The sequence below is a fragment of the Pseudoalteromonas sp. ATL1 genome (assembly GCF_058933015.1).
In genome coordinates this window covers 808,153-1,038,838 of sequence record NZ_JBZYXL010000001.1, presented here as the reverse complement: position 1 = coordinate 1,038,838, position 230,686 = coordinate 808,153, and the positions used below count along the sequence as shown (strand labels likewise).

The window sequence follows — 230,686 nt, the reverse complement described above, 5'->3', positions numbered from 1 at the left end:
TAAGCGATGCGGCGTTATATTTTAAAGCCGCTTTGACAACCTCTCGAGGATACACATTGGCCGCATTAATCGTACCAGTGAATAACACCTCATCTTTGATCAAACGATTTTGGTTATCCACAAACAGTGCCATAAATACTTCGTGACCCAACCCACGCAACTGCATTGTTAAATAATCATTCACAGCTTGTGGGCAGTGAAAGATAGTTTCTCGCTGACATTGCTCTTTTAAATAACGCTTACTGAGCTCTAATACTGCTTGTAATTGCACATACTTGGCTTCACCTAACCCCTTAAATGTTGAAAATTCATTCAAGCTTGCATTGAACAAATTTTCGAGTGAATGGCTTTGTACGAGTAAGGACTGGGCAAGCTCAATGGCATTCATACCTTTAATGCCTGTGCGTAAAAAGATTGCGAGTAACTCTGCATCCGAGAGCGCCGATGGCCCTTGAGTCAGTAGTTTTTCACGAGGTCGCGCATGCGCGGGAAGTGTGTATATTTGCATCTCTGTTCCTTAGAGTAATCAGGGCGTGTAGCTCTTTGAAGCATGATTTTTGTTCAAATCAAAGGCTTCAACACGCCCTATCCATTTTGTTTAAGTGTAGTGAGCAAATTTGATTATTCAAAACCCGCGGTTACTCCCCTCTCAAAGCTTGCTGTGTTATCTTTATAACCTCGAACATAAAACTTGGGTTTCAAGGCATGAGCCAACAAAATAAAAACATTGTGCTAGGGATCAGTGGTGGTATCGCCGCTTACAAATGTGCCGAGCTAGTTAGACGCTTAAAAGAGCAAGGCTGCACAGTCAAGGTCGTGATGACTGACTCTGCGAAGCACTTTATCACCCCATTAACCATGCAAGCCGTCTCTGGCGAACCTGTATCAGATTCATTGCTAGACCCAAGTGCTGAAGCTGCCATGGGGCATATCGAGTTTGCCAAATGGGCCGACCTGATCTTAGTCGCACCGGCCAGTTGCAATATCATCGCTAAAATGGCCCATGGCATTGCCGACGATTTACTCACTACATTATTGCTCGCCACACCCGCTGAAGTAGCGATTGCGCCAGCCATGAACCAGCAGATGTATGCACATGCAGCCACACAAGCTAATTTAAAAACGCTGGCTGCTCGTGGTATAAAAATTTGGGGACCCGGTCAAGGAGAGCAAGCATGCGGCGATGTCGGTGCAGGCCGTATGTTAGAGCCTCATGAATTAGTCGAGTTATGTATCGCACCAGAACCCGCAACCGTGTTGGCCGATACCACAGTCACCATTACGGCAGGTCCAACCCGCGAAGCGCTCGATCCGGTCCGTTTTATCAGCAATCACAGCTCTGGCAAAATGGGCTACGCACTCGCCCAGGCCGCACTCATGCTTGGTGCAAAAGTGAATCTTATTTCAGGTCCGGTAAATATTACGCCTCCACAGGGCGCCAATGTCATTAATGTTGAAAGTGCAGTACAAATGCGTGACGCTGCACTCAAACTTGCACCAGAATCTAACATTTTTATCGGTTGTGCTGCGGTTGCGGACTATCGAGCCGCACAAGTCAGCGAGCAAAAAATTAAAAAACAAGGTGATGACATCACCGTCACTATGGTCAAAAACCCGGACATTATTGCCGAAGTAGCCGCGCTCACCAATCACCGCCCTTACACCGTCGGCTTTGCCGCTGAAACACAGAATGTAGAGCAATATGCACAGGGTAAACTGAAAAACAAAAATCTGGACATGATCTGCGCAAATGACGTATCGAGAGAAGGGCTTGGATTTAACGCCGACGACAATGCGCTCACTTTATTTTGGCGCGACGAAAGCGTTGAACTACCCGTAGCAAATAAGCAAGAACTCGCGCTCAACGTCATGTTGGAAATAACAAAACGCTTTGATTATTAGAGGGTTACTATGAGCCTTTCTAAAGTACTAGCACCAAGCTGAATAAAACATTAACATAAGGCCCCGAGCATATTAGGTGTGAGCTGCTTGGGGTTTGCACTGACCATAATAACGATAACGAAAGGAAAGTTCATGCCAGCGACTAAGCGCAGTAATCGCAAAGAGCAAATACTACAATCTCTCGCACAAATGCTTGAAACTAGCCCCGGTCAACGCATCACCACCGCAAAATTGGCCGCTGAAGTGGGTGTGTCTGAAGCGGCACTTTACCGTCACTTCCCCAGTAAAGCACGCATGTTCGAGGGCTTGATAGAATTTATTGAAGATACTTTACTATCGCGTATCAACCTCATTTTGGAAAATGAAAAAGAAACCCAAGGACGTATTTATAATATTTTGATGCTCCTTCTCGCCTTTGCTGAAAAGAACCCAGGGATCACCCGAATTTTAACTGGCGATGCGCTACAAGGTGAACAAGAACGTTTGCGAGAGCGCGTACAAAGTCTATTTGAAAAGCTTGAAACACAATTTAAGCAGGTTCTACGAGAGCGAAAGCTTCGTGAAGGTAAAGCCTTTGCGACGGAAGAAAGTGCATTGGCTAACTTATTTTTAGCGTATGTTGAAGGCAAAATGAATCAATTCGTTCGTAGCGATTTTAAAGCACTGCCCAGCAGCCAGTTCGAAAAGCAATGGGTCGAGTTACAAAAAATCTGGCTCGCATAAATCGCCTATCATGAAAAGGTGCTGACCTCTGTTCTCACCTTTTTATCCCTCTATCTTAGACATTTGCCGCAAGCAACTTTAGACAAACTTGCTTCCATGTTAAAACCCTTACATGGCTCATAACTAAAGTTAAAAAATGAAATCCACTTATTCTTTGCTTGCTGCTAGCATGCTCTTTACGGGTTCTGCCGTTGCAGACAAAGCTCCACTACAATTCACTGATGTCTTTGATTTTAAATACGCACAAGGCACCGTGCTATCTGATAATGGTCAATTCCTCGGCTTATCGGCTCACCCCTATCGTGGTGATACTATTGGTCAAGTATATAATTTACAAACCAATCAGCTACTTGCGCAAGTTCCTAGAGGTACCAAGCCATTTATTAATAAGTCAGCAAACTGGGTGGCATTTAAGCAACCCGCTTCATTATTAGAAAAAGAAACCGCTGATAAAAAGGCCAAAAAAAAGCTGCCAACCCATCTCATTCTCGTTAACACGCTCACAGGTGAACAACTCACATTTGAGAATATCAGTGACTATCAGCTTTCTGATGATGGCCAATGGTTAACTTATCGCGAAAAAAACGCTGAAAAAAAAGACAAACCAGAAAGTAAGGAAGACACCACCAAAGCACAATCGAGCATTAAACCAGATAAAGGAGATAAAGCTTATACCCTGGTCGTGGTTAACCTCGAAAATCAAGCAATTCAACGCATTCACAATGTCGCAAAATATGGCCTAAGCCCGACAGGTAATGGCATTTTGTTTAACACAGTGAGTGATGACGGCGCGCAAAACCACATTACTTATCTTGAGCTAGACACGGCTAAGCAGCATATTTTGTTTGATGAACCCGGCACAACGGTGAACCAAATTGCTTGGCATCCTAAAGGGCAAAGCGTGGCTTTTTATCAAGGTAACTACGTTAACGATGATAAGCGTCGCAGAAACTATCAATTGATGCTCTGGTACGTCAAAGAGAATAAGACCAAACATATTGGCCACCAAAATGGCTGGCAAAGTGGTAAAACCGCTTCTTTAAAATGGTCAAAAGAAGGTGAACAACTGTATTTTGAAAACCGCCCTGATTTAGAGCCAAAGCAAAAAGAACTTAAATACAAAGAGCAAAGTTCATTAACTGATGTTGATGTTATCCGAGCACAAAAGGGTCTACAAGTTTGGCACAACAACGACCCAGAAATAAAAACTCGTGAAGCAAAATCATGGGAAGATGTGAATAAACATCGCCATTATCAAGCCGTTTATCACATCAATGGCGAACAAGTAGTTCAATTGAGCGATGACTCGCTGCCCAATATGACGCTTAATACCGAAGCCAACTATCTACTGGCAAGTAATGACCAGCCTTACCTAAAGCAGATCATGTATAAAGGCTTTTATGAAGACTACTATGCGGTACAAGCAGCAACGGGACAAAAACAGCTTATTGTCAAAGAATCCCCATTTAAGCCAAGCTTATCACCAACGGGTAAACACGCGGTTTATTTTAAAAACCAGCAAGTATGGTTAAAAGATTTAGCACAGCAAAGCGAGTCGGCTATCAGTCAAGCTGTCAAAAACGCACTATTTGCCGATGATAAACACGACTATCCAGAGCCTCAACCTGGTTATGGCTTTGCTGGGTGGCAGCTAGATGGCAACGTTGTATATGTTTACTCTAAATACGATATTTGGGCCTTTAATGTTACAACGCAAAGGGCAACGCGCTTAACGCAAGGTAAGGAAACGCAAACCCAATACCGTGTAAAACAGCTTGATGACGATAAACTCGGCTTTACGCAAAATGACACTCTGCTACTTGAAGCGCACAACCTTGCCAATAAACAAACCCATGTGGCCACTTTGTCACTTCGCGATGGTACGCTTAAAACAGTGTTAAGCGGCGAAGCGCGTTTTGATCTGGTTAAGCAAGCAAAAGAGTCTGACAAACTCATCTTTACCAAACAAACCTATCATCAATTCCCTGATTTTTGGCAGACCAACAGCGACTTCCAAAAACCACAAAAAATTACCCATTTAAACCCGCAAACTCAACAATTTGCGTGGGGCCAAAAACCTGAACTTGTGCAATACAAAGGCTATGACGGTGAAGACTTGCAAGGCGTTTTAATCAAACCTGCCGGTTACAAAAAGGGCGATAAAGTGCCAGTAGTTATTTACTTCTATCGTTACATGAGTCAGCGCATGTATGACTTTCCAAAAATGGAGCTAAATCATAGACCCAACTTCCCGATGTTCACGTCAAACGGCTACGCGATATTCTTGCCTGATATTCGCTTTGAAATTGGTCACCCTGGTCTCTCGTCTACACAAACCATGATCAATGCAGCACAAAAACTCATTGATATGGGTGTGGCACATCCAGACAAAATTGGTTTACAAGGTCACTCATGGGCAGGATACCAAAGCGCCTTTATGGTCACACAAACCGATATGTTTAAAGCGGTGATATCTGGTGCGCCAGTTTCTAACATGACCTCTGCTTACAGCGGTATTCGTTTGAAATCAGGCTTAGCGCGTCAGTTCCAATACGAAACTGGGCAAAGCCGTATTGGCAAAACACTGGTAGAAGCACCTGAGTTGTACATTGAAAATTCACCGGTGTTCTATGCGAACAAGGTCAATACCCCTATCTTGATTATGTTTGGTGATAACGATGGTGCGGTGCCGTGGCAAGAAGGTATTCAATACTACCTTGCGCTTCGCCGCCACAACAAAGATGCCATCTTTTTGCAATACGAAGGCGAGCCACATCATCTGAAAAAATTCCCTAATCAAGTAGATTTTTCAATTCGTATGATGGAGTACTTTGACCACTACCTCAAAGGCAAACCAGCCGCGCAGTGGATAAAACAGGGTGAAGCTTATTCTGACGAGTGAGTGCGCCGTTAACTGTTTTAACAAGCAAAAAAAAGAGTGGCAAAAGCCACTCTTTTTTCGTCTTACATTTCGTTTTATTAGAAGTTAAACTTCAAGTTAACGAATAAACGACGACCAATCACATCATAAACACCTGGCTCAGTGTTCGCATTAAACGCGCTGTGGAAGTACGGCGGTTCTTTGTCTAGTAAGTTGTTAATACCGAAGCTTACTGCAGCAAATTCAAAGTTGTAGTTTGCTGATAGGTCATGATACAACACAGCATCTGCAATGTTGTCCGCAGTGATATTTGCAGGGCGGTTCTTATCCGTTGTTTCACCGATATAAGTTGTATCCCATGCTACACTCCAGTCATCACGGCTATAACGTAATGTGGTGTTCGTACGCCACTCTGGGAATACCGCAAAACCATCCGCAGTGCCCACAACATCACGCTGGAAGCCTAAGCTTGGCCAATTTTCTTCACGGCTCATGACGTAAGTACCAGAGAACAAGAAGTCAAACTTTCCTTCAAGCGCTTCCAAACCGTATTGAACTTCAAAGTCAACACCATCCGTTTCAACTTTACCTAGGTTACCAAACGCCGACTCTGCATCCGCCGGGAAGTCTCCATCATATGGCTTACCATCAGGGAACGCGTTACAAGCAGGGCTAGATAAGCCTACCGAGTTCATACATTGTGAGAACAAGTCATTATATGGAATGTCATCAATCCACTGATCAATGCTGATATTCCAATAATCCACACTCACAATTAAGCCTTCAAGCGCTTGTGATTGATACACCACACCAAAGGTGATTGACTCTGACTCTTCTGGTTTTAAATCAACCGTTGGCGCTTTCGTCGTATAAGCTGACTGCCATGCGAAACCTAGCTCAGCAGGAGATACACCTAACGCTGCACAATTGTCACGAACGGTTTGAGAAATATCATTACGCACTTGTGATTGGCCAGGCATTGCTGATGCAAATTCACACAGAGATTCCGCTACAGGGAAGTCTGTTGAGTCTTGCTGGTTTAATTCACTGATATTCGGCGCTCTAAAGCCTGTTGCGAAGCCACCGCGCACTTTAACACCGTCTAACACATTCCAGTCAAAACCAATTTTATAGTTGAAATCTGAGCCCGCACTAGTGTCATAGTCAGAGTAACGTGCCGACGTGCTGATAGATAGGTTATCTAATACTGGCAAGTACAATTCACCGTAAATCTCATCAACCGAGAAGCTACCTGATTGCGGGTCCGATGCACCACTGGTTGTTAAGCCTTCTGAAGCAAATTCGTCTGGGGTAAATGAGCCTTTTTCCTTACGCGTTTCATAACCCAGCGCCCAACCGATCGGACCGCCAGCTAAAATATCAGCGTTGATGTCGCCATATAGGTTAAATTGCCATAATTGCATTTGACCAAAGTATAGATTTTTTAAAGAACCCACACTTAAGAAATCCATTTGCTCTTGCGAAATTGTACCGTACGGTGCAAACGGGTTTAATACCCCTGCTGCCGCACAAGCTGCATCAGCATTACATAGCTCAGGCGTTACCGCGATTTCCCATTTATCTAAGCGGTGATAGTTTCGCGTGTTTTGGATATTCTCGTTTTGCGCAAATGTGTAAGACACATCCCAGAATAAGCTATCAGAGAACTCTCCTTTAAAGCCAGATACGATTCTGAAGGTATCGGTAGATTGTTGGAATAAACGACCACCCGATTCCACAAATCGACGGTTAACACGCACCGCTTGGTTTGATACACCGAAAGGATTGTTAGCATTAACGCCAAATGGGTTATACGGGTTAGAAGCTGGAACTAAGTCATTCCACTGCTCTTCACCAGTCAATTTACTGATGTAGCTGTTTGTTGTACCAAACGAGGCGTCCGGTGCTAAACGTTCTTGTGATGTACGTTTGGTATATAACGCTTCACCAAATGCTTGAACTGTGTCTGATACGTCTATTTTAGCATTTAAACCAAACTGCCATTTTTCATTAGGCTGCATTAAAGCATTTACTGGTGAGTAATCATATAAGTCTTTACTGCCATCAAAAGCCCTTACTTCACCCGTGCCTTCATCTACAATGTAGTTACCTGCCAGTCCATCAATACCACGGATGCGGCGACTGTTTGAAGAGCCTGATGGGCCTAAAATAAAGGCACTTTTATCTTCGTTCAATACCGGGAAAATACCTCTCGACGCAAAGTCACGGTCTAGCTGCTTGATTTCACCTTGCTTTGAATACTCTAGTGACGCAACAATATTACCTTTATCACCGGCAACACCAAATGTGAATGCAATACCTTTATTTTCAGCATCCCACTCTTTTGTGCCCGCGCCATATGAAAGTGACACTTCCATACCTTCAAAATCATCTTTAAGAATGATGTTAACTACCCCGGCAATCGCATCGGTACCATAGATGGTTGATGCGCCATCTTTGAGTACTTCAATACGCTTAACCAACGCCATAGGCACCGCGTTTAAGTCAACCGCACCATCACCATTTACGTCGCCAATTTGACGACGACCATTGATAAGTACCAGCGTTCTTTCAAAACCAAGACCACGTAAGTCAATTTTTTTCTGACCTTGGTCACTACCATTGTTGGTACTACCACCCATCTGGAAACCAGTGAATGAAGGAATGTTTTTCAAAAACTCATCAACACTTCCCACACCTGATGCGATAAGGTCACTTTCATCGAACGATGCGATAGGGCTTGCTGATTCAAATTCTTGACGAAGTATTCTTGATCCTGTTACTTCGATTTTTTCTACCTGTTGAGTATCTTCTGCAGAGAATGCTGCATTTGGAAGCAATACAGCTAACATTGAGCTATACAGCGCAGTTTTTTTGAATTGCATTGTTTTGTTCCTTTTTACAAATTTTATTTTTTTATCCGGCATTTAAGCCACATAAAAAACTATCACAGCCTTACAAAAAAACAACAAATTAATATTAAAAACAGTCCGTCGCTAGTCACAATTTATATACACAAAAAGGAAGATGCCTGAATATTAGTTATAAAAGGGAGAGTTACACTTTGTACCCAAAACAGATATACCAAACTGTTATTAAATGAAATTTAATATAACAAGGAAAAGAAATACATACCCAAAACATCCCAAAGCTAATACATTGTTAAAAAAAAGATATATTCCACAACACTTATAAAACTCAAATTAAACCGTAAAATTCACAAAATAGAGTTTAAACTCTAAATATTATATCCAACTTCTTTTATGGCTGGCATCGCCACTCACTAACGTTTAGAATAGCCGTTTGGTGTAATTTATTGGTGTCAACCACCAGTTAGTTGATGAGCAACAACCTATGACAGTGAATACTCGTGGCAATCTTTTTATTCTTTCTTCTGCATCAGGTGCAGGTAAATCCAGCTTGATAAAAGCACTGTTAGGAAAATATTCAGATATCAAAATGTCTGTGTCGCACACCACTCGTGCGCCGAGACCCGGTGAAAATGATGGAGAACACTATCACTTTGTAACCGTTGAGCAATTTGAAAAGCTCGTTGAACAAGGCGACTTTTTTGAGTGGGCTAAAGTATTTGATAATTACTATGGCACCTCAAAAGCAGCGGTTGAAGAGCAACTAAATAGTGGCATTGACGTATTTTTAGATATCGACTGGCAAGGCGCGCAACAAGTTCGCAAATTGGTTCCTGACGTAAAAACCGTGTTTATCTTACCGCCATCACTACAAGAGCTAGAAAATCGCCTCAATGGCCGTGGTCAAGATTCAAAAGAAGTGATCGCCTCTCGTATGGCGCAATCAAAATCGGAAAGCTCTCATTATAATGAGTTTGACTATGTACTCATCAATGACGATTTTGATATCACACTTGGCCAGCTCGAACATATTGTGATGGCCGCGCGTATGGAATTGGGTGTGCAGAAAATTCGCTATGCGTCATTAATTGAAGACCTTTTACGCTAAATTAGTGATAAATTTTAACCACCCACTTGGCGAATAGGCTCCTGTGCAGTAAACTAGCCTTTTGCAAATGAATTTAACTTTGGAGTGCTTCGATGGCTCGCGTAACTGTAGAAGATGCAGTAGATGCAATTGGTAACCGTTTTGATTTAATCTTGGTAGCAGCGCGTCGCGCTCGTCAAATCGCTGTAGGCGGCAAAGATCCTATGGTTGACGCTGAAAACGATAAGCCAACGGTTATCGCTTTGCGTGAAATTGAAAAAGGTCTTGTAAATACTTCTTCACTAGATGTAATCGATCGTGAAGAACAGCAAAACCAAGAAGCTGCAGAACTAGCAGCTGTTGCAGCTATCGTAGGCGGCAACAACTAAAACTGTCTAGGTTTAAACAACAATGCCAGCATTTATGCTGGCATTGTTGTTTTAATAGCCCAATAAAAGCTGTACCTAAAAATAAAGTCCCGACTAGCCGTTGGTTTCTCTGTCAATTCATCGTATATTCGTTACATATCGATAACTTCACCGAATTACTGGAGCGTGAATGTATCTTTTTGAAGGCCTTAAGAAGAAGATCTCTGAATATTTGTCACCCGAAGATGTAGAGTTGGTGCAAAAAGCCTATGTGGTGGCGCGTGAAGCCCATGAAGGGCAAACTCGTTCTAGTGGCGAGCCCTATATCACCCACCCCGTTGAGGTAACACAGATCTTAGCAGGCATGCGCCTTGACCATGAAACGCTCATGGCCGCATTGATGCATGATGTTATTGAAGACACCGATTTTAGTCAGCAAGACCTTGCCGAAATATTTGGTGAAACCGTTGCTGAATTGGTCGAAGGGGTGAGTAAGCTTGATAAACTCAGCTTTAAAGATAAAAAGCAATTCCAAGCCGAAAACTATCGCAAAATGATCATGGCCATGACACAAGATATTCGTGTTATTTTGATCAAGCTTGCAGACCGAACGCATAACATGCGAACCCTCGGCGCGCTGCGCCCAGACAAACGCCGTCGTATCGCCCGCGAAACACTAGAAATTTTTGCGCCTATTGCGAATCGTTTGGGTATTCACGATATTAAAAATGAGCTGGAAGACTTAGGTTTCCAAGCCCTCTACCCGATGCGCCATCGAGCGCTAAAATCGGAAGTTGCCAAAGCACGAGGCAACCGCAAAGAAGTCATCAGTAATATTCAAACTGAAATCGAATCACGACTCGAAGAATCGGGGATCAAAGCCTCAGTCAGTGGCCGCGAAAAACACTTGTACAGTATCTATAAAAAGATGTTGAATAAAGAATTGATGTTCAACGAAGTAATGGATATTTACGCCTTTCGGATCAATGTCGATAACCTAGACACTTGTTATCGCGTGCTCGGGGTTGCCCACAACCTCTATAAGCCAATTGAAACGCGTTTTAAAGATTATATTGCGGTACCAAAAACCAATGGCTACCAATCGTTGCATACCTCTTTGGTCGGCCCTCACGGTATTCCTGTTGAGATCCAAATTCGTACGCACGATATGGACCACATGGCAGATAAAGGGGTGGCAGCTCACTGGATGTATAAAAAAGCCGGTGACAGTGCTGGGCATACCGCACAACAGCGTGCGCGTCAGTGGATGCAAAGCTTACTTGAGCTGCAACAAAGCGCGGGTTCCTCATTTGAATTTGTGGAAAACGTTAAAACCGAGTTATTCCCTGAAGAAATCTACGTATTTACACCAGACGGCCGAATCGTCGAACTTCCCATGGGTGCAACCGCGGTCGACTTTGCATATGCAGTCCACACTGATGTTGGGAATACCTGTGTGGGGGCACGCGTTAACCGCAAGCCCTATCCGCTTAGCAAAGCTTTAGATACCGGCCAAACCGTTGAGGTTATTACCAGTTCCGGCGCACACCCCAATGCAACATGGTTAAACTTTATCGTGACAGGTAAAGCACGCTTAGGCGTTCGTAATTACCTGAAAAGCCAGCACCAAGAAGAGGCCATTCAGCTTGGCCGTCGCTTACTTGACTCTGCGCTGGGTGAAAAGAAACTGGATGATATTCCTCAAGAAAATATCGACCGTGTACTTGAAGAACACAAACTCGGCACGTTGCTAGAATTACTCGTCGAGATTGGTACGGGTAACATCATGAGCGTGCTGACCGCGAAACGCTTACTGCAAACCGATGATGGCATAGAAAACGTTGCCAAACGCGCAAAAGCAGCCATTATAGGTACAGAAGGCATGCTGGTTAACTACTCAAAATGTTGTCGTCCAGTACCAGGAGACGCCATTACCGCTTATGTCAGTCAAGGCAAAGGCCTGAATGTACACCGTCAAGAGTGTAAAAATATCAAAGGCTGGGAAAATGAGCGTTCCAAATACTTTGTTGTAAAATGGGAAGATAACCCAGAAAAAGAATACATTGCCGCATTGCGCGTTGAAATAATCAACCACCAAGGTGCATTGGCAAAACTCACGAACGTAGTGGCAAGCACTCAAGCAAATATTGTTGAAATCGCCACTGATGAAAAAGAAAGTAACTTATACGTGATAGATTTAGGCATCACAGTAAAAGACAGAATTCATGTCGCCAACATTATGCGCCGAATTCGTGTCATGCCAGATGTACAGCGCGTATATCGTAAGAAATAGGATTTAATAACATGAACAAAGCAATTATCTCTACTGATCAAGCGCCTGCAGCTATCGGTACTTACAATCAGGCCGTAAAAGTAGGCACTGCCGTTTATCTTTCTGGTCAAATTCCTTTAGTGCCAGAAACCATGGAAATGGTTTCTGATGACTTTGCAGAGCAAGCACAGCAAGTGTTTAAAAACCTAACGGCGGTATGTGAAGCTGCGGGTGGTAAGCTGCAAGACATGGTGAAAGTGAATATTTTCCTGACAGATTTAAGCAATTTTGCAACGGTGAACGAAATCATGAGCCAACATTTTAAAACACCTTACCCAGCTCGCGCGGCTATTGGTGTTAAAGAATTACCAAAAGGATCACAGATTGAAATTGACGGCATTATGGAATTACCTTCAACAAACTAATCCATAAGCATGAAAAAGCCACGCTCTAGTGGCTTTTTTTATGTCTATTCTTTGATCTTAAGCACTTGACTCTATACTGTTTATTGAGCACTCTGTAACTAACGCAGTTGATTTTTGTCTCGATTCAGCTTTTTTGGCCTTAAGAGTAAAGGGTGACTAACGTGTTCAAATTGGCACATAACGGAAACATCCTATTAGATGTTGCTCAGCTTAATCCACCAAATGCCGCTTTTATTATAGAAGCGCTAGAGCAGTCTCCTTTTGCCGATTGTGAAGTAGACCAGGATTCTATTGACGCTTTTTTTAAAAGCGACTTTCCAGAAAAACATCTGGTTGTAGCAAAGAAAGTAAACGCCCAAATTTCAGTCGAAATTTCTGACGACAAAATGCAAGCCACCGCCAAACTTATCACCGCAAAAGGTGGTGACATGATCAATGTGGAGCAAGCAAAAAAGGCAATTATCAAAGCCGGCGTGAGCCGAGGTTATAAACAGGCTTATCTTGAAAAGGTGCTACAAAAGCAATTGGAGCTACCACCAGGATCAGAAGCAAAAGGTATCATAGCACAAGGCCGCCCTCCTATTGACGGCCAAGGCGCAAAACTCGTCGCCCATGTCACGACGTTACGTGAACGACTGAAACAACCCAAGTTACGCGAAGATGGTTCGGTGGATATGCGCGATTTCGGCAAGCTTGCCAGTGTGGCGCCGGGTACCGTTTTAGCATCTAAACAACCCGCTACTCCCGGTAGAGAGGGGTTTACGGTAACGGGAGACAGCATTCCTGCAAAAGATGGCAGCACCTTTGAGTTAACCGCCGGTGAAGGTACTGAGATTTCTGCAAATAACCCACTAGAACTGATCGCCAGTATTGCTGGCTGCCCATCAGATATTCAAGATGGTATGCGCGTTGACGACGTATTTACCATAGGCGATGTCGACGTACGTAGCGGCCATGTTGATTTCAATGGCAGTGTTATTGTGACACACAATGTTTCTGCGGGCATGAAAGTCAAAGCCAAGGGAGACATTACTGTGATGGGCTCTGTCGAATCTGGGGAGCTTATTAGCGGTGGCCACATTGACGTAAAACAAGCGGCCATTGGCCACTTAGACCATCAAAATGACGACCAAGGCTTAACCTGTCGCCTAGTCGCTGGCGGTGATATTCATTTATCTCATGGCCAATATGCCTATATCGAAGGCAATAATATATTCATTAGCAAACAAAGTAATCACTGCGTTATCAAGGCAAAACAACTACTACAAGTGGGCGCAGACGATAACCCAAGAGGTAAGTTGCTTGGCGGTGAGGTATTAGATGCGCAAATGATCATTGCCGGTGAAATAGGCGCAGAGTCAGGTGCTAAAATGACCATTCGTCTTGCCCACCGAGGTGTTGAAATCACTCAAGAAACAGACGAGTGTTTAAAAGCCCTCACCAAAACCAGTGAACAACTGAGCACCTTACAACAAGCGATTGAAAAAGCAGATCAAGTCAAAGACGCAGAAAAGAAAAAACAGCTCATGGCAAAAATCGGCGCCACGCAAATGCACTATTGCCAAGAAGCCGATACCCTCGAACACAAAATGTCGGACTTAGAAAAAAACCTCAATGCGCTGCTCGACAACACCAAGCTAGTTGCAAACCAAGCCCTGAATCCGGGTGTTGAAATCCATATTTTTGACCGCGTGTATAAAACCACGCGTTCATACCCCCCTTGTAGCGCAAGCTTAGTTGAGAACAAAATCGAAATAGAGTTTAAAACCAGCTAATCATAGCGAGAGTACATGTAAATAATAAAAATGACCGAATAGCTGTACAGGCCAAAAAAAGCGACACCACCCAGGGAGTGATGCCGCTTTGCTACTCATTTTAAAACAACTTGATCTTTACTTAACGCAGCACATCGCTCACTTGTGCTTTTAACTCATCACTCCACACACCTACTTGAACTTGCGCGATATGTGCTTTTTGCAATAACAGCATCACCAAGCGAGACTGACCAATGCCGCCGCCGATGGTTTGTGGCATTTCACCTGCCAATAATTGTTGGTGCCAGTCGTGAGCCAAACGGTCTTCATCTTCGGTGATTTTGAGCTGTCTTTGCAGTGATTCTGGACAAACACGAATGCCCATAGATGAAATTTCAAAGGCATCTTCTAATACCGGGTTCCATACCAAAATATCGCCGTTTAAACCTTGGTATTTATCGCAGGTGGCGGTTGACCAATCGTCATAGTCCGGGGCGCGTACATCGTGGATTTTGCCATCACCCAATTCGCCACCAATGCCGATTAAGAACACCGCGCCATATTCTTGCGCAATGGCTTTTTCACGTTGCTTAGCGCTAAAATCAGGATACATTTGGCGTAGTTCTTCACTGTGCACAAAAGTGATTTTTTCTGGCAAGAATGCGGTTAAGCCAAACTCATCTGCCACCACCTGTTGCGTTGCTTTTATCGCTTCATACAACTTTTCAACGGTTTGTTTTAAAGAACTTAGGGAGCGCTCTGATTCGCTACAGATAATTTTTTCCCAATCCCATTGGTCAACATACACTGAATGCACAGGAGAGAGTTTCTCTTCATCAGGACGTAACGCTTTCATGTGTGTATACAAGCCTTCCCCCACTGAAAAACCATAATCACCGAGCGTTTTACGCTTCCATTTTGCCAAAGAGTGCACCACTTCAAACTGTGCGTCAGGTAGTGTTTTAACCTGTACTGACACCGCTTTTTCCGTGCCGCTCAAGTTATCTTGAATACCATCACCAACTTTGGCCAAAATCGGCGCTTGGACTTCAATCAAGCCTAATTGGCTTTCTAGTTGCTGTGAAAATACTTGTTTTACACGACTGATCTGCTGCTGTGTTTGACGATATGTGCTCTTCATAATTAGGACCTCATTCCCAGTAAATTTATAACTTGTTTGCCACTTTGCTTGTTGGCTTAAATCTATCGTCAACAAAAAATGCACTAATTACAATAACCATCAATAAAAACAGCTTTAAGCTCTATTTTTCCACAAAATTTACCTATATATTTTATTGAATCATTAAAATCAATTGGAAATAGTCATGGAAAATTATCAAATCGACAATCTGGATAAATCCATTTTGCACGCCTTGATGGACAATGCCCGTACGCCGTATGCCGAATTAGCAAAAAGATTTGCCGTCAGTGCGGGGACCATTCACGTGCGTGTTGAAAAAATGAAACAAGCCGGGATCATTCAAGGTACTAAGGTCACCATTAGCGCCAAAAAATTAGGCTACGATGTTTGTTGTTTTATCGGGGTTAACTTAAAACACGCACGCGATTACCCAAGCACCATCGCACAATTACAAGAATTTGAGGAAGTAGTGGAAGCGTATTACACCACGGGGAATTACAGCATATTTATCAAAGTGATGGCTCGTACAATTGACCACCTGCAGGACGTGTTGATCAACAAAATTCAAACCATTGAAGCCATTCAATCTACGGAGACGCTTATTTCATTGCAAAACCCCATCGCAAGGGAGGTACTTCCCTAACTTGGGCATCGTGCAATAAGTGGGTATAATCGCCGCAATTTTGATTAAATGAGCAGTAACCAGATGACAGATTCGCGTTTTCATCGTGTAAAACGAGTGTTAGACAGACGCCAAACCGACCTGACCGTATGTTTAGACGAAGTACACAAACACCATAACTTATCGGCCATTGTACGTACCGCCGATGCGGTGGGCTGTCATCATGTTCATGCCGTATGGCCGCAAGAGCAACGCCGCTTAACCAATAACACCTCGGGTGGCAGTAAAAACTGGGTGGAAACCCATATGCATGGTGATATCGATACCGCCGTTGCCACCATCCGCGAGAAAAATCCGGGCATTCAATTACTGGCCACCAATCTGAGTGATGACGCCGTAGACTATCGTGACATTGATTACACCAAACCAACCGCCATCATCGTTGGCCAAGAACGTTTAGGGATCTCGGATAAAGCGCTTGCACACGCCGATAAGCACATTGTTATTCCGATGGAAGGTATGGTGCAGTCGTTAAATGTATCGGTTGCCGCCGCTTTGATCTTGTATGAAGCGCAGCGCCAAAGACAAGCCGCAGGCTTGTACGATCGCAACGATATGCTAGACGCCAAGACCAAACATACATTATTGTTTGAAGGCTGCCACCCTATTATCGCCAACCGTTGTGTTGAAAAAGGGCTGCCCTACCCTGATTTAGATGAAAATGGCGAAATTGTGGCAGACGACACCTTTTGGAATACGTTAAAGTTTAAGAAAGCGACTTAATCAGTTAAACAAGGAAGCAGTATGTCAACGCCCAGCTTGTCTCATTACCCTATTACCGAACTCAAAGGCGTAGGGCCAAAAGTCGCTGAGCGTTTGGCCAAACTCGGTATTAGCACCGTACAAGACATGCTGTTTCACCTCCCTCTTCGTTATGAAGATAGGGCCCGCACCTATGCCATTGCCGAATTAATGCCGCACAGCCATGTGAGCATTGAAGCACAAATTGAACATAGTCAGATCACCTTTGGTAAACGACGTATGCTGATCTGCCATGTAAACGATGGCACCGGTAGACTAACCTTACGCTTTTTTAATTTCAACGCGGCGCAAAAAAATGCCATGGCCACAGGCAAGATCATTCGTTGTTTTGGTGAAGTACGCCGAGGTCAAGCGGGTCTTGAAATGGCACACCCAGAATACAGCATTCGTGACTGTCACAGTGAGCCACTCGATCCCGCATTAGCCACACTCACCGCCGTTTACCCCACCACCGAAGGGTTAAAGCAGCTGAGCATTCGCGCCATCGCCAACAAGGCTCTTGCACTACTTGAAAAATATCAGTTACAAGAATACCTGCCCGAGCGCTTTCGTCCGGCAGGTTTGAGTTTAAAAGACGCAGTATTACAACTGCATAAGCCACCGCAAGATGTGGATTTATCTCAGTTAGAATTAGGCCAGCATCCCGCTCAACAACGTTTGGCATTCGAAGAATTACTGGCGCAAAATTTAAGCCTGTTGCAGCTAAGGCAAAAAGGCCAGTCAGTCAAAGCCGTGCCTTTACCACCGAGCAATACCCTTGAGCCTGAGTTTTTGGCTAACTTGCCCTTTGCGCCGACCAACGCACAAAGCCGCGTTGTGGCTGAAATTAAACAAGACTTACAACAACCCTACCCAATGATGCGCTTGGTACAGGGAGATGTTGGTTCCGGTAAAACGCTGGTGGCGGCATTGGCCTCACTCACGGCTATCGCCAAAGGATATCAAGTGGCACTGATGGCGCCTACGGAAATTCTCTCCGAGCAACATGGCATCAACTTTAGCAACTGGTTTCAAGCGCTTGGTATTGAAGTCGCTTGGCTTGGCGGCAAAACCAAAGGCAAAGAACGTACGCGTATTTTAGAAGACATTGCCAGTGGTAAAGCACAAATGGTGGTCGGTACCCATGCTCTGTTTCAACAGCAAGTAGAGTTTTTCAACCTTGCCTTGATCATCATTGACGAGCAACATCGATTTGGCGTCCACCAGCGTTTAGCATTAAGAGAAAAGGGGCAATTTAATGGCTGCTATCCACATCAACTGGTGATGACCGCCACTCCTATTCCACGCACGCTCGCGATGACTGCTTATGCGGACTTAGAAACCTCGGTTATTGACGAGTTACCACCTGGCCGTACCCCCATTACCACAGTCGCAGTGCCGGATACCCGCCGCGAACAAGTTATAAGCAGAGTGAAAAGCGCCTGCTTGGAAGACAAACGGCAAGTATATTGGGTATGTACCCTGATTGATGAATCTGAAGTACTGCAATGCCAAGCGGCGGAAGATGCCGCTGCACAGCTCAAAGAGCAGTTACCAGAACTCACCATAGGCTTAGTGCATGGACGAATGAAGGCACAGGAAAAACAAGCCATCATGAGTGCATTTAAAAATGGCGATATTCATGTGTTGGTTGCGACAACGGTCATTGAAGTCGGTGTAGATGTACCCAATGCCAGCTTAATCATCATCGAAAACCCCGAGCGTTTAGGTCTGGCGCAACTCCACCAGCTGCGTGGTCGAGTAGGTCGAGGCGCCATCGCTTCCCATTGTTTGTTACTTTATCATGCACCGCTGTCCATAACTGCACAAAAACGCCTCGGTGTGCTGCGCGATAGCAACGACGGCTTTGTCATAGCAGAACGCGATTTGGAAATAAGAGGGCCCGGTGAAGTGCTTGGTACCAAACAAACGGGGCTTGCTGAGTTTAAAGTGGCGGATTTGAACCGAGATAAAGCGCTATTGAATCAAGTGCGACCTTTAGCCATTACGCTCATGCGTGAACACAGCGAAATCGTCGAACCGCTGGTCACGCGTTGGTTAGGCACGCGCAGCGAGCTGGCCATGGCATAAACAAAAAGAGTGGATAACAATCCACTCTTCACACTTCAGCGATTACGCTTTGTAACCATTTGGGTTGTTACTTTGCCAACGCCACGTATCCGTCATCATCGCATCAATACCACGCGTTGCTTGCCAACCCAGCTCTTGCTCAGCTTTTTCTGGCGCCGCATAACATGCGGCGATATCGCCGTCACGGCGTGGTAGCACTTTGTAAGGCACAGGTTTGCCAGAAGCTTTTTCAAAAGCTTTAACCATTTCGAGCACTGAGTAGCCGTTACCCGTACCTAAGTTAAAGATGTGTGTGCCATTATTCGTCGCTAGTTTGTCGAGTGCTTTTAAGTGACCCACCGCCAAATCAACCACATGGATGTAGTCACGCACACCAGTACCATCTACCGTATCGTAATCATCACCAAATACCCCCAACTGTTCTAATTTACCGACAGCAACCTGAGAAATATAAGGCAATAAGTTATTCGGGATACCATTAGGGTCTTCACCAATACGGCCCGATTCATGAGCACCTACCGGGTTAAAGTAGCGCAAAATGGCAAATGCAAAGCGTTCATCCGACTTAGCCACATCTTGAAGCACCATTTCTACCATCAACTTTGAGCTGCCGTATGGATTGGTCGTGCCACCCACTGGGAAGTCTTCTCTGATAGGTAAGCTGGCAGGGTCGCCATACACGGTTGCTGATGAGCTAAATACCAATTTAAACACATTGGCATCGCGCATGGCATCAAGCAGCGTTAATGTGCCTTGCACATTCACTTGATAATACTCGATAGGTTTACGGACAGACTCACCCACGGCTTTGAGTCCAGCAAAGTGGATCACTTGGCTAATGTCGTAGCGCGAAAAAATATCATCCAAAAATGCTTTATCAAGAATATCACCTTGATGGAAAGCTATTTCTTTACCTGTTATATCACTTACGCGCGCGAGCGACTCCTTTGAGGCATTGCTCAAGTTATCGATCACCACGAGATCATCGCCACGCTCTAAGAGCTCCAACACGGTGTGTGAGCCAATGTAGCCTGCACCACCTGTTACAAGTATTGTCATATCGCTTCCCTATTCATTTGTCTGCGCGCTATTTTAAGAAACTTTCGCCCTTTTTTGCAGTGCAATTTACGATTTATCACAGACAAAAGCGAGTTTACCGCCGTGATAACTCAAACGAGAAATACGGGTATCACAATATGGGCTTAAATTATGCCATTGCGACACAGCTTTAGGCGCATTAATATCGCGCATATAAATACGATTTCCTATCGCATACGCGACATGCTTGTCGTCTAACCACGTGTAGTCTTGTACCCCTTTAGGCATAACAAAGTGATCGGTTACTTGCTGTGTCTTATTCGAGAAACTCGCAAACCAATGCTCTTCCCCTTTGCTATGCGTAAACGAATACACCTTTCTCTGTGGGTTATAGGCTAGTGTGCGACCTATCTCTTTTGATACTTTTTTAGGGAGGTGACCATTGAGATCTGTGTATTGCAGTGTATGCGGCTCACCTAAAATAAACATGATCAGATCTTGTTGCGCCCCCCATGCGTGATAACCAACGGGCTCAATATGATCAAAAATACGTTTTGGTTGCTTTGCTTTGTCAAACGGGTAAAACCACAATTTTTGCTTACCGTCCGGCTCAACCACAATACTCGATAACCCTTGCTCGTAGGGATATAACGTTGGCGAAAACTCAGACACCGGTGTGTTGGTCAAGTTACTGCTTTTGCCACTATCAAACTCGTAAAAGAACAAGTCAGTTTGGCTTTGCTCTCCGTCGGACACTTCTTGTGTGAAGTAAACGCCTCGCTCATCCACCAAGGGTTGATTGTGGTAACTACTATCATCTGTTAGCGGGATCACCTTGATCGAATCGGCAGCCTCAGTGGCAAGAAAAATCTGACTTTTTGGCATAGCTGCCTGAACGGGTAAGGTTGAAGCTGACAATACAGCGAGTAAAGTTGGAATAAGTGCTTTCATCGTGATCCTTGTTTTTTCTTTCATCATACCCAGTTGTATATAAAACCACAAAGCTTGCTATTCAATTCCCTTCAGGTAACATCGGATTTACACATTTTGATAGTTTACTTGCATCATAGAGGCCTGAATATGTCCCAAAAGCACCCAATTATCGCGATTACTGGTAGTTCCGGGGCTGGCACAACAACCACGACGAATGCCATTAAGCATATCTTTCGTAGTCTCAGTGCCCACGCAGCCTTTATCGAAGGCGATAGCTTTCACCGTTATACTCGTCCAGAAATGGATAAGTTGAAGCGAGAAGCTCTGCAAGAAGGTAAACACATCAGCTATTTTGGCCAAGAGGCCAATGATTTCAAAGCATTAGAAGAATTATTTAGCCGCTATGGCGAACATGGCGATGGTAAAATCCGACGTTATCTGCACACTTTTGATGACGCAGTGCCTTACAATCAGCTACCCGGTACATTCACCCCCTATCAAGATCTTGAGCCCAATACCGACGTGCTATTTTATGAAGGCCTGCATGGCGGTGTGGTCACTGAAGAACACGATGTTGCCAAGCATGTCGATTTACTCATTGGCATGGTGCCCATTATCAACCTTGAATGGATCCAAAAGCTCATTCGCGACACCAATGAGCGCGGACACTCCAGAGAAGCCGTCATGAGTTCAATTGTGCGCAGTATGGACGATTACATTAATCACATTACGCCGCAGTTTTCTCGCACTCATATCAACTTCCAGCGCGTCCCTACCGTCGATACTTCTAACCCATTTAGCGCCAAAGATATTCCATCGTTAGATGAAAGCTTTGTGGTGATCCGCTTTAGGGGCATTGAAGATGTCGATTTTCCTTATTACCTACAAATGATTGATGGCAGCTTTATGTCGCGCATGAACACGCTTGTTGTACCCGGTGGAAAAATGGGCTTGGCAATGGAGTTAGTGCTGACACCGCTCATTAAAGATTTGCTCGTGAAAAAGCGTGCACTTGAAAATATGGCCCCTGTTGACTTGCCCATATAATCAATGGTTATTTAACTTGCTTGCCATACACTGGCAAATTAAACTGACTCCCTTATTTTTGCCGAAGTAGGGAGTTTTGCTATGGCAACCGCAGCGAATTTAAAAGTACTGGTTGGGTCACAAAACCCAGTTAAAATCAGTGCAGCAAAAAGCGTCATGGAACGCTACTTTCCTGAACATCACATTGATTGCCAAGGGCTCCACGCCCCAAGTGGCGTGCCAGATCAACCACTGGGTGAAGATGAGACCCGCATTGGCGCGCAAAACCGCGTTGAATATCTGCAAGCCCATCATCAAGCTGATTTTTATTGCGCAATGGAAGGTGGAGCCCACCAATTTAGCTATGGCCCAGCCACCTTTGCGTATGTGGTGATAGCCGATGCCAAGTACACCAGTGTTAATCGCAGTAGTAATTTACCGCTCCCGCAGCACCTGTATGATGCACTCATCGCGGGGGAAGAACTTGGCCCCGTCATGGACCGCGCTTTTAATACCAAGAACATTAAACAAAAAGGTGGCGCGATTGGCTTACTGACTAATCATGTTGCGACTCGTGAGAGCACCTACACACAAGCGCTCACTTTAGCAATGGCGCCTTTTTTACACCCGCATTTATTTACCAAACAAAAAGTTAGCGATGAAGTATAGCCACATATTATTTGATGCCGATGAAACCTTATTCAGCTTTAATGCCTATTTGGGATTGAAAACTCTATTAGCCCAGTATGGCGTTGAATTTACTGAGCAAGATCATCAAGAGTATCAACAAGTCAACGCGCCATTGTGGCTTGATTACCAAGCGGGTCGTATTGATGCTCAAACACTGCAAGTCACCCGTTTTGCCAAATGGGCTGAGCGCCTGCAAGTCCCTGCGAGCACTTTAAATGCAGGCTTTTTAGAATCGATGGCCAGCATTTGTGAACCGCTCCCCGGCACACGTGCGCTGTTGGCGCATTTAAAAGGTAAAGCAACCCTTGGCATTATCACCAATGGTTTTGCGGCACTGCAAGAAAAACGCCTCGCGCACACCGGCTTACAAGATTGCTTTGACTGTTTAGTGATCTCTGAATTAGTCGGTACCGCAAAGCCGGACCCATACATATTCGCCCATACTTTGTCCTTGTTGGGTAATCCAAATAAAAGCAAAGTATTGATGGTTGGCGACACGCCAAGCAGTGATATTTTAGGTGCCAATAATTTTGGCATTGATAGCTGTTGGTTACAACACCCCGGAAAAACGTGCCCTGACGATATTCACCCCACCTATACCGTGCAAAATCTGGCTGAGTTAGAGGCTATTCTAGGTACCAATCACTAAGATGCCTAAGCTCGAATAACAAACAAAAAAGCGCAGACTCGCTGCGCTTTTTACATCGAAACCGATTGACTAACTGGTTTATAACGCACTACGCTGACGCAGTACCTCAAACAGGCAGATGCCCGTTGCCACCGACACGTTCAAACTCGACACCGTACCAACCATCGGGATTTTCACCAGTACGTCACAATGCTCGCGTGTTAAGCGGCGCATGCCATCGCCTTCCGCACCCATTACAATCGCAATTGGACCTGTCAGGCTTGCATCGAATATACCCGTGTCAGTCTCACCCGCAGTACCCGCAACCCAAACACCCGCTTCTTTAATATCACGTAATGTACGAGCAAGGTTGGTCACCTGAATCAGCGGTACTGTTTCAGCAGCGCCACAGGCTACTTTACGCGCCGTGCCATTGAGTTTGGCCGACTTGTCTTTTGGCACAATCACCGCATGCACCCCCGCAGCATCAGCACTGCGTAAACACGCGCCCAAGTTATGTGGGTCTGTTACACCATCCAATACTAAGAAGAATGGGCTGGTTTCACGCGCTAAGATCTCGTCCAGATCACGTTCATTGTAAGTTCTGGCCGCTTTAACGTTGGCAATAATACCTTGGTGCTGTTCGCCATTGGCTTTGTTGTCCAGCGCCTTACGCTGCATAAACTGCACCGAAATACCAAATTTGCGAGCTTCATTGATCACCGGATTCAAGCGTTTATCTTCGCGGCCTTTTAGCGCATAAATCTCTAAAAAGCGCTCAGGCTCTTTCGCCAAAATGGCTTCGATACTATGAAATCCAAAAATTAATTCATTACTCACTGTTATTGCGCTCCAGAGCTACTTTTGTTGCGTTTTCGGGCATTTTTGCCAGGTCGTTTGGCTTTTACTGTCTTACCCTTTGTCTTTGCTGGACCTTTGCCAGCCCCCGCTTTTTTCAATTTACCTTTCGGGGTCGTGGTTTTGCCTTTCTTCTTAGGCTTGTGTTCTTCTCTTTTTTCCCCGCGCTCAGCCTCTTTTTTACCCGGTATTTTACCCGCTTGTAATTGTGCACGTACACTTTGTGGTGCAGGCCTTGATTCTGCTTTAAATGACTTATTACGACGCCTTGCGTATCTGTCTGGCAATTGTTCACCTGCCATTGCCAAATTAATACGGCGCTCATCCAAGCTCACAGAAGCGACCACGACTTTGAGTTTGTCGCCTAAACGATAAATTTGACGACTATGTTCACCAATCAAGCAGTGTTTAGCGCCATCAAAATGGAAATACTCTTGGCCAAGGCTAGAAATATGGATCATGCCGTCAATTTGCAAGTCATCTAAACGTACAAATAAACCAAAGTTCGTGACCGATGAGACCACACCACTGAACTCGTCACCCACATGATCTTGCATAAACTCACACTTGAGCCAATCGGCAACTTCTCGAGTGGCATCATCAGCACGACGTTCTGTTGTCGAACACTGCTCACCAAGTTGGTCAACTTCGTCAGTATCATACACATACGCACCCGATGTTTTTTGACCCTGGGTATTTAAAATGCCTTTGATAGCTCTATGTACCACCAAATCAGGGTAACGACGTATCGGCGACGTAAAGTGCGCGTAGGCATCAAGCGCAAGACCATAGTGACCAATGTTATCTGGCTGATAGACCGCTTGTTTCATCGAACGCAGTAACATAGTTTGAATAAGCTCTTGTTCTGGTCGCTCACCCAATGAATTGAGTGCCGCAGTTAGCTCAAGTGGTGACGGATCGTTTGGCAATAAGCTCTCAATCCCTAAGTCATTCAAAAACTGTCTAAAGTGGCTGAGCTTTTCTTGGTCCGGCTCATCATGCACACGATACAAGGCACTGGCTTCATGCTTTTCAAGTAGTTTTGCGGCAGACACGTTGGCTAAGATCATACACTCTTCAATGAGCTTATGCGCGTCGTTGCGCACCAGTGGCACAATCGATTCAATCTTGCGGTGAGCATTAAACACAAAGCGCGTTTCAACCGTTTCAAACTCAATCGCACCACGGGTTTGTCTTGCAGACTTCAGCGCCATATACATTTGCTGTAAATCGGTTAAATGCGGCACTAGCTCACTATACTGCTCGCGTAGCTGCTCATCCCCTTGCAAAATGGCGTGTACTTTGGTGTAAGTCAAACGCGCATGGGAGTTCATCACGGCTTCATAAAAACGATAACCCGACAAGCGTCCCGCGTCAGATACGGTCATTTCCGCCACCATACACAAGCGATCAACCTGCGGATTTAACGAACATAAGCCGTTTGACAGCACCTTAGGTAGCATAGGGATCACTTGCTCGGGGAAATACACCGAGTTACCGCGTTCAATCGCTTCTCTATCTAGCGGACTTCCCTTTGGCACGTAATGAGAAACATCGGCGATGGCAACCCATAAACGCCAGCCACCCGATTTTTTGCGCTCACAAAATACTGCGTCATCAAAATCGCGCGCGTCTTCCCCATCAATAGTCACTAGAGGTAAGTCACGTAAATCAACACGCCCTTGCTTATCGGCTTCTTCCACTTCTTCGCCATGGCTAGAGACTTGTGCAAGTACAGCTTCGGGCCAAATATGCGGAATATCATGATTACGCAGCGCAACTTCAATTTCCATGCCTGGGGCCATATGCTCACCCAGCACTTCGGTCACACGGCCGACTGCATTCATTTGTCGACTTGGGCTTTGCGTGATCTGCACTTGCACCATTTGATTATGACGCGCGCCGTTTTCACTGCCAGGCAGAATAATAATATCTTGGGTGATACGCGGGTCTTCTGGCACCACTACGGCCGTACCGTACTCGACAAAGTAGCGTCCAACCAATGGTGCACGCTCATTTTCTAACACCCGTACGATGCGGGCTTCAACTTTACCACCCGAGCCTCGACTGGCTGCCTTTGCCAGTACAACATCACCGTGCAACACACCGCTCATTTGGTGTTTAGCGATAAACCAATCTTTTGCTTCACCTTCAACCGCTAAAAAGCCAAAACCATCTCGATGACCAATTACCCGACCTTTCACCAAACCATCATCTGTTGGGATCACGTAACGTTTAAATTTATTAAAGTGCAGTTGTCCGTCACGCTCCATGGCGCGCAAACGACGCTTAAACGCCACTTGACGTTCATCGTCTAACACATTGAGGCTATTACAGAGTTGACTAAAAGTAGTCGCTTTGTCGGCAGATTTAATATGCTCTAAAATAAATTCGCGACTGGGTACTGGGTTTTCGTATTTGTCTTGTTCTCGACTGAGATAAGGATCCTGTTTTGACATTCACTAGCTTGTTAATTGAGTTATGTTGTTATTTTAACCCAAAACCCGATAATGAGACAGCTACCACAGGTGAAAGTTTTATTTAGCATTTTGGACAGCCGATTTTAGACCACCAAATAACCAAAGGTTCCAACGCACAAGTTTCGGTGGCCAATAACAACATGCTACACTGGCATTCTTAAAAACGATAATAAAGTAACCCATGCGAGCAGAACAAACCTCCCTTTTGTACCTTCACATTGCTGTATTGCTTTTTGGTGGTACCGCTCTATTTTCAAAACTGATTAATTTAAGCGCATTGGATATTACGGTATACCGTACTGCCGTCGCTTTTGTGGTACTCGCCGGGTTGCTCAAATTGACAGGTAAGCAACTGCGTTTACAACGAAGCAAAGATTACTTTATTGCGGTGATGCTTGGCGTGGTGGTTGGCTTGCATTGGGTAACCTATTTCGCTGGCATGCAAATGGCGGGTATTGCCACCGGGATCATTGCTTTTTTCACTTACCCCGTCATCACCGTTTTTCTAGAACCTCTATTCACCAAACACAAGATTAAAAGCAAAGATATTGTCAGCGCTGTGGTTGTTTTGTTTGGCATCTACCTGCTCATTCCTGAGGCGAATTTGGGCAATCAAGTGACTTTAGGCGTGGTTACCGGGATCTTTTCTGGGGCGCTATTTTCACTGCGTAACTTACTACAAAAACAGTACTTTTCCAGTTATAGCGGGCCACATACGATGTTTTATCAAACGCTCACTGCTTGCGTTATGCTGGCTTTGTTTGTTGAGGTGCCCCCAGCACAATTACCCGAGCAAGATATTTACTATATCTTGTTAGCAGGTGCTGTATTTACCGCCATTCCTCATGCATTATTTGCCAGCAGTTTAAAACATTTGTCGGCAACCACCGCGGGATTAATTTCTTGTTTGCAACCCTTGTATGGGACGCTGTTGGCCATTATGCTGTTGGCAGAAAAACCAAACTTTATGACCTTAGTTGGTGGCACACTGGTGATCAGTGCAGCTTGTTTTGAAACTTGGTCTATCACAAGGAAAAAGCCCAATGCTAGTATTCGCGCATCGAGGTGCCAGCGGTAATTACCCTGAAAATACTCTGAGTGCTATTCGTGCTGCTTTACAAGCAGATGTTGATGGAATTGAACTAGATGTACAAAGTTGTGCCGATGACTACGTCATTGTGCACGATACTTGGCTCGATAGAACAACCAATGGCTCCGGCAAGGTCAACCAAACCAGCTTACAAAAAATCCAATCTTTAGATGCTGGGAATGGAGAAATTGTTCCTAATTTACAGCAAGTATTTGATGAAATTGGTACACAAACCTTAATTAATCTAGAGCTAAAGCATACCTTTGGACTCGATCAGTTTGTCGCCACCATTGAGCAAAACGTGCAACAAGGTAAAATTCAGCGCGAACAACTGCTCGTATCCTCATTCGACCATCACCAACTCGTCTGGCTAAAGCAAAACATGCCATGGGTTAAGATCGGCGCCCTGACTGGGTCTATTCCTTTGCACTATGCTGAGTTTGCGCAACGTTTGCACGCCTACAGCATCCACATAGATAAAAACTTTATAAATCATCAATTTGTAAATGACGCCAAACAGCGCGGATTAAAGGTTTTTGTTTATACGGTCGATAAACAACAAGATATAGAAGATATGCAAGCATTGGGTGTGGATGGCATTTTTAGTAATTTTCCATGTTACGCAAGAATGATTTTATCCCGTTCTTAGCATATATTATTGATTAAAGAAGTATTTATGTTTTTACCTGTTGCTACTCGATATGCGGTCTAGTCAAGGATGCAGCGTCTTTCAAGAGGACAAACATGGATAACCAAAAACCAACAACGAGTCTTTACATGGGTTTATATAATCAAATAGAACAAAGCTTTTTTTATACGCTATCTCGAAAAATTTTCGGTAATTTAAGTTTCGTTTTTTCATTTCAAGTCGTCACGCTTATTTGGTTGTATTACGAATTAGATGCTAACAACGCCAGCATGGGGCTGTTTTGGTTAATGGCGCTAGGTGCAGTGGCAGGTTTTGTATTTACTTTATTTTATATGCGCTTTCTAATTGTTAGACCGGTTAGAGCGATGCGCGATAGTTTGCAGCAAGCAAACCGCCAAGACGGCAATCTCAATGCCACCTTGCCTAAGTTTACCTACGACGAATTCAGAGAACTGAGCGAACAGTACAATACCTTTACCCAGCATTTGCGCCAATTATTAGCAAACACCTATGAAGGTGCACAAACTGCCGCCACCAGCAACTACCAAGTCACGCACTCAATGCAACAAACAGCCGACTTTGGTGCGCAGCAAATCAACATGAGCGATTCCATCATAGCGGCCAGTGACCAAGTGACGCATAGTTTGCAAAGCATTGTGGCCAATACCGATCAGGTGTACCAAGCGAATACGGAAAGTTTGCATTTTGTTCGCGGCTCATCGCAATCATTAAGCACTCTGGTTGATGAGGTTAAGCAAATCACCGTGCTATTGGGTAACTTCTCAACAACCGTATCTGGGTTAAAAGAAAACAGCGAAAACATCCGCAGCATCCTTAAAATGGTGGAAGAGTTTTCCGATCAAACTAATTTGCTGGCGCTCAATGCTGCCATTGAAGCAGCCCGAGCGGGTGAAGCGGGTCGAGGCTTTGCGGTGGTGGCTGACGAAGTACGCAGCCTATCGGTCAAGGTCAATGATGCCACTCGACAGATCAGCGACTTTATCAATCAAATGAATAGCTTAGTGGGAGAAACCCATCGCGAGTCTGAGCAACTCATTAGCCACTCGGAATCCGCAGAGCAAGCGATCAGTAAAACATCGCAAGGTTTTTCGGATATTAGCCATGATTTTGAGCGCAATCAGGCTCAATTAGAACAAATCGCCAGTGCGGTGCACCAACTTGAATCAACACAAGCCCATACCCATGAAGCGGTTCAACAAATTGTTACGCTGGCACAACAGGCTAAAACGCAAATTGATGCCGCACTGCATGACTGCCAAAAAGCACAGCAACTGACCGAAACCACACAAAAAGAGCTACAGCGCTTCGTTTGAGCCAATGGACGCGAGTACTAAGCTCGCGTCACATCAAAAGCAATAACCTCGGATAGGCGTGTTTTATCGAGTGCCAGCATGATCAGCCTGTCCACTCCCAAAGCAACACCGGCGCACGATGGCAATCCATGCGCTAATGCATCTAAAAATCGCGTATCAACCGCAACAGGATTTAATCCCATTTCAGCGCGCAGGGCATTATCGTCAGCAAAACGCTGCGCTTGCTCTTTGGCATCTGTTAGCTCGTTAAAACCATTGGCCAGCTCCATGCCTTTAAAGTACAACTCAAATCGTCCTGCTACACGGGGATCGTCTTGGTTAAGTTGCGCCAAGGCCGCTTGTGACGCAGGAAAATGGTAAACGAAGCAAGGTGATGCAAGACCGATTTTAGGCTCTATTTGCATACAAAACAGCAGTTGCAATAAAGTGTCTTTGTTCGTTTCTTCACGCGCAATATCTTCATAGCCATAGTTACTCGCAACAACCTTAAGTTCTTCAAGATTGACTGTAAGCGGATCAACATTCAGTACGTCCAAAAAGACTTGTTGATATGAAATACGTGTACATGGAGGGCAAGCGAGCAATGTTTGCAGCAATTGCTCAATTTCATCCATCAAGGCAAATTCATCAAACCCAGGGCGATACCACTCCAGCATGGTAAATTCAGGATTGTGATGACGACCAGACTCTTCATTACGAAATGCCTTTGCAAGCTGATATATCGGCCCACTGCCTGCCGCAAGTAAGCGTTTCATGGCAAACTCGGGGGAGGTTTGTAGATAAAGGTCTAGCCCCTCTTGATTGCCCGGCCCCACAAAACGCGTTTTAAAACTCGCTAAATGCACGTCGGTGACACTGGCTGCACATAAACTCGGGGTTTCCACCTCAACCACCTCGCGCTGTGCAAAAAAGGCGCGGATCTTTGCCAAGATTTTTGCCCGTTGTTTTAATGTTTCGATATCGGCGCTCGGTGCCCAAAGTTGCTCTGACATGATAGTTCTCTTGAAAAATAAAGTACTGCTCAAACAAAAATCCCAGCAATAAGCTGGGATTTTCAATGATGCTGCCCAACCAGTGAGCACATACATGTGTATTATTTTACACGGCTCACGTATTCGCCTGAACGCGTATCAACACGGATCACTTCGCCAATTTGTACGAATAGTGGTACACGTACCACAGCACCAGTGCTTAATGTTGCAGGTTTACCGCCTGTACCCGCCGTATCACCCTTAAGGCCAGGATCTGTTTCTGTGATCTCAAGCTCTACAAAGTTAGGTGGTGTTACCGCAATTGGGTTGCCATTCCACAACGTAATGGTACATACGTCGTTTTCAACTAACCATTTTACGTTATCGCCTACCGCTTTTTCATCTGCCGCGATTTGTTCAAACGTCTCATTGTTCATGAAGTGCCAGAACTCACCGTCTGTGTATAAGTATGCTAAATCCGTATCGATTACATCAGCGCCTTCAACTGAGTCGCCTGACTTAAATGTTTTCTCTAACACTTTACCAGAGATCAATTTGCGGATCTTAACGCGGTTAAAAGCTTGGCCTTTACCCGGTTTAACCATTTCATTTTCTAAGATGGCACAAGGTTCGCCATCTAACATAATTTTTAAGCCGCCCTTGAACTCGTTGGTGCTATAATTCGCCATCGTATCCTCTAATCATCTTTTATCGAGTAATAAACCTGCTAATGATACAAACAAATGAAGTAAATTTGCATAGTAACTGGCAAAAAGAATTGGCAAATGTTGTAACTTGTCCAAAAACTTTACTCAATATGTTGGGTTTAGACGGCCATTTTGACACAAAAGACCTTGAAGCAAGACGTTTATTTCCCGTTCGCGTGCCTCAAGCCTTTATCAAAAAAATGCGTTATGGCGATCCCAACGACCCACTGTTGCGTCAAGTGATGCCAGTCCATCAAGAGTTTTTAGCCAAAGCAGGTTTTAACAAAGACCCATTACAAGAGCAACAAAGTGCGCAACCGGGTTTGTTACATAAGTACCGTTCTCGCATCCTGGTGATGCTCAAAACAGGCTGTGCGGTCAATTGCAGATATTGTTTTCGCCGTCACTTCCCGTATCAAGAAAATCAACTAAATAAGCGTGCTTTGCTCGATGTGGTTGATTACATCAAGCAACATCCGCAGATCAATGAAGTGATTTTGAGCGGTGGCGACCCACTAATGGCCAAAGATGATGCCATCGCCTGGCTGCTGGACCAACTTGAGCCACTGGTGCAGTTAAAACGTTTAAGAATTCATAGCCGCTTACCTGTGGTTATGCCATCCAGAATCACTGATGCACTGTGTGCTCGTTTAGCTGCAAGCCGTTTAAAAATCATTTTGGTCAATCACATCAACCACGCCAATGAAATTGATGACGTATTCAGCGAAGCTATGGGCATGTTAAAACAAGCTAACGTGACCTTGCTTAACCAAGCGGTATTATTGAAAGATATTAACGATACCGTTGAAGCCCAAGTTGCTTTGAGCGAAGCACTCTTTGACGCGGACATCTTGCCGTATTACTTGCATTTACTTGATAAGGTAGAAGGGGCGAGTCATTTTGATATTTCAACGGCACAAGCACAGTCGCTGATGGCCGACATGCTCACTGAGTTGCCAGGTTTTTTAGTACCCAAATTGGTGAGAGAAATCGGTGGCAAAACAAGTAAGACACCGATTGATTTACAGCTAGAGTAAACAATACATCAATACAACCGAGGTTATACGTAAACGTTGATATTGTTACCCAAACTTGCTGTGGTTGATTTTGCGGGACTTTGTGCTGCTGCACTACTCCCAGCGGCTTCAATCAAAGCAAGGGCAGCTTTCCCATCTGCTTGCTGTTGCTTTTTGGCTAAAGAAGCGCTGTAAACCTCGCCACTTGAGCCTGCACCAGACATCACAGGTAGGTTATTTCCGGAAATATTCATAAGCGTTACCTGACTTTTTAAATGAATCCAAGTAGACTATCGGCCGTTTTAGCAATAACTTTAGGAAAAATATGCACACCATCATTGAAAAATTGAATGAAAACCTAAAAGTTGTTTATCGTCAGTCACTTGATGCTGATAAAAAATTAGACGAACTACAGCAGCAAGGTCATGGCAAATTTAAGGCACTATTTACCGAAGAAGCAGGCTTTGATTTTGAAGCAAAGCGCTTCAAACCTTATGTGCTGGATGTGGCTGCAAACGTTAAAACACTTAGTGACAGTGAGCAGCTAGATGAGCTGTTACTAAAAACAACCGTTCAAAAACTACAGCATTTGTTGCAGTTACTCGCTACGTTTAAGTAATAATTCGAACAGCGCATGGGCTAATAAATACCAAAAAGCTCTATGCGCTAAATACCACATAAGCTTAATAAAACTCATCACCAAGTTTTATCCTTTCTTTTAATTCACAAGCCTTCTTGCACTTTCTTATTTCAAATTGTCACTGGTGCGCATTCAATTAACGTCATAGTGAAGCAGTTCTTTAAAGTGCGATCATTACGTCAAACCTGTTTATAAAAAGTGCACGAGCTATTAAATAAGAGGGTCACGTCCATAATTACAGTCTTTGAACCGTATTCTGGTACAAGATTTGCTAGCAAAAATTATGACTTTTAAGGAGAAAACAACGTGAACGTAAGCCGGAACTTGATGGATATTTATTTTGGATACAATATGAGTGTAGGCGATCTGAAAGGCACAAAAGAGAGCATTACAGATTTCGAGCAGATTGCTCAAAATGCATCGTCCCCCGAAGAAAGAGAACGCTATGCTCAGGCGGCCGCACAATTAAAAAACGAAGTATTACCCCAAGTTCATAAAGACATGGAGCAATTTGGAAAACGGCTGGGGTTAAATTCAAGCCAGATAGGCGAAACTGTACAATTGGAATCAGACTCTCTAGCAAAACTAGCTTTAAAACAAAATAACAAGGGCATTTTATCCTTCCTCACCCCTTATGAATCAGGAAGTTTTTATCACAACAAGGCGTAAGTAGCCTACCAAACAGCGCACAGTAACATGCGCTGTCAACGTTTACTGGCTGATGAAGGTTAACACCTCTTTTTCAAACCACTCTGTCAGCAAGCGCTTTTCATAGTTAAGTGGTTCATCTTTGCCTCGTTTTAGCTTATCCATGAACGACATATCTTTGAGCTGTTTATCTTTTTCATCAAGGATCAACTCGCCTTTAGCATCTTTCAGCGTGTAAGCTAAATCCAAACGTGGAAAATAAATCGGCTTTACAACTCGAATATCTTCCATGTTAAAGCGTACATCCCCAGCCAAGTCAATATCGTTAAAAGTCAGGTCGAGATGATAGCCTTGCGGTAAACGCTGGGCCAATTTAGCAACGTGCTTTTCCAGCTGTTCGGCAATACGTTTATGGTAAGAACCTCGGGTTTCTTTTCCTGGTCGTACATCACGGTATTCCTTAAAGTCTTTAAAATTAACTTTGGCTTCACCGGCTTGCACCACACCACCTACGAGCAAACTTGCTAGCAAAATTGTGAACTTGTTCATACTTACATTCTCCAAACAGCGAATTCCTGTGTAAGTTACTCTAACTAACTTACACAGGCCTGTCTTTTAGGTTTACGCTCTTTTACACTTATTATCAATAATGCATATTCTTCGCAGTATACCCACTCTCAAGTCACTTGTAGTCGAATAAATCGAAACCATTATAGCGCATCGACACTTTGTAATAAGTACTCATAGGCCGCTTCAAGCTGGTTATCACTGCCGTCCACGATGGATTGACGTGAAATTGGTACTTCCATGTCAGGTTGAATTCCTTCCCCGATCAATCGCGCACCATTGTTTTGGGTTACTCGCATCCCGGTATACCAGAAAACAACTTCAGGCCCCTCATCATGAACAAAAATAGGACTACTGACCACATTACCATTAATACCACGCGTTTTTTCACCCATAATTGGAATGCCTGCGTTTTGCACATAAGCCAAGGCATGTTCGTTTTGACTCACGCTGTCTCTCGACGACAGCGCAACCACTGGCACTGACAAATTAAACTCGCTCACTTGTGTATATTGCACGAGCGCTTCTACGTAGACGTCATGCTGGTTTGGGCTTCTTTGCCAGTTATAGTACATCGGCGCCGCACTAATAGCTTGCTCACTGAACCAACTTAACACCTCTCGCCATGCATGAAAACTGGCTGGGTAATACCTTAAGTCAATAATAATCCCTTTGGCTAAAGCCAGTTGAGTTTTAAGTGCTGCTATATCTTCAGGGATGACGTTGTATATCACTAAATGATGAATATCATTTTCCAGTACACTATGGGTATAGCCATATCGACGCACGAGCCTCTCACCTACCACTTCAATTTCCGCCATCGGTTGTGGCTCTAACATCACGGAGTATTCTGTCCCATCAGGGCGTTGAAAGCGTATCTCTGCCGGAACTTGCTCCGTACGGCTTTGCGTGAGTTTAAGACCCCACCTTTGCGCCAAGGATTGAGATGCAGCCAGCCATTTTGATTCTTCATCTGCAAGAACGCGAATAGAGGTGTTATCCATGACGATGATTTCATCTCCCAAAGCTACCTTGTCCAACACGCTTTCCGAGGCTTGCACGATTAGCGGCTTATTCTCCACATAATCGAGCCTTAAAGGAAATTGCCACACCAAATCGCCAAACGGATTAGCCTCATTTGGTAATTGCACATAGACATGATTGTCCTGTAATAGCTTCAATGAAGCCGAAATGCTATCCCAAGTTGCTCTTGCATCATCGGCCGTGCAACTGGCGATCATTTTACGTAATTCAGGCTGCCAATTAACCTCAACGTCATTAAAATAAGGCCAAAAATGTTGGATCTCGGCCCATATATGGCTGGCACTCGACATACAAATTTCGGTATCCAATATTGAGCTACTTAGCGCATATTGTTTGTAACCTTCATAAAGTTCGCCTTGCTCCGCATCACCCGCTTTGAGATATAAGGGAATATACAAAGATTGGCCGAACAAGGTGGTTGAGTAAAACCATTCATTAGCAAGGCGCTGGTCCTCCTGTAACGCTTTGTATTCACCCGAAACGAGTTCTCTCGTGTATACATCCTCTGCGATCGAGCTATTTGCAAGCCATGTTTTTACTTGCTCTGATGCATTTGGCTCAACGGGTATAGATCCATTCGTTACTAAGGGAGCGATCCCTTGTAGCAACTTCAGCGCAAGCTCTGCCCGCTCATCGTGAGGCACTTGGCTTAATTGAATAATTGACTCTGCCACAAACGCATCCCATTTCGAATCAGCAACACTGTGGCTGGGATAGAAAAACTTGATTTGATAAGCAACTTCAGAAAACAACGCAACATCCGTGATGAGCTGCTCTGAGTATGAGATTTGTGGGCGATTTTTTAGCTGAGTACTCGTTTCTGGCTGCACTTTTATGGTACTTGGTGCTTCATTATCCGAACCACAAGCGGCCAGTAATACGAGTTGTGTAAAGACGAACAGTTTTATAATTATTTTCATTTTATCATTCCTTTATTATTTGCTTTTATTCCAACTGCATTTAATAACGTAAATGATTTTTTAAATAACCTCAAACAAATAAAAAAGGGCTTTAAAGCCCCTTTTATAATTAAAATAAAATTTACTCTTTATAAGGAAGAGAAAATAACAACGCATACAACACGGGTATTATTCCCAGTGTTAAGATGGTTGAAAACAATAACCCACCCATTATGCTAAGCGCCATTGGTTCCCACATTTCACCGCCGCCAAGGTACAAAGGTAATAAACCCAACACTGTTGTAGCCGTAGTCAATAAAATAGGCCGCATACGGGCTTGGGCAGCCATAATAATGGCGGTTATTGGATCATCTGGCAGATTATCCAACTCGGTTTTAATGCGTTCTAATAAAACAATGGCATTGTTAATCACAATCCCAGCAAGAGAAATAACACCCAGTAAAGTCATAAAGCCAAAAAACGATTGCCCGATAAACAACCCTGCAACCACACCGATAAATCCCAGTGGAATGGTGACTAAAACCATCAATGATTTACGAATAGAATTAAATTGAGCAACCAGAAGTAACACAATGATCAGCACTGCAATCGGTAGCTTTTCAGCGATTGAGTCATTCGCTTTACCGGATGACTCGGCTTCCCCGCCCAATTCATAACTATACCCAAATGGCCAGCTCTGTTGTTGTTCATCTAGCCAAGGTGCTAATGCTGCAAATCCTTCACTGGCCGTGATCCCATCTATTTGGGCGCCAATGACCATTGACTTTACCCTGTCTCGACGAAACACTTGTGCACTTTCCCACACCACTTGTACATCGGCCACTTGTTGCAGGGGCACCGAGTTACCCGAAGCTTGCGCGTAAACCACCATCGCCTTGAGCTTGGCAATATCTTGTCTGTCTGAAGCCACAGTTCTCAAAATGACCGGGATGGTGTCTTCTTTTTCTCGATATTGCGTCAACTCCACGCCACTGAGCCCAGTTTGCAGTGACATGGCGATATCTTCACTCGACACACCCGCTCTGCGTGCTCTTGCTTGGTCGATGTTGATTTCAAGCTTTTTAATGGGTAGTCCCCAGTCATCACTTATCGCTTTTAATCCTGGCGTTTGCCGCATTTTATCTTTAACTTGCTGGGCAATCGCCATCAATTGCGCTTTATCTTCCCCAAGCAAGCGTATTTCAACCGGGTTACTGATGGGTGAGCCATTTTCAATTTTTCGTTGCTTGAGCAGAAGATCTGGGTGATGACCCAAGGCGTACTCTTCGATATCAGCCATGACCGAATCAATCAATTTATAGTCTGTAACTGAAACAATCATCAGCGCATAGTTAGAGCTGGTGGGTTCTGGTGTGTGTGTGAGCAAAAAACGCGGACCGCCATTGCCGATATAACTCACCCACTTGGTGATGCCTTGTGATCGTTCGTCATTCACCAGTAACGCTTTGTTTAGGTGTTGCTCAATATCTTCAACCATGGCTTGCGTGGTTTCTAAGCGAGTGCCCACTGGTAGCTCTAGTTCTACCTTAAAATAAGTACGATCAGAAGGGGGGAAAAATAATTTTGGAATAAATTGCAGCCCTTCAATCGCCAGTACCAACATCAGCACGCTCACCCCTACCGTTAACCAGCGAAAGCGTAATAACTTGGCCAGCACGGTGCGATATAGCACATACACCCAGCTGCTAAACTCTTCTTTTGCCGCACTATTCACTCGCACAAAGTACACACATAACATCGGGATCATGGTCATGGCGAGCAACCAAGAGCAAAGCAGTGTAATCGTCACAACTTTAAACAGCGACGCTGTGTATTCCCCTGTGGCAGACTCGGCTAAAAAAATAGGTAAAAAGGCCGCCCCTGTCGTCAGTGAAGACACTAACAATGGAATTTTTAGCTCTTGTGCCGAGTCAATTGCGGCTTCGACAGCCGCTTTGCCTTTTTCCATCTGCACCATGATGTTTTCCGACATCACAATACCGTTATCCACCAGCATACCGAGAGCGATGATAAGCGCAGCCAAAGAGATCTGATCGATGCTAATATCAAAAAATGACATCACCAGAATACCCAGCACCATACTCATTGGAATTAAACTGGCAACGATAAGCCCTGTACGCAGCCCTAAACTAAATAACATCACCACCGTCACGACCAAAATCGCTTGCACAAGGTTAGAGATAAAATCATTCACCTTCTGCTCAACTTCTTGCGGTAAAAATGACAACAACTTAAATTCAACGCCAATAGGGTATACGCTTTCCAAACGATTTATTGCTTGTTTGACTTGTTTACCTAACTCTAAATTGTTGCCGCCTTTACGCATTGAAATGGCGATAGTGAGACCTCGCTCATCTCCTACTCTGACCTTAGATTTAGGTGGTTCAATATGATCGCGATATACCTTAGCAATATCCGATAACAAAATTACTTGCTCACTACCGGGCACGTTGATAATGGTATTGGCAATTTCAGCAACGGATTCAAAGTTACCACTGGGTTCAACCACTAAGGTTTCATCACCCACATACAAAGAACCGCCAGGGTTCACGATATTACGAGCGGCTAATTGCTGACCTAATAAACTCGCAGAGAGTTCAAGCGCCGCCAATCGGCTGTTTTCAAATTCAATGAATACCCGCTGTTCTTGCAAGCCATGAATGTCTACTTTGGCCGCTTCAGGTAAGCGCAATAAGGTGTCTCTCACTTGTTCCGCCACATCTTCCATTTCTCTGTAGCTGTAACCTTCGGCAGTTAAACCGATAACAATGCCAAATACGTCGCCAAATTCGTCATTGACGATGGGGGCAAGCGTGCCATTGGGTAAATCTGATTCAATGCTTTGGATTTTTCGGCGCAAATTATCCCAAATAGGCCGCATTTCTTTGTAACTTTCTTTGATATTAACGCTCACAATCGATACCCCAGTTTTGGAAGTACTTTTCACAAAATCGAGTTCGGGGATCTGTTGCACCACTTTTTCAATTTGATCTGTCACCAACTCTTCAACACGCTGAGGGCTTGCGCCGGGAAAGTAAGTAACCACTTGCGCAGTGCGAATAATAAAACCGGGATCGTAGTCTTTCGGCATTTTGTTAAAGGCCAATATGCCAAACAACAGCATGGCCGCAAAGATCACCCATGCCGTGCGATCATTCTCAAGGGCTAAACGCGTAATATTCACAGTTCGCCTCCTGAGAATTTCACCATTTGACCATCAGTAACTTTACTCATACCTGCCGATACAACATGCTCGCCCACACTCACACCACTATTTATTTTGAATCCAAATTGGGTCATTTCACCAATTGTGACTGGTGTTTTCATCACTTGCCCTTTGCCATCTCCTAGCGATTTAACCGTCCACACATAGTTGCCGTTGTCATCTTTCAAAACGGTTTTAATGGGTAAATAAATCGCTTTTTGCCCTGACTCCGACAAACTCGAAAACACTTTGGCCGTCATGCCGGGTAAAATGTTATACCCTTGTGGCGGTGTCATGCTAAGCGTGACTTCATACGTTTTCGTGATTTCGTTCGCTTTAGTACTTACTTCAACAAATGTCAGTTCAAAGCGCTTATCTTCAATGGCTGAGAATTCCGCGTAAACCTGCTTCGGTGCCTCTTTTGACACGGTAATCATCACGCTCTCAGGCACATTCACTTTAATGTTGACCGTTTTAATATCTTGCAATGTGGCGATGGGTTGCTTGGCTTGTACCTCTTCAAATTGTTCAATTTGCGTTCGCGCAACGACACCACTAAACGATGCATGTAAGGTCGTGTATTCAAGGTTATTTTTAGCAGAAGCGAGTTTGTTTTTAGCGCTAGAAAATTGCAGTTTGAGCTGGTCAAAATCAGCTTTGGAGATGGTCCCTGTTTGCAAAAGCTTTTCCGCTCGCCCAAAATCGGCACTGGCTTTTTCAAATGACGCTCGCGCCTCGTCCAGAGCGAGTTTGTAATCCGTGTCATCTAATACCGCAATCACATCTCCCTTATTAACTTCCTGCCCTTGCTTTACTAATAGCTTTTTAACCTCACCCGGCACCTTGAAAGCCAACTCAGCCGTATTGGCCGCATCCACTACGCCCGGAAACTCTTGCACGGGCCCTTCATGGAACAAGCTCACAGTTAAAGTTCGAACCGGCCTCAATTGCTGTGCTTTGTCTTGAGATTGCTCGCTTGGACTACATGCGACAGTCAATAAGCAGCTGAAAATTAGAAAAAGAGAATTGCGAACCATAACCATGATGTGCTCCTGCAAAGGGGGCTTCATTGACAAAGCCTGTTTTGTTAATTGATAGACGTGTATCTGCGTTTAACCAAACGAAAAGCTAGGTGAAACTTAAGTGTGCTAAAAATATGGCACTGATAACTCTTTGATTCAAATAATTAACTATAAAACTTATGTGACGAATAGGAAGATAACTAGCCAGCAGGTGCTGGCTAGTGAATAGAAATGTGACTACACACCTTCAACCATCAAGCGTGTATCTGGTAAGTAAGATAAATGAAGCACCGCCAAGTCAGGGCGCTCCACTCTACTGATTGCATTCAAGGCTGATGCGATCGCCCCTTCTTGCCAACCCGGTAATGACGATAGCTGATCGCCAATTACAAAAAAGTTTGGCTGTGTTGGCGCACTTCCGGTAGCATTCACACGGCTTCCCTGAGCCAAGGTGTTAAAGTGCTGAACTGCATTGCCTGCATGTTGCTCAACCGCATGCCACTGCGCCCAACCACCTTTGATGTAAGGCATGTTTTGCCACGCAATTGCGACACCTTGCGCTAATCCTTCACCAAAAGCACGACCAAACTTCTTAGCACCTGCGCGTGCTTTATCTAGGCGCTCATCTACCGATAACTTGCCCCACTCATAGGCGACTTTGGAGAAGTTATAAGCGCCAGTAAGCACCCCTTTTTGATCATGATAAGCACATGATGGATACCAAATTTGCACTATTTCATCATCGGTCCAAGACATACCGCCAAAAATGGGGACCACCCCCACCTCAGAATCAGGTACAGTCAGTAATTGCTCCGAGCATTGCGCGGTATTACGCACTTTCACTTGACTGCCTTGCCATAGATAGCGATCCGCTTGCCAACCCACTTTGGTGGTGCAGGCTAAGAACTTGTCCTCGTGCTTCCCGCCATCATCAAAAAACTGCGCCCTGTATACCGCTTGCAATGACGCTTTAAACTTAGTATCCAGTCCTGAACTGCTGTTTGGATCTTGCAATGACTCATCCAAAATTTCTTTAAGGAATGGGATAGCCATATTGATAAAACAGTAATCGGCGTAGTGTACGTCAACCTCTGTCGTCCCCAACTTGCTTACCGAAATCGCAAATTGCCCACGAGCTTCATCCCAGCGTATATTTTTCACTGGACTATTCAAGTGCACTGTACCTCCAAGTGCTGCAACTTGGCGCGAAAATGCATGTTGCACTTGGTCCATGCCACCGACAGGTTGAAATAATGTTGCTTGCCAAAGGAAATCGACTGGCTGATAAAAGCGAGTTTTATCCCAAAATTGCGATTCCAACAGGCTATTGAAACTCAACGGTTCAGCGGTCACCCCCGCTTGAACGCCTGGCAATTCAGTATAACCCGCACGGGTTTTGCCATTTTCCATGCCGGCTTGTCCAGCACTGGTGACATATTTGCCGTCTTCACTCAGCTCACCAAAGCTGATCATCAGCTCTTTTAACTGCGCAGTGCGTGTTGCGACATCGCACTCTTGCACTTGGCATTCTGTGCTGCGCACCAGCTGCTCTGCGTTGTCAAACACTAACTGCGCCAGCCACCCTCGTGTATTATGATCTAAACGGCGATATACCAGTGGCATACCATTAAAGCTATCTTGCATTTGTACAAGGTTCGACTCGCTATTCATCACATAAACTTCTACGTCGACACCGAACTCTTTAAGGTAGGAAAGTAAGCGCTTATGGCTTGAGGGTATGCGGCCCAGACCTGCATTTAAGTATGGCTGACTGTCACCCAAAGGCTGTTGAAAACGCACCACTTGCGTTTGACCCGGCTTAGAGCTGAACAGTTGGCTATCTTGATCTTCCGTCAAGGTGTCACCCGTTCACAGGCTTAAACAACGCCCGCCAGTGCGGTTTTGCGCTTCAAGTAAGGTGACTTCCATACCCGTTTGTTGTTGCAGTAACTCATACGCTACAGTTAATCCAGATACACCCGCGCCAACAATGATGGCTTTTTTGCCCGTAAATTTACCGGCGGTTAGCTTCACAGGACCAGGGGTTACCTGAAGTTGTTGATTGGTAGCGTCGTCCAGCGCTGCATGCGCTTTGGCTTTTGGGTGTTGTTTTAAAAACTTCGCACGTGATTGATGATTGTCCATGGTTATCCTCCTAGAAACATGCACCAGAACGCTCCGATGCATAATCGCGCACTTTGCGATCGTTTCTAAACTTAGTCCAAAGGTTTAAAAATGCGAATTACGGGGTATTCCGTCATGGTGTCTGTTCTGGGAGGATTGTGAGGGTGTGTGGTATCGAACTTGATCGCTACAACCTCATCACACTACCTAAGTGTTTGTATTATTTTCCCTTGTTCTGAACAGGCATGCACATGAGCATAAGCGCCGTTAAATAAGGTCATATTTGGCGGTAAATGGCCTATATCGACATCATAAATAACTGGAATTGAAAGAGCGCGGATCACATCTAACAAAGCTTGCTCAGAGCGAATATCTTTAGTGCCATCATCAGTGACTGCATTACGCCCAACCAACAAGCCGTTTATCTGCTCAAACACGCCTCTAAAACGTAAGCTCAACAGAGCTCGTTTCAACGCGGTTGGCGAGAGCTCTGCATTTTCGATGCATAAAACAATGCCTTCGGGGGCAAAGCGCTGCTTTAATTTTGCCAAATCTAAATAGTCTGTTCCAATCAAGTACTGCAATGTATCTAAACACCCACCGATCAACCGCCCTTTGAGCGTGACAGCACTATCGTGAGGATACGTTTTCCACCTCGTTTGCTCTGTACTGCGCAATACGCTATCTGGATTGTTAGCAAACGACTCGCCCTGTAATTGGTACAATGTTGATGAGTGCTGCAAAAATCGATATCCCAGCTGCGCATTTTTTAAATGCACCAGTGTTTGCCTAGTTAACGCATCTTTTTCATTAGGGTGCAGCTGCATTAAATTTGCACTGTGCATACTTGACCAACCAAGCTTGCTCATTAACGCAAGCTGCACGGTGCTAATGTCAGAAAAACCGAATAGCCACTTGGGCTTGGCCGTCTTCAGGCGATCAAAATCTAGCAGGGGTAAAATTTCCATCGCAAATTCACCACCCCAAGGTGGCGCAATCGCAGCAATACTGTCGTCGCATAAAAATGCCATCAGCTCTGCTGAGCGTTGCTCAGGCGTAGCACTGACATGCTGATAGTTTTCTCGTAAACATTCGCCTTCAATTACATCAAAGCCTGAACTTCGCAAATGCGTTAAAACACGCTCTAAACGAGGATGAAATGCTTCATTCACCCCTGAAGAAAAAGCGGTTACCGCTATTTTGCTGCCAGGCTTTAACGTCGACGGATAGAGTATTTTTTCCATTAAAACCCACTTTCATAATTATCTATTTCCAATACTCAATAATTTTAGAGACTTTCTAACCTTTTAAACTCAAACACACTTACGTGATTTTCTGCCTTTCCCTCAAATATTTGCTGGCGTGCAACCGATACTGCATCATGACCCATGGTCATGGCAACAAAAGTGTAACGTGGTCCTGTATAGTTGTATTCACCCGCCTTTAAAAACTTATCGGTGTTGTTGTATAAATGTTGGCGTGAGTACATTCCCCATAAACCTCATGAACATACTGAAAATCATCCATAAACTGGGCAAGTTGCTTGGCCGTCATGCGTTACATTTCGGCCTCATTGGCATGCGATACCGTACAGAGTCAAGCCAATTCTGCCAAGCATAAGAACTTCCATAATAACTTCATAAGTACCTGCATTGTTGATTGTAATTAAAGGTACAGTCGCTTAATAGCAGAACCATAGCAACATACACTATGGCCCGATTTATTTGTCCATTTAAGTTTTCATAAAGTGCCTGATTACAGCGCTCTCACCTTCTAATTAGTAAAATATATACATCAAGCAATACTTGTGTGAGCTAAAAATATTACACAACTTTAAAAAGCATGATTTCAAATATAATTAAAATATAATTTGACCTCCCCACTTAACTCGCGTAGAGTTCTCTACAAGGTTTGAGAAAAGACCTATTTTGTTGCATCCCTCGTCGTCTTTATATGTACTACTCTAGTAAACATTTTTAATACTTCGCGTTATCCTCAGTAAATATTTATTTCCTCATGCTTAATCGCCAAAATTTTTTGGCAAATTTTATTAAATAATTTCTAGGATATCTATAATATGTCTACTATTACAACTGGTTCAGTAAAGTGGTTTAACGAAGCAAAAGGTTTTGGTTTCATTGAACAGCAGTCAGGTCCTGACGTTTTCGCTCATTTTAGCTCTATTGCTAGCGAAGGCTTTAAAACTTTAGCTGAAGGTCAGCGCGTTAAGTTCACTGTTACTCAAGGTCAAAAAGGACCTCAAGCAGAAAATATTGTTTGTATCTAATACGTTTTAATTAACGTATATAAACAATAGATTATTGCTTCACTCATCCTCTTACATGAGTGGAGCTATTCCCAAAAAAACTCACAATAAAAAAGCCATTAACTCCCTAAACTGCAAAAACACACCAACATAAATAATATTTATAAACACCCAAAAACACCACATAAATCATATTCACACTTTGACACCCCTCTAATTTTTATATCATAAAAACACTACTTATTAATTAACTTAAAATCTATAAGCTTAGCATTTATGCTCGACAGCTAAGGTTAAATCACTCCACAAAGCCATTCTGATAAAAACCAGTATATTTTATAAATGCTTTTTCCGCAGCAAAGCTCTAATCACCTTATCTAAATATTCAGCGTCCATCGCAGCCCGGCGTTGCTTTCGTCGCACGCAGGCTTTTAAAGTAGCCAATCTTTTCAATTAGTTCAGTTTTGCATGTCTGAACGTGCTGAAATTTTCAGCCCTATGGCCCCTATTTATTGGGCCGTTTTCCTCTTAGAATAAGGCATCAATAACCCAGTGTAATTGGACTAATCGAATTTTGTATTTTTTTGATTCTATAGTTGAATATGTTAAAGAGAATACTTAACGCGTCGATAACAAGTTGAGATTGAAACATACAAGGAAAAAAGTATGAAAATTGGAACACAAGGTGGTAGCTCGATACAACCCGCCACTTCTCTCGCTAACAAGGAACAAGCGTCAACACAAAGCCGTAAAGCAGAACTATCAAATAAACAAGGCATGCTTGCTAACGTCTATCATAAAAACTCAGTCAAAGATCCTACACCAACTTATGCTCGACCCGTATCTATATCATCTAACGATGAAGTTGTAACAAAAACGGTAGATGAAGCGCTGGATGATATTGCACTTGCAACTGTTCACCTGTACACACCGGGCGGAGAACTTTCTCAGTCAGTTGAGCGAATGACTAAGCAATACGAAGGTATTATGTCTGAGCTAAATGAACAGCACCCTCAACTAGCAAATAAAAACTGGGGCGTTTCGATAACTGAGTCTGGTGAATTACAAGCGACAGGCTCTTTAACTGAAGATGAGCGAACACTGGTAGAACAAACACTCAATAGCAACGATGAATTTGTTGCTGCTGCAAATGATTTTAAATCCAGCTATTTAAAGTATATTGATATGGAAGTACGTGGCTGGGCAAGGTATGACGTTAACGAAGAAAACTTTTCTCAGGTTTTTGATCTTAAAGATATGTTAGATAACTCAAAGGCTAATGACGAGTTTAAAAGTGCATGGGGTTATGAAAGTAACTGGATGAAGTTACACGATAATATTTCTGCACAATTGAGTAGTAAAGCAAGTCAATATTAAGTGAGTCAAGGCTTCTAAATTAGGCCTGCGTATCAACTAGTTTAGTTTCTTGGTTTTGTAAAAATGCTACCGCTTTTTCCTGATATTCTTTAATAAACGATTCTGAGGTGATTTTATTTGCTATTTGTTGAGTTTGTTTAGCATTCGCTAAGACACCATGAAATGAGCGGTAGTTCTCTTTTTCCATCTGCGCAGCGCCTTCTACATGCTCAACAAAGAAGTCGGTAATATTTATTTTCTCGTCAGCTGTAAAATCACGTAATGTGTAATCGATGATTTCTAATGAACCTTTAACATCCATCACTTCAGACCAAAATGTGCCACGTAAGCTCCCTGTATACCCACTCGAGCGTGCCATATCAGACTCCAACGTTCGAATTGCGTCAACAATACCTTTAAATTCATTGATAGACATATTCTCAAAATCAAAGCCCTCAGGATTAAGTAGAGTGCTGTATGGTGAACTGCTCGGTGCATCACCTGTAAATGCAGCAATAGACACAGACTCGTCAGATACTTGTTTCTCTTTGGTATCTTTAATCTGATTAGGTTCTGGCTCCTTTTTTACGGGCGCAGCAAGCGGTTGTGTAGGTGTTGATTTTGGCGCATTCGTTGTTGACGCCGAATGGATATTAAAATGAATAGTCATAAAAGCTCCTTTTTGTACTGCCTTAGTATCGGCAGTATTCCTATTTTACTTGAGCGTAGAGAGTTGAATTTTATTGCTGTTATACATCGGTTAGTTAGCCCACCTAAGCATGTTCCTGCTACTAGTCCATTTGTATGAAACAGCACAAAGCACATTTTTTACAACACATGGGACTGAAATCGATACCCCACTTTATACCCCTAGGGTGAAATAAAGACATTCAACTTTCCAAATTTGAGTGATGACCTTTAGCATTTCGGTAAAATCACTTTAAAAGTAACTAGCGGAAGATCTTCATCAAGGCAACATCGATATTAGCTAAGCAGCAGTCATTGTGTTTGACCCACACTTCTCAAGCTACCAATTCATTTTTTGGATATGGCCCTGCTTCGGTTGCTCTTTTAAACCTGCTTCGGTTGCTCTTTTAAATAAGAAAGAGCATTACTTATCGTGTTTTATTCTGATTATGAAAAAAGTGCTAAATAATTTATCTTTTCCCTTGAAGTAATTACCAGCAGAGTATATTGTTTAATCGCCTAATGGCTAGTGGGTGATATACGCCCATTTGCTTTTTTATTGGGGTGCACATTTTTATAGAAAATCGACGCTCTTAAATGAGCGACCACTTTATTGTGGTCTAGACCCAGCTCCTGCAACTCTCTAATGAGTCCTGCAGCCATGTAAAACCATGGGGGCGCACACGGCGACCGTTGTCTGGCGAAAAGTTAGAAGTCTGCTCAAATGGTTAATTAATTTATTTCTATATTTCTTCCTTGGTCTGGCAATTTTAACCAAAACAGGAGAAGAAAATGCTGTTAAAGCTATCTTGCACCATTAAAACCAATGAAACAGAGCTATCCTTTTTTGCAGAGTTTAGCTCGGATAAGCAAGTTGACCTGAGTTCACCCGATAAAAAGTCACTGGTTTCAGGGCTTTTTGAGGTGATTACATGGGTATCACATGCCTTTGCAATTTATGAAATGCTTTGCGGAGGTTTGCCTATGTAAAGACTTCTTTCCTTTTTTAAAAGGAAGTTTTTATGGATAAACCCTATTACCCCCATAAACCGATAGGTTCTGTTGCTATTCTGGCAAATACCTTAGGGATTACTGAGCTTAAACTTAGAGCAATAGCATCAGATTCAGATAACTCATACACTGAGTTTCTAATATCTGATGGAAAGAGAACTGTTTGCGAACCTAAGTTTGAACTCAAGAAACTACAAAAAAGAATAAACCGCAGAATTTTTGAGAAAGTACAGTACCCTGAATACCTCCAAGGTGGAATTAAAAGCACCTCAAAACGCGACTATGTCCAAAATGCTCTTATTCATTCCAAAGCCACAACTTTAATCAGTCTCGATATCAGGCGTTTTTTTGATAATGTAAAAGAATCGTATATATATGACGTTTATAAATACTTGTTCAAATTCCCCAATGAGGTAGCTGAGTTGTTGGCTCGTGTAACGACATACAAGGGAGCATTACCTCAGGGTGCTTGTACTTCTACATATCTAGCTAATCTTATCTTTTTTAACAGTGAATATAGAGTGGTTTCGATATTGAGGGGACGGGGAATATCATATTCACGTTTACTAGATGATGTAACGTTATCATCCGGCGAAAATCTCAAAAAAGAAGAGGTGACTAACTCAATCAAGGTGGTTATTGACCTTTTTAAGAAATATGATTTACGACAGAACAATAAAAAGTTAAAGGTTGAATACCGTGACACACCTAATGGAGATTTTTGTGTCACAGGTCTTTGGGTGGAACATAGTACGCCCAAGTTGAAGAAAAAGGAGAGAAAGTACATTAGGCAACTTGTTTATGAAACAGAAAAGCTATATCGAACTGAGCGAACCAGTGAGAAGTATCATGAACTGTGGGGCAAGGCTTCTGGAAAGGTTGCAAAATTGAATAGACTTGGTCACAAGCAAAGTGACGGCTTAAGACAAAGACTATCGAATATACTTCCTGAATTTGATAAATATACTACAAAAAAGATAGTAACTATTCATTACAAGCTTCTTAGTATCCCTAAAATAAAGCATAAACGGATAGATGTTGCGAAGCAATATAATAAACAGCTATATAAATTAGGCATTCTTTCTCGCACAAATAAAGCTTTAGCGAAGAAACTCAGAATGGCATTAAAACAACACTTTAATCAGGTCACAACAATAGAAAGGTATTGGCATGACTAACGAAATAGAGCTAGGTATTGTAACCACATATGACACATTTAAAGGCTTTGGGTTTATCAGAAGACGCAAGGGAAAGGATGTATTTTTTCACTACCAAGACTTAGCCGAAAAAACAAAGGAGCCTGCTCCTGGAGACAAACTAAGATTCAAGGTAGGGAAGAAACCAAAAGGACCATATGCATACGAAATTTCAATTATTGAAGTGGAGGAATAAACCTTCAACTCTCTATCTGTGGGTAATCTGATATTCTCTAAAAACAGCACATGGGCGTTAAATCGATACCCCACTTTATACCCCTAAAATGATGGCGCTTGAGCAAATTTCAGACACAGCCCCCTAACATCAATGTGTTAGGGTTTTCTAAAAAGCGATTTGGACCTATTTTTACTGCGTTCGGGCTAGTTTTGACGATGAATTTAGAGCAGAGCTTATCTTCGGTTAATGGTTGTTAACGAAGTATGCTCTCACCCTGCTGTGGAGGGCTTTGTTAACTCCTTGCTTAATATCATGAATACGACCTTAGGGTCTCCTGGCTATAGCTGTTTATGTAAGCGAAGTAAAACCTTGTCAGTCCTGTATCGGCCCTCTACGAGTAAAGGTTTCACGGACATTGTTGTCGATAGTACCGGCTTGAAAGTGTACGGTAACGGTGAATGGCACACACGCAAACACCATGTAAGTAAACGTCGGACATGGCGAAAGCTGCATTTAGCAGTTGATGCAGCAAACCATGATATTGTGAGTGCTGAGCTGTCAATGGTACGAGTATCGGATGGCGAAGCGCTCTGTGATTTACTGCGACTGTTACGTAGAAATATAGATAGAGTCACAGGGGATGGAGCTTATGATACTCGCAGTTGCTATAACGAAGTGGCTGCAAAGAAAGCGATTTTACGTGCACCTCCAAGAGAAAATGCACAGTATTGGGGCAAATGTCATCCGAGGGATCATACGGTGTTTATGACGCGTCAAATAGGCTTAAAGCAATGGAAAGTTGATTCTGGCTATCACCTTCGTTCACTCGCCGAGACGGCGATGTATCGCTTTAAGCAGCTAATGGGCGACAAGCTGAAGAGTCGAAGTTTTAACAATCAGCACACAGAAACCATGGTTAAAGTGAAGGCGATAAACACCATGAACAGGCTAGGTCTGCCTGCATATCAGCCTCAAGGGTGAAAACCCGAGTTTGAGGTTCATCTCCTGATTTGATCAACAAGGCCCCTTTTAATTGCTTTGCTCCACAATAATCAAAAGATTTATATACAACAAACAGCAATTTGTAAGCACTAGTAAATTCACAAACACAGCAAACTCCTGAACAAAAAATCAGCAAAGGCTACAAACTCTGCACCTAAATGGTTGATATCCTTATACCTTAAAAGTAAACCGAGTTAACTTTGCAATAAAAAGTGAATTGAAAACCTTTACATAGTATGTTTTTTGATCAAACTTGTATACTTTATACCTTTGACAGCGATGTCAAAGTAATATATTTCGATACAACATGAGAAACTAACATATGCAAAAAATACATCTTCACTCTATTTGTAGTGCGCTGTTGCTCAGCATAAGCACTCAAGTATCAGCAATAAAAACAATTGACTTGGCTCAATATCGCCAGCTATTGCCGACTCATAACGGCAATGTGGATTACCGTATTTTGCTTGCCGACAAAATAACCGTGAATTACCACTGTGAGATCATAGAAACTCCCGATGGAGGATATGATATTGATAGAGAAGGTTGTAACAAACCTGGTCAGTTTTACCACATTGATTGGTATGCTGAGTTTCCAAACGAGATAAACCTAAGCGTACGAGGTATTCCATCCTCAAATACTATTACCGAACACAAGCTGTGGGCACTCGCTTTTGCCCATGCCAGTGCGTCGAGCCGTGTACAAATGCAATACGGCTTAAAAAAGGGCACCAGTGGTACGTTTGATTTATCCCAACCGTTCGCGACAGGTGAACTATTCGGTGACTATTTCGAACGACAAATGAATCCAAACTACTTTGTATCAAAAGGCCTACAAGAAAGCTCTCTTGGTAAGGACCTGCCTAGTGGTGTTGAAGAAGATGATGGTGTACTACAAATCGAATACCCCGGCAGCGCTTGGTCAGAATTGCAGGGCGTTGTTGGAGGCGGGTTCCCTATTCCGTTTAAAAACCTTGATCCAAAAACGGTATTAAGCTCACATACGGGACCAGCTCGCAATATACTCGGTTCATCTTTGAGCAGCGGTTTTTACAACGGCTCTGCACTAGCAATAGTAAGTGGCTCATTACCTTGGAACCAAGGTTCTGATTCATCTCAAGATTCAATGCATCTCTTTTTACAGCAATCTAAAGATCCTGACGCACTATCTATGCTTATGTCTTTTATGTACAACCGAGGGCCTTATGCAGCAAAAGATCAAGTACTACGCTCACAGGAAGTTTTTGATCACTGCGTGGAAATCGAACAAGATTTAGAAGACGATTGGACTTGCTTCCACAAGCAAAATGACTTCGGTGCCCGCTATATTAGACAGATCCCTGATGTGACCAATACGCTTTCTCAAGCCGCGCGCCAAGGAAACCACTATGACACACAACTCAGTTGGAATGATATCAACAACTACTTAGAACTATTGCAAAATTATGGCTTTTACTCACAAAAGAACATAGATAACGCTAAGTCTGCTGCTAAGGCCGTTTTTGATAACATAAGTACCAATAGTTTAATCTCATATCAAAGCCAATTCGGTAAAGTCTTAGAACGCATTATTATTAGCCTACCAATTTACGAATTAGGCGAAGGCGGCCCGTACGATGAACAGGGTAAAAAACAGTTCTACCTTTACAATGAGACACAAAAAACTGTACTTGTTGTCGCCAACAATGAAACTGGCCAATCCGATGTGAATGAATTTGTCTTGTCAAAAAATAAAATTGCTGTTGATGTTAAAGGTCAATTCACTCAATTTAATACCAGTGATGGAACATTAAACTGTATAAATGAAGCAAATGATGCGCTTGCAACACTCAAAGCGAGTATTGATGAAAGCTATGTGTCATTAAGTGCTCAACTAAAGTTTAGTATGACTGACAGTCAACAATGTCTGTTTGAGCAAGGACCACATACCCCACCACCTCCAGTAAAAGATGGCTATTGGGACCCTAGTCAACTATATGACCAACCCGGTAACACCGTTATAGACGCACTCGACTGCCATGAATATCGCAATGAGTGGTACATTGTTGGGGGGCAGGCACCAAGTAAAGCCTTCGCCGAGGACGCTTGGGGAGTATGGAGACGAATTTCACAACGCCCGAACGCAACCTGTTTGAGCGATAAATCTTAATTTACGAATAAAAGAAGCGCTTGCGATATTATTGTAAGCGCTTTTCACCCGTCAGTGATTGTGACATGGAGCAATTAGATTGGGTCGTATTTAATGCCGTTCAGATCGAAAATACGGCTACATATTCTATCGAGGACGTGTCTACTTCCCCTAACATTAGGCACTAAAAGAAAGTAATACAAAGCTTTGCAGCGCACTTTTCTGTTCTAGAAACAACACATGGGCGTTAAGTTGATACCCCACTTTATACCCTAAAATGATGACGCTTTAGCAAATTACAGATACAAAAAAAACCCTAACATCAACATGCTAGGGTTTTTCTAAAGCGTTAAGTGCTTAGGAGGAGATGTTTATTTACATCATGCCGCCCATACCACCCATGCCGCCCATGCCGCCCATATCAGGTGCGCCTGCGTCGTCTTTAGGTAGTTCAGCAACCATTGCTTCCGTTGTGATCATAAGACCCGCTACTGATGCTGCAAACTGTAGTGCAGAGCGCGTTACTTTAGTTGGGTCAAGGATACCCATTTCGATCATGTCGTTGTATTCACCGTTTGCCGCGTTGTAACCGTAGTTACCTTCACCGTTTTTGATGTTGTTAACAACAACTGATGCTTCATCACCCGCGTTAGACACGATTTGACGAAGTGGTGCTTCCATCGCACGAAGTGCTACTTTAATACCGTGGTTTTGGTCTTCGTTGTCACCTTGTAGTTCAGCAAGCTTGCTAGCAACACGTACTAGTGCAACACCACCACCCGGTACAACGCCTTCTTCAACCGCTGCACGCGTCGCGTGCAGTGCATCTTCTACGCGGTCTTTTTTCTCTTTCATTTCTACTTCAGTGGCTGCGCCCACTTTAATTACTGCAACACCGCCAGCTAGTTTTGCCATGCGCTCTTGTAGTTTTTCTTTATCGTAGTCTGACGTTGCTTCTTCGATTTGTGCTTTGATCTGCATAACACGGCCGTCGATAGCCGCTTGCTCGCCAGCACCATCAATGATAGTTGTGTCGTCTTTAGTGATCACAACGCGCTTAGCCGTACCTAGGTCTTCAGCCGTTGCTTTTTCAAGCTCTAGACCAATCTCTTCAGAGATAACTGTACCACCCGTTAGGATTGCAATGTCTTGTAGCATGGCTTTGCGACGGTCGCCAAAACCAGGGGCTTTAACCGCAGCTACTTTCACGATACCACGCATGTTGTTAACTACTAATGTAGCTAGCGCTTCACCTTCAAGGTCTTCAGCGATGATAAGTAGTGGTTTGCTGGTTTTTGCGACCGCTTCTAACGTAGGCAGCAACTCACGGATATTAGAGATTTTCTTATCTACTAATAGAATGTGTGGGTTGTCTAATTCAACCGCACCTTTTTCAGCGTTGTTGATGAAATAAGGTGATAGGTAACCACGGTCGAACTGCATACCTTCAACAACGTCAAGTTCGTTTTCTAGTGATTGACCTTCTTCAACAGTGATAACACCTGACTCACGGCCTACTTTTTCCATTGCGTTTGCAATGATGTCGCCGATTTCGCTGTCAGAGTTAGCTGAAATAGTACCAACCTGTGCAATTGCTTTAGTGTCAGCACAAGGCACTGACAATGCTTTAAGCTCAGTTACCGCTGCAACCACTGCTTTGTCGATACCACGCTTAAGGTCCATTGGGTTCATACCCGCAGCAACCGCTTTTAAGCCTTCATTAACGATAGCTTGTGCAAGTACTGTTGCTGTAGTTGTACCGTCACCCGCTGCATCATTTGCTTTAGACGCTACTTCTTTAACCATTTGTGCGCCCATGTTTTCAAACTTGTCTTCAAGTTCGATTTCTTTCGCTACAGATACACCATCTTTGGTGATCACTGGTGCGCCAAATGATTTGTCTAAAACAACGTTACGGCCTTTAGGACCAAGCGTTACACGTACTGCATTTGCTAAAATGTTTACGCCCGCAAGCATTTTTGTACGAGCATCGTTTGCAAATAAAACTTCTTTTGCTGCCATGATTAAAATTCCTATTAAATTTGGTTAGTTTGAAAAGTGAAAAGTAGGATTAGCCTACAATGCCCAAAATGTTATCTTCGCGCATGATCAGGTACTCTTGACCTTCGATCTTTTCAGTTTTTTCAACGTAAGAGCCAAATAGCACTGTGTCGCCGGCTTTTACTTCAAGCGCTCTTACTTCACCGTTGTCTAGCACGCGGCCATTACCTACAGCGATAACTTCACCACGAGTTGACTTTTCTGCCGCAGAGCCAGTTAATACAATACCGCCAGCAGATTTTGTTTCTTCTTCAAGACGCTTGATGATTACGCGATCATGTAAAGGACGAATGTTCATTTGTTATGTTCTCCTAACAGTTTCTGAACGACTACAGAAAAATACTTATAAATTCAGTTGCCATCATTTATGGGGATGGCACTTTTAAAACCCAAGTAAAAAAGTGAAAATTTTTTAATCTTTTCGCTCAAATTCACCTTCAATGGTGCTTGAGGATGACGGTCGGCTATTTTCACGATGCACATCGCGCGATTCAAATTGTTCAAACGTATGATGCGAGCTTTTAAATGTACTGTGCTGCTGGTGCATATTTGACTGCATTTTTACCGTCACTTGGCTGATAAGCAGCTTGGCTAAACGAGCACGAATAGCGGGCGTTAGTAACATAAAACCTAAGGCGTCAGTCATGATCCCAGGTGTCATTAACATCACACCAGCAATCACCACACATAAACCCGAAAATAATTCACTGGCTGGCATTTGCCCCTGCGCCATTTGCCCTTGTACATTGGTGTAAGCACTTAAGCCTTGTTGTTTCACCAGTTTTGCACCTAGCACTGCGGTTAAGACTACCAACGCAATGGTTGCGAACCCACCAATTATATCGCTGACTTGAATAAGCAGTGCGATCTCAATAATGGGCACCACAATGAACAGTACAAATAAGATTCGAAACATAATTTCTCCTAATTTAATGAAACTTAAATATGGGTCATTCGGTCTCATTTCAAGCTTGGCCAAGCTCATCTCCTATTTACTTTAAGTTTCTCTTTAATCTATAGACACTTGGGCTAAAAGAAGGTTTGGGCTACTATGGCAAAAGATTATTCACGAATGAATGGGATGAAGCATGACTCCTCAATACAAGTTAGTTTTGAGCACTTGTGAAAGCAAAGACGAAGCACAAAAGCTAGCAAAGCATTTAGTTAAGCAGAAGCTTGCTGCATGTATCAATATTTTGCCTGGCGTTGAGTCAATTTACCTTTGGCAAGATGAAGTTGTGCAACAAACCGAATTTAAGTTACTGATAAAAACAAAGTCAGACAAAATTAATAAAGTGATCCAAGAGATCAAGGAGCTGCACAGCTATGATGTGCCTGAAATACAGGTCATTGACATCTCGGGTGGCAATTTGGCTTACTTTAACTGGATGGATGAGGTACTCAATTAATGCGCGCGCTGCTGTTTATTTTTTCATTATTCTGGTTGTTGCCAGTTCACGCTAATAACGACATTCTCGATAGCCTGATAGCCCCAAAACAGACCCAGTTTTTACCTGTTAACGAGGCGTTTAAGTTCGACTTTGATCAGCAGGGCAATATTTTATTTACAGGCTGGGATATTGCGCCGGGTTATTACTTATATAAGAAAAAGCTCGAAATCATCGCCAAAAATGCCGACATAAAAGTACCAGAATACGCCAAAGGCAAAATGATAGAGGATGAGTTTTTTGGCCAGACTGAAGTGTATTTCAATTCATTTTCAGTCGTCTCTAAGCTGAGTAACATTGGTAACGATGCCGTGGTAAAGATACGCTATCAAGGCTGTGCTGAAGCGGGCTTATGTTATCCACCTGAGGTTGTCACTATCCCCCTAAGCCCCTTAGCCATGGTCGATGATACACAGAGCGCGTCGATGAAAGCAAAGCCTGTATCATCAAATAAAATAGATGAACCCAGTTCCTCGCTTTCATTTACTGAGCAACTCGCTCAACAAAGTTTGCTAACCAACTTAGCAATCTTCTTTGTGGTGGGTATTGGGCTAGCATTTACCCCTTGTGTATTCCCTATGTTTCCTATCTTGTCGAGTTTGATAGCGGGCCAACAAGGACTATCTACAAAAAAAGCGTTTAGTTTATCTTTCGTTTACGTACAAGGGATGGCGGTTACCTATGCATTGCTGGGTTTAGTCGTTGCAGCATTAGGAGGGCAAGTTCAAGGTTATATCCAACACCCCGCTGTGCTTATCAGCTTTAGTTTACTGTTTGTACTACTCGCTATGTCGATGTTTGGTTGGTATGAGATCAAACTCCCCAGCGGCATGATGAATCGCCTAACCGCTATGAGCAATCAGCAAAAAGGCGGCAATTATGTGGGTGTATTCGCAATGGGAGTCCTGTCTGGCTTAATCGCATCACCCTGTACCACCGCGCCACTGTCTGCCGCATTACTCTACGTCGCACAAACCGGCGATTATTTCATCGGTGGTATTACTTTATATGCGTTAAGTTTGGGCATGGGCTTACCATTACTATTACTTGGCACTTCTGGTGGTAAGTTATTACCCAAGGCCGGCCCTTGGATGGAGCAAGTTAAAACCTTATTTGGTTTTATCATGTTGGTAGTGCCGCTTATTTTACTAGAGCGTATTGTCGATTTTGATACTATTTTATGGTTAAGCTGTGCGTTGATGCTGGCAACTGCCCTGTACATTCACCACTGGCAAAGCCAGCAAGCCGCCAGCAAATTTAGAACCCTTCTGTGGGCTATCGCAAGTGCATTATTAGTGAGTTCGCTGATGTTGAGTAAACATCTCATTTGGCCTAATAAAACAATCAATATCAGCCAACAAGTGCAAGGTGAGAAAAAGTTTCAACTTGTTAATGGCCTCGATGAATTAGAAGCCGCCATTGAGCAAGCGAACGACAATGGCCAAATGGCCATTGTCGACCTTTATGCTGATTGGTGTGTTGCATGTAAAGAGTTTGAAAAATACACATTTTTTGAGCCAACGGTACAAAAGCAATTCCAGCACTTCTCGCTTTTAAAGTTAGATTTGACGCAAAATGATGAGAAAAGCATAGAAATCATGAAAAAGTTCAATGTTTTTGGTCTTCCCACCATGTTGTTCTTTGATAAACAAGGTAACGAGCTCACTGAACTCCGAATTACTGGTTTTATGGGCCCTACAGCCTTCACCGAACACTTAGAGAAAGTGCAAAAAGCAGTACAATAACACAAATTTTAACCATACCGGCCCAATGTGGCCGGTACCTCCCTTCTGATTAGACCAGTATTTTGCTGCTATTTACCCCGAAATATCTATAATACACAGCTAAAGTGAGAAAAAGTTGCTATTTTAACTTTAACAGCTTAAGTTAAGAGTCATCTTTTACAAAACAGACTGTTTGTTTTCTTATTTAAGGGATTTCGCGGATTATGAGTGCAAAGTTAAAGATTTTAGTCTTAAATGGTCCAAACCTTAATATGCTTGGACGCCGTGAGCCAGAAACGTACGGTACACAAACTTTGCCTGATTTGATCAGCGCTCTACATGAACAAGCAGCACAATTAGATGTCACTCTCTCTCATCTGCAAAGCAATAGCGAAGCAGAACTTATTGAAGCAATTCATGATGCTTGGCAACAAATCGATGCCATTATCATCAACCCTGCAGCCTTTACACATACCAGTGTTGCGCTGAGGGATGCTTTGCTAAGTGTAGATATACCTTTTTACGAAGTGCATCTCAGTAATGTGTATGCACGCGAGCCGTTTCGCCATAAGTCCTATTTTTCAGACGTGGCGCAAGGCGTGATATGCGGATTAGGGGCAATGGGCTATCAAGCAGCACTTAACGCTGCGCTCAGTCGGTTGCACAACAGAAAATAAAACAAATTTAGACTAACAGGCGGGTCATTATGGATATTCGCAAGATTAAAAAACTTATCGAATTAGTAGAAGAATCAGGTATTGCTGAACTAGAGATCACCGAAGGTGAAGAATCAGTACGTATCAATCGTTATAGCAATGCACCAATCGTTGCTCAACCACAGCAGTTTGCAGCAGCTCCGGCTCCAGTTGCAGCAGCTCCGGCTCCAGCGGCCGCCGCTGAAGCGCCTGCGGCTCCTACTGCACCAGCAGGTCACCAAGTACTTTCTCCAATGGTAGGTACATTCTACTCCGCTGCTTCACCAGAAGCGCCAGCTTACGTAGAAGTGGGTAAGTCTGTGAAAGTTGGCGACACATTATGTATCGTTGAAGCTATGAAAATGATGAACCAGATCGAAGCGGATAAAGCAGGTGTTATCAAAGCTATCTTAGTTGAAAATGGTGAGCCAGTAGAGTTCGACCAACCGCTATTCATCATTGAATAATCACGCAATAGAAGGCAAATGCTATGTTAGACAAAGTAGTCATTGCGAACCGAGGTGAAATTGCACTTCGCGTATTGCGTGCCTGTAAGGAGCTTGGCATCAAGACAGTCGCAGTCCATTCGACTGCTGACCGTGATCTCAAGCACGTATTACTTGCAGACGAAACAATTTGTATCGGTAAACCAGCAGCTTCAGAAAGTTACTTGGATATTCCGCGTATTATCGCAGCAGCAGAAGTGACTGACGCCGTTGCAATTCACCCTGGATACGGTTTCTTATCTGAAAACGCAGACTTTGCTGATCAAGTAGAGCAAAGCGGTTTCATATTCATTGGCCCTAGAGGCGACACTATTCGCTTAATGGGTGACAAAGTTTCTGCTATCGAAGCAATGCGTAAAGCTGGCGTACCATGTGTACCGGGTTCAGACGGCCCACTCACAGATGATAAAGAGCGTAATGTTCAAATCGCCAAACGCATCGGCTACCCTGTGATCATTAAAGCTGCCGGTGGCGGTGGTGGTCGTGGTATGCGTGTAGTTCGCAGCGAAGCTGAACTGGTAGATTCAATCGCATTAACGCAACAAGAAGCAAAGCAGTTCTTTGGTAATGGCATGGTTTACATGGAAAAATTCCTAGAAAACCCACGTCACATTGAAGTACAAGTACTTGCTGACGGCCAAGGTAACGCCATTCATCTAGGTGAGCGTGACTGTTCAATGCAACGTCGCCATCAAAAAGTAGTTGAAGAAGCGCCAGCACCTGGTATCACAGCAGAAATGCGTAAGTTCATCGGTGATCGCTGTACGCGTGCATGTATCGAGATCGGATATCGCGGTGCAGGTACATTTGAGTTCTTATATGAAAATGGTGAATTCTACTTCATTGAGATGAACACCCGTATTCAGGTTGAACACCCTGTAACAGAAATGGTTACTGGTGTAGACCTAATCAAAGAACAGTTAAAAATTGCTGCCGGCCAGCCTCTGTCTATTACACAAGATGACGTTGTGATCCGTGGCCATGCAATTGAGTGTCGTATCAATGCCGAAGATCCTGATACCTTCATTCCATCACCGGGTAAAATCACGCGATTCCACCCTGCTGGCGGTTTAGGTATTCGTTGGGATAGTCACATTTATGCAGACTACTCTGTACCACCGCATTATGACTCAATGATCGGTAAATTGATCACCTACGGTGAAAACCGTGATGTGGCGATTGCCCGCGCTCGCAATGCGTTAAATGAGCTTGTTATTGACGGTATCAAAACAAACACTCCGCTACATAAAAAGATCCTTGCGGATGAGAATTTCAAAAATGGTGGTACAAACATCCACTATTTAGAGAAAAAACTAGGTTTGTAACCATTCTCTCAAGAAAGCCGACAGTTGTCGGCTTTCTTTATTCCCATAATAAAAACAACTAAAATTGTTATATCTAGGGATATGTAATTGACGCAAATTTAACCATTTGATTTACAGATAGTTAAATTTATAGAATTTGCTAGTGACAAGGCTTTTAAAAGTTTTTATACTGCTTCCCGCTTACTGACACAAAGTAAGTAAACACTTAACATTCACAACCGTGATGTTTAAAATGGCCCCTTAGCTCAGTTGGTTAGAGCACACGACTCATAATCGTTAGGTCCCCAGTTCAAGTCTGGGAGGGGCCACCATTTTAAGTCCCCCCTACCCTGTACAATCAATCTTCCTTGTATAATTCGTGTCATAAATACTTTTTGAACCAATTAACCAATTCTTTATTGGCTTCTTCTTTGTGTTTTGTCAGCCTGTAGTTGTCATTGGGATATAGCACCAGTTTATATGGGATATTATGTTTGGCTCGTACTTCAACAAAATGTTTAACCGACACACACTTATCGTTTAGGCCATCCGCTGACGCCATGAATCGTAGTCAGCAAACACAAATCCAAAGCAATAGGTTTGGTTTTTTACTTGCTCATGCTCAATTAAATTAGCGGCTTGAGTTAAGGGGGAGAGTGATATGAGAGATAAAAGTAGTACATACTTGTTCACAGTAATGCCTTCTAAATCATTCCTTGTATAGGACCAACTTTAAATCCTTGTATGCACCAATACAATCAATAAGTGGCCTTGTATACAACAAGGCCACTTTCACTTTTACGCAACACAAATACCGTAGCGCGGTAAAATGACATCAATGATAGTTAGGCGGTGTTGTTTCGCCGCATCATGAAAAAGCTTCCAATCGGATGATAAAAACGACTGAGTAAATACATACTCATCTTCGTCACCGAGATGAAGTTCAGTGCCCAGCGCTGCGTGTTTCCATGAACCTTTGCCTTTTGCAATATATGATAACTGATAATCGCCTACACCAAATTCATCTCTTGCGATGGCTTCTAACCAGAGTGCTAGGCGCTCCTCTTCGCAGTCCATACCAAAATCACTAAAACAAACACTGATTTTTTCTTTGAGACTATCACTCAACCCCTGCTGGGGCTTACCAAGATATAATTGATAAACCTTACACAATTCGTCCGCGGCTTCTAAGAAATCAATCGGGTTATTTCGCTCAACTTGTTCACCTAATCCATTGATATAACTCCAATGTTGATGTGGTAAATCAGGATTAGACAAAGCTTGTCCATGCCCCAAGCTAGGTAAATCATCTTGGAGGATGTTCTTAAAGTAGTTAGCTACTTTTTCAGTCCAATGTGCATCGATATGACCATTGTGATCTTTGATATCTCGGACATTGTTGATTTCGTGGTTTACGCCTGCAAATCCTTGATGACCCCAAGTATCAATGAACACGTGTGATGTGATACCCAGAAGGTGTAGTGCATAAGGCCTATGTTTTTCAGCAATGCACTCATTCACCATATCTTTGGCTACGAATGAGTTAGGCTTGCAAACTAGCTTATGAATAAAGCGCCCGGATGGGTTACTGCCCGCTGGCAAACCAGCATTACCAGGTAAAAAGTGAAATGGCACCCAAACTTGTCTATTTTTGAGGCTCTGCAAATTTCTGTAGTCCAGCATTTTGTGGGCGGTTGTAATGCGTTCATAGGCAGCGCCATTATCGAATCGAATCAACCCTTCATTGGTTGCGTCATCAACATACTGAGCAGCATGTGCAATGGTTTGAGCTTGCTCGTTCGTAAACCCAGCTGCTTTGGCAACAACCCAAGTCATACCAAAGTGGAGATCTATTTGCATGAATAGTCCTTATCTAAACTTATGCGAATGCTATCTATTAAAATCAATAGATGGTGTTGAATTGCAATATTATCTCTATGAACCGTTGAGTTTAAAAGGACATTACCAAGAGTTTGCAGCGCCTTTTAAACACTATAAGTACATTTCTCCATTCTAGACTAGACTTAGCAGAGCATAACTCTCTCTTTACAGCGTTTGGTTATGTCGGTGTCTGTTGTATATTTACTCAGAGCAATGAGCCTAGCACTATGAAAGTTTTATACTCAATTAACATCAAGCTTTGGCTTAGCGTACTCGCTGCGCTGGTGCTCGTGCTTTTTTCAGTCATTATCACTTTACATACTTATTATGCTCAGTTAGGGACATTACTTGACAGTAGCAGAGCCGCATTAAAGCGTGAGCTGCCCTCATTAACAGTCGAAATAGAGCAAGAAATAGAAGCCAACCGACTCGACAACGTTCAACTGGCCATTAATACTAAAATGAACAGTGGCAACTACCAAAACTTGTCTGTCATCGCACCAAACGGTCATATCATTGCGGGCGCTTTTCCTGAACAAATTTCACTTCACTATACACAAATAGATAGGCATATCACCGAAAGTACAATTCAACGCATTGTGGCATCAAAGCAAACTTTCATTGATTACGACGAGATAGTGCATAGTTACTATGCTTATGCACCATTGCAGAGCGAGCAAAATAATTTAGGTGTATTATTCACCAAATATAACGTTCACCCAGAAATACAAAACCTGATAGATGCCACATTAACCAGAAGCGCGATCGTTGCGCTGCTGATCATGTTGCTACTCACTTTTATTGCATTATTCGCATATGTTTTTCTTCATAAGCCAATACAGCAACTGATTTTTGTTGGGCAAAAGCTACAGAATCTTGAATTCGATCATAGGGTAAACATCAAAGGCAATGGAGAGTTGAAAATGCTTGCTGACAGTTTCAACAGCATGGCCGACAACCTCCAAGAAAAGGTCGCTGCGCAAAAAGCGGCGGAACAATATGCACTGGCTAAACACAATTTACTAGAAAGCATATTTGAAGCGTTACCCGACCTATTTTTTGTTGTGGATGCTCAAGACAACATCATCGAGTTCCACAGTGGTAATCATGCAGATTTATATGTTCGTGAAAATCAGCTCGTTGGTAATAATTTGCCAGGGCTATTGCCTAGAGACATCGCAAAGCGCTTTAAATATGCCATCGCTGAAGCGCGCAAAAATAAATCTCTCTCACATATAGAGTATCCATTGCCAATCAATGGTCAGACTAAATTTTTTGAAGCGAGACTCTCAATGATGCCCTTGTCTGAAAACATTGTCATTGTGGTCAGAGATATCACCCATAGAAAGCAACAAGAAGACATGATTTTTCACCATGCCTTTTTTGACGCACTGACCAACTTACCCAATCGATTCTTAGTCATGGAGCGCCTGACTCAGCATATAAAAGAAGCCACTCGCAACAATTCAAACATCGCGGTGATGTTTATTGATCTCGATGATTTTAAAAAGGTGAATGATTCTCTTGGGCATGATGCAGGTGACAAATTACTGATCGCGTGTGCCAAAAGATTACAAACACTGCTACGGTTAGAAGACACTGTTGGCCGTCTCGGTGGTGATGAATTTGTTGTGCTTTTGGGCAACATCCATAATTTAGAAGACGTCGAGCCCATTGCGGCCAACTTGGTACGAAAATTTCGTACACCGCTGAAAATAGATAATCGCGAATTTCGCATTTCTTTGAGCCTAGGTGTTGCGCTATACCCACTTGATGGCACCACGCCAGGTGAACTATTACGCAAAGCTGACTCGGCCATGTACCACTCTAAACAACAGGGTCGTAACACCCATTCATTCTTTACAGAACAGATGGGCCAAGACTTATCTCGACGACTTGAATTAGAAGAGCAACTTAGAAAAGCATTATGTCAAAATGAATTTGAAGTTTACTATCAACCCCAGTTTTGCTTAGAAACGAATGAGCTTATTGGCGCTGAAGCACTGCTCAGGTGGCATAATAGTGAATTGGGATTTGTGCCGCCAGACGAATTTATTCCCCTTGCCGAAAGCACTGGAGAGATCATTGAGATAGGTAAATTTGTGCTTCAAACTGCCACACAACAAGCGAGAAAGTGGCACACTTTATTAGACAAACCTTTCAAAATAGCGGTGAACCTATCGCCTAGGCAATTTAAGGATCACAATCTCATTAATGATATTGAAAAGTATCTAGAACAATCAAATATTCCGGCTTCATTACTGGAACTAGAAATTACAGAAGGTGTTTTGCTCTCGGGTGACGAAGATGTCAAGGATGCCCTAAATAATCTACATCAGCTCGGACTCGTGATATCGATGGATGATTTTGGTACGGGCTACTCCTCACTCAACTACTTACGACAATATCCTTTTGATATTTTAAAAATAGATCAGAGCTTTGTTAATGACCTCCTTACCAGTGGCGAAGCCAGCGAATTGGTTAATTCAATCATCACAATGTCGCACACGCTCGGCATCAAAGTGGTTGCAGAAGGCATAGAAACATTATCGCAGCTAAAGGTATTAGAAGGTTTCCGGTGCGACATTGGACAAGGCTATTTGCTTGGTAAGCCGATGCCATACCATGAATTTGAAAGCTGGGTAGGCATGGCCGACACGGGGTAAGTTAGGTATAAAAAAGCAGCCCAGATAATGCATTTTTATAATAACTTTCTTCGAATATAAGACTATTAAAAAGAATGTGTTAGTATTGCCTTGCAAGTGGAAGGGCAAGAACGATGAATGTAGAGCGATTGATTAACAAAGCAAAGTTAGTGTGTGAAAACCGAGGCGCACGATTTACGCCTATCCGAGAGAAAGTATTTCGCTTGATGGCCACGAAAAAAGGCGGTGTCGGTGCCTATGATTTACTTGAAGAGTTAAAAGTCACTGAGTCGGCAGCTAAACCTGCCACCATCTATAGAGCGTTAGATTTTTTATCCGAACTCGGTTTTATTCATAAAATTGAAAGCACTAACTCTTTCATGCTGTGCCACCACTTTGATCATATACACCCAGTTCAGCTACTGATCTGTGATAAGTGCGGCAATGTCGACGAGCTACATTCTGATGCTATTTCTCATGAATTAAATAACTTAGCTGCAGAGAAAGGCTTTACCGTGAGTGCACAAACGGTAGAAGCCCACGGTCAATGTGAAAAATGCAAAGAGTAAGTGCATCTCATGCGAAACCACACTACACTAAAATTCTGTCTCTAAAATAATATGGAGTTAAGGGAAGTCATATGAAAGTAGAGTTTATTAACCCCTTTTTGTCATCATTGATCAATGTATTGGCAACTATGGCGCAGACGGAATTAACGCCAGGAAAGCCTAAAATCAAAAAAGATGAAGTTGCTCAAGGGGATGTATCTGGCTTAATTGGTATGGTTGGGCCGCAAACAAAGGGCTCATTCTCTATCACTTTTGATGAAAGTCTTGCGCTGACTATCATGGAGCGAATGCTGGGTGAAAGACCTGATTCAATTAATGAAGAAGTAACTGATATGGTTGGTGAAATTACCAACATGGTTACGGGTGGTGCAAAAAATTTATTGGGTGAGAAAGGCTATGAGTTTGAAATGGCTACACCCATTGTCGTGTCTGGAAAAAACCACACCATTACACACAAATGCGATGGTGCAAAGATCATTATGCCATTTACGTCAGATGATGGTAACGCCAATATTGAAGTCAGCTTCGACAAGCTTTAAGGTTTTTTTCAATCGGAATAGCCATGAATTACATGGCTTCTCCCTGCATCGTAACAATGAGAGTTCGACTGCCAGCATGGTCACGATGTTCACACAAGTACAGTCCTTGCCATATCCCCCAATTCAATTGACCATTGGTAATTGGAATACTTTGGCTATTTCCGATCAACGTGGATTTAATATGTGCAGGCATATCATCCGGCCCTTCATAAGTATGAACATAGTAAGGCGCATTCTCAGGCGCTAACACGTTAAAATGACTTTCCATGTCCTGCCTGACTGAGGGATCGGCATTTTCGTTAATTGCTAATGAAGCTGACGTATGTTGAATGAAGATATGTAGCAAACCGACCCTAATCTCTCTGAGTTCCGGTAACTGCGTCAATAGCTCTTCCGTGATAAGGTGAAACCCTCTTTGCCGCTTTTTAAGTACAATCTTTTTCTGTAGCCACATATTTTCACTCAACTTGGATTAATGATTAACGCTTACTGCTCGCATTGAGATACTCATAACTCACCCGAGGCGTTACATTACACAATAACTCATAAGGTATGGTATCTGCATAGAGCGCAATTTCTTCCACAGGCAAATTTGGTCCCCACATTTCCACTTCATCACCCACTTGAACACCGGTATCATTGTCACCGATATCGACCGTGATCATATCCATGGACACACTGCCGACAATACCGAAACGTTGTCCTCGGATCATCACTGGTGTTCCCTGCTTTGCATGGCGGGGGTAACCATCACCATAACCCATAGCAACTACAGCAAGTTTGGTTGGTCTATCGCTTTGCCAACGCCCACCATACCCAACGGGTTCATTTGCCGGCAAATTCCGAATTGCGATTACGCGCGTTGTTAAACGCATTACAGCCTGTAAGCCATGTTCTTGACCTGTGGCATGTTGCATCGGTGAAACACCATAGAGCATTAAACCTGGGCGTATCCAGTCATTGTGGCTTTGTGGCCAACCGATAATGCCCGCAGAATTAGCTAAGCATAGAGATTCTGATTTGCCTTGAACCAAAGCCTTAAACTTATCAAGTTGATTCTGTGTTTTGTCATTCTGCGTATCATCGGCACAGGAAAAGTGCGTCATTAAATTCACATTATCTTTGACATTATGTGATGCTTTTAAGCGAGTATAAAAATGCTCAAATTGCTCCGGTTCAATGCCTAAACGATGCATTCCCGTATCAACCTTAAGCCAAGCAGCTATTGGTGCATCTAAGCTGGCACTTTCCAGCGCTTTCAATTGGTATTCGTTATGGATAACCGTTTGGAAATTATTCGCAAGCAAGATCGGAATGTCATCAGCGTTAAAAAAACCTTCCAATAACACGATAGGCTTGGTCAAGCCGCCCGCTCTAAGTGCCAGTGCTTCATCGATGCGCGCCACAGCAAATGCATCCACATTCTTCAGGTGCTGTGCAATAGTAACTAGACCATGACCATAGGCATTGGCCTTTAATACAGCCATGATCTGTGCGTTTGGAGCCAGCGTTTTTATGTGTTCCACATTATGTGTTAGTGCGCAAAGGTTAATTTCTGCCGCCGCCAACTTCATGTGCGACTCTCCTAGTATTCGTCGTCTACCGCAGGACCTGCGTAATTATCAAAACGAGAGTATTGCCCTTGGAATGTTAACCTAACCTTACCAATTGGGCCATTACGCTGCTTACCTATGATAATTTCTGCGACGCCTTTTTCTGGGCTATCTTCGTTGTATACCTCATCACGGTAAATAAACATGATTAAGTCGGCATCCTGCTCAATTGAGCCCGATTCACGTAAATCCGAGTTAACAGGGCGTTTATCGGCACGTTGCTCTAGCGTACGGTTGAGCTGTGACAGAGCGATAACTGGACACTGTAATTCTTTGGCAAGCGCTTTTAATGATCGCGAGATCTCCGCGATTTCTAACGTACGGTTGTCCGACAAACTGGGAACTCGCATCAACTGCAAATAATCCACCATGATCATACTGATCCCACCATGATCTCGGGCAATACGACGCGCTCTTGAGCGCACATCCGTTGGCGTCAAACCAGAGGCATCATCAATATACATTTTACCTTTGTCCATGAGCAGTCCCATGGTTGATGACAACCTTGCCCAATCATCATCGTCCAACTGACCAGTACGCACTTTGGTTTGGTTTATTCGCCCAAGTGATGCCAGCATCCTCATCATGATCTGCTCTGCGGGCATCTCCAGCGAGTATATTAAAACAGGCTTATCTTGTGTCATGGCCGCATGTTCTGCCAAGTTCATCGCAAACGTGGTTTTACCCATCGAAGGACGTGCAGCAACAATGATCAGATCTGATGGCTGCAGACCCGCTGTCATTTTATCTAGATCCGCATACCCAGAGCTAACACCCGTTACACCATCTTGTGGAGACTGATATAGTTCTTCAATTTTATCGACCGTTTTTTCTAAAATGCTATGAATGCTTTGCGGGCCTTCCGTGCTCTTAGTACGTTGCTCTGCAATTTTAAATACTTTACTTTCGGCTAAATCAAGGAGCTCATGACTATCTCTCCCTTCAGGGTTAAAACCAGCCTCAGCGATTTCATTGGCCACGCCAATCATTTCACGTATAACGGCACGCTCACGTACAATGTTTGCATATGCGTCAATATTCGCAGCACTTGGGGTATTTTTGGCGATCTCAGCTAAGTAAGCAAAACCGCCCACATTCGCCAATTGATTATTCTTTTCTAAGTTTTCAGAGATGGTGATCAAATCAATGGGATTACCCATTTCCACCAATTTCTCCATCGCTTCAAAAATAAGCTTATGCGTGCGAGTATAAAAATCGTGAGAAACAACCAGCTCTGCGACTCTGTCAAAAGCCTGATTGTCGAGCATCAAGCCGCCAAGTACGGATTGCTCGGCTTCTATCGAATGAGGAGGAACTTTTAGAGTATCAACTTGAAGATCTGATTTGGCCATAACACTGCATAATTTGAAAGTCAGAGGACTATTTTATCTGCTTAACCAATAAGTGCAACGCAATATGGGAATTGATGAGGTAAATGCGTTTGCATGCGGCTTTTAGATGAAAAGCCGCATGCAATCTTGATTAGTGTTTTTTAAGTTCAATATGGCCACTGACCGTGTCAATTTCGATATCAGCATTGCCATCTTTTAATACGAACTCTAATTCTCGTGATGGACCATACTTGGCTTTTTTCATCTTATCATCGCTTAGTTCATTGATAACATTACCACCAGCGTGCATATCAATATCGAACCTCGCTGAAATATTTTCAGGGAAATACAGCATGACATCACCGCTAACCGTATTCATATTGATATTGGCTTTATCGTTTAAGCTTTTAACATGTATTTCAATTTCACCATTGACGGTATTTAAGCGAAGATCTGAAAGCTGATTCATGCGCAAATCGACTTCACCATTGACGTTTTCTAAACGTATGTCTTGTGCGTTTGTGTCACTCTTGATGTCACCATTAACAGCATTAAATCTGATTTTACCATTTGAGTTTCTATCACTGATCCCACCATTCACGGTTTCATAGTGAATGGTGCCATTTAATCGCGCCCCTTCAATGTCACCATTTATCGTTTGTAAAGAGATCTTGCCCTCTAAATCAGATGCTTGAATATCACCTTTGACGGTCTTAATGCGGGTACCCGCAAGCAGTTTACTGGCGGTCACATCAACACTCACCCCTTCCAAATCCAATTCACTGGTTTTGGGCATGAAAATGGTCAGCTTTGAACCATCGCTAGAGTTTTTCCACCCTCGATATTGGTTGGGCATCTTCACAATAAATTCAGTCACTGAGCCTTCCGTTTTAAGCGTGTAACCTTTTGCTTTTTCATCCAGCGTACCCGTTACTTTGAAGCTGTCCTCATCCCAAGTTTTGATATCGATATAACCACGCTGGTTCTCTATTAAGATTTTTCCCTGCTTTGGCACAGAAATCTTCTCATCAATCTTTTCTGACGCAAACGTTACCAGTGGCAGTAACGCGAGTCCTACAAATAATGCTCTCATAATACTCTCCTAAATTTGTTGCCAACGAGGCTCATGCACCTTGTTAATTAAATCTAATTGTTGTTGATATACCTGAGCGAGCATTTTTAGTAACGCCGCATTATCAGGGTCATTCTTTAGCGCGGCTTTCACCGCTTGCTCTGCATCTTCAAGCTCTTGCAACTGCACTTGCCAATCGGCAATTAATGCTGGCTGCGCTTCATATTGAACGAGTAAACTTTGTTTTTGCTGCTCAAAAAAAGCACTCATGTTAGCCATGTTATTCACCTGTGGTTGCTTTATCACCACCTGCCAGGCGAGTAGGCCAGCCAATACGCAAGCTGCAATCCCCGTTACTTTTGGCCAGTAGGTTGGCTGTTGCACATTTTTATTTTGGGCAATCGCGCGTTCAATTCCCGGCCATAGCTCCCGACTCGGCGCAAGCTCTTTGGGCTGCTCTAATGATTCTTTCAAAAAGTGTTCAAAATCTGGCTTACTCATTTTCATACCACTCCTGCAAAAGCTGCCGCGCACGATGATATTGTGACTTACTCGACCCCACAGCCATATTTAACATTGTGCCAATTTCTTCATGCCGGTACCCTTCTACCGCATGTAAAACGAAAACTAAACGAGCTCTTTCCGGTAGCCTCACGATTAATTTATCTAGCCCATTAAGCCCTGCACACATGGCCGCAGACTGCTCATCCATGCCACTTTGCTCAAAACTCACCACTTTTTGTAACCAGTTTTTATGTTTACGCAGATAACTTATCGCGATGTTACTGGTCACACTATGTAGCCAAGTTGAAAACTGTGACTGGCCTTGAAATTGACCAATCTTATGCCATAGCTGTACAAACACTTCTTGGGTAACATCTTCGGCATACTCGTGAGATGCCAGCAATCGTAAGCACAGTCCGTACACTCTTTTTTCGTGTGTCACATACAATTGTTTAAATGCATCTTGGTCACCCGCTTGAATCCGACTGATCAATGCATCAATTGGCTGTGATTCTGTTTTTGGCAATGCCGGTTTGGCATCTACTAACATTGTTATGTTCCCTTTCTCTTGGTCGAGCTAGCTTGATATAAATGTCGCTTGCTTTCAAGTTACTAGGTTAGACGTAGTGAAAAGTTGAAAAGGTTTAAAGAGGTTTGAAAAATTATTGGCAATAAAAAAGGCCCTTCAATTTAAGGGCCTTTCATGTTATTCAGATGCTTTGAGCTTTTCCGGCAATCTGTAGTACCAACGCTCAAAGGTTAAAGTGGCTTTATTGGTAGTTGAGCCACCACCACCAGATGAAGTACCACCTGTAATGGTTTTAACTGCTTCATCAAAGTGAAAATCAGGATTGCCTTGTCCTGTAATGTATGAGCCTAAAATGCTACCATAAATGGCCCCACTTCCTTGTACATCAATCGTTGCCAGCGGTGCGTAAACCACAGAATACATCTCACTGCTACCACTGATTGAAATGGCTTCACCTGACTTGTTGGAATAGATGCTAAATGTTGCGTGTCCGTTACTGGTTAAACCATGACGTTCAACGAACACATTACCGCCACCGCCCAGCTCAAAGTTACCAGTGACGAATAAGGTTAAGGAACTGTCATCTTTAATGGTCATCGATGAACCGCCCTTAATGCTAAAGTTACCATCGACCAAGAAAATCACATCACCACCTTGAATCGTAACATTGCCATTACTCGACAGTGAAAAGCTCTTCATGCCAAAGACATATTCATCACCACTACTATTTTCGACTATATCCTCATAGCGCTGTGCATTTGCGTCGAAGGTATACACATTTTGTTGGGTCGCAAGAATTGCTCCCGATTCTCTCACATTACCGCTATTACCGTTGCGTCTTTCATGGTCAAGACGCGTTGGAGTAAAGGTATAATAGTCGTTAGCATCGATGGTGTAGTTTAAAAATGCACTGCTATCACCTATCACGCTGTCCATATTGCTGATAATACCAGCCGGATCACACTGCTCCGAATCCGGAGCGTATACTTCTAATGGCATCAAACCCGGATCAACGTTAAATTTACTCGCAGAATAATGAGCGCCATCTTGATAAAAGTCACTGCCATCAGGAAAAGTCCCCGTGCCACCGTACTGAATATCAAGAGCAACATTCTCCTTATTACTGATCAATGCCCCCCACTTCATCGTCGCATCGCCTGTAGCACGAACATAACCCGTGATTTCGCCCCCTTGGTGAATAAAGTCACTCAGCGTTTCAACGTTACCATCGACACGAATACCACCTCCAGGGGAGATCTCCACATTACCATTGGCTTTTACATCCCCGTAAATTGGCGACGAGCCAGTCAAGTACACACCACCGGCTGAATTTACATCACCTTTAATGATGGAGTGCCCTTGTAAGTAAACATGGGCATTACTACCACCCGTTGTAATTTGTGCATTACCGCCTTTTGTTTCTTCGTAGCTGCCAAGTGATGAGTCATAGCTGTCCATCAAACCACTACCCTTGAGCGTAACGCCCATACAACCGGAAATTAAACTGTCGTTAATTGGGGTTTTGGTTGCGGGTGTAAATTTGTAGTAGGCAATGATCTTATCATTCGAGTCGCCACTATAACGCTCGCCTGAACTCACAATAACGATGATATTTTCATCATCAGGATGCGCATAAGCACTTACATCGTACTTTAGGTCATCTCCTATCTCACCCCCGCCAGAAAATGGCTCTTGCAGTGCAACAAGCTCGTCTCGCGTAACATAAGGGTTATTAATTAGCTTACCTCTGAGTTGGTCCGCCATATCATAGATGCCTTTTTCCGAAAGGAATCGCGCATTCATGCTTTTTTGGAAATTACCAGACAAACGCTCTTGAACCAGCGTTTCTTTCATCGCGCCAAATACAATCACACCCGCCATCGTACTGAGTAACAGCACCTTGACGAGTGTAAAACCTCTTTGCTTGTACTTCATCTACTTCACCTCATCAATACTCTCGTGGCAGCAAGGCTAATCACGATACCGCCTGCAAATTGTGTTGGTACATTTTCTGGAGTCACGGTTACATCAACCAACAAACCGCTTGCACTGCTACTAAATGTCAATGCTTGTACTCCCCGCAACAAATTAGCAACCCCTAAACTAAGCGCAGTACCTCTATCTATAATGTCACAAGTTAGGTACCCATTACTTAAAGTATAGACCTCATTAAACGCAATGGTAGGTACAGAGCCTTGGCAAGAAGGCGTAAACGACTGTTGTTGCACAGTCATAGTTAAACCATCAGCAGAAATAGTTGGTGCACTAGGCGTTTGTTTGATACTACGAGACATGATCTGCTGCGTATAACGGATCACTTCTTGTGCATTGGCAAGCTCCTGTGCTGATGCTACGGTGCCCTTAATCGCAGAGTAAGACATTGCGATACCAATAATTAAAAAAGAGCCGACAGCTAGCGCGACCATTAACTCAACAAGTGAATAACCTCTACTCATGGCAACACCGCTGTTGGGGTACAAGTGTTTGGCAACGCAACAAACGTGGCGTTAATCTCAACTTTATCTAAATTCTTGCTTGCATCTGTATTAACCCGTGTATCGACCCAAGTCACTGAAATAGGCATGCTATTACTAGTCGTTGGATAAGCAGTTGGCACATTCACAGTAAACGAATCTCGTAAGTTCTCTGGTGCTAGCAGTGCATTTCGAAAATTAGCATCGTTGTAGTAGCTCGGGTTTGCATGCTGTATGGTACATAGCTGCGACCATATACGTTCCATTGCATTTTGACTCAATATCAAAGAGACGGTGTAATCAAAGCTATTGGTTGCAAATTGTAGTGATCTTAACTGCGTTGCAGCTAAGCCCAACAGCGCAATGCTCGCGATTAGCATAGACATTAATACTTCTACCAAAGAAAAACCTTTACCTTTTAACAACTGTTTTCCGCCTTATCTATCCAGCTTTGCCCACTTTGTAATACACAAAAACGATAATCTCCTGTCGTACTGTCATTATCAGTAATTAGAATATTTATTGCTTGATCTAGTTCCCCTGTTGAGCTGATCGTTCTATCAACATAGGTAATTTCAACTGAACTATGAGTTACAGAAAACTTATCTAAAGTTTTCAATGTACCAGTGCCATCGTTCGCTTGTAATAACCATTCACTGGCGCTTTTCACTAGTTGTACACTTTTAGCCTGCTTTACCGCCTCACTACGCGAGTATTTATAAAATGCACTCATCAAGTTGGCATTGTTTGTTAATCGGTCCTGCTTAATCTGTTGCACAAATGACGGCATAGCCATAACAGATAAAATACCCAGAATAGATAAGGTGATAAGCAGCTCCATAAGAGTGAAGCCCTTATTGATGCGACTACCAACACCCATCTATTGCAGCTCCTTGAGTGCCTATTTGGTCAAGCGTTACCGCTCCACAGGGATCACCACTTTGCGCACTCCCTGTTGGTGTGGCAGTTAATACATATAGTCGAAGCTGTGTTTGGCCTGTCAATGCACTTGGATCATAGCTAAACGTATAGTGTTCCAATGTTGGCAAGCCACTAAAGCCACTTTTATCAGGATATACCCCATTTCGCGAGTAATAGCGTTCAAGCACAACCGCTGTTTGTAATAGCTCTTGCTGTGCTTCTGAGCGCCTACCATCAACAACCGCTTCTAAATAAGTTGGATACGCAACCAATCCTAAAATAGATACAATTGCCGCGGCGATCAGTAATTCAATAAAAGAAAAACCCTGAAAATTCTTCATCAAACCCTCAATATTCCCCAAACCAAGGACAACGCTGTCAATTGGCAATACGAAAATTATAACAATAATTATAGCAGTACTTAATTACTATTAATTGTGTCTATAAGTTAACACTCATTATCAAAAATTGATATTTGCACGTGTCATTAGATGACAAAGCCAACATGCCTATTCCGCTATTACTAATAATTGGCACTTTATAACATGGACATTGTGCACGAAATAACAAGACAGGTACTGAAATTAGAATTGTTTTTATATATCAGATAAGAAAATAAAAAACCGTGCACTGGCGTGCACGGTTTTGCTTAATTCAAAAGATTAAGCTTCAGCAATAACGATTACTTTGATAGTAGCTGTTACGTCTGAGTGTACTGCGATAGCTACGTCAAATTCACCAGTCTCACGGATAGTACCTAGAGGTAGACGAACTTCTGATTTAGCAACTTCAACACCAACAGCTGAAATAGCGTCAGCGATGTCACGAGTACCGATAGAACCAAATAGCTTACCTTCGTCACCAGCTTTAGAAACTAATGTAACTTCTGCTAATGCTTCAAGTTTCTCAGCACGTGCTTGTGCAGCAACTAATTCTTCAGCGATTTTCGCTTCTAAATCAGCACGACGTGCTTCGAAAGTTTCGATGTTTGCTTTAGTCGCAGGAACTGCTTTACCTTTAGGGAATAAGAAGTTACGTGCGAAGCCAGATTTAACAACAACCTGGTCACCTAGGCTACCTAGGTTAGCGATCTTGTCTAGTAGAATAACTTGCATGTCTCTACACCTTTTAAAAACTGTTAGTCAGCTGCTTACTTGTGTAAGTCAGTGTATGGAAGAAGGGCTAAGTAGCGAGCACGCTTGATAGCAGTTGCTAGCTGGCGCTGGTATTTAGCGCTAGTACCTGTGATACGGCTAGGTACGATTTTGCCACTTTCTGTTACATAGTTTCTAAGAGTAGCTAGATCTTTGTAATCGATTTGTTGTACGCCTTCCGCTTTAAAACGGCAGAACTTACGACGTCTGAAATAACGTGCCATGAGTAATTTCCTCAATTAATTCTTTCAATATGTTGTGCGTGTAGTACGAGTTGACTCAAACCATTTCGGCTTTCGTGACGGTTTAAAAAACCTCGAACTTGTACTGCTTGCCCAACGTATAAATGCTGTGTTTGAGACTGGAACTGCTGCCCGCTGGCGACCACCTGAAGTCGAACATAACTATTACGGTTAAGGTCTGCTTCTACTTGCATTGATTTGTGCTCAAGCACAAAGATGCAATGGGGTATACCAGCTGGGCTTTGATTAAATTTGGGTGTTTTACAAATCACGCCCGAAAGCACATATTGATTTGTATACAGGTCAGCCTGTTGTTGCACCGCAAACCCTCAAATGTCCAGAGTCAATAACGATTAAGCAGTAGCTGCTTCTTTTTTCTCTTCTCTTACAAGAGGAGATGCTTCAGTTACAGCAGTTTTAGTACGCATAACTAGGTTACGTAGTACTGCATCGTTGTAGCGGAAAGAAGTTTCAAGCTCGTTGATTACTTCAGTTGGTGCTTCAACGTTCATAAGAACATAGTGTGCTTTGTGAAGCTTTTCGATTGGGTATGCCAATTGACGACGGCCCCAGTCTTCTAAACGGTGAATAGTACCGCCAGCTTCAGTGATAGAACCAGTATAACGCTCGATCATACCAGGTACTTGCTCACTTTGATCTGGGTGAACCATGAATACGATTTCGTAATGACGCATGGATATTCCTTACGGTTAATATAGCCTTATCCCGTTTCGGCCAGTCGGGTGAAGGCAAGGAACTAAATGTGATAGCCGAAAGAGCGCGTATTTTACGTAGAGTTGGATTATTAAGCAATTAAAATTTTTGTTCGAAAGAAATATTTTTGAAAATATGGGATAAGTAAGAAAGATTGGAGCGGCACACGAGGTTCGAACTCGTGACCTCGACCTTGGCAAGGTCGCGCTCTACCAGCTGAGCTAGTGCCGCTTCATAGAAGCTCATAATTTTTGACTGCTGGTGCGCGACAAATCGCGTCTAACAATCTTGCAGCTGAGCTAGTGCTGCATTCCTGAATTGCTCAAACTTGACCGTCAGACCAACGTTTTGTCTTTTTGAGCTGAGTATCTCATGATAAGAATGGAAGATTGGAGCGGCACACGAGGTTCGAACTCGTGACCTCGACCTTGGCAAGGTCGCGCTCTACCAGCTGAGCTAGTGCCGCTTCATAAATACTCATAGTTTTTGACCGCTGAAGCGCGACAAGTCGCGTCTAACAATCTTGCAGCTGAGCTTGTGCCGCATTCCATATTCACTCAAGTCAATAATATGTTTAACACATTAATAGCTGAGTTAGGTATCACTTGATACAAAGAAAATTTGGAGCGGCACACGAGGTTCGAACTCGTGACCTCAACCTTGGCAAGGTTGCGCTCTACCAGCTGAGCTAGTGCCGCATAAAATTTTCATTACTTTAGATTAAAAACCCCGCAAGGCTTCTCGTCTTAAGCGGGGCAGGATTCTACAACATAAAAAAAGCTTTGCAAGTATTTTTTTAAATATTGAAAAACTTTTCTTGGTAGATTTTTAATTCCATAATGGAGTCTTTGATGTCATCAAGCGCCAAGTGTGAACTTTTCTTTTTAACTTCATCGAGTAATTCAGGCTTCCAACGACGTGCTAGTTCCTTAACTGTGCTCACATCTAGATTTCGGTAATGAAAATATGCTTCCAGCTCAGGCATATATTTATTTAAAAAGCGGCGGTCTTGACCGATTGAATTACCACACATCGGAGATTTAGCGGGCGGTACCCAACCTTTAAGGAAATCGAGCGTTTGTTTAATGGCATCTTCTTCTGTTAACTTACTGGCTTTACAGCGTGCAGTTAAGCCAGAGCGGCCGTGTTGATTAGTGCACCACTCGTCCATGCCATCAAGCAGTTCATCACTTTGGTGGATAGCAATTACAGGGCCTTCCGCCAAAATATTAAGGTCGCAATCGGTGATCACGGTGGCAATTTCGAGGATTTTATCTGTTTTAGGTTCTAGACCCGTCATTTCAAGGTCAAGCCAGATCAAGTTAGATTCATTAAACGACATAGACTACCTTAGCGGTACTTTCCTTTAGATCCAATGCAATTAGATATATCATATTAGCTTCACCAGTTGACCTAAAGCTTTTTTTTAAAAAGCGGGGCATTTAATTGAGTTATAGACCAATTACATGCAGCTCACAAAACAAACAGTACAGGAATAGGCAAATTTAAACAAATTATCTTATTTCTGGCGGTAGACCAAAGTAACATGGCAAAACAGAAAAAACTTAGTAAAGGCCAATCCAGACGGATCAGCGCCAACCATCAAAAGCGTTTGCACAAAGCGAAACAGCAAGGTGCAAACCAACAAGAGACGACGTGGCAAACTGATAACCTAGGTCCGATTGAACCTGCCGTGGTGATCAGCCGCTTTGGCCAACACGCGGACATTGAAACAGCGCAGGGTGACATACTTCGCTGCAATATCAGGCGTACGATTAAAAGCCTTGTTTGTGGTGATGAAGTGTTCTTTCGCCGCGCAAAGGTGAGCGATGGTGACTTAGCAGGGGTAATAGAAACCACCGAAGAGCGTCGCTCGCAACTAACTCGCCCTGATTTTTATGATGGTGTTAAAGTTGTGGCAGCGAACATCGACCAAATTCTCATGGTGTCGGCGGTGCTGCCAGAGTTTACACCGCATATTATCGACCGTTACCTTGTTGCTTGTGAAGATATGGGCATCGAACCTATTCTCCTGCTCAATAAAGTGGATTTATTGGATGGTGAAAGCCGCGAGTATATCGAAGAGGTGTTAGATATTTATCGAGCACTTGGCTATCAGGTTTTGCTGGTTAGCAATAAAACCGGTGAAGGGATAGACGAGCTAAAACAAAAGCTCGCAGGAAAAAATAATATTTTTGTTGGCCAGTCGGGAGTGGGTAAATCAACTTTGGTCAATACCGTATTGCCCAATGCGGATATTCTCACTCAAGAAGTATCTGAAAACAGTGGCTTAGGACAACATACCACCACAGTATCACGCCTACATCACCTTCCTAGTGGCGGTAATTTGATTGACTCACCGGGAATTCGCGAGTTTGGTCTATGGCATCTGGAAGTTGAGCGCGTGACTTGGTGCTTCAAGGAATTTAGAGAATTTATCGGTGGCTGTCGTTTTCGTGACTGTAAGCATTTAAATGATCCAGGTTGCTTACTCGTTGAAGCCGTCAATGAAGGGAAAATCAGTGAATTGCGCTTTGACAGTTATCATCGTATTTTAGAGTCTATGGCCGATGGCCGTGCTGGTGCTCGTGCACCGCGTGTTTAAATCTGTGCTACTATCAGCAAAATTTTTGTAGGAAATAACAACGTGAACTTGGATAAATTAAAAATTGCTATGCAGTATGCACTGCCTAAGCACGCGTTATCACGCTTGGTCGGTAAACTTGCTGCGGCAGAGGCCGGTGCACTCACCACGAAATTGATTAAATTATTTATCAAGCAATACAAAATTGATATGAGCGAGGCGCTTCACGAAGACCCTGCACATTACAAAACCTTCAATGAATTCTTTACTCGTCCTTTAAAGCCGGGTATTCGCCCTCTCGCTGAAGATAAAAATATTATTGCCCACCCTGTAGATGGCGCTATTAGCCAGTTAGGCGATGTTGTTGATGGGCAAATCATTCAAGCCAAAGGGCATGATTACAGCCTACAAACCCTTTTAGGTGGGAAAGAAGATGACTTCTTACCTTTTAATGGCGGTAAGTTCGCGACCATTTATTTAGCACCAAAAGATTATCACCGTATTCATATGCCTATCGATGGCACGCTGAAGCGCATGATTTACGTGCCAGGCGACTTATTCTCTGTCAATCCGTTAACCGCGCAGAATGTACCTAACCTGTTTGCGCGTAACGAACGTGTGGTTGCCATCTTTGACACCGAGATTGGCCCGCTTGCTATGGTGTTAGTGGGTGCAACCATCGTTGCCAGCATCGAAACCATTTGGGCAGGCACGGTAACGCCACCAGCGGGCAAAGATGTATTCAGTTGGGATTACCCAGCAACTGGCAGTAATGCTGTGTCGTTGAAAAAAGGCGAGGAAATGGGCCGCTTCAAACTGGGCTCAACCGTTATTCTAGCGTGGGGTGCAAATCAAGCCGACTTCTTAGACAGTGAACTGCCGGAAACAGTCACACGCATGGGCACACCATTCGCAACCATCAAAAAATAGCCACTTACCTGCTAAGGCCAATCCACATTGGCCTTAGCAATTTCTAACACTACGCACTACAAACCATACATTGACTATCTTTGGCTATTTGCCAAGCGTTCTGCTTAAGCGTCATACCATCAACACTCGCAAAATAGCTCCCAATGTGATGACCTAAAATAGTATTTATCGCTAATAACGCTTGTTGAGCGCCGATCACGCCAAGCAGTGGGCTCAATACGCCAAAATTATCACAGTTAGTACTTTCTACTTCATCACTTTGAGGAAATACACAAGCATAACAAGGTCCATTCTCTCGAAAGTCAAAGCACATGACTTGACCTGTTGTGGCGATAGCCGCTCCTGAGATCAAGACTTTTTTATGTTCTAAGCAATAACGGTTAAGCAAATAACGCGTTTCGAAGTTATCGCTACAATCGAGTACAATATCCGCTTGCGCTAGCAGAGCATGAATATTATCGCCCGAGACTTTGCCATGAATGGGGTTGAGCATAATACTATTGTTCAAACTCGCCAGTACCTTGCTCGCTGCCTGACTTTTTGGCTGCCCTAAATGACTGACCTTATACAAAATCTGACGCTGTAAATTAGACAACTCGACCTCATCGTCATCGATAAAAGTGAGCGAACCGACTCCACTTGCCGCCAAATAGAACAGCGCAGGACTCCCCAAGCCGCCACACCCAACCACCGCAACATGAGCACTTTTCAGTGCAAGTTGCCCCTGCTCTCCCACCTCTTTCAACAGCAAGTGGCGGCTGTATCTCAGTCGCTCTTTATCGTCTAACGTCATGGTTTAATACGGCTCCAAACACGCTTTAAGTTGCGCTATTGCCCTAGTGTGGTTGTCAGACTCAGTGATCGCCCTCACCACGGCAATACTGCCCACGCCAGTTTTGACGACATCAGGTGCTACCGATAGATCAATGCCGCCGATCGCCACCGTTGGGTAATGTTCAGCCATCAAGGGCACAAAGTGAGATAGCTTTTCCAACCCTTGAATTTGCCCCGTCATGTCTTTGGTTGTCGTTGGGTAAATTGCCCCAAATGCGAGGTAACTGGGGCGATAATTATGTGCTCTGAGCATTTCATAAAAACCATGGGTGGACACACCCAACCGTAACCCTGCTTGTTGAATGGCTTGCAAATTGGCTTCGCTGAGATCTTCTTGCCCCAAGTGCACACCGTAAGCCCCATGCTTAATAGCCAATTGCCAGTGGTCGTTTATAAACACCCGAGCTTGATATTTCTGACCTAAGGTAACTGCGGTCTGGATATCGTTTTCGAGGCTATCGAGGTCAGCATTTTTCACCCGCAGTTGCACAGTAGGTACACCAGCCGATAAACACTTTTCAACCCAATCAATGCTATCAACAACCGCATACAACCCCAAATCACCATCCGTATCGGCAAAACCTGCCGCAAAATTAAATGGATCCGGTTGCTCAAACTCCAGTTCATCAGCAAGCCAACTGCCCGCTTCGATCACTTGAGGGTAATACTCTAGTTCCTCAGGAAAACCGGTATGCGCAACGGGGCCGATCCCTTCTCCATATCTCTGGGCTTGGGCTAAACCCTTATTGATATAGGCCTTGGCCAGAATAAAAGCATCTTTTAGTGGGTAACCTTTGGCCAAACAGGCTGCTATCGCTGAAGATAAACTGCATCCAGTACCATGGGTATGCGGTGTATTCACCGCTTCATTGCCCAGCCAATATTCTTGCTCTTCCGCTACACAATAATCAACGCAATACCCTTGCGGATAATCCCAGTGCCCACCCTTTATCACCACTGCGCGTACACCGAGCTGTTGTAACTTTTGTGCCGCTTCGCGTACCGCACTTGGACCAATAAGATAAACACCCGTAAGTAGCTGCGTTTCTTGTGTATTAGGCGTGATCACATCCACCAGCGGTAACAAATGGGTCTTTAGCGCATCAATCGTGTCTTCTTCGGTCAACTGATCACCACTACTGGCAATGGCGACGGGGTCGTATACCACCAAAGGCGGTTCGGCCCATTTCGTTTTGTAATGATTTAAATGCTCTGCAACAAGTTGTATTTGCTGCACATTAGCAAGCATGCCTATTTTAATAACCCGCGCAGGCAGGTCGGTTTCTAAAGCTTGCAGTTGAGATTCTATCACCTCGGTTGAGGTTGAGTTAAGGGCCTCAACCGCCATGCTATTTTGTGCCGTGAGCGCAGTGACAACGGTGCAGCCATGCACCCCAAAACTGTGCATGGCCTTGATGTCTGCTTGAATACCTGCGCCACCGCCAGAGTCCGAACCTGCAATACTCCAAACTACTTGTGCCATTTCAGACTCCTATTTACTGATTAATTTTGATGCCAAAACGGCATGCCCATGGTCGGGGTTGACGGCGCTGCCACGTTTTTTTCGGGCATGGCTTGCGCTACATAAGCCGCTCTGCCTGCTTGCACCGCCAAGTTGAATGCACTGGCCATCTTAACTGGGCACCCTGCTCCTGCAATAGCCGAATTGAGTAATACCGCATCATACCCCATTTCCAACGCTTGGCAGGCATGGGATGGTAACCCTAACCCGGCATCAACAATCAAGGTCATATCGGGTAAACGTTGCCTGATCATTGCAAGATTGTAAGGGTTTAATAGACCCTTTCCTGTGCCAATGGGGGCACCCCAAGGCATTAATACTTCACAGCCCAGTGCGGCCAAACGCTGGCATAGTACTAAATCATCCGTACAGTAGGGCAATACTTTGAAGCCATCTTGCAGCAAGATTTCTGTCGCCTCCATCAAGGCAATGGGATCAGGTTGTAAGTTGTACTCATCACCGATCAGTTCTAGCTTGATCCAATCAGTAGCAAACACTTCTCTGCACATGTGTGCCAAAGTCACCGCTTCTTTGACGCTGTGACAACCGGCAGTGTTTGGCAGCACGGTCAAACCAGTGTCTTTGATCAGTTGCCAAAAGTCTTCTCCAGCCGAGACTGAGTTTTGCCGACGCAATGACACGGTGACAATTTGCGACTGCGACGCAGTAATTGACTGTTGCATGATCTGTGGGGAGGGATACAAGGCTGATCCTATCAACAAACGGCTTTCGAACGTTTGCCCGTAAATGCTGAGTGGTTTATCTTCTCTCATCACTTATCCCCCCTGAATAGGCGATAACAACTCTATGCTATCCCCGTCACTGAGCAACGTTGATTGACATTGACTACGAGGTATAAACTGACCATTTAACGCCACCGCATAAGGCTCTTTAGCCTCTGTACTGTTAATAAATGCTTGTAGGCTTTGTTCGTTCGACTCCATCGCCTGACCATTAAATGTGATTATCACAATAACTCCTTACTCAGTGCTTGCTGTACGACGGCAGGGGCAAGCAAATAACCATGACGATATAAACCATTGATACTAATCACATTACCTTCAGTAGTAACGCGAGGTCGATTATCACTAAAAGCCGGTCTGAGCCCCGCACTTATCGCCATAACACGCGCTTCGGCAAAACCACTATGCACTGTATACGCCGCGGACAGTAGCTCAAGGGTGGAACGCACGGTGATAGGTCCATCATCCTGCGATTCAATTTCCGTCGCGCCAATAACAAATTCATGATTGGGCTTGGGGGCAATATAAATTGGGTAACGTGGATGCATTAACCGCACGGGCCTAGTAAGGGTCACCTCAGGTGCATAAATTCGGGCGACTTCACCTCGCACGCCGCGCAAACCATCAAGCTGTGATTTAGCACCAATACCGCGGCAATCAACGACCCAATCAAATTTTTCCCCATTGACCTGCGCAATACCTTGCTCATCGCGCTCCAGCATTGCTGGCTTGCCAAAATAAAACTGACAATCGGTATTTTGCAACTGCGCAAAGCTCGCCTTGTAAAAAGCCAAGTTATCTAGCTGCCCTTCACTGGGTAAATAAATACCTTGATGAAAACGCCCTGCCAACTCAGGCTCTAGTTCTGAGATATCATGACTGGTTACATGCAAAGCGTGATGCCCGGCTAACGGTTTTAAGCGTTGCTCAAAACTTCTTAAATCGCCCATATCTTGTTGGTGTGCAACGATGAGGGTGCCAGCTTGTTGATACATCACAGGCATTGACAACGAGGCCAATAGTTTTGGCCATAATGCCATGGCCTCAACGCCCATTTGTGCAAGGTCCGCCTCACAGATCACCGATTCAGCCATAGGGGCGAGCATGGCCGCTGCAAGTGCACCTGCGCCATTATTGTCCGGCGTTTCAGCCGCCTCAAAAATACTCAGCTGATACTGCTCTTGCAGCATTAAAGCTGCAACTCGACCAACCAAACCAAACCCTAATATCGCTACCTTTGGTTTTTTCATGTTTCACATCTGCCATCTGCAATTTTGTTTTCAAAGGTGATGCTGCTCTGTGCATGCATCACCGATTTCACGCGCGCATAAAGCGCCATACAGTGAAATTAAATTGCTTTGTGGTACAGCTCAGAACCTGTTTGTTTAAACTCTTCTGACTTGGCTTGCATTTGTGCTTCGATATCCACCATCTTGATTTCAATTGCATCACCAACGTTATTTGGGTCGATGCCTTTTGATTCCAGATCTTTGGCATAATCGCGTACTTCTTGAGTGATCTTCATCGAACAAAACTTCGGACCACACATAGAGCAAAAGTGAGCCACCTTGCCCGACTCTTGCGGTAGTGTTTCATCATGGTATTCACGTGCACGTTCTGGATCTAGGCCTAAGTTGAATTGGTCGTGCCAACGGAATTCAAAGCGTGCTTTTGATAAGGCGTTATCACGCACTTGTGCACCGGGGTGACCTTTCGCTAAATCTGCCGCGTGTGCCGCAATTTTGTAGGTGATCAAACCTTCTTTTACATCTTCTTTGTTAGGTAAGCCTAAGTGCTCTTTTGGCGTCACATAACACAACATAGCGCAGCCATACCAAGCGATTTGCGCAGCGCCAATACCTGAAGTGAAGTGATCATAGCCCGGTGCAATATCCGTTGTCAGTGGGCCAAGCGTATAAAATGGCGCTTCATGACAATGCTCCAGTTGCTCTTTCATATTTTGCTCAATCATGTGCATGGGCACGTGACCAGGGCCTTCAATGAACACTTGTACGTCATGCTTCCAAGCAAGCTTGGTTAACTCGCCCAGTGTGCGAAGTTCTGAAAATTGTGCTTCATCGTTGGCATCGGCGATAGAGCCTGGACGTAAACCATCCCCGAGCGAGAAACAAACGTCATATTGTTTCATGATCTCGCAGATATCTTCAAAATGCGTGTATAGGAAGTTTTCTTTATGGTGCGCTAAACACCATTTCGCCATGATAGAGCCACCACGAGACACAATACCGGTCACACGTTTAGCCGTCATCGGTACATAGCGTAACAATACACCGGCATGGATAGTGAAATAATCCACGCCCTGCTCAGCTTGCTCGATTAACGTATCGCGGAAAATCTCCCATGTAAGATCTTCAGCGACGCCATTGACTTTTTCTAGTGCTTGATAAATTGGCACGGTACCAATCGGTACTGGTGAATTACGCACTACCCACTCTCGGGTTTCGTGAATATAACGACCCGTTGATAAGTCCATCACCGTGTCCGCGCCCCAACGAGTCGACCAAACCAGTTTTTCTACTTCTTCTTCAATCGACGAGGTCACCGATGAATTACCAATGTTGGCGTTTACCTTAACTAAGAAGTTGCGACCAACAATCATCGGCTCTGATTCTGGGTGATTGATGTTATTTGGCAAAATAGCGCGACCACGTGCTATTTCATCACGCACAAACTCTGGAGTAATAAATTCTGGAATGGATGCGCCAAAAGATTGCCCTTTGTGCTGTTGCGCTAATAACTCTTCACGCAGTTTTGCACGACCCATATTCTCACGGATCGCCACATATTCCATTTCAGGTGTGACAATGCCCTGACGTGCATAGTGCATTTGCGTGACGTTTTTGCCCAACTTGGCACGACGGATTTTTGGTAAGTGCTCAAAGCGAATATGATCTAGTCCCTCATCGGCCATACGCTGTTGAGAAAACTTTGAGGTCACAGAATCAAGCCACTCGGTATCACCGCGCGCATCAATCCACTCTTTGCGTAGTTTAGGTAAACCTTCACGCACGTTCAGTTTAAAATCAGGATCGGTATAAGGGCCAGAGGTATCGTAAACACGTACAGGCTCATTCTTCTCGTAAACGGGGTTGTCTTCGGTGCCACCAACAAAACTATCAGACAGCGTGATTTCGCGCATACCGACGCGCACGCCTGCTTGATTACCCTCGACGTACACTTTATGTGAACTAGGAAAAGGTTGACCCGTAAGGTTGTAAATAAATTCAGATGCCGCCGCACGACTTTCACGACGAGAAGGTTTGCTACTATTGTTTGACATGACTTGCCTCATTGTTATTTAAGGTGTCTTGTCAGATCTCCAAAATGGAGCGAGATGAGGTTGCCCTCAGATGATCAGATTTTATGCGTGCATAAAATCTTGCAGCCAACAAACAGATGTTTGCACTACAGGCAGCTTGTTCCCTACGCAGGTTTTAACCTGATCAGGTTCACGGATCCCGCAATGAATGCGATCTCAGCCCTATGGGCACTCCGACAAGTAACGAATTGACAACGAGTGTACTGAAGAAGTGATCAGCCTGCAACTTGAAAACGCAATTCAGGCTGACCTTTAAAAATAAGTACGCCATCGACCATCATGACTGGTACGCCTTTTTCCAACATTTTTAGCAATGTTTGTTCCGTCGTATTGGTGTTGCTATCGCATAGTTTGCGTGTCATGCCTAACTGGCTGACCTGCAACCGACTTTGTGACAAAAGGCCTTGGCCAAAAAAGCGATTACATCCCGCATTGCCTGCTACCTGCATTGCTTCAATAAATTCGATGGATATCGGGCTATTCTTAATGGCTTTACCCGCCATATGCGTTAATTGCCATTGGGTGAATTTAAGGTGTGTTTCGTCTACTTTCCCTGTGGATGCACAACCAAATAACAGCGCACTCAACGCGCATGATTGTATAAATGCTTTCATGGTAAATCGATAACTTCTAAGTTAGTGTAATTATACACACTTAATCTATTTTTACGGAAAAAAGTGCCTTTTTAACGACAAAAAACGCAATTTTTAGCGCTTTGCTCACACAAAAAGCCTTTCAATTTCCTTACATAGGAACGGACGACCTCGCTCGTTGACCGACGTCCCTGTTACGATGGCATCTAACATCAACTTATCATCTGATTTTCGGATCACTCTTTGCACAAAAGCGAACTTAATTTTAGAGGCTCTTTGTACCTCTACTTCCACATAAAACTCGTCACTCGGTTTTAGCGAGTCTTTAAAGTTCATCTCACTGCGGATCACCACTAGATTAATTTTTTGCTCTGCCAGTGCTGCAAAATCAATCCGTTCAGATAATAGGAACTCATGACGCGCATGTTCAAGATAATTAAAGTAAACGCCATTATTGACGATCCCTTGCAAATCACACTCATAATCACGCACTTTAAAGTCCACACGAAATACCACACTGACTCCTTAAAATTTTACTTAGAAAAAATGTGGCGACGTTATAACACATTTATACGTAATTTAGGTTTTAACCCACTGCCCATTTGTTAAAATATCCGCAACTCAATGAACAGCAAAGAACTATGACCGCAAAATACTCTCTAATTAGCGCTACAATTATCGCACTTTTATCATCTGCTGCCGTCGCAGAAGAAACGCCGATGGAAACCATCGAAGTCACAGGTGATTTTAAGCGCGAAAGCCTACAGACGCTAAGTGCTAGCGCCACTATTATGGGTGATGACTTGATCACCACTCGAGGTGCAAACTATTTAGACCAAATATTAAATAGTGCAGCCAATGTTAACTTTACAGCGGGCGCATCTCGTGGTCGTTTTGTGCAAATTCGCGGTGTTGGCCTGCGCTCTCAGTTTGTTGATCCCATTCATCCAAGTGTTGGCATGTTGGTTGATAACATCGATTATTCTGGCCTTGGTGGCAGTGCGCTGTTATTTGATACAGAGCAGGTTGCCGTTTACCGAGGTCCACAAGGTACACGGTTTGGTGCCGATGCAATGGCAGGCATGGTCGATATACAAACTCGTTCAGCAACAGCGGAGCCTTCATTCAACCTGAAACTAGGCATTGGCAATTATGGCAGCCATGAAGCGGGCTTAGCGGGTGGCACGGGGGTCACTGACAGTAGTGCGATCCGTGCAAGTTACTATCAACAAAAATCGGATGGCTATACCGAAAACCAATACCTAGGTGATAAAACACAGAGCCAGGATGAGCAAGTTGCACGTATCAAATTTCACACCCGTTGGAATGATGCGCTAAGCACTCAAATAGTAGCGCACCACATAGATATCGATAACGGCTACGACGGTTTCTCACTCAATAACGACAGAAAAAGCAGCGCTGACGAACCGGGGCAAGATAACCAAAAAACCAACGCGATTGCGCTTAGTACGAACTACACCGGGGCCGATTTATTCGACTTAACTATTTTAGTTAGCCAACTCAACGGCAATACCCTATATAGCTATGATGAAGATTGGACTTGTAACGATTCGACCAAACCAAGCGTGTGTGCAGCGGGCCTTCATCCATATGGATATAGTTCAACCGATAGCTACCTACGGGAGCATGACAGAGGCACCTTAGAGCTTACGTTTTCGGACAAAGCACAAAATTGGGTAACAGGTATATCGGCCAAACGTAAACAAGTACAGCTCGCTCGAAAGCAAGAGTTCACCTCAAACTATGATGTAAGCCACATTGCTTTATTTGGTCAGAAGATCACGCCTCTGTCGGAAAAAACCGAGCTTATTACAGGATTGCGCGCAGAACATTACAACACCGACTATTTTGACTCCAATGCCATCACAGGTGACACCGATGACTGGATGTGGGGTGCCAAGGTGGCGCTTGAGTACCAAGTTGTGCCGAGAACTATGATTTACACCAGCCTTACCCGTGGCTATAAAATAGGAGGCATTAATGGTCAGGCCCTAGCTCAAGCCAAAGATGAAGGTATAAACATCACGGCAAATAATGAAAGTTTTGCGCCTGAATATATGTGGAATGCGGAGTTTGGCGTTAAAGGTAGTTCTGAAGATAACCGCCACACGGTTCGCATCAGCGCTTTTTACATGCACAGAGATGATATGCAACTGAAGCGTTCCTTTGAGATCCAAAAGAAATTTATTGAATACATTGATAACGCGACAGAAGGACGTAATTACGGATTAGAGATTGAAGGTAATTTACAATATACCGACAGTCTTAGTTTTAGTTACAGTCTCGGTTACCTTGACAGCAAAGTAGAGGGTGATTTTGCTGATATTAATCTTGATGGCAGAGAGCAAGCACAGGCACCAAAATATCAGTATGCTTTGTCACTCGCATATGCTCTAACCGATAACCTGATCGCACAAATGTCGGTAGAAGGTAAAGATGATTATTATCACTCGATCAATCACGAAGCAAAAGCCAACAGCAGCAATTTACTCAATGCCAGTGTGAGCTATCAAAGGAGTAATTGGTCACTTACCGCATGGGGACGTAACTTAGCCGATACAGATACACAAGTACGAGGCTTTAGCTTCCCGAATAATCCGCTCAATAACTACGAGACCGAGACCTATGTACAATATGGAGAGCCTCATTTAGTAGGCTTAACATTTAAATATGAAATTTAGGTTTTAATAGATATAAAAAAAGCGCTCAATGAGCGCTTTTTTTATATAATTATATATCAATCTACTTCAGGAAGATTACGTCCGTAGAACACTTCTTGGATCTCACGATCTAAGCGCGCACGGATCTCCGTCTCTTCTTCTTCACTCAAGTCATCCGTTGTGATACCAAACAGGTAAGTGTTTAAATCTGTTTCTTTGAGCATCATCTTAGTGTGGAACAAGTTTTCTTGATACACGTTTACATCCAACATCTGATACGCTTCTTTAGTATCTTCTGTCATGTAGTTTTGGATAGAGTGAATAGCGTGATCGATATAGTGTTTAACACCCGTCACATCACGAGTAAAACCACGAACACGGTAATCAATGGTTACCACATCTGATTCCAATGAATGGATCAAGAAGTTTAGCGCCTTAAGTGGTGAAATAACGCCACATGTAGAAACCTCAATATCCGCACGGAAGGTACAAATACCATCATTCGGGTGTGCTTCAGGATAAGTATGTACACAAATGTGACTCTTATCCAAATGCGCGACAACAGACTCAGGCAAAGGTCCCGGTGTTTCATTGCTATCAAATGTCTGTTGTTCAACAGGCTCTTCTGATACCAAAATAGTTACACTTGCCCCTTGCGGCTCGTAATCTTGACGCGCAATGTTTAATACGTTTGCACCAATAATATCAACGACGTCTTTAAGAATATCGGTTAAACGGTCAGCACTGTACTGTTCGTCAATATACTCTAAATATTCTTTACGTTGTTGCTCTGTTTTGGCGTAACAAATATCGTATATGCTAAAGCTTAAACTCTTAGTTAAGTTGTTAAAGCCATGGAGTTTAATTTTATCAAAGGGCTTGTTCACAATAGACCAACCTTCAAACTGTAAATCTGCTTAGCAGAACCAAAAGTTCGCGGATTTTATACGAAAATCACGCTATGAAAAAGCGTTATTTTTACTCGCTTTCAACAACCTCGTGGCTATGAGTAATTTCCACTGTTTTATCAAGCATTAACGCAACCGAACAATACTTCTCTGCGGATAACTGAACCGCTCTTGCTAAATGTTTTTCAGATACACTGCGACCAGTCACAACAAAGTGCAAATTAATCTTTTTAAATACTTTCGGCGCCGACTCTGCTCGCTCGCTCGTTAGTTTCACTTCAACATTGTCAAAATCTTGTTTCGCTTTTTTTAATATGCTTACAACATCAACAGATGAACAACATCCTGCTGACATTAAGACCATTTCCATAGGAGATGGCGCAGCACCTTCTGCACCCGCGTCAAATACAACATTGTGACCCGATTCAGAACGTCCTAAAAAGGTATCACCTTCAACCCACTTCACACTCGCTTGCATAATATCCCCAATATAAAAGCAATAACACCGCCAAAAAGGCGGTGCTTATTCTTATTTATTCTACTTACAGTAAATATTTTAAACGGCTGAGTCGAACATGTTTTTGACTAGCCCTGCAAATTCTTCGAGAAACTCTCTTTGCTCCACCGTTACACGCTGTTCAGTCACGCTAGAGAGCACTTCTTGGAGGTCGTAAACAATGCCATCAACTTCACGTACAATCAAGCTACGTTGCTCTGTGGTTAATTCTGTATGCTGTTCACAGATGCGTATGACATTCTCTGCAATCACATCCTCAATGAGCTCCATGACCTTAGGAGCGCCGGGTTTGATTTCACCGGGTTTCTCAAACAAGGCTAAATTTTGCGTCAGATACATGACTAATTCGTCATAACCTTGTTTATCTAAAACCATCTCTACATCACCTAAGATTTTACTGTCATCTGTTATAGATTTAAGCAGAAACTGACGCCTAATGCTACTTTTGTAGATCAGTGAAAATTAAAAAAAGCAGCCTAAGCTGCTTTTTTTAATAGCAAAGTATTAGCATTCTATCGAAACTCATTAATGCCAATAATATTATGCTATTCACTTAATCGATGTTTAAGCCTGGGCTTAAAGTCCCCGGTAGAGTGACTTTATCAAGCTCAACAGACGCCACTGGATAAGCACAGTAATCAGCAGCGTAGTATGCACTCGCTCTGTGGTTACCTGATGCGCCAATACCACCAAATGGCGCAGCACTTGATGCACCGGTGATTGGTCTATTCCAGTTAACGATACCGGCACGAATACGACGAAGGAAGTGATCGTAATCCGCTTCGCTATCACCTAGCAGTCCAGCCGACAGGCCAAAACTCGTGTCATTGGCTTTTTCAATCGCCGCATCAAAGTCGCTATAACGGAACACCTTGAGTAGCGGACCAAAATGTTCTTCATCTGGGAAGTCAGTCACATTGGTACATTCAATGATACCAGGTGTTACAAAACCCGTATTAGGTGTATGTGTCAGCTCAAGCAGTGACTCTGCACCAAGAGCTTGCAATTGCGCTTGTGCTTTAACCATGCCCGCCGCCGCCGCTTCTGAGATCATAGAACCCATAAATGGCTGTTCTGCGTCGTCAAAGTTGCCTATTTTGATAGCTTTAGTTGCACGAAGTAAGTGCTCAAGAATCGCATCACCTTGTGCGCCCGTAGGTAAAAATAGTTTACGTGCGCAAGTACAACGTTGGCCACTTGAGATAAATGCTGATTGAATGATGTCGTGCACAACCGCTTTCGTGTCTGATGCATCTTTAACAATCAGCGGGTTATTACCGCCCATTTCAAGCGCTAAAATTTTACCTGGTTGGCCAGCATACTGCTCATGTAATAAGTGACCAGTACGTGAAGAACCAGTGAAGAACAAGCCATCAATACCTTTGTGTGACGCTAACGCTTTACCTGTTTCAACTTCACCTTGCACTAGGTTAATAACACCAGCAGGTAAACCTGCTTGCTGCCAATACTTCAAAGTCAGCTCAGCAACATAAGGCGTTAGCTCTGAAGGCTTGAAGATAACCGTATTACCCGCCAGTAAAGCAGGTACAATGTGACCATTTGGTAAGTGACCAGGGAAGTTGTAAGGGCCAAACACAGCCACTACACCGTGTGCTTTATGACGAATAACCGCACGACCAACAGGCATTGGGTTTTCCACAGTACCTGTTCTTTCTTGATACGCTTTTTCAGAAATGGCGATTTTACCAACCATAGCACCCGCTTCTGTGCGTGTTTCCCATAGTGGCTTACCTGTTTCTTTCGCAATCGCAATCGCCAGCTCTTCGCTGTTTTCTTGTAAAACCTCCGCAAAACGCTTAACGATGTCTAAACGCGCAGAGAAATCTAAATCACTCCAAGTGTAGAATGCCTGACGCGCAGCTTTTACAGCGTCATCAACTTGCTCAGCCGTTGCTGAGTTTGCTTGCCAAATCACTTCATTATTTGCTGGATTCACAGAGCTAAATGCACTGCCTAGACCTGCTTTCCATTCACCATTAATTAGTTGGGCAGGATGTGTTGTCATAATAATTACCTACAAATTTAAAGAGTTGCGATGCTGACCGTATCACCGTCAACAATATTTAATGCCTTCGCTACTTCCGCTGGAATAAGCACTTCTTCACTCTCTGGAGCAATATGAAGTTCTGCTACAGTAGCGCGATATCCAGCTAGTTTATCATTGGCTACCATAACAGGGGAACCACCCTTATTTGGGCCAATGCGTACTTGCTTGTTTTGCACTGAGCGTACGGTGCGAATATTGTCTACTTTTGCTTCAACGGTAGGACCTGCGTCAAAGATGTCAACATAGCCATTAAAAGTAAACCCTTCGCTTTTTAGCAACTCAATTGCAGGGCGCGTATTGTTATGCACCTCACCAATGACAGCTTGCGCATCTTTACTTAGTAAATTCACATAGATTGGGTACTTAGGCATTAATTCTGCAATGAATACCTTTTGGCCAATGCCAGTCAAATAATCAGCTGTTGGGAAATCCATTGAGAAAAAGTGTTCTTCCAACCACTGCCAAAATGGGCTTTTACCATTTTCATCGGATACGCCTCGCATTTCTGCGATGACCGTATCGGCAAAGCGATGCTGATGTTGCTTGATAAACATGAAGCGAGACTTAGACAAGAGCTTGCCATTGAGGCCTTTGCGATAGCCATCTTTCAAAAACAGCGTACATAGCTCAGTTGCTCCGGTGTAGTCGTTACACAGCGTTAATATATCAACGGCTTTATAGACATTTAAAGTACGAGATGAATGAATGACCTTACTCAAATGGTAATGATAAAACGCATCATCTAAACCCACGGCAGCTTCAATCGCACTGGTACCGACGACTTCTCCGGTATCCGTGTCTTCAAGTACAAACAAATATCCCTCATCAAATGGAATATCAGTTTCTTTTTGAAAAGACTCTTCAGAGCGCGCAATTTTACTATGTAAAAGCTCTTCATTTACAGGCAATGAAGTAAAGCCATGACCTGACTCATGGGCTATGTTTAAAAGCGCTGGATAATCGCTTTTTTGGATTGGGCGAAGGATCATCATGAGCCCGCTTACTCCTCAAGTTATAACACTAAACGGTAGATTAGGGCTACGAAACAAACGCAGCCCACCAAGACTAGGCGTTACTTGCGACGACACTCGCAACCGCTTTTTCGAAACGCGCCATACCTTCACGAATATCCGCTTCAGGGATCACCAATGAAGGAGTGAAACGTACTACGTCAGCGCCTGCCACTAAAGACATAACACCCTCTTTAATGCCAGCAACTAAGAAATCTTTTGCACGGCCTTTGTATTGCTCAGCAACAACACCACCTAATAATAGGCCTTTGCCTCGTACTTCGCTAAATACTTGGTATTTATCGTTGATAGCCGTCAATAACTCGCGGAACAACGCTTCTTTCGCTTTGACGCCATCAAGTACTTCAGGCGTATTCACTGTATCAAACGCCGCTTCTGCGACAGCACATGCTAGCGGGTTACCGCCATAGGTAGAACCATGTGTACCTACTTTAAGGTGCTTAGCGATCTCATTTGTCGTGATCATGGCACCAATCGGAAAACCACCACCTAATGCTTTTGCGGTGGTTAAGATATCAGGTGTGACACCTAAACCTTGGTAAGCATACAGTTCACCTGTACGACCTACACCCGTTTGTACTTCGTCAAAAATAAGCAGCGCATTGTGTTTAGTACATAACTCGCGAACACCTTTGACAAAGTCAGCATCCGGAGAAACAATACCACCTTCCCCTTGAAGAGGTTCCATCATTACCGCACAGGTAGTGTCTGAAATTAATGCTTCGAATGCAGCTAAATCGTTGTAATCACAGTGAACGATATCACCCGGCTTAGGACCAAAGCCATCTGAATATGCAGCTTGGCCACCGACCGTAACGGTAAAGAAAGTGCGACCATGGAAGCCTTTATTGAAAGAGATAATCTGTGATTTTTGCTCACCGAAATTATCCAGAGCAAAACGACGTGCTAACTTTAGTGCCGCTTCGTTTGCTTCAGCGCCTGAGTTGGCAAAATACACTTTGTCAGCAAAAGTGGCATCAACCAACTTTTTAGCTAAACGTAATGCTGGTTCATTTGTCATTACATTAGACAGGTGCCAAATTTTCTCACCTTGCTCTTTTAATGCAGATACTAACGCAGGGTGACAATGACCTAAGCAGTTTACGGCAATACCACCGGCGAAATCGATATACTCTCGACCTTCTTGATCCCAAACGCGTGACCCTTCACCTTTTACAGGGATAACTGCTGATGGCGCATAGTTAGGCACCATAACATCATCGAATAATTCACGATTAATAGTCATTTTAACTCCTCATTTTGTTGAGTACTGCACCGCTAGTAGTGGTTATTTCACATTCAATTATTACGCATTTTGCAGTAAAAATTGCTATTTGGCGCAAATTTCATTCACCCATTATTTCAGAAAAAATGCTTAAAGTCTCATAGAAAACTTTCATAGAGCCCTTGATATTCAAGGGATTGAGATAATTTTTCAGCACCAGTGAATAACTATTTGCACAAATTTAGATGAGATAGCAAGCGCGTAAGCTTTTTAGACTCGTTTGCTAAAAAGCGTACTGAATGAATAGTCGTAAAAAAAATTGTATAAATATTATGAAATCGTCAATTGCATGCCATGGAATGTACAAGTTGAGAGCACTTTTTGTTCAGCTGGTGTCAACCCTAAGTATGTAAACCAGGTGTCCACTTCATCTTCCTCAATAAAGTGATTGTCCTTCAACATCAGGTACAATGCATAGCCGTGCGCCTTTTTCAGTATCGAAGTTAAAGGCAAAGGATCCGATAACTTTTTATCTGTGTTTGGTAAATAAATAGCCGCAAATTCTTCCATTGGTGCAGCAAAAGGTAAATAACGAAATGCCATTTTCTCTATCAATTGGTGTGTGACACTCGCCGAATGTTCAAGCAATAGGTTGCGTAAAAATAGCGGATCGGGTCCCAACTCAAGTAGCGCTGTATGCAAATCTTTATGGCCTTTATCCCGCGCTTTAATCACTCGGTCTTGCCATACACTTTCAAACGTACGCAAATATAACCGCGTTAACGCCGCTTTACCCACATCCAGCATCATACCCAGTGTATATGCGTGCTGCTCTTTGACACCATTTATCGTTGCTAATTCTTTTGCGGCAACAGCGGTAGACATGCTTAACTCGCGCAATTTGCGTTTCATTAATGGAAATGGGTCAGTTGAATGAGGTAACCAATGGCGCATTGCGTAAGTTGGTAATACCCACTGTAAATTTTCCAGACCCAAATAACGCAATGCTAAGGCTGGTGTATCGACCTTGACTGACATCCCAGTGGAACTTTTCTTGCGATACTGCGGCATGTTAACTAAAGAAACCAGCTCTCGCCCTAGCCACGATAGGTCATTAACTAAAGGCTCTAAACGACCAACTGATGCAGAGCGCACAGCCAACAAGTCAAAAATCGCAGGAACACCGTCTTCAATCCCCATCACTTCATAGTACAAACAATCAATATCATCTCGTTGTTTGCTTATAGATTCTTCAATGGCAGCATGAATATGGGCACTGGCTTTGGCTATGTATTTATGATGGCTTGTACTACTCTCTTTGCGCTTGGCCGCGGCTGCAATTTCCACTTCCAACATGGTACGCTGTGGTACTTTTGCACCTAAATCCATTTCGAGCGTATGTATGTAACCGAGTTGCTGCTGAGCGAAGCTATGGCTAATCAATAAGTCGTGTGCGCGTTCCGTCAATGCTTGCGCCATCCTTAAATGCTTGTTGTCTTCACTCATAGGATATTAGTCAGCCCGAAATTATTCATATAGTTACAAGATTAGAAGCGACGAATAAAGTTATCAAGTAGGCTCAAGCCATGTTCCGTCAAAATTGCTTCTGGATGAAATTGCACACCTTCAAGTGCTAAGTCATTATGGCACAGGCCCATTATCTCATCCACTTCGCCTGCTACATTTTGTGTCCACGCAGTCACTTGCAAGCCATTTGGTAACGTTGCTTTATCTACAACTAATGAGTGATATCGGCAGACCGTAAGAGGATCAGGTAAACCCGTAAATACTCCTTGATTGCTATGTCTAATCGAAGATGTTTTGCCATGCATGACAACATTGGCTCTGATAACCTTCGCACCTAACGCTTGGGCAATCGATTGGTGGCCTAAGCAAATACCCAAAATTGGGATCTTGCCTTTAAACTGCTCTATCGCAGCTAACGATATGCCTGCTTCATTAGGCGTGCACGGACCGGGAGACACTACAATGTATTTTGGATTCAAAGACCGAATGTCAGACAAACTCAACGCATCATTGCGCTTTACTAGCACTTCTTGATCTAAACGTTGGAAATACTGCACTAAGTTATAAGTAAATGAATCATAGTTATCGATCATTAATAACATAGAAATTTCCATAAAAAAGCCAGGCGAGCGCCTGGCCATTATCAAACTCTCATTTTATGGGCGCGGGATAAAACCCACTGCATCATAGACTGCTTTTAATGTTTTCTCGGCTCTCGCCCCCGCTTTTTCTGCACCACTTTTCATGATTTGATCAAGCAATGTTTGATCTTCACGGATCGCCTTAAAGCGTTCTTGAATCGGTTCAATCATAGCGACTACCGCATCAGCGGTGTCTTTTTTAAGGTGACCATACATTTTATCTTCGTATTCTGGCACTAAGTCTTCAATTGAACGTTTTGTTGCAACAGATAACAATGTCAATAAGTTAGATACACCAGGCTTTTCAGTACGATCAAAATAAATGCGCGCTTGTTCGTCTGAATCAGTCACCGCTTTTTTAAGCTTTTTCTCGATTTTCTTCGGTTCATCAAGCAGCATAATATACGCATTTGGATTATCGTCCGACTTAGACATTTTTTTCAGTGGATCTTGTAAGCTCATTACGCGCGCGCCCAATTCTGGGATACACGGTTCTGGTACCTTAAATACCTCACCATAAAGATTGTTAAAGCGCGTTGCGATATCACGCGTTAACTCAAGATGCTGCTTTTGATCTTCCCCAACTGGTACATGGTCAGCTTGGTACAATAAGATATCTGCCGCTTGCAACACAGGGTATGCAAACAAGCCTACATTCACGTTATTCGCATGCTTTGCTGATTTATCCTTGAACTGGGTCATACGGTTAAGTTCACCCATCTGCGCATAACAGTTTAATACCCAACCTAACTGAGCGTGCTCTGGCACTTGTGATTGTACGAATAAGGCTGCTTTTTCAGGGTTGATACCACATGCAGCATATAATGCGACACCATCTAAAACACGTTGGCGTAACATTTCTGGCTCTTGACGAACCGTGATCGCATGCAAGTCAACAAGCATAAAGAAACTTTCATGATCTTCTTGTAAGTTAAGCCACTGGTTAATGGCACCTACGTAATTGCCTATTGTCATACCACCGGTTGGCTGAATGCCACTTAACACTACTGGTTTAGTCATGATGTTCCTTTATAAAATTCTATTATCGCTGAGTTAAAATGGGGATTATATCCAAGAACCCGTCACATAGGTACTGTGGATTAAGATCTTGTAGGTTGACCCCTTGATTGTAACCATAGGTCATGGCAACGACATCCATACCGGCATTCTGCGCAGCTTCAATATCGCTTTTAGAGTCTCCAACCATGATCACATCGCTAGGTGTCAATGCTAACTGTGAACAGGCTTTAAGCAAAGGTTCTGGCGATGGTTTTTTCTGGCCATCATCTCCGCATATGATCACATCAAAGTGTGAGCTCAAATGTAGTTTATCAAGCAAGTTCAAAGTAAAAACACGGTCTTTATTGGTGATCAGCGCTTTTTTAAAACCAGATAAAGCCGCTAAGCCAGTTTCGACATGTGGATAAAGCGCCACATAGTCACCTACAAGCTCTGCATAATGACCTTTGAAGGTACAAATAGCAAGGTCAATTAATGTCTCTGGTAGTTCAGGGTTGAGCGTCATTGAGCCACTTAACCCGCGCTTAACCAGCATGTCGATACCATTACCAACCCAACCAGACACTTGGGCATAACTCACAATAGGAAATGCCACTTCGGTCAAAGTCAAATTAAGCGCGATATACATGTCTTGTGCGCTGTCGGCCAATGTGCCGTCTAAATCAAATAAAACGCCTTGATAACGCATTAACCAACCTGCTCTAACTGCTTACGCATTTCTGAGATCACAGCCTGATAGTCAGGTTGATTAAAAATCGCAGACCCCGCAACAAACATGTCAGCACCGGCTTGAGCAACTTGTGCGATGTTATCGGCTTTAATACCACCATCCACTTCTAAGCGAATATCCCTACCGCTCGCATCAATCAGTGCACGTACTTGGCGCAATTTATCTAATGTTTGAGGAATAAAACTCTGCCCACCAAAACCTGGGTTCACAGACATTAATAATATGACATCCAACTTATTCATCACGTAATCTAGGTAATGTAATGGCGTTGCGGGATTAAACACCAATCCTGCCTGACAGCCATGCTCTTTTATCAAGCCAATGGTGCGATCTATATGTTCACTCGCTTCTGGGTGGAAGGTGATGATAGTCGCCCCCGCTTCTGCAAATTGTGGGATCAAAGAGTCAACCGGTTTAACCATCAAATGTACATCTATTGGCGCTGTAATGCCGTAATCGCGCAAGGCCTTACATACCATCGGACCAAATGTTAAGTTAGGTACATAATGGTTATCCATTACATCAAAGTGCACAACATCTGCCCCCGCTTTAAGAACTTTTTCTACGTCCTCCCCCAAACGAGCTAAATCTGCGGATAAGATAGATGGTGCGATAAGATATTTTGAAGATACTGACACGGTAAAACCTCTTTAATTCCTCGGTATTCTGCTCGTTACTTTACCCTATTTTGTAGTATCCACCCAGAATAATAACCACTTAGCAGACCGCCCCTCGTATTTCCCCAAAATACAGCTTGAAAAGCTGCTATTTTTTAGTTTGTTTAATGAACAACTATTGTGTATTATTTGAGAATTGCAGGAAGTTGGAGAACTTACTTATGTTGGGTCAACTAAAAACACGGATGCTAGTGCTGGGCACCATAGTGGTGCTATCAGGTGGAGTCTCTTCGCAAGACAAAAGCGTTATCGCACTTGCGGGATATAACATGTGTACATGTCAAACAGCACAACAAAGCAACACTCAAGTTTGTAAACAACAGGCTCACGTCAACTGGTATTCTTGGTTAATGGGTGAAAGCAGTAGCGCACAGTTCCACTACCTCGACTTACTAGAGCTGCTATTAGGCTCAGATGATGACGAGCAAGTCAGCTTTACTCCTAGGTTTTAATTCCTAATGCGCTTTATTGCGGTGGTTCAGAGTGTACTTGCTGCACTCTTCGGCGTACAAAGTGAACAAAAATACCAAGATGATTTTAACAAACCGTCTGCGCTCCCTTATGTTGTTGTCGGGGTAGTCTTGGTGACTTTGTTTGTGATCCTACTCAGCGTTTTTGTTAATCAAATCGCTTCTTAAACTTTTCACCCGTATACAGCGCCATCAACTCGTTTACCTTGTTACGACCATTACCTTTAGGGCTTATTGTGCGCTTCACTTGGATCACATCCAATTTGGCTTGACTATATATTTTGCGCGTCCAGACCGTGTCATGATTTGAAATCAGTACGGGGGTTTGTCGTGAAAATGCCGCCGTCTCAGCCAAATTCGCCAAGTTGGCCTGATCATCTAAATCAAAACCACCTTTAGCATAAGAGGTGAATGACGCTGTTTTGCTCAACGGCACATAGGGAGGATCGCAATATACGACCGCATTTTGTGGTAAACGCTTAAAAACATCCGCATAACTTTGACAAGTAAACGTCGCGCGCTGCGCCTTACAGGCGAAAGCATAGAGCTCTTTTTCTGGAAAGTACGGGCGCTTGTACTTACCAAATGGCACGTTAAATATGCCTTTTAGGTTATATCTACATAAGCCGTTATAACCATGACGATTCATATATAGAAATAGGATCGCCCGCTCGTAAATATCGACACTTTCATTAAACTGCAAACGATAGGCGTAGTAGGCGTCGGGATGATTGTTAAGTTCAACAAATAGCTTTTTAGCATCGCTGACAAACTCGTCAGGCTGACGCTTCAATTCATTGTATAAATTAATCAAATCCGCATTAATATCATTTAAATGATAATGTTTAAAATCTGTATTCAAAAACACAGATCCCGCACCAACAAACGGCTCAACCAATGTATCAGCTTCTTGGCTTGCTAACTGTAAACGCCGAGCGATATCTTCAACCAAACTGTATTTTCCACCAGCCCATTTGAGGAAGGCCCGAGTCTTTTGTTGCATGCTGATTCTAGTTATGAAAAATGTGGAGCGATCTTACACTAAAAGTCGATAATTACCGAGTAGGTAAGCTTATTTCCTGTTTAATTTTGTCAACTTTCTTAAAAAACGGTTGACCATTCAACACTGCTTGCGGCAATTTTGATCGCGCAGCTTGCGCTGCTTCCAAAGTCGCGTAGGGTCCTTGAACAACTATCCACCAATCACTACCAAAACGCACCGCTCGATAAACTTTTACGTCTTTTAAATTGTATTCGTTAACAAACTCTCGGGCCACAGTAAGCTCCTTCACCGCAGAGAGTTGTACAGCCCACTCATCGTCTCCATAGGTCATCAGCAAAGGACCATCATCGACCTCTGAATTTGCTTCATTTGGAGTCTTTCCAGGGCTGTGTGTCTGTGATTGTGCTGCAACAGAACTTTGCTGTTTAGGCGTCTGAGTTTGTTCAACAGCAGGCGGCTGTTGTTCATTTTTTACTACTGTGATTGAGGGTTTGACTGACATCGGCTGCTCGTTTATTGATGAGTCAGCCTCACTGTTTACTATCTCTGATTGACTCGTCTCATCAGGTGCCGTTACGACCAGCTCATATGATTCATTCGGTTTATTCACAGCTAAAGCAGAGACTATTGCAGCAACATCCTGAGATGCTTGCTCTGGCTCAGTCGCTGTGTGTGATTTAGGCTTTTGTATTTTTTCAACCGCCTGTGATGGTCGCTCACTTATATCTTGCTCACTAGGAGTTTGCGGCTGCTCATCGATTGAGTTTTCAGTCACTACTAGCTCGCTTGGCAATACCGTGTTTGTTTGTTGTTCACTTTGCAATTGAGGCAGAAGCGATACGAGCTCTTTTTGATAAATAAAAGCCACCATCAACATCGCTAATAGCACTGTAAATAAAACAAGATGCCATGATGTTTTTTTCTCGTTGGGCTTCGAAGTCCTTAAATCGACTTGCTGCTCAGGCTGCCATTGCAATAAGAGTGCAGGATTGCCGGCACAAGAATGCAAGAACGTTTGAAAAATAGGATCTTCATCCATCGGGAGCTGTTTGAAGAACATCGCCATCAAACGCTTAGACTCAACTAACGATAAGGGTTCAATGTGAATATCTAAAGCGTCAGGTAAAATGTTTGGCGCTTGCGCTGTCAGCAAAATATATAACGTATCAGGGCTTTTTCTAGCTAACAACTGAAGTTCCGCTATCATTTCATCTGATAAGTGTCGTGCCCCATCTAAAACCCACAAACAAGGCCCACAGGCTTGCTCTCGATATAATTGGAAAAAGTTTTGACTTAATGACTGCGTCGCGTCGATTAAAGGACCTGTAAAACTGTTTTGCAGTAGCTGTGTCATTAAATCAACATCTTTGGTGGATGCAGATAAATGAATAAAAGCCTTATTGAACTCAGGATATTTGTCGGTAATAAACGACTCTGCGAGATAACTTTTGCCAAGCCCAGATGAGCCAACTAAACAAATTAAATTTTGCCCATACTCGAACTGCAAGGCAACACGATCAACTAACGCTGAACGACTCGGCAATATTCGCGACTGCATTAGCGCCCTATCAGTGATCTCACCGTGTCATCAGACACATCATCGACTAAAGCACATTCACCAAGAGATGTTGGAACAATGAAACGAATGCGGCCTTGTTTGTTCTTCTTGTCTTTGCGCATATGATGTAAAAACTGCTCTGAAGTCATATCTACTGGTACCTCGGTTGGCAAACTGTAGTTTGCTATCAATGCAGTAATTCTAGCAACTTCTGCGCCAGATAACGCATTTCTTAGCTGAGCAAGCTTAACAGCCAACACCATACCTGCAGCAACGGCTTCACCGTGAAGCCAGTTTCCATAACCCATTTGCGCTTCAATTGCATGACCAAATGTATGCCCTAAATTAAGCAATGCTCTTAATCCTGCTTCTGTTTCATCTTGGGCGACTATCAGCGCCTTAATTTCACAGCAGCGATGAATAACACGAGTTAAAATAGCTTGATCTAGTTGCTGTAAAGCCGCTTGATGTGTTTCGAGGTAGCTTAAAAATTCCGCATCGTAAATAAGACCATACTTGATCACTTCAGCCATGCCCGCAGCGAATTCTCTCTCAGGCAAAGTCGACAGACTATCCGTATCAATAAATACCGCTTTAGGCTGATAGAAGGCACCTATCATATTTTTGCCCAAAGGATGATTTACTGCGGTTTTACCGCCCACGGATGAGTCAACTTGTGATAACAGTGTTGTGGGAATTTGAATAAACGGTACGCCGCGTTGATAACAAGCAGCAACAAAACCGGTCAGATCACCAATCACGCCACCACCTAAAGCGATTAAACAAGTGTCTCTGCCACAGTTATTTTCTAACAAAAAGGCATTTACTTTTTCAAACGACTCAAGATTCTTAAATTGCTCGCCATCTTGTAGTAAAAAGTGCAATGGTTCCAGCGCTTTTAACGCGTCAATTAAACGCTCTAAGAATAGCGGTGCAATAGTGTGATTGGAAATAATGACAGGACGGCAATTACCAATATGCTTAGCAAGCCGTCCAGCATCTGCTAGAAGATTTTGACCTATATAGATGGGGTAGCTGCGTTCGTTTAAATCCACATTCAACTCAAGCATCCATCCCTCCTAGGTGATCAAAATAATTAAAAATCTAGCTTTTCTATGATTTGATTTGCGACAACTTTCGCGCTTTGTTCATCTGTGCGCACAACAAAGTCTGCAACTTCTTTATACAGAGGTTCACGCTCCTCTGCCAAACGCTCTAGCACGTCACGTGGCGCTTCTTCTGTTTGTAACAGAGGACGACGCTTATCACGTTGTGTACGAGCAACTTGCTTTTCAATTGGCGTTTCTAAATAAACAACGATACCACGCGCAGATAACTTATTGCGTACTTCTTTGCTTAATACTGAACCACCACCGGTAGCTAAAACTATACCTTGCATTTCTGTGAGATCTGAAATTACGCCTTCTTCGCGCAAACGGAACCCTTCCTCACCCTCGAGATCGAACACCCACGCAATATCTGCGCCAGTACGGCGTTCAATTTCTTGATCCGAGTCGAAAAATTCAAGGTGTAATTGATCAGCTAGGTGACGACCAATTGTGCTCTTACCAGCCCCCATAGGGCCAACTAGAAATATATTACGTTTTTCAGCCATATCTTTTTAGTACTAACGAACTCTAAAATTTGAAATAAAACCCCGCCTAACGACCTGGCCCCAAAATTAAGGAGGGGATTATCTCAATATTCTGTGAACGATTTCAAGTCAAATAGTATAAAAAGCAACTAAGGCACGCAAATTCGTTCAACTATTTACCAATTACTGACTATCCAGCATGATCTTAGGGGTCACGAATATCAGTAATTCTTTCTTTTCATTTATTTCACGGGTATTTCTAAACATCGCACCCAAGTATGGGATATCTCCCAACAGAGGGATTTTACTCACAGCACTGGTTATTTCTTGCTGATAAATCCCCCCGAGTACCACTGTTTGACCATTATCAACCAACACTTGCGTTTGAATTTGTTGCGTATTGATTGCAACTGCAGGACCATTCGGTGTTTGTACATTATCACCACGGGTATCTTGTGTGATAACTAAATCCAAAATAATCTTGTTATCCGGCGTAATTTGCGGTGTCACTTCCAAGCTCAATACCGCTTTTTTGAAACTGACTGACGTTGCACCACTAGAAGCCGCTTCAACATACGGAATTTCCGTACCTTGCTCTATTCTTGCTTTCTTTTGGTTTGCAGTGGTAATACTGGGTGTTGCAATAATCTCACCCTTGTTCTCTTGCTCTAATGCCGACAATTCCAGATCAATTAGGGTGCCATCAGCAAGTTTTGCGATATGCATACCAATTGTGCCCGCCGAAGTGCCTGATACAGGTAGATTGACATTGAGTCGGTTCGCTAAATCAGGGATCGCACCATTAGATAATTGTTCTGCACCCGCTAAATTACCAGAGATAGCATCCGAACCTTGTTGATCACTGAAACCCCAACGAACACCTAGGTCTTCTTGCACATTATCTTTCACTGTTACCATGCGTGACTCAATACGCACTTGCTTTACTGGCACATCCAACGTTTCAACCATACGGCGAATACTTTCGATACTACGTGCACTATCTTTAATGAGCAAAGTGTTGGTACGTTTATCTACCGACACACTACCTCGCTCGCTCACAATACTGTTAATGTCCGTTTTAAGTAAATCGGCAAATTCCTCTGCTTTAGCATAATTCAATTGGATATACTCGCTGTATAACGGCTCCAATTCTTCTACTTGTTTACGTGCTTGCAACTCTTTTGCTTCACGAGCAGCCAACTCTTCTGATGGTGCAACCATTAAGATTGAGCCATCCATACGTTTGTCGAGACCTTTTATCCTAAGTACCACGTCAAGCGCTTGATCCCAAGGAACACCATCCAAACGCAAGGTAATATTACCCGATACCGAATCGCTGGTCACAAGGTTAAAATTGTTTGTATCCGCAATGATCTGTAACACTGAACGTACCGGGATATCTTGGAAGTTCAGGGTAATTGGTTGACCTTGATAATTTTTACTGAGTCCAAAACTACGTTCTTCGTCATCTTTTTCAACTGTTAACGTAAAAATATTCCCTAGCTGCTGATAGGTATATTTAAATGCCGTATTTGGCTCAATAACAATACGACTTTTACCATTTTCACGAAAAGTTTCCACACTGCTGACCACTGTACCAAAATCAAGTACATCTAATTCATAAAGTAGATCATCTGGAATACTGATATGGTGAAAGTCTGCATAAATTTTTCCACCACGCTCTTGTACATCAATTGCCGCTTGCGCATTATCGAGAAAAGCCAACACCTTAGCTTCCCCCTTCTCTCCGCGACGAAAATCAATAGACTGAATTTGATTCATTTTCCCTTTGAGCGCTTCAGTCACATCACTGGGCTCACTACCAAGGGGGTTATTAGAGACTTCCAGATAAGCAATGTTGTTTTTCACATAGGTCTTGTACAGTTTCAACTGTTCCATGTTCACCGTAACGATCAACCCCTCATCGTTTAATTGGCTTTCAATGCTGGTGATCCCAGCCTTATTGACCACTAACGAACGCAGACTTTCTTCGAACTCAACGCCAGGGAAAAATAGCTCAAAACGTGCCGGTTCATTCAGCGCCTTCACTTCAGGAGAAATACTCAACTGCTCATCAAACACGAGTTCCAATTGAGTTTCCCCCTCTGGTACTGGGTTATAACGAACGTCATAGAGCATTGGCACAGCGCATGCCCAGTTTGAAGCCAAAGCCAAAATACCGCCTACTATAAATTTAACGCTGAATTTGCTCCTTAAGAGAGCCATATCTACACTACCTTTTTTGTTATTCACTCACCACGCTCCCATCTTCTTCACGGATCTCCACTCGGGACAAACGCTCTTTCCAGCAACCGCTGCCATCCGGGATGAGCTCTAAAAGTTCAACATATCCTGGCTGCACACTGATCACTTCACCGTGATACAAGCCCATATATTGACCTCGTTTAATTTTATACAAACCTTGATCTGATGCTTTAATTAGCGCCCAAGTGACATCCTTGGTTGCGATGGTCCCTTTCATCGATAATGTGTCTATTGGATATTTTTCCAAAGGGTCGCGATCTCTATCAGGATCTGGGTGCAAGCAATTTTGCACTTGGATCATTTTACTTTCGATAACCTCTGGCTCTGGTGCAACAAATGGACTGCGCAAATTTTGTGCTGTGTACTCAAAATGGCTGAACTCTCGCATGTGTGGTATTGGCTCAACTTGTGGTGTCGCACTCGCCTGAATTTGATCGATAAACTCTTTTTGTTCAGCCGTATTGTCATTGCAACCGCTCAGCGCAAAAAGTAAAACGAGCGAACTTATTAGGCGCCTGCTCATGGTGCATCACCTTGCTCGTAACGATAAGTTTTTGCAACCACGCTAAAAATAAGTTTACTACTACCGGAGTTTTCAATTCTAAAATCGTGCAAACTAACTATACGCGGTAGTTGCGCTACTTTACTGACAAATTCTCCAAACTCATGATAGGTACCGATCACCTCCAGCTTGATGGGTAGTTCGGTGTAAAACTCTTTTTTATTTTCCGATAGCCAACCAATTTTTAAAAAGGTTAACCCGCTGGATGTCCCAACATAAGTTAAATCATCCAACAGCCCTGGCGTTTCATTTGAGGTGGGCAATCGACGTAGCAATTGAGCAAACTGATCTTCCATGTCTTTCATTTGCTGACGATACAGATCTAAGTTATTGGCTCGTGCATACTTGATGCGATAGCTGTTTCGCAGCGATGCTTCTTGTTGCACTTCTTGTTCATATCGTTCTATGGAGGTGGAAACTAGCAAACTGTAGCCAACAGCAAAGGTCACGATCACCACCAGCGTACAACACATTACTTTGACAACAAATGGCCACTCGCCGATATTGTCTAGCTCAATTTCGTTCCAATCGATGTTTTGTAAAGATTTTAAATCAAAATCCACGCGCTATCTCATCAATACAAAAATTAGTTACCACGCTCAGCCACCTCTATCTCTCTAAATGGCTTCACATAAAAGTGCATTGTAAAATCACTCAACAATCTTGAATTTTGTTCTCCAGTCACAATGCCTTGAATCGATGGCTTTTCGAGTAGGTAAGAGCCCTCAACCGCTCTAAGCATCTGTGATAATCGATTGTTTGATTCACTGCGACCCACCACTTTAATTAAGTTTTCTTTTCTTTCTAAACTAGTGAGGTAAACACCTGCGGGCACCACACGAACGACTTCATCGATAATTTGTGTTCCCAAGTTTCGATTACTTTGTAATTCTTCAATTAAGTTGATACGACGTTGCAAGCTGTCTTTTTGCTGACTTAAATCGTTGATCTCTACAATTCTTGAATCGAGTTTAACCACTTCAGCGCGAAGGTAATCATTCTTAATGCGCTGGCCCTCGGTTAAGCTGTCGTAAAAAGATCCAATCAGGTACAAAAGTATCAACACAGCACCAATGTTAACTGCAATGATGGTAAGAAACTTCTTTTGCGATTCCTGCCGTTTTTGCTCACGCCAAGGGAGCAAATTTATATGTGGCATGATGAGAAGCTCCTTAATGCCAACCCTGTTGCAACCACAAATTGGGGCTTGTGACGCTCTAATACATTACGATCTACTTTTGGTGCAATTTCCATATCGGCAAAAGGATCAGCAACTATAGTATGAATACCCAACTCTTCTATCAACAGCCTATCAAGCCCTTCAACCAGCGCTGTTCCCCCTGTTAATACAATATAGTCCACTTGTTCCTTGCCGCTACTAGTCATAAACATTTGTACCGCGCGTCTTACTTGCTGTAGGAGCGTCGTTTGAAATGGTGCTAACACTTCAAAAATATAATTGGGTGGTAAATCTCCGGTAGTCTTGGCGATTTCAGCTTCGTCAAATGATTTGTTGTAATAGGCAACAATGCTGTTGGTATATTGTTCACCACCAAACACTTGGTCACGCGTATAAATCGTTTTCCCTGACAACACGACACTGACTAGGCTTACCACTGCTCCCACATCAATAACAGCAACTATTTTATCAAACGCATCCGCTGGTAATTGCCCGTATAAAACCGTTAAGGCTCGGCTCAATGCATAGTTTTCCACATCAACGACTTTGGCTTGTAAACCGCCTTCTTCCAATGCACCTACTCGCGCTTCCACACTTTCAGTACGCGCGGCCGATAGCAGCACATTCATTTTTGATGGGTCCGCTTCATTAACAGAAATTTTTTCAAAGTCGATACTCACTTCATCGAGTGAATAAGGGATCAAGCTATCCGCTTCTATAGCAATTTGAGATTCCAATTCAGCATCGGTTAATGCGACGTCCATAAAGATGACTTTGGTGATAACCGTTTGCCCAGATACTGCGACTGCCGCATACTGAGTGAGCCTTGGTAAGCGCTTTTTTATTTTTCCAATAACGCGACCTATTGCTTCAATATCTTGGATTGCACGCTCAGTAATTGCGCCTTTAGGAATAGGTTCAATAGCAACAGCTTCAACGCGATATCCGGCTGATGATTGTGACAACAAAACGGCCTTGGCACAGTGAGATCCAATATCTATACCAATCATCATCGGAGCTTGCTTCTGGAAAAAGTGACTGAGCATGCGTTTGGTCTTTATCCTTTGTTTTAACTTTTAATAAGTTATAATTATAACGCGAAAATTATTAATCGTTTTTTATTCAAGATATACTAGCAGTGTCTACCTATAATTGGGAGTCTAACTAGGGAACATTCCGTGACTTTATTGAGAAGAGCAATACAATTTTTTACCGTTATAAGCATTTTAGCGCTACTTACGTTAATCAGTCTTTATTATTATGTCAAATCGGATATACCCAGTGTGGAAGTTTTGCGCGATGTACAGTTGCAAACCCCCATGCAAGTGTTCACCCAAGATGGCAAGCTGATTAACCAGTTTGGTGAAAAGCGCCGTATTCCGGTTAAAATTGACGATATTCCAAAACCTTTGGTACTGGCTTTTCTTGCCACTGAAGACAACCGTTTTTATGAGCACTTTGGTGTTGACCCAATCGGGATAATTCGTTCTGCACTTGTTCTGATCAGTACTGGACAGAAAAAGCAAGGTGCGAGTACTATCACGATGCAGCTTGCTCGTAACTTCTTTTTGACGCGTGAAAAAGCCTATATTCGTAAGGTAAAAGAGATTTTTATCGCTTTGCATATAGAAAATCTGTTGAGTAAAGATGAAATCCTTGAGCTGTACCTCAATAAAATAGAGCTGGGCAATCGTGCTTTTGGTATCGGTGCTGCAGCGCAAGTCTACTATGGCAAATCACTGAATGAATTGACGCTGGCACAAATGGCGATGATCGCAGGCTTACCTAAAGCGCCTTCAGCGTTAAATCCCATTCGCAATCCTAAAAGAGCAAAATTACGCCGTAATGTCGTTTTAGGCCGCATGATGAAAGAACGCTATATCAGCAAAGCACAATATGATGAAGCCCGTTCGCAGCCCATCACAGCCAAGTTACACGGCGCTGAAATTGAACTCTATGCGCCCTATATCTCAGAAATGGTACGTAGCTATATGGTTGAAACCTACGGCGAAGATAAGGCCTATAACAGCGGTTTTAAAGTTTTCACCAGTGTAGAGTCTCACATTCAAGAAGCCGCACAGCAAGCGTTAGTCAATAACTTGCACAGCTATGATATGCGCCACGGTTATCGCGGCCCAGAAAAAATCTTGTGGAATCCGAGCGAACAGTTCCCAATGACTCGCGAACAAATTATGCAAGCGCTGGGCGAAACAAAAGAAATCGCGCCATTGAAAGCGGCTGTAGTCATGACGGTTGATGAGCAAAGTGCTTCGGTACTTTTAAAAAATGGCGAAGAAGTCACTCTGCAATGGTCAGGGTTAAACTGGGCTCGTGCATACATCACCGACACCCGCCAAGCTACTCCGCCAAAAACAGCAACAGAGATCCTAACACCTGGTATGCAGATCTGGGTGAGACAAGTTGAGCAACAATGGCAGCTCAGTCAGTACCCTCGCCCCTCAAGCGCGTTAGTATCACTCGATCCACAAGACGGACGAATCAAAGCCCTAGTTGGTGGTTACAGCTTTGCACAAAGCCAATACAATCGAGCAACACAAGCGAAACGCCAAGTGGGCTCAAATATAAAGCCCTTCATTTACTCTGCCGCATTTGAAAATGGTTACACTCTCGCCACCATTATTAATGATGCGCCAATTAATCAATGGGATAAAAGCGTCGGGGTTGCTTGGCGTCCGAAAAACAGCCCGGAAGTATATAATGGTCCGATCCGTATCCGACGTGCGCTTGCGCAATCTAAAAACGTCGTATCGGTTAGGCTGCTCAAAGGAGTGGGCTTAAATAAAACGGCCGACCATCTGCTGAAGTTTGGCTTCAATGATGAAGACATTAACCGCAGTGAATCTCTGGCTTTGGGCAGTGCTGCGATCACCCCTCTGGAGATGGCTCGTGGTATGAGCGCTTTTGCCAATGGCGGACACTTAATAGAGCCTTATTTTATTAGCGAGTTACAGGATGCTTTTGGCAACACTTTGGGCAAAGCTGAACCTCTCATCGCCTGTGATGAAGAGCAACTAGACAATGCCCCTCAGCATTGTGCACCTCATGTCGTGTCTGAGCAAAACGCATTTTTGGTCGCCAGCGCAATGCACAGTGCTATTTGGGGTGGTGGTAGCTGGCGTCATAAAACGGGCTGGACAGGCACTGGCTGGCGAGCTCAGGCATTAAAGCGTAAAGATTTATATGGCAAAACAGGTACTACCAACGATTCTGTTGATACATGGTTCAGTGGCTTTAACCGCAATGTGCTCACGACCATTTGGGTTGGCTTTGACGATGCAGGTAAACCGCTAGGTCGTGCCGCTTACAATACGAACCTTGGTAAAAATCAAATTGTAGGAGCTGAAGCCGGTGCAACTACAGCTCAGCCCGCTTGGGTTGAATATATGCGCGCCGCATTAGAAGAGCAGCCGCTTGCGCCAGTTGAGCCACCTCCAGGTCTTATTTCAGTACGTATTGATTTAAAAACGGGATTGCTCAGCACTAAAAATGATCATACGAGTCGGTTTGAGTATTTTGAGTCGGGCACCGCGCCAACCAAATACGCGCTCGATGAAGACAACAGCACCCCATTTGATGACCAACAACCTGTCACGCAAGAAGAGCTATTCTAGCACATACAATTAAGGCACCATTTGGTGCCTTAATTGTATGCGTATATTATTTTAGCCTTTGCACTAACCAGTACAGATCAGAGTGTATCCCAGCTGCCGTCACTTCTTTCCCGGCACCAGGACCTTGTAGCACTAATGGATTATGCTCGTACCAGACACTTTTAATCACAAAGATATTGTCGCCTGGCGTTAAATTAGCGATGGCCGATGTTTTATCAACCAAGGCAATGCCAACTTTAGCCGTCACCTGACCATTTTCGCTCAAGCTCAAAACGCCTGTATAACGTAGTACTTTATCCTGCTGCTTGGCACGTTCATATTGCTCGCGGTAAAAAGCATCGAGGACCTCACGACGCGCTAGAAACTCATCCCAGCTTCCCTGCGCTAACTCCACCGGCATAAGTGGTTCTAACTCAATATCTTTCAAATCTAAGTTAAGGCCAATATCGCGAGCTAGTATCAGCAATTTACGCTGCATATCTCGACCAGATAAGTCCTCTCTTGGATCGGGTTCAGTGTAGCCCATGTCTTGCGCCGCCAATACTAGCTCCGAAAATGGCTTACTGCCATCAAAGCTGCTGCACAGCCAAGATAAAGTGCCAGAGAACACCCCTTCAATTTGCGTTATCTTGTCGCCACTATGTTGCAAATCAGCCAACGCAAAGTTAATCGGTAGACCCGCCCCCACGCTGGTATTGTAGCGCCAGTAAAGGTTACGCTCATCAAGTTGCTCACGCAGTCCTTGATACCATTGGCTATCCGCTGTACCAGCATATTTGTTCGCACTGATCAAATGACAATCTTGCTTTACAAATTCAGGATACAGCTCGCTAAAAGGCTCACTGGCAGTGATATCCACGATCACTTTATGTTCGTAGTCCAATTCGCCAATGCGCTCTATCAATTCCTCTTTGCCATATTGGACTGCTTCGTTTTGCCATTGCTGCTGCCAATTGTCTAAGGCAATGCCACTGGCACAAAAAAGCATTTGATTAGAACGCACTAACGCAACAATTTTGACATCCAGCTGATCTTGCAAGCGAGACACTTGTTGACGACATTGCTCAACAAACACTTCACCTACATTGCCCAGTCCGGTAATGATCACGGCAAGTTCACGACCTTTGTTAATCAATTTGTCGTGCAATAAGGCCAAAGTGTCGCTATCAATCGCTTGGTCCGTTAAAAACAGAGCATATTCGGATGCGGTGTGATTAAAACGCACGACGACATCTTGTTCGTTAAGAAGCTGTTGCGCTTGCAGTTGTAAATGCGCAATATCGGCGCTCGGAGCGACAATCGCACAACCTTGCAAGGCACTTTCGGCAATATTAGCTCGACCTGTTAAGACCTGTAATACTGCATGCGTATGTGCTGCTGGTACTAATAGAAACGCATCACCACCCGTTTCAAAGTGATGAATACTATGTTGAATAAGCTGACTTAATTCTCCAACTTCACCTTGCGCAAGTCCATCAACGCGAATTAGATCAAGATCATTAAAAGTAGTAATAAAGCGCTTTGCTTTACTGTATCCCTCTTTGACGATTTCAGTCGGCGCAGCCTCTACGTCAAAACTGCTGCGTACTTGTAACTTAATTGCCGTATTTTTGAGTGGTGATAAGGTCTTAGCATGCAGCACCGGATTGCCCAATCGAGCCAATAAATTGGCTTGTGAGCGACATACTTTATTGTACTTAATTGCACTAGCGACTTTACGGGGATCGGTACTGAACACCCCTTGTGTATCGGTCCAAATCGACACGGCATCCGCATCAATATAGTTAGCCAATAAAGTGGCACTATAATCACTACCATTGCGCCCCAGTGTGACGGTTTTACCATCAACATCGGATGCGATAAATCCAGTGACCACATGAATCACCACATCATTCAAACATTCATTACAGGCTTGCTTATTTTGTTGATGCAAAAGTTGCCCATGATGTAATCGAAACAAATTACGCGCGTCCACATCTTTGGCTGCACTGCCCAGTTGCGATAAATAACTGGCTAAGATCCGCGCCGACCATAGTTCGCCATGTGCCAGTAAACTTGCTTCGTGCAGTGTACTTTGTTTACCCGCTTCGGTGATAACTTGCAGCTCTTCGAGTAAACGCGCGAGTAAGGCACGTTGCGCATCGCCTTTTAATAAAGCTCGGATCAACTCTGTTTGATGATTTTCAATTTGTAGCAATATATCACTAAAGCCTTGGCTATCTTTTTGTTGATAGCATTCCCACAATTTAACCAACGTATTCGTGGTTTTACCCGCGGCGGATACAACGACACAGTCACCCACTTTACATTGACTCAACACGATTTGCGCAACCGCTTGATAGCGTGCCGCAGAGCTTAGGCTAGAGCCGCCAAATTTATGTACTACTTTTGCCATTTGATTACCATAAAGCCGTGTGAGCCGGCGTTAACTTGAATGATTTACCTTCATCCGAGGCATTCACGGTGCCTGGTTGCGTTTTATTAAATGCTTGCTCGAGATCGTCAATTAGATCTTCGACTTGTTCAATCCCAACCGAAATGCGAATTAACGTATCACCCACCCCAGCTTCCAAACGCGCTTGAGGTTCCATACCAGCATGTGTCATCGTCGCCGGGTGACAAATTAAACTTTCCACACCACCGAGAGACTCGGCCAGTGAAAACTGTTTAAGGCTAGTTAAAAATGCCGCGGAGTCTTGCAACCCCCCCTTAATATCAAAACTCACCATACCACCAAAGCCGCTCTGTTGCTGTTTTGCCAGAGCATGTTGAGGGTGCGACTCAAGTCCAGGGTAGTATACTTGACTAACATAGGGCGATTGTTCTAAGTATTGAGCAATCTTTAGTGCATTCTCTTGATGCTGCTTTAATCGTACATTTAGTGTGCGTAACCCTCGCAGAGTTAAATAGCTGTCAAATGGCGCGCCCGTAATACCAATGTTGTTCGCCCACCAAGCGAGCTCTTCACCAAGTTCTGCCGTTTTTGCGATCACAGCACCACCCACCACATCAGAATGTCCATTAATATATTTTGTTGTCGAGTGAACGACGATATCTACACCCAGCTTAATTGGATTCTGCAACGCAGGTGATAAGAAGGTGTTATCTGCCGCCACCAAAGCACCCGCTTCTTTAGCTACTTTACTCACTGCAGCAATATCCGTCAGTCTTAAAATAGGGTTACTCGGTGTTTCAATCCATACTAGTTTAGGTTTGATCGCAAGGATCTGCTCATAGCTGCTAGGCTGAGTCAGATCTAACACTTTTACTTTTAATAAGCCTCTTTTTTCTAACGAAGTAAATAAGCGATAACTACCACCATAGCAGTCATGTGGAATAACGATAGTCTCATCATGATTAAGAAGTTGTGTCACTAAATGCACTGCCGACATACCCGTCGCAGTAATAATGCCTCGCTCACCGCCTTCTAACTGCGCCAATGTTTGCGCTAAGATATCACGATTTGGATTACCACTACGGCCATAGTCGTAATCTCGCTTTGTATCAAAGTCAGCAAACGAATACGTTGTTGATAAATACAAAGGGGGCACGACAGCACCATGATGTTTGTCAGCTTCAATGCCATGACGCACAGCGATGGTCGCTTTATTACTTTGACTCATATCATCACCTAGATAGTTGGATGTTTAGACGTCTAAAAGGTTAGATGATCAAAATGTAGAAGTCAAAACATTTATACTGCTAAATGGCTATTTAACTAGTATTTGACTATCTTTTTTAAACCGATAAAATTTCGCCACTTAACTAAATCGTATTGCTAATAAGACTACATTTTTGAATAATCTACCATGAATATTCTGTGTCAATTTTGAGCATAGACAAACACTTGGTCGATGCCTTACGAATTTAGTCTTATTGGCATTTAAAACTCTGAGGCAACAATAACATTATGGCTAAATGGAACGGTGAGTATATTCACCCTTATGCGGAGCACGGTAAAAAGTCTGAACAAGTAAAAAAGATTACTGTCTCTATCCCGTTAAATGTACTGAAAGTGTTAACTGATGAGCGCACCCGTCGCCAAGTAAACAACCTTCGTCATGCAACGAACAGTGAGTTATTGTGTGAAGCCTTTTTACATGCCTTTACAGGCCAACCACTACCCAGTGACGAAGACTTAAGAAAGGATAACCCAGAGAAGGTGCCTGAAGAGGTACGTAAAATTATGGAACAAATGGGGTTAGAAGTACCTGATATCAATGAAGAATAATAAAAAGCTCTGGTAATCATAACCAGAGCTTTTTTAATTTCATCCAAACTCTAGTGGAATCGGGTAACTTTAAAGCACCAAGCTTGGAACTAGCCCTTACCTTATGTAGAGGTAACGCTAAACCGTTCTTTATTCTCAGTGTCTGCTCACATCAAACGAATATCTCATTTCATGACCTGGGGGAATGGGTGCCCACATCCAAAAATTCCCCCCATTAGCAACATCACCAGAAACAAGATATCGACCAGAATAACGATGGCGGAAATAATATCCCCCCTGGCTATTTCTAAGGGGCTCAAACTGGTATCGAATCGCATGACCTGAAGGAATTGGTCCCCACAACCAGAATCGATCACCATTATTAACATCGCCTGATACTAAATATTTTCCTGAATAGCGGTGCTGCAAATAAACGTATCCATCGCCAGTATCAGTAATTGAAAAAGTGTAACGGTCTTCATGTCCATAGGGGGTAGGGCCCCACATCCAAACACCTCCACCATCATGCCTATCGCCAGACACTAAATACTTACCTGAGTACGCATGACGCAAATAATAATCCTTATAAACCAATGAAAAGGTACAATTTGTAAACTTATTGTTACCAATAAGGTGTGGTTAGACTAGATCACTATTTTCGCAATTACCTAAAACTAATAATGTGTGAATTTTTAGCACCGATGATAAGCGAGCACATGAATGTGCAATAACATTTTGAAATATATTGAGATATAAAGACTGAATAGCAAAAAGCCCCGACCAAGGCCGGGGCTTTTTAAAACAAAGTTTAATTTAGTTTAAAACTAAAATTAAGCTTGCTTAGGACGTGAAACTACTTCCACTAAAGTCCATGATTTCTTTTTAGAAATCGGCGCACATTCACGGATAGTAACTGTATCGCCTGCTTTAGCAGTGTTGCTTTCGTCGTGTGCGTGCAACTTAGTTGTACGCTTGATGAATTTACCGTAGATCGGGTGCTTCACCTGACGCTCGATTGCAACAACGATAGATTTGTCCATCTTGTCGCTTAGTACACGACCTTGAAGAGTACGGATCTTATCGCTCATTATGCACCTGCCTTCTGGTTGATAACCGTTTTAACACGCGCAATATTGCGACGTACTTTTTTCAGCTCGTGAGTTTGAGCTAGCTGACCAGTGCTTGACTGCATGCGCAGGTTGAACTGCTCACGTAGTAGCTCTAGAAGTTCAGCATTTAGCTCTTCTACGCTTTTGTCTTTAAGTTCGCTAGCTTTCATCACATTACCGTCCGAGTTACAAATGTTGTTTTGAAAGGTAATTTACGAGCAGCTAGGTCGAATGCTTCACGAGCAAGCTCTTCAGAAACACCTTCCATCTCGTAAAGTACTTTGCCTGGCTGGATTTCAGCAACCCAGTACTCAACAGAACCTTTACCTTTACCCATACGAACTTCAAGCGGCTTTTCAGTGATTGGCTTGTCTGGGAACACACGGATCCAGATTTTACCTTGACGCTTGATGTGACGTGTCATAGCACGACGAGCTGCTTCGATTTGACGAGCAGTCATACGACCACGAGCAGTTGCTTTCAAGCCGAAAGAACCGAAGCTTACTTTGTTACCGCTAGTAGCAACACCGCGGTTGCGGCCTTTGTGTACTTTACGGAATTTTGTACGTTTTGGCTGTAACATTAATCGCTACCTCTTACTTAGCACTTTTTTTGGCTTTCTTCGGAGCACGTTTAGCTGGCTTCTCTTGCTCTTGAACTAGTGGTAAACCACCAATTACTTCGCCTTTGAAGATCCAAACTTTAACACCGATGATACCGTAAGTGGTTAACGCTTCAGAAGTTGCATAGTCGATATCAGCACGTAGAGTGTGTAGAGGTACACGACCTTCACGGTACCACTCAGAACGTGCGATTTCAGCACCGCCTAGACGGCCGCTTACTTCAACTTTGATACCTTTAGCACCAATGCGCATTGCATTTTGTACCGAACGCTTCATAGCGCGACGGAACATAACACGACGCTCAAGCTGAGATGCGATGCCATCTGCAACTAATTGTGCATCTAGCTCTGGTTTACGTACTTCAGAAATGTTGATCTGAGCAGGTACACCCGCAATCTTAGTTACAGCTTGACGAAGCTTTTCTACGTCTTCGCCTTTTTTACCGATAACAACACCAGGACGAGCTGTGTGAATTGTTACACGGATTGATTTAGCTGGACGCTCGATAACGATTTTAGACACAGAAGCTGCTTTCAATTCCTTAGTAAGGTATTGACGCACTTTGTGATCGCCAAAAAGCTGTTCAGAGAAATCTTTTGTATTCGCGTACCAGGTAGAAACCCAAGGTTTAGAGATACCTAGGCGAATACCAGTAGGATGAACTTTTTGTCCCATTACTTATATCTCCTAGCTATCCGAAACCACAACAGTGATGTGGCTTGTACGCTTAAGGATGCGGTCAGCGCGTCCTTTAGCACGTGGCATGATACGTTTCATTGTAGGACCATCGTCCACAAAGATCGTAGCTACACGTAGCTCATCAATGTCAGCACCTTCGTTGTGCTCTGCGTTCGCAATAGCAGACTCAAGTACTTTTTTAACTAATACAGCCGCTTTTTTAGGGCTGTACGCCAGGATTTCTAGAGCGCGATCTACCGGTAGTCCGCGGATCTGATCAGCTACTAGACGTGCTTTTTGCGCCGAACCAGAGGCGAATTTGTGTTTAGCTAATGCTTCCATCATACCCTCCGATTAACGTTTCTTAGCTTTCTTATCCGCAGCGTGACCGCGGTAAGTACGTGTAGGTGCAAATTCACCTAGTTTGTGACCGATCATTTCGTCTGTAACGAATACAGGTACGTGCTGACGACCATTATGGACAGCGATGGTCAATCCGATCATGTTAGGGATGATCATTGAACGACGGCTCCAAGTCTTGATAGGCTTCTTGTCACCGCTTTCCAACGCCTTCTCTACCTTCTTCAGCAAGTGTAGGTCAATGAATGGACCCTTCTTGAGAGAACGTGGCATGGCAATTCCTCAACTATTACTTAGTACGACGACGTACGATTAATTTATCAGTACGCTTGTTCTTACGTGTTTTAGCACCTTTGGTAGGCTTGCCCCATGGAGACACAGGGTGACGACCACCAGAAGTACGACCTTCACCACCACCGTGTGGGTGATCAACCGGGTTCATGGCAACACCACGAACTGTCGGACGAATACCACGCCAGCGGTTAGCACCAGCTTTACCTAGTGAACGAAGCATATGCTCAGCATTGCCAACTTCACCTAAGGTAGCGCGACAGTCAGATTCAACTTTACGAACTTCGCCTGAACGAAGACGTAGAGTAACATATTGACCTTCACGTGCTAGGATTTGAACGTATGCACCAGCAGAACGTGCGATTTGAGCACCTTTACCTGGCTTTAATTCTACGTTGTGTACAGTCGAACCTACAGGCATGTTACGCATTGGCAATGTGTTACCAGCTTTGATTGGTGCATCAACACCAGACTGGATTTGATCGCCAGCTTTAAGGCCTTTAGGTGCAATAATGTAACGACGCTCACCGTCTGCATATAATACAAGAGCGATGTTTGCGCTACGGTTTGGATCGTACTCTAAACGCTCAACAGTAGCAGGAATGCCATCTTTAGTACGTTTAAAGTCAATTACACGGTAGTGTTGCTTATGACCACCACCGATGTGACGAACCGTGATACGACCGTTGTTGTTACGACCACCTGATTTAGAGTTTTTCTCTAGTAGCGGAGCGTAAGGCTTACCCTTGTGTAGATCAGGGTTAACCACTTTAACGACGTGACGACGACCCGCAGAAGTTGGTTTACACTTTTGAAGTGCCATAATTCTAACTCCCCTTATTACTCGGCGCCGCCGACAAAGTCTAGCTCGCTACCTTCTTTAAGAGTAACGTAGGCTTTTTTCCAGTCGCTACGACGACCGAAACGCATGCCAGTACGCTTTGTTTTACCCTTAACATTCAAAGTACGAACACCAGTTACTTCTACTTCAAAAAGCTTCTCAACAGCTGCTTTAACTTCAGCTTTAGTTGAATCTTTTGCTACTTTGAAAACAATCGTGTTGTTCTCTTCAGCAGAAATAGTGCTTTTTTCAGAGATGTGTGGAGCAAGAATTACTTTTAAAAGACGTTCTTCACGGATCATGCTAGCGCCTCCTCAAGTTGCTTAACAGCACCTGCAGTAATAAGTACCTTATCGAAAGCGATTAGGCTTACTGGGTCAATGCCAGCTACATCACGAGTGTCAACCTTATAAAGGTTACGTGCAGAAAGGAATAGATTCTCATCTACTTCTTCAGTCACGATAAGCACGTCTTTAAGCTCAAGCTCTTTAAGCTTAGCTACTAGCTCTTTAGTTTTAGGTGCTTCTAAACCGAAGTTTTCAACAACTACTAAACGCTCTTGACGAACAAGCTCAGACAAGATGCTCTTAATCGCACCGCGATACATCTTACGGTTAACTTTTTGGCTGTGATCTTGCGGCTTAGCTGCAAAGCTCACACCACCGCTGCGCCAGATTGGGCTGCGGATTGTACCAGCACGTGCACGGCCAGTACCTTTTTGGCTGAATGGTTTCTTACCACCACCACGCACTTCAGAACGTGTCTTTTGAGCACGAGTACCTTGACGAGCACCTGCTGCGTATGCAACAACTACTTGGTGTACTAATGCTTCGTTAAACTCACGTCCAAAAGTAGCTTCGGAAACTTCAAGCGCACCAGCGCCTTTAATTGCTAATTCCATCACTAAATCTCCAGGACTTATGCTTTAACAGCTGGTTTAACGATAACGTCACCGCCGATAGCGCCAGGTACTGCACCTTTAACTAAAAGCAGGTTACGCTCAGCGTCAACACGTACTAGTTCAAGGTTCTGAGTAGTTGTTTGCACATTACCCATTTGACCAGCCATTTTCTTACCTTTAAACACCTTACCAGGTGATTGGTTTTGACCGATTGAACCAGGAGCACGGTGAGACAAAGAGTTACCGTGTGTAGCGTCTTGCATGCTGAAGTTCCAGCGCTTAACACCACCTTGGAAACCTTTACCTTTTGAAGTACCAGTTACGTCTACTTTGCTTACGTCGTTGAATAGTTCAACAGTAAGTTCAGCACCTACTTCAAAATCGCCTTCACCACCATTTAGGCGGAATTCCCACAGGCCACGACCCGCTTCAACACCAGCTTTAGCGAAGTGACCCGCTGCTGCTTTGTTTACACGGCTTGCTTTTTTCTCGCCTGCAGTAACTTGAAGCGCTTCATAACCGTCTGTTGCGTCAGATTTGATCTGAGTAACACGGTTAGGCGTCGCTTCGATAACTGTCACAGGGATAGATACACCATCTTCAGTGAAGATACGTGTCATACCCACTTTACGACCGACTAGACCTAATGCCATTTTCCTAAAACCTCTCTAATCTTCCGATTAACCCAGGCTGATTTGAACATCAACACCAGCAGCAAGGTCTAGGCGCATTAGAGCGTCTACAGTCTTGTCTGTTGGTTCTACGATGTCGATCAGACGTTTGTGGGTGCGGATTTCATACTGATCACGCGCATCTTTGTTTACGTGCGGAGAGATCAATACAGTAAAACGTTCAAAGCGCGTTGGAAGTGGGATTGGACCACGTACCTGAGCACCAGTGCGTTTCGCAGTTTCCACGATTTCCGCCGTTGATTGGTCAATCAAACGGTGGTCAAAAGCTTTTAGGCGAATACGAATGCGTTGATTTGACATTCTTAAACCTCAATTAAAAGAGCATTTAAAAAGAGCATAAAAAAACCACCAGTACGAATCTAAAATAAACTCGCTGGTTGCTTCCTTATTTCTACCATTGAACTCCAAATCGGAGTTCCTGTTTCATTGGCTTGAAATCCAAGCCCTATATATACTGCTTTCAAACTGACTAGCAGCAAGAAAGTCCGCACATTATAATGATATTGGTGATAAATGCAACAACAAATGCTAAGTTATTTTAAGCGAGCTTTTTCACCGCTCAATTGCTTGCTACTTCATACTCGCTTACGAGCCAACGCTTATCAATGGTCAGTCCAGTTAAAGCTTGGTATCCTATTATAAATTTTTTAAGTGGTGGTGCCGACGGCATGTTATCTAAGACCTTGAATCTCTTTTCACAGTGGGCAAACTTTTTACTAGTTAAAACCAAGCTATTACCTGAAAATCCCATAGAACAGTTTGGCCTTAACCCTAACTTGCCTACCTTTTACGTGACACCACTACAGTCACGCTCCGATTTGGCAGCACTCGATGCGATTTGCAAAAAGCTAGGCTTGCCACGTCCTACTCAGTCACAATTGATTGCGGGTAAACAGATTGACCGATTTATCGCTTTGCAAAAACCAACACCGTTATTTGGCAAAGTTGCCAAACCGAGTAACGCACTCGAGATAGGTAAAGATATTTTCAGTTCACTGCGAGCTGAACCACACACTGAAGCGCAAATTGTCCCCGTCACCATTCTTTGGGGACGAGCGCCTGGCAAAGAGAAACCGGGCATTGGCACATTATTTTCGCATTCACTCACACCTAGCTGGCTGAGAAAGTCGTTTGTTTTACTTTTCTCAGGCCGAGACAACCTTGTTCGCTTCAGCCAGCCCATTGACCTAAAGCAACTTATGAGTGACAAGTCGGATGTCGATGAACTGCCGCAAAAACTTGTTCGTGTTGCTCGCGTACACTTCCGCCGCCAAAAGTTGGCCGCAACAGGACCCAAATTACCCTCTCGTGAGCAATTGTTTAATTCGCTTTTAGCTGCGCCCGCAATAAAGAAGGCCATTGCAGACGAAGCAAAGAGCAAAGGCTTAAGTTATGAAGAAGCCCGCGTGAATGCGCAAGAATTGTTGGATGAAATTGCGGCAAACTACTCCGATGCCATGGTGCGAGTCGCCGATCGTGTACTCACTTGGCTATGGAACAAACTGTATAACGGTATCGAAGTCAATTACGCAGACCGAGTTCATCAACTGGCTGACAAAGGCCATGAAATTATTTATGTGCCATGTCATCGCAGCCACATGGATTATCTATTACTCACCTATGTGATCTATCACCAAGGCTTGGTACCACCGCATATTGCTGCGGGCGTAAACCTTAACTTTTTCCCCGCTGGCGGTATTTTCCGCCGTTCAGGGGCCTTCTTTATTCGTCGCTCTTTTGCAGGCAACAAACTCTATTCTGCGGTGTTCAAAGAATACTTAAGCCAACTGTTTATCAAAGGTTACTCGGTGAAATTCTACACGGAGGGTGGCCGTAGTCGCACGGGTCGTTTACTGCCGCCAAAAACCGGTATGCTGGCGATGACCATACAATCGATGCTACGCGGCATTGATCGCCCGATCTCTATCGTGCCTGTTTACATTGGCTATGAGCATGTTATGGAGATCAATACTTATCTTAAAGAGTTGGCGGGTAATAATAAGAAGAATGAGTCTATTTTTGCGGTGTTTAAAGCCATCAAAAATCTCAAAAACTACGGTCGAGGATACTTGAACTTCGGCGAACCAATTAACGTCAATCAGTATCTTAATGAACACCAAAGCAATTGGCGTGACGCCATTCACCCTACAGACATTCAAAAACCACAATGGTTGAATACTCAGGTGGCTGAATTAGCGGATGACATAATGGTTAACATTAATAGTGCCGCCGCACTCAATGCCATTAACTTGCTAGCCACCATCTTACTCAGCAACAGCCAATTTGCGCTCAGTCGTCGTAAATTATTAGCACAACTAGATTTTTATCTGGCATTACAGCGTAGCGCAAAATATAACGCACAAGTCACTGTGCCGGATGACAATGCAGCACAATTACTAGACCACGCTTTAAAGTTGAACAAGTTAGACGTGCTTGAGGATGAGCTGGGCGAAATCATCGCAATCAAAGAAAAAGAGCGTACACTATTTAACTACTACCGTAACAACATCGTGCACCTGTTTGCCGTACCAAGCATCATTGCGCAACAACTCTTCAATCGCTTTAGTGTTACTTTAGACGAATGCCAGCAAATGTTTGATACCCTCTATCCTTTGTTTGCCAAAGAATGGTTTTTAACACCTCTGCGTGAGGATTATATAAAAGAGGTCTTGGCCTGTTTTGCAGAACAAGGGCTCATAGAGTTTGATGGGCAAAATGCAAAAACAATCAAAGACAATAACGCCTTAGCGCAACTTGAGATGCTAGGTAAAGTGTCGCATCTTACGCTGGAGCGTTATGCTATCACTGTCAGCTTAATCCAAAACAATGGTGGTATCTCACGCCAAAATTTAGAAACCGAGAGTGATGTAATTGCAAAACGTCTCGGCACCTTACATGGCATAAAAAGCCCCGAGTTTTTTGATAAAAAAGTGCTTGTCGCTTTTATTACAAGTTTAAAAGAACAAGGCTTCATTAAAGTATCAGAACAACAGTGCATTCGCTCAGAAGCTCAATTAGAAACGCTACAGCACTATTTAAATGAGCTGCTCCCTGCCAGCATTTGGCAGTCCATTCACGATACAATTTAATTTTGATAAAAACAAAACGGCCGCCAATTGACGGCCGTTATTTATTCGCCTCGCTGACGCATAACACCTTCTTGAATGGTTGAAGCAACTAGCTCACCTTGGCGATTGAAAAATTGCCCTCGAACTAAGCCTCGCCCATTTGATGCACTTGGGCTATCCACACTGTATAAAATCCATTCATCCATTCTAAATGGACGGTGGAACCACATTGCATGATCAATAGTGGCTACTTGCATGCTTGGGTGCAAAAATGACAGACCATGTGGCTGTAATGCGGTTGGTAAAAACTCAAAGTCTGACGCATAAGCCAATAAGTAGTTGTGAATACGTCTGTCATCCGGCAAAGGCCCATTGGCCTTAAACCAAACGTGACGTTGGGGCTCGGTCACTTCTGGCTGAAACGGGTTCTGAAATTCTACGGGACGTGTTTCCAATGGCATATCGCAGGTAAACTTATTACGCAGCTTTTCTGGGATCAAGGCTTTGTTTTCACGGTAAAATTCAATGGAAGATTTTAGCTCTTCAGGGCCCGGTACATTCGGCATAGGGCTTTGATGTGAGACACCAGGTTCATCACCTTGGAATGAAGCAGTCATATAAAAAATGGGCTTACCGTACTGTATAGCGCGTACTCGACGGGTACTAAAACTGCGCCCATCACGGATCACTTCAACATCGTACACTATGGGTTTTTTGGCATCCCCAGGACGTAAAAAGTAAGAGTGCAAGGAATTGACGTAACGCCCTTCAGGTAAAGTGTATTTAGCTGCAGATAACGCCTGCCCCATAACCTGTCCACCAAAAACTTGCGGGAAACCTAGGTCCTGACTTTGTCCTCGATATATCCCCTGTTCTATTTCTTCCAACTTCAATAATGATAATAGATCGGTTAGTACTTGACTCATCGAGACCTCTTCATTCATCAGTTAATATCAATAATCATAGTATAATAGGGCTATCAATGATTCACCATCACTAACGCATTGAGTATCAAGTTAATATCGTCGACAATAAGCTTATACTCCAATACAAACATGAGGCAAAACATGGCTTACTGGCTGTTTAAAACAGAACCCGATACTTTTTCAATAGATGATTTGAAAGCACTCGGTGAGCAAGGCACCTTTTGGGAAGGGGTTAGAAATTACCAAGCGCGTAACTTCTTATGTGAAGCGCAAGTGGGCGATCAGGTGTTTATTTACCACTCTAGCTGCAAAGTGCCAGCGATCGTTGGTATTGGCGAAGTAATCGCTGCAGCCCAGCCCGACCCGAATCAATTTGACGCAAAAAGCGATTATTTTGACGCCAAAGCCAGTTTAGATAAACCTAGATGGTTTGGTGTAACAGTGAAATATGTAAAGCATTTACGGCCTGTCAGCCTAGCCACAATAAAAGCAGATCCAGCCATTACTGAACTGGCATTGAAAAAAGCGAACCGCTTGTCGGTGATGCCTGTCATAAAGCAAGAATGGACGCACTTGGCTAATCATTAGTCATAATCTCGATACTTACTTTTCTTTCCAGGCTCAGAATACATGCCTTCTTTTGGCACTATGGAGTAATACAAAAGTAGAGCAATCCAAGAAAAAATCAGGGTGCCAATTAACCAGCCATTTTTTTCGTGGCCCCAAGTGCGCTTGCTACTCAAAATAATCCCAATGGGTAGCAAATACGCACCTAAAGCCAAAATTAAAACTATCAGTTCTGTCATGATAAAACTTGCCAAGCCACTTCGTCAGGAAGCACACGAACAGGCGCAATGTAATGCAAAATATCCCCTGCATTCACTGGATAATCCAAAGGAGGATTCAAATCCATATTCTGTGCACTTAAATCATGGGCCACACCCAGCAAAATTGCATCATGCTTTTCTTTAAAATAATGAAATAATGCGCCAAATTGGCAAGTTTTCGTGCCAGAGGGTAGCTGTAAGCTAAATTGTGTATCACCATGTAAGGTTGAAAGCAGCTCTTCTTGCACGCGACTCGAACCCGGATCTTGCATGGCACGCACCAATATTTCTGCCGATTTACTAGATGAGCATTCTACATTTTGGCAATGCGCGCGCAACAAGCTCACTTTGCTTTCATCGACAAAATGCGCACTAATATGGGCGTTTCGTTTAACCAAAGGGCTCAATTTCAGCGCAGTGGTAAAGGTTTGATTGTCATCTTGACCATCAATGATTATTTTGTCCGCATGATTTGTAGCAATGCGTGCAAGCTCATCATCGTCGGTGAAGCTGCTCAACCTTGCAAAGTCCACTTCTGAGTAGCTCAGTAATGGATGTTCAATGGCATCAACCACCGCTAAAACAATACGCCTATCCTGGCGTTTAGCATCAGCCAAAATGTAGTCGATCATTTTTTTAGTGCGTGTCGCATGCCAGCCAAAAATAATAATATGGTTTCGTAAATGGTAGAAATCTTTGTCGCCCGTCATTGCTCTTTTTATCCAAAATGTCATTTGTTGCCCTGCCTTACCTAGCAAAACGCCAAATAAAGCCAATCCAAAGGGGATTTGCAGTAGCGCAACCACCCAACGGCCAAGTTGTGAAGTTGCACTAAAATCACCATATCCAACTGTCGATGTGGTCACTATGTAGTAATAAATATAAGTGCTTGGCTCAATCAAAGCTTGCTCTTGCGCCATGTAGAGCCCAATCCACACCATTATCATGTGGAGTGACGTTACGCTCACCAGCAATTGCCAACTGGCTTTATCAACATGTGCTCTGAGCAGCACAAAAAAACGTTTAAAAATTATCGGCATAACCCTATGCTCAAAGTTGTATATTCGCTTCACCTTGCGTGATCTAAGCACACTTGTATCTGATAAGGAATACTGCGTTTACCCTACCGCGCCACAGCAAACAGCAAGCAAACCTTCTAAGCTGTTATCTGCTTAGCGCAAAGCTCGTATTTTATTTCAACTTCAGTATACTGGAATACGGACATGAGGAGATAGAGGTAGCAGTATGGCAGGCGTATTGGCTTCGGTAGATCAAAGAACACAACTAGTTGGTGAAAACCGATTAGAGCTTTTACTGTTTCACCTTCATAGCCGCCATTTTTTTGCGCTCAATGTATTTAAAGTCAAAGAAGTGGTTAAGCTACCACATCTTAACAACATGCCAAATGCCCATCCAAAAGTCTGTGGCGTAACTACTATTCGTGGTGAATCTATCCCTGTGATTGATTTACGCCGCGCAATTTGTATGCCTGAGTGCGAGCGTGACGCCGATTGCAATCTCGTGATCACGGAGTATAACCGTTCTGTACAAGCATTTTTGGTGGGTAAAGTTGACCAAATCGTCAATACAACATGGCAAGATATTATGCCAACCCCAAGCTCAGTGGGTAAAAATCACTATTTAACCGCACTCACCAAAATCCAGCGAGATGGCGTAGAGCACATCGTTGAGATCATTGATGTGGAAAAAGTGTTGGCAGAAATTGTCTCTTATGACATTGAGATATCAGAAGATGTGCTGGATAAAAGTATCATGGATGAGTTTAACGGCCGGAAAATTCTTCATGCCGATGATTCTCCCACCGCTCGCCGCCAAGTTGCAGATACGCTCGCCCAGTTAGGCATTGAAATTATTCCTGCAACCGATGGCCAAGAAGCACTGAATGTGCTCAAGCATTGGGCTGATGAGGGCATCGATGTGAACAAAGAGCTACTGGCCGTGATCACCGATGCAGAAATGCCCTCAATGGATGGTTACCGACTCACTTATGAAATTCGCAATGATAGTCGCTTAAAAGATTTGTATGTGATCTTAAACACTTCTTTAAGTGGCAGCTTCAACCATGCAATGGTAGAAAAAGTAGGTTGTAACGCGTTTTTGTCCAAGTTCCAACCAGATCTATTGGTAGAAGAAGTACAAAATCGTCTTAAACAAGTGTTAGAAAAAGAATGACTGTGTATTTATACAGTTTTTAGTTTTTCTTTTCTTCATTTAAATCAAGATGATAACTTTCTCATCAGGGCTTTTTAGCAAGCATAACTGGGCAACGCCCCCCTAACGCGGGTATACTTTGCGTTCATTTTACTGAAATAGGCGTGGTAATGGACGTTTCTGAATTAATCGATGGCTTAAACGACAAACAGCGTGAGGCGGTAGCAGCCCCATTGCAAAATATGTTGGTGCTAGCGGGCGCAGGGTCGGGTAAAACCCGCGTATTAGTACATCGCATCGCTTGGTTAATGCAGGTAGAACATGCCTCTCCTTACAGTATCTTTGCGGTAACCTTTACCAATAAAGCCGCTAAAGAAATGCGAACACGTGTTGAAGAGACTCTTCGCTCTCCTGTTGGTGGCATGTGGATCGGTACTTTCCACGGCTTATCTCACCGTATTTTGCGTGCCCATCATCGTGAAGCGAATTTACCAGAAGCATTTCAAATTCTCGACAGTGATGATCAGGTTCGCATGATCCGCCGTTTACTCAAAGCGATGAATATCGACGAAAAGAAATGGCCGCCGAAACATATTGCTTGGTATATCAGCGCCCGTAAAGACGAAGGCCAGCGACCTAAAGATATTCAAGCGTATGATGTCAATGAACAACTCTTGCTACGAGTTTACACTGCCTACCAAGATGCCTGTGACCGCGCTGGATTGGTTGACTTTGCTGAAATACTGTTGCGCTGCTTTGAGTTACTGCAACAGCAACCGACATTATTACGCCACTACCAACAGCGTTTTAGACACATGTTGGTGGACGAATTTCAAGATACCAACAGTATTCAGTATCAATGGCTGAAGCTGTTGGCGGGTCAAGAAAATACCATGATGATCGTGGGTGATGATGACCAAAGTATCTATGGCTGGCGTGGCGCAAAAGTCGAAAATATCAAACGCTTCTTGGACGACTTTTCAGCCGAGACGATTCGCCTAGAACAAAATTACCGCTCCACCGCGACCATTCTCAAAGCGTCAAACGCGTTGATCCAAAACAACGCCGAACGCATGGGTAAAAGCTTGTGGACCGATGGTAACCAAGGTGAACCCATTTCTATCTACGCGGCTTTTAACGAGTTAGATGAAGCCCGATTTGTGGTGAGTAAAATTCGCACTTGGCTCAATGGCGGCAATGCATTGCAAGATTGCGCTATTTTGTACCGTAACAACGCGCAATCTCGTGTGCTCGAGGAAGCTATGTTACAAGAAGGTCTCAAATATCGCATTTATGGCGGTATGCGCTTCTTCGAGCGCCAAGAGATCAAAGATGCTTTGGCTTATTTACGCTTGATCAGCAACCGCCAAGATGACGCGGCATTTGAACGCGTGATCAACACACCTGCTCGTGGCATTGGCGATAAAACTTTGAGTCACATTCGCGACTGTGCTCGTAATGAATCGATGCCTTTATGGCACGCAGCAAAAGCCGTTATCGAGCAAAAACATTTAGCCGGCAGAGCGGCAACCGCAGTATCGCGCTTTATTGAGTTAGTTGAACAGTTAGATGACAAAATCACCGAACTAGAGTTATCCGAGCAAGCCAAAACCACCATAGAGCAATCTGGACTGATGGCCATGTATCAAGCGGAAAAAGGCGAAAAAGGCCGTGCTCGGGTTGAAAACTTAGAAGAATTGATCAGTGCTTGCGGCCAATATGAGCCACCCATTGATGAAGATTTCAGTTCACCATTGCAGGGCTTCTTAGCCTACACGTCATTAGAATCGGGTGAAGGTCAAGCTGATGAACACGAAGACGCCGTCCAAATGATGACTTTGCACTCGGCAAAAGGTTTGGAGTTCCCACTCGTCTTTATGGTGGGTGTCGAAGAAGGCATGTTCCCATCACAACAAAGCCACGAAGAATCTGGTCGTCTCGAAGAGGAACGTCGTCTGTGCTATGTGGGCATGACCCGCGCCATGGATAAACTCTATATTAGCCATGCTGAAAGTCGCCGATTATACGGCCAAGAAAAACATCATAGCCCCTCTCGTTTCTTACGTGAATTACCAGAAGAGTGTGTAGAAGAAATACGTATCAAGACCCAAGTATCACGTCCTGTGAACAGTGGCCGCTTTGGCGCTGCGGTGACTCATGCGGCATTTGATGACAGTGGCTACACCCTCGGCCAAAGAGTACTGCACGCTAAATTCGGTGCGGGCACCGTGCTCAACTATGAAGGCAGTGGTGCACAATCACGCATTCAAGTTAGTTTTGACGATGTTGGCAGCAAATGGTTAGTCACAGCCTATGCCCGTTTACAAAGCCTCTAAATTAAAACCCCTATTTTCAAAACTGGCGCGTGAGCAACACCGCCAGTTATTCTTATTATGTGGGGAACACCATTGGGCCATCGAGCAACTCTCAAGACTCTTTAACCTTGATAGCAATGCGCTGATATTGTCTAAACATCCAGATGCCAACCAGGCTATTTGGCCTGAGCATTTGCACCAGATCCTAGGGCAAGAATTTGATATTGCCGCCTACGATGGTTATGCAGGCATTGAGCCTAACAAACTGGCCGCATTAAGTGGTACCATCAAAGCCGGTGGTGTTCTGGTGCTTATCTTACCCGAACTTGAAGACTTAGATACTTGGTTAGATCCCAGTATTCAGAACTGCTGTTCTTTTGGTTTTGAAGTAACACAAAGCCCTTTTCTCAAACGCTGGCAGACACTACTTACACAGAGCCGTTTATCTACCTTGTCGCAGCGACATGGCTTGTATCTGCAACTAGACACAACACCACCTTTACCACGTGGGCATTTCGATGAGCAAACACACGTCGTATCACAATTATCGACACACTTGCAGCAAAAAAAAGCCGCACCAGCTTTGCTCACTGCCGACCGTGGACGGGGTAAATCATCGGCCTTAGGTTTGCTTGCTGCCACGATGAAAGACCGCTCGTTCGTGATCTGTGCAATACAATATCAAGCGGTCAAAAACACTTTCAAGCATTTGGCGGAGGCTATGGGGATACCTTATCAAGGCCATGAGAAACAGTTAGCGAATATACGCTACTTACCGCCAGATGAACTGCTCAAAGAACACTTAGAAAATGAGGTTATCTTGGTTGATGAGGCGGCAGCAATGCCTGTTCCTATATTAATCAAAATCACCCAACGAGGACTGCCTTGCATCTTTTCCAGCACCATGATTGGTTATGAAGGCAATGGACGAGGTTACACGTTACGGTTTAAACGCTTTCTAGAAGAGCATTACCCTAAATTCATTTCATTACAGCTAAGCCAACCAATTCGCTACCAAGCTAATGATCCACTAGAAAAGCTGGTCAACTCCTTATTTGCGCTTGATTGTCGCTACCAAGAAATCAGTAATATCAGCGCGCCGTCTTTTGCCGAGCTGAAGACGAGTACACTCGCACAGGACGAACACTTGCTACAGCAAGTTTTCGCACTCCTTGTGCTTGCGCACTATCAAACCACGGTAAGCGATTTACGCCAGTTGCTCGATAGTCCATCCCAACGCCTGTTTGCTGTCAGCGACCAAGACACCTTGTTAGGCTTATGTTTGATTAATATCGAAGGCCAACTTCCGTACGAGTTACATGACGATATCGCCGCAGGAACACGCCGACCACAAGGACACTTGTTGCCACAGCAACTCTTTGCCATCCAAGGACAAACTGACTTTTTAAATAGTCGATTTGCCCGCGTCGTACGAATTGTTATCGCCCCATCTTTACATGAGCAAACACTGGGTAGCCAACTACTCACTTTCTCAGAGCAGCAACTACACCATGAAGTCGACTTCATCGGCAGCAGCTTTGGCGCGAATGCGAAACTCGTCAATTTCTGGCAGAAAAACCATTTTCATGTCGTTAAGTTAGGCTTCAAGCAAGACAAAGCCAGTGGCGAATATGCTGCGATGGTGCTCAAAAGTACCCGTAAGCAAAGTGCACCGGTGCTACATCGCCTACAACATCATTTCCAAAAAAACTTTTATTATCAGCTACTCAGCCACTACCAGCTTTTACCTAGTTCTTTGGTATTAAAGCTACTGAGCACTTTCCCTAGTCAAGAAATTTCATCGCACTGGATTAATCATTTGAATTATATGGTTAAAAAGTTATCTCACCTTGAACAAGATAGCAGTACTCTGTGGCATATTTTGACATTTAATCCGAAATTATTATTAAGTTTATCAGATGTTTCACAACACTTAGCGATTGGACTATTATTACAAAATAATAGTAAAGCATGGTGTTTGAATGGACTCACATTGGAGTCAAAAAAACAACGAGTGCATGCTTTTAAGACGTTAGTACTGGAGTTACATGCCGCTACCCAATCCCTTCCATAAGTTTTTATGTTTTGCACTCGCGTTGCTATTGAGTGGCTCGGGTTTGTGCGCGACGAACAATATCAAACTCGGCATGTCTATCGCGCTGAGTGGCCCAGCTCAAGGGATTGGCAAACAACTGCGTGATGGCGCGCAGCTTTATTTTGACACGCTAAATAAGCAAGGTGGGATAGCTGGACAACAAATTGAGTTACTAGTTTTAGACGATGGTTATGAGCCTAACCGCACGGTTATCAATACCAAACAGCTGGTTGACGTACACCAAGTAGACGCACTTTTTAGCTACATGGGCACGCCAACAACATCAGCCATCAAACCTTTACTTGAGTACAGTCAAATACCATTGCTAATGCCTTTCACCGGTGCTGACTTTTTGCATGGTGCCCCCACTTTTCAAGTATTTAACCTCAGAGCAAGCTATAAAGATGAAGCGATGGAACAGGTGCGTTTTTTAGTGAATGAAAAACAACATCAGCATATTGCACTATTAATCCAAGCCGATGAGTTTGGTATCACGTTAGAAAAAAGCATCACCCAAAGTTTACTGCAATCAAAGCTAAAACCCACCACCATCGCGCGATTTAGACGCAATACCACAGATGTCGATAAAGCATTGGAGCAAATACAAGCCACTAATGCGAGCGCAGTGATCATGGTTGGCACCTACGAACCTTTGGCTAAATTTATCCAACTGGCCGAGCAGGCCAAATCCCCCCTAGATTTTACAACCGTTTCTTTTGTTTCCAGCCAAGCCCTATTTCAACGAATTACAGCTGGTAAAAATGTGATGGTGACTGAAGTGATGCCAGATCCAAATATTTGCAACACGGCATTGTGTAATGAATTTCGAACACAAGTAAAACAAAATCCCAAGCTCGTCATTGATCATGTGTTATTCGAAGGCTATCTGAATGCCTTAGTGTTTAGCCGCGCAGCAATGCTCTGTAAAACAGGCTACAGCAATCAATGTATCATGCGCTCACTACCCGCAGTACTCATGCAAGACAGCGAACTAAAAGCGCTCTTTGAATTATCACAACAGCAAAAGAAATTGCCCGTATACCGTTCATATTCCTCATAATGATCTATCCTTAAACAATCGAAATACGCTTGTTGAGGGAAAACATGGATCTCATTAACTTTCGGGTTGGACATAAAACAATTTCATTGAAAATATTGGATATTTTGCTCACTGAACGCTATGAAGGTAACTTAACCTCTTTACCAAACGATAACCCCAGCTTCTTAGGCGTAAAAGATTATATGGGCACACCCACGCCTATTTTCGATTTGGGGATCATTTTAAACAAGCAATCGTCCTACGAAATCAATAATGCATTAGTCGAGTTACTCAAAGCCAGAGAAGATGATCACAAGCATTGGCTTCAGGCACTTGAAAAAAGTGTATTAAAAGGCCATGACTTCGATAAAGCCAGAGATCCCAGACAGTGTGCCTTCGGGCAATGGTTTTACAGTTTTAAAACAGAAAATGAAGATCTTAAAGCCATTCTCAGTCGCTTTGAGGAACCTCATAACAAGTTGCATGCCTTAGCCGATCAGCTGCTGTCGCTATGCGATCAAGATAAGCAGCAACAAGCGATTTCTTTGTTAGAAAAAGAGCGCGCAACCACTTACGCAAAACTTATTCGCCTATTTGAATCTGCGCGTGAACAAATTAGCCTCGATCACAAACCCATTATTGTGTTTACCACTCAGGATGGTCAGAAGCCACACATTGGTTTATTGGTCGATCAAGTTGAGGATAATATCCACTGTGACGAAAGTGAGATTAAATCACTCAGCGAAATTACCAATATCGGCTTTGAAGTTGATCCTCAAACCAAAAAAATGATGCAAGGGCTCATTAAGCAGGGTGATACCCACAGTGTACTCATTGACCCGAGTGCGATTTTTAGACCTGAGCACTTACAAGGTTACGAACCTGAAGAAACCGAAAGCTACGGTTTGTTTTGATTTTTCTTTGCGAGCAAACAAAAACGCCGCTATGACAGCGGCGTTTTTTATATGCAAATTAGAGCTTAGTCTTTTGCTTGACGGCTAGCGCGTTTACGCTCGCTTTCAGTTAGTAACTTCTTACGAATACGGATATTCTCAGGTGTTACTTCTACTAGTTCGTCATCATCGATAAACTCAAGCGCTTGCTCAAGCGACATCTTAATTGGTGGTACAAGTGTTTGCGCTTCATCAGTACCAGAAGCACGTACGTTTGTTAACTGCTTACCTTTCAATGCGTTAACAGTTAGGTCGTTGTCACGGCTATGAATACCGATGATCATACCTTCGTACACTTCAACACCGTGACCGATGAATAACTTACCACGCTCTTGTAAGTTAAATAGTGCGTTCGTTAGTGCCTTACCAGTTGCGTTCGCGATCAATACACCATTCTTACGTTTACCGATGTTACCGCCTTTATGTGGACCGTAGTGATCGAACGTGTGGTACATCAAACCAGAACCTGAAGTTAACGTCATGAAGTCTGTTTGGAAACCGATTAAACCACGGCTTGGCATAATAAAGTCTAAACGCACACGACCTTTACCATCTGGTGCCATGTCTGTCATTTCAGCTTTACGAAGACCCAATTGCTCCATGATAGAACCTTGGTGTTCTTCTTGTACGTCAACCGTTACGGTCTCAAACGGTTCTTCTAGTTGGCCGTCTACGTGACGTAGAATTACCTCTGGACGTGATACCGCAAGCTCATAGCCTTCACGACGCATGTTTTCAATCAAGATACCTAAATGTAATTCACCACGACCTGATACACGGAAGCTATCAGGGTTATCCGTTTCTTCAACGCGCAATGCTACGTTATGCACTAGTTCGTTTTGTAAACGCTCAAGAATGTTACGTGAAGTAACAAATTTACCTTCTTGACCTGCAAACGGAGAAGTATTTACTGAGAAAGTCATGGTTACTGTAGGCTCATCTACAGACAATGCAGGTAATGCTTCAATTGTGTTCACATCACAGATTGTGTCTGAAATTTTCAGCTCACCTAAACCTGTAATTGCGATGATATCACCCGCTTGCGCTTCTTGTGCTTCATGGCGATCAAGGCCTAAATAAGTCAGTACCTGACCTACTTTACCATTACGCTTGCTGCCATCAGCACCCACAACAGTAACCTGTTGGTTAACTTTTACAGTACCACGCTTGATACGACCAACACCGATAACACCGATGTAAGAGTTATAATCAAGCTGAGAAATTTGCATTTGGAATGCACCTTCTGGATCCGCATCTGGCTGAGCTACTTGCTCAACAATCGCTTCAAACATAGGTTGCATGTTGTCAGAAGGCTCGTCTAAATCTAATGTCGCCCAACCGTTGATAGCAGATGCGTAGATAACTTGGAAATCTAGCTGGTCATCTGTTGCGCCTAGGTTGTCGAAAAGGTCAAATACTTGGTCCATAACCCAATCAGGGCGTGCACCTGGTTTATCAATTTTGTTGATAACAACGATAGGCTTAAGGCCTAACGCGAATGCCTTTTGCGTTACGAAACGCGTTTGTGGCATCGGACCTTCTTGTGCATCAACCAATAGTAATACAGAGTCAACCATTGAAAGAACACGTTCTACTTCACCACCGAAGTCGGCGTGTCCCGGAGTGTCTACGATGTTAATGTGGTAGTCGTTCCACTCAATCGCGGTGTTTTTAGCTAGGATGGTGATACCGCGCTCTTTTTCGATATCGTTTGAATCCATTACACGCTCTTCATTACCGCCGCGCGTCTCTAGTGTACCTGATTGCTCAAGCAACTTATCAACTAGGGTTGTTTTACCGTGGTCTACGTGGGCGATAATCGCGATATTACGTAATTTTTCAATGCTCATGTTTATAACTCAGATAATTACTCGAAAGAGTGGGTTAATCCTATACACCTAATTGTGCAAAACAGCCTATAAATTGACCGCTAGGATTTATAAAGTGGCGTATTATCCCCTAATAACGCGATAGATGAAAGTTTATGCAGCATTATTTTTTAGCTTCATTAAACAATTTCGCTCTTTTTCGCCGTCATTTTACCCACTGAAAACCTGTTCAGTCAGCTTACGGGACTCTTTATAGTGCAATGTTAAATAACAAGAATAATTCAGAAATATGTAAAGGCAATGACAACCTAATTATGAGCAACATGGGTCAGTGAGGAAAACAAAGAAAGTTGCTCACTTTTCACTCAGTGCTTTCGAAAATGAACTACAATTTTCGCACCAACAACGTGCAATCGTGGATCATTTTGGTGCATAGCAGTAAGTTGCAAATGCCACTAACTAGATAAAACTCATATTTATCATTAAGTTAAAATTTTGGCACGTATTACGCTTACAAGAATCGCAATCGCATTAAGTTAATGCAGCAAGCATAAAAAACCCAACGAGTCGGAGGACACATGTCACAATCGGTTTTAGATTTTATCAAAGAAAACGACGTTAAATTTGTAGATTTACGTTTTACAGATACTAAAGGTAAAGAGCAGCACGTATCTATTCCTCATCATCAAGCCGATGAAGACTTCTTCGAAGACGGTAAAATGTTTGATGGCTCTTCAATCGCTGGTTGGAAAGGCATTAACGAGTCTGACATGGTATTAATGCCAGACGCAGCGTCAGCTAAGCTTGACCCATTTGCAGAAGAAACCACGCTTATCGTTCGTTGTGACGTTGTAGAACCAAATACACACCAAGGCTACGAGCGTGACCCTCGTTCTGTTGCAAAACGCGCTGAAGAGTACATGCGTTCAACGGGTATTGCTGATACCGTTCTGTTTGGTCCAGAGCCTGAGTTCTTCCTATTTGACGATGTTAAGTACAAAACTGACATGTCAGGCTCTATGTACAAAATTGACGCACAAGAAGCATCTTGGAACTCAGATCGTGATTACGAAGGCGGCAACACAGGCCACCGTCCTGGTGTAAAAGGGGGTTACTTCCCAGTAGCACCTGTAGACTCATCACAAGACTGGCGCTCAGCAACTTGCTTAGTACTTGAAGAGCTAGGTCAGGTAGTTGAAGCACATCACCATGAAGTAGCAACGGCTGGCCAAAACGAAATTGCAACTCGCTTTAATACGATGGTATTGAAAGCGGACGAAATTCAAGAAATGAAATACGTTATCCACAACATGGCACACCTTTACGGTAAAACGGCAACATTCATGCCTAAGCCAATCGTTGGTGATAACGGTTCTGGTATGCACTGTCACCAGTCACTTGCTAAAGATGGCAAAAATATCTTTGCTGGCGACAAGTACGGCGGTCTTTCTGAAGAAGCGCTTTACTACATCGGTGGTATCATCAAGCACGCTAAAGCAATCAATGCATTCGCTAACGCATCGACTAACTCATACAAGCGTCTAGTACCTGGCTTCGAAGCACCTGTTATGCTTGCATACTCTGCACGTAACCGTTCAGCTTCAATCCGTATTCCTGTTGTACCTTCAGAGAAAGCACGTCGTATCGAAGTACGTTTCCCTGATCCAACAGCAAACCCATACCTTGCATTCTCAGCAATGCTAATGGCAGGCCTTGACGGTATCAAAAACAAGATCCACCCTGGCGATGCAATGGACAAAGACTTATACGATCTACCTGCTGAAGAAGCAGCTGAGATCCCAACGGTTGCGTCATCACTAGACGAAGCATTGGCATGTCTTGACGCTGACCGTGAGTTCTTAACTCAAGGTGGCGTATTCACTGATGACTTAATCGATGCTTACATCAAACTTAAGTCAAAAGAAGTGGAAAAACTGAACATGACAACTCACCCTGTTGAGTTTGAAATGTACTATAGCGTTTAATCGCGCAACTTAAATCATATGTGTTCTCAAGCCCGCTTTAGCGGGCTTTTTTAGTGGTAAATCGTGCCGCTTCGTACTAAATTAGTATTTACTGAACAATAAGAAATAGGAAGATTTGCTGATGGTGCAGCGATTAATGATAGGTTGTTTGCTGCTAACTTGTTGCGCTCTACTGGCCGAGCCTCAAGTATACCGCTGGAAAGATGAACAAGGTAATTGGGTTTACTCAGATATGCCGCGTAAAGGCTCTGAAAAGGTAGACTTAAACCAACCGGTTACCATGCCTGCGGTAGACACTACGGTGCTTAAGCCAAAACAACAGACCAAACAAATCAGCTATGAACTAAAAATCGCCTCACCAGGTCATCAACAAACCATTCGAGAAAACACCGGCTCAGTCTATGTCACTGGACATGTCAGCCCTGTATTTTCTCGCGGCCTAAAGGTACAACTCTTCCTCGATGGCAAAGCAGCCAGCGAAAAGCAAACCAGTGCACAATTTGCCCTACGTAATGTTGAACGTGGAGAGCATAAACTGATCATACATCTATTTAACGAACACGGCACAAGAATTGCCAGTAGTGAACCCAGTACTTTTTATTTGCACCGCACCAGTCAAGTAAACCCGTAGCATGCAAAATACACGCATGATATTATGCACCATATTGGTGCAAAGATTCCCTAAGGTGATCCAAGATGGAACAAAATACGCAACCTATGTTAGGTACTCTGTGGCATAACCTCTCTACCTGCGTACTGGCATTAGATGCGCAATGCATCATTCATTATGCCAATAATAGCTGTAGCGAGTTGTTCGGCCTAGGGTTGAAACGCCTCGTTGGACAGCCTCTCAATGATATTTTCAGTCATCATCAAATCGACTTTGAACGTCTGCATCAATACGTACTGAATGACGGAGTAGACTGCCAGCAGCATAGAGTTGACGTGGTTTTTATCGATAATCGGGCCGCAACCTTAAGCCTGCACGCACGACGAATTAACCACCAACACAAACCTTATATTTTGCTTGAATGCAGACGAATTGATGATGAAGTACGCTTTGATCAAGCGTCCAATCAAATGCACCAATATCAAGCAGCCAGAACCTTGATCCGAGGGCTAGCACATGAAATTAAAAATCCACTAGGCGGTATACGCGGAGCGGCGCAATTATTGCAGTACGAGAGTTGTCAGCAAGAACGCGATCAATGCGCGCAGTTGATCATTGAACAAGCAGACCGATTAACAGAGCTGGTGGATAGGTTATTAGGCCCAAACCAATTACCCAAAAAGGCCCCGTGCAATATCCATCAAACGCTCGAATCGGTCATCAAGCTCAGTACGCTAGGTAACAGCAGTGACATCGTACTTTTGAAAGACTACGACCCTAGCATACCGGATATTGTCATTGATCAAGCAAAGATACAGCAAGTGGTGTTGAACATAGTGAGAAATGCCCAACAAGCACTGGGCAATGGCGGTTCTATCACCCTTAAAACGCGCATTAAACATCGAATGCGCAGTGGTGAGCGGCTCATGAAAAAGGCGCTACTGATCCAAATTGCGGATAATGGCCCAGGCATTGCCGAAGAACTCAAAGACACTTTGTTTTACCCGATGATCACCAACAAAGAAGGCGGCTCAGGTTTGGGCCTTTCCATCGCGCAAACCATTGTAGAGCAACACGGTGGTTTGATTGATTGCGACAGCTGGCCCGGACATACAGAATTTAATATTTACTTGCCGTTTGACAACAGCGGCACGGGGAGCAAGTAATGAAGACAGTTTGGCTCGTTGATGATGATGCCTCTATTCGCTTTGTATTAGACAAGGCGCTTTCTAGAGCAGGCTTTAGCACCGAAAGCTTTGCTAATGGTCAAGATGTATTAACTGCGCTTTCTTATAGCCAGCCTGCGGTACTTATTTCTGACGTACGCATGCCAGGGATCGATGGTATGGCACTGCTTGAAGAAATTGCCGAGCTGTTTCCAAACCTACCCGTGATCATCATGACTGCACACTCCGATCTCGATTCGGCAGTGAATGCTTTTCAAAAAGGGGCATTTGAATATTTGGCCAAACCGTTTGACTTGAATGAAGCAACGGCGCTGGTTGAGCGCGCTTATCAAGCCAGCCAACAAGCCCGAAAAACCAAACGCCAAGTTCAAGAGCAAAAACACCCAGATATTATTGGTGAAGCCCCCGCCATGCAGGAAGTATTTCGTGCCATAGGAAAGCTTTCAGCTTCAAGCATGAGTGTGTTGATCAATGGCGAGTCTGGTACCGGCAAAGAGTTGGTTGCAGGTGCACTGCATAACCACAGCCCACGAAAAGACAAAGAATTTATCGCCCTCAATATGGCCGCCATTCCTAAAGACTTGGTTGAGTCAGAATTGTTTGGCCATGAAAAAGGCGCTTTTACTGGTGCTGATAGCACTCGTCGAGGGCGATTTGAACAAGCCAATGGCGGTACCCTGTTTTTAGATGAAATCGGCGATATGCCGCTTGACGTACAAACCCGCCTATTACGCGTACTCGCTGATGGCGAATTCTACCGAGTCGGTGGCCATCAAAGCGTGAAAGTTGATGTGCGTATTATCGCAGCTACGCACCAAGATCTCGAGCAACTGGTCAAAAAGGGGCAATTTCGTGAAGATTTGTTTCACCGCTTAAATGTGGTGCGCTTGAAACTCCCCGCATTGCGCGAACGAACTGAAGATATACCTAAACTGGCACAGCACTTTTTAGCCCGCAGTGCAAAAGAACTGCAAACCGATAGCAAAATTTTGGGTGATGACGCCATTCAAATGATGCGCTTCTATCATTGGCCGGGTAATGTGCGCCAGCTAGAGAATAGCTGCCGTTGGTTGACGGTGATGGCACCCGGTGATTTGATCAGCGCTCATGACTTACCTGAGGAGCTTACCACACGCAGCTCTAACGAGGAGTCTCAAGGAGATTGGCTGGATGCTTTCCAACAATGGCTTAATCAAGAGCTCAAACAAGGTAAAGAAAACATATGGCCTGCCGTGCAAGCGCAGCTTGAAGTGCGTTTGATCAAAACCGCACTCAATGCTTGTCATGGGCATAAGCAAGATGCCGCACTCAAAATTGGCTGGGGCCGTAATACCCTCACAAGAAAGTTAAAAGAGAGAAATATTCAAGATTAACAGCTCAGGGCCGCAAAATAATGTGGCCCACTATCACTTGTTCCCCAAATGAAATAAATTTGATTGAAAATCACCCAAACATTTCGTAACTTCAAAAAGCCGAATACATCGGTACAACTAAAATATATGGAGATATGATGAACATTAAGTTAAATAAAAAATCACTAAAAGCACTCAGCAACGATAAAGCACTAGCACAGGAACTTACGCCTCAAGCTGCAGGTGGAACATACTCAACATCGCCTCTAGTTAAAGGTTGCATAAGCTATGACGGCATGGGCTGCCCCACTTCACCTTATGATGCCAACTGTAGATAAACCGTTTAAGTCGCTTGCAGTTTAAGCGGCTATAAAAAACATTTGATACTTCTTTCAAAAGTCGACACTATTTAAGCAAATAATCCAACTATGCTGCGCCATGAAACTCCTTGAAAACGTGCCCTTGATAAAGCAATTAGAGATCATTAATCGCCTTGATTTTTTTGCCGATTTTAGCATTCCAGAAAGACAAGTCTTACTTGAGTCTTTTAGTCATTTATATGTGATTGGTTCAGGTCGTCATGCCTTTAAACGTTTTGAACTAGATAATCGACTTTTTATCGTACTCAGTGGTGAGTTAGTGATTTTTAAAAGTAACGAATTACAGGAGCTAGGCCGTATTCAGCCGGGTGAATTTATTGGTGAAGGTGCTTTCATTTGCCACCGCGAGCATTCCACCAGTGCCAAAGCCATAAAAGATAGCATCTTGTTAGCCATTACCCCAGACGCCATGACGCGTTTACCGAATGTGATCCGTGAAAAGGTCAAAGATAAAATCATCGAAGGAATGAGCTTACGTATCAATAAACTCAGTAGTTTTATTGAAGATAACATGTAATTTATTGAATATAAAAATCTTTCATTTTACTCTCATCTAAATTTACATGATTATATTTTGTGCAATTTGCACAAAATATAACAAGTTAAGGAGAGATAGAATGAAATTAAAACTGAATAAAAAAAATATGAAAGGTTTGTCAAAAGACAGCGCTGTACTTCCTAGCGATTTAACTCCAAAAGTAGGTGGTGCATGGGACCCAAACTGGACACAACCAGCTTGGCGCTGCATGAGCTACCTGGGATGTGTTAGTAATCGAGATTATTGCTAAAACTCGGCATAAAATGAGAGTAATAGTCAAAAGAAAAGGCTGTTAAATACAGCCTTTTCTATAAAAATCGAGCAATTAAACTGCTAGTAGCTGCTCAAAAGCGTTAAATAGTTTATCCAGTTCCTCAACGGTGTTGTAATGCATACAACCGATACGTACTACACCGCCCTTATCCATTACTCCTAGCTGTTCACACAAACCTTGTGCATAGAAATTACCATCCCATACACACATGTGCTTTTTACCCAAGAACTCAGATACTTCACGCGGTGCAAAGCCCTCAAAAGTTAAGGCAAATGTGGGTGTACGCTCAGCCAAGCGCGCTTTATCAGCAATACCAAATAATGAGATCTGCGGGAACTGCTCTAGACGCGTTAAGAAATACTCACTTAGCGACATTTCATGTTGCTTGGTTTTGACAAATGCCATGGCTAAACGTTCACGACGCGATGTACCTTCGCTCATGTCACTGAGTGAAGCAATATAATCAATTGCAGCGATAACTCCCGCTAACCCTTCAAAGCTTTGTGTGCCCGTTTCCCAACGACCAGGGATAACATCTTTAGCAGGCTCGACTTTATAAGGCGTGAAGCCTTCAAGATGCTCACGTTTACCAAAGACAATGCCAACGTGAGGGCCAAAGAACTTATAGGCTGAACATGCCAAGAAATCGCAATCAAGCGCTTGCACGTCTACCAGCTCGTGAGGGGCATAATGTACCGCATCTACATAAACCAATGCACCAACTTGGTGCGCAAGCTCTACTATCTGTTTGATGTCATTGATAGAGCCTGTCGTATTGGACGCATAAGTCACGGCCACTAATTTAGTGTTTTGATTTAGAAGACTTTGATAGTGCGCTAAATCAAGTGTGCAATCATCTTCATTAATTCGCACAGCATGTACGCAGGCCCCTTTATCTTCTGCTGCTTGTCGCCAAGAAGACACATTTGAATAGTGATCCGCATTGGTCACTATCACCTCATCACCCGCTTGCCAATCGCGAGAAATGGCACGGCTAAAGCTAAAAGTTAAACTTGTCATATTCGCGCCAAATACAATTTGCTCTTTGCTCGGCGCATTCAACAGATCAGCGACAGCTTGACGAGCATCATCCATCAAGTTGACCGTTTTTTCACTAGAGAAAAACGCACCGCCTAAGTTTGAATTGTAATAACCCAAATACGCAGACATTGCACTCAATACTGATTGTGGTACTTGTGACCCACCCGGTCCATCAAGAAAAATTGGAGATTGACCATTCACTTGCTGCATCAATGCCGGAAATTGGCGTCTTAATTGTGTCAGTTCCATACGTTGCTCTTACGCTGTAAATACAAAACAGTCTAGGTAACCTACTTTATCGGCATCTAGTTTGTTCATCGGTGTGGCGTTATGCCAAACCTGACGGTCGTTGATCAAAGCAAATAAGCCATCTTTGATCTCCATTTTAAAGCACGGCTCCGACTCTTTGTTTTCATAAACAAGAAGCTCGCCGCCGGCAATATTTTCGTGCGAGACACCACATACACATACATGGTCGAAACCATCTTGGTGAATACCTTCTGGTGCTGGCGGCGTATCAGATTCAATGGCTAACATACGGAACTGATGCACTTCAATATCACGGTCATCGCTAATGCCCGTCATTTCTTTGAATTCGCTCAGTAAATGCTTAAAGCCATCACTGTTAAGTAGGTCCACTTCAAGGTTTTCGTAGACACGCTCAACGTTACCTTGGAAGGTATTTATTGAGTCATCCTGAACAAATGCTTTGGTTGGCTGCACTGAAACTGTGTTATCAGCAAATTTTAAAACCGAATAACGACGCTTACGAAATGCACCATCTGCGTATGGGTTGTCGGGAAGTTGATTAAATGAGGGCTTAACTGCTTCGATATGCGCTTGTTGGATAAAACGCAGTTGAAGCAGATTCTGGTTGTTTACTGCTGTCATTTCTCTGCCGCCTATTAATGTAAAATTAGCGACAATTCTAATTAAATAAAAAATAAAAGCTGTTTAATTTACCTATTATTTAGCCTTTTTTTTGAATTAAAAATCCAGAAAAAATGAGTTAAAAGGAACTTTAAGCCAAAAATGGCAGTGTGAATTTTAGCCATATCTCAGGTACAAAAAAGCCGGTCAATGCACCGGCTTTTTTAGCAAATTAAGTGATTACACCGCTTGTTGGATGATCACACCATCAGCCTTTTTAGTGTACTGAGGCATTTTGTGGAAGTTCAAGTAACGGTATGTATCTGCAGCCGTTGCATTGATCTTCGCAGCGTACTCTTGGTATTCAGCAGGTGTAGGTAGTTTACCTAAAATTGCAGCTACTGCCGCAAGCTCTGCAGATGCTAGGAATACGTTTGCACCTGTACCTAAACGGTTCGGGAAGTTACGTGTAGAAGTAGACACTACGGTTGCTTTGTCAGCAACACGTGCTTGGTTACCCATACACAGTGAACATCCTGGAGTTTCGATACGTGCACCAACACGACCGAAAATACCGTAGTAACCTTCGTCAGTTAGCTGATCTTTATCCATCTTAGTCGGTGGTGCAACCCACAGCTGAGTTGGGATACGACCTGTGTAACCATCAAGTAGTTTACCCGCGGCACGGAAGTGACCAATGTTAGTCATACAAGAACCGATGAATACTTCGTCGATTTTCTCGCCTGTAACGTCTGAAAGCAGACGTGCATCATCTGGGTCGTTTGGCGCACAAAGGATTGGCTCTTTGATTTCAGCAAGGTCAATTTCTAGTACGTGCTTGTACTCAGCATCTTTGTCCGCTTCCATCAATTCTGGGTTAGCTAACCATTCTTGCATTGCTGTGATACGACGTTCAATGGTACGTACATCACCGTAACCTTCAGAGATCATCCACTTAAGCATAACAATGTTTGACTCAAGGTACTCAGCGATAGACTCTTTAGAAAGCTTAACCGTACAACCTGCAGCTGAACGCTCTGCTGACGCATCAGAAAGTTCGAATGCTTGCTCAACAGTAAGGTGCTCAACACCTTCGATTTCCAGTACACGACCAGAGAATTCGTTGATCTTACCTTTTTTCTCAACCGTCAATAGGCCTTCTTTGATACCGTAGTAAGGGATAGCGTGTACAAGATCACGTAATGTGATACCTGGCTGCATTTCACCTTTAAAACGAACCAAAATTGATTCAGGCATATCCAATGGCATTACGCCCGTTGCTGCAGCAAACGCCACTGCACCAGAACCCGCTGGGAATGAAATACCTAATGGGAAACGTGTATGGGAGTCACCACCAGTACCTACGGTATCAGGTAATAACATACGGTTTAACCAAGAGTGGATAACACCGTCACCAGGGCGAAGTGATACACCGCCACGGTTCATGATGAAATCAGGTAACGTGTGGTGCGTGTTCACGTCGATAGGCTTAGGATAAGCTGACGTGTGACAGAATGACTGCATGGTTAAATCTGCAGAGAAACCTAGACACGCTAAGTCTTTTAGCTCGTCACGTGTCATAGGACCTGTGGTGTCTTGCGAACCCACGGTTGTCATCTTAGGCTCACAGTATTGACCTGGGCGAACACCCGGCATGTTACAGGCTTTACCAACCATCTTCTGTGCAAGCGTGAAGCCTTTACCAGAATCAGTCACTAGCGCTGGTTTGCGGAAAATTTCTTCAGCTTCCAAACCTAATGATTTACGCGCTTTGTCTGTTAAACCACGACCAATGATAAGTGGAATACGGCCACCTGCACGTACTTCATCTAAGATAACGTCTGATTTAAATTCAAACGTTGAGATCACTTCATCTGTACCATGGCGCTTAACCACACCTTCATACGGATAAATGTCAATTTGGTCGCCCATGTTGAACTCATCAACATTTAGCTCGATTGGCAATGCGCCAGAATCTTCCATTGTGTTGAAGAAAATAGGTGCGATTTTACCACCTAGACATACACCACCAACGCGCTTGTTTGGTACGAATGGAATGTCATCACCCATGAACCAAAGCACAGAGTTCGTTGCTGACTTACGAGATGAACCCGTACCCACAACATCACCCACGTAAGCCAGAGGTAAGCCTTTCTTTTTCAGCTCTTCTAGCTGTGAAATTGGGCCAATTTCACCGTCTTTTTCAGGGTTGATACCATCACGCGCGTTTTTAAGCATGGCTAATGCGTGAAGTGGAATATCAGGACGAGACCAAGCATCTGGTGCTGGAGATAGGTCATCGGTGTTTGTCTCACCCGTTACTTTGAATACAGTAACCGAGATTTTCTCAGCAACGGCTGGCTTGTTTAAGAACCACTGCGCATTTGCCCATGATTCGATTACTTGCTGTGCGTATTTGTTACCCGCTTTGGCTTTTTCTTCTACATCGTAGAACGCATCAAACATCAGTAATGTATTTGAAAGACCCTTCACAACGATTGGCGCAAGCGCTTCGTCGTCAAGTAGTTCAATCATAGGTGCGATGTTATAACCACCTAACATAGTACCTAGCAATTCAGCCGCGTACTCTTTGCTTACTAGTGGCGATGTCGCTTCACCCTTAGCAACTGCCGCTAAGAAACCTGCTTTGATGTAAGCAGCATCATCCACACCCGGAGGTACGCGGTTAACTAAAAGGTCTAAGATAAATTCTTCTTCACCTGCTACAGGTGATTTTACTAATTCGATAAGATCTGCAGTTTGTTGTGCGTCTAACGGCTTAGGTACGATCCCTTGCTGTGCGCGCTCTTCTACATGTTTACGATAATCTTGAAGCACAATTTTGCCCTCTTGGTGACGTGAATCGGCCTGCCTATGTAATTGCCCACACAGCAGTTACCGATAAATTCCGGTGACTCATTATAAGGTCTTTGAGTATAGATGAAAATCTTGCACCTGAAACTGACCTTAAATAGTCACTATAAATACTATGAATAGTCTCATCATGACAAGTACATTTCCGTGAATGTTAGTTAATTAAGACGCATTCTCAATATGAAAATGATGCCTCAGAAAAGGGGGGATCTCTGTGCTGATTTTAGATGCTTAAAGAGAATTCGATTTTTTACGCTCACATGTTCAAACGGTAAAGAGCCTTGAGTAATTCGTCATACACTCTCTGCAAAACACCACCTTTAATTATCCCTAATATCAATACAATTAGTTACATTTTTTAGCTGTATACACGTATATAATGCAATAAAATAATTGCTAATAACAAAACTATTAAAACACTCTAATATGGACAATGTACGTAATATGAAGCTCAAAAAGAAAAAACTAAAGTTACTCTCCGAGTCACTTACAAAAAGAGTGAACGGGGGGGCTATTATGTCTGGAATAGAAGAAACAGCCCCCAATTTCGTTGGCACTATTCCGACCAGAAGTACAACAAGAATAACGACTGAGTCACAAATGTAGTGACTAAATCAAAACACTGGTAGTGAGAGTATCTAGGCGGTTTATCGATAACCGCCTCGTCTCGAAATTAAGGTCGGGCACTCGCTATCAATAAGTCTGCGACTTGCTGTTTTACTGCACGCCTGTCATCTTCAGGCACACCAAAGCGCTGCGCTAACTGAACAATTTCTTCATCACTCAAATTAAATGATAAACGCTGTCTGGTTTTTTTTGACTTCACTTCTAAACCCAAAATTTTTCGGATCATATCTGATGGCGTTAGCTCTTGATCAATCGCTTGTTTTTTTATGGATTTTTGAACTTCACTACTGAGATCAAACGCCATCTGCGTTGCTCGTACAGCTTGCTGTTGCCGCGCCCACTTGGCTTTTGTATCAGTCACTTAATCACTCCCAGGAAATAGCTCAACGATATCTGAAACAGGTCGCGTGAGCGTTAACGATACATCAGTTTCACCACCATCCCATATTTCAATACTTAAGCTGTGATCTCCGCTATCAGAACTCAAGCAAATCATTTCACAAGGCTCAGATCCCGCCTGTTCATACTGAGGCAAAGGCTGTTCCCGATAGTCTCGGTTATGAAAGTAAGCGATAAAAGGCGCTTCACTCTGCACATAGTGTTTTGCTAAAAAGTGACTAAAGCGTTCAGGGGCATTCGCCACGCTAATATCAGTAAGCGCTTCTTCATCAAAAATGCGAGCGAACTCATCCAACGTAAAGATTTCGTCGACATCATCTCGTTGAATCTTGATTGAAAAATTGGCCCATTGCTCTCCATCTTCTTGCTCAATTTGCAAAAAGACCACTTGCCCAGAATTACTCTCCAATACCATTTCATAATCAGCACTATGTTGATACTGGTATGTGTTGACCGCTGTCACGCGTAAGGTCTGCCCTTTCAGCCATTGTGGATAAGCAAACGAATCAATAATGCTGATCATATCACCCACTTTTAGCTGTGATGGCTCCGATAATTGCCGTGCAGGCGCTTCTTTTTTAGATTTGAAAAAGTTGAACATATCTCACCTCAAAGCAAAAAGGGATAATCAAGTTATCCCTTTTTGATACGGTTAAAAGGTTTAGTTACCTTGTTTGGCCTTGATCCTCGCCAGAATATCCGCGCTTTTAGGATCTGTGCCGCCTATACCTGCTTGTGCCATCCGCTCTTTCAAACCATCACCATTGGTTTCTGCTTCTAGCGCTTTTGCCGCACCGAGTTGATCCTGACGATCTTGTTGACGCTGTTTAATACGCTCCAGCGACTCACGCGCTGAGGTCATAGAAGAGCTATTGGTATTCAGCGTGCTGTTTACCGCCATAGTCGCCTGCTGCACACTTTCAGTCGTTTTTACCATCGTTAGCTGACGTTGATTTTCTTTAATCGACTTTTCAGCTTCTTTCACTTGCTGCTTTAACACCACAACATGCTGGCTAAAGCCATTTAATACTTGCTCATGTTCTGCTTTTTCAGTTTCAAAATCTTTGATCTTATCAACGATTTCTAGCGCTAAGGCTTCATTGCCTTGATCCAAGGCCTGAGCTGCAAACCCTTCATGCTCTGCAATTGAGGCGTCCAGTGCGCTTAGCTTGCGCTTGGTTTGCATTTCTTTCGCCATCACCTCTGTCAGGCTCTGCTTGGCTTTTTGTAGTGCATTTTTTGCATCTGCAATTTCTTGTTCAAAAATACGAATTGCGTTTGCATCAACCAATGCCTCGCCGGCTTCGCGCGCACCACCACGGACTGCTGTGAATAATTTCTTTAAAATACTCATAATCTTAACTCCTAAAATACCTATTTAATCGTTTAAATAAGGTGTGATGGCCTCTAATGCATCAATAGCATTATCAGCAAGCGTCACTAGCTCATGGGTAATATCGTCAAATGATGAATTCACTGACAAGGCACCAAAAATAGCGTACTTGTCATCTACTTTCGCAAAAGCGCTTAAAGGGATCGGTACGTTTAAACGCAATAAGTTTTCGTTAAGCTCGTTTTTCAATTCGGCTTTCACTTCGTCCTCAGCAAACAGATAACTGATACACAACAATTGCTCTTGCGTTTGTGTGACGAAAATAGGCAATTCATCGTTCCCATCAACAATCACTTGCAAAACATCTTGCTCACCTGCATTGGTGATCATGAATGACTCAAAGCCAACGCCTTCTGTTTCAAAAGCGGCTAGTTTTATCGAAAGTTCATTTAATTCCATTTTTCTGCCTTATTAAGTTGACATATTATGTCTGAGTTAAGATTTACATGGCCGACATAATATGTCAACCATTAAAACTAGTTTTTGTACAACTCATTTTCTTGCTGCCATGCCTGACGATAATAATCATATAACACGCCAGAACCTAGCTGATTGATTTTAATGCTATCTTCAAATTCAAAAAAGCGATTAGGAAACACAAACGCGGCAAGCAAATATTGCTGATTAGCCCACCGAGAAGGCACTGGAAGTGCATTAACTCGACGGATCCGCTCACTTGCTGAGCTACCTGTAGTCGTCGCAATCGTCCAACCCCACTGCCCAAATGACGGCACATTTTGCTGATACTGCTCAACATAGCCAAATCCCGAGGCTTTCACTGTTTTAGCGATACTCATAAACGCATTTTTTGCATGGTAAGGTGATGTGGATTGGATCACCATCGCCCCATCAGCAGACAATAACTGCCGTAGGTGGTTGTAAAAGTAATCACTGTACAGTTTATTTAAATCAGGGTGATTTGGATCGGGTAAATCCACAATGATGGTATCAAAACGCAAACCTTGAGCGAGCAACTGCTCTACTTGGATAAACGCATCAGCCACCAAAACATTGACTCTTGGATCGCGCATTGCCTGCTGATTAAGCTGAGTCAGTCGCTCTTTGATATGCTCTGGAACGTCGAACCTATCGTCATCATGACCAAATAAATCGAGCAATTGCGCATCGAGATCAACCAAAGTCACCTGCTTAACGGGCCACTTCAGTACATCTCTCAATGCCAACCCATCTCCACCACCGATGATCAACACATTATCATGACGATTTGACGCCAACATGGCAGGGTAAACCAACATCGTGTGGTAGATCTGTTCATCAATACTCGAAAACTGTAGTCGACCATTAAGGTAAAGATCCGTTATTGGTTCGGGTCGGTTACGACTTAAGCGTTCTGTTAAAACCACATGTTGATACTTGGTCGACTGCGCATAAATGACCTTATCTTTGTAAAGCACATTACTGAGTTCTTTCATCCAACCGCTACCAAATTGCAATATCAACGCAAATAAGGCCAACAATAAAAAATGGCAAACAACCAACACTTTGGCGTAGCGGACATGACTTTTATATCGCCACAAAAACACCAAACCAGCCACTATGTTAAATAGTGCTGTCCAAGCCGCCGCCTGCATAATAGGCATCGATAGCATGATACTGACCCAAATCGCCGCGCCGACCCCAGCTCCGATGTAGTCAGCACCATATATGGTGCCTGCATTGTTTTCTAAAAATCGACCATAGACCTGCTGGCGAATTCGCGCGATAAGTGGGATCTCCATCCCAATCAATATGCCGAGCAACAAGCCAAACACATAAGGTAAAAACCGTGCCCACTGTTGAAGTTGCTCGAATACGTAACCGTTTAACACCACATCTGGTGGTAAATTAAAAATGCTGGAAAATAAATGCGGTAATGAATAACTCACAGCAATGACACTGGCAATGGCTAAAATACAACCCATGCCAACGAGTGCGATGATGCTTTCTAGCCAAGCAAATGCGGTAAATGCATCTTTAAACCAACGGGCTAAAAATGCGCCTACCCCCATTGCCACAATCATAGTGCCAATCATGGCATAAATGGCGCTTTCAACTGATCCAAGTACTCGACCAGCATAGTGGGAGAGCAAGTACTCATATATCAGGCCGCATCCTGCAAGTACGGCCATCACAGTGATCAGCAAAACATCATGCCCAAGCAAGCTGGTGCGGCTTGGACTACTCATCGATTGAGACACGATTTATGCCCCTAACAACGTCGCCATCGTGATACCAATTGCAAAGGAAATCGCAGCAGAAATAGCTGCAACGCCGATGTTCTTTTGGCGGTTCACTTCATCTGAGATATCACAACCAGATAAAATGATTTTGATGGTCAGCAAATGCAATAGTGCGAACACCACGATGCTTAATACCGCACATAATCCCCAATAACTTAAACTTGCTAATAAGTTTTCCGGTGCATAGGGCGCTAACCCAGACGCAGCGGTCAGTGCTAAAGCACTCCCTACTAAGAAGCCTGCATAGCGAATGCCTACAGCGACATTGCCATCAACAATCGCTTGTTGCAAGCAGTCCCCTGCACGGTTAGTGCGTTTGAACAGTTGTACACGATATTGACTCACCAGTAATAACACCAGGTTGGCTATAACAAAAGCGGCTATCACAATAGGTAAACCATGCCACCCTTGTGTAGCCACCCAAAATAATGAAGAGCGGATCACGATTGCAACGCTAACTACATGACCAAAATCTATTAAAGCCGCTGTCGCATTACCGCGTACAATTTCATCGTGTAGGCTTACTTTTCGAAGTGCCACTTTATCTTGGAAAAAGTGCCCCAGTTTGATTAGTACTATGGCCAGTACACCATAACCCGCCATTTGTAGCGCTTCTTGCAGTAAAGATGCGGCAAAATCCCCACTACTAATACCTGTGAGCACAATGGCTAATGCAGCTAAACCTCCGGCAAAGCTGATACCAAAAGCAAAGTTATCTCGTTCAGTAATTTCATCATTGGCATGTAAATTTGACACCCAACCTTTGATGCATTTCAGACTAACAAACAACGCAATAATAATTGCAAAATCAATGGCCAAAGCTTGTAAAGACCACATCGTTATTCCGTTAAATTCGTACATTGTTATAGACTCCAACTGTTGTTCTTTACACTACTTACCACGACTGACTCCGCGTGATGTTCGACTACTGCTATTGCGCACTGAACCTGCGCTACGTTTGCTATATGAGCTGGTTGAGGCATAGCTACTGCGTGTACTGGTGGGTGTATAGCTACTACGGCTTAATCCCGATGCGCCACTGCGTTTTTTTGCATACGGACTGGTAAATTGTTTACCTTGTCGCTGGTATGACTGTCGAGTGCGTGTTTCAATATCGGATTGCGTTTTGATTTGTTTGGGACTCGAATAGCGATAACGACCATAGTCGCTGTAGTAGCTATATTTGCGCCGATTACTCCAACTACCATATTCAACTGCACCAATGACATCACCTAACATTCGGTACATACCATACCACTGCCAAAAGCTTATACCATTGCTATTAGTTTGCCATTGACCGTAGTTCGGATTACCAACCAATTGGTTACCCACACCTTCACCTTCTGCTTGTTGGCTGATAGCACCCACCCTTGCTAAGGTGCCATTTGACATATCTGCGAGCATATTGATTGGATCTGTGAGCGCATCGCCAAATAAGCTTGGTTTCATCGCGTCGCGCAATACCTCAAGACGTTGCAATGTTTCTTCACTAGCTGGTGATTTTGGTAAGTTTTTAATATCACTGAGTCGGGTTGCCAACCCCTGAAATAAAGGTCCTTGGCTCGTCGCATCTTGTGCAACAATGGCACTTATTTTAGACACATCAGGGCGTTGTTGCTGCAGTACTTTATCGTACTCCTTCAACAAGACCGCATTTCTAATTTGGCCACTTTCGAGCGCTTTACCAAGTTGATTGAGTTCACTGTCTGCACTTTGGATAGCTTGTTCGATTGATTGCTGCAGCTGCTCTTCTTTCGATGAGCAAGCAGTCAATAAACAAAATAGACTAAACAAACAAATCAGTTCCCATGTTCTTAATTTCGACATACATGTCACCGTTTGATTAACCAATCATATTATTAAAATTTCCCAGCCTAGTGTCACATAGCACCTGACTTCTGCCAAGAGTGAAATTGCAACAAAATAAAACAGCCTAGTAGGCTTGAGACGATAAACTGATCACCCCCAAGCAATGCAATGTGAATAGACCAGAAACAAATAAAGCGGCCAAGGCCGCTTTATTTTAAAATGGAGCAATTAGGTCAGTGCGTTTATTGGAATACCACGTTTTGACTACCAGGTAGTGCTTGGAATTCTTGCGCTAATTTTTCACAATCTTGCAAAATGGCTTGCTCTAACCGTTCTTCAGCACGCCATCGTTCAGTATCCATTTTGAAGACTTCTTTTTTCGAGTATTTCTTACGCGCATCGTGCGTTGGCATGTCTTTTACCACTTCATACATTTGATGTACGCCAGGGTAAACATCGCGCAATTCTACTTCCTTCGCAAAGCTGTACTGTGAAATAAGCACCCATACTCGTAAACACCCTTCAGAGTATTCACACTGCTTTTCTTTCATCGCTCTGGCGATTAAATTAATGCTATCGGCGAGCTTCGCATTACGTTGCTGACGCGCCTCGAGCAACTTTTTCTGCTGCTCGGCCTGATGTTTTGCAATGAGTTCTTTTTGCGCTTTTAATTGCCAAAGCAGTCTACCTGCATAAAATGATAATCCTGCAATGATCAAAGCACCGACAACAATTGCTACCATTAACCACATAGACGCTATTTCTCCTCGTCCTCATCATCAGTCAACCATTCGTCTGCCAAGTCATTACTCATAAAAGCAGCGAGCGGATCATCTTCAATGATGTCCTGTTCCTCGAATTCATCATCTTCAAGGCCAAGTAACTCACATAATTCCTGATGTCGAGCAACACTGCGGTTAAAGTACTTTGCATCTTTACCTGTGAGTAACTCACCACGCTCATGACGTTCAAGTAACGCCATTAAGCGCTCATCATTCTCTAGCTGCTCTAGCTCTTGCTCTAGTGATAACTGTGGCTTCACCTTTTTCAGCTCAACCTGTGGCTGTAAATGGCGCTGTAAAACTGGCTGAGTCGGCGCTTGCATGGGAGCATCTGCAACCAGTGGAATTGGTTTTTTACTACCTACTCGGCTATCTTTCGCTGCTTTTGCATTACTCTGCTGCTGAGTGTCTTTCGCTTCTTGTGCATTACGTGAGCCAGGCTTCGCCCCTTTATGTTTTTTAGGACGCTGCTCTTTCATGGCGCGTAATTCTTGCAATTTGTCTTTACTCAGTCTGGGTGTGCCATTGCTGGCAACCTTTCTACTCTTTTTCTTTCTGGTCATAATACTACTTCGCTCGGTGCCGCTGGCACCTCTGATTTAGTTAAGATAATGACATCGTTACCGAGAAATTCGATATCGTTGCCAAAAATTCGTGCTACATAATTAAATGTATCGCGACTAAAAAATGAAATATGCGTCAAATCATTTTTATAATGCCACGTTGCAAAACGTGCTTTGTCGATAACCAGTTTTGTCATCAGCACCAAAGGCGCGCCTGATTTTAACAACGCAAATAGTTGCGATAATACCTGTTTGGGCTGTGCTATGTGCTCTATCACTTCCGTACACGTAATAAAGTCATACTGACCTTTTAGCACTTGTGGATCATTTGCATAGTATAGGTCATACAAAGCCATTGTATGTCCTTGCTCCCGCAGCATCTGTGCCAACAAGGGACCGGGACCACATCCAAAGTCTAGCCCAACACTTGGCTGCGCTAAGCGCTGTAGCAAAGGTTCGCTAACACGTGATAAAAAACGTCGGTAACCTTCATCTGTTAAATCGTTCTCGTGACTATCGTAAATTAACTTTTCTTGCTCTGGCGTCAGTCGCTCATCTTCTGCAACAAACACCAACTTACATTGTTGGCATTGCCAATAATGTCGAAATTTATCTTGGTGATAATGCGAAAGCTCAGTGCCAGCGCATAAACCACATGAGGAGTTCAAGTGCACAGCATCACTTATAGGGTATTAATCAAGCAGGTATTGTAGCAGGTCTATCAGGTCGCATAAATAAAAAGACGGTAGAGATTGCTCCCTACCGTCTACTAATCTGAGCGTCTCAAAAACTGGACACTTCTCCCTTCGACTTTTAAAGTCTTTATTATTTTTATTATGCTGTCATCCGTATTGTTTTTATTGTTACTTCCGTGAGTCTTTCCGTATTGTTTTTATTTTTAAACTTCCATGAGGCTTTTATTATTCTCGGTCAACCCTGACACTTTATTGTTATTTCCATAATGATGAGTACCAAACTTAGTACTAAAACTGCCACCTACGCTTCCATCGCGAGTTATCCATGTTGTTTTGTTATCTTGGCGACACGGAATAATCTACGCCTTAATGAAATAGTTACAACTGGTTAATAGTAAATTTCCTCAACTTGCTTTATTGCAAAATACACAAACCAATACATAACAATAAGTTACAAGTTGAGAAAAATGCAAAATGAGAAAAGTCTCACAAACATCTATGGCAAATATCTCACAAAAAAACTGGGGGATTTCGTAATACTTACCCACGATCAAAAAAGGCAGCTTACGCCGCCTTTTTAATCATTTTGGTTATTGTCTGAACGAAAGCAACAACCTAAAACTTGGCTCTAGTGCAAGCCACCTAGGTACTTAGATAGCACTTCGATATCTTTATCTGTCAGCTTTTTCGCAATATCACGCATCATGCCGTTGAGATCATTAGCACGCTTACCATCGCGGAATTTTTCTAACTGAGATTTGATGTACTCAGGATGTTGGAAAGAGATTTTTGGAAACTTAGACAAAGATGTACCGTTACCACGAGGTCCGTGACACGCCGCACATGCAGGAATACCACGCTCTGCATCACCTGACTTATAAAGCTTTTTACCAACCGCAACGACATCTTCTGGTGTCGTGCCCGCTTTCATATTCAATGAAGAGAAGTAGGCTGCTAAGTCTTTCATGTCTTGATCTGATAATGGCATTGCCATACCGCTCATTACAGGATCCATACGGCCTTCACTACCACCAGAGGTCATGCCCAATTTAAACTCTTGTAGTTGTTTATAGATATAATCCGCATGTTGGCCAGCAATTTTAGGATACATATTAACAGGTGCGTTGCCATCTGGGCCGTGACACGCTGCACATGTTGCAGATTTCGCTTTACCCGCTTCTGCGTCGCCATCAAATGCTGTTGCGTTGCTTGCTGACAACGTACCAAGCAACATCGTTAAAGTTAATGCTATTTTCTTCATGGTAAATTCTCTGTTTCGACCCTGTAATGTTTAGTCCCAAGCCGCTTTTAAAAGAAGTAAATTAAGCGAAACTCGAGTAGACAATCTTTATCTCTACGTTGCAATTTTTACATTCTACACGATATTAAATTCTCTGGCACGTTTTCTGCCCACATTAAGCTTATAAATTATAGGGTTTTGACTTAGATTAAACTTACCTCACCTAAAAAGCGTGCTTAAAACAGGCTACAAAAATAATGTTTCCTTTTGCAACTTAGCTAAGTGTTATAAACTACGCTTGTTTTAGCTATTCGTATAATTTGTTAGGAAAGCCTGTGCTCAAGTCTCGTATTAAATATCACACCGCTAGTTTTATCACCAGCGCCCCAGATATCACTAAACTTCCTGCCGATGAAGGCATCGAAGTGGCATTTGCTGGTCGTTCAAACGCTGGTAAATCTAGTGCGCTAAACACGCTCACCGATCAGAAGCTAGCACGTACGAGTAAAACACCTGGTCGTACACAGCTGATCAATACGTTTGAATTAGATGCTGATAAGCGTTTAATCGACTTGCCTGGTTATGGCTTTGCCAAAGTGCCCATTGAAATGAAAAAGAAATGGCAGCGTTCATTGGGTGAGTACTTACAAAAGCGTAAAAGTTTAAAAGGTTTAGTGGTATTGATGGATATTCGTCATCCACTTAAAGACCTTGATATGGATTTGATCAACTGGGCCGTTGACAGTGAGATCCCTATTCTCGCATTGCTAACCAAAGCCGATAAGCTTAAACAAGGCAAACGCAAAGCGGAAGTGCTACAAGTGCGACGCGCTTTAGCTGAGTTAGACGCTGACATCACGGTGCACGCATTTTCATCTTTAAAAGGGATTGGACTCAACGAATTAGCTTGGAAGTTGGACGACTGGTACTTAGGACCTTTTGTTAAAGCTGAACAAAACGAAGATGAGCCGGACTCTCCAACAGATTAATCCATCAAATAGAACTTCATACCTGCTGAGCAAATATAGACGCCTTTTGCGTCTTGCTCGGCGATATCTGCCCACTGATAATACACATTTCTCGCCACTCGCGCGTTAAGCCCGTTGGTGAGTTCTACATAAGGTAACTTTTGGCCGTGATACTCGTGCAATGTGATCGGGAATTGATCACAAATCGGCCACTGTCGCTCAAGATTATCAACCGCAACCACCACGATAACTCCGTCGCATTCCACATTGTGCCAATGCGTGATCATAAATGGCGCATCTGCAACTTCGATTGCACATCGCTCTACTGGTGTGGTGAGCCAATATTGACCATTTTCTTTGCTCAAAACACTGGCAAAAAGGCGCAATAAACCAAGTCGCTTGATTTCACCCCCCTGATGAAACCAACGTCCGTGAGAGTCGACTTTGATATCGAGCAAGCCACACGTTTGCCCCGTCCATTTCTCTGTCGGGGCGTGGGGTGTTACAAGCTGATTAACGAGATCAGTGAGCTTGCTCATCAAAAACCAAATTGAACGTCACAGGCACTGTGGTCGCAATGCTATCTAAACCTGCAATTTTTCTCAGCGCTTCAATACCTTCAGCAAGTTTGAAATCCGCGGCTTTAAGCAAAATCGTTCTTTGTGGTGTTACTTGTAATGTCTTGCCTTGTTTGTTGACAACTAAATCAACATTCATCATTTGCTTTTCACCGTGTAACGACAACTCAACGGGCACATTAGTCAGCGTCTGCACGCCTGGTTTAAGGCCTTTCAACTGTGCTGCAAGTTCTGCTCGGACTGTTGCTTTTGGAAAGTTAGCTACATCAAATAGCATTTTTTGCATACGCTCATTGCGGATCGGGATCATGGTTTCAATACTGGCTAAATCAATCGTCAGCATGAGCATCCCTTTTTTCGACAATGTTCCATCTAACTGCTTGAAATAATGGTTTTCAGCAATGCTATTTTTCTTAATAGAAGTAATACTTAAATCACTTTGAGTATGACTGAGTTGCCAATCTGCAAACGCATAAGGTGAAAGTAACGTAGCGCATAGTAACAATGGCTTAAGCATGACATAGTCCTTTTATAATAAGAAGAGCCAATATACTAGCATGCATTTGATTGAGATAGGCAATAGAGAAGAAAAACACGGCTCACCAAAAATGTGAGCCGTTATAGCAATCTGGGGAGAAGCTATCAATACGCTGTATCCTCTTGCGAGAGATACATCATCAACAGGATGTCCTACAGGATGAGGACGCGCGCACTGTATCAAAACAGAAAACATAAATAAACGTCATAAGGCAAAAATTGGGCCAATTTGATATTTTATAAACATTCCATTGTTCCTGTTTACGCTTTCTTTACGAGCCGAGCAATAAAAAAGGGCGCTGCGCGCCCTTTTATTAAAATATTAATTTGTCCGACTTAATGTGCTTGTTCCCAATTTTCTCCGTGATCGGCTTCCACGAGTAATGACACATCGAGTTTGGCTGCCTCACTCATCAATTGGCAGATAGTCTCGCTAAATTGCGTTACTTTTTCGCTAGACACTTCGAAGACCAATTCATCGTGTACTTGCATCAGTAACTTCACGTCATCACGAGATTGCGTATTTAGCCAATCGCTTACTTTAAGCATCGCCTTTTTAATGATATCAGCAGCGGTGCCCTGCATTGGCGCATTGATTGCGGCACGTTCAGCCGCTTTTCTGCGGGCGCCATTTCTTGCTTTGATGTCAGGCAAGTGAAGTCGGCGACCAAACAGGGTTTCCACATACCCCTTCTCAGCCGCTTCCTCTCGTGTACGCTCCATATACTCAAGCACTCCTGGGAAACGTTCAAAGTACTTATCCATGTAGTGCTGTGCTTCGTTTCTAGGAATATCCAACTGCCTTGATAACCCAAACGCGCTCATACCATAGATCAAACCAAAATTAACCGCTTTAGCTTTGCGTCGCATATCTGACGTGACGTCTTCAAGTGGCACTGAGAACACTTCCGATGCGGTGGCACTGTGTACATCTTTACCTTGTGCAAATGCATTGAGCAGTCCTTCATCTTGTGACAAATGCGCCATAATACGAAGCTCAATTTGACTGTAGTCTGCCGCTAATATTTGTTTACCTTGGTCGGCAATAAACGCCTGGCGAATTCTACGTCCTGCTTCATTACGAATTGGAATATTCTGCAAGTTTGGATCACTTGAGCTTAAACGACCTGTCGCCGTCACTGCTTGGTGATAAGATGTATGCACACGTCCCGTCTCAGGGTTCACCAACTTCGGTAGTTTATCCGTGTAAGTTGACTTTAGTTTGGCCAATCCACGGTGCTCAATGATGAGCTTTGGCAGTGGATAGTCATGTGCCAACTCTTGCAGCACTTCTTCGGCTGTAGAAGGGGCACCTTTTGGCGTTTTTTTAATAACAGGTAAACCCTGTTTTTCAAATAAGATAGCCTGTAGCTGCTTAGGTGAGCTTAAGTTAAACTCCTCGCCAGCAAGCTCAAACGCTTCTTTTTCAATTTCGTCTAAACGCTTTGCTAATTCAACACTCTGTTGGGCCAACATATCAGCATCAATTTTAACACCCGTACGCTCGATATCTGAGAGCACCGATAACAGAGGTAATTCAATCTCATTAAATACCGGTAGCAGTGCTTTGTGCTGCTCTAGCAACGGCCATAAATGCTGATGTAAGCGTAGTGTAATATCCGCGTCTTCTGCCGCATATGGCGCAGCCTTTTCTAGCTCGATTTGGTTAAATGTCAGCTGGCTTTTACCTTTGCCGGCAATATCTTCAAAGCTGATATTCTTGTGCCCTAAATACTTCAGTGCCAAAGAATCCATATCATGGCGCGTGCCAACACTGTTAAACACATACGACTCCAACATGGTGTCAAAGGCAATGCCATTTAATTCAAGCCCAGCTCGAGCCAGCACACTTTTATCGTACTTTAGATTTTGCCCGACTTTTTTCACCGCCGGATCGGCGAGTAATGGCCCGAGCTTTTCAAACACAAACGCTTTTGACAACTGCTCTGGCGCGCCTAAATAATCGTGCGCAATTGGTAGATACGCCGCTTCCCCTGGCGCAACCGCAAAGCTCATGCCCACCAGATCAGCCTGCATATAATCCAAGCTCGTCGTTTCCGTATCAAACGCAATCAAATCTGCTGTTTGTAGTTTATCTAGCCACGTATTTAATTGGGATTCGGTCAGTATTGTTTCATAGTGCGCATCAATTTGATTAACGGCAGGCGCACTGCTTTGTGCTTCCACTTCTGCGATATCCGCTTTGCCATTGCTTGGGGCACCATCCAACAGTTCACTAAGCCAGCGCTTAAATTCACATTCAGCATAAAGCTCAATCAGCTTATCTTTATCGACGTCACCAATAGCAAACCGTTCTAAATCTTGTTCAACATCCACGTCGAGTTTGATCGTAGCCAACTCGTAAGATAAAACTAATTGCTCTTTATGATCTTCGAGCTTTTTAGCCATCGTTTTTGAGCCTCTAAAACCCAAACCCGCAATATCGTCAAGACGCTCATACAAGGCTTCTATCGAACCGATCCCTTGCAGCATCGCCAGTGCTGTTTTTTCACCTACACCTGGCACGCCCGGGATATTATCGACTTTGTCACCCATCAGCGCTAAATAATCAATAATGAGTTCTGGACCAATGCCAAACTTGTCCACAACGCCTTGGGGATCAAGTACGGTATTGGTCATCGTGTTGATCAAGGTAACATGCTCATTAACCAACTGAGCCATGTCTTTATCACCCGTGCTGATCAATACATGACGCTTCTGCTCAGACGCAATTCGAGCAAACGTACCAATCACATCATCGGCTTCCACACCCGTAATACTCACCAGCGGCAAACCCATCGCTTCAATAATGTCGTGGATCGGCTTGATCTGCGTTCGCAGATCATCTGGCATGGGCGGACGATGTGCTTTGTATTCGCTGTACATTTCATTTCTAAAAGTAGGCCCTTTGGCGTCAAACACCACCACCATATGACTTGGTTGGTATTGTTTTAACAAGCTTTTAAGCATGTTAATCACACCATATATAGCACCTGTCGCTTCACCTTTAGAGTTCGTCAAATGAGGTGGCGCATGATATGCGCGGAAAAGGTATGAAGAACCGTCAACCAAAATCAATGGATTTTCTGGGATCAAAGACATAAATAAGGGGATCCTAAATGAGCTTTAAAAAAACAGCATAAGCATGCCATAAGGACACTGATAAAACGAGGGATAAAAATAACTAACAGCCAACTTGATATCAGTAATAAACTGTGGATAACTTTGTAGATAAACAGGACTCATCGCAGCAGAAATTATAAAAAAATCTACCGGAACAATTTAAACTCATGAAAACTAAAGGGAAAAATAATTCTTTTATTCTTCTTATTTCAGCAAAAAATGTGGAAAAACATTCTGCGTGCTCACAAAGCCTAGTTCACTCTGTATAAAAATCAAGCTCCTTTTTGTGAGCGGACGGGTATACTAACACAATTGATCAAAGATCAAATAAGATCCTTTATAATATTTTTTCAAACGCCTAATGCCGTTATGGCATAAAGCAAGAAACTTCAATAATAGAGAGGACCTCGTATGAAAAAAGTGGCGATCATTTTAAGTGGTTGTGGTGTCTTTGATGGTGCAGAAATACATGAATCTGTTTTAACTATGCTGCACCTTGAACAGCTTAGTGCTTCCTACCAATGTTTTGCGCCAGACATAGAGCAACATCATGTTATTAATCACCTTAATGGTGAGGAGCAAGCACAAAGCCGCAATGTGCTTGAAGAAGCAGCGCGCATCGCACGTGGCGATATAAAAGATTTATCACAGCTTAACGCAAGCGAATTTGATGCGCTTGTACTCCCTGGTGGATTTGGCGTAGCGAAAAACCTTAGCGACTTCGCATTTAAAGGAGCACAGTCACAGATCCTCGAAACGCTAAAAACATGTTGCCAAGCATTTGCTTCGCAAAGCAAACCTATTGCCTATTTGTGCATTGCACCAGCTTTGATCGGACACATTCACCCATCAGGCACTTTGGCAACCATTGGCAACGACATGGACACAGCAAACGCATTGGAACAATTAGGTGCCAAACATGTCGCGTGCAGTGCAGATAATATCGTCGTCGACAGTGACCATAAGGTGGTCAGCACACCAGCATACATGTTAGCGCAATCTATCAGTGAAGCTTCTGTTGGTATCCATAAAGCAATACAAGCGCTGTTGGAATTGACATAAGCAAAATAGCAGCTGGTAAATTTGCGATAGCGCAATAAATTGGCATTTTTACCTGAATATGCACAAGTTTAGTTTTATAAATTAATTGGTGGCGTTATAATCGCTAGAAATTCCGTCATCTTATCGTGATTGATCACGTCCAAATGAAGTGAGCAAGACAAATGAAAAAACTTTCGGCAGCACTTTTATTGCTATCAACAGCCGCTATGGCACAGCCTTATGACAACGCTTTAACAGAAGAAGCTATCAAAAACCGTATCGCTCCTGTAGGCGAAGTGTATTTAGCGGGTGCAGCCGATGCAGCTCCTGCGGCTCCTACTGGACCACGTTCAGGTGAGCAAGTGTATCAAGGTTCTTGTTTTGCTTGTCACGGTACCGGTGCGTTAGGTGCGCCAAAATCAGCTGATGATTGGGCACCGCGCCTTGCAAAAGGCAAAGATGTATTACTTGAGCATGCGCTTAACGGTTTTAACGCTATGCCACCACGCGGAACTTGTGGTGATTGTTCTGATGATGAAATTGCAGCGGCAATTGATTTTATGTCATCAAAATAATCCAGCCCAGCATGAGGAGATCGCGGATCTCCTCTTCACTCGCAATCAAGAAATCCTCATATTACACCTCCTACATAGCACTTGACCCCTACGAATAAAAGTGGAAATATAAGAGTAATATTTAAGCGAATAATAATAACTTTGGGTTAAATCATTGGAAGATCCCTCTACTCTGCTTCGTAAACTTGAGCGCAACAATAAGCGCCTTAAGTTTCTGCTAAAAAAATACAAGCAGAACAGCCACTTGCAACATGCTCTCATTCTTTTATCAGAGCAGGCGAGTACGGTTGCAGAGTTAACCTTGCTCTATCCTGCGATCCACAACATCTTAACTCAATACTTACCAAGTCGTAGTTTCTACGTTGTTTTGCAAAACCAGTTCACCCAAGCGCTTGAGCTTTCATACTTCGTTGATGAGAAAGATGGAATTTCTGTCCCATTGAACGAAAATAGTCACTTTTCTGAAGGCGTAACAGGTTACGTTTTCCGCTCTGGCAAGTGTGTTTATTTGACTAAAGACACCATGCAAGAGCAAACCCAGCAAGGTTTATATAAAGCGCTTGGTAGTCAAGCGGAACACTGGGTAGGCGTACCAATTTACCGAGATAAAACCATTATTGGCGTGATGGTTTCGCAAAGTTACAAGGTTGAACAAAGTTATAGCGAGCAGCAAATAGAGCTACTTGAGGTCATGTCACTGTACTTATCAACCGCGATTGAACGTGTGAAAAAACGTGAGTTGTTAGAGTCAGAAGTGAAAATTCGCACCCGTGCTTTAATGCAAAGTAATGAAGCACTTAACAAAGAAATAGAGCATCGCAAACGCGCGCTCGAACGGCAACAGATCTTATTTAAAATCTCAGAACTTGCCACACAATTCAATGATATTGACGACGTGTATAAACAAGTTCACGACATTATACGTTCAATTACATTCGCGGATAATCTATATATTGCACTGTACGATAAGCACAAGGGGTGGTTGAATTTCCCTTACAGTGTTGACGAAGTCTGTGAATATCACCCAAGACCTTTTGCTAAGGGGTATAGTGAGCTTGTTATTCGCACTGAACGTAGTCAACTGATCGATACTGAGCGCGCCAAAAAGCTGATCACCGATGGCACGGTTGAACGCGCAAAAGACTACTATCAAATAAAATTAGCAACGAGCTGGATGGGCGCACCGCTAAAAACAGCCAATGGCGTGATAGGATTGATTGCGTGCCAAGCTTATGATCATAAATATGAATTTGATTATGATGATGTCGAGTTAATTTCATTTGTATCAAATCAGATAGCTTCAGTATTACAAACACACTTGGCAAATCAAGCGCTCAAGATCAGCCACCAAGAGTTAGAGCACCGTGTTGCAGAAAAAACAAAAGCATTACAGCAAACTAACTTACACCTGCAAATGCAAATTGAAGAACGTAAAAAAATAGAGCAACAGCTATATCATGATGCGCACCATGATCCGCTTACCAGTTTACCTAATCGCAGTTTATTCTTAACTCAATTAGAAAAAACGCTGCACAAATTTCAGCGTCACCCAGAGCACCACTTTGCTGTGCTATTTATTGATTTGGATAAGTTCAAATCAATAAACGACGAATTAGGTCATCAAGCAGGTGACCAATTTTTGATTTGGGTGAGCAAGTCATTTTCAGAATGTATCAGAGAGCACGACCTTTTAGCCCGCCTTGCCGGTGATGAATTTGTGATCTTACTGGATCATTTGAGCGATAGACAACAGGCCGAAGATGTCGCCAAGCGTATAATTCGAGTTATGCAACAGCCTTTCTGTATGAAGGGGATATGCGTACAAAGTGGAGCAAGTATTGGCATCACTTATAGCAATAAAGATTATCAAAACACCGATGAGATCATCCGCGATGCGGATGCGGCCATGTATTACGCCAAAAATGCGGGTCGGGGCCGATATGAGTTCTATCACCCACTATTAACAGCCAGTTCCGGCAGTGCAAAACATCTTGAGCATCACCATCTGAGTGCGTTACCCACGCATTTTCGCAGTACAGAAGTCATTTCAATGACCGAGTGTAGCTGTGCGATTAGCCTGCTTGATGCGTTTGGCGAACACCCGGTGCTCGGCAGTACAAACTTTGATGTGCTAAAGAAATTTGCTGCGGAAAAAGCAGAACAGTTGGAAATAGAACTGCAACTGTTAGAGCAGGCCGTTGAAATAGGCAATGTGCAGCATCAAGATCTCCTCTTTGCTTGCTCTATCACAATTTTAGACAGCCAAGCGTTTGGCACCTTGTGTAAAATTTTAAAAACGGCGCAACACAAGTTATGTTTGCTGTTTGATGAAACACAATTACGCCATGCATCGAGCCAACAATTAGATAATCTCAAATCGCTACTCACAATTGGACAAGCGATTGGCTTAAATGACTTCGCTAAAGATCGCTGTGACTTGGCTTTACTGACCCAATTTGATTTCGAGTACCTATTACTCAGTTCCACCTTCAGCAAACGCGTTTTGCAGCAAAAGTCCTATGATCTGCAGCTACAAGGCATACTCGCCGTCACAAAATTAAAGCATACCCGCGTCATTGCCAAAGGGCCTGCGATTTTAAACTTCCAAGGACTACTGGAAAGTCATGGTGTTGAGTTGTTTTTTGGTAAACAACAAAGCATCGGCAAAGAACCCAATCTCTCAAGCTCTTCGCCAAATAAGCAAACGCAAGAAACGCTATCGTTTTAACATGGCTCTGAGGTTAGCCACTCGCGCTTGGCCTTTCTCCATTCTCTCCGCTTGCGAAGCCACAGTTTTCTTTTGTCCTTCAAAACTTAAATCGTCCTGAGGTAACTCATGAACAAAACGGCTCAACTCCGGTGTGGCAACTTCACCAAACTGGCGACGGTTTTTTGCATACGTGAGTGTGAGCGTTTGCTGTGCTCGTGTGATCCCTACATAAGCCAAACGACGCTCTTCTTCTACATTATCTTCATCAATGCTGGTTTGATGAGGTAAGAAGCCTTCTTCCATACCCACCATAAATACGTGTGGATATTCCAAACCTTTTGATGCATGCAGAGTCAGCAGTTGCACCGCATCGCTATCATCTTCTTCTTCATTACGCTCTAGCATGTCACGCAAGGTGAGTTTGCTGACCACTTCAGGTAGCGTCATTGCCGGGTTATCCGCATCACCTGTCAACATATCGGTGATCCAACGATAAAGTTCAGACACGTTCTTCATACGCATTTCCGCCGCTTTGGCGCTGGGCGATGTTTCGTATAAATAAGCTTCGTAATTAGTTTCCCTGACCATATCTTTGACCGCTTCAAGGGTATCACCGCGTGTTGCACGATCAGATAACTCAACCACCCAGCGCGCAAAGCCCATCAAGGCATTTAAACCACGACCCGCTAACCGCTCGGCTAATTGAGGGTCAAAACAGGCTTCAAACAAGCTAATGTGTTTTTCATTGGCTAAACTGCCTAACTTCTCTAACGTAACGGGTCCGATCTCACGTCGGGGGGTGTTCACAATACGCAAGAAAGCATTGTCGTCATCTTGATTTACTAACAACCGTAAGTAGGCCATGATGTCTTTGATCTCACTGCGTGAGAAAAATGACATACCACCACTGATCTTGTAAGGAATGCGGTTACTCATCAGCGACTTTTCAAACACTCTGGCTTGGTGATTACCTCGGTACAAAATCGCATAATCTCGATAACTGGTGCGCTTCATAAACTTATGCGAAATGATTTCCGCAACAACTCGCTCCGCTTCATGTTCTTCATCACGCGTTGCGATCACACGAATAGGGTCGCCATTTTCCAATTCACTGAATAGCTGCTTATCAAACTCATGGGGGTTATTCGCGATCAAGATATTGGCCGCTTTGAGAATGCGGCGGCAACTACGATAATTTTGTTCTAGTTTAATTAAGCGCAGTCCGGGAAAATCTTTTGAAAGCAGCACCAAGTTTTGCGGTTTAGCACCACGCCAAGAATAAATGGACTGATCATCATCCCCTACCACTGTAAATCGGGCTCGCTCACCTACTAACAATTTAACCAGCTGATACTGGCTGGTGTTGGTATCTTGATATTCATCCACCAACAGATAGCGAAAACGTGCTTGCCAACGTTCTCTGACGTCCGCGCTTTGTAACAACAACAGCGTCGGTACCATGATCAAGTCATCAAAATCAAAAGCGTTATAGGCTCTAAGCTGTGTTTGATAACGGGCATACAACTGCGCAAACAAGGCCTTTTGCGGCTCTCTGGCTTGCGCGATAGCCTGCTGCGGTAAGATCAGTTCATTTTTCCAGTTACCGATTTGCATCTTCAACAAATTGAGTAAATCTTTGTCTTTTTCCAACTCTTTTTCGGTTAACTCGCTGAGTAGCTGGTTGGTATCCTGATCGTCAAGTAAGGAGAAATTCGATTTATACCCCAGCGTCTTTAACTCTTTTTTGATGATTTCCAATCCCAAAGTATGAAAAGTAGAAACCCATAAGCCTTTTGACTCTTGTTTACCGAGCGTTTGAGAGACACGCTCACGCATTTCTTTAGCAGCCTTATTAGTAAACGTGACGGCAGCAATATTTTTGGCTTGATATTCACACTTTTGTACGAGGTAAGCAATTTTATTGGTGATCACACGGGTTTTACCCGAGCCTGCGCCAGCCAGCACCAGACATGGACCACTGATGTATTTTACCGCTTCATCTTGTTTTGGATTGAGTTTCATTACTAAGGATACTTTGAGCTACCGAAGAGCGCATTTTAACTTAAAGCGCTCGATGCGCCTAGGCGCTCAGCAAAGCATTTGCTAATATGAACACACACTTTTAAATAAGGACTTGTCATGATTAACCCTGCAAAGATAGAAGAAATTGCTAAGCAAATTTCTAATAATATGCCACAAGGTGTAAAGAATTTAGCGGACACATTTGAATCTAAAACCAAACAAGTGATCCAAAACAAACTAGCAGAAATGGATTTTGTTAGCCGAGAAGAGTTTGATATTCAAAGCAAAGTCTTGATCCGCACACGAGAAAAGTTAGCCGAGTTAGAAGAAAAAGTGGCTACACTTGAAGCGAAGTTAGCGCAACAAGACGACAACGCTGAGTAAATCGTTATAAATAACGTTTTGCCACTTGCTCCACCGCTTGAGCATAAGCCGCATTAACGTGCTCAAGCGCTGTGGTTTGTGCTTGCACTTCATGCAGCAAACCATCTGCTAGGCCATAAACCCAACCATGGATCGTCAGTTCTTGCCCTCTTTGCCATGCATCTTGTACCACATTGGTAAGACAAACATTTCTCACCTGATCAATCACATTGAGTTCACACAGAGCGGCACAACGCCTTTCAAGGGCTACAGAGGCAAGTAATGCTTGATGTTTTTCTTTAACATCGGCCACATGACGCAACCAGTTATCAATTAAACCGAAACGGGCTTCGTCCAACACCGCTTGTACACCACCACAACCGTAGTGCCCTACTACCATAATGTGCTCTACTTTCAGTACTTCGACTGCGTACTGCATAACGGATAAGCAATTATGATCGGTATGAACCACCACGTTAGCCACATTGCGATGAACAAACAGTTCACCCGGCATGAGATCGACAATTTCGTTCGCTGGCACACGTGAGTCAGAACAGCCAATCCACAAGTAGTCTGGGTTTTGTTGGCCCGCCAATTTTTTGAAAAACTCAGGATCACGCTGCTGAGTGCGTTTTGCCCATTGCTGGTTATTATTAAGTAAATGATCAAGCGAGCACATGTGCTTTCCTCTAGTTTGCCGTAGCGAGGATTAGAATATTCCTGGGCGTTAGCTGTTTATGACAAAATTCTTGAATATCGACATCATACCCAGATGCTTGCAAATATAAAGCCCTATCGAGGACCAACCAGATCTCAATCGCGCGTCTAAATGCATGTCTTACCAGCTCAATTCTATCTGTAACCTGCTTTCTTTGTCGTCCTAACCGTAAGTAATGTGCATAGTCACACTCAGCAGGTAACGCCACGCCTTTTTGCTCAGCCGCCCATTGGCAAAAATCGGCAAATTCACCAGAAAAAATGGCTTTATTCACTGACGGTACGCTCACATACTCGGCCTCACCCGTTACATCACGTCTGAGCGCATCAAACCCCAAGCGCCAAGTCACTTCTGTTTTTCTTACTCGACCAACACGCTCGGGCGCTGTGACGGTTTCCTGCAACGCTAATTTCATATCGCTGTGCGTTAAGCGCAACGCACTGTGTTTAGCAGGTTCACTCATGGCCTGGTAGGTCGGCTCTGTAAACAAATGATAGCAACAAGGCGATAGGCTTATCTTTTTCACCCCGGCAGAAACCGCTTGTTTCATAAAAACTTGATGGAGTCGACCACAGGCGTGTAAAGCAACCGCATGTTGTTGCTCAAAAAAATGTGGCTGTGTGTTGTCTTTAAGCACATCTGCACAACTAAACGTCATCGCTAAATTTTGCTTATTGGCACTTTGTTGCCCTTGCTCACAAAGTGAGGCTTGTAGCTCGATGCTATGCACATGTGGCGCGCCACTAAACGCTAAAATGCGCCCTAGGTGACCTTTTCCTGCACACCACTCCAAAACCGGATAGCGGGCATCTTCAATATGACTCACAAAGTCTTGTAATTGCTCTAATTTGCGCCCTTTAATGCCGTTACTCAACCAAAATGGCAGTTGTGTTCTGGGATGCGCGTGAAGCGCTAAATGAAGAAGCGTATCGAGTTCTTTTAACTGAGGAATAAACTGACTGAGTGATAATTGCAGTTGCTGCTGATCAGCATCGAGCTGAGTGACCTGTTCATCACTTAGCGACATTAACCAAGTATTAAGCGCTTCATTCCACGGCAAAGTGTCAAACTCAAAGGCAACTAACTGCCAATACGCTTGAGATTGCGTAAGTAATTCGTCTAACTTTTTAAACCGCGATAAGAGATGCATAATAGGCACAGCACTACATATAAAAGCGTTATTCTACCTGTTTTTTACTCGACTGTGTTGCACTGGTGATGCGGTATTGCTGCTTTTTAGAAAAAATAAGGTGCAAGTATAAAGGAATGCACAACAAAGTAAGTATTGAAGCAATGATCAACATCCAAGACCAAGGGTAAGAGTTCGGCTTACTTGTAGGATGGTAAATAAACTTACTTATTACAGCATGTGCCTTATCAATATCATATTCATATAGTTGCGCTATCCATTGCCAGCGGATCTCTGACATGCTGCCAATGGGGATCCCCGCCTGTAAGATAAAATCTCTGAGCGTGTCCGCTTCATACGCTAACTGCGCTTTCGTCTTTTGCGGATTGTACTGACGCAAAATCACTTCAATACTTTCATCCATATGCAGCATGGCATATCGCCACCCTTTCAGGCTCGCTTGGCGAAATTTTTCGACCATTTTCGGCTTTTGTGCAATCACATTTTCACTGGTAAACAAAATATCACCATACACATTCAAACCATACTGCTTTGGGCAGATCTGACGGGTCATAATCCCTTGTTGGCGCATTTGAAAAGGTTCATTGGTGATATACACCTGCAACGCATCAAATATCCCTTTTTCAAAATCTTCCAATGGGCGAAGTCCTGCATACAAAGGTAGCTTAAATACATCAATACCAGCTTGCCTCAACATCATGAGTAACTCGGCATTTTCTGAGCGCCCCAAGTAGCTGATCCGCTTATCTGAAAAATCTGTGGGGGAATAAATATCCGAGTTGGCCTTAACCATCCAGCAGTAAGGTGAAGATTGGAGTATTGCGGCCAGCGCTACCAGTGGTTTACCGTCCATTCGTGATTTAAGAATGCCCGAATGTGTCACACCAAATTGCACCTGTCCTGCGAGCACTTTAAATTGCGTATCAGGGTTATTTAGGTCAGCTTCTACAATGCTGACGTCTAAGCCAGCTTGTTCATAGAAGCCTTTTTCTTTTGCCATGTAATAGCCGGCAAATTGGAACTGATGTTGCCACTTTAATTGTAAGACCACGTGCTCATTAGCGTGACTCAAATTGCCAAAACACCATGCCAATAGCCACGCTAAACACATTATGGTTTTCATTATCTTCCCTGCATTATCTTGCTAGATGCGAATAACCATAACTATAGAAAAGTAGAGGGTATTTGCAAACTAGCCTGCTTGGCGCTGCAACGCTGTAGGCATTTGTAAGTATTGCGAGAAACAGGGATTATTAGTTTCTTCTATATACTGATAACCCAGTTGTGCCAAGTGACTATCAAACTTAGCATAGTCGCCACTGGCAATTTCAAAAGCCGCGAGTACATTCCCTTCTGCAGCGCCATGGTTACGATAATGAAATAGCGTAATATTCCATTCACTGCCTAGAGTATCTAAAAAGCGTGCTAATGCGCCCGGGTACTCGGGAAACTCAAAACGTAACAAACGCTCTTGCAAAGCAATCGGTGGCTTGCCACCTACCATATAGCGCAAATGTAACTTCGCCAGTTCATTGTCTGAGAAGTCCTCAAATGCATACCCATTTTTATAGAGTTGGCTTTTAAGCTCATCAAGCTCAATTTGCCCACCACGCAAACCTACACCAACAAAGATTTGTGCTTCACCCTCTCCTGCATAACGATAGTTAAACTCGGTGATTGCTCTACCGCCTAATGATTGGCAAAAACGCTTAAAACTGCCTTTTTCTTCAGGAATGGTCACCCCAAACAGCGCTTCGTTTTTGGCGCCGAGTGCGGTACGCTCAGCAATGTAACGCAAACGATCAAAGTTCAGGTTTGCGCCCGACAAAACTGCAGCAAGATTCAATCCTGCTCGCTTATTTTGTTGGCTCCATTTTTTAAGGCCCGCTAAAGATAAAGCACCTGAAGGTTCTGCAATCGCCCGTGTTTCAATAAAGATATCTTGAACTGCGGCACAGATTTCGTCAGCGCTGACCGTAACAACTTCATCGCAAAACTTTTGTGCTAAACGAAATGTTTCACTGCCAATGATCTTGACTGCCACACCATCAGCAAAGCCGCCTACTTGCTCTAACTCAACAGGCTCACCCGCTTCTAAAGCGGCCTTTAAACAAGCGCTTTCTTCTGCTTCAACGCCCACTATTTGGATATCTGGACGTAGAGATTTGATATAAACAGCCATCCCGGCTAACAAGCCACCACCACCAACAGGCACAAACACAGCATCCAGCTCATGTAATTGCTGCATCAGCTCACGTGCAACCGTTCCTTGACCAACAATCACATCTTTATCATCAAAAGGCGGCACGAACACTGCGCCATGCTGCTCCGTTAACTCAAACGCATGGGCTTTTGCTGCATCAAAATTATGACCATGTAGTACCACTTCGCCGCCCAAATTACGCACCGAGTTAACCTTGATCTCTGGAGTCGTCACTGGCATCACGATAATCGCTCTGTGCCCTAAATGTGCAGCACTTAAAGCAACACCTTGAGCATGATTACCTGCCGACGCCGTGATCACTAAACTGTTCTGAGGTAGCTGCCGTAATTTGTTATACGCACCACGCAGTTTAAATGAATACACTGGCTGCTGATCTTCACGTTTAAGCCACACATTTTGACCTAGACGTTCCGACAAGCCTTTCATTTCACTGACTTCAGTCACCTTAGCCAGCGGCGACATATCCGCTTGGATTATCGCCCGAAAATAGTCTAATTCTTGCGATACCATGGCTAGCTCAGCTCCTCTAATTTAGCCAAGTCACGAACAGCGCCTTTATCAGCACTGGTCGCGAGTAATGCGTATGCTTTTAGCGCAGGGCTCACAACACGTTGGCGGTCGAGCGGCTTATAAGCCTCTTTGCCACGGGCATCTTGTTTCGCGCGGCGTTCAGCCATTTGGCTGTCGTCCAGTAGCAAGTGAATACCACGATTTGGAATATCGATTTGAATTAAATCGCCATCTTCCACCAGCGCTAATGCACCACCGCTGGCCGCTTCTGGTGAAGCATGACCAATCGATAGCCCTGATGTACCGCCAGAAAAGCGACCATCTGTTAATAACGCACAGTCTTTATCCAGTCCCATCGATTTAAGGTAGCTGGTTGGATAAAGCATTTCTTGCATACCCGGTCCACCTTTTGGACCTTCGTAGCGGATCACTACTACATCGCCTTTGCTAACTTTGCCATTTAAAATGCCATCTACCGCGTCGTCTTGTGATTCAAATACCACAGCTGGGCCCGTGAAGTTGAGCATTTCATCAACCACACCGGCGCTTTTCACAATACAGCCATCTGGGGTTAAATTGCCGGAAAGGACGGCAAGGCCACCGTCTTGTCTAAAGGCGTGCTCAATACTGCGAATACAGCCGTTTTCACGATCTAAATCCAACTCATCCCAGCGATACTCTTGGCTCATTGCTTTGGTGGTACGAATGCCAGCAGGTCCTGCTCGATAGAAGGTTTGCGCTTTGCTGTTACTACTATCCGTTGCATCCCAGCGTGTGATTACTTCACCCAATGTGCCACCAGCAACGTGGCCCACACTTAAATCGAGTCTTTCGCCTTTCGCTAATTCATTCAAAAGGCCCATGATGCCACCGGCACGGTGCACATCTTCAATATGATATTGCTGCGTGGCTGGCGCCACTTTACACAAAAACGGTGTATTACGTGACAGTCTATCGATGTCACTCATATCAAAATCAACACCGCCCTCTTGCGCTGCCGCTAGCAAGTGTAAAACCGTATTTGAAGAGCCACCCATTGCAATATCCAACGTCATTGCATTAGTGAAAGCAGCTTGGTTGGCAATATTTCTTGGTAATACCGCTTCATTGTCCTTACGGTAATATTCATCACACAATGCCAAAATACGTTTACCTGCGGCTTCGTATAGTTGCTGTCTGTCTTTGTGCGTGGCTAAGGTAGTGCCATTGCCCGGTAAGGCTAAACCGAGCGCTTCTAATAAACAGTTCATTGAATTCGCGGTGAACATACCTGAACAAGAGCCACAAGTCGGACACGCTGAGCGCTCAACCTGTTCGGAATCTTCATCGCTCACACTAGGATCGGCACCTTTGACCATCGCATCGACTAAATCGAGTTTAATATCGATATCGGCCAAACGGGTTTTACCCGCTTCCATGGGTCCGCCAGACACAAAAATAACCGGAATATTTAAACGCAGTGCGGCCAATAACATCCCAGGGGTGATCTTATCGCAGTTAGAAATACACACCATCGCATCGGCACAGTGAGCATTGACCATGTACTCCACAGAATCAGCTATCAAATCTCGAGAAGGCAAGGAATAGAGCATACCGCCATGGCCCATGGCAATACCGTCGTCAATCGCAATGGTATTAAACTCACGCGGCACACCGCCTGCATCACGAATGGTCTGCGCCATTAAATCACTGAGCTGATTCAAATGCACATGACCCGGCACAAACTGGGTATACGAATTCACCACGGCGATAATTGGTTTTTCAAAGTCACTGTCTGTCATGCCCGTTGCACGCCACAGTGCGCGAGCACCTGCACGTTGTCTGCCTTCAGTGGTTGTTTTGCTTCTTAATTTAGCCATGGTGTTTACCCCTTGTTGATGCGATGCCGGTTGTGGCAGCGGCTTTCCTCATTCCCAAAAAATGGGCCACCGGATGATGGCCCAAACAATTTTTACTCGTTGATATAGTCTAACCAGCCATTGCTGTCTTCGCTTTGGCCTTTAACTAACTCGAAATACGCTTGCTGTAGCTCAGCCGTGATAGGTCCTCGCTTACCTTCACCGATTTGGATCTGGTCAACGCTACGCACCGGTGTAACTTCTGCCGCGGTGCCTGTCATAAAGAACTCATCTGCAAGATACAATGCTTCACGAGCAATCGCTTCTTCACGCACTTCATAACCACGCTCGCGCGCAAGCTTCATGATGGTGTCACGTGTTAAACCAGGTAAAATACAAGCAGTCGTAGGTGGCGTGAATAACACCCCATTTTTGATCACAAATAGGTTTTCGCCTGCACCTTCACTCAAGTAGCCATTGACATCAAGGGCGATACCTTCAACATAACCGTGGCGCTTCGCTTCTGCGGTGATCAGCTGTGATGATAAGTAGTTACCACCCGCTTTCGCGCCTGTAGGCATGGTATTGGGTGCAAGACGCGTCCATGATGAAATACACGCGTCAACACCTGCTTCTAAACTACCATCGCCCAAGTAAGTGCCCCATTCCATCGCTGCAACACTCACATCGGCTTTATGAGACTTAGGGTGTACACCTAAGCCCACATTCCCTAAAAATGCGAAAGGACGTAAGTATGCATTGGTAAAGCCATTGGCTTTTACCGCGTCTTTACATGCTTGCATCAGTTCATCTTCAGTGAATGGGATCTCTATGCGGTAGATTTTCGCTGAGTCATAAAGACGCTTGATGTGATCTTTAAGACGGAAAATAGCCGGACCTTTTGGCGTATCGTATGCGCGGATCCCTTCAAACACAGAGCTACCATAATGTATTGCGTGGCTCAAAATATGGGTTGTTGCTTGCTCATAAGGGATCATCTCGCCGTTATGCCAAATTAATTCCGATGTTTTTGTCATTATGTAATACCTTGATTATTCTTTTCTAAAATAAAATATTTATATTGCCTGTTGCTGTAGTGTGTGCAAATTCACTTGCTGCACCTCTACAAGCTTACTCAGTTGTGACGTTAATAGATAGATGGGTTTATCACTGTCGACCGTCATTTTGACTTGGAACAGCTCATCTTTTCCCTCTAATTCTAAGTGTGTAAGACGAAATCCACGGTGACGAGCCACTCGTAAAAAGCGCTCTACTGCGATGGCTTGGTTTTTTACTGCAACAGTTAATTGGTGTTTCATTAAACTTTCTCCGTCATCATTTCATCATTTGCAGCACCTGGCGGAACCAGAGGCCATACATTTTCTTTATCATCAATACACGCGTGTAGTATGTAAGGCCCTTCACTTGAAACAAGTGCATCGATAGCATCATCCACTTCATTCGCATGCGTGATGGTTTGTCCCGGGATCCCAAAAACGGCTGCTAACGCCACAAAATCTGGGTTGTCGGATAAATTGGTTTCACTGTAGCGGCCCTCAAAAAACAATTGCTGCCACTGACGAACCATGCCCAGACGCTGGTTATCGAGGATCACTATTTTTACGGGTAAGTTATTACGACGAATGGTCGCTAACTCTTGGATATTCATCATAATTGAGCCATCACCAGAGACAGTGATCACCATATCGTCCGGACGCGCAATCTGTGCCCCAATCGCAGCAGGCAAGCCAAAGCCCATGGTGCCTGCACCGCCACTGCTTAGGTGGTTAGACGGATGGGTAAACTTCATGTGTTGCGCCACCCACATTTGGTGCTGACCAACATCGCAGCACACCACCCCCGTATTTGGCATTTTTTGACTTAATTGGTTTAGCAAACGCGGCGCAAATACACGCTCTCCTGGGTAATCATATCGCCACGCATGCTGCTGTTTTAAGTCAGAGATGGTCGCTAGCCACTCACTATCAGTCACAAAACAAGCGAGCTGAGGAATAGACTCTTTTAAATCTGCGATAAGGGACGCTTGAGCGGGTTTGCGTTTACCGACTTCCGCTGGGTCAATGTCTAAGTGGATCACGTCCGCTTTCGAGGCAAACTTCGCTAAATTGCCCGTTACTCGATCATCAAAACGTGCACCGATACACACCAACAAGTCGCACTCTTGCACCGCGATATTGGCAGCTTGACCACCATGCATACCTAGCATGCCTAAGTCATATTGGTACTCGGGTAACACACTGCCAAGTGCTTTGAGTGTCGACACGGCTGGCATTTGAGTTTTTTCTAAAAACTGCATCAGTTGAGCTTGTGCATCGGCGTTTTGCACTCCACCGCCTACATACGCAACAGGTTTTTTCGCTTGCGCCAATAAGGCTTCTGCTTTTTGCACCTCTGTAGGTGACGCTTTAGGTTGCTCTTCTTCAAGCGCCAGCCATGGATGAAATGGTACTTGCGCAAGTTGGATGTCTTTAGGAATATCAACAAGAACAGGGCCTGGGCGACCTGACTGCGCTAAATGCATCGCTTCTTGCAGCACCTCCGCCAAGTCTTCAGCGCGCTCAACCATGTAACTGTGTTTGGTGCATGACAGCGACATGCCCAATACGTCTACTTCTTGAAACGCATCGGAGCCGATAGCCGCGGTGGGTACCTGTCCTGTAATAGCAAGCAATGGCACTGAATCCATCATCGCATCGGCAAGGGCCGTGATCAGGTTGGTTGCACCTGGTCCGGATGTGGCAAAACAAACGCCGAGTTTGCCCGTGCTGCGTGCATACCCGACTGCCGCAAAGCCCGCCCCTTGCTCGTGCCGAGTTAAGTAATGCTTCACTGGCGCTCCATACAAGGCATCGTAAATTGGCATGATCGCGCCACCGGGATAGCCGAATACCTCTTTAACGCCATGTTTGGCTAATAAATCTATTAGTAATTGTGCGCCTGTCATTGTCATCCTCATTGCCACTAGCTTGCTGTAATTAATTAAATTTGATCCTAAAACGAAAAAGCCCCCCGAACTTTTCAGTGCGGGGGGCTTTCTTTGCTAATACTTTTCTTTTAGCACTAACCAGCCCCCGCGGTAATAATAATCACCACGTTGATAATCACGACTAGGATAAGTGCTGTTGTTAGCATGTTTTGTATCACCAAAATAAATTTTTTGTTGCTGGTTAGCGACGACAATGCGCTAACCTGTTCCTTTTTCTATTAGTAACCCGTGGACACTTTTAAGTCAACCATAAAATCTATGCTAAATAAAAGTTTAATAAACCACAAAAGGAATAAAAAAACCCACAAAACAACCATATCAAAATAGAAAATTCAAATCAAAAACTATATGTATAAAAGTTAATGAGTTGAGTCGTATTTACAACAGAGCTAATTTCGTAAAAATGTCTATGAAATTTTTGAGCGTTGCCAAAAACCATGCCTACAATGCGCTAACACAAATAAACTAGGTACACATATGCGCACATTACTCGCTAGATTCAGTGTTTTTTCACTCCTGTGCTTTGCTCTTTTTGCTTGCCAATTAAGCCAAGCGTCACCCGCACTTTTTAAAGTAGAAAAAGATGGACGAACGTCTTATCTGTTCGGCACCGTACATGTTGGCACACCCGACATGCAAGGATTACCAAATCAGGTTTTGAAAGCGATTGAAAGCAGCGATAAGGTCCTTGTAGAAGTGAACATCGCCGCCTTATCTCCTGCAGAGATCCAACAACAATCAGCCCAATATATGTTACTACCAGCAGAGCAAACATTGGCTGGCGCCTTAACTGCAGACAACTACAAAAAGCTCACCAGTTACTTTCAGAAAAAAGGTGTAGACATAAAACTGTTTGCGCGTCATAGCCCGTGGGCTGTGATGATCACCATGCTACAAATTGAATATCAACAGCTCGGGTTTAGTGAACACCAAGGCATAGACAAACAAATACTGGAATATGCTACGCAGCAAAACAAACCAATTCTAGAGCTTGAAACTCTGGCCCAGCAGTTAAGCATATTCAAATCCCTAGAGGCACATAGCAACGCGATGCTTGAGGAAACATTCAAGCATATGAATGACTTAGACACATACTTTGTTGATTTGGTGCAGGCATGGAAACACGGTGACATGAACAAGCTTGCTCAGTACTACAAAATGAGCTTTGACGATTCAAAATACGGACAATTTAGCGAGCAAATCATGTTGATAGCGCGTAATAAGGCGTGGATGAAACAGCTCCCCTCGCTGTTGTCGAAACAATCACTGTTCATTGCTGTAGGCGCATTACACTTGCCTGAAAAACACGGCCTGATCAAACAACTACAACAGGCAGGATTCTCAGTATCTCGAGTAACAAACTCGTACAATCAGACGCCACAATAATTTCAACTCGTATGGGTTTTATCTCTGTGCACAGTCACCCCTAACTTAAGCAGCGCTTGCTTAATAGCAGGCGCAGTGAGGGGTTTTATGATGTAGCCGTCACCACCTAATGCCATTGCTTTGTCTAAGTCTTGCTCTTCGTTATTTGCGGTGACAATGATCACCGTTGTTTGCAACATTAACTGCGTGCGAATTTTTTCTATTGCCTCATAACCATCCATGTACGGCATATTTAAATCCATAAAAATCACATCAAAATTATGCTGTTGCAATATGTCTAACGCGGCTTGGCCGTGTTCAGCATGCTCAACCGTAAACCCGATATCATGCAGTAATTTTTTGATAACAATGGCATTGACCGCATTATCTTCAACCAATAATGCCATTTTGCCTGCCACAGTTATGCTGGCTTCAGGCTTTGCGTTTGCTGCAAACTCAATGGGAATGCTAATGACGACCTGAGCACCACCAGTAGAGTCATTACTCACCTCCATTTGCCCAGACAATGCATTTATAACCAACTGACAACGCGTAAGACCGAGTTGCATCCCTTGGAAGTGGTTATCCTCTTCACTGCCTGAACTGAGCGTTTGCAATATCTCATCTGAAAATCCTTGTCCTTGATCTTTGACAGATACCACCAAGATTGCTTGTTGCGATTCATTATGGATCTGAGCACTCACTTGGATTTCTCCTTGCTCACTAAACTTGATTGCATTATCAACAAGCTGAGACAAAACCCATGCAAAGTGTTGATGATCACATAACACAGCCTGTTCACACCCTTGTGCAATGTGCACGGTCAAGCTTAAGCCCTTTCTATCTGCGACAAGCTGATAGGGGGTGATCACCGTATCAATCGTTGCTGGCAAGTAGGCGACTGTTTGTTCTATTTTGATGTTATCGTTCGACCATTTACTAAAATCATGCATCTCATTGATCAACACATGAAGCTGTTTGGCTGACGCCGCTACTTGCCTAAGCTGTTGCGCTTGTTTCTCTTGTTGATATAGTTCGAGATAACCCAAAATCGCCTGTAAAGGCGTTCTCAATTCATGACTCGCTCGCGCTAAAAAGCGTGATTTAACATTCAGTGCTAGCTGAGTTTGTTGCTTTTGCTCTTTGAGTTCATCAATTCCTTGACGCACCATCGCTTCCATCGGTTTAAAAATAAATTTAACCTCAAAAATCAACAGCAAAATAGCCACGATCCAAATCGATAACTCAACATAACGTAATACAGCGATTCGCTCATTCGCCTGTTGTTCAAACAATTTGACGGCACCATCCAGATCTGGCAAAAGCTGCTGAGATTGCGTATATAACACACCCAATTGTGCCGTGTTATCAAGTTGCCATGCTCGAATATGACGAACAAATTGTCTACTGCGTTCATCCAAACTAATAGGGGAAGAAAAATACAAATCAGAGAGAGGTTTCGATGCGTGAGTAGTAATGTTTGATACTAGAAATTGATGGTTTTTCTCAAATCTATCTATCACTTTATTTAGCTGCTTGCCGGCATCTTCTCGCGTTTGATTATCGGTATCTGTATGAGCTAAGAATTGTGCGTGCAACAACGCTTTTTGCGACAGCATCCGTTGCATGCCCGCAATGTTAATAACCTCGGCATCATCTTGTTTATTAAACAATAAATACTGCATAAACCCAGTTGCCAAGGTCACTAGTAACGCTAACGCTGTTACCGCCAAAATATAACGAAAGCGGATCCCTCTGATCAGTTTAGACATAGCATCTCAAGAAATTTTTTTGCTCCCACCAGTGTAGTTCAAAATACGACAATTGCACTTGACACCTAGACGGCTAAAGTGTTTCAATGCGCGCTCACCCTATTTTTGAAACTAAGCCCTAAAGGCTTAGTTGAGGGCTGGAAGAGGTGCGTTATTCAGGTAATTGTGTTGAGGAGAGCAAACTCCAATGACACACAATGAGGGGAATTAACGCCGAGAAGTTGGCTGCATTTGCGTTGCGTTAACTTCGGGCGACTGGGCTGAATCCCAGCGACTGTCACCAATTGTTTTGTGCTAAACACAAAACAACTCAGTTTGGTGGAGAGCTTCTGGTCTTAGAATAATAAGGCCTGTTGCCTTATCATTTTTAAGTCCATTGCTCTTCGAATTTTAACTGTTCGAAGTTTGGACACCCGCCTAAACTCCGAACAAGATATAAGTTCGGTAGAGATGAATTCACAATTCGATTTATCCAATTATCCGTTATGGACGGCTTTGGTTACGCCTTTCGATGTACATAACCAAGTTGACTACAATACGCTTAAAGCACTCGTTGCTGAGCAGCAAAGCGCCAACAATGGCCTATTAATTTTAGGTAGCACTGGTGAAGGATTGGCCCTAGGTCAAGCCGAACAGCGCGCCATTGTTGAGTTCGTTTGTGACCTTGCGCCATCAGTGCCTATCATGGTCGCCGTCGGTGGTTTTAACCTCGCTGAGCAACTCGAGTGGTTGGCATTTTGTGACAGCTTACCTGTTGATGCCTACTTACTTGGCTCTCCGCTGTATGCCAAACCCGGTGTGGTCGGACAAACGCAGTGGTTTGATGCATTGCTTGGCGCAACAGACCGCCCTTGCATGATTTACAACGTGCCCGGACGCAGTGCTGTTGCGATCAGCCCTCAAGTACTCGACAACCTAAAACATCACAGCAACCTTTGGGCGGTCAAAGAGGCCAGTGGCGATATTGCCACCTTTGAAGCATTTCGCAGAGCCGCACCGAATGTGGCCATTTTCAGCGGCGACGACGCACTAATGCCCTACTTTGCCCAAGCAGGTGCCGCTGGGTTAGTGTCGGTGGCTGCCAATGCTTGGCCTGAGCAAACCGCTGAATTTGTGCGCCGCTCTTTGGCAGGTACATTCCCCAACTTATTTACTACCTGGACGGACGCAGTGAACACCTTGTTTGCCGTCGCCAATCCTATTCCCGTCAAAGTACTCATGCATGAACAAGGTAAGTTGGCCACGCCAAACCTGCGCCCACCTTTGACGCACCTTGAGCTGCCTTGCAGCCAAGCACTTAACAACGCAAACGAATCAATTTTATCTTGGAATTAAGGCAATCATTATGAGCTGGTTAGAACTACTAAATAATTTAGAAAACGGCACTGTTCGTGCTGCAACGCAAGACGAAAACGGCAATTGGCATGCCAACGTAGAAGTAAAGCAAGGTATTTTAGAAGCCTTCAAAAATGGCACCAATACCGAGTTTCCGGGCGGCTTTGTTGATAAGCACAACTTAGCACCACAAGGCTTTGCCGCTGATGCCGGTGTACGTATGGTACCGGGTGGCTCTAGTGTTCGCCGTGGCGCGCATGTTGCTTCTGGCACCATCATCATGCCACCAGCTTACGTCAACATTGGCGCATTTATCGATGAAGGCACCATGGTAGATAGCCATGCGTTAGTCGGTTCGTGCGCACAGGTAGGCAAAAATGTACATTTAAGTGCGGCTGTTCAACTCGGTGGTGTATTAGAGCCCATTGGTGCAAGCCCTGTTGTGATTGAAGACGATGCGTTTATTGGCGCTGGCTGTGTGATTGTTGAAGGGGTAGTCGTTAAAAAAGGCGCTGTATTGGCACCGGGCGTACGCTTGTCTGCCACCATTCCGGTTTATGACTGTGTAAACGAACGTGTATTAGACAAAGGTGAACCCATTCCGCAAAACGCCATTGTGATCCCGGGTTCTCGTCCATCATCTAGCGCATGGGGTCGCGAGCAAGGCTTGAGCATGTCGTGTGCGCTGATCGTTAAATACCGCGATGAAAAAAGCGATGCGTCATTAGAGTTGGAAGAGGTATTACGCTAATGCCCTTTTTGAGCACCGCACATCGTCAGGTGATTGAAACCATCACCCAAACCGAGCAAACACCGTTTTTTGTTTACGACTTAGACGCGCTACTAGCGCACCTTAAGCCACTCACCGAGCAATCGGTGGTCAAGTTATGGTACGCAGTAAAAGCCAATCCACTGTCGAAAATTATACAAACGCTGGATAAAGCTGGGTTTGATTTTGACGTAGCAAGTTCTGGAGAGCTCAACCAAGTGTTGGCTCAAGGTGTTTGCCCCTCGCGCGTGCTCAACACGGGGCCTGCCAAATCAAAAAGGCAGATCCAGCACTTTTTGTCACAAGGTGTTCGCACCTTTGTGGCAGAAAGTCACAATCAAGTGGCTTGGCTTAATCAAGCCGCCACAGAACACAATGTACAACTGCGCGTATTACTGCGCGTGCAGCTACGCTGGCCCGAGGGAGAGAAAAACCCACTGGGCGGCGATAGCTTAACGCCGTTTGGGCTCGGCACTGAACAATGGCAAGCTTTGGATATTACCTCGTTCGAAGCGCTTGATTTTGCCGGCCTGCATATTTTCCAGTGGGGCAATATGCTCAGCACAGAGAAGCTGGCTTCATTGTGGTCGCAAATGGTGCCACCACTTAAACAACTGGCACACGACCTTGGTTTTGCGTTACGCATTTTAGATTTAGGCGGCGGCTTAGGCATTCCATACAGCAACGCCGACAACTCACTTTCATGGTCACATTTAGTCGATGCGCTGGCGACCATTAAAGCGTCATCGGGCGTTGAAGAATTATGGATGGAGCTGGGCCGCTATGCGGTAGGCGAATGCGGTCACTATGTGAATCCTGTCATAGAACAAAAACAAAACTACGGCGAACATCAACTGATTGTGGCTGGCGGTATTAACCACGTTCTGCGCCCCGCTGTGACCAGTCAGGCTTTTCCATGCACCTTATTACGCGAGTCAAACGCCAGTGCGAGAAGCTATCTGATCCATGGGCCTTTGTGTACCGCGCTCGATCACTTAGGCCGTCACACTTTGCCAAGTGACATCAATGAACATGACTGGCTGGTGTTCAGTCAATGTGGCGCTTACGGCTTTACCGAAAGCATGCCGTACTTTTTATGCCATGAGCTGCCAGCGGAATATGTGCTTGAACAAGGCCAAGTGCAGTGTGTAAGGCACGCGCAAACTGCCGATACGTATTTGAGGTAATAAAGCGATGAACCCAATTAGCCAAGAAAATATTCAAGTGGGTGAAATTGCCAATGGCTTACCACTAACCATTCCGGTTTACCGAATGACGGGCAATGGCAGCGGCCCAAAGGTGTATATTCAAGCCAATATGCATGGCGCTGAAGTACAAGGCAATGCCGTTATTTACCAATTGCTTGAGCAACTAAAACAGCAAACCTTAGCCAGTGACATTACCCTAGTGCCGTATGCCAACCCCATCGGCTGCAATCAAAAATCAGGGGAATTCACCCTAGGCCGCTTCGACCCAATCACGGGCACCAACTGGAATCGCATGTACCATAACCACACCAAGTTGGTTGATGAATTTGTTGCCACACACTTGGATAGCTCACTGGATGAGATCAAACAGGCATTCAAAACCCTGTTGGTAGAGCAAACCCAAGCAATTTTAGATGGCCCTGCATACAGCATCAACACAGGCAAGCGTATTGCTCTTAACTTACAGCGCTTGGCCCATGAAGCGGATATTGTGCTAGACCTGCACACCGGGCCTATTTCTGCCAAGCATCTGTATTGTCCAGAGTATGCCAAACCAAGCGCCCGCTATTTTGATATCGAACATGTGCTGTTGATCCCCAATGAGTTTGGCGGCGCATTAGATGAAGCCAGCTTTTGCCCTTGGTGGTCACTCAGTGAAGCATTTAAACAACATGGTCGTGAAGTGCCCGTATTAGTCGAAGCCTTTACTGTAGAGCTTGGCTCTCAAGAAAAAATCGACTTGGCGGAAGCAAACAATGATGCCAGCAGCATTCTAAGTTACCTGACCTACAAAGAGGCTTTGCTGCACTCACCTTTCCAACCCAAAGACATGGCGCGCTATGGCTGCATGCTTGATGACTATGTTGCATTTTATGCCCCCATGGGGGGGATGGTGGAGTACAAGGCTGAACTAGGTGGGCATATTAAAGCGGGTGATACCATCGCCCATATTTTACGCATGGAACGTTATTTGTCCGAGCAGCCTCTACAGGCTATTCAGTTTGACAAAGACGCCATTGCCATCTTGCACTTTGCCTCGGCGTCGGTGAATCAAGGCACAGAACTCTATAAGTTTTTTACCAACTACTTTGAACTCTAGTTGGCTCCCAGTTATTGCGTGAGAGTAAGCGGGCTTTGGCAAGCTTACTAAGGTATGGCGGCATCCGCCGCCAGCCTTTTTCGCATCCTGTTTTGTTAACCTCATTTCTTCACGAATTGTGCGTGCAACTGAGCTAAAGCACGCGCCGCGTGCCGCACAGGATACTGCGACATCGCAATCACTGAGATAATATTCGACACCCACACGCCTGTAGAGTGCACAAAATTCAAGTGATGATAGTCAAAATACCCTCGGGCGATGAGCTGCATGAACAGCAGCGCCATATACAGCATGGTCATATACATCACGATGCGTGTTGTTTTTGAAAATAGGCAACCACGCAGTCGATGCAGACAAAATAACGCCACTAAAAAGACAAACTGTGCCACCATCAAGCCGGTGTAAAACAGCTGGATTCTGCTCACTTGTTCAAAGCTAGCACTGAGTAAATAATCTTCTACTTCAATGCCAAACACATAAAACCCAGTAAATGTGATTAAGGTCATAAAACACGAATGCATTTCATGCTGCGCCATCGAGCCCAATGTCCCAAAACGCGAATAAAACAATGACCATTTATAACGAGGAAACTGAGCGACCAAAAACCAAACTACCAGCAGGCCTAAGTAAACCATTAAAAAGTCACTGATTTGTAATAAAAGTTCATTCATTTATAGGCCTTTTGGATGAATTACATCAACGCGCGCTCACGACGCTCAGCAAAGTATTTTAGGGTTTGACGTATGGGGTAGCTGGATAGCGCTGAGACCATCATCAGATTACACATCCAACCACCTATGGTGTAGACCATATTCAGTTGATGATAGTCAAGATACCCTCTTGCTATTAACTGCATCAACAATAGAGCCATAAAAACAACTGTTGTATAAAAGTACATTCTTGACGCTCTTGAAAACAAGCAGCACCGCATTCGGTGCAGAATGAATAAAGCAACTAACCATAGAAACTGAAAAATTATTAAGCCAGTGTAAAAAACTTGAATGCGGGTAATATGCTTAAATTCAACGACAAGTAGATACCTTTCAATTTCACTAGAAACCAAGTGAGATGCAGTAAACAAGATGGTAGCCATAAAATTTGAGTGCATTTCATGTAGCTCTAGCGTATTAATCGAACGACCTGAGGCAAAAAACAAATACCACTTATTGTTGTGGAAAAAGAGCAATTACAAACCAAAGCACGAGTATCAATTCATATCCTTTTAAAATCCATCCCAACTGATATAAAAAATCATTCATTCTTATATGCCTTTTAAGTGACTCACCTCGACGCGCGCACGGCGCTCAGCAATGTACTTGAGGGTTTGGCGGATGGGGTAGATGGATAGCGCTGCAATCGCGATAGTATTAGCGGTAACACCACCCACTCTATAAATATTTATCAGCTTGTGATAATCAAAATATCCACTGCTAATCAATAGCATAAACATAAAGGACATATTGACTAACGCCATATAGAGACATATCCGCGCTGTTTTTGAGATAAGGCAACCACGTAGCCGATGTACAGTATATAGTGCTAACATATACACAAACATATGCAGCATCACACCCACATAAAAAACCTTTATGTGCATCGAATACTCTATTTTGTAGGCAATAAGGTACGCCTCCACTTCTCCACCTAGTATATGAAAAACAACAACTAATGATGTCATAAAACAAGAATGCATCTCATGGTGTTGCATTGATTTAAGCTGTCTGTGGTGAGCATAAAATAGCGACCATTTGTGTTTAGGGAATTGAGTGACCAAAAACCACAATACGATGACGAGTTCAAAGTAGTTGTGTATCCACCCCAAATGATGCATCAGTTCATTAATGGCACTCATCGTTTTTTATACCTATTAAGCGACAACTTATTCACAAGCTCGCTCACGACGCTCAGCAAAGTATTTTAGGGTTTGACGAATGGGGTAGATGGATAGCGCTAAAACAGCAAGCGTGTTAACAGTGAAACCACCCACTTTATAAAAAATTTTAAGCTCGTGATAATCAAAATAGCCTCTAGCGATTAACTGCATAAAGAGAAGGCCCATAAAAATAAGGAGCATATACATCACTATACGTGTAGCTTTTGAGAACAAACATCCTTTTAAGCGATGAACAATATAAAGTGTCAGTATATAGATAAAATCATATATCATGAGACCAACGTAAAAAATTTTTATATGCATAACGTGCTCTATGTCATATGCAAGTAAAAACAACTCGACTTCCCTACTCAGCATATGGAAAAAGCAACCAATGACAATGGTAATAAAACAAGAATGCATTTCATGTTGTTGCATTGAGTTTAGCTGCTGATGGTGGGCGGTAAATAGCGACCATTGATGCTTAGGAAACTGGGTAATAAGGAACCAAGCAATGATAGCTAACTCAAAGTAATGATGTATCCAAGCTAAACGATGCATAAATTCATTAATTGCACTCATTGGTATGAGCACCTATACCAAGGTAAATTACTCATATGACCGTTCTTTACGCTCAGCAAAGTACTTCAAGGTTTGGCGAGCTGGATAGATAGAGACGCCTATTACGGCAATTAAAACACATGTCCATATACTCATAGAATAAAGTACCCTGAGTTCGTGATAATCAAAATAAACTCTTGATATGTATCGAAGCATAAAAATGGACATCATCAAAAGCGTTATATACATAAGTAAGCGAGCAGACCTTGAAAAGTAGCATTGAGAAAGCCGATGAAGTACAAATAAAGTAACAATTGCAACGAAATTGTAAGCGATCAACCCTATATAAAATATCTTAATCTGGTTAATTTTAGCAAAGCTCAAATTGAGTAAGTACTGTTCTGCCTCTAAAGCAGAAACTCGAAACAAAATAAAGCAAAGAACTGTAATAAAGCAAGAGTAAGCTTCATGTGACTGCATTGAGTTTAAATGTTTTTTTGGATAAATAAGAAAACCCCAGCCATAACTTTTGGGTAAAAAGATAATAAACCACAATAGAATAATGGCCAAAAAACCATTAATCATCATTGAAAATTGATAAGCAAATTCATTCAACTTAACATATTCCCTTAAGATATTTTTCTATTCATCCAAACAAAAAATGACCAAACTAATAAGGTCATTTTATTCGACATTATATGTTCTGTTTTTTAAGAAGCCATTGCTCGCTTTTCTTTGAAATAAGCTTTGATAGAACGAACTGGATATGTGGCTAAGGCGGCGATGGCAATTAAGTTACAAATCCATCCTCCAACTCTATACACCGGGGTTAAGTCATGATAATCGTAATAGCCTCTGGCTGTAAGCTCCATGAACAAGAAAAACATATACCCTATTGAAGTATAAGCACAAATGCGCGCTGTAGGAGAAAAAGAACATCCCCTAACCAAGTGCAAGCAGAACAGGGTCAAAATGAAGGCGAACTTGACAATAATTATGCTCGTATAAAATAGCTGAATTTTTTCTATTTTATCCATTTCAAGAATTAATAAATATTGCTCAGTTTCGGAGCCTATTAGGTGAAAAACTAAAAAGCAAAAAGCAGCTAAAAAGCATGAATGAAGTTCATGGTGTTGGACTGATGCTAAATCTTTTCGTCCCCCAAAGAAAAGTTTCCACCTCATCTGAGAAAACTTTTTTAACCAGAATAATACTATTAAGAGCTCTATACTTCTAAACACCCATCCCAAGTTATATAAAATTTCATTCATGCTCAGTCCTTTTTACCCTTTACAGATATTCAAAGTTGGCCAATACAGATACCCTTGCCTCATTTGCTGAGGAGACACTGTATCACCACTCCCACCACCCACTTGCTGCACGTGTTCTTTTGATAATGTTTTTAGTTTCTTTGCTTTTAAATTTAGTTTGATTGAGGTTTTCATAGTCCAGTCCTGAATATGTGCATACATCCCTCATCGAAGCGCGTCAATGTTAACCTTTAGTATACAAATTAACAACAACACTAATGGGTTATTTTCGCACAACCGATTGGTTTGTATGAATTAATTTATAATTTCAACCCTGTGGCTAGATAAAACAGCGCACAGTCAAGGTTATGTTACTGTCTTGAAATGCGTTCAACAAATAAAATCTTTAAGACTATGGTTGCAGTCATAGGGGTATTTTTGCTACCTAGGTATGACAGCGCTGACAGTTTACTGTTACTTTACCTACATTCACTAATGATTTGGGGGTAAACAAGCTATCACCCACTCGGTTCACCGCGCTTTCATTTAAAACATGTATAATGGGTATACAAATCGCTATAAAACAAACCATTATGACACGTTACTCTGCCCTTTATTATTTTTTACTGGCCGCAATCAGCCTACCTACTTTAGCCAATGAACCCACCGAGGTGGATGAAATTGATTTGATAAAGCAATGCATATTAAATGAAGTGCTATCGGGTGATAAAAATCAAACCGTAGAGCAACTGAGACAACACTGTACCAAGCTACATGAAGACAAGCTCAGCTCGCTAGACAAGCGTATGGCGCGAGAGCGCTTTACCCAGCAAAACCGCAATGTGATCACCCCGCATCACCGCAACTATATTTTGCCCGTCTCTTACATTACCAACCCGAACAATCGCCCTTTTAGCGGCTTGCGCGCCATTGACGAGTCGCAAGGTGAGCCGTTAGACAACTTTGAGGTGAAATATCAGCTGTCATTAAAAGTGCCTGTTTATACTGGTTTTTCCGACCCTGATCAGGCCATTTATATGGGTTTTACGCTGCAATCGTTTTGGCAGTTTTATAACAAAGATATTTCTTCGCCGTTTCGTGAAACCAACTATGAACCAGAGCTTTTTTGGATCAACTTTTTAGATGACGACAACGTGTTATGGGGCGATGAAATGGCCTTCGCGCTCGGTTTTAGCCATCAATCGAATGGCCGCAGCCAGCCTAACTCGCGCTCTTGGAACCGCATTTACGCCAACTTTATTTGGGAAAATCGCGGCTTTGTATTCAGCTTTAAGCCTTGGTATCGCCTCCCTGAAGATAAAAAAGAAGACTTACTCGCCGCCAAAGGTGATGACAACCCAGATATCTATAAATATATGGGTTATTTTGAGTTCAGTGGTGTATATCGCCACGAAGAACATGAGTTTGGTTTTATGACTCGCAACAACCTCAACAGCGATAACAAAGGCGCGATTCAACTTGATTGGTCATTCCCCATTTGGGGCAGATTGCGCGGTTACGCCCAGTACTTTAACGGTTATGGCGAAAGCATGATTGACTACAATGCGCATATTCAGCGCTTTGGGGTGGGTATTTTGTTAACCGATATTCTGTAGTCACACCAAGCGGTGAAGCGCCAGTGCCTTCACCGCTTTGCTTTATGTGTCTAGCCTTTTACTTCTAGCCCTTGCATCCAAAAATCATTCAGTTGGCTGAGCGAGGCATTCGATACAGCAACGGGGTGATTTTGTTCGCTATGAAAAATATGCTCAGCCAGTTGCCTGCCTATACGCTGCGTAGCCGTTGTTTTGTTGATTCTTAACTGATAAAACGCCTGCAATTGCTGTTCAAGTGTACCCGGCATACTTAACAACCGCGCTAAATGCCACGCATCTTCCAATGCCTGACACGCCCCTTGACCCGAGGTGGGTAAAGGCCCATGGGCTGCATCGCCTATCATTACTAAATTACCTTGGTGCCAATAGGGTAATGGCTCTACATCGTGAACAAAAATAGGCTTAAGCGATTGCGGATGGTAATTACGCAACACATGCCGTACAGGCTCAGCCCAATGTGCAAAACGCTGCTGCATTTCATCAAACCAACTGGACTCATCACGCGTTTTATCCATTGCGGTTTGCCATCCTGCGGCAAAATAACACACGCCAGATTGCACTGGCACAATACCAAAGCGCATGTGTTTGGCTCGGTGATCAGCAATGGTATGAGTCATGTCATTACCCATGTAATCACTGATCCCAATAATATTAATAAAGCGCTGATAACGCATCGCCTGCACATTTGGGTGTAACAGCGCTCTGGCGGATGACGCCATTCTGCCATCCGCCCCCACGACTAAATCGTACTCATGCCGCAACGATTTAATCGCTTGTGTAGATATCGCGTGGTTAAATTGCGGCTGAATACCTAATTGCCCAAGCCTTTGCGCCAATATGTGCGCCAGCTCACGGCGTAAAATACTCACACAAGGATAGCCACTGATATGCGCCAATTGAGATAAATCCAGCGTCCCTAGCACCTGACCTTGACTGTCGCACTGCTTGAGCTGCAAAGGTTGCCCACCCAAACGGGTCACGCCATTAGCAAGATCCATTTTATCCAGTACCCACATGGCATTGGGCCATAGCGTCACCCCAGCGCCCAGCACTGAAACTTGCCTGTGCCGTTCAAATAACGTCACTGCCATGCCACGCTGTTTGGCGAAAATGGCCAATGCCATCCCGGCAATACCCGCGCCAACAATCGCAATACGAGCTCCCTTTTTCATAACCACTCCTACAACAAATTAATAGGTGGCCATTGTGACAAAGCCAATTTATGAGATAAATTAGGGGATATTGCGTTATTAATCCCATATTTTGGCTAAATAGATGATTGAGAAAGTGGAACTGCCTTGGCTGCTGAGCTTTTTAGCGGTGTATGACAAACTGAGTTTTAAGCAGGCCGCCAACCATTTACAGCTACCCAGCTCGAATGTGAGCCGCCATGTTGCCCTACTAGAACAACAGTTAGCAGTCAGGTTGTTCGAACGGACCACACGCAAGATGGTTGCCACCGAGGCTGGCACACGCTTGCATGAAACACTCGCTCCATTGCTACAAACACTCAACGACAACCTCAATTTGGTCTCACACCAAGGGCAAACGCTATCTGGACTTTTAAAAGTCATCATACCCGACTTACCATTTTTGGCGCAATGTGTTGCAGATTTTTGCGCTCAGCACCCGTTGTTAGAGCTGCGTTGTGATACACAACTTGTGCCTGCACAAGGGTTAATGGATGGGTTTGATCTGGTACTCAGTTTTGCGCGCGGTGCTTTGCCCGACTCTAACTGGGTTGCTAAAGAACTCGTCCGATGGCCAAGTGTGGTGGTGGCATCTCCTGCGCTTTTAGCTAAGCACTCTGCGCCTCAGGATCTGACAACGCTTAGCCAAAGCCCATGCATTACCACGCTCACTGCGCTACAAGGTATGCCTTGGAAATTTAAACAAAATAATACGGTGAATGTACGTTCAAGCTTTAAAGTGAACAGTGGTCATATGGCAAAGGCCGCCGCACTGCGCGGTTTAGGGTTTGCCATTTTACCCTTACATGCCTGTCAAACTGAGCTAAAAAATGGCCAATTACGGCGTATCTACTTAGAACAAGAACCAGAAGATTTAGTACTTTACGCCTACTACTCGGGTAGACACTACCCACAATTTAAAGTGCAAGCCTTCATTACTCACCTCTGTGAGCAGTTTGCAAAAAATGCTCTATAAACAAAAGGCCATCAATCACTTGATGGCCTTTTTAAATTGAATACTTGTGAGTGTTATTGCATCTTGTGATGTGCCATGTAGTTTTCTGGCAACTCAATTTGTGCCACACCCGACTCAATTGCCGCGTTGGCAACTGCTTTTGCGATACGAGGTAGCAAGCGTGGGTCCATTGGTTTTGGAATAATATACTCAGGGCCAAACTCTAGGCTCTCTACATCTGCCGCTTTGAGTACTTCCGCAGGCACTGGCTCTTTCGCAATGCTACGAATCGCTTCTACCGCTGCAATTTTCATTTCATCATTAATCGCCGTTGCACGCACGTCTAATGCACCACGGAAAATAAACGGAAAGCACAGCACGTTATTTACTTGGTTAGGGTAGTCTGAACGACCCGTTGCCATGATCAAATCTTGGCGTGCACCATGTGCAAGTTCAGGATTAATTTCAGGATCTGGGTTTGAACAAGCAAACACCACTGGCTTATCCGCCATCAATTTAAGTTCTTCAGGTTTGAGTAGATCTGGGCCTGATACCCCAACAAACACATCCGCATCGGCAATCACATCCTGCAATGTACGCTTGTCGGTATTGTTCGCGAATAGCTTTTTATATTCATTCAAGTCATCGCGGCGTGTGTGAATAACCCCTTTTCGGTCAAGCATATAAATATGCTCGCGTTGCGCACCACATTTGATCAGCAGCTCCATACAAGCAACCGCCGCGGCACCGGCACCTAAACACACAATAATCGCATCGTGAATGTCTTTACCTTGGATCTCCAACGCATTCAGCATACCTGCGGCAGTGACAATGGCGGTACCATGTTGGTCATCATGAAAGACTGGAATGTCGCAACGTTCAATCAAGGCTTTTTCAATTTCAAAACATTCTGGCGCCTTGATGTCTTCAAGGTTGATACCGCCAAACGTATCCGCAATATTTGCAACCGTATTAATAAAGTCTTCAGTGGTGCGATGCTTTACTTCGATATCAATAGAATCAAGGCCCGCAAAACGCTTGAATAGTAACGCTTTACCTTCCATCACTGGCTTCGAAGCCAACGGGCCTAAGTTACCTAAACCTAAAATAGCCGTACCGTTACTGATCACCGCAACCATGTTGCCTTTACCAGTATACTGGTAGGCGGCAGCTGGATCGGCAGCAATTTCTCTAACTGGCTCAGCAACACCTGGGCTATAAGCCAGCGCTAAATCTTTTACGGTTTCCGCAGGTTTGGTCAACTCAACGCTGATTTTACCTGGAACGGGATGAGCATGGTAATGTAGTGCTTGTTCACGAAAGTCTGACATGACGCGATTTTTTCCTGCAAGAAGTTAAAAGTGAGAGTGAGATAAAATTAGCAATTAGTTAAACCATACCTTTTTTATAAATATATTCAAGCAATTTGAGGTCTATCCACTTAAACACATTTTAACTGCAGATCACTGCCATTTTACCGACATTTAACTTAATTTAATTCAATTTTGCTTACAGTAAACAGACAAAAACAGATAACTTATTACCGAAATATGGTGAAAATCTATCTAAAATAGAACAACCTCATCAACAAAGACCAAAACTGCAAGAATAATGAATTTTAAAAGCATTTAACTGCAATAAAGGCGAATTTAAGTAACAATTCCTGCATTACACAAACTATACTCACGGTATCTTTATGCACATAATTGCGCTTTATAAGCAAAAGAAACCTTTACCTCTGTGCAAAATGTAGCCGAGTAATTTCTCAAAACAAATGCATAACGGTGAATAATGGAGATAAAGAAGAATAATTAGAGTTAAAACTCCAATTTCGATAACTTGGCTTTTTTAGTTTTAAATTCGACATGCGGCATTGCAATAGCAGCAACATGCAATACAGAGGAAAGAATGAGAAAGCCTAATTTCAGGCACAAAAAAAGCACCCTAAGGTGCTTTTTTCAAACAAACGTCTATTACTTCTTGCTGCTAAGCGCGCCGAAACGTTTGTTAAAGCGATCAACACGACCACCTGTATCAAGAATTTTTTGCTTACCAGTATAGAACGGGTGACACTCAGAACATACGTCTAAGTGAATGTCTTTACATAGTGTTGAACGAGTTTGGAACTTGTTACCACATGAACAAGTAGCGTTGATCGTTTCGTAATTAGGGTGAATACCTTCTTTCATAGCAACCTCTGGTTAGGCCGTATCGCTCTCCAAACCCGAAGTCTGGCACCATACGTAGTTTATACAAATTAGTGGACGCGTATTTTAAGTAACTCGTCGGCGTTCCACAAGTAATAAATGATCAAAAATAGCATTTTTTGTACAATTCAGGGTGACAAAGACGGCTCAACTGGGCTTTTCCTTCTACCTTTAGTACATTAGCGCCATGATTGCTTGCCAAGACCCATTGATGATGTTTGCTGAAGTCGCAATAAAAGTACCTCTATTTCGTACCTTTGATTATCTGATCCCTCCTGAGTACAACTTGCAAGAGGGATGCAGAGTGAAGGTACCGTTTGGCAATCGCAAGTTGGTTGCCGTGGTGCTCGCTATCAAATCACACTCTGATGTCCCTAGTGAAAAACTAAAAGCAATCGCGGAACAACTAGACGATACGCCGATTTTATCCACTGAACACATCAAGTTTTTGCGTTTTACCGCGCAATATTATGCCCACCCGCTGGGAGAGACGATTTTCACCGCCCTCCCTGGCGCGTTGCGTGATGGCGAGCATCCTGATAAAACCACGGTCGCGACCTTTTCGCTTACTGAGAAAGGAAAACAATTACCCACCCTTCGCGCGAAGAAGCAAATGGCCTTGCTAAAACAACTAAATGAATCCGGTGAGTCGAGCTTAACGGAATTAAAAGCGCTGGGCTTTAGCAAACAACAACTTACTGCTCTTCTAGACAAACAGCTCATTAAAGAGCAAATAAAGCATGACGAAAATTGGCAAACACAATCACTCTGCATCGCACAAAAACCACGCTTAAACGAAGAACAAGCCGAAGCTTGCAGTGTGATAAACCAACAACAAGGCTATCGCTGCTTTTTATTGGAAGGCATAACGGGAAGCGGTAAAACCGAAGTTTATTTGCAAAGCCTTGAACGTATTCTGCAAGCTGGCAAACAAGCGCTGATACTGGTGCCTGAAATTGGTTTAACCCCACAAACAGTTAACCGCTTTCGTCGCCGTTTTGCGCACACGCCTATTGATTTGTGGCACTCAAACTTAACCGATAATGAGCGCTTACATACTTGGCGAAGAGCTGAACAAGGGAGCTGTGCTTTGGTGATAGGCACGCGTTCCAGTATCTTTTTACCGTTTAAAAACCTCGGCATGATCATTGTTGACGAAGAACACGATGGCTCTTTTAAACAACAGGAAGGGCTTCGTTATCACGCCCGAGATTTAGCGGTTTATCGCAGTGCAACCGCCTCAATTCCGCTTATTTTAGGCACGGCAACACCCGCTTTAGAAACACTGAACAAAGCCATCACCTCAAAATACCAATTGCTCACCTTGTCACAACGTGCGCAAACCACCACCAATAATCAGTTTTTATTAATCGACATGAAAGGCCAGCCAGAGCAATCCGGTTTTGCCATGAGTACGTTGCAGCATATTGAAGCAACATTAAAACGTGGCAAACAAGTGATGGTATTTTTGAATCGTCGCGGCTTTGCACCGACACTGTTGTGCCACGAATGCGGTTGGTTAAGCCAATGCCATCGCTGTAGCGCCAGCGCAACCTATCATAAAGCAATGAACCGCTTAGTGTGCCACCATTGTGGCGAACAAACTTTTGTCCCGCCACAATGTCCTGATTGCGGCAGCACGCAAATCATGCCGACAGGGCTGGGTACCGAGCAGCTCGAAAACTTTTTTGCAGAGCGATTCCCCGATACCCCGCTAAGTCGCATTGACCGAGACACCACACGTCGCAAAGGCGCACTCGAAGATGCCCTTGCCGACATCAATCAAGGCGGCGCTCGTATTTTGGTAGGTACACAGATGCTCGCCAAAGGCCACCATTTTGCCGACGTGAGTTTAGTGGTGATCTTGGATGTCGACAGTGGCCTATATTCCAGCGATTTTCGCGCAACAGAACATATGGCACAGCTCATAACCCAAGTCGCTGGACGCGCTGGCCGCAGCGGTGAAGCGGGAAAAGTACTATTACAAACCCACTTTCCCGATCATCCATTGCTGCAAGATCTGGTTAATAATGGCTATCAAGACTTTGCCCGCTATGCGCTCACAGAGCGTGAAGAAGTGCAATTACCGCCCTTTAGCCATCTTGCTTTGGTCAGAGCGCAAGCGACTAATGCCAAATTGGTATTCGACTTTTTGTCCGATCTGGTTCCAGCAACCCCCTTCAGTGGTATACAATTGCTCGGGCCGATCCCCGCGCCGATGGAGCGAATGGCGGGTAAGTATCGATATCAATTACATATTCAAGCTGCAGAGCGCACGGTATTACACACATATATCGCACAATTAGTGACTTATATGAGCGAACATAAACTCGCTAATCGCGTGCGCTGGAGCATAGACATAGATCCGATGGATACCTACTAAGTACATTTATGGCACAACACGATTATATAAATAGAAAGCCAAAAAATAGCAAAGGCGCTAAACAAGCTGCCCCCAAAAAGCCCTTTCCAACCATTCTTGCGCTGGCCGCGTTAGTATTAGTGGGTGGTTTTGCCTATGGCCTTTGGTACATCAAAAACTATGCTGAACCGGCAAAATTAGAAACCGCTGCTAAGCCCGTCCAAAAAGAGCCAGCAAAGCTTCAAAAGCCTGAAATAAAGCCGTTTCTTGAAGAAATAAAAGATCATGAAGTTAAGGTTGAAGTAAAAGAAATCGAAAGCAAAGGGCCTTATCAGATGCAATGCGCCTCGACCAGAACCCGAGAGCAAGCAGAAGAGATCAAAGCCAAAATTGCCTTTGCTGGTTTAATTGCACAAATACGCCGCACTGAGGGCAGCAATGGTGTGTGGTATCGCGTGCGCCTTGGCCCGTACGAAAAAAAGCGTGAGGCCGAGCGCGATAAAAACAAACTCAAACGCATCAAAATCACAGGCTGTGGCATTTGGGGTTGGACACCTTGATTTTCGCCTAAACGCCCATATCTTGTATAAATCAGACAGTATAAAGGCGCCAAGAGCGCCTTCGTTTTAAGGAATACTATGACTACCATCGTTAGCGTCCGTCGCGACAACAAAGTTGTCATTGGTGGAGATGGCCAAGTGTCGCTTGGTAACACAGTAATGAAGGGCAATGCCCGTAAAGTTCGCCGTTTATACAACGGAAAAGTACTTGCTGGCTTTGCTGGCGGTACTGCCGACGCGTTCACTCTTTTTGAGCGCTTTGAAAGCAAACTTGAAATGCACCAAGGCCATTTAACCAAAGCCGCTGTTGAAATGGCCAAAGATTGGCGTAGCGACAGAGCACTACGTAAACTTGAAGCGCTATTAGCCGTGGCCGATGAAACAGCCTCGTTAATTATTACAGGTAACGGCGACGTAGTGCAGCCAGAGCATGACCTTATTGCAATTGGTAGTGGCGGTAACTTCGCACAGTCAGCAGCCATTGCTCTGCTTGAAAACACCGACTTAAGCGCACGCGAAATTGTGGAAAAAAGCCTGAAAATTGCAGGCGATATCTGCGTATTTACCAACAATTTCCAAACTATTGAAGAATTGTAAGAGGAATTGCCATGACAGCAATGACCCCAAGAGAAATCGTCCACGAATTAGATCAACACATTATTGGACAAGATAAGGCCAAGAAAGCCGTTGCCATTGCACTACGTAACCGCTGGCGTCGTATGCAACTAGAAGAAGATTTACGCGCTGAAGTAACGCCTAAAAACATTTTAATGATTGGTCCAACAGGCGTGGGTAAAACCGAAATTGCCCGTCGCTTGGCTAAACTTGCCAATGCGCCGTTCATCAAAGTTGAAGCCACTAAGTTCACTGAAGTGGGCTATGTGGGTAAAGAAGTTGAGTCGATCATCAAAGACTTGGTCGATATCTCTTTTAAAATGACCCGTGAACAGCAAGCTAAGAAGCATCAACACCGTGCTGAAGAAGCTGCTGAAGAACGCATTCTGGATGCGCTGTTACCGCCAGCGAAAGACGCTTGGGGTGAATCTCAGCCTAGCGAGAACAGTTCAACACGCCAAGTTTTCCGTAAAAAGCTACGTGAAGGCCAATTGGATGACAAAGAAATTGACATTGATGTAGCAGAAGCGGCACCGAATGTTGAGATCATGGCGCCTCCTGGTATGGAAGAGATGACCAACCAATTGCAAGGCATGTTCCAAAGCATGACTGGCGAGAAAAAGAAAAAGCGCAAACTGAAAATCAAAGATGCGTTTAAACTATTGGTTGAAGAAGAAGCTGCTCGCATGGTCAACCCAGAAGAGCTTAAAGAACAAGCCATCTTCTCGGTTGAACAAAACGGTATCGTCTTCATCGATGAAATTGACAAGATCTGTAAGCGCGGTGAAGCGCAAGGTCCTGATGTGAGCCGTGAAGGCGTACAACGTGACCTACTGCCATTGATTGAAGGGTCTACCGTTAATACTAAGCATGGTATGGTGAAAACAGACCACATCTTGTTTATCGCTTCTGGTGCATTCCAGATGGCAAAGCCATCGGATCTTATTCCTGAACTACAGGGCCGCTTACCTATCCGTGTTGAGTTAGAAGCACTCACAGCTCGTGATTTCAAACGCATTCTTACCGAGCCACACGCATCGCTTACCGAGCAGCAGCAAGCACTAATGCAAACGGAACAAGTTGAGATCAGCTTCACCGACGATGCACTGACACGCATCGCAGAAGCCGCTTGGCAAGTGAACGAAAAAACTGAAAATATCGGTGCTCGTCGTCTTCACACCATCATGGAAAAACTGATGGAAGAGCTGTCATACGATGCGTCTGAAAAAACCGGTGAATCATTTGTGATTGACGCAACCTATGTTGAGCAACACTTAGATGCGCTCGTACAAGACGAAGATTTATCTCGCTTCATCCTGTAATTTATATTCTAAACGGGGCTTGTGCCCCGTTTTACTGAGCTTATTATGTACATTGTCACTAAACTGCATTATCACCAACAAAGTCGTTTGCTCGACGTTTATTTCGACGATAACACGCACTACACATTAAGCTGTGAATTTTTACGCACCCATTCTCCTTCTGCCGAAGTACAAGGTCATGGCGAAGGCATGAAGTTAGTACTGAACAAGCAAAACGTAGCAATCAAAGACATTGAACCCGTGGGCCACTACGCCGTGCGATTGTGCTTTGATGATGGCCACAATACAGGTTTGTACAGCTGGCAATATTTGCGCACATTATGTGCTGAACAAGACACACTTTGGGGTGAATACCAAATGCGTGTTAAAGCACATCAAGAAAACGAGCATAGCGTGCCAATCAAGTTTGTGCCTTAACCGAGCATACAAAATAACTAGGGCGTGATCTCGTCCATTTTAGATTCAATAATTGAAAAGAAGGCCTCTTGTGGATCGCAAATGACCGCATAACGGCCCACTTCAGGAATATCTTGGGGCGGCACACACACCTTTGCACCGAGACCCGCTGCTTTTTTCGCAATGGCATCGCAATCTAGCACCGCAAAATACATCATCCAATGCGAAGGAGTTGTTGGATTCCAAGCCTCTGTCATCTCAACCATACCCGCTAAAGCATGCCCATCATTGCTGAAAATAACATATTCCAGCCCCTCAACCGTTTGATGGATGGAGTGCCAGCCAAATAACTGAGCATAAAAGGCTTCATTCTGCTTGCTGTTACGGCACGCTAACTCGTGCCAATAAGGCGTATTGGCTTCAAACGCCCTTCGACTGCCGAAGTGTTGTTTTGCTTGCCATAAAGTCAGCTCAGCGCCGCTCGGGTCACTAATGATGGCCATACGACCCGCCTCTCCAATATCATACGGGCCACGAACCAGTTTCCCGCCTAGCTTTTCTGCATGAGCAACTGAGCCATCGACGTTCATCACAGCCACATAGGCTTGCCATACGCTTTGCACTCTCGCCGTCTTTTTTGCATCACTCATTTCATACATGCCGCAGATGATGTCATCTTGTTTTTTGAAATTGGTGTAAAAATCACCATTTGCACCACGTTCATCATCAAACTCCCAACCGAATAGCGCGCAGTAAAAAGGTTTCGCAATGCGCCAATCGGCAGCACACAACTCTGCCCAACAAAACTCATGGATATGCGCATAAGTGAGTCTACTCATATTAATTTACCTTTTTAGAATGCCTTTATGGTTGATAGTTGAGATTGCCAGAATATGCAATCTAAGAGAACAAACTGATGGGCATTTTTAATCACCGCTGTGAAGAAAACTCTGAGGGGTAATATTCAAGTGTGGTTATAAAGAAGAAATAAAAAGGGCTACCAAGTAGCCCGACACAACGATTAATTAAAGCTTTACTGGTTGTCCATACTTAGGTGACCTTGGCCCATGTAGCAAGCCATTATACACCTCTGATGACAATAACCTTTGAGTAGCCAAAGTTGACACTTCAAATCCAGCATCTGTCGCAGTCTCAATGATTTGAGTGAGTGCAGCCGATACTAAAGCCCCTACCAAGCCACCACCAGAATTAGAACGTTGCTCGCTGCTCGCGGCTCGCGCACTGCCTTCCCACAGCAAGGTACCAGTCTTCAAGTCGACCAACTTAGCATCTACTTGCACTACAGTATCACTAGAGATAACAACGTAAGATGTACCGTATTCTTTAATATCTATGTATAAACCTGCATCAGCGCCGAAAATTTCGTGCAACTTCTGCGTAGGTACCGCATGAATATCCTGAGCAACTGTTAAACCATTACTTTTAAATGTTTCATCGACTAAAGAAACAGGAAATACGTAATATCCTGATTCAGACAACGGCTTAGCCACATTTGATAAAACGCTATAAGGTGCAATCACTTCCGATGAATTATTGATAGGTGGAACCACTAGTACAGAACGTGGGTCACTATTCTTATATTCAGTGTAATCATATGGCTCAGACTTCGATGCACAACCACTGAGTGTTATCGCGACAATAAACGCAAATAGAGCCTTTATATTATTCACCTTGCGCTCCTTTTGCATTTTTGATCAAAAAATCAATGTACTTTGCTGATTCAGGAAATAAGGCCTTCTCTTGTTCAAGGTAGCCAAATCCAGACTCCAAATTGCCTTGTTTTAGGTGTAGGTACCCGAGATGTGCAAGTATTCCCGGAGCAATTGGCATGCTGTTGTTCTCAGCCATCTGAACAGTCTCTTCAAGCTGATTAATTTGCTCGCCTACATCCGTTTCATCTGCTTTAAAATGTTGATATAGGTTCTGGCTGTAGGAACCATGATAATAAAGTGGCTTAACTGTTTTACAACCCGCCAGAGTCGCAGCTGCAATTACTGCTAATATTGTAACTGTATTTTTCATCTTCATTCTCAATTATGGCTGCCAGTGACCAGAGTTAATACCATTGACCAAATTGTTAACTGCTTCTCTGATTGCTAAATCTAACACTTTACCATTGAGTGTTGAGTCATAGCCTGACGTACCACCAAAACCTATTACTTCACGGCTTGATAAGCTGTATTCACCAGCACCTTGTACTGAATACACGACTTCTGACGTAGTGACATCAACAATATTCAAATTGACTTTTGCATACGCAATTTGCGATTTTCCTTTGCCTAAAATGCCAAACAGCTGCTTGTCACCTTGTTCTTTGCGACCGAATTCACTTACATCGCCAGTGACAACAAAGTTAGCACCCGTAATTTTTTGTTGGGCACCAGAAAAACCTGCCTCTTGTGCTATTTCAGACATATTTGCTCTGTCTAATACAGTAAAGCGGTTAGTTTGCTGAAGGTGAGTCATCAGGATTGTTTTCGCCTGAGAACCTAGCTTATCCACTCCTGAGCTGAATATGCCGTTTTGAAAGTTAGAACGGTTTTGTAACTTTCCAACAGATAGTTTGCTTTTGGGTCCTGAGTAAGCCACTTGGTATGACTGTACTTTAGGCGCTTCTATGGTTCTAGATGATTCAGTCGCTGCACACCCTGATAATAATAGCGCTGTAGCTGCCGAGCTAAGTATTACAAGCTTGTTTTTAAGCATTACTTCTTCCTTTTTATTAATTCCACGGTTTATGTACTAAAAACCGGACCGCATGATAATGCATAATTAACAACAATTAAATTTTTTTATTGATTAATTTGCAAACAACTGAATTATCTTGACGTTTTCTGAAGTAAACTCTCACCTTTTAACACACTGTGTCGTAGTTGCAACGCAGCACACCTAAAGTACAACCCTTTTGGAAAAAACCTTTATTTCTATAAACAACACATGGCTAGTTTGGCTGCCACTGACCACTATCGACACTGGCAACTAAATTATTAACGGCCTCTCTGATAGCAAGATCTAATATTTTGCCATTCAATGTAGAGTCATAACTTGCCGTACTACCAAAACCAACCACTTCCCGTGTAGACAAACTATATTCCCCAGCACCTTGCACAGAGTAAACAACTTCAGATGTCGAGACGTCGACAATATTTAAATTTACTTTTGCATAGGCGATTTGCGATTTACCTTTGCCTAAAATACCAAAGAGCTGTCTGTCACCTTCTTGCTTACGACCAAACTCGGAAACAGCTCCCGTTACCACATATTTGGCACCTATAATGTTTTGCTCAGCGCCAGAAAAACCAGCCTCTTGGCTAAGTTCACTGAGATTTGTGCGCTCTAAAACAGAAAAGTGATTGCTCTGCTGCAAATGTGTCAACAAAATCGTCTTTGCCTGTGAGCCGAGCCTATCTTCACCCGTATTGAAAATACCGTTTTGAAAATTTGATTGGTTTTGGAATTTACCCAAAGATAGCTTGCGCTTTTCCCCCATATAAGCAGAGTTAAACGAATTCACCTTTGCAGCCTCAATTGTTCTTGAAGACTCAGTCGCCGAACAGCCACTCAGTAATATCGCTGCTGTAGCAGCGAGTAAAAGATATTTATTCTGGTTCATGATTTCATCCTTTTGCAAACTCACTCTATGTTGGGTGAGTGATAAACGGTCAAAGTTAATAGAAATCAGTATACCTAGCATTAATAAATTCTCTGTTAGCATCTGTAATTATATGTGCGCTTTTGAGTACAGAAATTTACGGGCATGCACAGTGACTAGGTTTCCTTTACGCAAGGTGAATGTCGTGCAAAAGTTTAATGACAAAGCGCGTAGCGCTTACATTCCTTTTGCGCAAGGTGATTAAGGTGTAAAGGGTTAACGACTGCGAACGAAGTGAGAACGTTTCCTTTACGCAAGGTGAAATGAGCTAGTTTAACTACTGCCGAGGAAAATAACCTCTAAGAGAAACTCACACCGTCGGATGGCGCTTCGCTTATGCCGACCTACAAGAGCCAAATCTCAGGCATTAAAAAAGGCCGCATCCTTTATCAGGAAGCGACCTTTTTTACTGTGTTACTAGCAATCTAGAAATTATTCTACGATTGTGGCTACAAGCACCTACTTACCCTGTAGAGAGCGCCACCTTCACCGTACACTAGATACAAAAAACCCGAGACCTAAGCTCGGGTTTTTCTAATGCTTTGTGGCATATACGTGCAAAAGTTTAATGACAAAGCGCGTAGCGCTTACATTCCTTTTGCGCAAGGTGATTAAGGTGTAAAGGGTTAACGACTGCGAACGAAGTGAGAACGTTTCCTTTACGCAAGGTGAAATGAGCTAGTTTAACTACTGCCGAGGAAAATGACCTCTAAGAGAAACTCACACCGTCGGATGGCGCTTCGCTTATGCCGACCTACAAGAGCCAAATTTCAGACATTAAAAAAGGCCGCATCCTTTATCAGGAAACGACCTTTTTTACAGTATTACTGCAATCTAGAAATTATTCTACGATTGTAGCTACAACACCAGCACCAACTGTACGGCCACCTTCACGGATAGCGAAACGTAGACCTTCGTCCATCGCGATTGGTACGATTAGGTCAACAGTCATCTTGATGTTGTCACCAGGCATTACCATTTCTACGCCTTCTGGTAACTCAACGTTACCTGTTACGTCAGTTGTACGGAAGTAGAACTGTGGACGGTAGCCTTTGAAGAATGGCGTGTGACGACCACCTTCATCTTTAGAAAGTACGTATACTTCTGAAGTGAACTTCGTGTGTGGAGTGATTGAACCAGGCTTCGCTAGTACTTGACCACGCTCAACTTCGTCACGCTTAGTACCACGTAGAAGTGCACCGATGTTCTCACCCGCACGACCTTCGTCTAGAAGCTTACGGAACATCTCAACACCTGTACAAGTTGTCTTCGTAGTGTCTTTGATACCTACGATTTCAACTTCGTCGTTCACGTTGATGATACCAGCTTCAACACGGCCAGTTACAACAGTACCACGACCCTGGATTGAGAATACGTCTTCGATAGGCATGATGAATGGCTTATCGATGTCACGCTCTGGCTCTGGAATGTAAGTATCTAGTGCTTCTGCAAGCTCAACAATCTTGTCTTCCCACTCTTTCTCGCCTTCTAACGCTTTAAGCGCTGAACCTTGGATTAGAGGTAGGTCATCACCTGGGAAGTCATACTCAGAAAGTAGTTCACGTACTTCCATCTCTACTAGCTCTAGAAGCTCTTCGTCGTCAACCATGTCACATTTGTTCATGAATACGATGATGTAAGGTACACCAACCTGACGTGAAAGTAGGATGTGCTCACGTGTTTGAGGCATAGGACCGTCAGTAGCCGCAACTACTAGGATCGCGCCATCCATCTGTGCAGCACCAGTGATCATGTTTTTAACATAGTCAGCGTGTCCTGGACAGTCTACGTGTGCGTAGTGACGAGTTGGCGTGTCATACTCAACGTGTGAAGTTGAGATTGTGATACCACGCTCACGCTCTTCTGGAGCGTTATCGATTGATGCGAAATCTTTTGCTTCACCACCGTATACTTTTGCAAGTACGTTAGTGATTGCTGCTGTTAGAGTTGTTTTACCGTGGTCAACGTGGCCGATTGTACCTACGTTTACGTGCGGTTTTACGCGTTCAAACTTTTCTTTTGCCATCTTAAAAAATTCCTATAAAGAAATTAAAGTCCAGCCCTTTGAGACCGGACCGAACTAAAATTACTTAACAGCGCGAGCTGCAATAATTGTATCGGATACACTCTTTGCCGCTTCAGCGTACTTGGAAAATTCCATAGAGTACGAGGCGCGACCTTGTGTAGCAGAACGAAGATCGGTTGCATAACCAAACATTTCAGAAAGCGGTACTTGTGCATTAATTTGCTTCAAGCCACCAAATGCTTCTTCCATGCCTTCAATTATGCCACGACGACGATTTAAATCACCTACTACATCACCCATATTACCTTCAGGGGTGATAACTTCAACTTTCATCACTGGTTCTAAAATAATTGGATCTGCCTGTAGCGCACCATTTTTAAAACCAATTGAACCTGCGATTTTAAACGCCATTTCGTTTGAGTCTACGTCATGGAACGAGCCATCAAACAATGTCGCTTTAACACCCAATAGCGGATAACCGGCAAGGACACCTTGTCGCATCTGCTCTTGAATACCTTTATCAACCGCTGGAATATACTCTTTAGGGACTACACCACCCACGATGTCGTTCACGAACTCGTAAGTTGGTGCATCATCTTCAGAGATGTCCATCGGTTCAAGCTTGAGCCAAACGTGACCATATTGACCTCGACCACCAGATTGACGTACGAATTTACCTTCAGCTTCTACCGAGTTACGAATTGTCTCACGATAAGCCACTTGCGGTTTACCAACGTTACATTCAACGCTGAATTCACGTTTCATACGATCAACAATGATATCAAGGTGAAGTTCACCCATACCAGAGATAATCGTTTGACCTGATTCTTCATCCGTTTCAACACGGAATGACGGGTCTTCAGCCGCTAATTTACTTAACGCGATACCCATTTTGTCTTGGTCAGCTACGGTTCTTGGCTCAACTGCAACTGAAATCACCGGCTCTGGAAATTCCATACGCTCTAAAGTGATAACAGCTTCTTGTGAACATAATGTGTCACCGGTAGTGACATCTTTCAGACCAATTGCCGCCGCGATGTCACCAGCGCGTACTTCTTTGATCTCTTCACGAGAGTTTGCATGCATTTGAACGATACGGCCCAAACGCTCTTTTTTGCTTTTAACCGGGTTATAAACCGAGTCACCCTGCTTGACAGTACCAGAGTAAACACGGAAGAAAGTTAAAGTACCTACAAACGGGTCTGTGGCAATTTTAAATGCCAACGCCGAAAACGGCGCATTGTCATCTGCAGGACGAGTACCTTCAGAGTCGTCTTCAAGAATACCCTGGATCTCTTTAACTTCAGTAGGTGACGGCATGTATTCAATCACAGCGTCAAGCACAGCTTGAACGCCTTTGTTTTTGAATGCACTACCACAGGTCATTGGCACAATTTCATTGGCCAATGTCTGTTGACGAAGCGCAGATTTAATTTCTGCTTCGCTTAATTCGCCGTCTTCTAAATATTTATCCATTAGCTCTTCAGACGCTTCAGCTGCGCTTTCAACTAAGTGAGCACGCCATTCTTCAGCTAAGTCTTGAAGATCTGCTGGGATCTCTTCATAAGTGAACGTCATCCCCTGGTCTTCATTATTCCAGTTGATAGCTTTCATTTTGATGAGATCAATAACACCTTTAAATTCGTCTTCAGCACCAATTGGTAACTGAATAGGCACAGGTGTGGCGCCAAGGCGAGATTTCACCTGTTCCACGACAGCTAGGAAATCAGCGCCAGTACGATCCATTTTGTTTACGAATACCATGCGAGGTACTTCGTATTTGTTCGCCTGACGCCAAACCGTTTCTGTCTGTGGCTGTACACCTGATGAAGCACATAACACAACAACCGCACCATCAAGTACACGCAATGAGCGTTCTACTTCAATAGTGAAGTCTACGTGTCCTGGAGTATCAATGATATTGATACGATGGTCGTCAAATTGTGCGTCCATTCCTTTCCAGAAACACGTCGTTGCAGCAGACGTGATAGTGATACCACGTTCTTGCTCTTGCTCCATCCAGTCCATAGTTGCAGCACCATCGTGAACTTCACCAATCTTATGAGAAAGACCAGTGTAGAACAGAACACGTTCTGTCGTGGTGGTTTTACCTGCATCTACGTGAGCACAAATACCGATGTTACGATAGCGCTCAATAGGAGTTGTACGTGCCATATTATCCTCTTAAAGGGTGTTAGCAGATTACCAACGGTAGTGAGCGAATGCTTTGTTCGCTTCAGCCATACGGTGAACGTCTTCACGTTTCTTAACCGCAGTGCCTTTGTTTTCAGCAGCGTCGATCATCTCTTGAGCAAGACGAAGGCCCATTGATTTCTCGCCACGCTTACGTGCAGCTTCAACTAACCAACGCATACCTAATGCGTTACGACGAACTGGACGTACTTCAACTGGTACTTGGTATGTAGAACCACCAACACGGCGAGATTTAACCTCTACCTGTGGACGTACATTTTCAAGCGCAGATTCAAAGATTTCTAGGTGCGACTTGCCTGATTTCTCAGCAGCCACGTCTAACGCACCGTATACGATTTTTTCAGCAGTAGATTTCTTGCCGTCTAACATTACTACGTTAACGAATTTAGCAAGAAGTTCTGATCCGAACTTAGGATCTGGAAGAATTTTACGTTGACCTATTACGCGTCTTCTAGGCATTTTATATCTCCGGTATCTTCAGGTTCGCCTTATTGGCGACTCCCAAAACAAATTATTTAAAAATTAAAACTTAAGTGCTTGGCCTTACTAACGGAGAACCATTAGCCCTTAGGGCGTTTTGCACCGTACTTAGAACGAGCCTGTCTACGGTCGTTTACGCCGGCACAGTCAAGTGCACCACGAACAGTGTGGAAACGCACACCTGGTAAGTCTTTAACACGACCACCACGGATTAGGATTACACTGTGCTCTTGTAAGTTGTGACCTTCACCACCGATGTATGAAGTTACTTCGAAACCGTTAGTTAAACGTACACGCGCTACTTTACGTAATGCTGAGTTTGGTTTCTTAGGTGTAGTTGTATATACGCGAGTACATACACCACGCTTTTGCGGACAAGCTTTAAGCGCAGCTGAGTTACTTTTTGTAACCTTGCTACGACGTGGCTTACGCACTAGCTGGTTAATAGTTGCCATTAAATAGCTCCTGATTAGTTAAAAATTACTACTGAAAAAATATAAAAATCGTCCCCATTTCTTCATCACTTTCGTGGAACGAATAAATGGGTGGCCGAATTTTAATGAGCAAAGATTAACCTGTCAATAAAAACCGCTCTTAGAGTAGGAAATTTGCGGTATTTAATCGCTATTTCACTCTACAAATGAAAAATCACGTCAGTTTCATGATGTGAGTTCAGAAGGAATGTTTTTTGAGTGAGCCGCTCTGCTCAATGACCAAAATAGTAACACTTATTGCACTTGAGTGCTATTCAAACGCTTAATGCAAAGGGCGAGATAAATTATTAAAAATAAAAAAAGCAGCTCATTGAGCTGCTTTTTCATTTTTACATCCACCAGTAATAACGAATTACTCGTTACCACCTAGTAAATCAGCGTTAAGTGCATCAGTAAGTGCTTGAGTTGCTTCTTCCGCACTGACCGTTTGCTCTTCAACTGGCATTTCTGCTTGTTTACGACGGTTAATACGATCTTGGTGATACGCAAAACCTGTACCCGCAGGAATTAGACGACCAACGATTACGTTCTCTTTCAGACCACGTAACTCGTCGCTCTTACCATTTACCGCAGCTTCTGTAAGAACACGTGTTGTTTCCTGGAACGATGCCGCTGAGATGAATGACTCAGTAGCAAGTGACGCTTTAGTAATACCCATTAGCTGAATTTCAAACTTCGCTGGGATCTTACCTTGCTTCTCAAGTTCACGGTTCGCGATATTAACGCGTGCCACTTCAACTTGCTCGCCCGCTAGGAACTCAGTGTCACCACCGTCTAGGATGATACACTTACGTAGCATCTGACGAATGATAGTCTCAATGTGCTTATCGTTAATCTTTACACCCTGTAAACGGTATACTTCTTGTACTTCGTTTACGATGTAGTTAGATACGTCAGTCACACCACGTAGACGTAAGATGTCATGTGGAGACTCAGGACCATCGGCGATAACTTCACCTTTAGATACCTGCTCACCTTCGAACACGTTAAGCTGACGCCATTTCGGGATCATCTCTTCGTATGCATCACCCTGTTCTGGTGTGATAACAAGACGTTTCTTACCTTTGGTCTCTTTACCGAAGCTGATAGTACCTGTGATCTCAGCAAGGATTGCTGGATCTTTTGGCTTACGAGCTTCGAATAAGTCCGCAACGCGCGGTAGACCACCGGTGATGTCGCGTGTTTTCGAACCTTCTTGAGGAATACGCGCAAGTACCGCACCAGGTAGTGCCTTAGCACCATCAGTGATTTCAATCGTTGTAAACGATGGAAGACGGATTTCTTGCAAACCACGCTCGTCGTTTTCAACGATTAGCTTAGGCTCTTTTGCATTTACCTTAGCAAGGTCTTTAACAACCACACGAGTCAAACCAGTTAATTCATCAGTTTGCGCTTCGGTGTTGCTATCATCGATGTCTGAGAATGAAACCTTAGACTCATGTTCGATAATGATTGGGTGACTATGCGGATCCCATGTTGCAACAATGTCGTTACCCTTAACGTCTGCACCGTCTTGAACTGTCAATACCGCACCGTAAGGTACTTTATAGCGTTCTTTCTCTCGACCGTGCTCATCAATGATAGTGATTTCTGTTGAACGTGACGTAATAACAATCTTGCCGTCTGTATTTAATACATACTTAGCGTTGTGTAACTTCAGGTTACCATTGTTCTTAACTTGTACGCTGTTCTCTGCTGATGCTCTTGATGCCGCACCACCGATGTGGAACGTACGCATCGTAAGCTGTGTACCCGGCTCACCGATTGATTGAGCAGCGATAACACCAACAGATTCACCCGCGTTGATCAAGTGACCACGTGCAAGGTCACGACCGTAACACTTAGCACATACACCAAAGTCGTTGTCACAAGTGATAACTGAACGTACGCGTACTTCATCTACTGAGTGCTCTTCTAAAAGGTCACACAGTTTTTCGTCAAGCATGATGTTACGCTCTACAAGTACTTCGTTAGTACCAGGTATAACCACGTCCTCAGCAACAACACGACCTAATACACGCTCGCGAAGCGGCTCAACAACATCACCACCTTCGATTAGCGGCTTCATTGTTAGACCGTCTAATGTGCCACAATCGTCATCATTGATAACCAAATCCTGCGCCACGTCTACTAGACGACGAGTTAGGTAACCCGAGTTCGCTGTCTTAAGTGCCGTATCGGCAAGACCCTTACGCGCACCGTGGGTTGAGATGAAGTACTGTAGTACGTTTAGACCTTCACGGAAGTTCGCCGTGATAGGTGTTTCGATGATTGAACCATCTGGACGTGCCATTAGACCACGCATACCAGCTAGCTGACGGATCTGAGCGGCACTACCACGAGCACCTGAGTCGGCCATCATAAACACTGAGTTAAATGACGGTTGCTCTTCTTCTTCACCTTGCGCGTTGATAACCGTGTCTTTTGACAAGTTCGCCATCATCTCACGTGATAAGTTTTCGTTAACACGTGACCAGATATCGATAACTTTGTTGTATTTCTCACCCGCAGTTACAAGACCTGACTGGAACTGTTGGTTGATTTCATTTACTTCTGCTTCTGCATTTTCAATGATCTCAGCCTTAACTGGTGGGATAACCATGTCGTTAATACCGATAGAAACACCTGACTTCATCGCGTAGTGGAAACCGGTGTACATTACTTGGTCAGCGAACACTACAGTGTCTTTAAGACCTAGACGACGGTAACACTCGTTTAAAAGTGCTGAAATTTGCTTTTTACCTAGTGCTTTGTTGATAAGCTCAAATGGTAAACCTTCAGGCAATACAAGTGACAAAATAGCACGACCAACCGTTGTATCAACGATTTCAGTTACACTGCTTAATTCACCTGTTTCTTCATCTTTGCGTGATTCAGTAATACGTACTTTTACGCGCGCATGAAGTTCAGCCATACCGGTACGGTACGCTTTTTCTGCTTCTTTTTGATCTTTAAATACAATGCCTTCGCCTTTCGCATTGATGCGATCACGTGTCATGTAGTAAAGACCCAATACAACGTCCTGTGAAGGTACGATGATAGGCTCACCGTTCGCAGGAGACAGAATGTTGTTGGTAGACATCATCAATGCACGCGCTTCAAGCTGTGCTTCGATTGTCAACGGTACGTGTACCGCCATTTGGTCACCATCGAAGTCAGCGTTATACGCCGCACACACTAGTGGGTGCAGGTGGATCGCTTTACCTTCGATAAGTACCGGTTCAAACGCTTGGATACCAAGACGGTGAAGTGTTGGTGCACGGTTCAGAAGAACTGGGTGCTCACGAATTACTTCATCTAATACGTCCCAAACCTCTGGTACTTCACGCTCAACCATCTTCTTCGCAGCTTTGATGGTTGTGGCCATACCACGGCGCTCTAGCTTACCGTAGATAAATGGCTTGAATAGCTCAAGTGCCATCTTCTTAGGAAGACCACACTGATGTAGCTTAAGCGTAGGACCTACTGTGATTACAGAACGGCCTGAGTAGTCAACACGCTTACCTAGAAGGTTTTGACGGAAACGACCTTGCTTACCTTTGATCATGTCTGCAAGCGACTTAAGTGGACGCTTGTTAGAACCTGTGATCGCACGGCCACGACGACCGTTATCAAGTAGCGCATCAACCGCTTCTTGTAACATACGTTTTTCGTTACGTACGATAATATCTGGTGCAGCTAAGTCTAGAAGACGCTTCAAACGATTGTTACGGTTAATAACACGACGATATAAGTCATTCAGATCAGACGTCGCAAAACGACCACCGTCTAGTGGTACTAGCGGACGTAAATCTGGTGGTAGAACCGGAAGCACGCTCATGATCATCCACTCAGGGTTATTACCTGATTGGTGGAAAGATTCCATTAGCTTCAGACGCTTAGTGATCTTCTTACGCTTAGTCTCAGAGTTAATCGTTGGTAACTCTTCACGCATTTCTGCAATCAATTGACCAAGGTCTAATTCACGTAGCAAATCAAGTACAGCTTCTGCACCCATCTTCGCTTCGAATTCATCACCGTGCTCTTCTAATGCGTCTAGGTACTCTTCTTCGCCTAACAGTTGACCACGCTCAAGCGTTGTCATGCCAGGTTCAGTTACTACGAATGATTCGAAGTAAAGTACACGTTCAATATCACGCAACGTCATATCAAGCATCAAGCCGATACGCGATGGTAATGATTTTAAGAACCAAATGTGAGCAACTGGGCTCGCAAGTTCAATGTGACCCATACGGTCACGACGCACTTTAGTTAACGTAACTTCAACGCCACATTTTTCACAGATCACACCACGGTGTTTTAAGCGCTTATATTTACCACATAAACACTCATAATCTTTCACTGGGCCGAAAATACGGGCACAGAATAAGCCGTCACGCTCAGGCTTGAAAGTACGGTAGTTGATTGTCTCAGGTTTCTTTACCTCACCGTAAGACCATGAACGCACCATGTCTGGTGAAGCAAGACCAATGCGAATCGCATCAAATTCTTCGGTCTTATTTTGTTGCTTCAGAAACTTAAGTAAGTCTTTCACCTTAGCTCTCCTGTCGGAGGTTAATCTTGAGGGCAAGCGTTGCTCACCCCTTCATTCTTTCAGTCCGGCTACCCACTGGGAGGGTAACTGCCGCAACTTATGCAGCTGCGGCGGTCGGATTAATTTTCTTCCAACTCGATGTTGATACCCAGTGAGCGGATCTCTTTGAGCAATACGTTGAATGACTCAGGCATACCCGGTTCCATCTTGTGGTTACCGTCAACGATGTTCTTATACATCTTGGTACGACCGTTTACGTCATCCGACTTAACTGTCAACATTTCCTGTAGTGTATAGGCAGCACCGTATGCTTCTAATGCCCATACCTCCATCTCACCGAAACGCTGTCCACCGAACTGCGCTTTACCACCCAGCGGCTGCTGAGTAACTAAGCTGTAAGAACCTGTTGAACGTGCGTGCATCTTGTCATCAACCAAGTGGTTAAGTTTCAACATGTACATGTAACCAACAGTTACTTGACGTTCAAATGCATCACCAGTACGGCCATCGTAAAGGGTTACCTGACCGCTTGATGGATAACCACCTAGCTCAAGTAGCTCTTTAATTTCGCTTTCTTTAGCACCATCAAATGCAGGTGTTGCAATTGGTAAACCGCCTTTAAGGTTTTCTGCTAAGCGACGAACTTCGTCATCTGAGAAGCTATCGATGTCTACTTTCTGACGGCAGTCACCCACTTCATACGCCTTCTTAATGAAGTCACGTAATTCAGCTAGTTCACGCTGTTCTTTGATCATTTCTTCGATGCGCTCACCGATACCGCGTGCAGCAAGACCCATATGAGTTTCTAGGATCTGACCGATGTTCATACGCGATGGTACACCTAGTGGGTTCAATACGATGTCTACGGTACGACCTTTGTCATCGTAAGGCATGTCTTCAACAGGCACGATAGTAGAGATTACACCCTTGTTACCGTGACGACCCGCCATCTTATCACCAGGTTGAATACGACGTTTAACCGCTAGGTAAACTTTAACAATCTTCAATACGCCCGGCTGCAAATCATCGCCTTGCGTGATCTTGCGACGTTTGTTTTCGAACTTCTTGTCGTATTCAGCTTTTAATTCATCGTACTGTGCAGCAAGTTGCTCAAGCTCTGATTGCTGTTCTTCGTCTGCAAGACTTTGCGTAAGCAATTTGTCAGCAGATAGGCCAGCAATACGGCTTTCTTCAAAGCCAGCTTTAGCAAGTAAAGTACGTGCACGTGACAACACACCTTCTTCAAGGATCTTGAATTCTTCGTTGAAGTCTTTTTTCGCTTCACGAAGCTGCATGTCTTCAACTTCTAGGGCACGTTTATCTTTCTCTACACCGTCACGCGTGAATACTTGCACGTCGATAACAGTACCAGATACTGAGTTTGGTACACGTAGTGAGCTGTCTTTAACGTCAGATGCTTTTTCACCGAAGATAGCACGTAGTAGCTTTTCTTCAGGTGTCAGCTGCGTTTCACCTTTAGGTGTTACTTTACCTACAAGGATATCGCCGCCTTTCACTTCAGCACCGATGTATACAACGCCTGATTCATCAAGCTTACCAAGCGCAGATTCACCGACGTTTGGAATATCAGCTGTGATCTCTTCAGGACCTAACTTAGTGTCACGTGCGATACACTGTAGCTCTTGAATGTGGATAGTCGTTAGACGATCTTCTTCAACAACGCGCTCAGATAGCAAGATCGAGTCTTCGAAGTTGTAACCATTCCAAGGCATGAACGCGACGCGTAAGTTTTGACCAAGTGCAAGATCACCTAAGTCTGTAGATGGACCATCTGCAAGTACGTCACCACGTACAACCGGCTCACCAACCATACAAGTTGGTTTTTGGTTAATACAGGTGTTTTGGTTTGAACGTGTGTACTTAGTTAAGTTGTAAATGTCGATGCCCGCTTCACCTGGAATACGCTCTTCTTCATTTACGTTAACTACGATACGGCTTGCATCAGCATACTTAACCACACCGCCACGCTTAGCAACGATAGTTACGCCAGAGTCTTTTGCAAGTGTCAACTCAATACCAGTACCTACTAACGGCTTGTCTGCTTTTAACGTCGGAACTGCTTGACGTTGCATGTTTGATCCCATTAATGCACGGTTAGCATCGTCGTGCTCTAGGAATGGGATAAGTGCCGCTGCCACAGAGATAACCTGCTGTGGAGATACGTCCATATATTGAATGTCAGAACGACCCATAAATGTCGATTCACCTTTGTGACGACATGGGATCTGCTCATCAATAAATTCGTTGTTGTCGTCTAAGTTTGTGTTTGCCTGTGCAATTACAAACTGACCTTCTTCGATAGCCGATAGGTAATCAACTTCGTCAGTTACAACACCGTCAACCACTTTACGATATGGTGTTTCTAAGAAACCATAATCATTGGTACGTGCATACGTTGACAATGAGTTGATCAGACCGATGTTTGGACCTTCAGGCGTTTCGATTGGACATACGCGACCATAGTGCGTTACGTGTACGTCACGTACTTCGAAGCCTGCACGCTCACGAGTAAGACCACCCGGACCTAACGCAGAAATACGACGCTTGTGCGTTACTTCTGATAACGGGTTGTTTTGGTCCATGAACTGAGAAAGCTGTGAAGAACCGAAGAACTCTTTAACCGCAGCAGAAATTGGCTTAGCGTTGATTAAATCTTGTGGCATCACGGCATCAAGATCACCTAAGCTCAAACGCTCACGTACTGCACGTTCAACACGTACAAGACCTACGCGGAACTGGTTCTCAGCCATCTCACCTACTGAACGAATACGACGGTTGCCTAAGTGGTCGATATCGTCCACTTCACCTTTACCGTTACGGATGTCGATCAATACGCGCATTACAGACACGATGTCTTCTTTACTTAATGTACCTGGACCTGTATCAGTGTCATAGCCAACACGGCTATTGAACTTCATACGACCAACAGTTGATAAGTCATAACGCTCATCAGAGAAGAATAGGTTGTCGAACAACGCTTCTGCAGCTTCTTTTGTTGGCGGCTCACCAGGGCGCATCATGCGGTAGATTTCTACCAATGCTTCAAGGCGGTTGCTGGTCGAGTCGATACGCAATGTATCTGACATATATGCACCACTGTCTACATCGTTGATGTAAAGTGTTGCAATTTTAGTGTGACCTGCTTTTACAAGTTCAGCCATTAGCTCAAGTGATAACTCATCGTTCGCGTTAGCGATAACTTCGCCTGTTGACTCATCGATGTAATCTTGTGCTACTACACGACCAATAATGTACTCGTGCGGAACTTCTAATTGATTAACTTCTTTCTTTTCTAGTGTTTTGATGTGACGCGCTGTAATACGGCGGCCAGACTCAATCACTACTTCGCCATCGTTATCTTTAATTTCAAACGCAGCTGTTTCACCACGTAAACGTGATGGTACAAGCTCCATCAATACTTTGCCGTTGGTTACTTCGAAAGTCGTTGTTTCGAAGAACAAGCCTAAGATCTCTTGTGAAGAGAACTCTAGCGCGCGCAAAATAATTGATGCAGGTAATTTACGACGGCGGTCGATACGAACGTAAAGGTTATCTTTTACGTCGAATTCAAAATCTAACCATGAACCACGGTAAGGAATAACGCGTGCGTTATAAAGCACTTTACCAGAAGAGTGCGACTTACCACGGTCGTTATCAAAGAATACACCAGGTGAACGGTGTAGCTGAGAAACGATAACACGCTCTGTGCCGTTGATAACAAAAGTACCGGTGTCAGTCATGAGCGGGATCTCGCCCATGTAAACTTCTTGCTCTTTAATGTCTTTAACTGTGCCTGGTGCGTCTTTATCCATTAGCACAAGACGTAATTTAACGCGAAGTGGAGCAGAATAAGTCACACCGCGAATTTGACATTCTTTTACATCGAATACTGGCTCACCAATACGATAACTCACGTATTGTAGCTCAGAATTGCCCGAGTAGCTTTTGATAGGAAACACAGAACGGAAAGCAGCTTCCAAACCGTGGTCGCCATCAGCGTCCGGATTCAAGAATTTTTTGAACGATTCTAACTGCGTCGACAGTAAGAAAGGTATGTCCAAAACTTGTGGACGTTTACCAAAATCCTTACGGATACGTTTCTTTTCAGAATAAGAGTAAGCCATGGGGTTCCTCAGCTTGCTGATCTTTGACCCAACCTGTTCTTATGAGAACAGACTTAACTGGCATTCAAGCCATGATAACAACATCTAATTGTTGTACTAAATGTCATTGATATTATCAAAGACGCTTAAGTCATTGAAAATAGCAGTGAAATTTAGAATTTTATTGCGCAATAGAAAGACTTCTCGCTATAGCGCAAAAGGGCCGGTGATTAAATAATCACCAGCCCTTGCCTGATTGCTCAGGCAGCGAACCTAGCGTTAGCTAGATTACTTGATCTCAACTTCAGCACCAGCTTCTTCAAGATCTTTCTTAAGTGCTTCAGCTTCTTCCTTAGATACACCTTCTTTGATAGGTGCAGGAGCAGACTCAACTAGAGCCTTAGCTTCTTTAAGGCCTAGACCTGTAGCGCCACGTACTGCTTTGATAGCAGCAACTTTGTTAGCGCCAGCAGCAGCTAGGATTACGTCGAACTCAGTCTTCTCTTCAGCAGCTTCAGCAGGACCCGCAGCAACAACAGCAGCAGCTGCAGTTACACCGAATTTCTCTTCCATTGCTTCTACTAGTTCAACAACTTCCATTACTGACATTTCAGCAATAGCGTCAAGGATTTGGTCTTTAGTTACAGACATTTCAAATTTCCTAATGATTTACGAACCCATGTGGTTCAAAAAATTTATTAAAGAAAGGAGCGGGGCTTAAATTAAGCAGCTTGCTCAGCTTTCTGTACACGTACCGCTTCAATTGTTTTACACAATTTGCCAGCAGACGCTTCTTTCATAGCGCTCATTAAGCGTGCAACAGCTTCGTCGTAAGTAGGTAGCTTAGCAAGCATATCTACGTCAACGATTTTGCCTTCGAATGCAGCAGTTTTAAGCTCGAATGCTTCGTTCTTTTTCGCGAAATCTGCAAAGATACGCGCAGCAGCACCAGGGTGCTCTGAAGAGAAAGCGATAAGGCTTGGACCAACTAGTGATTCATTAAGGCATTCGTAATCAGTGCCTTCAACAGCACGTTTAGCTAGGGTGTTACGAACAACTTTCATCCATACACCAGCTTCACGAGCTTCTTTACGAAGAGCAGTGATTGCACCTACTGTTACACCACGAGAATCAGCAACAACTGCTGAAAGAGCACCTTTGGCAGCTTCGTTGACTTCAGCAACAATTGCTTTTTTGTCTTGAAGATTTAAAGCCATGGGTGTTACTCCTGGTTTATAGAAAAACAAAGATTTGTTTTTCAGTTCTACTCTACCCTGCTAAAAATTTTAGCAGAGATGCTTTTTACGGCGAGAGCCAGAAGATTAGGAAAAATCTAGCTGGGATTCACACCGTCTACGTAGGACGATTAAGGCCGAAGCCACCTACGGTCTTGGACGGAAGCGCAATTTATCGCGTTACTTAAAAAGTGTTGCGAAATTATACGCTTCAACCCGAATTCTTTCTTTGTTGAATTTTTTCGTATGAAATAATCAACAAAATGGCGCAAGATTATAGTTCAAAAATTACGCCATGTAAATGCTATTCTCTAAAATTATACTTGCGTATTTAGAGTAGCTTGGTCAACAGCAACACCTGCGCCCATAGTTGTTGAGATGCTTACTTTCTTCAAGTAAGTACCTTTTGCTTGAGAAGGCTTAGCTTTCTTAAGCGCAACAAGTAGAGACTCAAGGTTTTGTTGTAGCTGTTCAGCAGTGAAGTCCACTTTACCGATAGTAGTGTGGATGATGCCGTTTTTATCGTTGCGGTAACGAACCTGACCAGCTTTAGCATTTTTAACTGCTTCTGCAACGTTAGGTGTTACAGTACCAGTTTTAGGGTTAGGCATAAGACCACGTGGACCTAGGATTTGACCTAGTTGACCAACAACGCGCATTGCATCTGGAGAAGCAACAACAACGTCAAAGTTCATTTCGCCTTTCTTAACTTGCTCAGCAAGGTCTTCCATACCAACTAAATCAGCACCAGCTTCTTTAGCAGCATCAGCGTTAGCACCTTGAGTGAACACAGCTACGCGAACGTCACGACCAGTGCCGTGTGGTAGTACAGTTGCACCACGTACGTTTTGGTCTGATTTACGTGCATCGATACCAAGGTTAACGGCAACGTCAACACTTTCAACGAACTTCGCTGTTGCTAATTCTTTAAGCAATGCAACTGCTTCATTGATTTCGTAATCTTTAGTAACATCCACTTTTTCGCGGATAGTACGCATACGTTTAGTAAGTTTAGCCATTTCTATTAACCCTCTACGTTCAAGCCCATTGCACGTGCAGAACCTGCAATCGTGCGAACTGCAGCTTCCATGTCAGCCGCTGTTAAATCTGGACGTTTAGTCTCAACGATCTCTTCAAGTTGAGCACGTGTAACAGTACCCACTTTCTCAGTGTTAGGACGGCCAGAACCAGACTTGATGCCTGCAGCTTTCTTAAGAAGGTAAGAAGCAGGTGGAGTCTTCATTTCGAACGTGAAAGAACGATCGTTGTATACAGAAATAACTACAGGAACAGGTGCGCCTTTTTCGATAGACTCTGTACGTGCGTTGAACGCTTTACAGAATTCCATGATGTTTACACCGTGTTGACCTAGTGCAGGACCTACTGGAGGGCTAGGGTTAGCCATACCAGCAGCAACTTGTAGCTTGATTAGAGCTTCAACTTTTTTAGCCATGATAATACCTCATTAGGTGGGTCTTAGCCTTGTGCGCGCGAGGACGCGTACTCAAACGGCTTCCCAATTAATAAAAAAACTTTTTGATTTGGTAAAGATTTAATCTTCAGCCTACAAAAAGGCCGCTGATTATAAGTTAACCAGCGGCCTTTTTCAATAGCTCTTACGAGAAAGAATTACTTATCTTTCTCTACTTGACCAAATTCTAAGTCTACTGGAGTCGAACGACCAAAGATCAGAACCGACACTTTTAAGCGGCTCTTTTCGTAATCCACTTCTTCAACCACACCACTGAAGTCTGCAAATGGACCGTCAGTCACACGCACCACTTCACCCACTTCGAACAAGGTTGCTGGCTTAGGCGCTTCAGCATTTTCTTGTAAACGGTTAAGAATACGGTCAGCTTCTTTTTTGCTGATAGGTGCTGGGCGGTCTGAGGTACCACCAATAAAGCCCATCACACGTGGCGTACTGTTTACTAAGTGCCAGCTCGCATCGTTCATGTCCATTTCAACCAGTACATAGCCTGGGAAAAATTTACGCTCAGATTTGCGCTTTTGACCGGCTCTCATTTCAACTACTTCTTCAGTAGGAACAAGCACTTCACCGAAGCTATCTTCAAGGCCTTCAATTTTGATATGCTCAATGATAGTTTGAGCAACGCGCTTTTCAAAACCTGAAAACGCTTGAATTACGTACCAACGTAATTTCTTTTCTTTGTTCTCATCCGACATGGGATCAGATCTCCAATCCAGTTAAAAAGCCAACAACTCTAAATAAAATGCCGTCCAGACCCCACAGGATCAACGCCATTACTACTGTCGCTGCCATTACGATAAATGTAGTGTGAGTTGTTTCTTGACGCGTTGGCCAAACAACTTTACGTACTTCGATGCGAGACTCTTTTGCAAAGGCAATAAAAGTACGCCCCTTCTCAGTAGTTACTGCAACACCTAAAGCAGCAGCCACTGCTGCAACCACACCCACGGCACGTACCAGAACAGACATATCTGCATAAAGATAGTTGCCAACTACCGCACCCATAAGTAGCGTGATTGCAATTAGCCATTTTAACATGTCCATCGAGCTAGACGGGTTTTCAACATTAGTGCTCATAATTTATTTTACCTTAAATACAGACACAACAACCCTGCATATAACAGGGTTAATCCATTAAATCCAAATTTATAAATAAGCGCTTAGGATTTAAAACACACATTTTTAGATTTGGACTCACGTTATGAATTGGCAGGGGCGGCAGGACTCGAACCCGCAACCATCGGTTTTGGAGACCGCTGTTCTACCAATTGGAACTACGCCCCTGCAAAGTGGATGCCCATTATACTGACGAACAATTTGAAAACAAGAGTAAAAGATGTGCAAACATAAAAATCCTGCTGCAAAACTCACATCCTTTTTAATAAATGGGGTATTTCTTGGGCAATTCAAGTATCTAGGCGGATAAGATCGGGATTGTAAAAGTCTGTTAATAGCCAAATTTGCTCGAAGGCATGATTGCTTGGATAATCAACATGGCCGACAATCGCCGTGAAGTCAGAGTGATGCCATAACGTACTGGCATTGCGTATTAACAGCCAAGTTCGATTCGAGTGATAACGCTTGAACGCTTTTTGATTGAGTAATCTTCCTAACGCAAATTTTAAACGCTGTTCGCTAGGGGCTTGCGCCATAGCGGCGAGCTCTCTTTGCGTTTCCAGTGATAAAGGCCTACCGAGCACTGCCATCGCCTCTTTTTCACTCGCATATAAGTGCGCGACTTCGATATCAAGGCGCTCATCACCTTGATAACAGCTCACATCCGGTTTGCTCGGTTCATTATGCCAGATATGCCGCATTGGAATACCATATTGCTGCTCGTAGCAACGCAAAAATAACTTAGCGGCACCGTGTTCAAGTTGTAATTTCTCTAAATCACTTTCTCTGGGCATTGATTGTTTCATAGACATCCGCTAGTAGACTCGATGCACCAAAGCGAAAATGTGCTACATTGAGCCAACTGCTCCCCATAATTTGTTCGGTTAAGCGCAAATATTCCGCGGCTTGAGCAACCGTTTTAACACCGCCAGCGGCTTTGAATCCCACGCTTTTTCCAGACTCTTTTATACACTCGAGCATCACTTCGGTTGCCTCGAGTGTTGCATTAATATCGACTTTACCGGTACTGGTTTTTAGAAAATCAGCGCCAGCCAGCAACGCCACTTCACTGGCTTGTCGAATTAACGACTCAGTTTGTAGTACGCCACTTTCAATGATCACCTTTAACTGTGCCTTACCTTTGCATAGTGCTTTACTCGAATGCACATATTGCCATGGCGTGTCAGGGTCGCCAGCGATTAATTGTTGATAAGGTAATACTAAATCAATTTCATCCGCCCCCTCTGCAAGCGCTTGCTCTGTTTGAGCCAGTACGGTTGCTAGAGGTTGTTTGCCATCCGCAAAGTTGGTCACCGTCGCGACTTTGACTTGTTCAAGACCACGCACTCGCAATAATCTCTTTGCCAACGCAACAAACTGGGGATAAACACACACCGCCGCTGGCAAACCCAGCTCGGGGTCAATACTGTTAATCAAGTTTTCAATTGCGTGGTTATCATCATTGTCGTTCAATGATGTCAGGTCCATCAGGCTCAATGCTAATTTAGCATCTTCATACAATGCCATTACTATGATTCCATCTTTATCAATTTCTTGGCTTAGTTAAAATCATCTCGCCGCATTGCCACAGGACATATGTCCGCACCGCAATGCAACTGACGCACTATGAACTCGCATATATCATAACCAAACACTATAACGAGTGTGACACACAACTCAACATCTCGCAAAGTACTGTAAATAAAGCCTTAAGCCATTTCGCAAGTTGATATATAACTTTTGGTTATATAAACGAGGTTTTAATTATTTTTTCCTCGACAAGGCTCACTATATTCTGCTCTCCTGTTCGCTATGGCTATCAGCAGCTAGTGCGTTGTTTAAGTATTTTTGGAGCATGTTGTGCAGTACTTACCTATTTTCACCAAACTTGATAATAAGCCGGTTCTCATCGTCGGTGGCGGTGATGTAGCGCTTAGAAAATGCCGCGCTTTTATTAAAGCACGCGCTGATGTGACGGTTGTTGCACCTCACTTCTGCCATGAATTTCATGAGCACGCACAAAATAACGAAGTCATTTTAGTAGAAGGTTACTTCAACGAGTCACATTTAAATGGACAAATGTTGGTGATCGCTGCCACCGATAATGACAATGTGAATAACACGGTCTTTGAGTTAGCCAACGCTCGCAATATCTTTGTCAATGTGGTGGACGACCAGCCGAAATGCACCTTTATTTTTCCATCTATTGTGGATAGAGATCCGATCACCATTGCTATCTCTAGTGCGGGTACTGCCCCCGTATTAGCAAGACGTTTACGCGAAAAACTTGAGGCACTTATTCCACAGCATATCGGTCCGCTCGCCAAATTGGTGGGTAGCTTTAGAGAACACGTTAAAGCGCGCTTTAAGCATTTTGCAGATCGCAGACAATTTTGGGAAAGCGTGTTTGACTCAAGTGTAGTGAGCAAGGTGCAAGCGGGTGACACGCAAGGCGCAACCGAGCAATTGCATGAGATGTTAGATGCCAAACCAGAACCTGAGGGCGAGGTCTATATCGTAGGTGCGGGTCCTGGCGACCCAGAGTTGCTCACATTAAAGGCTTTACAGCTCATGCAACAAGCGGATGTCGTGGTTTACGACTACCTCGTTTCAGATGAAATCATGGAGTTAGTGCGTCGCGATGCTGATCTTATCTGTGTAGGTAAGCGTTTAGGCAATCACAGCGTAAAACAAGAAGATACCAATAAAATGCTGGTTGAGTTAGCTAAGCAAGGTAAAAAAGTATGCCGTATTAAAGGTGGGGACCCGTTTATTTACGGCCGTGGTGGCGAAGAAGTACAAGTGCTTGCAGCCAACCAAGTTCGCTATCAAATCGTGCCAGGTATAACAGCGGCTGCGGGCTGTAGTGCTTACGCGGGTATACCGTTAACACACCGCGATCATGCGCAAGCCATTCAATTTGTAACTGGGCACTGTAAAAAAGACGGTCAAGAGCTTGATTGGCCTTCTTTGGCTAAGCCAAATCAAACTGTGGCCATTTATATGGGCGTGATAAAATCACCGCATATTCAAGCACAATTGCTGAAGTATGGCCGCGCAGGTACCACACCTGTGGCGATCATCGAAAATGGCACCCGTAAAGAACAGCGGGTTGTTAGAACGCAGCTTGATCAATTGGCCGCACAAATAGAAGCGCAGCAAGTTGTATCTCCAGCGTTACTCATTATTGGTGAAGTTGCCGCACTCCATGAACAACTTGCTTGGTTTGGACAAACCACACAAGTGAGCAGCTTCGCTCAGCCACTCACTGATGTGGCATAAACCGATTGTATGTAATTTTAATATTTGATGTAGGACGACTATCATGGCTTTAACACACCTTCAGCAGCTTGAAGCTGAGAGTATAAAGATTATTCGCGAAGTCGCCGCCGAGTTCGAAAATCCAGTAATGCTTTACTCTATTGGTAAAGACTCTTCGGTACTTCTGCACTTAGCACGTAAAGCGTTTTACCCAGCGAAGATCCCGTTTCCACTATTGCATGTGGACACCGACTGGAAATTCCGTGAAATGATTGAGTTCCGTGACCGCTTAGCTAAAGAGTATGGGTTTGAGTTACTCGTTCATAAAAACCCAGAGGGCATCGCTATGGGGATCGGGCCATTCACACATGGCTCTGCGAAGCATACTGATGTAATGAAAACCCAAGGTTTAAAGCAGGCACTTGATAAGTATGGCTTTGATGCTGCATTTGGTGGTGCACGTCGTGACGAAGAGAAATCTCGTGCCAAAGAGCGTGTTTATTCATTCCGTGACAAATACCACCGTTGGGACCCCAAAAACCAACGTCCTGAGCTGTGGAATACCTATAACAGCCAAGTGAACCCAGGCGAAAGCATTCGCGTATTCCCGCTTTCAAACTGGACTGAGCTGGATATTTGGCAGTATATCTATCAAGAAAACATTGAGATGGTGCCGTTATACCTCGCTAAAGAGCGTCCTGTGGTAGAGCGCAATGGCACGTTGATCATGGTTGATGACGAACGCATGCCATTAGAAGAAGGTGAAGTGCCGCAAATGAAATCAGTGCGTTTCCGTACGCTTGGTTGCTACCCACTAACAGGTGCGGTTGAATCCACAGCGAGCACGCTAACTGAAATTATCGAAGAAATGCTGCTATCAACGTCATCTGAGCGTGAAGGACGAGTGATTGACCACGACTCAGCTGGGTCGATGGAGAAGAAAAAACGTGAGGGGTACTTCTAATGTCTACAGCCAACGAAGTTAGAGAATTAGGTATTGATGCCTATCTTGCTCGCCAGCAAGATAAAAGTTTATTGCGCATGATGACCTGCGGCAGTGTAGATGACGGTAAATCAACACTGATTGGTCGTTTACTTCACGACAGTCATCAGATTTACGAAGATCAGTTAGCTGCATTACACAAAGATAATGAGAAAGTCGGTAATGCGGGCGAAGAACTGGATCTTGCGTTACTCGTTGATGGTTTACAAGCCGAGCGCGAACAAGGGATCACCATTGACGTTGCTTATCGTTATTTTTCAACGGCAAAACGTAAATTCATCATCGCTGACACGCCGGGGCACGAACAATACACGCGCAACATGGTCACCGGTGCATCAACCAGTGATTTGGCCATTATTTTGGTTGACGCACGCTATGGCGTGCAAATTCAGACTAAGCGCCATAGCTTTATTTGTGACTCTTTAGGTATCAAGCAATTTGTTGTTGCGATTAACAAAATGGATATTTGCGACTTTGATGAAGCGGTATTTAATCGTATCAAGGAACAGTACCTAGAATTTGCCAAGCAACTGAATGTCACCGACATCAAGTTTGTGCCTATGTCAGCACTAAAGGGTGATAACGTGGTAACACGCTCTGAGCACACCCCTTACTACACGGATAAACCATTGCTTGAGCTACTTGAGGACTCACCGGCTGCAGCAGCAAACACTGAGTTTGAAGCGCGTTTCCCTGTGCAATATGTGGTGCGTCCAAACCTTGATTTTCGCGGCTTTCAAGGCACGCTTACTTCAGGGTCATTGGAAGTGGGTCAAGCGGTTAAAGTGCTACCATCGGGTAAGCAATCTAGCATCAAAGAGCTAGTCACGTTTGATGGCAATCTTGAGCAAGCTGAAACAGGGCAGGCATTCACTATCACTCTGAATGACGAAGTGGATGTTAGTCGTGGGGACGTGATTGTGCCAGCCGATTCTAGCGCGCAAGTCACCAACTTGATCCAAGCTAAGCTGGTATGGATGCACGAAGCACCATTAGTTGTTGGTAAGAGCTATAACTTTAAATTAGGTAGCAAAAATACCTCTGCTATTGTTAAGCACATTGACCACACGATTGACGTTAATACGCTTGAACATGGCCAAGCAGATGCTCTACAGCTGAATGAAATTGCGATTGTCACGCTTGAACTCACTGAAAGTATCTTAGCTGACGTTTACCGTAACAACCGTGAAACCGGTGCGTTTATCTTAATTGATCGTCTAAGCAACTTAACCGTGGGCGCAGGCATGGTCGAAGCATTAATGTCGGCACAAGAAACAACACAAACTCAATTTAGCGAGTTTGAAGTTGAACTGAATGCACTGGTTCGTAAGCACTTCCCTCACTGGCAAGCGCTTGACATCAGTAAGCTAAAGTAACAATGTTTTGCCTGTTATTAGGAGCGTTTTTGCATGTATGAGCAGTTAATTTTAACAGGCATTATGTTAGCTCTTGTTGGGTGCCTTTTCGGCACCCGCTTTAAGCCCGCTTGGCTGTTTGTTGGTGCGATAAGTGCCAGCTACCTTGCTGGACTTATTGAACTTGAAGGCATGCTGGTAAACTATGCTAACCCGTCACTGATCACCTTAGTGTTGTTGGTGCTGGTGTCGATTGCCATCGAAAAAACCACCTTGGTACAGACCTTAGCGCAATCGTTAGCGAAAGGCAGCTTATCCAAGTCAGTGATGAAATTAGGGCTATCCACCGCGTTTTTATCATCGTTTACTAACAATACCGCTGTTGTGGCGTCGTTGATTTCTGCTATCAAGGAAAGTCCGACCCATTCACCATCAAAATTGCTATTACCACTTTCTTATACTGCCATTTTGGGTGGCACTTTGACGCTTATCGGCACTTCGACAAATTTGATTGTCAATGGCTTTGCCGTTGAGGCAGGCATGCAACCACTGGGCTTTTTTGACTTCACCCTAGTCGGCTTAGGCGCACTGTTGGTGGGCCTGCTCACTATCATGGCGTTTCTTAAATATTTACCCGATAACGGCAAAAACGACCAAGAAGTGGTGCCCTTTTATCTTGAAGGTAAAGTGCAACCCGGTTCAAAGTTGATTGGCCGCACGGTAGAAGAAAATGGTTTACGCGATTTAAAAGATTTGTTCCTAGCTGAGATCATTCACGGCGAGCGACGCATTTGCGCGGTGACACCACAACAGGTTATTCAACAAGGTGATGTTCTGCTATTTGTGGGTGATATTAAATCCGTGCCCCTCTTGTCACGTTTCGACGGTCTTAAAATTGTCCACGATAAACATGAAAAAGATGTGGAGCACCTCGTTGAAGTCGTCATGAGCCAATCATCTAAGTACATAGGTAAAACGGTAAAAGAAGTGCGCTTTCGCGAGCAGTTTCATGCGGCGGTTATCGCCATTCGTCGTGGCCATGACCGATTGCAAGGCGGCCTTGGACAAGTAAGACTGCAAGCAGGTGATTCATTGATTTTGGCACCTGGCAGTCAATTTTATGAACTGCCCGATCTCAAACGCGAATTTGTGTATATTTCAGGGCTTGATTTGCAAGCGCACCTCAAACCAATGCAGTCTAATCTTGTGTTAGCAGCTTTTAGTGGTGTGTTGGCGCTGAGCATATTTGATCTATTCCCTCTCGTAAAAGGCCTCATGGTTTTACTGCTAGGGCTATTTTTGACTGGCACCATAAAACTTAACGAGTTAAAAAGACGCTTCCCGCTTGAGCTCCTGGCGATTGTTGGTAGCGCGATTGGATTAGCCAAACTGATGATCGAAACGGGTCTGGCCGGGCAAATATCCAACGCACTGTTTTATGTGCTAGGTGATTTCGGGCCATATGGCGCGTTTATCGCTATTTTTGTGATGACGGTGATATTCACCGAACTCATTACCAATAATGCGGCAGCTGCACTTTCGTTTCCTGTAGCCTATGCATTGGCTATTGGTTTCAATGTCAATCCATTACCATTTGTCATGGCGGTTGCGTTTGGCGCGTCAGCGAGCTTCATTTCACCCTTTGGTTATCAAACTAATTTAATGGTGTATAGCGCGGGCAATTACCGTATTAAAGATTACGTGACCATGGGATTACCCTTGTCAATAATCTATTCAATTACTGTTTTAACCTTAATCCCTTTGGTTTTTCCATTTTAGTAGGCACCCAGTATGGACGAAAATATCGTATGGCATAACTATGCCGTTGACAAAAACCAGCGCAGCGAACAAAAACGTCATAAGCCCTGTGTGCTTTGGTTCACTGGCTACTCAGGATCGGGAAAAAGCACCGTGGCTGGTGCACTAGAAAGCGCGTTACATCAACAAGGTGTACACACCT

At 43.8% G+C, this 230,686-nt stretch carries 218 protein-coding genes, 5 tRNA genes, 1 pseudogene and 2 riboswitches (2 of these 226 running past the window's edge); of the genes and pseudogenes, 79 read left to right on the top strand and 145 right to left on the bottom strand.

Features of this window, described 5'->3' with window-relative positions; translation table 11 throughout:
- Window positions 1–508 carry the 5' portion of a RadC family protein gene (radC, locus tag AC5FX4_RS04575; protein ID WP_493605301.1) on the bottom strand. Its footprint begins 167 nt before the window's first position, so only the first 508 of its 675 coding nucleotides appear in the window; the start codon lies at window positions 506–508; the stop codon falls past the left edge of the window.
- A 197-nt stretch (window positions 509–705) separates the two neighbouring features.
- Here radC and coaBC point away from each other — a divergent pair, with 197 nt between their 5' ends.
- The 3 genes from coaBC to AC5FX4_RS04560 all read left to right on the top strand — a co-directional run bounded on the left by coaBC (window position 706) and on the right by AC5FX4_RS04560 (window position 5,527).
- The gene (gene coaBC, locus AC5FX4_RS04570; protein ID WP_493605300.1) at window positions 706–1,902 is read left to right on the top strand and encodes a bifunctional phosphopantothenoylcysteine decarboxylase/phosphopantothenate--cysteine ligase CoaBC; all 1,197 of its coding nucleotides are present in this window, start codon (window positions 706–708) and stop codon (window positions 1,900–1,902) included.
- A 132-nt stretch (window positions 1,903–2,034) separates the two neighbouring features.
- The gene (gene slmA, locus AC5FX4_RS04565) at window positions 2,035–2,625 is read left to right on the top strand and encodes a nucleoid occlusion factor SlmA (RefSeq protein WP_476292997.1); all 591 of its coding nucleotides are present in this window, start codon (window positions 2,035–2,037) and stop codon (window positions 2,623–2,625) included.
- Between the two features lie 136 nt (window positions 2,626–2,761).
- Window positions 2,762–5,527, top strand: a complete 2,766-nt coding sequence (locus AC5FX4_RS04560; RefSeq protein WP_493605299.1) for a S9 family peptidase — start codon at window positions 2,762–2,764, stop codon at window positions 5,525–5,527.
- A gap of 77 nt (window positions 5,528–5,604) precedes the next feature.
- Here AC5FX4_RS04560 and AC5FX4_RS04555 read toward each other — a convergent pair whose 3' ends face one another.
- On the bottom strand, window positions 5,605–8,391 hold the full coding sequence (locus AC5FX4_RS04555; protein WP_493605298.1) for a TonB-dependent receptor plug domain-containing protein: 2,787 nt from the start codon (window positions 8,389–8,391) through the stop codon (window positions 5,605–5,607).
- 469 nt (window positions 8,392–8,860) lie between these two features.
- Here AC5FX4_RS04555 and gmk point away from each other — a divergent pair, with 469 nt between their 5' ends.
- The 5 genes from gmk to AC5FX4_RS04530 all read left to right on the top strand — a co-directional run bounded on the left by gmk (window position 8,861) and on the right by AC5FX4_RS04530 (window position 14,303).
- Window positions 8,861–9,484, top strand: coding sequence for a guanylate kinase (gene gmk / locus AC5FX4_RS04550; protein WP_493605297.1), 624 nt, complete (start codon window positions 8,861–8,863; stop codon window positions 9,482–9,484).
- A 92-nt stretch (window positions 9,485–9,576) separates the two neighbouring features.
- Window positions 9,577–9,852 carry a DNA-directed RNA polymerase subunit omega gene (rpoZ, locus tag AC5FX4_RS04545; protein WP_476292993.1) on the top strand — a complete coding sequence of 92 codons (276 nt, stop codon included), beginning with the start codon at window positions 9,577–9,579 and terminating at the stop codon, window positions 9,850–9,852.
- Between the two features lie 169 nt (window positions 9,853–10,021).
- Window positions 10,022–12,124 (top strand): bifunctional GTP diphosphokinase/guanosine-3',5'-bis pyrophosphate 3'-pyrophosphohydrolase, encoded by a 2,103-nt coding sequence (gene spoT / locus AC5FX4_RS04540; RefSeq protein WP_493605296.1) that lies wholly within the window; start codon window positions 10,022–10,024, stop codon window positions 12,122–12,124.
- A gap of 11 nt (window positions 12,125–12,135) precedes the next feature.
- The gene (locus AC5FX4_RS04535) at window positions 12,136–12,528 is read left to right on the top strand and encodes a RidA family protein (protein WP_190365458.1); all 393 of its coding nucleotides are present in this window, start codon (window positions 12,136–12,138) and stop codon (window positions 12,526–12,528) included.
- 161 nt (window positions 12,529–12,689) lie between these two features.
- A complete protein-coding gene (locus tag AC5FX4_RS04530; protein ID WP_493605295.1) occupies window positions 12,690–14,303 on the top strand; it encodes a flagellar assembly protein A in 1,614 nt (537 codons plus the stop codon).
- Between the two features lie 121 nt (window positions 14,304–14,424).
- On the opposite strand, the gene asnA is transcribed toward AC5FX4_RS04530, so the two are convergent.
- Window positions 14,425–15,423, bottom strand: a complete 999-nt coding sequence (gene asnA / locus AC5FX4_RS04525; protein ID WP_493605294.1) for an aspartate--ammonia ligase — start codon at window positions 15,421–15,423, stop codon at window positions 14,425–14,427.
- A 184-nt stretch (window positions 15,424–15,607) separates the two neighbouring features.
- Between asnA and asnC the strand changes: the two genes are divergently transcribed.
- From asnC to recG, 3 genes are all read left to right on the top strand, one after another.
- Entirely contained in the window at window positions 15,608–16,066 is a 459-nt protein-coding gene (asnC, locus tag AC5FX4_RS04520; RefSeq protein ID WP_152087173.1) for a transcriptional regulator AsnC, read from the top strand.
- Between the two features lie 63 nt (window positions 16,067–16,129).
- A complete protein-coding gene (gene trmH, locus AC5FX4_RS04515; protein ID WP_493605293.1) occupies window positions 16,130–16,828 on the top strand; it encodes a tRNA (guanosine(18)-2'-O)-methyltransferase TrmH in 699 nt (232 codons plus the stop codon).
- A gap of 21 nt (window positions 16,829–16,849) precedes the next feature.
- Window positions 16,850–18,937, top strand: a complete 2,088-nt coding sequence (gene recG, locus AC5FX4_RS04510; protein WP_493605292.1) for an ATP-dependent DNA helicase RecG — start codon at window positions 16,850–16,852, stop codon at window positions 18,935–18,937.
- Between the two features lie 42 nt (window positions 18,938–18,979).
- On the opposite strand, the gene galE is transcribed toward recG, so the two are convergent.
- Window positions 18,980–19,996: a UDP-glucose 4-epimerase GalE gene (gene galE, locus AC5FX4_RS04505; protein ID WP_493605291.1), complete on the bottom strand. Its 1,017-nt coding sequence runs from the start codon at window positions 19,994–19,996 to the stop codon at window positions 18,980–18,982.
- Between the two features lie 66 nt (window positions 19,997–20,062).
- The gene (locus AC5FX4_RS04500) at window positions 20,063–20,953 is read right to left on the bottom strand and encodes a hypothetical protein (RefSeq protein ID WP_493605290.1); all 891 of its coding nucleotides are present in this window, start codon (window positions 20,951–20,953) and stop codon (window positions 20,063–20,065) included.
- Between the two features lie 102 nt (window positions 20,954–21,055).
- Here AC5FX4_RS04500 and AC5FX4_RS04495 point away from each other — a divergent pair, with 102 nt between their 5' ends.
- The 3 genes from AC5FX4_RS04495 (at window position 21,056) to yjjG (ending at window position 23,273) form a co-directional block, all read left to right on the top strand.
- Window positions 21,056–21,955 (top strand): phosphoribulokinase, encoded by a 900-nt coding sequence (locus AC5FX4_RS04495; protein ID WP_493605289.1) that lies wholly within the window; start codon window positions 21,056–21,058, stop codon window positions 21,953–21,955.
- A gap of 81 nt (window positions 21,956–22,036) precedes the next feature.
- Window positions 22,037–22,603 (top strand): inosine/xanthosine triphosphatase, encoded by a 567-nt coding sequence (gene yjjX, locus AC5FX4_RS04490; RefSeq protein WP_493605288.1) that lies wholly within the window; start codon window positions 22,037–22,039, stop codon window positions 22,601–22,603.
- Window positions 22,593–23,273: a pyrimidine 5'-nucleotidase gene (gene yjjG, locus AC5FX4_RS04485; protein ID WP_493605287.1), complete on the top strand. Its 681-nt coding sequence runs from the start codon at window positions 22,593–22,595 to the stop codon at window positions 23,271–23,273. Before yjjX ends, yjjG begins: the two co-directional genes overlap by 11 nt.
- 78 nt (window positions 23,274–23,351) lie before the next feature.
- Here yjjG and rlmB read toward each other — a convergent pair whose 3' ends face one another.
- On the bottom strand, window positions 23,352–24,092 hold the full coding sequence (gene rlmB, locus AC5FX4_RS04480; protein WP_493605286.1) for a 23S rRNA (guanosine(2251)-2'-O)-methyltransferase RlmB: 741 nt from the start codon (window positions 24,090–24,092) through the stop codon (window positions 23,352–23,354).
- 2 nt (window positions 24,093–24,094) lie between these two features.
- Complete coding sequence (gene rnr / locus AC5FX4_RS04475) at window positions 24,095–26,569, bottom strand: ribonuclease R (protein WP_493605285.1); 2,475 nt, start codon at window positions 26,567–26,569, stop codon at window positions 24,095–24,097.
- A gap of 202 nt (window positions 26,570–26,771) precedes the next feature.
- Between rnr and AC5FX4_RS04470 the strand changes: the two genes are divergently transcribed.
- The 3 genes from AC5FX4_RS04470 (at window position 26,772) to AC5FX4_RS04460 (ending at window position 29,663) form a co-directional block, all read left to right on the top strand.
- Window positions 26,772–27,668, top strand: coding sequence for a DMT family transporter (locus tag AC5FX4_RS04470; protein WP_493605284.1), 897 nt, complete (start codon window positions 26,772–26,774; stop codon window positions 27,666–27,668).
- Complete coding sequence (locus AC5FX4_RS04465; protein ID WP_493605283.1) at window positions 27,634–28,329, top strand: glycerophosphodiester phosphodiesterase; 696 nt, start codon at window positions 27,634–27,636, stop codon at window positions 28,327–28,329. Before AC5FX4_RS04470 ends, AC5FX4_RS04465 begins: the two co-directional genes overlap by 35 nt.
- Window positions 28,330–28,457: 128 nt before the next feature.
- Entirely contained in the window at window positions 28,458–29,663 is a 1,206-nt protein-coding gene (locus tag AC5FX4_RS04460; protein ID WP_493607771.1) for a methyl-accepting chemotaxis protein, read from the top strand.
- A 17-nt stretch (window positions 29,664–29,680) separates the two neighbouring features.
- Here the strand turns inward: AC5FX4_RS04460 and epmA are convergent, their stop codons facing one another.
- Entirely contained in the window at window positions 29,681–30,655 is a 975-nt protein-coding gene (epmA, locus tag AC5FX4_RS04455; RefSeq protein WP_493605282.1) for an elongation factor P--(R)-beta-lysine ligase, read from the bottom strand.
- Window positions 30,656–30,756: 101 nt separating this feature from the next.
- On the bottom strand, window positions 30,757–31,323 hold the full coding sequence (gene efp / locus AC5FX4_RS04450) for an elongation factor P (RefSeq protein ID WP_493605281.1): 567 nt from the start codon (window positions 31,321–31,323) through the stop codon (window positions 30,757–30,759).
- Window positions 31,324–31,364: 41 nt separating this feature from the next.
- Between efp and epmB the strand changes: the two genes are divergently transcribed.
- On the top strand, window positions 31,365–32,378 hold the full coding sequence (gene epmB / locus AC5FX4_RS04445; protein WP_493605280.1) for an EF-P beta-lysylation protein EpmB: 1,014 nt from the start codon (window positions 31,365–31,367) through the stop codon (window positions 32,376–32,378).
- Between the two features lie 23 nt (window positions 32,379–32,401).
- On the opposite strand, the gene AC5FX4_RS04440 is transcribed toward epmB, so the two are convergent.
- Window positions 32,402–32,611, bottom strand: a complete 210-nt coding sequence (locus AC5FX4_RS04440; protein WP_070991099.1) for a hypothetical protein — start codon at window positions 32,609–32,611, stop codon at window positions 32,402–32,404.
- 71 nt (window positions 32,612–32,682) lie between these two features.
- Here AC5FX4_RS04440 and AC5FX4_RS04435 point away from each other — a divergent pair, with 71 nt between their 5' ends.
- Both AC5FX4_RS04435 and AC5FX4_RS04430 read left to right on the top strand, forming a co-directional pair.
- Entirely contained in the window at window positions 32,683–32,976 is a 294-nt protein-coding gene (locus tag AC5FX4_RS04435; RefSeq protein WP_493605279.1) for a prephenate dehydrogenase, read from the top strand.
- Between the two features lie 348 nt (window positions 32,977–33,324).
- Entirely contained in the window at window positions 33,325–33,666 is a 342-nt protein-coding gene (locus AC5FX4_RS04430) for a hypothetical protein (RefSeq protein WP_493605278.1), read from the top strand.
- A 42-nt stretch (window positions 33,667–33,708) separates the two neighbouring features.
- On the opposite strand, the gene AC5FX4_RS04425 is transcribed toward AC5FX4_RS04430, so the two are convergent.
- The 7 genes and pseudogenes from AC5FX4_RS04425 to AC5FX4_RS04395 all read right to left on the bottom strand — a co-directional run bounded on the left by AC5FX4_RS04425 (window position 33,709) and on the right by AC5FX4_RS04395 (window position 44,016).
- Window positions 33,709–34,194, bottom strand: coding sequence for a DUF3016 domain-containing protein (locus AC5FX4_RS04425; RefSeq protein ID WP_493605277.1), 486 nt, complete (start codon window positions 34,192–34,194; stop codon window positions 33,709–33,711).
- 161 nt (window positions 34,195–34,355) lie between these two features.
- Window positions 34,356–36,176, bottom strand: coding sequence for a S41 family peptidase (locus AC5FX4_RS04420; protein ID WP_493605276.1), 1,821 nt, complete (start codon window positions 36,174–36,176; stop codon window positions 34,356–34,358).
- A 121-nt stretch (window positions 36,177–36,297) separates the two neighbouring features.
- Window positions 36,298–39,360, bottom strand: a complete 3,063-nt coding sequence (locus tag AC5FX4_RS04415) for an efflux RND transporter permease subunit (RefSeq protein ID WP_493605275.1) — start codon at window positions 39,358–39,360, stop codon at window positions 36,298–36,300.
- Window positions 39,357–40,424: an efflux RND transporter periplasmic adaptor subunit gene (locus tag AC5FX4_RS04410; protein WP_493605274.1), complete on the bottom strand. Its 1,068-nt coding sequence runs from the start codon at window positions 40,422–40,424 to the stop codon at window positions 39,357–39,359. Before AC5FX4_RS04410 ends, AC5FX4_RS04415 begins: the two co-directional genes overlap by 4 nt.
- A gap of 216 nt (window positions 40,425–40,640) precedes the next feature.
- Window positions 40,641–42,548 (bottom strand): annotated as a pseudogene (locus AC5FX4_RS04405) (flavin monoamine oxidase family protein).
- Between the two features lie 182 nt (window positions 42,549–42,730).
- Window positions 42,731–43,771 (bottom strand): S66 family peptidase, encoded by a 1,041-nt coding sequence (locus tag AC5FX4_RS04400; protein WP_493605273.1) that lies wholly within the window; start codon window positions 43,769–43,771, stop codon window positions 42,731–42,733.
- A gap of 44 nt (window positions 43,772–43,815) precedes the next feature.
- The gene (locus tag AC5FX4_RS04395; RefSeq protein WP_493605272.1) at window positions 43,816–44,016 is read right to left on the bottom strand and encodes a hypothetical protein; all 201 of its coding nucleotides are present in this window, start codon (window positions 44,014–44,016) and stop codon (window positions 43,816–43,818) included.
- A 588-nt stretch (window positions 44,017–44,604) separates the two neighbouring features.
- Between AC5FX4_RS04395 and AC5FX4_RS04390 the strand changes: the two genes are divergently transcribed.
- Window positions 44,605–44,814, top strand: coding sequence for a cold-shock protein (locus tag AC5FX4_RS04390; protein WP_493605271.1), 210 nt, complete (start codon window positions 44,605–44,607; stop codon window positions 44,812–44,814).
- A 645-nt stretch (window positions 44,815–45,459) separates the two neighbouring features.
- Window positions 45,460–46,170 (top strand): hypothetical protein, encoded by a 711-nt coding sequence (locus AC5FX4_RS04385; RefSeq protein ID WP_493605270.1) that lies wholly within the window; start codon window positions 45,460–45,462, stop codon window positions 46,168–46,170.
- Between the two features lie 19 nt (window positions 46,171–46,189).
- Here AC5FX4_RS04385 and AC5FX4_RS04380 read toward each other — a convergent pair whose 3' ends face one another.
- Window positions 46,190–46,819: a hypothetical protein gene (locus AC5FX4_RS04380; protein ID WP_493605269.1), complete on the bottom strand. Its 630-nt coding sequence runs from the start codon at window positions 46,817–46,819 to the stop codon at window positions 46,190–46,192.
- Between the two features lie 809 nt (window positions 46,820–47,628).
- Between AC5FX4_RS04380 and AC5FX4_RS04375 the strand changes: the two genes are divergently transcribed.
- The 5 genes from AC5FX4_RS04375 (at window position 47,629) to AC5FX4_RS04355 (ending at window position 52,372) form a co-directional block, all read left to right on the top strand.
- On the top strand, window positions 47,629–47,826 hold the full coding sequence (locus AC5FX4_RS04375; protein ID WP_211867111.1) for a hypothetical protein: 198 nt from the start codon (window positions 47,629–47,631) through the stop codon (window positions 47,824–47,826).
- Window positions 47,827–47,858: 32 nt separating this feature from the next.
- The gene (locus AC5FX4_RS04370) at window positions 47,859–49,025 is read left to right on the top strand and encodes a reverse transcriptase family protein (protein WP_493605268.1); all 1,167 of its coding nucleotides are present in this window, start codon (window positions 47,859–47,861) and stop codon (window positions 49,023–49,025) included.
- Window positions 49,018–49,239 carry a retron Se72 family effector protein gene (locus AC5FX4_RS04365; protein WP_493605267.1) on the top strand — a complete coding sequence of 74 codons (222 nt, stop codon included), beginning with the start codon at window positions 49,018–49,020 and terminating at the stop codon, window positions 49,237–49,239. Before AC5FX4_RS04370 ends, AC5FX4_RS04365 begins: the two co-directional genes overlap by 8 nt.
- Window positions 49,240–49,467: 228 nt before the next feature.
- Entirely contained in the window at window positions 49,468–50,202 is a 735-nt protein-coding gene (locus AC5FX4_RS04360; protein WP_493605266.1) for an IS5 family transposase, read from the top strand.
- 343 nt (window positions 50,203–50,545) lie between these two features.
- Entirely contained in the window at window positions 50,546–52,372 is a 1,827-nt protein-coding gene (locus AC5FX4_RS04355) for a hypothetical protein (RefSeq protein WP_493605265.1), read from the top strand.
- A 354-nt stretch (window positions 52,373–52,726) separates the two neighbouring features.
- Here the strand turns inward: AC5FX4_RS04355 and groL are convergent, their stop codons facing one another.
- From groL to AC5FX4_RS04340, 3 genes are all read right to left on the bottom strand, one after another.
- On the bottom strand, window positions 52,727–54,373 hold the full coding sequence (gene groL / locus AC5FX4_RS04350; protein WP_493605264.1) for a chaperonin GroEL: 1,647 nt from the start codon (window positions 54,371–54,373) through the stop codon (window positions 52,727–52,729).
- A gap of 49 nt (window positions 54,374–54,422) precedes the next feature.
- The gene (locus AC5FX4_RS04345) at window positions 54,423–54,710 is read right to left on the bottom strand and encodes a co-chaperone GroES (protein WP_070986334.1); all 288 of its coding nucleotides are present in this window, start codon (window positions 54,708–54,710) and stop codon (window positions 54,423–54,425) included.
- A gap of 114 nt (window positions 54,711–54,824) precedes the next feature.
- Entirely contained in the window at window positions 54,825–55,328 is a 504-nt protein-coding gene (locus tag AC5FX4_RS04340) for an FxsA family protein (RefSeq protein WP_493605263.1), read from the bottom strand.
- Window positions 55,329–55,500: 172 nt separating this feature from the next.
- Between AC5FX4_RS04340 and cutA the strand changes: the two genes are divergently transcribed.
- The 6 genes from cutA to AC5FX4_RS04310 all read left to right on the top strand — a co-directional run bounded on the left by cutA (window position 55,501) and on the right by AC5FX4_RS04310 (window position 60,421).
- On the top strand, window positions 55,501–55,821 hold the full coding sequence (gene cutA, locus AC5FX4_RS04335; RefSeq protein WP_493605262.1) for a divalent-cation tolerance protein CutA: 321 nt from the start codon (window positions 55,501–55,503) through the stop codon (window positions 55,819–55,821).
- Complete coding sequence (locus tag AC5FX4_RS04330) at window positions 55,821–57,605, top strand: protein-disulfide reductase DsbD (protein WP_493605261.1); 1,785 nt, start codon at window positions 55,821–55,823, stop codon at window positions 57,603–57,605. The genes cutA and AC5FX4_RS04330 overlap by 1 nt, the downstream gene beginning before the upstream one ends.
- Window positions 57,606–57,808: 203 nt before the next feature.
- Window positions 57,809–58,261: a type II 3-dehydroquinate dehydratase gene (gene aroQ / locus AC5FX4_RS04325; protein ID WP_493605260.1), complete on the top strand. Its 453-nt coding sequence runs from the start codon at window positions 57,809–57,811 to the stop codon at window positions 58,259–58,261.
- Window positions 58,262–58,290: 29 nt separating this feature from the next.
- On the top strand, window positions 58,291–58,746 hold the full coding sequence (gene accB / locus AC5FX4_RS04320) for an acetyl-CoA carboxylase biotin carboxyl carrier protein (RefSeq protein WP_493605259.1): 456 nt from the start codon (window positions 58,291–58,293) through the stop codon (window positions 58,744–58,746).
- A gap of 23 nt (window positions 58,747–58,769) precedes the next feature.
- Window positions 58,770–60,110 (top strand): acetyl-CoA carboxylase biotin carboxylase subunit, encoded by a 1,341-nt coding sequence (gene accC / locus AC5FX4_RS04315; protein ID WP_493605258.1) that lies wholly within the window; start codon window positions 58,770–58,772, stop codon window positions 60,108–60,110.
- A 234-nt stretch (window positions 60,111–60,344) separates the two neighbouring features.
- A tRNA-Ile gene (locus AC5FX4_RS04310) sits at window positions 60,345–60,421 on the top strand.
- Between the two features lie 208 nt (window positions 60,422–60,629).
- Here the strand turns inward: AC5FX4_RS04310 and AC5FX4_RS04305 are convergent.
- Window positions 60,630–60,782, bottom strand: a complete 153-nt coding sequence (locus AC5FX4_RS04305) for a hypothetical protein (protein WP_493605257.1) — start codon at window positions 60,780–60,782, stop codon at window positions 60,630–60,632.
- A gap of 105 nt (window positions 60,783–60,887) precedes the next feature.
- Window positions 60,888–61,949 (bottom strand): DUF6765 family protein, encoded by a 1,062-nt coding sequence (locus AC5FX4_RS04300; protein ID WP_493605256.1) that lies wholly within the window; start codon window positions 61,947–61,949, stop codon window positions 60,888–60,890.
- Between the two features lie 248 nt (window positions 61,950–62,197).
- Here AC5FX4_RS04300 and AC5FX4_RS04295 point away from each other — a divergent pair, with 248 nt between their 5' ends.
- The 3 genes from AC5FX4_RS04295 (at window position 62,198) to AC5FX4_RS04285 (ending at window position 65,723) form a co-directional block, all read left to right on the top strand.
- Complete coding sequence (locus AC5FX4_RS04295) at window positions 62,198–64,636, top strand: EAL domain-containing protein (protein WP_493605255.1); 2,439 nt, start codon at window positions 62,198–62,200, stop codon at window positions 64,634–64,636.
- Window positions 64,637–64,749: 113 nt separating this feature from the next.
- Window positions 64,750–65,184, top strand: coding sequence for a zinc uptake transcriptional repressor Zur (zur, locus tag AC5FX4_RS04290; protein WP_493605254.1), 435 nt, complete (start codon window positions 64,750–64,752; stop codon window positions 65,182–65,184).
- A gap of 71 nt (window positions 65,185–65,255) precedes the next feature.
- Window positions 65,256–65,723 (top strand): chemotaxis protein CheX, encoded by a 468-nt coding sequence (locus AC5FX4_RS04285; protein ID WP_493605253.1) that lies wholly within the window; start codon window positions 65,256–65,258, stop codon window positions 65,721–65,723.
- 28 nt (window positions 65,724–65,751) lie between these two features.
- Here the strand turns inward: AC5FX4_RS04285 and AC5FX4_RS04280 are convergent, their stop codons facing one another.
- From AC5FX4_RS04280 to orn, 19 genes are all read right to left on the bottom strand, one after another.
- Window positions 65,752–66,177 (bottom strand): secondary thiamine-phosphate synthase enzyme YjbQ, encoded by a 426-nt coding sequence (locus tag AC5FX4_RS04280; protein ID WP_493605252.1) that lies wholly within the window; start codon window positions 66,175–66,177, stop codon window positions 65,752–65,754.
- 25 nt (window positions 66,178–66,202) lie between these two features.
- On the bottom strand, window positions 66,203–67,297 hold the full coding sequence (gene alr / locus AC5FX4_RS04275; protein ID WP_493605251.1) for an alanine racemase: 1,095 nt from the start codon (window positions 67,295–67,297) through the stop codon (window positions 66,203–66,205).
- An 11-nt stretch (window positions 67,298–67,308) separates the two neighbouring features.
- On the bottom strand, window positions 67,309–68,688 hold the full coding sequence (gene dnaB / locus AC5FX4_RS04270) for a replicative DNA helicase (RefSeq protein WP_493605250.1): 1,380 nt from the start codon (window positions 68,686–68,688) through the stop codon (window positions 67,309–67,311).
- Between the two features lie 130 nt (window positions 68,689–68,818).
- The gene (locus tag AC5FX4_RS04265) at window positions 68,819–69,760 is read right to left on the bottom strand and encodes a DUF4097 family beta strand repeat-containing protein (RefSeq protein WP_493605249.1); all 942 of its coding nucleotides are present in this window, start codon (window positions 69,758–69,760) and stop codon (window positions 68,819–68,821) included.
- A gap of 9 nt (window positions 69,761–69,769) precedes the next feature.
- Window positions 69,770–70,240, bottom strand: a complete 471-nt coding sequence (locus tag AC5FX4_RS04260; RefSeq protein ID WP_493607770.1) for a hypothetical protein — start codon at window positions 70,238–70,240, stop codon at window positions 69,770–69,772.
- Complete coding sequence (locus AC5FX4_RS04255) at window positions 70,233–70,793, bottom strand: RNA polymerase sigma factor (protein ID WP_493605248.1); 561 nt, start codon at window positions 70,791–70,793, stop codon at window positions 70,233–70,235. The genes AC5FX4_RS04260 and AC5FX4_RS04255 overlap by 8 nt, the downstream gene beginning before the upstream one ends.
- A 156-nt stretch (window positions 70,794–70,949) precedes the next feature.
- On the bottom strand, window positions 70,950–72,707 hold the full coding sequence (locus tag AC5FX4_RS04250; protein WP_493605247.1) for a DUF7305 domain-containing protein: 1,758 nt from the start codon (window positions 72,705–72,707) through the stop codon (window positions 70,950–70,952).
- A 5-nt stretch (window positions 72,708–72,712) separates the two neighbouring features.
- Window positions 72,713–73,228 carry a PilW family protein gene (locus tag AC5FX4_RS04245; RefSeq protein ID WP_493605246.1) on the bottom strand — a complete coding sequence of 172 codons (516 nt, stop codon included), beginning with the start codon at window positions 73,226–73,228 and terminating at the stop codon, window positions 72,713–72,715.
- Complete coding sequence (locus tag AC5FX4_RS04240; RefSeq protein ID WP_493605245.1) at window positions 73,225–73,671, bottom strand: prepilin-type N-terminal cleavage/methylation domain-containing protein; 447 nt, start codon at window positions 73,669–73,671, stop codon at window positions 73,225–73,227. Before AC5FX4_RS04240 ends, AC5FX4_RS04245 begins: the two co-directional genes overlap by 4 nt.
- A complete protein-coding gene (locus tag AC5FX4_RS04235; RefSeq protein ID WP_493605244.1) occupies window positions 73,665–74,126 on the bottom strand; it encodes a pilus assembly FimT family protein in 462 nt (153 codons plus the stop codon). Before AC5FX4_RS04235 ends, AC5FX4_RS04240 begins: the two co-directional genes overlap by 7 nt.
- On the bottom strand, window positions 74,113–74,508 hold the full coding sequence (locus AC5FX4_RS04230) for a type IV pilin protein (RefSeq protein WP_493605243.1): 396 nt from the start codon (window positions 74,506–74,508) through the stop codon (window positions 74,113–74,115). The genes AC5FX4_RS04235 and AC5FX4_RS04230 overlap by 14 nt, the downstream gene beginning before the upstream one ends.
- Window positions 74,509–74,829: 321 nt before the next feature.
- Window positions 74,830–75,282 (bottom strand): 50S ribosomal protein L9, encoded by a 453-nt coding sequence (gene rplI, locus AC5FX4_RS04225; RefSeq protein ID WP_493605242.1) that lies wholly within the window; start codon window positions 75,280–75,282, stop codon window positions 74,830–74,832.
- A 35-nt stretch (window positions 75,283–75,317) separates the two neighbouring features.
- Window positions 75,318–75,545, bottom strand: a complete 228-nt coding sequence (gene rpsR, locus AC5FX4_RS04220) for a 30S ribosomal protein S18 (RefSeq protein WP_002962753.1) — start codon at window positions 75,543–75,545, stop codon at window positions 75,318–75,320.
- A gap of 11 nt (window positions 75,546–75,556) precedes the next feature.
- Window positions 75,557–75,883, bottom strand: a complete 327-nt coding sequence (priB, locus tag AC5FX4_RS04215; RefSeq protein WP_493605241.1) for a primosomal replication protein N — start codon at window positions 75,881–75,883, stop codon at window positions 75,557–75,559.
- Between the two features lie 33 nt (window positions 75,884–75,916).
- Window positions 75,917–76,258 carry a 30S ribosomal protein S6 gene (gene rpsF, locus AC5FX4_RS04210; RefSeq protein ID WP_070986357.1) on the bottom strand — a complete coding sequence of 114 codons (342 nt, stop codon included), beginning with the start codon at window positions 76,256–76,258 and terminating at the stop codon, window positions 75,917–75,919.
- A 174-nt stretch (window positions 76,259–76,432) separates the two neighbouring features.
- Window positions 76,433–76,508 (bottom strand) — tRNA-Gly (locus AC5FX4_RS04205).
- A 159-nt stretch (window positions 76,509–76,667) separates the two neighbouring features.
- Window positions 76,668–76,743 (bottom strand) — tRNA-Gly (locus tag AC5FX4_RS04200).
- Between the two features lie 156 nt (window positions 76,744–76,899).
- Window positions 76,900–76,975 (bottom strand) — tRNA-Gly (locus tag AC5FX4_RS04195).
- Window positions 76,976–77,073: 98 nt separating this feature from the next.
- A complete protein-coding gene (gene orn, locus AC5FX4_RS04190; protein ID WP_493605240.1) occupies window positions 77,074–77,619 on the bottom strand; it encodes an oligoribonuclease in 546 nt (181 codons plus the stop codon).
- Window positions 77,620–77,823: 204 nt separating this feature from the next.
- On the opposite strand from orn, the gene rsgA reads away from it, so the two are divergent.
- Both rsgA and asd read left to right on the top strand, forming a co-directional pair.
- The gene (rsgA, locus tag AC5FX4_RS04185; protein WP_493605239.1) at window positions 77,824–78,882 is read left to right on the top strand and encodes a small ribosomal subunit biogenesis GTPase RsgA; all 1,059 of its coding nucleotides are present in this window, start codon (window positions 77,824–77,826) and stop codon (window positions 78,880–78,882) included.
- 42 nt (window positions 78,883–78,924) lie between these two features.
- Window positions 78,925–79,791 carry an archaetidylserine decarboxylase gene (gene asd / locus AC5FX4_RS04180; protein WP_493605238.1) on the top strand — a complete coding sequence of 289 codons (867 nt, stop codon included), beginning with the start codon at window positions 78,925–78,927 and terminating at the stop codon, window positions 79,789–79,791.
- Window positions 79,792–79,840: 49 nt separating this feature from the next.
- Here the strand turns inward: asd and AC5FX4_RS04175 are convergent, their stop codons facing one another.
- The 8 genes from AC5FX4_RS04175 to AC5FX4_RS04140 all read right to left on the bottom strand — a co-directional run bounded on the left by AC5FX4_RS04175 (window position 79,841) and on the right by AC5FX4_RS04140 (window position 87,339).
- Window positions 79,841–80,584, bottom strand: coding sequence for a HesA/MoeB/ThiF family protein (locus AC5FX4_RS04175; protein WP_493605237.1), 744 nt, complete (start codon window positions 80,582–80,584; stop codon window positions 79,841–79,843).
- Window positions 80,585–80,587: 3 nt separating this feature from the next.
- A complete protein-coding gene (gene thiD, locus AC5FX4_RS04170; RefSeq protein ID WP_493605236.1) occupies window positions 80,588–82,108 on the bottom strand; it encodes a bifunctional hydroxymethylpyrimidine kinase/phosphomethylpyrimidine kinase in 1,521 nt (506 codons plus the stop codon).
- A gap of 20 nt (window positions 82,109–82,128) precedes the next feature.
- Complete coding sequence (locus AC5FX4_RS04165) at window positions 82,129–82,920, bottom strand: thiazole synthase (RefSeq protein ID WP_493605235.1); 792 nt, start codon at window positions 82,918–82,920, stop codon at window positions 82,129–82,131.
- 3 nt (window positions 82,921–82,923) lie between these two features.
- A complete protein-coding gene (gene thiS, locus AC5FX4_RS04160; RefSeq protein WP_493605234.1) occupies window positions 82,924–83,118 on the bottom strand; it encodes a sulfur carrier protein ThiS in 195 nt (64 codons plus the stop codon).
- Complete coding sequence (locus AC5FX4_RS04155) at window positions 83,115–84,140, bottom strand: FAD-dependent oxidoreductase (RefSeq protein WP_493605233.1); 1,026 nt, start codon at window positions 84,138–84,140, stop codon at window positions 83,115–83,117. Before AC5FX4_RS04155 ends, thiS begins: the two co-directional genes overlap by 4 nt.
- A gap of 98 nt (window positions 84,141–84,238) precedes the next feature.
- Window positions 84,239–86,191: a phosphomethylpyrimidine synthase ThiC gene (gene thiC / locus AC5FX4_RS04150; protein WP_493605232.1), complete on the bottom strand. Its 1,953-nt coding sequence runs from the start codon at window positions 86,189–86,191 to the stop codon at window positions 84,239–84,241.
- 123 nt (window positions 86,192–86,314) lie between these two features.
- Window positions 86,315–86,416: riboswitch (TPP riboswitch) on the bottom strand.
- 29 nt (window positions 86,417–86,445) lie between these two features.
- Complete coding sequence (locus AC5FX4_RS04145; protein ID WP_493605231.1) at window positions 86,446–86,844, bottom strand: META domain-containing protein; 399 nt, start codon at window positions 86,842–86,844, stop codon at window positions 86,446–86,448.
- Window positions 86,845–86,949: 105 nt separating this feature from the next.
- On the bottom strand, window positions 86,950–87,339 hold the full coding sequence (locus tag AC5FX4_RS04140; protein ID WP_493605230.1) for an acyl-CoA thioesterase: 390 nt from the start codon (window positions 87,337–87,339) through the stop codon (window positions 86,950–86,952).
- A 125-nt stretch (window positions 87,340–87,464) separates the two neighbouring features.
- Between AC5FX4_RS04140 and AC5FX4_RS04135 the strand changes: the two genes are divergently transcribed.
- On the top strand, window positions 87,465–89,525 hold the full coding sequence (locus tag AC5FX4_RS04135; RefSeq protein ID WP_493605229.1) for a TonB-dependent receptor: 2,061 nt from the start codon (window positions 87,465–87,467) through the stop codon (window positions 89,523–89,525).
- A 56-nt stretch (window positions 89,526–89,581) separates the two neighbouring features.
- On the opposite strand, the gene speD is transcribed toward AC5FX4_RS04135, so the two are convergent.
- From speD to rpe, 11 genes are all read right to left on the bottom strand, one after another.
- Window positions 89,582–90,391: an adenosylmethionine decarboxylase gene (gene speD, locus AC5FX4_RS04130; RefSeq protein WP_493605228.1), complete on the bottom strand. Its 810-nt coding sequence runs from the start codon at window positions 90,389–90,391 to the stop codon at window positions 89,582–89,584.
- 91 nt (window positions 90,392–90,482) lie between these two features.
- On the bottom strand, window positions 90,483–90,890 hold the full coding sequence (locus tag AC5FX4_RS04125; protein ID WP_493605227.1) for an OsmC family protein: 408 nt from the start codon (window positions 90,888–90,890) through the stop codon (window positions 90,483–90,485).
- A gap of 78 nt (window positions 90,891–90,968) precedes the next feature.
- Window positions 90,969–91,304 (bottom strand): DUF3802 family protein, encoded by a 336-nt coding sequence (locus AC5FX4_RS04120; protein WP_493605226.1) that lies wholly within the window; start codon window positions 91,302–91,304, stop codon window positions 90,969–90,971.
- Between the two features lie 178 nt (window positions 91,305–91,482).
- The gene (gene astD / locus AC5FX4_RS04115) at window positions 91,483–92,955 is read right to left on the bottom strand and encodes a succinylglutamate-semialdehyde dehydrogenase (protein ID WP_493605225.1); all 1,473 of its coding nucleotides are present in this window, start codon (window positions 92,953–92,955) and stop codon (window positions 91,483–91,485) included.
- Between the two features lie 17 nt (window positions 92,956–92,972).
- Window positions 92,973–93,989 (bottom strand): arginine N-succinyltransferase, encoded by a 1,017-nt coding sequence (gene astA / locus AC5FX4_RS04110; RefSeq protein WP_493605224.1) that lies wholly within the window; start codon window positions 93,987–93,989, stop codon window positions 92,973–92,975.
- 73 nt (window positions 93,990–94,062) lie between these two features.
- A complete protein-coding gene (locus AC5FX4_RS04105; protein ID WP_493605223.1) occupies window positions 94,063–95,274 on the bottom strand; it encodes an aspartate aminotransferase family protein in 1,212 nt (403 codons plus the stop codon).
- A gap of 309 nt (window positions 95,275–95,583) precedes the next feature.
- Window positions 95,584–96,759: an HDOD domain-containing protein gene (locus AC5FX4_RS04100; protein WP_493605222.1), complete on the bottom strand. Its 1,176-nt coding sequence runs from the start codon at window positions 96,757–96,759 to the stop codon at window positions 95,584–95,586.
- Window positions 96,760–96,800: 41 nt separating this feature from the next.
- The gene (locus AC5FX4_RS04095; protein WP_493605221.1) at window positions 96,801–97,382 is read right to left on the bottom strand and encodes an anthranilate synthase component II; all 582 of its coding nucleotides are present in this window, start codon (window positions 97,380–97,382) and stop codon (window positions 96,801–96,803) included.
- A 54-nt stretch (window positions 97,383–97,436) separates the two neighbouring features.
- The gene (gene trpS, locus AC5FX4_RS04090) at window positions 97,437–98,441 is read right to left on the bottom strand and encodes a tryptophan--tRNA ligase (protein WP_493605220.1); all 1,005 of its coding nucleotides are present in this window, start codon (window positions 98,439–98,441) and stop codon (window positions 97,437–97,439) included.
- A gap of 22 nt (window positions 98,442–98,463) precedes the next feature.
- On the bottom strand, window positions 98,464–99,129 hold the full coding sequence (locus AC5FX4_RS04085; RefSeq protein WP_493605219.1) for an HAD family hydrolase: 666 nt from the start codon (window positions 99,127–99,129) through the stop codon (window positions 98,464–98,466).
- Complete coding sequence (rpe, locus tag AC5FX4_RS04080; RefSeq protein WP_493605218.1) at window positions 99,129–99,809, bottom strand: ribulose-phosphate 3-epimerase; 681 nt, start codon at window positions 99,807–99,809, stop codon at window positions 99,129–99,131. Before rpe ends, AC5FX4_RS04085 begins: the two co-directional genes overlap by 1 nt.
- Before the next feature lie 200 nt (window positions 99,810–100,009).
- On the opposite strand from rpe, the gene AC5FX4_RS04075 reads away from it, so the two are divergent.
- Both AC5FX4_RS04075 and AC5FX4_RS04070 read left to right on the top strand, forming a co-directional pair.
- The gene (locus tag AC5FX4_RS04075; RefSeq protein WP_493605217.1) at window positions 100,010–100,300 is read left to right on the top strand and encodes a hypothetical protein; all 291 of its coding nucleotides are present in this window, start codon (window positions 100,010–100,012) and stop codon (window positions 100,298–100,300) included.
- Window positions 100,301–100,306: 6 nt separating this feature from the next.
- Complete coding sequence (locus tag AC5FX4_RS04070; protein WP_493605216.1) at window positions 100,307–100,486, top strand: DUF2970 domain-containing protein; 180 nt, start codon at window positions 100,307–100,309, stop codon at window positions 100,484–100,486.
- On the opposite strand, the gene AC5FX4_RS04065 is transcribed toward AC5FX4_RS04070, so the two are convergent.
- From AC5FX4_RS04065 to AC5FX4_RS04025, 9 genes are all read right to left on the bottom strand, one after another.
- Window positions 100,467–101,321, bottom strand: a complete 855-nt coding sequence (locus AC5FX4_RS04065; protein ID WP_493605215.1) for a Dam family site-specific DNA-(adenine-N6)-methyltransferase — start codon at window positions 101,319–101,321, stop codon at window positions 100,467–100,469. The genes AC5FX4_RS04070 and AC5FX4_RS04065 overlap by 20 nt on opposite strands.
- A gap of 52 nt (window positions 101,322–101,373) precedes the next feature.
- Complete coding sequence (locus AC5FX4_RS04060; RefSeq protein ID WP_493605214.1) at window positions 101,374–102,879, bottom strand: SPOR domain-containing protein; 1,506 nt, start codon at window positions 102,877–102,879, stop codon at window positions 101,374–101,376.
- Entirely contained in the window at window positions 102,879–103,949 is a 1,071-nt protein-coding gene (gene aroB, locus AC5FX4_RS04055) for a 3-dehydroquinate synthase (RefSeq protein WP_493605213.1), read from the bottom strand. The genes AC5FX4_RS04060 and aroB overlap by 1 nt, the downstream gene beginning before the upstream one ends.
- A 26-nt stretch (window positions 103,950–103,975) precedes the next feature.
- Window positions 103,976–104,494, bottom strand: a complete 519-nt coding sequence (gene aroK, locus AC5FX4_RS04050; protein ID WP_476290871.1) for a shikimate kinase AroK — start codon at window positions 104,492–104,494, stop codon at window positions 103,976–103,978.
- 162 nt (window positions 104,495–104,656) lie between these two features.
- Window positions 104,657–106,699 (bottom strand): type IV pilus secretin PilQ, encoded by a 2,043-nt coding sequence (locus tag AC5FX4_RS04045; protein WP_493607769.1) that lies wholly within the window; start codon window positions 106,697–106,699, stop codon window positions 104,657–104,659.
- 19 nt (window positions 106,700–106,718) lie between these two features.
- Window positions 106,719–107,261 carry a pilus assembly protein PilP gene (locus AC5FX4_RS04040; protein ID WP_493605212.1) on the bottom strand — a complete coding sequence of 181 codons (543 nt, stop codon included), beginning with the start codon at window positions 107,259–107,261 and terminating at the stop codon, window positions 106,719–106,721.
- Window positions 107,258–107,863, bottom strand: coding sequence for a type IV pilus inner membrane component PilO (locus tag AC5FX4_RS04035; protein WP_493605211.1), 606 nt, complete (start codon window positions 107,861–107,863; stop codon window positions 107,258–107,260). The genes AC5FX4_RS04040 and AC5FX4_RS04035 overlap by 4 nt, the downstream gene beginning before the upstream one ends.
- A 23-nt stretch (window positions 107,864–107,886) precedes the next feature.
- Window positions 107,887–108,459, bottom strand: a complete 573-nt coding sequence (locus AC5FX4_RS04030) for a PilN domain-containing protein (protein ID WP_493605210.1) — start codon at window positions 108,457–108,459, stop codon at window positions 107,887–107,889.
- Window positions 108,447–109,526 carry a pilus assembly protein PilM gene (locus AC5FX4_RS04025; RefSeq protein ID WP_493605209.1) on the bottom strand — a complete coding sequence of 360 codons (1,080 nt, stop codon included), beginning with the start codon at window positions 109,524–109,526 and terminating at the stop codon, window positions 108,447–108,449. The genes AC5FX4_RS04030 and AC5FX4_RS04025 overlap by 13 nt, the downstream gene beginning before the upstream one ends.
- Before the next feature lie 132 nt (window positions 109,527–109,658).
- On the opposite strand from AC5FX4_RS04025, the gene AC5FX4_RS04020 reads away from it, so the two are divergent.
- Complete coding sequence (locus tag AC5FX4_RS04020) at window positions 109,659–112,112, top strand: penicillin-binding protein 1A (protein ID WP_493605208.1); 2,454 nt, start codon at window positions 109,659–109,661, stop codon at window positions 112,110–112,112.
- Between the two features lie 46 nt (window positions 112,113–112,158).
- Here the strand turns inward: AC5FX4_RS04020 and metL are convergent, their stop codons facing one another.
- Both metL and metB read right to left on the bottom strand, forming a co-directional pair.
- Window positions 112,159–114,507, bottom strand: coding sequence for a bifunctional aspartate kinase/homoserine dehydrogenase II (gene metL / locus AC5FX4_RS04015; protein WP_493605207.1), 2,349 nt, complete (start codon window positions 114,505–114,507; stop codon window positions 112,159–112,161).
- Window positions 114,508–114,511: 4 nt separating this feature from the next.
- Window positions 114,512–115,735, bottom strand: coding sequence for a cystathionine gamma-synthase (metB, locus tag AC5FX4_RS04010; protein ID WP_493605206.1), 1,224 nt, complete (start codon window positions 115,733–115,735; stop codon window positions 114,512–114,514).
- 287 nt (window positions 115,736–116,022) lie between these two features.
- Between metB and metJ the strand changes: the two genes are divergently transcribed.
- Window positions 116,023–116,343: a met regulon transcriptional regulator MetJ gene (gene metJ, locus AC5FX4_RS04005; protein ID WP_493605205.1), complete on the top strand. Its 321-nt coding sequence runs from the start codon at window positions 116,023–116,025 to the stop codon at window positions 116,341–116,343.
- 135 nt (window positions 116,344–116,478) lie between these two features.
- Here metJ and AC5FX4_RS04000 read toward each other — a convergent pair whose 3' ends face one another.
- The 12 genes from AC5FX4_RS04000 to rpsJ all read right to left on the bottom strand — a co-directional run bounded on the left by AC5FX4_RS04000 (window position 116,479) and on the right by rpsJ (window position 122,117).
- The gene (locus tag AC5FX4_RS04000) at window positions 116,479–116,895 is read right to left on the bottom strand and encodes an RICIN domain-containing protein (protein ID WP_493605204.1); all 417 of its coding nucleotides are present in this window, start codon (window positions 116,893–116,895) and stop codon (window positions 116,479–116,481) included.
- 257 nt (window positions 116,896–117,152) lie between these two features.
- A complete protein-coding gene (gene rpsQ, locus AC5FX4_RS03995) occupies window positions 117,153–117,410 on the bottom strand; it encodes a 30S ribosomal protein S17 (protein ID WP_070986407.1) in 258 nt (85 codons plus the stop codon).
- Window positions 117,410–117,601, bottom strand: coding sequence for a 50S ribosomal protein L29 (rpmC, locus tag AC5FX4_RS03990; protein ID WP_476291042.1), 192 nt, complete (start codon window positions 117,599–117,601; stop codon window positions 117,410–117,412). Before rpmC ends, rpsQ begins: the two co-directional genes overlap by 1 nt.
- Window positions 117,601–118,014 carry a 50S ribosomal protein L16 gene (gene rplP, locus AC5FX4_RS03985; RefSeq protein WP_493605203.1) on the bottom strand — a complete coding sequence of 138 codons (414 nt, stop codon included), beginning with the start codon at window positions 118,012–118,014 and terminating at the stop codon, window positions 117,601–117,603. The genes rpmC and rplP overlap by 1 nt, the downstream gene beginning before the upstream one ends.
- A gap of 13 nt (window positions 118,015–118,027) precedes the next feature.
- A complete protein-coding gene (gene rpsC / locus AC5FX4_RS03980; RefSeq protein WP_476290830.1) occupies window positions 118,028–118,729 on the bottom strand; it encodes a 30S ribosomal protein S3 in 702 nt (233 codons plus the stop codon).
- Window positions 118,730–118,741: 12 nt separating this feature from the next.
- A complete protein-coding gene (gene rplV / locus AC5FX4_RS03975; protein ID WP_058031283.1) occupies window positions 118,742–119,074 on the bottom strand; it encodes a 50S ribosomal protein L22 in 333 nt (110 codons plus the stop codon).
- Window positions 119,075–119,086: 12 nt separating this feature from the next.
- On the bottom strand, window positions 119,087–119,365 hold the full coding sequence (gene rpsS / locus AC5FX4_RS03970) for a 30S ribosomal protein S19 (protein WP_010367084.1): 279 nt from the start codon (window positions 119,363–119,365) through the stop codon (window positions 119,087–119,089).
- 16 nt (window positions 119,366–119,381) lie between these two features.
- Window positions 119,382–120,206 (bottom strand): 50S ribosomal protein L2, encoded by an 825-nt coding sequence (gene rplB, locus AC5FX4_RS03965; RefSeq protein ID WP_070986411.1) that lies wholly within the window; start codon window positions 120,204–120,206, stop codon window positions 119,382–119,384.
- A 17-nt stretch (window positions 120,207–120,223) separates the two neighbouring features.
- Window positions 120,224–120,526 (bottom strand): 50S ribosomal protein L23, encoded by a 303-nt coding sequence (gene rplW, locus AC5FX4_RS03960; RefSeq protein WP_493605202.1) that lies wholly within the window; start codon window positions 120,524–120,526, stop codon window positions 120,224–120,226.
- Window positions 120,523–121,125, bottom strand: coding sequence for a 50S ribosomal protein L4 (gene rplD, locus AC5FX4_RS03955; protein ID WP_070986413.1), 603 nt, complete (start codon window positions 121,123–121,125; stop codon window positions 120,523–120,525). The genes rplW and rplD overlap by 4 nt, the downstream gene beginning before the upstream one ends.
- Window positions 121,126–121,142: 17 nt before the next feature.
- The gene (rplC, locus tag AC5FX4_RS03950; protein WP_070986414.1) at window positions 121,143–121,778 is read right to left on the bottom strand and encodes a 50S ribosomal protein L3; all 636 of its coding nucleotides are present in this window, start codon (window positions 121,776–121,778) and stop codon (window positions 121,143–121,145) included.
- 27 nt (window positions 121,779–121,805) lie between these two features.
- Entirely contained in the window at window positions 121,806–122,117 is a 312-nt protein-coding gene (gene rpsJ, locus AC5FX4_RS03945; protein ID WP_005495349.1) for a 30S ribosomal protein S10, read from the bottom strand.
- Between the two features lie 368 nt (window positions 122,118–122,485).
- On the opposite strand from rpsJ, the gene plsB reads away from it, so the two are divergent.
- Window positions 122,486–124,906, top strand: coding sequence for a glycerol-3-phosphate 1-O-acyltransferase PlsB (plsB, locus tag AC5FX4_RS03940; protein WP_493607768.1), 2,421 nt, complete (start codon window positions 122,486–122,488; stop codon window positions 124,904–124,906).
- A gap of 41 nt (window positions 124,907–124,947) precedes the next feature.
- On the opposite strand, the gene tesB is transcribed toward plsB, so the two are convergent.
- Complete coding sequence (tesB, locus tag AC5FX4_RS03935) at window positions 124,948–125,811, bottom strand: acyl-CoA thioesterase II (protein WP_493605201.1); 864 nt, start codon at window positions 125,809–125,811, stop codon at window positions 124,948–124,950.
- A 141-nt stretch (window positions 125,812–125,952) separates the two neighbouring features.
- On the opposite strand from tesB, the gene AC5FX4_RS03930 reads away from it, so the two are divergent.
- Complete coding sequence (locus AC5FX4_RS03930; RefSeq protein WP_493605200.1) at window positions 125,953–126,399, top strand: EVE domain-containing protein; 447 nt, start codon at window positions 125,953–125,955, stop codon at window positions 126,397–126,399.
- Here the strand turns inward: AC5FX4_RS03930 and AC5FX4_RS03925 are convergent.
- Together AC5FX4_RS03925 and AC5FX4_RS03920 are read right to left on the bottom strand one after the other, a co-directional pair.
- On the bottom strand, window positions 126,396–126,617 hold the full coding sequence (locus AC5FX4_RS03925) for a hypothetical protein (protein WP_493605199.1): 222 nt from the start codon (window positions 126,615–126,617) through the stop codon (window positions 126,396–126,398). The genes AC5FX4_RS03930 and AC5FX4_RS03925 overlap by 4 nt on opposite strands.
- Window positions 126,614–127,678 (bottom strand): potassium channel family protein, encoded by a 1,065-nt coding sequence (locus AC5FX4_RS03920; protein WP_493605198.1) that lies wholly within the window; start codon window positions 127,676–127,678, stop codon window positions 126,614–126,616. Before AC5FX4_RS03920 ends, AC5FX4_RS03925 begins: the two co-directional genes overlap by 4 nt.
- Window positions 127,679–127,883: 205 nt before the next feature.
- Here AC5FX4_RS03920 and AC5FX4_RS03915 point away from each other — a divergent pair, with 205 nt between their 5' ends.
- The 5 genes from AC5FX4_RS03915 to AC5FX4_RS03895 all read left to right on the top strand — a co-directional run bounded on the left by AC5FX4_RS03915 (window position 127,884) and on the right by AC5FX4_RS03895 (window position 135,173).
- Window positions 127,884–128,831, top strand: a complete 948-nt coding sequence (locus tag AC5FX4_RS03915) for a chemotaxis protein CheV (protein WP_493605197.1) — start codon at window positions 127,884–127,886, stop codon at window positions 128,829–128,831.
- Window positions 128,832–128,980: 149 nt separating this feature from the next.
- On the top strand, window positions 128,981–131,146 hold the full coding sequence (gene uvrD, locus AC5FX4_RS03910) for a DNA helicase II (protein ID WP_493605196.1): 2,166 nt from the start codon (window positions 128,981–128,983) through the stop codon (window positions 131,144–131,146).
- Window positions 131,124–133,199, top strand: a complete 2,076-nt coding sequence (locus AC5FX4_RS03905) for a tRNA(Met) cytidine acetyltransferase TmcA domain-containing protein (protein WP_493605195.1) — start codon at window positions 131,124–131,126, stop codon at window positions 133,197–133,199. Before uvrD ends, AC5FX4_RS03905 begins: the two co-directional genes overlap by 23 nt.
- Window positions 133,174–134,280, top strand: a complete 1,107-nt coding sequence (locus tag AC5FX4_RS03900; protein ID WP_493605194.1) for an ABC transporter substrate-binding protein — start codon at window positions 133,174–133,176, stop codon at window positions 134,278–134,280. The genes AC5FX4_RS03905 and AC5FX4_RS03900 overlap by 26 nt, the downstream gene beginning before the upstream one ends.
- A gap of 44 nt (window positions 134,281–134,324) precedes the next feature.
- Window positions 134,325–135,173, top strand: coding sequence for a CZB domain-containing protein (locus AC5FX4_RS03895; RefSeq protein WP_493605193.1), 849 nt, complete (start codon window positions 134,325–134,327; stop codon window positions 135,171–135,173).
- 65 nt (window positions 135,174–135,238) lie between these two features.
- Here AC5FX4_RS03895 and typA read toward each other — a convergent pair whose 3' ends face one another.
- Window positions 135,239–137,062: a translational GTPase TypA gene (gene typA, locus AC5FX4_RS03890; RefSeq protein WP_493605192.1), complete on the bottom strand. Its 1,824-nt coding sequence runs from the start codon at window positions 137,060–137,062 to the stop codon at window positions 135,239–135,241.
- Between the two features lie 557 nt (window positions 137,063–137,619).
- Here typA and glnA point away from each other — a divergent pair.
- The 7 genes from glnA (at window position 137,620) to AC5FX4_RS03855 (ending at window position 143,343) form a co-directional block, all read left to right on the top strand.
- The gene (glnA, locus tag AC5FX4_RS03885; RefSeq protein ID WP_493605191.1) at window positions 137,620–139,026 is read left to right on the top strand and encodes a glutamate--ammonia ligase; all 1,407 of its coding nucleotides are present in this window, start codon (window positions 137,620–137,622) and stop codon (window positions 139,024–139,026) included.
- Window positions 139,027–139,147: 121 nt separating this feature from the next.
- On the top strand, window positions 139,148–139,657 hold the full coding sequence (locus AC5FX4_RS03880; RefSeq protein WP_493605190.1) for a DUF4124 domain-containing protein: 510 nt from the start codon (window positions 139,148–139,150) through the stop codon (window positions 139,655–139,657).
- Window positions 139,658–139,722: 65 nt separating this feature from the next.
- Window positions 139,723–140,802 carry a nitrogen regulation protein NR(II) gene (gene glnL, locus AC5FX4_RS03875; RefSeq protein WP_493605189.1) on the top strand — a complete coding sequence of 360 codons (1,080 nt, stop codon included), beginning with the start codon at window positions 139,723–139,725 and terminating at the stop codon, window positions 140,800–140,802.
- A complete protein-coding gene (gene ntrC, locus AC5FX4_RS03870) occupies window positions 140,802–142,196 on the top strand; it encodes a nitrogen regulation protein NR(I) (protein WP_493605188.1) in 1,395 nt (464 codons plus the stop codon). The genes glnL and ntrC overlap by 1 nt, the downstream gene beginning before the upstream one ends.
- Window positions 142,197–142,330: 134 nt before the next feature.
- A complete protein-coding gene (locus AC5FX4_RS03865) occupies window positions 142,331–142,513 on the top strand; it encodes a hypothetical protein (RefSeq protein WP_493605187.1) in 183 nt (60 codons plus the stop codon).
- A gap of 100 nt (window positions 142,514–142,613) precedes the next feature.
- Entirely contained in the window at window positions 142,614–143,072 is a 459-nt protein-coding gene (locus AC5FX4_RS03860) for a cyclic nucleotide-binding domain-containing protein (RefSeq protein WP_493605186.1), read from the top strand.
- Between the two features lie 100 nt (window positions 143,073–143,172).
- On the top strand, window positions 143,173–143,343 hold the full coding sequence (locus tag AC5FX4_RS03855; protein WP_493605185.1) for a hypothetical protein: 171 nt from the start codon (window positions 143,173–143,175) through the stop codon (window positions 143,341–143,343).
- Window positions 143,344–143,418: 75 nt separating this feature from the next.
- Here the strand turns inward: AC5FX4_RS03855 and AC5FX4_RS03850 are convergent, their stop codons facing one another.
- The 14 genes from AC5FX4_RS03850 to AC5FX4_RS03785 form a co-directional block, all read right to left on the bottom strand.
- Entirely contained in the window at window positions 143,419–144,657 is a 1,239-nt protein-coding gene (locus AC5FX4_RS03850; protein WP_493605184.1) for a cysteine desulfurase-like protein, read from the bottom strand.
- A 9-nt stretch (window positions 144,658–144,666) separates the two neighbouring features.
- On the bottom strand, window positions 144,667–145,299 hold the full coding sequence (locus AC5FX4_RS03845) for a 2OG-Fe dioxygenase family protein (protein WP_493605183.1): 633 nt from the start codon (window positions 145,297–145,299) through the stop codon (window positions 144,667–144,669).
- 219 nt (window positions 145,300–145,518) lie between these two features.
- Window positions 145,519–148,116 carry a bifunctional aconitate hydratase 2/2-methylisocitrate dehydratase gene (gene acnB / locus AC5FX4_RS03840; RefSeq protein ID WP_493605182.1) on the bottom strand — a complete coding sequence of 866 codons (2,598 nt, stop codon included), beginning with the start codon at window positions 148,114–148,116 and terminating at the stop codon, window positions 145,519–145,521.
- Window positions 148,117–148,825: 709 nt separating this feature from the next.
- Window positions 148,826–149,140 carry a hypothetical protein gene (locus AC5FX4_RS03835; RefSeq protein ID WP_493605181.1) on the bottom strand — a complete coding sequence of 105 codons (315 nt, stop codon included), beginning with the start codon at window positions 149,138–149,140 and terminating at the stop codon, window positions 148,826–148,828.
- Window positions 149,141–149,779, bottom strand: coding sequence for a hypothetical protein (locus AC5FX4_RS03830; protein WP_493605180.1), 639 nt, complete (start codon window positions 149,777–149,779; stop codon window positions 149,141–149,143).
- Between the two features lie 60 nt (window positions 149,780–149,839).
- A complete protein-coding gene (locus AC5FX4_RS03825; RefSeq protein ID WP_493605179.1) occupies window positions 149,840–150,532 on the bottom strand; it encodes a PspA/IM30 family protein in 693 nt (230 codons plus the stop codon).
- Between the two features lie 24 nt (window positions 150,533–150,556).
- Entirely contained in the window at window positions 150,557–150,970 is a 414-nt protein-coding gene (locus AC5FX4_RS03820) for a YjfI family protein (RefSeq protein ID WP_493605178.1), read from the bottom strand.
- 77 nt (window positions 150,971–151,047) lie between these two features.
- Entirely contained in the window at window positions 151,048–152,757 is a 1,710-nt protein-coding gene (locus AC5FX4_RS03815; protein WP_493607767.1) for a polyamine aminopropyltransferase, read from the bottom strand.
- A 15-nt stretch (window positions 152,758–152,772) separates the two neighbouring features.
- Window positions 152,773–153,672 carry a DUF350 domain-containing protein gene (locus AC5FX4_RS03810; protein ID WP_493605177.1) on the bottom strand — a complete coding sequence of 300 codons (900 nt, stop codon included), beginning with the start codon at window positions 153,670–153,672 and terminating at the stop codon, window positions 152,773–152,775.
- A gap of 30 nt (window positions 153,673–153,702) precedes the next feature.
- Window positions 153,703–154,638 carry a CHAD domain-containing protein gene (locus AC5FX4_RS03805; protein ID WP_493605176.1) on the bottom strand — a complete coding sequence of 312 codons (936 nt, stop codon included), beginning with the start codon at window positions 154,636–154,638 and terminating at the stop codon, window positions 153,703–153,705.
- Window positions 154,639–154,862: 224 nt separating this feature from the next.
- Window positions 154,863–155,372 (bottom strand): DUF2489 domain-containing protein, encoded by a 510-nt coding sequence (locus AC5FX4_RS03800; protein WP_493605175.1) that lies wholly within the window; start codon window positions 155,370–155,372, stop codon window positions 154,863–154,865.
- A gap of 5 nt (window positions 155,373–155,377) precedes the next feature.
- Window positions 155,378–155,965: a Der GTPase-activating protein YihI gene (yihI, locus tag AC5FX4_RS03795; protein WP_493605174.1), complete on the bottom strand. Its 588-nt coding sequence runs from the start codon at window positions 155,963–155,965 to the stop codon at window positions 155,378–155,380.
- Window positions 155,962–156,639, bottom strand: coding sequence for a class I SAM-dependent methyltransferase (locus AC5FX4_RS03790; RefSeq protein WP_493605173.1), 678 nt, complete (start codon window positions 156,637–156,639; stop codon window positions 155,962–155,964). Before AC5FX4_RS03790 ends, yihI begins: the two co-directional genes overlap by 4 nt.
- A gap of 649 nt (window positions 156,640–157,288) precedes the next feature.
- A complete protein-coding gene (locus AC5FX4_RS03785; RefSeq protein ID WP_493605172.1) occupies window positions 157,289–157,921 on the bottom strand; it encodes a c-type cytochrome in 633 nt (210 codons plus the stop codon).
- A gap of 314 nt (window positions 157,922–158,235) precedes the next feature.
- On the opposite strand from AC5FX4_RS03785, the gene yihA reads away from it, so the two are divergent.
- Window positions 158,236–158,889: a ribosome biogenesis GTP-binding protein YihA/YsxC gene (yihA, locus tag AC5FX4_RS03780; protein WP_493605171.1), complete on the top strand. Its 654-nt coding sequence runs from the start codon at window positions 158,236–158,238 to the stop codon at window positions 158,887–158,889.
- Here the strand turns inward: yihA and AC5FX4_RS03775 are convergent.
- The 3 genes from AC5FX4_RS03775 to polA form a co-directional block, all read right to left on the bottom strand.
- Window positions 158,886–159,407 (bottom strand): DUF1285 domain-containing protein, encoded by a 522-nt coding sequence (locus AC5FX4_RS03775; protein ID WP_493605170.1) that lies wholly within the window; start codon window positions 159,405–159,407, stop codon window positions 158,886–158,888. The genes yihA and AC5FX4_RS03775 overlap by 4 nt on opposite strands.
- Window positions 159,391–159,963 (bottom strand): YceI family protein, encoded by a 573-nt coding sequence (locus AC5FX4_RS03770; RefSeq protein WP_493605169.1) that lies wholly within the window; start codon window positions 159,961–159,963, stop codon window positions 159,391–159,393. Before AC5FX4_RS03770 ends, AC5FX4_RS03775 begins: the two co-directional genes overlap by 17 nt.
- A 356-nt stretch (window positions 159,964–160,319) precedes the next feature.
- Window positions 160,320–163,085, bottom strand: coding sequence for a DNA polymerase I (gene polA / locus AC5FX4_RS03765; protein ID WP_493605168.1), 2,766 nt, complete (start codon window positions 163,083–163,085; stop codon window positions 160,320–160,322).
- A gap of 432 nt (window positions 163,086–163,517) precedes the next feature.
- Here polA and elbB point away from each other — a divergent pair, with 432 nt between their 5' ends.
- The 3 genes from elbB to AC5FX4_RS03750 all read left to right on the top strand — a co-directional run bounded on the left by elbB (window position 163,518) and on the right by AC5FX4_RS03750 (window position 167,450).
- On the top strand, window positions 163,518–164,168 hold the full coding sequence (elbB, locus tag AC5FX4_RS03760; RefSeq protein ID WP_493605167.1) for an isoprenoid biosynthesis glyoxalase ElbB: 651 nt from the start codon (window positions 163,518–163,520) through the stop codon (window positions 164,166–164,168).
- A 161-nt stretch (window positions 164,169–164,329) separates the two neighbouring features.
- Entirely contained in the window at window positions 164,330–164,722 is a 393-nt protein-coding gene (locus AC5FX4_RS03755; RefSeq protein ID WP_493605166.1) for a c-type cytochrome, read from the top strand.
- Window positions 164,723–164,876: 154 nt separating this feature from the next.
- Window positions 164,877–167,450 carry a diguanylate cyclase domain-containing protein gene (locus AC5FX4_RS03750; RefSeq protein ID WP_493605165.1) on the top strand — a complete coding sequence of 858 codons (2,574 nt, stop codon included), beginning with the start codon at window positions 164,877–164,879 and terminating at the stop codon, window positions 167,448–167,450.
- Here AC5FX4_RS03750 and rep read toward each other — a convergent pair.
- Entirely contained in the window at window positions 167,439–169,454 is a 2,016-nt protein-coding gene (gene rep / locus AC5FX4_RS03745; RefSeq protein ID WP_493605164.1) for a DNA helicase Rep, read from the bottom strand. The genes AC5FX4_RS03750 and rep overlap by 12 nt on opposite strands.
- 117 nt (window positions 169,455–169,571) lie before the next feature.
- On the opposite strand from rep, the gene ubiK reads away from it, so the two are divergent.
- Window positions 169,572–169,838, top strand: a complete 267-nt coding sequence (ubiK, locus tag AC5FX4_RS03740; RefSeq protein ID WP_493605163.1) for a ubiquinone biosynthesis accessory factor UbiK — start codon at window positions 169,572–169,574, stop codon at window positions 169,836–169,838.
- Between the two features lie 4 nt (window positions 169,839–169,842).
- Here the strand turns inward: ubiK and can are convergent, their stop codons facing one another.
- The 8 genes from can to ilvG form a co-directional block, all read right to left on the bottom strand.
- Window positions 169,843–170,496, bottom strand: coding sequence for a carbonate dehydratase (can, locus tag AC5FX4_RS03735; protein WP_493605162.1), 654 nt, complete (start codon window positions 170,494–170,496; stop codon window positions 169,843–169,845).
- Between the two features lie 10 nt (window positions 170,497–170,506).
- Window positions 170,507–171,685 (bottom strand): methyltransferase, encoded by a 1,179-nt coding sequence (locus AC5FX4_RS03730; protein WP_493605161.1) that lies wholly within the window; start codon window positions 171,683–171,685, stop codon window positions 170,507–170,509.
- A 28-nt stretch (window positions 171,686–171,713) separates the two neighbouring features.
- On the bottom strand, window positions 171,714–172,808 hold the full coding sequence (locus AC5FX4_RS03725) for an ABC transporter substrate-binding protein (RefSeq protein ID WP_493605160.1): 1,095 nt from the start codon (window positions 172,806–172,808) through the stop codon (window positions 171,714–171,716).
- A 69-nt stretch (window positions 172,809–172,877) separates the two neighbouring features.
- Window positions 172,878–174,419: a threonine ammonia-lyase, biosynthetic gene (gene ilvA, locus AC5FX4_RS03720; RefSeq protein ID WP_493605159.1), complete on the bottom strand. Its 1,542-nt coding sequence runs from the start codon at window positions 174,417–174,419 to the stop codon at window positions 172,878–172,880.
- Window positions 174,420–174,421: 2 nt separating this feature from the next.
- Window positions 174,422–176,278, bottom strand: coding sequence for a dihydroxy-acid dehydratase (ilvD, locus tag AC5FX4_RS03715; RefSeq protein ID WP_493605158.1), 1,857 nt, complete (start codon window positions 176,276–176,278; stop codon window positions 174,422–174,424).
- Window positions 176,279–176,370: 92 nt separating this feature from the next.
- Window positions 176,371–177,294, bottom strand: a complete 924-nt coding sequence (locus AC5FX4_RS03710; protein ID WP_493605157.1) for a branched-chain amino acid transaminase — start codon at window positions 177,292–177,294, stop codon at window positions 176,371–176,373.
- A gap of 39 nt (window positions 177,295–177,333) precedes the next feature.
- On the bottom strand, window positions 177,334–177,576 hold the full coding sequence (gene ilvM, locus AC5FX4_RS03705) for an acetolactate synthase 2 small subunit (protein WP_493605156.1): 243 nt from the start codon (window positions 177,574–177,576) through the stop codon (window positions 177,334–177,336).
- Window positions 177,576–179,222 (bottom strand): acetolactate synthase 2 catalytic subunit, encoded by a 1,647-nt coding sequence (gene ilvG, locus AC5FX4_RS03700; RefSeq protein ID WP_493605155.1) that lies wholly within the window; start codon window positions 179,220–179,222, stop codon window positions 177,576–177,578. The genes ilvM and ilvG overlap by 1 nt, the downstream gene beginning before the upstream one ends.
- Before the next feature lie 519 nt (window positions 179,223–179,741).
- On the opposite strand from ilvG, the gene AC5FX4_RS03695 reads away from it, so the two are divergent.
- Window positions 179,742–180,650: a TraB/GumN family protein gene (locus tag AC5FX4_RS03695; RefSeq protein WP_493605154.1), complete on the top strand. Its 909-nt coding sequence runs from the start codon at window positions 179,742–179,744 to the stop codon at window positions 180,648–180,650.
- A gap of 2 nt (window positions 180,651–180,652) precedes the next feature.
- Here the strand turns inward: AC5FX4_RS03695 and AC5FX4_RS03690 are convergent, their stop codons facing one another.
- Window positions 180,653–182,401, bottom strand: a complete 1,749-nt coding sequence (locus AC5FX4_RS03690; protein ID WP_493605153.1) for a response regulator — start codon at window positions 182,399–182,401, stop codon at window positions 180,653–180,655.
- A gap of 133 nt (window positions 182,402–182,534) precedes the next feature.
- Window positions 182,535–182,738: riboswitch (Lysine riboswitch) on the top strand.
- Window positions 182,739–182,851: 113 nt separating this feature from the next.
- On the opposite strand from AC5FX4_RS03690, the gene dapA reads away from it, so the two are divergent.
- Genes dapA through AC5FX4_RS03670 form a run of 4 tightly spaced genes read left to right on the top strand, consistent with a single transcriptional unit; the run spans window position 182,852 to window position 186,812 of the window.
- Window positions 182,852–183,736 (top strand): 4-hydroxy-tetrahydrodipicolinate synthase, encoded by an 885-nt coding sequence (gene dapA, locus AC5FX4_RS03685; RefSeq protein WP_493605152.1) that lies wholly within the window; start codon window positions 182,852–182,854, stop codon window positions 183,734–183,736.
- Window positions 183,737–183,746: 10 nt separating this feature from the next.
- The gene (locus AC5FX4_RS03680; RefSeq protein ID WP_493605151.1) at window positions 183,747–184,487 is read left to right on the top strand and encodes a 2,3,4,5-tetrahydropyridine-2,6-dicarboxylate N-succinyltransferase; all 741 of its coding nucleotides are present in this window, start codon (window positions 183,747–183,749) and stop codon (window positions 184,485–184,487) included.
- Window positions 184,487–185,692 (top strand): PLP-dependent decarboxylase, encoded by a 1,206-nt coding sequence (locus tag AC5FX4_RS03675; RefSeq protein WP_493605150.1) that lies wholly within the window; start codon window positions 184,487–184,489, stop codon window positions 185,690–185,692. The genes AC5FX4_RS03680 and AC5FX4_RS03675 overlap by 1 nt, the downstream gene beginning before the upstream one ends.
- A 7-nt stretch (window positions 185,693–185,699) precedes the next feature.
- The gene (locus AC5FX4_RS03670; RefSeq protein WP_493605149.1) at window positions 185,700–186,812 is read left to right on the top strand and encodes a succinylglutamate desuccinylase/aspartoacylase family protein; all 1,113 of its coding nucleotides are present in this window, start codon (window positions 185,700–185,702) and stop codon (window positions 186,810–186,812) included.
- Between the two features lie 101 nt (window positions 186,813–186,913).
- Here AC5FX4_RS03670 and AC5FX4_RS03665 read toward each other — a convergent pair whose 3' ends face one another.
- The 7 genes from AC5FX4_RS03665 to AC5FX4_RS03635 form a co-directional block, all read right to left on the bottom strand.
- Window positions 186,914–187,483, bottom strand: a complete 570-nt coding sequence (locus tag AC5FX4_RS03665; protein ID WP_493605148.1) for a hypothetical protein — start codon at window positions 187,481–187,483, stop codon at window positions 186,914–186,916.
- Window positions 187,484–187,503: 20 nt separating this feature from the next.
- A complete protein-coding gene (locus tag AC5FX4_RS03660) occupies window positions 187,504–187,668 on the bottom strand; it encodes a hypothetical protein (RefSeq protein WP_493605147.1) in 165 nt (54 codons plus the stop codon).
- Window positions 187,669–188,073: 405 nt separating this feature from the next.
- Complete coding sequence (locus AC5FX4_RS03655; RefSeq protein ID WP_493605146.1) at window positions 188,074–188,664, bottom strand: hypothetical protein; 591 nt, start codon at window positions 188,662–188,664, stop codon at window positions 188,074–188,076.
- A 27-nt stretch (window positions 188,665–188,691) separates the two neighbouring features.
- The gene (locus AC5FX4_RS03650; RefSeq protein WP_493605145.1) at window positions 188,692–189,267 is read right to left on the bottom strand and encodes a hypothetical protein; all 576 of its coding nucleotides are present in this window, start codon (window positions 189,265–189,267) and stop codon (window positions 188,692–188,694) included.
- A 27-nt stretch (window positions 189,268–189,294) separates the two neighbouring features.
- The gene (locus tag AC5FX4_RS03645; protein WP_493605144.1) at window positions 189,295–189,861 is read right to left on the bottom strand and encodes a hypothetical protein; all 567 of its coding nucleotides are present in this window, start codon (window positions 189,859–189,861) and stop codon (window positions 189,295–189,297) included.
- Between the two features lie 95 nt (window positions 189,862–189,956).
- A complete protein-coding gene (locus tag AC5FX4_RS03640; protein WP_493605143.1) occupies window positions 189,957–190,517 on the bottom strand; it encodes a hypothetical protein in 561 nt (186 codons plus the stop codon).
- Between the two features lie 12 nt (window positions 190,518–190,529).
- Window positions 190,530–190,691, bottom strand: coding sequence for a hypothetical protein (locus AC5FX4_RS03635; protein WP_493605142.1), 162 nt, complete (start codon window positions 190,689–190,691; stop codon window positions 190,530–190,532).
- 398 nt (window positions 190,692–191,089) lie between these two features.
- Between AC5FX4_RS03635 and AC5FX4_RS03630 the strand changes: the two genes are divergently transcribed.
- On the top strand, window positions 191,090–192,112 hold the full coding sequence (locus AC5FX4_RS03630; RefSeq protein WP_493605141.1) for a phospholipase A: 1,023 nt from the start codon (window positions 191,090–191,092) through the stop codon (window positions 192,110–192,112).
- A gap of 50 nt (window positions 192,113–192,162) precedes the next feature.
- Here the strand turns inward: AC5FX4_RS03630 and AC5FX4_RS03625 are convergent, their stop codons facing one another.
- The gene (locus tag AC5FX4_RS03625) at window positions 192,163–193,284 is read right to left on the bottom strand and encodes an FAD-dependent monooxygenase (protein WP_493605140.1); all 1,122 of its coding nucleotides are present in this window, start codon (window positions 193,282–193,284) and stop codon (window positions 192,163–192,165) included.
- Between the two features lie 103 nt (window positions 193,285–193,387).
- Here AC5FX4_RS03625 and AC5FX4_RS03620 point away from each other — a divergent pair, with 103 nt between their 5' ends.
- The gene (locus AC5FX4_RS03620; RefSeq protein ID WP_493605139.1) at window positions 193,388–194,278 is read left to right on the top strand and encodes a LysR family transcriptional regulator; all 891 of its coding nucleotides are present in this window, start codon (window positions 193,388–193,390) and stop codon (window positions 194,276–194,278) included.
- Between the two features lie 53 nt (window positions 194,279–194,331).
- Here the strand turns inward: AC5FX4_RS03620 and AC5FX4_RS03615 are convergent, their stop codons facing one another.
- Window positions 194,332–195,588, bottom strand: coding sequence for a malic enzyme-like NAD(P)-binding protein (locus AC5FX4_RS03615; protein ID WP_493605138.1), 1,257 nt, complete (start codon window positions 195,586–195,588; stop codon window positions 194,332–194,334).
- Between the two features lie 642 nt (window positions 195,589–196,230).
- The gene (rpmE, locus tag AC5FX4_RS03610) at window positions 196,231–196,446 is read right to left on the bottom strand and encodes a 50S ribosomal protein L31 (RefSeq protein ID WP_152087320.1); all 216 of its coding nucleotides are present in this window, start codon (window positions 196,444–196,446) and stop codon (window positions 196,231–196,233) included.
- Window positions 196,447–196,675: 229 nt separating this feature from the next.
- Between rpmE and priA the strand changes: the two genes are divergently transcribed.
- From priA to AC5FX4_RS03585, 5 genes are all read left to right on the top strand, one after another.
- On the top strand, window positions 196,676–198,847 hold the full coding sequence (gene priA, locus AC5FX4_RS03605; RefSeq protein WP_493607766.1) for a primosomal protein N': 2,172 nt from the start codon (window positions 196,676–196,678) through the stop codon (window positions 198,845–198,847).
- Between the two features lie 8 nt (window positions 198,848–198,855).
- The gene (locus tag AC5FX4_RS03600) at window positions 198,856–199,386 is read left to right on the top strand and encodes an SPOR domain-containing protein (RefSeq protein ID WP_493605137.1); all 531 of its coding nucleotides are present in this window, start codon (window positions 198,856–198,858) and stop codon (window positions 199,384–199,386) included.
- A 78-nt stretch (window positions 199,387–199,464) separates the two neighbouring features.
- The gene (hslV, locus tag AC5FX4_RS03595; RefSeq protein ID WP_476290706.1) at window positions 199,465–199,983 is read left to right on the top strand and encodes an ATP-dependent protease subunit HslV; all 519 of its coding nucleotides are present in this window, start codon (window positions 199,465–199,467) and stop codon (window positions 199,981–199,983) included.
- Window positions 199,984–199,994: 11 nt separating this feature from the next.
- The gene (gene hslU, locus AC5FX4_RS03590) at window positions 199,995–201,323 is read left to right on the top strand and encodes an ATP-dependent protease ATPase subunit HslU (protein WP_493605136.1); all 1,329 of its coding nucleotides are present in this window, start codon (window positions 199,995–199,997) and stop codon (window positions 201,321–201,323) included.
- Between the two features lie 45 nt (window positions 201,324–201,368).
- Window positions 201,369–201,740, top strand: a complete 372-nt coding sequence (locus AC5FX4_RS03585; RefSeq protein ID WP_493605135.1) for a gamma-butyrobetaine hydroxylase family protein — start codon at window positions 201,369–201,371, stop codon at window positions 201,738–201,740.
- A gap of 17 nt (window positions 201,741–201,757) precedes the next feature.
- On the opposite strand, the gene AC5FX4_RS03580 is transcribed toward AC5FX4_RS03585, so the two are convergent.
- From AC5FX4_RS03580 to deoC, 20 genes are all read right to left on the bottom strand, one after another.
- Window positions 201,758–202,558 carry a VOC family protein gene (locus AC5FX4_RS03580; RefSeq protein WP_493605134.1) on the bottom strand — a complete coding sequence of 267 codons (801 nt, stop codon included), beginning with the start codon at window positions 202,556–202,558 and terminating at the stop codon, window positions 201,758–201,760.
- Window positions 202,559–202,744: 186 nt separating this feature from the next.
- A complete protein-coding gene (locus tag AC5FX4_RS03575) occupies window positions 202,745–203,410 on the bottom strand; it encodes a DUF799 domain-containing protein (RefSeq protein ID WP_493605133.1) in 666 nt (221 codons plus the stop codon).
- A complete protein-coding gene (locus AC5FX4_RS03570; RefSeq protein ID WP_493605132.1) occupies window positions 203,403–203,762 on the bottom strand; it encodes a DUF4810 domain-containing protein in 360 nt (119 codons plus the stop codon). The genes AC5FX4_RS03575 and AC5FX4_RS03570 overlap by 8 nt, the downstream gene beginning before the upstream one ends.
- A gap of 12 nt (window positions 203,763–203,774) precedes the next feature.
- Window positions 203,775–204,446, bottom strand: coding sequence for a CsgG/HfaB family protein (locus AC5FX4_RS03565; protein ID WP_493605131.1), 672 nt, complete (start codon window positions 204,444–204,446; stop codon window positions 203,775–203,777).
- 235 nt (window positions 204,447–204,681) lie between these two features.
- Window positions 204,682–205,353 carry a CsgG/HfaB family protein gene (locus AC5FX4_RS03560; RefSeq protein ID WP_493605130.1) on the bottom strand — a complete coding sequence of 224 codons (672 nt, stop codon included), beginning with the start codon at window positions 205,351–205,353 and terminating at the stop codon, window positions 204,682–204,684.
- Window positions 205,354–206,233: 880 nt separating this feature from the next.
- Entirely contained in the window at window positions 206,234–207,418 is a 1,185-nt protein-coding gene (gene tuf, locus AC5FX4_RS03555) for an elongation factor Tu (RefSeq protein WP_152087331.1), read from the bottom strand.
- Between the two features lie 60 nt (window positions 207,419–207,478).
- Window positions 207,479–209,593 (bottom strand): elongation factor G, encoded by a 2,115-nt coding sequence (gene fusA / locus AC5FX4_RS03550; RefSeq protein ID WP_493605129.1) that lies wholly within the window; start codon window positions 209,591–209,593, stop codon window positions 207,479–207,481.
- Between the two features lie 27 nt (window positions 209,594–209,620).
- A complete protein-coding gene (gene rpsG, locus AC5FX4_RS03545; protein ID WP_010562301.1) occupies window positions 209,621–210,091 on the bottom strand; it encodes a 30S ribosomal protein S7 in 471 nt (156 codons plus the stop codon).
- 101 nt (window positions 210,092–210,192) lie between these two features.
- Window positions 210,193–210,567, bottom strand: coding sequence for a 30S ribosomal protein S12 (gene rpsL, locus AC5FX4_RS03540; RefSeq protein ID WP_010367657.1), 375 nt, complete (start codon window positions 210,565–210,567; stop codon window positions 210,193–210,195).
- Window positions 210,568–210,958: 391 nt separating this feature from the next.
- On the bottom strand, window positions 210,959–215,140 hold the full coding sequence (rpoC, locus tag AC5FX4_RS03535; protein WP_493605128.1) for a DNA-directed RNA polymerase subunit beta': 4,182 nt from the start codon (window positions 215,138–215,140) through the stop codon (window positions 210,959–210,961).
- Window positions 215,141–215,259: 119 nt separating this feature from the next.
- A complete protein-coding gene (rpoB, locus tag AC5FX4_RS03530) occupies window positions 215,260–219,285 on the bottom strand; it encodes a DNA-directed RNA polymerase subunit beta (protein WP_493605127.1) in 4,026 nt (1,341 codons plus the stop codon).
- A 267-nt stretch (window positions 219,286–219,552) separates the two neighbouring features.
- The gene (gene rplL, locus AC5FX4_RS03525; RefSeq protein WP_493605126.1) at window positions 219,553–219,915 is read right to left on the bottom strand and encodes a 50S ribosomal protein L7/L12; all 363 of its coding nucleotides are present in this window, start codon (window positions 219,913–219,915) and stop codon (window positions 219,553–219,555) included.
- Between the two features lie 71 nt (window positions 219,916–219,986).
- Window positions 219,987–220,481 (bottom strand): 50S ribosomal protein L10, encoded by a 495-nt coding sequence (gene rplJ, locus AC5FX4_RS03520; RefSeq protein ID WP_128725818.1) that lies wholly within the window; start codon window positions 220,479–220,481, stop codon window positions 219,987–219,989.
- Between the two features lie 335 nt (window positions 220,482–220,816).
- Window positions 220,817–221,518, bottom strand: coding sequence for a 50S ribosomal protein L1 (rplA, locus tag AC5FX4_RS03515; RefSeq protein ID WP_070989995.1), 702 nt, complete (start codon window positions 221,516–221,518; stop codon window positions 220,817–220,819).
- A gap of 5 nt (window positions 221,519–221,523) precedes the next feature.
- Window positions 221,524–221,952 (bottom strand): 50S ribosomal protein L11, encoded by a 429-nt coding sequence (gene rplK, locus AC5FX4_RS03510; protein ID WP_493605125.1) that lies wholly within the window; start codon window positions 221,950–221,952, stop codon window positions 221,524–221,526.
- A 176-nt stretch (window positions 221,953–222,128) separates the two neighbouring features.
- Entirely contained in the window at window positions 222,129–222,686 is a 558-nt protein-coding gene (gene nusG, locus AC5FX4_RS03505; protein WP_152087339.1) for a transcription termination/antitermination protein NusG, read from the bottom strand.
- 4 nt (window positions 222,687–222,690) lie between these two features.
- On the bottom strand, window positions 222,691–223,068 hold the full coding sequence (gene secE, locus AC5FX4_RS03500; RefSeq protein WP_493605124.1) for a preprotein translocase subunit SecE: 378 nt from the start codon (window positions 223,066–223,068) through the stop codon (window positions 222,691–222,693).
- 130 nt (window positions 223,069–223,198) lie between these two features.
- A tRNA-Trp gene (locus AC5FX4_RS03495) sits at window positions 223,199–223,275 on the bottom strand.
- Window positions 223,276–223,397: 122 nt separating this feature from the next.
- On the bottom strand, window positions 223,398–223,901 hold the full coding sequence (locus tag AC5FX4_RS03490) for a hypothetical protein (protein ID WP_493607765.1): 504 nt from the start codon (window positions 223,899–223,901) through the stop codon (window positions 223,398–223,400).
- Window positions 223,885–224,634 (bottom strand): deoxyribose-phosphate aldolase, encoded by a 750-nt coding sequence (gene deoC / locus AC5FX4_RS03485; protein ID WP_493605123.1) that lies wholly within the window; start codon window positions 224,632–224,634, stop codon window positions 223,885–223,887. Before deoC ends, AC5FX4_RS03490 begins: the two co-directional genes overlap by 17 nt.
- Before the next feature lie 333 nt (window positions 224,635–224,967).
- On the opposite strand from deoC, the gene cysG reads away from it, so the two are divergent.
- The 5 genes in view from cysG to cysC are tightly spaced (at most 43 nt apart) and all read left to right on the top strand, a layout consistent with a single transcriptional unit that may run on beyond the window.
- A complete protein-coding gene (cysG, locus tag AC5FX4_RS03480; RefSeq protein ID WP_493605122.1) occupies window positions 224,968–226,389 on the top strand; it encodes a siroheme synthase CysG in 1,422 nt (473 codons plus the stop codon).
- A 43-nt stretch (window positions 226,390–226,432) separates the two neighbouring features.
- Window positions 226,433–227,332: a sulfate adenylyltransferase subunit CysD gene (gene cysD / locus AC5FX4_RS03475; RefSeq protein WP_493605121.1), complete on the top strand. Its 900-nt coding sequence runs from the start codon at window positions 226,433–226,435 to the stop codon at window positions 227,330–227,332.
- Window positions 227,332–228,747 (top strand): sulfate adenylyltransferase subunit CysN, encoded by a 1,416-nt coding sequence (gene cysN, locus AC5FX4_RS03470; RefSeq protein WP_493605120.1) that lies wholly within the window; start codon window positions 227,332–227,334, stop codon window positions 228,745–228,747. Before cysD ends, cysN begins: the two co-directional genes overlap by 1 nt.
- A 33-nt stretch (window positions 228,748–228,780) precedes the next feature.
- Window positions 228,781–230,505, top strand: a complete 1,725-nt coding sequence (locus tag AC5FX4_RS03465) for an SLC13 family permease (RefSeq protein WP_493605119.1) — start codon at window positions 228,781–228,783, stop codon at window positions 230,503–230,505.
- A gap of 12 nt (window positions 230,506–230,517) precedes the next feature.
- Window positions 230,518–230,686 carry the 5' end (the start) of an adenylyl-sulfate kinase gene (gene cysC, locus AC5FX4_RS03460; RefSeq protein WP_493605118.1) on the top strand. It continues 428 nt past the right edge of the window, so 169 of the gene's 597 nt are visible here — the first part of the coding sequence; it begins with the start codon at window positions 230,518–230,520; its stop codon lies beyond the right edge, outside the window.

What these genes read in the sequence shown, in the direction of transcription:
- coaBC (WP_493605300.1), top strand. Translation starts at nt 706, where the DNA reads ATGAGCCAACAAAATAAAAACATTGTGCTAGGGATCAGTGGTGGTATC.
- slmA (WP_476292997.1), top strand. Translation starts at nt 2,035, where the DNA reads ATGCCAGCGACTAAGCGCAGTAATCGCAAAGAGCAAATACTACAATCT.
- AC5FX4_RS04560 (WP_493605299.1), top strand. Translation starts at nt 2,762, where the DNA reads ATGAAATCCACTTATTCTTTGCTTGCTGCTAGCATGCTCTTTACGGGT.
- AC5FX4_RS04555 (WP_493605298.1), bottom strand. Translation starts at nt 8,391, where the DNA reads ATGCAATTCAAAAAAACTGCGCTGTATAGCTCAATGTTAGCTGTATTG.
- gmk (WP_493605297.1), top strand. Translation starts at nt 8,861, where the DNA reads ATGACAGTGAATACTCGTGGCAATCTTTTTATTCTTTCTTCTGCATCA.
- rpoZ (WP_476292993.1), top strand. Translation starts at nt 9,577, where the DNA reads ATGGCTCGCGTAACTGTAGAAGATGCAGTAGATGCAATTGGTAACCGT.
- spoT (WP_493605296.1), top strand. Translation starts at nt 10,022, where the DNA reads ATGTATCTTTTTGAAGGCCTTAAGAAGAAGATCTCTGAATATTTGTCA.
- AC5FX4_RS04535 (WP_190365458.1), top strand. Translation starts at nt 12,136, where the DNA reads ATGAACAAAGCAATTATCTCTACTGATCAAGCGCCTGCAGCTATCGGT.
- asnA (WP_493605294.1), bottom strand. Translation starts at nt 15,423, where the DNA reads ATGAAGAGCACATATCGTCAAACACAGCAGCAGATCAGTCGTGTAAAA.
- asnC (WP_152087173.1), top strand. Translation starts at nt 15,608, where the DNA reads ATGGAAAATTATCAAATCGACAATCTGGATAAATCCATTTTGCACGCC.
- trmH (WP_493605293.1), top strand. Translation starts at nt 16,130, where the DNA reads ATGACAGATTCGCGTTTTCATCGTGTAAAACGAGTGTTAGACAGACGC.
- recG (WP_493605292.1), top strand. Translation starts at nt 16,850, where the DNA reads ATGTCAACGCCCAGCTTGTCTCATTACCCTATTACCGAACTCAAAGGC.
- galE (WP_493605291.1), bottom strand. Translation starts at nt 19,996, where the DNA reads ATGACAATACTTGTAACAGGTGGTGCAGGCTACATTGGCTCACACACC.
- AC5FX4_RS04500 (WP_493605290.1), bottom strand. Translation starts at nt 20,953, where the DNA reads ATGATGAAAGAAAAAACAAGGATCACGATGAAAGCACTTATTCCAACT.
- AC5FX4_RS04495 (WP_493605289.1), top strand. Translation starts at nt 21,056, where the DNA reads ATGTCCCAAAAGCACCCAATTATCGCGATTACTGGTAGTTCCGGGGCT.
- yjjX (WP_493605288.1), top strand. Translation starts at nt 22,037, where the DNA reads ATGGCAACCGCAGCGAATTTAAAAGTACTGGTTGGGTCACAAAACCCA.
- yjjG (WP_493605287.1), top strand. Translation starts at nt 22,593, where the DNA reads ATGAAGTATAGCCACATATTATTTGATGCCGATGAAACCTTATTCAGC.
- rnr (WP_493605285.1), bottom strand. Translation starts at nt 26,569, where the DNA reads ATGTCAAAACAGGATCCTTATCTCAGTCGAGAACAAGACAAATACGAA.
- AC5FX4_RS04470 (WP_493605284.1), top strand. Translation starts at nt 26,772, where the DNA reads ATGCGAGCAGAACAAACCTCCCTTTTGTACCTTCACATTGCTGTATTG.
- AC5FX4_RS04465 (WP_493605283.1), top strand. Translation starts at nt 27,634, where the DNA reads ATGCTAGTATTCGCGCATCGAGGTGCCAGCGGTAATTACCCTGAAAAT.
- AC5FX4_RS04460 (WP_493607771.1), top strand. Translation starts at nt 28,458, where the DNA reads ATGGGTTTATATAATCAAATAGAACAAAGCTTTTTTTATACGCTATCT.
- epmA (WP_493605282.1), bottom strand. Translation starts at nt 30,655, where the DNA reads ATGTCAGAGCAACTTTGGGCACCGAGCGCCGATATCGAAACATTAAAA.
- efp (WP_493605281.1), bottom strand. Translation starts at nt 31,323, where the DNA reads ATGGCGAATTATAGCACCAACGAGTTCAAGGGCGGCTTAAAAATTATG.
- epmB (WP_493605280.1), top strand. Translation starts at nt 31,365, where the DNA reads ATGATACAAACAAATGAAGTAAATTTGCATAGTAACTGGCAAAAAGAA.
- AC5FX4_RS04440 (WP_070991099.1), bottom strand. Translation starts at nt 32,611, where the DNA reads ATGAATATTTCCGGAAATAACCTACCTGTGATGTCTGGTGCAGGCTCA.
- AC5FX4_RS04435 (WP_493605279.1), top strand. Translation starts at nt 32,683, where the DNA reads ATGCACACCATCATTGAAAAATTGAATGAAAACCTAAAAGTTGTTTAT.
- AC5FX4_RS04430 (WP_493605278.1), top strand. Translation starts at nt 33,325, where the DNA reads ATGGATATTTATTTTGGATACAATATGAGTGTAGGCGATCTGAAAGGC.
- AC5FX4_RS04425 (WP_493605277.1), bottom strand. Translation starts at nt 34,194, where the DNA reads ATGAACAAGTTCACAATTTTGCTAGCAAGTTTGCTCGTAGGTGGTGTG.
- AC5FX4_RS04420 (WP_493605276.1), bottom strand. Translation starts at nt 36,176, where the DNA reads ATGAAAATAATTATAAAACTGTTCGTCTTTACACAACTCGTATTACTG.
- AC5FX4_RS04410 (WP_493605274.1), bottom strand. Translation starts at nt 40,424, where the DNA reads ATGGTTATGGTTCGCAATTCTCTTTTTCTAATTTTCAGCTGCTTATTG.
- AC5FX4_RS04400 (WP_493605273.1), bottom strand. Translation starts at nt 43,771, where the DNA reads ATGGAAAAAATACTCTATCCGTCGACGTTAAAGCCTGGCAGCAAAATA.
- AC5FX4_RS04395 (WP_493605272.1), bottom strand. Translation starts at nt 44,016, where the DNA reads ATGTACTCACGCCAACATTTATACAACAACACCGATAAGTTTTTAAAG.
- AC5FX4_RS04390 (WP_493605271.1), top strand. Translation starts at nt 44,605, where the DNA reads ATGTCTACTATTACAACTGGTTCAGTAAAGTGGTTTAACGAAGCAAAA.
- AC5FX4_RS04385 (WP_493605270.1), top strand. Translation starts at nt 45,460, where the DNA reads ATGAAAATTGGAACACAAGGTGGTAGCTCGATACAACCCGCCACTTCT.
- AC5FX4_RS04380 (WP_493605269.1), bottom strand. Translation starts at nt 46,819, where the DNA reads ATGACTATTCATTTTAATATCCATTCGGCGTCAACAACGAATGCGCCA.
- AC5FX4_RS04375 (WP_211867111.1), top strand. Translation starts at nt 47,629, where the DNA reads ATGCTGTTAAAGCTATCTTGCACCATTAAAACCAATGAAACAGAGCTA.
- AC5FX4_RS04370 (WP_493605268.1), top strand. Translation starts at nt 47,859, where the DNA reads ATGGATAAACCCTATTACCCCCATAAACCGATAGGTTCTGTTGCTATT.
- AC5FX4_RS04365 (WP_493605267.1), top strand. Translation starts at nt 49,018, where the DNA reads ATGACTAACGAAATAGAGCTAGGTATTGTAACCACATATGACACATTT.
- AC5FX4_RS04360 (WP_493605266.1), top strand. Translation starts at nt 49,468, where the DNA reads ATGGTTGTTAACGAAGTATGCTCTCACCCTGCTGTGGAGGGCTTTGTT.
- AC5FX4_RS04355 (WP_493605265.1), top strand. Translation starts at nt 50,546, where the DNA reads ATGCAAAAAATACATCTTCACTCTATTTGTAGTGCGCTGTTGCTCAGC.
- groL (WP_493605264.1), bottom strand. Translation starts at nt 54,373, where the DNA reads ATGGCAGCAAAAGAAGTTTTATTTGCAAACGATGCTCGTACAAAAATG.
- AC5FX4_RS04345 (WP_070986334.1), bottom strand. Translation starts at nt 54,710, where the DNA reads ATGAACATTCGTCCTTTACATGATCGCGTAATCATCAAGCGTCTTGAA.
- AC5FX4_RS04340 (WP_493605263.1), bottom strand. Translation starts at nt 55,328, where the DNA reads ATGTTTCGAATCTTATTTGTACTGTTCATTGTGGTGCCCATTATTGAG.
- cutA (WP_493605262.1), top strand. Translation starts at nt 55,501, where the DNA reads ATGACTCCTCAATACAAGTTAGTTTTGAGCACTTGTGAAAGCAAAGAC.
- AC5FX4_RS04330 (WP_493605261.1), top strand. Translation starts at nt 55,821, where the DNA reads ATGCGCGCGCTGCTGTTTATTTTTTCATTATTCTGGTTGTTGCCAGTT.
- aroQ (WP_493605260.1), top strand. Translation starts at nt 57,809, where the DNA reads ATGAGTGCAAAGTTAAAGATTTTAGTCTTAAATGGTCCAAACCTTAAT.
- accB (WP_493605259.1), top strand. Translation starts at nt 58,291, where the DNA reads ATGGATATTCGCAAGATTAAAAAACTTATCGAATTAGTAGAAGAATCA.
- accC (WP_493605258.1), top strand. Translation starts at nt 58,770, where the DNA reads ATGTTAGACAAAGTAGTCATTGCGAACCGAGGTGAAATTGCACTTCGC.
- AC5FX4_RS04300 (WP_493605256.1), bottom strand. Translation starts at nt 61,949, where the DNA reads ATGCAAATAGATCTCCACTTTGGTATGACTTGGGTTGTTGCCAAAGCA.
- AC5FX4_RS04295 (WP_493605255.1), top strand. Translation starts at nt 62,198, where the DNA reads ATGAAAGTTTTATACTCAATTAACATCAAGCTTTGGCTTAGCGTACTC.
- zur (WP_493605254.1), top strand. Translation starts at nt 64,750, where the DNA reads ATGAATGTAGAGCGATTGATTAACAAAGCAAAGTTAGTGTGTGAAAAC.
- AC5FX4_RS04285 (WP_493605253.1), top strand. Translation starts at nt 65,256, where the DNA reads ATGAAAGTAGAGTTTATTAACCCCTTTTTGTCATCATTGATCAATGTA.
- AC5FX4_RS04280 (WP_493605252.1), bottom strand. Translation starts at nt 66,177, where the DNA reads ATGTGGCTACAGAAAAAGATTGTACTTAAAAAGCGGCAAAGAGGGTTT.
- alr (WP_493605251.1), bottom strand. Translation starts at nt 67,297, where the DNA reads ATGAAGTTGGCGGCGGCAGAAATTAACCTTTGCGCACTAACACATAAT.
- dnaB (WP_493605250.1), bottom strand. Translation starts at nt 68,688, where the DNA reads ATGGCCAAATCAGATCTTCAAGTTGATACTCTAAAAGTTCCTCCTCAT.
- AC5FX4_RS04265 (WP_493605249.1), bottom strand. Translation starts at nt 69,760, where the DNA reads ATGAGAGCATTATTTGTAGGACTCGCGTTACTGCCACTGGTAACGTTT.
- AC5FX4_RS04260 (WP_493607770.1), bottom strand. Translation starts at nt 70,240, where the DNA reads ATGAGTAAGCCAGATTTTGAACACTTTTTGAAAGAATCATTAGAGCAG.
- AC5FX4_RS04255 (WP_493605248.1), bottom strand. Translation starts at nt 70,793, where the DNA reads ATGTTAGTAGATGCCAAACCGGCATTGCCAAAAACAGAATCACAGCCA.
- AC5FX4_RS04250 (WP_493605247.1), bottom strand. Translation starts at nt 72,707, where the DNA reads ATGAAGTACAAGCAAAGAGGTTTTACACTCGTCAAGGTGCTGTTACTC.
- AC5FX4_RS04245 (WP_493605246.1), bottom strand. Translation starts at nt 73,228, where the DNA reads ATGAGTAGAGGTTATTCACTTGTTGAGTTAATGGTCGCGCTAGCTGTC.
- AC5FX4_RS04235 (WP_493605244.1), bottom strand. Translation starts at nt 74,126, where the DNA reads ATGGGTGTTGGTAGTCGCATCAATAAGGGCTTCACTCTTATGGAGCTG.
- AC5FX4_RS04230 (WP_493605243.1), bottom strand. Translation starts at nt 74,508, where the DNA reads ATGAAGAATTTTCAGGGTTTTTCTTTTATTGAATTACTGATCGCCGCG.
- rplI (WP_493605242.1), bottom strand. Translation starts at nt 75,282, where the DNA reads ATGCAAGTTATTCTACTAGACAAGATCGCTAACCTAGGTAGCCTAGGT.
- rpsR (WP_002962753.1), bottom strand. Translation starts at nt 75,545, where the DNA reads ATGGCACGTTATTTCAGACGTCGTAAGTTCTGCCGTTTTAAAGCGGAA.
- rpsF (WP_070986357.1), bottom strand. Translation starts at nt 76,258, where the DNA reads ATGCGTCATTACGAAATCGTATTCATGGTTCACCCAGATCAAAGTGAG.
- orn (WP_493605240.1), bottom strand. Translation starts at nt 77,619, where the DNA reads ATGTCGTTTAATGAATCTAACTTGATCTGGCTTGACCTTGAAATGACG.
- rsgA (WP_493605239.1), top strand. Translation starts at nt 77,824, where the DNA reads ATGGCAAAACAGAAAAAACTTAGTAAAGGCCAATCCAGACGGATCAGC.
- AC5FX4_RS04175 (WP_493605237.1), bottom strand. Translation starts at nt 80,584, where the DNA reads ATGACGTTAGACGATAAAGAGCGACTGAGATACAGCCGCCACTTGCTG.
- thiD (WP_493605236.1), bottom strand. Translation starts at nt 82,108, where the DNA reads ATGGCACAAGTAGTTTGGAGTATTGCAGGTTCGGACTCTGGCGGTGGC.
- AC5FX4_RS04165 (WP_493605235.1), bottom strand. Translation starts at nt 82,920, where the DNA reads ATGAGAGAAGATAAACCACTCAGCATTTACGGGCAAACGTTCGAAAGC.
- AC5FX4_RS04155 (WP_493605233.1), bottom strand. Translation starts at nt 84,140, where the DNA reads ATGAAAAAACCAAAGGTAGCGATATTAGGGTTTGGTTTGGTTGGTCGA.
- thiC (WP_493605232.1), bottom strand. Translation starts at nt 86,191, where the DNA reads ATGTCAAACAATAGTAGCAAACCTTCTCGTCGTGAAAGTCGTGCGGCG.
- AC5FX4_RS04145 (WP_493605231.1), bottom strand. Translation starts at nt 86,844, where the DNA reads ATGAAAGCATTTATACAATCATGCGCGTTGAGTGCGCTGTTATTTGGT.
- AC5FX4_RS04135 (WP_493605229.1), top strand. Translation starts at nt 87,465, where the DNA reads ATGACCGCAAAATACTCTCTAATTAGCGCTACAATTATCGCACTTTTA.
- AC5FX4_RS04125 (WP_493605227.1), bottom strand. Translation starts at nt 90,890, where the DNA reads ATGCAAGCGAGTGTGAAGTGGGTTGAAGGTGATACCTTTTTAGGACGT.
- AC5FX4_RS04120 (WP_493605226.1), bottom strand. Translation starts at nt 91,304, where the DNA reads ATGGTTTTAGATAAACAAGGTTATGACGAATTAGTCATGTATCTGACG.
- astD (WP_493605225.1), bottom strand. Translation starts at nt 92,955, where the DNA reads ATGACAACACATCCTGCCCAACTAATTAATGGTGAATGGAAAGCAGGT.
- astA (WP_493605224.1), bottom strand. Translation starts at nt 93,989, where the DNA reads ATGATGATCCTTCGCCCAATCCAAAAAAGCGATTATCCAGCGCTTTTA.
- AC5FX4_RS04105 (WP_493605223.1), bottom strand. Translation starts at nt 95,274, where the DNA reads ATGACTATTAATCGTGAATTATTCGATGATGTTATGGTGCCTAACTAT.
- AC5FX4_RS04100 (WP_493605222.1), bottom strand. Translation starts at nt 96,759, where the DNA reads ATGAGTGAAGACAACAAGCATTTAAGGATGGCGCAAGCATTGACGGAA.
- AC5FX4_RS04095 (WP_493605221.1), bottom strand. Translation starts at nt 97,382, where the DNA reads ATGTTATTAATGATCGATAACTATGATTCATTTACTTATAACTTAGTG.
- trpS (WP_493605220.1), bottom strand. Translation starts at nt 98,441, where the DNA reads ATGACTAAACCAGTAGTGTTAAGTGGCATTCAGCCAACCGGTGGTATG.
- AC5FX4_RS04085 (WP_493605219.1), bottom strand. Translation starts at nt 99,129, where the DNA reads ATGCGTTATCAAGGCGTTTTATTTGATTTAGACGGCACATTGGCCGAC.
- AC5FX4_RS04075 (WP_493605217.1), top strand. Translation starts at nt 100,010, where the DNA reads ATGTTGGGTCAACTAAAAACACGGATGCTAGTGCTGGGCACCATAGTG.
- AC5FX4_RS04070 (WP_493605216.1), top strand. Translation starts at nt 100,307, where the DNA reads ATGCGCTTTATTGCGGTGGTTCAGAGTGTACTTGCTGCACTCTTCGGC.
- AC5FX4_RS04065 (WP_493605215.1), bottom strand. Translation starts at nt 101,321, where the DNA reads ATGCAACAAAAGACTCGGGCCTTCCTCAAATGGGCTGGTGGAAAATAC.
- AC5FX4_RS04060 (WP_493605214.1), bottom strand. Translation starts at nt 102,879, where the DNA reads ATGCAGTCGCGAATATTGCCGAGTCGTTCAGCGTTAGTTGATCGTGTT.
- aroB (WP_493605213.1), bottom strand. Translation starts at nt 103,949, where the DNA reads ATGCTTGAGTTGAATGTGGATTTAAACGAACGCAGCTACCCCATCTAT.
- aroK (WP_476290871.1), bottom strand. Translation starts at nt 104,494, where the DNA reads ATGGCTGAAAAACGTAATATATTTCTAGTTGGCCCTATGGGGGCTGGT.
- AC5FX4_RS04045 (WP_493607769.1), bottom strand. Translation starts at nt 106,699, where the DNA reads ATGGCTCTCTTAAGGAGCAAATTCAGCGTTAAATTTATAGTAGGCGGT.
- AC5FX4_RS04040 (WP_493605212.1), bottom strand. Translation starts at nt 107,261, where the DNA reads ATGAGCAGGCGCCTAATAAGTTCGCTCGTTTTACTTTTTGCGCTGAGC.
- AC5FX4_RS04030 (WP_493605210.1), bottom strand. Translation starts at nt 108,459, where the DNA reads ATGCCACATATAAATTTGCTCCCTTGGCGTGAGCAAAAACGGCAGGAA.
- AC5FX4_RS04025 (WP_493605209.1), bottom strand. Translation starts at nt 109,526, where the DNA reads ATGCTCAGTCACTTTTTCCAGAAGCAAGCTCCGATGATGATTGGTATA.
- metL (WP_493605207.1), bottom strand. Translation starts at nt 114,507, where the DNA reads ATGGCAAAAGTAGTACATAAATTTGGCGGCTCTAGCCTAAGCTCTGCG.
- metB (WP_493605206.1), bottom strand. Translation starts at nt 115,735, where the DNA reads ATGAGTCAAAGTAATAAAGCGACCATCGCTGTGCGTCATGGCATTGAA.
- metJ (WP_493605205.1), top strand. Translation starts at nt 116,023, where the DNA reads ATGGCTAAATGGAACGGTGAGTATATTCACCCTTATGCGGAGCACGGT.
- rpsQ (WP_070986407.1), bottom strand. Translation starts at nt 117,410, where the DNA reads ATGAGCGATAAGATCCGTACTCTTCAAGGTCGTGTACTAAGCGACAAG.
- rpmC (WP_476291042.1), bottom strand. Translation starts at nt 117,601, where the DNA reads ATGAAAGCTAGCGAACTTAAAGACAAAAGCGTAGAAGAGCTAAATGCT.
- rplP (WP_493605203.1), bottom strand. Translation starts at nt 118,014, where the DNA reads ATGTTACAGCCAAAACGTACAAAATTCCGTAAAGTACACAAAGGCCGC.
- rpsC (WP_476290830.1), bottom strand. Translation starts at nt 118,729, where the DNA reads ATGGGACAAAAAGTTCATCCTACTGGTATTCGCCTAGGTATCTCTAAA.
- rplV (WP_058031283.1), bottom strand. Translation starts at nt 119,074, where the DNA reads ATGGAAGCATTAGCTAAACACAAATTCGCCTCTGGTTCGGCGCAAAAA.
- rpsS (WP_010367084.1), bottom strand. Translation starts at nt 119,365, where the DNA reads ATGCCACGTTCTCTCAAGAAGGGTCCATTCATTGACCTACACTTGCTG.
- rplB (WP_070986411.1), bottom strand. Translation starts at nt 120,206, where the DNA reads ATGGCACTTCAAAAGTGTAAACCAACTTCTGCGGGTCGTCGTCACGTC.
- rplW (WP_493605202.1), bottom strand. Translation starts at nt 120,526, where the DNA reads ATGATCCGTGAAGAACGTCTTTTAAAAGTAATTCTTGCTCCACACATC.
- rplD (WP_070986413.1), bottom strand. Translation starts at nt 121,125, where the DNA reads ATGGAATTAGCAATTAAAGGCGCTGGTGCGCTTGAAGTTTCCGAAGCT.
- rplC (WP_070986414.1), bottom strand. Translation starts at nt 121,778, where the DNA reads ATGGCATTAGGTCTAGTCGGTCGTAAAGTGGGTATGACACGTATCTTC.
- rpsJ (WP_005495349.1), bottom strand. Translation starts at nt 122,117, where the DNA reads ATGTCAAATCAACGCATTCGTATTCGCCTAAAAGCTTTTGACCACCGT.
- plsB (WP_493607768.1), top strand. Translation starts at nt 122,486, where the DNA reads ATGTTATCTAAGACCTTGAATCTCTTTTCACAGTGGGCAAACTTTTTA.
- tesB (WP_493605201.1), bottom strand. Translation starts at nt 125,811, where the DNA reads ATGAGTCAAGTACTAACCGATCTATTATCATTATTGAAGTTGGAAGAA.
- AC5FX4_RS03930 (WP_493605200.1), top strand. Translation starts at nt 125,953, where the DNA reads ATGGCTTACTGGCTGTTTAAAACAGAACCCGATACTTTTTCAATAGAT.
- AC5FX4_RS03925 (WP_493605199.1), bottom strand. Translation starts at nt 126,617, where the DNA reads ATGACAGAACTGATAGTTTTAATTTTGGCTTTAGGTGCGTATTTGCTA.
- AC5FX4_RS03920 (WP_493605198.1), bottom strand. Translation starts at nt 127,678, where the DNA reads ATGCCGATAATTTTTAAACGTTTTTTTGTGCTGCTCAGAGCACATGTT.
- AC5FX4_RS03915 (WP_493605197.1), top strand. Translation starts at nt 127,884, where the DNA reads ATGGCAGGCGTATTGGCTTCGGTAGATCAAAGAACACAACTAGTTGGT.
- uvrD (WP_493605196.1), top strand. Translation starts at nt 128,981, where the DNA reads ATGGACGTTTCTGAATTAATCGATGGCTTAAACGACAAACAGCGTGAG.
- AC5FX4_RS03905 (WP_493605195.1), top strand. Translation starts at nt 131,124, where the DNA reads ATGCCCGTTTACAAAGCCTCTAAATTAAAACCCCTATTTTCAAAACTG.
- AC5FX4_RS03900 (WP_493605194.1), top strand. Translation starts at nt 133,174, where the DNA reads ATGCCGCTACCCAATCCCTTCCATAAGTTTTTATGTTTTGCACTCGCG.
- AC5FX4_RS03895 (WP_493605193.1), top strand. Translation starts at nt 134,325, where the DNA reads ATGGATCTCATTAACTTTCGGGTTGGACATAAAACAATTTCATTGAAA.
- typA (WP_493605192.1), bottom strand. Translation starts at nt 137,062, where the DNA reads ATGAGCATTGAAAAATTACGTAATATCGCGATTATCGCCCACGTAGAC.
- glnA (WP_493605191.1), top strand. Translation starts at nt 137,620, where the DNA reads ATGTCACAATCGGTTTTAGATTTTATCAAAGAAAACGACGTTAAATTT.
- AC5FX4_RS03880 (WP_493605190.1), top strand. Translation starts at nt 139,148, where the DNA reads ATGGTGCAGCGATTAATGATAGGTTGTTTGCTGCTAACTTGTTGCGCT.
- glnL (WP_493605189.1), top strand. Translation starts at nt 139,723, where the DNA reads ATGGAACAAAATACGCAACCTATGTTAGGTACTCTGTGGCATAACCTC.
- ntrC (WP_493605188.1), top strand. Translation starts at nt 140,802, where the DNA reads ATGAAGACAGTTTGGCTCGTTGATGATGATGCCTCTATTCGCTTTGTA.
- AC5FX4_RS03865 (WP_493605187.1), top strand. Translation starts at nt 142,331, where the DNA reads ATGATGAACATTAAGTTAAATAAAAAATCACTAAAAGCACTCAGCAAC.
- AC5FX4_RS03860 (WP_493605186.1), top strand. Translation starts at nt 142,614, where the DNA reads ATGAAACTCCTTGAAAACGTGCCCTTGATAAAGCAATTAGAGATCATT.
- AC5FX4_RS03855 (WP_493605185.1), top strand. Translation starts at nt 143,173, where the DNA reads ATGAAATTAAAACTGAATAAAAAAAATATGAAAGGTTTGTCAAAAGAC.
- AC5FX4_RS03850 (WP_493605184.1), bottom strand. Translation starts at nt 144,657, where the DNA reads ATGGAACTGACACAATTAAGACGCCAATTTCCGGCATTGATGCAGCAA.
- AC5FX4_RS03845 (WP_493605183.1), bottom strand. Translation starts at nt 145,299, where the DNA reads ATGACAGCAGTAAACAACCAGAATCTGCTTCAACTGCGTTTTATCCAA.
- AC5FX4_RS03830 (WP_493605180.1), bottom strand. Translation starts at nt 149,779, where the DNA reads ATGTTCAACTTTTTCAAATCTAAAAAAGAAGCGCCTGCACGGCAATTA.
- AC5FX4_RS03825 (WP_493605179.1), bottom strand. Translation starts at nt 150,532, where the DNA reads ATGAGTATTTTAAAGAAATTATTCACAGCAGTCCGTGGTGGTGCGCGC.
- AC5FX4_RS03820 (WP_493605178.1), bottom strand. Translation starts at nt 150,970, where the DNA reads ATGGAATTAAATGAACTTTCGATAAAACTAGCCGCTTTTGAAACAGAA.
- AC5FX4_RS03815 (WP_493607767.1), bottom strand. Translation starts at nt 152,757, where the DNA reads ATGAGTAGTCCAAGCCGCACCAGCTTGCTTGGGCATGATGTTTTGCTG.
- AC5FX4_RS03810 (WP_493605177.1), bottom strand. Translation starts at nt 153,672, where the DNA reads ATGTACGAATTTAACGGAATAACGATGTGGTCTTTACAAGCTTTGGCC.
- AC5FX4_RS03805 (WP_493605176.1), bottom strand. Translation starts at nt 154,638, where the DNA reads ATGTCGAAATTAAGAACATGGGAACTGATTTGTTTGTTTAGTCTATTT.
- AC5FX4_RS03800 (WP_493605175.1), bottom strand. Translation starts at nt 155,372, where the DNA reads ATGTGGTTAATGGTAGCAATTGTTGTCGGTGCTTTGATCATTGCAGGA.
- yihI (WP_493605174.1), bottom strand. Translation starts at nt 155,965, where the DNA reads ATGACCAGAAAGAAAAAGAGTAGAAAGGTTGCCAGCAATGGCACACCC.
- AC5FX4_RS03785 (WP_493605172.1), bottom strand. Translation starts at nt 157,921, where the DNA reads ATGAAGAAAATAGCATTAACTTTAACGATGTTGCTTGGTACGTTGTCA.
- AC5FX4_RS03775 (WP_493605170.1), bottom strand. Translation starts at nt 159,407, where the DNA reads ATGAGCAAGCTCACTGATCTCGTTAATCAGCTTGTAACACCCCACGCC.
- AC5FX4_RS03770 (WP_493605169.1), bottom strand. Translation starts at nt 159,963, where the DNA reads ATGCTTAAGCCATTGTTACTATGCGCTACGTTACTTTCACCTTATGCG.
- polA (WP_493605168.1), bottom strand. Translation starts at nt 163,085, where the DNA reads ATGTCTTTGATCCCAGAAAATCCATTGATTTTGGTTGACGGTTCTTCA.
- elbB (WP_493605167.1), top strand. Translation starts at nt 163,518, where the DNA reads ATGAAAAAAGTGGCGATCATTTTAAGTGGTTGTGGTGTCTTTGATGGT.
- AC5FX4_RS03755 (WP_493605166.1), top strand. Translation starts at nt 164,330, where the DNA reads ATGAAAAAACTTTCGGCAGCACTTTTATTGCTATCAACAGCCGCTATG.
- rep (WP_493605164.1), bottom strand. Translation starts at nt 169,454, where the DNA reads ATGAAACTCAATCCAAAACAAGATGAAGCGGTAAAATACATCAGTGGT.
- ubiK (WP_493605163.1), top strand. Translation starts at nt 169,572, where the DNA reads ATGATTAACCCTGCAAAGATAGAAGAAATTGCTAAGCAAATTTCTAAT.
- can (WP_493605162.1), bottom strand. Translation starts at nt 170,496, where the DNA reads ATGTGCTCGCTTGATCATTTACTTAATAATAACCAGCAATGGGCAAAA.
- AC5FX4_RS03730 (WP_493605161.1), bottom strand. Translation starts at nt 171,685, where the DNA reads ATGCATCTCTTATCGCGGTTTAAAAAGTTAGACGAATTACTTACGCAA.
- AC5FX4_RS03725 (WP_493605160.1), bottom strand. Translation starts at nt 172,808, where the DNA reads ATGAAAACCATAATGTGTTTAGCGTGGCTATTGGCATGGTGTTTTGGC.
- ilvA (WP_493605159.1), bottom strand. Translation starts at nt 174,419, where the DNA reads ATGGTATCGCAAGAATTAGACTATTTTCGGGCGATAATCCAAGCGGAT.
- ilvD (WP_493605158.1), bottom strand. Translation starts at nt 176,278, where the DNA reads ATGGCTAAATTAAGAAGCAAAACAACCACTGAAGGCAGACAACGTGCA.
- AC5FX4_RS03710 (WP_493605157.1), bottom strand. Translation starts at nt 177,294, where the DNA reads ATGACAAAAACATCGGAATTAATTTGGCATAACGGCGAGATGATCCCT.
- ilvM (WP_493605156.1), bottom strand. Translation starts at nt 177,576, where the DNA reads ATGAAACACCAATTAACTGTTGCAGTAAAAAACCAAGCCATCGCAGTA.
- ilvG (WP_493605155.1), bottom strand. Translation starts at nt 179,222, where the DNA reads ATGACAGGCGCACAATTACTAATAGATTTATTAGCCAAACATGGCGTT.
- AC5FX4_RS03695 (WP_493605154.1), top strand. Translation starts at nt 179,742, where the DNA reads ATGCGCACATTACTCGCTAGATTCAGTGTTTTTTCACTCCTGTGCTTT.
- AC5FX4_RS03690 (WP_493605153.1), bottom strand. Translation starts at nt 182,401, where the DNA reads ATGTCTAAACTGATCAGAGGGATCCGCTTTCGTTATATTTTGGCGGTA.
- dapA (WP_493605152.1), top strand. Translation starts at nt 182,852, where the DNA reads ATGAATTCACAATTCGATTTATCCAATTATCCGTTATGGACGGCTTTG.
- AC5FX4_RS03680 (WP_493605151.1), top strand. Translation starts at nt 183,747, where the DNA reads ATGAGCTGGTTAGAACTACTAAATAATTTAGAAAACGGCACTGTTCGT.
- AC5FX4_RS03675 (WP_493605150.1), top strand. Translation starts at nt 184,487, where the DNA reads ATGCCCTTTTTGAGCACCGCACATCGTCAGGTGATTGAAACCATCACC.
- AC5FX4_RS03670 (WP_493605149.1), top strand. Translation starts at nt 185,700, where the DNA reads ATGAACCCAATTAGCCAAGAAAATATTCAAGTGGGTGAAATTGCCAAT.
- AC5FX4_RS03665 (WP_493605148.1), bottom strand. Translation starts at nt 187,483, where the DNA reads ATGAATGAACTTTTATTACAAATCAGTGACTTTTTAATGGTTTACTTA.
- AC5FX4_RS03660 (WP_493605147.1), bottom strand. Translation starts at nt 187,668, where the DNA reads ATGCAGTTAATAGCAAGAGGGTATCTTGACTATCATCAACTGAATATG.
- AC5FX4_RS03655 (WP_493605146.1), bottom strand. Translation starts at nt 188,664, where the DNA reads ATGAGTGCCATTAATGAACTGATGCATCATTTGGGGTGGATACACAAC.
- AC5FX4_RS03650 (WP_493605145.1), bottom strand. Translation starts at nt 189,267, where the DNA reads ATGAGTGCAATTAATGAATTTATGCATCGTTTAGCTTGGATACATCAT.
- AC5FX4_RS03640 (WP_493605143.1), bottom strand. Translation starts at nt 190,517, where the DNA reads ATGAATGAAATTTTATATAACTTGGGATGGGTGTTTAGAAGTATAGAG.
- AC5FX4_RS03635 (WP_493605142.1), bottom strand. Translation starts at nt 190,691, where the DNA reads ATGAAAACCTCAATCAAACTAAATTTAAAAGCAAAGAAACTAAAAACA.
- AC5FX4_RS03630 (WP_493605141.1), top strand. Translation starts at nt 191,090, where the DNA reads ATGACACGTTACTCTGCCCTTTATTATTTTTTACTGGCCGCAATCAGC.
- AC5FX4_RS03625 (WP_493605140.1), bottom strand. Translation starts at nt 193,284, where the DNA reads ATGAAAAAGGGAGCTCGTATTGCGATTGTTGGCGCGGGTATTGCCGGG.
- AC5FX4_RS03620 (WP_493605139.1), top strand. Translation starts at nt 193,388, where the DNA reads ATGATTGAGAAAGTGGAACTGCCTTGGCTGCTGAGCTTTTTAGCGGTG.
- AC5FX4_RS03615 (WP_493605138.1), bottom strand. Translation starts at nt 195,588, where the DNA reads ATGTCAGACTTTCGTGAACAAGCACTACATTACCATGCTCATCCCGTT.
- rpmE (WP_152087320.1), bottom strand. Translation starts at nt 196,446, where the DNA reads ATGAAAGAAGGTATTCACCCTAATTACGAAACGATCAACGCTACTTGT.
- priA (WP_493607766.1), top strand. Translation starts at nt 196,676, where the DNA reads ATGATGTTTGCTGAAGTCGCAATAAAAGTACCTCTATTTCGTACCTTT.
- AC5FX4_RS03600 (WP_493605137.1), top strand. Translation starts at nt 198,856, where the DNA reads ATGGCACAACACGATTATATAAATAGAAAGCCAAAAAATAGCAAAGGC.
- hslV (WP_476290706.1), top strand. Translation starts at nt 199,465, where the DNA reads ATGACTACCATCGTTAGCGTCCGTCGCGACAACAAAGTTGTCATTGGT.
- hslU (WP_493605136.1), top strand. Translation starts at nt 199,995, where the DNA reads ATGACAGCAATGACCCCAAGAGAAATCGTCCACGAATTAGATCAACAC.
- AC5FX4_RS03585 (WP_493605135.1), top strand. Translation starts at nt 201,369, where the DNA reads ATGTACATTGTCACTAAACTGCATTATCACCAACAAAGTCGTTTGCTC.
- AC5FX4_RS03580 (WP_493605134.1), bottom strand. Translation starts at nt 202,558, where the DNA reads ATGAGTAGACTCACTTATGCGCATATCCATGAGTTTTGTTGGGCAGAG.
- AC5FX4_RS03570 (WP_493605132.1), bottom strand. Translation starts at nt 203,762, where the DNA reads ATGAAAAATACAGTTACAATATTAGCAGTAATTGCAGCTGCGACTCTG.
- AC5FX4_RS03565 (WP_493605131.1), bottom strand. Translation starts at nt 204,446, where the DNA reads ATGCTTAAAAACAAGCTTGTAATACTTAGCTCGGCAGCTACAGCGCTA.
- AC5FX4_RS03560 (WP_493605130.1), bottom strand. Translation starts at nt 205,353, where the DNA reads ATGAACCAGAATAAATATCTTTTACTCGCTGCTACAGCAGCGATATTA.
- tuf (WP_152087331.1), bottom strand. Translation starts at nt 207,418, where the DNA reads ATGGCAAAAGAAAAGTTTGAACGCGTAAAACCGCACGTAAACGTAGGT.
- fusA (WP_493605129.1), bottom strand. Translation starts at nt 209,593, where the DNA reads ATGGCACGTACAACTCCTATTGAGCGCTATCGTAACATCGGTATTTGT.
- rpsG (WP_010562301.1), bottom strand. Translation starts at nt 210,091, where the DNA reads ATGCCTAGAAGACGCGTAATAGGTCAACGTAAAATTCTTCCAGATCCT.
- rpsL (WP_010367657.1), bottom strand. Translation starts at nt 210,567, where the DNA reads ATGGCAACTATTAACCAGCTAGTGCGTAAGCCACGTCGTAGCAAGGTT.
- rpoB (WP_493605127.1), bottom strand. Translation starts at nt 219,285, where the DNA reads ATGGCTTACTCTTATTCTGAAAAGAAACGTATCCGTAAGGATTTTGGT.
- rplL (WP_493605126.1), bottom strand. Translation starts at nt 219,915, where the DNA reads ATGTCTGTAACTAAAGACCAAATCCTTGACGCTATTGCTGAAATGTCA.
- rplJ (WP_128725818.1), bottom strand. Translation starts at nt 220,481, where the DNA reads ATGGCTTTAAATCTTCAAGACAAAAAAGCAATTGTTGCTGAAGTCAAC.
- rplA (WP_070989995.1), bottom strand. Translation starts at nt 221,518, where the DNA reads ATGGCTAAACTTACTAAACGTATGCGTACTATCCGCGAAAAAGTGGAT.
- rplK (WP_493605125.1), bottom strand. Translation starts at nt 221,952, where the DNA reads ATGGCTAAAAAAGTTGAAGCTCTAATCAAGCTACAAGTTGCTGCTGGT.
- nusG (WP_152087339.1), bottom strand. Translation starts at nt 222,686, where the DNA reads ATGTCGGATGAGAACAAAGAAAAGAAATTACGTTGGTACGTAATTCAA.
- secE (WP_493605124.1), bottom strand. Translation starts at nt 223,068, where the DNA reads ATGAGCACTAATGTTGAAAACCCGTCTAGCTCGATGGACATGTTAAAA.
- AC5FX4_RS03490 (WP_493607765.1), bottom strand. Translation starts at nt 223,901, where the DNA reads ATGCCCAGAGAAAGTGATTTAGAGAAATTACAACTTGAACACGGTGCC.
- deoC (WP_493605123.1), bottom strand. Translation starts at nt 224,634, where the DNA reads ATGGCATTGTATGAAGATGCTAAATTAGCATTGAGCCTGATGGACCTG.
- cysD (WP_493605121.1), top strand. Translation starts at nt 226,433, where the DNA reads ATGGCTTTAACACACCTTCAGCAGCTTGAAGCTGAGAGTATAAAGATT.
- cysN (WP_493605120.1), top strand. Translation starts at nt 227,332, where the DNA reads ATGTCTACAGCCAACGAAGTTAGAGAATTAGGTATTGATGCCTATCTT.
- AC5FX4_RS03465 (WP_493605119.1), top strand. Translation starts at nt 228,781, where the DNA reads ATGTATGAGCAGTTAATTTTAACAGGCATTATGTTAGCTCTTGTTGGG.